This is a genomic window from Streptomyces sp. NPDC054757 (assembly GCF_053612185.1).
On the sequence record NZ_JBSHBW010000006.1, the window covers coordinates 56,513 to 287,198 of the forward strand.

General features: G+C 71.0%; 189 protein-coding genes, 2 pseudogenes and 6 riboswitches (2 of these 197 cut by a window edge). Of the genes and pseudogenes, 96 read left to right on the top strand and 95 right to left on the bottom strand.

Annotation, left to right across the window (positions count from 1 at the left end):
- Window positions 1-54, top strand: the final stretch of a protein-coding gene (locus tag ACWGKJ_RS10615) for a hypothetical protein (RefSeq protein ID WP_385018450.1). 642 nt of this gene lie to the left of the window's left edge; the window shows 54 of its 696 coding nt (coding positions 643-696); its start codon lies beyond the left edge, outside the window; it ends in the stop codon at window positions 52-54.
- A complete protein-coding gene (locus tag ACWGKJ_RS10620) occupies window positions 42-1,484 on the top strand; it encodes a hypothetical protein (RefSeq protein WP_385018452.1) in 1,443 nt (480 codons plus the stop codon). The genes ACWGKJ_RS10615 and ACWGKJ_RS10620 overlap by 13 nt, the downstream gene beginning before the upstream one ends.
- Here ACWGKJ_RS10620 and ACWGKJ_RS10625 read toward each other — a convergent pair.
- Window positions 1,479-2,495, bottom strand: coding sequence for a phosphotransferase family protein (locus tag ACWGKJ_RS10625; protein ID WP_385018454.1), 1,017 nt, complete (start codon window positions 2,493-2,495; stop codon window positions 1,479-1,481). The genes ACWGKJ_RS10620 and ACWGKJ_RS10625 overlap by 6 nt on opposite strands.
- 620 nt (window positions 2,496-3,115) lie before the next feature.
- Between ACWGKJ_RS10625 and ACWGKJ_RS10630 the strand changes: the two genes are divergently transcribed.
- From ACWGKJ_RS10630 to ACWGKJ_RS10645, 4 genes are all read left to right on the top strand, one after another.
- Window positions 3,116-3,616 (top strand): inorganic diphosphatase, encoded by a 501-nt coding sequence (locus tag ACWGKJ_RS10630; RefSeq protein ID WP_385018456.1) that lies wholly within the window; start codon window positions 3,116-3,118, stop codon window positions 3,614-3,616.
- Between the two features lie 213 nt (window positions 3,617-3,829).
- Window positions 3,830-3,908: riboswitch (Fluoride riboswitch) on the top strand.
- 169 nt (window positions 3,909-4,077) lie between these two features.
- On the top strand, window positions 4,078-4,284 hold the full coding sequence (locus ACWGKJ_RS10635) for a DUF2180 family protein (RefSeq protein ID WP_385018458.1): 207 nt from the start codon (window positions 4,078-4,080) through the stop codon (window positions 4,282-4,284).
- 185 nt (window positions 4,285-4,469) lie between these two features.
- A complete protein-coding gene (locus ACWGKJ_RS10640; protein ID WP_385018460.1) occupies window positions 4,470-4,754 on the top strand; it encodes a DUF211 domain-containing protein in 285 nt (94 codons plus the stop codon).
- Window positions 4,755-4,774: 20 nt separating this feature from the next.
- A complete protein-coding gene (locus ACWGKJ_RS10645) occupies window positions 4,775-5,296 on the top strand; it encodes a hypothetical protein (RefSeq protein ID WP_385018462.1) in 522 nt (173 codons plus the stop codon).
- Window positions 5,297-5,300: 4 nt separating this feature from the next.
- On the opposite strand, the gene ACWGKJ_RS10650 is transcribed toward ACWGKJ_RS10645, so the two are convergent.
- From ACWGKJ_RS10650 to ACWGKJ_RS10675, 6 genes are all read right to left on the bottom strand, one after another.
- Window positions 5,301-5,663, bottom strand: coding sequence for a DUF190 domain-containing protein (locus tag ACWGKJ_RS10650; protein WP_385018464.1), 363 nt, complete (start codon window positions 5,661-5,663; stop codon window positions 5,301-5,303).
- Window positions 5,660-6,145, bottom strand: coding sequence for a fluoride efflux transporter CrcB (gene crcB / locus ACWGKJ_RS10655; protein WP_385018466.1), 486 nt, complete (start codon window positions 6,143-6,145; stop codon window positions 5,660-5,662). Before crcB ends, ACWGKJ_RS10650 begins: the two co-directional genes overlap by 4 nt.
- A gap of 234 nt (window positions 6,146-6,379) precedes the next feature.
- Window positions 6,380-7,651: a phosphopyruvate hydratase gene (gene eno, locus ACWGKJ_RS10660; RefSeq protein WP_385018468.1), complete on the bottom strand. Its 1,272-nt coding sequence runs from the start codon at window positions 7,649-7,651 to the stop codon at window positions 6,380-6,382.
- A 125-nt stretch (window positions 7,652-7,776) separates the two neighbouring features.
- Window positions 7,777-8,547, bottom strand: a complete 771-nt coding sequence (locus tag ACWGKJ_RS10665; protein WP_385018470.1) for a 2,3-bisphosphoglycerate-dependent phosphoglycerate mutase — start codon at window positions 8,545-8,547, stop codon at window positions 7,777-7,779.
- Window positions 8,548-8,707: 160 nt separating this feature from the next.
- The gene (locus tag ACWGKJ_RS10670; RefSeq protein ID WP_385018472.1) at window positions 8,708-10,243 is read right to left on the bottom strand and encodes a MutS-related protein; all 1,536 of its coding nucleotides are present in this window, start codon (window positions 10,241-10,243) and stop codon (window positions 8,708-8,710) included.
- On the bottom strand, window positions 10,240-11,841 hold the full coding sequence (locus tag ACWGKJ_RS10675) for a MutS-related protein (RefSeq protein ID WP_385018474.1): 1,602 nt from the start codon (window positions 11,839-11,841) through the stop codon (window positions 10,240-10,242). Before ACWGKJ_RS10675 ends, ACWGKJ_RS10670 begins: the two co-directional genes overlap by 4 nt.
- Window positions 11,842-11,867: 26 nt before the next feature.
- A riboswitch (Fluoride riboswitch) is annotated at window positions 11,868-11,933 on the bottom strand.
- Between the two features lie 173 nt (window positions 11,934-12,106).
- Window positions 12,107-12,172, top strand: a riboswitch (Fluoride riboswitch).
- A 127-nt stretch (window positions 12,173-12,299) separates the two neighbouring features.
- Here ACWGKJ_RS10675 and ACWGKJ_RS10680 point away from each other — a divergent pair.
- The 7 genes from ACWGKJ_RS10680 to ACWGKJ_RS10710 all read left to right on the top strand — a co-directional run bounded on the left by ACWGKJ_RS10680 (window position 12,300) and on the right by ACWGKJ_RS10710 (window position 20,351).
- Window positions 12,300-13,262, top strand: a complete 963-nt coding sequence (locus tag ACWGKJ_RS10680) for a respiratory chain complex I subunit 1 family protein (protein WP_385018476.1) — start codon at window positions 12,300-12,302, stop codon at window positions 13,260-13,262.
- Window positions 13,262-13,945, top strand: coding sequence for a hydrogenase (locus ACWGKJ_RS10685; RefSeq protein WP_385018478.1), 684 nt, complete (start codon window positions 13,262-13,264; stop codon window positions 13,943-13,945). The genes ACWGKJ_RS10680 and ACWGKJ_RS10685 overlap by 1 nt, the downstream gene beginning before the upstream one ends.
- Before the next feature lie 9 nt (window positions 13,946-13,954).
- Window positions 13,955-15,421 (top strand): proton-conducting transporter transmembrane domain-containing protein, encoded by a 1,467-nt coding sequence (locus ACWGKJ_RS10690; protein ID WP_385018480.1) that lies wholly within the window; start codon window positions 13,955-13,957, stop codon window positions 15,419-15,421.
- Window positions 15,418-16,938, top strand: coding sequence for a hydrogenase large subunit (locus tag ACWGKJ_RS10695; protein ID WP_453315708.1), 1,521 nt, complete (start codon window positions 15,418-15,420; stop codon window positions 16,936-16,938). Before ACWGKJ_RS10690 ends, ACWGKJ_RS10695 begins: the two co-directional genes overlap by 4 nt.
- Window positions 16,939-17,751 (top strand): NADH-quinone oxidoreductase subunit B family protein, encoded by an 813-nt coding sequence (locus ACWGKJ_RS10700; RefSeq protein ID WP_385018486.1) that lies wholly within the window; start codon window positions 16,939-16,941, stop codon window positions 17,749-17,751. It begins immediately after the preceding gene.
- Window positions 17,748-19,811 carry a proton-conducting transporter transmembrane domain-containing protein gene (locus ACWGKJ_RS10705; protein WP_385018488.1) on the top strand — a complete coding sequence of 688 codons (2,064 nt, stop codon included), beginning with the start codon at window positions 17,748-17,750 and terminating at the stop codon, window positions 19,809-19,811. Before ACWGKJ_RS10700 ends, ACWGKJ_RS10705 begins: the two co-directional genes overlap by 4 nt.
- A 66-nt stretch (window positions 19,812-19,877) precedes the next feature.
- On the top strand, window positions 19,878-20,351 hold the full coding sequence (locus ACWGKJ_RS10710; RefSeq protein WP_385018490.1) for a universal stress protein: 474 nt from the start codon (window positions 19,878-19,880) through the stop codon (window positions 20,349-20,351).
- A gap of 109 nt (window positions 20,352-20,460) precedes the next feature.
- Here ACWGKJ_RS10710 and ACWGKJ_RS10715 read toward each other — a convergent pair whose 3' ends face one another.
- The 4 genes from ACWGKJ_RS10715 to ACWGKJ_RS10730 are packed head-to-tail and all read right to left on the bottom strand — an operon-like array spanning window position 20,461 to window position 23,957.
- Complete coding sequence (locus ACWGKJ_RS10715; RefSeq protein WP_385018492.1) at window positions 20,461-21,033, bottom strand: YbhB/YbcL family Raf kinase inhibitor-like protein; 573 nt, start codon at window positions 21,031-21,033, stop codon at window positions 20,461-20,463.
- Entirely contained in the window at window positions 21,030-21,596 is a 567-nt protein-coding gene (locus ACWGKJ_RS10720) for an isochorismatase family protein (protein ID WP_385018494.1), read from the bottom strand. The genes ACWGKJ_RS10715 and ACWGKJ_RS10720 overlap by 4 nt, the downstream gene beginning before the upstream one ends.
- Entirely contained in the window at window positions 21,593-23,464 is a 1,872-nt protein-coding gene (locus ACWGKJ_RS10725; protein ID WP_385018496.1) for an MFS transporter, read from the bottom strand. The genes ACWGKJ_RS10720 and ACWGKJ_RS10725 overlap by 4 nt, the downstream gene beginning before the upstream one ends.
- Window positions 23,465-23,516: 52 nt before the next feature.
- A complete protein-coding gene (locus tag ACWGKJ_RS10730; protein WP_385018498.1) occupies window positions 23,517-23,957 on the bottom strand; it encodes a MarR family winged helix-turn-helix transcriptional regulator in 441 nt (146 codons plus the stop codon).
- A 230-nt stretch (window positions 23,958-24,187) separates the two neighbouring features.
- Between ACWGKJ_RS10730 and ACWGKJ_RS10735 the strand changes: the two genes are divergently transcribed.
- Together ACWGKJ_RS10735 and ACWGKJ_RS10740 are read left to right on the top strand one after the other, a co-directional pair.
- The gene (locus tag ACWGKJ_RS10735; protein WP_385018500.1) at window positions 24,188-25,690 is read left to right on the top strand and encodes an MFS transporter; all 1,503 of its coding nucleotides are present in this window, start codon (window positions 24,188-24,190) and stop codon (window positions 25,688-25,690) included.
- Entirely contained in the window at window positions 25,687-26,247 is a 561-nt protein-coding gene (locus ACWGKJ_RS10740) for a TetR/AcrR family transcriptional regulator (RefSeq protein ID WP_385018502.1), read from the top strand. Before ACWGKJ_RS10735 ends, ACWGKJ_RS10740 begins: the two co-directional genes overlap by 4 nt.
- A 74-nt stretch (window positions 26,248-26,321) precedes the next feature.
- Here the strand turns inward: ACWGKJ_RS10740 and ACWGKJ_RS10745 are convergent, their stop codons facing one another.
- The 9 genes from ACWGKJ_RS10745 to rpmB form a co-directional block, all read right to left on the bottom strand.
- A complete protein-coding gene (locus ACWGKJ_RS10745; protein WP_385018504.1) occupies window positions 26,322-27,245 on the bottom strand; it encodes an NADP-dependent oxidoreductase in 924 nt (307 codons plus the stop codon).
- A 112-nt stretch (window positions 27,246-27,357) separates the two neighbouring features.
- The gene (locus ACWGKJ_RS10750) at window positions 27,358-28,749 is read right to left on the bottom strand and encodes an MFS transporter (RefSeq protein ID WP_385018506.1); all 1,392 of its coding nucleotides are present in this window, start codon (window positions 28,747-28,749) and stop codon (window positions 27,358-27,360) included.
- A 260-nt stretch (window positions 28,750-29,009) separates the two neighbouring features.
- Complete coding sequence (locus tag ACWGKJ_RS10755; protein ID WP_385018509.1) at window positions 29,010-30,152, bottom strand: M20 family metallopeptidase; 1,143 nt, start codon at window positions 30,150-30,152, stop codon at window positions 29,010-29,012.
- Complete coding sequence (locus tag ACWGKJ_RS10760) at window positions 30,149-30,823, bottom strand: DUF1028 domain-containing protein (RefSeq protein ID WP_385018511.1); 675 nt, start codon at window positions 30,821-30,823, stop codon at window positions 30,149-30,151. The genes ACWGKJ_RS10755 and ACWGKJ_RS10760 overlap by 4 nt, the downstream gene beginning before the upstream one ends.
- On the bottom strand, window positions 30,820-31,290 hold the full coding sequence (locus ACWGKJ_RS10765; protein WP_385018513.1) for a RidA family protein: 471 nt from the start codon (window positions 31,288-31,290) through the stop codon (window positions 30,820-30,822). The genes ACWGKJ_RS10760 and ACWGKJ_RS10765 overlap by 4 nt, the downstream gene beginning before the upstream one ends.
- Before the next feature lie 10 nt (window positions 31,291-31,300).
- Window positions 31,301-32,614: a flavin-containing monooxygenase gene (locus ACWGKJ_RS10770; protein WP_385018515.1), complete on the bottom strand. Its 1,314-nt coding sequence runs from the start codon at window positions 32,612-32,614 to the stop codon at window positions 31,301-31,303.
- A gap of 222 nt (window positions 32,615-32,836) precedes the next feature.
- Entirely contained in the window at window positions 32,837-33,499 is a 663-nt protein-coding gene (locus ACWGKJ_RS10775) for a class I SAM-dependent DNA methyltransferase (protein WP_385018516.1), read from the bottom strand.
- Window positions 33,500-33,598: 99 nt separating this feature from the next.
- The gene (rpsN, locus tag ACWGKJ_RS10780; RefSeq protein ID WP_385018518.1) at window positions 33,599-33,904 is read right to left on the bottom strand and encodes a 30S ribosomal protein S14; all 306 of its coding nucleotides are present in this window, start codon (window positions 33,902-33,904) and stop codon (window positions 33,599-33,601) included.
- Window positions 33,904-34,140: a 50S ribosomal protein L28 gene (gene rpmB, locus ACWGKJ_RS10785; protein WP_385018521.1), complete on the bottom strand. Its 237-nt coding sequence runs from the start codon at window positions 34,138-34,140 to the stop codon at window positions 33,904-33,906. The genes rpsN and rpmB overlap by 1 nt, the downstream gene beginning before the upstream one ends.
- Window positions 34,141-34,211: 71 nt before the next feature.
- On the opposite strand from rpmB, the gene rpmG reads away from it, so the two are divergent.
- The 7 genes from rpmG (at window position 34,212) to ACWGKJ_RS10820 (ending at window position 38,862) form a co-directional block, all read left to right on the top strand.
- Window positions 34,212-34,376, top strand: a complete 165-nt coding sequence (gene rpmG / locus ACWGKJ_RS10790) for a 50S ribosomal protein L33 (protein WP_385018523.1) — start codon at window positions 34,212-34,214, stop codon at window positions 34,374-34,376.
- Between the two features lie 115 nt (window positions 34,377-34,491).
- Window positions 34,492-34,743, top strand: a complete 252-nt coding sequence (locus ACWGKJ_RS10795; RefSeq protein WP_385018525.1) for a type B 50S ribosomal protein L31 — start codon at window positions 34,492-34,494, stop codon at window positions 34,741-34,743.
- Window positions 34,743-35,897 carry a CobW family GTP-binding protein gene (locus tag ACWGKJ_RS10800; RefSeq protein ID WP_385018527.1) on the top strand — a complete coding sequence of 385 codons (1,155 nt, stop codon included), beginning with the start codon at window positions 34,743-34,745 and terminating at the stop codon, window positions 35,895-35,897. Before ACWGKJ_RS10795 ends, ACWGKJ_RS10800 begins: the two co-directional genes overlap by 1 nt.
- A gap of 75 nt (window positions 35,898-35,972) precedes the next feature.
- Window positions 35,973-36,212, top strand: a complete 240-nt coding sequence (rpsR, locus tag ACWGKJ_RS10805; protein ID WP_385018529.1) for a 30S ribosomal protein S18 — start codon at window positions 35,973-35,975, stop codon at window positions 36,210-36,212.
- 345 nt (window positions 36,213-36,557) lie between these two features.
- Window positions 36,558-36,752 (top strand): hypothetical protein, encoded by a 195-nt coding sequence (locus ACWGKJ_RS10810; RefSeq protein ID WP_385018531.1) that lies wholly within the window; start codon window positions 36,558-36,560, stop codon window positions 36,750-36,752.
- Window positions 36,749-37,969, top strand: a complete 1,221-nt coding sequence (locus ACWGKJ_RS10815; protein WP_385018533.1) for a cupin domain-containing protein — start codon at window positions 36,749-36,751, stop codon at window positions 37,967-37,969. Before ACWGKJ_RS10810 ends, ACWGKJ_RS10815 begins: the two co-directional genes overlap by 4 nt.
- Window positions 37,966-38,862, top strand: a complete 897-nt coding sequence (locus ACWGKJ_RS10820; protein WP_385018535.1) for a sucrase ferredoxin — start codon at window positions 37,966-37,968, stop codon at window positions 38,860-38,862. Before ACWGKJ_RS10815 ends, ACWGKJ_RS10820 begins: the two co-directional genes overlap by 4 nt.
- 32 nt (window positions 38,863-38,894) lie before the next feature.
- On the opposite strand, the gene ACWGKJ_RS10825 is transcribed toward ACWGKJ_RS10820, so the two are convergent.
- Together ACWGKJ_RS10825 and ACWGKJ_RS10830 are read right to left on the bottom strand one after the other, a co-directional pair.
- Window positions 38,895-41,831, bottom strand: a complete 2,937-nt coding sequence (locus tag ACWGKJ_RS10825) for an alpha-glucuronidase family glycosyl hydrolase (RefSeq protein WP_385018537.1) — start codon at window positions 41,829-41,831, stop codon at window positions 38,895-38,897.
- A gap of 406 nt (window positions 41,832-42,237) precedes the next feature.
- On the bottom strand, window positions 42,238-43,284 hold the full coding sequence (locus tag ACWGKJ_RS10830) for a LacI family DNA-binding transcriptional regulator (RefSeq protein ID WP_385018539.1): 1,047 nt from the start codon (window positions 43,282-43,284) through the stop codon (window positions 42,238-42,240).
- Between the two features lie 336 nt (window positions 43,285-43,620).
- Between ACWGKJ_RS10830 and ACWGKJ_RS10835 the strand changes: the two genes are divergently transcribed.
- From ACWGKJ_RS10835 to ACWGKJ_RS10870, 8 genes are all read left to right on the top strand, one after another.
- Complete coding sequence (locus tag ACWGKJ_RS10835) at window positions 43,621-44,772, top strand: Gfo/Idh/MocA family protein (RefSeq protein WP_385018542.1); 1,152 nt, start codon at window positions 43,621-43,623, stop codon at window positions 44,770-44,772.
- Window positions 44,769-45,689 (top strand): DUF6807 domain-containing protein, encoded by a 921-nt coding sequence (locus tag ACWGKJ_RS10840; protein WP_385018543.1) that lies wholly within the window; start codon window positions 44,769-44,771, stop codon window positions 45,687-45,689. The genes ACWGKJ_RS10835 and ACWGKJ_RS10840 overlap by 4 nt, the downstream gene beginning before the upstream one ends.
- Window positions 45,683-46,411, top strand: a complete 729-nt coding sequence (locus ACWGKJ_RS10845) for a cupin domain-containing protein (protein ID WP_385018545.1) — start codon at window positions 45,683-45,685, stop codon at window positions 46,409-46,411. The genes ACWGKJ_RS10840 and ACWGKJ_RS10845 overlap by 7 nt, the downstream gene beginning before the upstream one ends.
- A 108-nt stretch (window positions 46,412-46,519) precedes the next feature.
- Complete coding sequence (locus tag ACWGKJ_RS10850) at window positions 46,520-47,857, top strand: ABC transporter substrate-binding protein (RefSeq protein ID WP_385018547.1); 1,338 nt, start codon at window positions 46,520-46,522, stop codon at window positions 47,855-47,857.
- Entirely contained in the window at window positions 47,854-48,825 is a 972-nt protein-coding gene (locus ACWGKJ_RS10855) for a carbohydrate ABC transporter permease (protein ID WP_385018549.1), read from the top strand. The genes ACWGKJ_RS10850 and ACWGKJ_RS10855 overlap by 4 nt, the downstream gene beginning before the upstream one ends.
- Window positions 48,822-49,658 (top strand): carbohydrate ABC transporter permease, encoded by an 837-nt coding sequence (locus tag ACWGKJ_RS10860; protein ID WP_385018551.1) that lies wholly within the window; start codon window positions 48,822-48,824, stop codon window positions 49,656-49,658. The genes ACWGKJ_RS10855 and ACWGKJ_RS10860 overlap by 4 nt, the downstream gene beginning before the upstream one ends.
- Window positions 49,659-49,664: 6 nt before the next feature.
- Window positions 49,665-50,279 (top strand): hypothetical protein, encoded by a 615-nt coding sequence (locus tag ACWGKJ_RS10865; protein WP_385018553.1) that lies wholly within the window; start codon window positions 49,665-49,667, stop codon window positions 50,277-50,279.
- 140 nt (window positions 50,280-50,419) lie between these two features.
- Entirely contained in the window at window positions 50,420-52,327 is a 1,908-nt protein-coding gene (locus ACWGKJ_RS10870) for a sugar-binding domain-containing protein (RefSeq protein ID WP_453315709.1), read from the top strand.
- Window positions 52,328-52,376: 49 nt separating this feature from the next.
- Here the strand turns inward: ACWGKJ_RS10870 and ACWGKJ_RS10875 are convergent, their stop codons facing one another.
- The 4 genes from ACWGKJ_RS10875 to ACWGKJ_RS10890 are packed head-to-tail and all read right to left on the bottom strand — an operon-like array spanning window position 52,377 to window position 57,505.
- Window positions 52,377-54,116, bottom strand: a complete 1,740-nt coding sequence (locus ACWGKJ_RS10875) for an ABC transporter ATP-binding protein (protein WP_385018557.1) — start codon at window positions 54,114-54,116, stop codon at window positions 52,377-52,379.
- A 41-nt stretch (window positions 54,117-54,157) separates the two neighbouring features.
- Window positions 54,158-54,991: an ABC transporter permease gene (locus ACWGKJ_RS10880; protein WP_385018559.1), complete on the bottom strand. Its 834-nt coding sequence runs from the start codon at window positions 54,989-54,991 to the stop codon at window positions 54,158-54,160.
- Entirely contained in the window at window positions 54,988-55,935 is a 948-nt protein-coding gene (locus ACWGKJ_RS10885) for an ABC transporter permease (RefSeq protein ID WP_385018561.1), read from the bottom strand. The genes ACWGKJ_RS10880 and ACWGKJ_RS10885 overlap by 4 nt, the downstream gene beginning before the upstream one ends.
- A gap of 1 nt (window position 55,936) precedes the next feature.
- Window positions 55,937-57,505, bottom strand: coding sequence for an ABC transporter substrate-binding protein (locus ACWGKJ_RS10890; RefSeq protein WP_385018563.1), 1,569 nt, complete (start codon window positions 57,503-57,505; stop codon window positions 55,937-55,939).
- A gap of 32 nt (window positions 57,506-57,537) precedes the next feature.
- Window positions 57,538-57,737: riboswitch (cobalamin riboswitch) on the bottom strand.
- 109 nt (window positions 57,738-57,846) lie between these two features.
- On the opposite strand from ACWGKJ_RS10890, the gene ACWGKJ_RS10895 reads away from it, so the two are divergent.
- Window positions 57,847-58,422, top strand: a complete 576-nt coding sequence (locus tag ACWGKJ_RS10895; protein WP_385018565.1) for a GNAT family N-acetyltransferase — start codon at window positions 57,847-57,849, stop codon at window positions 58,420-58,422.
- Window positions 58,423-58,535: 113 nt separating this feature from the next.
- Here ACWGKJ_RS10895 and tkt read toward each other — a convergent pair whose 3' ends face one another.
- Both tkt and ACWGKJ_RS10905 read right to left on the bottom strand, forming a co-directional pair.
- Window positions 58,536-60,764, bottom strand: a complete 2,229-nt coding sequence (gene tkt, locus ACWGKJ_RS10900; RefSeq protein ID WP_385018567.1) for a transketolase — start codon at window positions 60,762-60,764, stop codon at window positions 58,536-58,538.
- A gap of 179 nt (window positions 60,765-60,943) precedes the next feature.
- A complete protein-coding gene (locus ACWGKJ_RS10905) occupies window positions 60,944-62,011 on the bottom strand; it encodes an alpha/beta fold hydrolase (RefSeq protein WP_385018569.1) in 1,068 nt (355 codons plus the stop codon).
- A gap of 301 nt (window positions 62,012-62,312) precedes the next feature.
- Between ACWGKJ_RS10905 and ACWGKJ_RS10910 the strand changes: the two genes are divergently transcribed.
- Together ACWGKJ_RS10910 and ACWGKJ_RS10915 are read left to right on the top strand one after the other, a co-directional pair.
- Window positions 62,313-62,513, top strand: coding sequence for a hypothetical protein (locus tag ACWGKJ_RS10910; protein WP_385025057.1), 201 nt, complete (start codon window positions 62,313-62,315; stop codon window positions 62,511-62,513).
- Window positions 62,514-62,631: 118 nt separating this feature from the next.
- Window positions 62,632-63,195 (top strand): CGNR zinc finger domain-containing protein, encoded by a 564-nt coding sequence (locus ACWGKJ_RS10915; RefSeq protein WP_385025060.1) that lies wholly within the window; start codon window positions 62,632-62,634, stop codon window positions 63,193-63,195.
- A gap of 37 nt (window positions 63,196-63,232) precedes the next feature.
- On the opposite strand, the gene ACWGKJ_RS10920 is transcribed toward ACWGKJ_RS10915, so the two are convergent.
- The 5 genes from ACWGKJ_RS10920 to ACWGKJ_RS10940 form a co-directional block, all read right to left on the bottom strand.
- The gene (locus ACWGKJ_RS10920; protein ID WP_385025063.1) at window positions 63,233-64,321 is read right to left on the bottom strand and encodes a hypothetical protein; all 1,089 of its coding nucleotides are present in this window, start codon (window positions 64,319-64,321) and stop codon (window positions 63,233-63,235) included.
- A 123-nt stretch (window positions 64,322-64,444) separates the two neighbouring features.
- On the bottom strand, window positions 64,445-65,851 hold the full coding sequence (locus ACWGKJ_RS10925; RefSeq protein ID WP_385025066.1) for a purine-cytosine permease family protein: 1,407 nt from the start codon (window positions 65,849-65,851) through the stop codon (window positions 64,445-64,447).
- A riboswitch (TPP riboswitch) is annotated at window positions 65,834-65,928 on the bottom strand. (Overlaps the previous gene by 18 nt.)
- Before the next feature lie 123 nt (window positions 65,929-66,051).
- On the bottom strand, window positions 66,052-66,702 hold the full coding sequence (locus ACWGKJ_RS10930; RefSeq protein WP_385025069.1) for an HAD family hydrolase: 651 nt from the start codon (window positions 66,700-66,702) through the stop codon (window positions 66,052-66,054).
- 147 nt (window positions 66,703-66,849) lie between these two features.
- On the bottom strand, window positions 66,850-67,962 hold the full coding sequence (locus ACWGKJ_RS10935; protein WP_385025072.1) for a M20/M25/M40 family metallo-hydrolase: 1,113 nt from the start codon (window positions 67,960-67,962) through the stop codon (window positions 66,850-66,852).
- Window positions 67,963-68,027: 65 nt separating this feature from the next.
- Complete coding sequence (locus ACWGKJ_RS10940; protein ID WP_385025075.1) at window positions 68,028-69,035, bottom strand: LacI family DNA-binding transcriptional regulator; 1,008 nt, start codon at window positions 69,033-69,035, stop codon at window positions 68,028-68,030.
- Window positions 69,036-69,162: 127 nt separating this feature from the next.
- Between ACWGKJ_RS10940 and ACWGKJ_RS10945 the strand changes: the two genes are divergently transcribed.
- From ACWGKJ_RS10945 to ACWGKJ_RS10955, 3 genes are all read left to right on the top strand, one after another.
- A complete protein-coding gene (locus tag ACWGKJ_RS10945; protein WP_385025078.1) occupies window positions 69,163-69,924 on the top strand; it encodes a glutamine amidotransferase in 762 nt (253 codons plus the stop codon).
- Between the two features lie 162 nt (window positions 69,925-70,086).
- A complete protein-coding gene (locus tag ACWGKJ_RS10950; RefSeq protein WP_385025081.1) occupies window positions 70,087-71,100 on the top strand; it encodes a DMT family transporter in 1,014 nt (337 codons plus the stop codon).
- Entirely contained in the window at window positions 71,097-72,188 is a 1,092-nt protein-coding gene (locus ACWGKJ_RS10955; protein WP_385025083.1) for a phosphotriesterase family protein, read from the top strand. Before ACWGKJ_RS10950 ends, ACWGKJ_RS10955 begins: the two co-directional genes overlap by 4 nt.
- 236 nt (window positions 72,189-72,424) lie before the next feature.
- On the opposite strand, the gene ACWGKJ_RS10960 is transcribed toward ACWGKJ_RS10955, so the two are convergent.
- Complete coding sequence (locus ACWGKJ_RS10960; protein WP_385025086.1) at window positions 72,425-73,876, bottom strand: amidase; 1,452 nt, start codon at window positions 73,874-73,876, stop codon at window positions 72,425-72,427.
- A gap of 128 nt (window positions 73,877-74,004) precedes the next feature.
- Between ACWGKJ_RS10960 and ACWGKJ_RS10965 the strand changes: the two genes are divergently transcribed.
- The 4 genes from ACWGKJ_RS10965 (at window position 74,005) to ACWGKJ_RS10980 (ending at window position 79,493) form a co-directional block, all read left to right on the top strand.
- Entirely contained in the window at window positions 74,005-74,631 is a 627-nt protein-coding gene (locus tag ACWGKJ_RS10965) for a TetR/AcrR family transcriptional regulator (protein ID WP_385025089.1), read from the top strand.
- Window positions 74,632-74,771: 140 nt separating this feature from the next.
- Window positions 74,772-76,577: a thiamine pyrophosphate-dependent enzyme gene (locus ACWGKJ_RS10970; protein ID WP_385025092.1), complete on the top strand. Its 1,806-nt coding sequence runs from the start codon at window positions 74,772-74,774 to the stop codon at window positions 76,575-76,577.
- A 400-nt stretch (window positions 76,578-76,977) separates the two neighbouring features.
- Window positions 76,978-77,892, top strand: a complete 915-nt coding sequence (locus ACWGKJ_RS10975) for an AurF N-oxygenase family protein (RefSeq protein ID WP_385025095.1) — start codon at window positions 76,978-76,980, stop codon at window positions 77,890-77,892.
- Between the two features lie 23 nt (window positions 77,893-77,915).
- Window positions 77,916-79,493, top strand: a complete 1,578-nt coding sequence (locus ACWGKJ_RS10980; protein WP_385025098.1) for an FAD-dependent oxidoreductase — start codon at window positions 77,916-77,918, stop codon at window positions 79,491-79,493.
- 104 nt (window positions 79,494-79,597) lie between these two features.
- Here the strand turns inward: ACWGKJ_RS10980 and ACWGKJ_RS10985 are convergent, their stop codons facing one another.
- Together ACWGKJ_RS10985 and ACWGKJ_RS10990 are read right to left on the bottom strand one after the other, a co-directional pair.
- Window positions 79,598-80,521: a D-isomer specific 2-hydroxyacid dehydrogenase family protein gene (locus ACWGKJ_RS10985; RefSeq protein ID WP_385025101.1), complete on the bottom strand. Its 924-nt coding sequence runs from the start codon at window positions 80,519-80,521 to the stop codon at window positions 79,598-79,600.
- A 46-nt stretch (window positions 80,522-80,567) separates the two neighbouring features.
- On the bottom strand, window positions 80,568-81,311 hold the full coding sequence (locus tag ACWGKJ_RS10990; RefSeq protein WP_385025104.1) for an IclR family transcriptional regulator: 744 nt from the start codon (window positions 81,309-81,311) through the stop codon (window positions 80,568-80,570).
- Between the two features lie 164 nt (window positions 81,312-81,475).
- Between ACWGKJ_RS10990 and ACWGKJ_RS10995 the strand changes: the two genes are divergently transcribed.
- Entirely contained in the window at window positions 81,476-82,585 is a 1,110-nt protein-coding gene (locus ACWGKJ_RS10995) for an MFS transporter (RefSeq protein WP_385025107.1), read from the top strand.
- On the top strand, window positions 82,582-82,851 hold the full coding sequence (locus ACWGKJ_RS11000) for a hypothetical protein (protein WP_385025110.1): 270 nt from the start codon (window positions 82,582-82,584) through the stop codon (window positions 82,849-82,851). The genes ACWGKJ_RS10995 and ACWGKJ_RS11000 overlap by 4 nt, the downstream gene beginning before the upstream one ends.
- A 90-nt stretch (window positions 82,852-82,941) precedes the next feature.
- On the opposite strand, the gene ACWGKJ_RS11005 is transcribed toward ACWGKJ_RS11000, so the two are convergent.
- The 5 genes from ACWGKJ_RS11005 to ACWGKJ_RS11025 all read right to left on the bottom strand — a co-directional run bounded on the left by ACWGKJ_RS11005 (window position 82,942) and on the right by ACWGKJ_RS11025 (window position 88,095).
- Window positions 82,942-83,664, bottom strand: a complete 723-nt coding sequence (locus tag ACWGKJ_RS11005) for a FadR/GntR family transcriptional regulator (protein ID WP_385025113.1) — start codon at window positions 83,662-83,664, stop codon at window positions 82,942-82,944.
- A gap of 38 nt (window positions 83,665-83,702) precedes the next feature.
- On the bottom strand, window positions 83,703-84,323 hold the full coding sequence (locus ACWGKJ_RS11010; protein ID WP_385025134.1) for a bifunctional 4-hydroxy-2-oxoglutarate aldolase/2-dehydro-3-deoxy-phosphogluconate aldolase: 621 nt from the start codon (window positions 84,321-84,323) through the stop codon (window positions 83,703-83,705).
- A gap of 76 nt (window positions 84,324-84,399) precedes the next feature.
- Window positions 84,400-85,350: a sugar kinase gene (locus tag ACWGKJ_RS11015; RefSeq protein ID WP_385025116.1), complete on the bottom strand. Its 951-nt coding sequence runs from the start codon at window positions 85,348-85,350 to the stop codon at window positions 84,400-84,402.
- On the bottom strand, window positions 85,347-86,363 hold the full coding sequence (locus ACWGKJ_RS11020; protein ID WP_385025119.1) for a dihydrodipicolinate synthase family protein: 1,017 nt from the start codon (window positions 86,361-86,363) through the stop codon (window positions 85,347-85,349). Before ACWGKJ_RS11020 ends, ACWGKJ_RS11015 begins: the two co-directional genes overlap by 4 nt.
- A gap of 13 nt (window positions 86,364-86,376) precedes the next feature.
- A complete protein-coding gene (locus tag ACWGKJ_RS11025; protein WP_385025122.1) occupies window positions 86,377-88,095 on the bottom strand; it encodes an IlvD/Edd family dehydratase in 1,719 nt (572 codons plus the stop codon).
- A 217-nt stretch (window positions 88,096-88,312) separates the two neighbouring features.
- Between ACWGKJ_RS11025 and ACWGKJ_RS11030 the strand changes: the two genes are divergently transcribed.
- The 4 genes and pseudogenes from ACWGKJ_RS11030 to nrfD form a co-directional block, all read left to right on the top strand.
- Window positions 88,313-89,638, top strand: a complete 1,326-nt coding sequence (locus tag ACWGKJ_RS11030; RefSeq protein ID WP_385025125.1) for an MFS transporter — start codon at window positions 88,313-88,315, stop codon at window positions 89,636-89,638.
- Between the two features lie 123 nt (window positions 89,639-89,761).
- Window positions 89,762-93,034 (top strand): formate dehydrogenase, encoded by a 3,273-nt coding sequence (fdh, locus tag ACWGKJ_RS11035; RefSeq protein ID WP_385025128.1) that lies wholly within the window; start codon window positions 89,762-89,764, stop codon window positions 93,032-93,034.
- Window positions 93,031-94,017, top strand: a complete 987-nt coding sequence (locus ACWGKJ_RS11040; protein ID WP_385025131.1) for a 4Fe-4S dicluster domain-containing protein — start codon at window positions 93,031-93,033, stop codon at window positions 94,015-94,017. The genes fdh and ACWGKJ_RS11040 overlap by 4 nt, the downstream gene beginning before the upstream one ends.
- Window positions 94,014-95,024: pseudogene (gene nrfD / locus ACWGKJ_RS11045) on the top strand (NrfD/PsrC family molybdoenzyme membrane anchor subunit); the annotation flags it as partial. The gene ACWGKJ_RS11040 and the pseudogene nrfD, both read left to right, overlap by 4 nt.
- 639 nt (window positions 95,025-95,663) lie before the next feature.
- Here nrfD and ACWGKJ_RS11050 read toward each other — a convergent pair.
- The 6 genes from ACWGKJ_RS11050 to ACWGKJ_RS11075 form a co-directional block, all read right to left on the bottom strand.
- Entirely contained in the window at window positions 95,664-96,581 is a 918-nt protein-coding gene (locus tag ACWGKJ_RS11050; RefSeq protein ID WP_385025298.1) for a glycosyl hydrolase family 18 protein, read from the bottom strand.
- Between the two features lie 221 nt (window positions 96,582-96,802).
- Window positions 96,803-98,632, bottom strand: coding sequence for an asparagine synthase (glutamine-hydrolyzing) (gene asnB, locus ACWGKJ_RS11055; protein WP_385025301.1), 1,830 nt, complete (start codon window positions 98,630-98,632; stop codon window positions 96,803-96,805).
- 159 nt (window positions 98,633-98,791) lie between these two features.
- The gene (locus ACWGKJ_RS11060) at window positions 98,792-99,967 is read right to left on the bottom strand and encodes a hypothetical protein (RefSeq protein WP_385025304.1); all 1,176 of its coding nucleotides are present in this window, start codon (window positions 99,965-99,967) and stop codon (window positions 98,792-98,794) included.
- Window positions 99,968-100,237: 270 nt separating this feature from the next.
- A complete protein-coding gene (locus tag ACWGKJ_RS11065) occupies window positions 100,238-101,626 on the bottom strand; it encodes a rhamnulokinase (RefSeq protein WP_385025428.1) in 1,389 nt (462 codons plus the stop codon).
- Window positions 101,627-101,994: 368 nt separating this feature from the next.
- Window positions 101,995-104,034, bottom strand: coding sequence for a bifunctional aldolase/short-chain dehydrogenase (locus ACWGKJ_RS11070; RefSeq protein WP_385025307.1), 2,040 nt, complete (start codon window positions 104,032-104,034; stop codon window positions 101,995-101,997).
- Between the two features lie 161 nt (window positions 104,035-104,195).
- A complete protein-coding gene (locus tag ACWGKJ_RS11075) occupies window positions 104,196-105,833 on the bottom strand; it encodes an FAD-dependent monooxygenase (protein ID WP_385025310.1) in 1,638 nt (545 codons plus the stop codon).
- Window positions 105,834-105,908: 75 nt separating this feature from the next.
- Between ACWGKJ_RS11075 and ACWGKJ_RS11080 the strand changes: the two genes are divergently transcribed.
- Window positions 105,909-106,586: a TetR/AcrR family transcriptional regulator gene (locus ACWGKJ_RS11080; RefSeq protein ID WP_385025313.1), complete on the top strand. Its 678-nt coding sequence runs from the start codon at window positions 105,909-105,911 to the stop codon at window positions 106,584-106,586.
- Between the two features lie 48 nt (window positions 106,587-106,634).
- Here the strand turns inward: ACWGKJ_RS11080 and ACWGKJ_RS11085 are convergent, their stop codons facing one another.
- The 13 genes from ACWGKJ_RS11085 to ACWGKJ_RS11145 form a co-directional block, all read right to left on the bottom strand.
- Window positions 106,635-107,468 (bottom strand): aldo/keto reductase, encoded by an 834-nt coding sequence (locus ACWGKJ_RS11085; RefSeq protein ID WP_385025316.1) that lies wholly within the window; start codon window positions 107,466-107,468, stop codon window positions 106,635-106,637.
- A gap of 192 nt (window positions 107,469-107,660) precedes the next feature.
- Window positions 107,661-108,875 carry an MFS transporter gene (locus ACWGKJ_RS11090; protein ID WP_385025319.1) on the bottom strand — a complete coding sequence of 405 codons (1,215 nt, stop codon included), beginning with the start codon at window positions 108,873-108,875 and terminating at the stop codon, window positions 107,661-107,663.
- 95 nt (window positions 108,876-108,970) lie between these two features.
- Window positions 108,971-110,284, bottom strand: a complete 1,314-nt coding sequence (locus tag ACWGKJ_RS11095) for an MFS transporter (protein WP_385025322.1) — start codon at window positions 110,282-110,284, stop codon at window positions 108,971-108,973.
- 374 nt (window positions 110,285-110,658) lie between these two features.
- Window positions 110,659-112,029 carry a carboxyl transferase domain-containing protein gene (locus ACWGKJ_RS11100; protein ID WP_453315710.1) on the bottom strand — a complete coding sequence of 457 codons (1,371 nt, stop codon included), beginning with the start codon at window positions 112,027-112,029 and terminating at the stop codon, window positions 110,659-110,661.
- Entirely contained in the window at window positions 112,022-113,464 is a 1,443-nt protein-coding gene (locus tag ACWGKJ_RS11105) for an acyl-CoA synthetase (protein ID WP_385025328.1), read from the bottom strand. The genes ACWGKJ_RS11100 and ACWGKJ_RS11105 overlap by 8 nt, the downstream gene beginning before the upstream one ends.
- Before the next feature lie 105 nt (window positions 113,465-113,569).
- A complete protein-coding gene (locus ACWGKJ_RS11110; RefSeq protein ID WP_385025330.1) occupies window positions 113,570-115,018 on the bottom strand; it encodes a sodium:solute symporter family protein in 1,449 nt (482 codons plus the stop codon).
- On the bottom strand, window positions 115,015-115,242 hold the full coding sequence (locus ACWGKJ_RS11115) for a hypothetical protein (protein WP_385025333.1): 228 nt from the start codon (window positions 115,240-115,242) through the stop codon (window positions 115,015-115,017). Before ACWGKJ_RS11115 ends, ACWGKJ_RS11110 begins: the two co-directional genes overlap by 4 nt.
- Window positions 115,243-115,266: 24 nt before the next feature.
- Window positions 115,267-116,730 carry an amidase gene (locus tag ACWGKJ_RS11120; RefSeq protein ID WP_385025336.1) on the bottom strand — a complete coding sequence of 488 codons (1,464 nt, stop codon included), beginning with the start codon at window positions 116,728-116,730 and terminating at the stop codon, window positions 115,267-115,269.
- A 113-nt stretch (window positions 116,731-116,843) separates the two neighbouring features.
- Window positions 116,844-117,839 carry an Lrp/AsnC family transcriptional regulator gene (locus ACWGKJ_RS11125; protein ID WP_385025339.1) on the bottom strand — a complete coding sequence of 332 codons (996 nt, stop codon included), beginning with the start codon at window positions 117,837-117,839 and terminating at the stop codon, window positions 116,844-116,846.
- Window positions 117,840-117,966: 127 nt separating this feature from the next.
- The gene (locus tag ACWGKJ_RS11130; RefSeq protein ID WP_385025431.1) at window positions 117,967-118,122 is read right to left on the bottom strand and encodes a DUF6131 family protein; all 156 of its coding nucleotides are present in this window, start codon (window positions 118,120-118,122) and stop codon (window positions 117,967-117,969) included.
- A 404-nt stretch (window positions 118,123-118,526) separates the two neighbouring features.
- The gene (locus tag ACWGKJ_RS11135; RefSeq protein WP_385025342.1) at window positions 118,527-118,949 is read right to left on the bottom strand and encodes a DUF6003 family protein; all 423 of its coding nucleotides are present in this window, start codon (window positions 118,947-118,949) and stop codon (window positions 118,527-118,529) included.
- A gap of 115 nt (window positions 118,950-119,064) precedes the next feature.
- On the bottom strand, window positions 119,065-119,475 hold the full coding sequence (locus ACWGKJ_RS11140; RefSeq protein ID WP_385025345.1) for a VOC family protein: 411 nt from the start codon (window positions 119,473-119,475) through the stop codon (window positions 119,065-119,067).
- A gap of 118 nt (window positions 119,476-119,593) precedes the next feature.
- Window positions 119,594-119,869 (bottom strand): hypothetical protein, encoded by a 276-nt coding sequence (locus ACWGKJ_RS11145; protein ID WP_385025348.1) that lies wholly within the window; start codon window positions 119,867-119,869, stop codon window positions 119,594-119,596.
- A gap of 91 nt (window positions 119,870-119,960) precedes the next feature.
- On the opposite strand from ACWGKJ_RS11145, the gene ACWGKJ_RS11150 reads away from it, so the two are divergent.
- Window positions 119,961-120,365, top strand: a complete 405-nt coding sequence (locus ACWGKJ_RS11150) for a TraR/DksA family transcriptional regulator (RefSeq protein ID WP_385025351.1) — start codon at window positions 119,961-119,963, stop codon at window positions 120,363-120,365.
- Window positions 120,366-120,429: 64 nt separating this feature from the next.
- Here ACWGKJ_RS11150 and ACWGKJ_RS11155 read toward each other — a convergent pair whose 3' ends face one another.
- Both ACWGKJ_RS11155 and ACWGKJ_RS11160 read right to left on the bottom strand, forming a co-directional pair.
- On the bottom strand, window positions 120,430-120,828 hold the full coding sequence (locus tag ACWGKJ_RS11155; RefSeq protein ID WP_385025353.1) for an RICIN domain-containing protein: 399 nt from the start codon (window positions 120,826-120,828) through the stop codon (window positions 120,430-120,432).
- Window positions 120,829-120,989: 161 nt separating this feature from the next.
- Window positions 120,990-121,757, bottom strand: a complete 768-nt coding sequence (locus tag ACWGKJ_RS11160; RefSeq protein WP_385025356.1) for a PIG-L family deacetylase — start codon at window positions 121,755-121,757, stop codon at window positions 120,990-120,992.
- Window positions 121,758-122,041: 284 nt separating this feature from the next.
- Here ACWGKJ_RS11160 and ACWGKJ_RS11165 point away from each other — a divergent pair, with 284 nt between their 5' ends.
- Window positions 122,042-122,518, top strand: coding sequence for a DUF5709 domain-containing protein (locus ACWGKJ_RS11165; RefSeq protein WP_385025359.1), 477 nt, complete (start codon window positions 122,042-122,044; stop codon window positions 122,516-122,518).
- A gap of 128 nt (window positions 122,519-122,646) precedes the next feature.
- Here the strand turns inward: ACWGKJ_RS11165 and ACWGKJ_RS11170 are convergent, their stop codons facing one another.
- From ACWGKJ_RS11170 to ACWGKJ_RS11180, 3 genes are all read right to left on the bottom strand, one after another.
- The gene (locus ACWGKJ_RS11170) at window positions 122,647-124,131 is read right to left on the bottom strand and encodes a PP2C family protein-serine/threonine phosphatase (RefSeq protein ID WP_385025362.1); all 1,485 of its coding nucleotides are present in this window, start codon (window positions 124,129-124,131) and stop codon (window positions 122,647-122,649) included.
- Between the two features lie 286 nt (window positions 124,132-124,417).
- Window positions 124,418-125,068 (bottom strand): CatB-related O-acetyltransferase, encoded by a 651-nt coding sequence (locus tag ACWGKJ_RS11175; protein WP_385025365.1) that lies wholly within the window; start codon window positions 125,066-125,068, stop codon window positions 124,418-124,420.
- 174 nt (window positions 125,069-125,242) lie between these two features.
- Entirely contained in the window at window positions 125,243-126,589 is a 1,347-nt protein-coding gene (locus ACWGKJ_RS11180; protein ID WP_453315711.1) for an APC family permease, read from the bottom strand.
- Window positions 126,590-126,671: 82 nt separating this feature from the next.
- Between ACWGKJ_RS11180 and ACWGKJ_RS11185 the strand changes: the two genes are divergently transcribed.
- The gene (locus ACWGKJ_RS11185) at window positions 126,672-127,679 is read left to right on the top strand and encodes a helix-turn-helix domain-containing protein (protein WP_385025371.1); all 1,008 of its coding nucleotides are present in this window, start codon (window positions 126,672-126,674) and stop codon (window positions 127,677-127,679) included.
- 126 nt (window positions 127,680-127,805) lie between these two features.
- Here the strand turns inward: ACWGKJ_RS11185 and ACWGKJ_RS11190 are convergent, their stop codons facing one another.
- Together ACWGKJ_RS11190 and ACWGKJ_RS11195 are read right to left on the bottom strand one after the other, a co-directional pair.
- Window positions 127,806-128,264 (bottom strand): hypothetical protein, encoded by a 459-nt coding sequence (locus tag ACWGKJ_RS11190; RefSeq protein ID WP_385025374.1) that lies wholly within the window; start codon window positions 128,262-128,264, stop codon window positions 127,806-127,808.
- Window positions 128,265-128,438: 174 nt separating this feature from the next.
- Entirely contained in the window at window positions 128,439-129,128 is a 690-nt protein-coding gene (locus ACWGKJ_RS11195) for a UdgX family uracil-DNA binding protein (protein WP_385025377.1), read from the bottom strand.
- A 222-nt stretch (window positions 129,129-129,350) separates the two neighbouring features.
- Here ACWGKJ_RS11195 and ku point away from each other — a divergent pair, with 222 nt between their 5' ends.
- The 3 genes from ku (at window position 129,351) to ACWGKJ_RS11210 (ending at window position 131,937) form a co-directional block, all read left to right on the top strand.
- Complete coding sequence (gene ku, locus ACWGKJ_RS11200; RefSeq protein ID WP_385025380.1) at window positions 129,351-130,373, top strand: non-homologous end joining protein Ku; 1,023 nt, start codon at window positions 129,351-129,353, stop codon at window positions 130,371-130,373.
- Window positions 130,374-130,698: 325 nt separating this feature from the next.
- Complete coding sequence (locus tag ACWGKJ_RS11205) at window positions 130,699-131,127, top strand: subtilase-type protease inhibitor (RefSeq protein ID WP_385025383.1); 429 nt, start codon at window positions 130,699-130,701, stop codon at window positions 131,125-131,127.
- Between the two features lie 276 nt (window positions 131,128-131,403).
- Window positions 131,404-131,937, top strand: a complete 534-nt coding sequence (locus ACWGKJ_RS11210; RefSeq protein WP_385025386.1) for an EF-hand domain-containing protein — start codon at window positions 131,404-131,406, stop codon at window positions 131,935-131,937.
- Window positions 131,938-131,988: 51 nt separating this feature from the next.
- On the opposite strand, the gene ACWGKJ_RS11215 is transcribed toward ACWGKJ_RS11210, so the two are convergent.
- Both ACWGKJ_RS11215 and ACWGKJ_RS11220 read right to left on the bottom strand, forming a co-directional pair.
- Window positions 131,989-132,708, bottom strand: coding sequence for an amino acid ABC transporter ATP-binding protein (locus ACWGKJ_RS11215; RefSeq protein WP_385025389.1), 720 nt, complete (start codon window positions 132,706-132,708; stop codon window positions 131,989-131,991).
- Between the two features lie 106 nt (window positions 132,709-132,814).
- The gene (locus ACWGKJ_RS11220; protein ID WP_385025392.1) at window positions 132,815-133,996 is read right to left on the bottom strand and encodes a C45 family autoproteolytic acyltransferase/hydolase; all 1,182 of its coding nucleotides are present in this window, start codon (window positions 133,994-133,996) and stop codon (window positions 132,815-132,817) included.
- Window positions 133,997-134,117: 121 nt separating this feature from the next.
- Here ACWGKJ_RS11220 and ACWGKJ_RS11225 point away from each other — a divergent pair, with 121 nt between their 5' ends.
- The 6 genes from ACWGKJ_RS11225 (at window position 134,118) to ACWGKJ_RS11250 (ending at window position 140,724) form a co-directional block, all read left to right on the top strand.
- Window positions 134,118-135,053, top strand: coding sequence for a MurR/RpiR family transcriptional regulator (locus tag ACWGKJ_RS11225; RefSeq protein ID WP_453315712.1), 936 nt, complete (start codon window positions 134,118-134,120; stop codon window positions 135,051-135,053).
- Window positions 135,054-135,549: 496 nt separating this feature from the next.
- Window positions 135,550-136,494, top strand: coding sequence for a transporter substrate-binding domain-containing protein (locus ACWGKJ_RS11230; RefSeq protein ID WP_385025397.1), 945 nt, complete (start codon window positions 135,550-135,552; stop codon window positions 136,492-136,494).
- A gap of 10 nt (window positions 136,495-136,504) precedes the next feature.
- Complete coding sequence (locus ACWGKJ_RS11235; protein ID WP_385025400.1) at window positions 136,505-137,149, top strand: amino acid ABC transporter permease; 645 nt, start codon at window positions 136,505-136,507, stop codon at window positions 137,147-137,149.
- A gap of 14 nt (window positions 137,150-137,163) precedes the next feature.
- Window positions 137,164-138,141 (top strand): amino acid ABC transporter permease, encoded by a 978-nt coding sequence (locus ACWGKJ_RS11240; RefSeq protein ID WP_385025403.1) that lies wholly within the window; start codon window positions 137,164-137,166, stop codon window positions 138,139-138,141.
- Window positions 138,142-138,277: 136 nt separating this feature from the next.
- On the top strand, window positions 138,278-139,756 hold the full coding sequence (locus ACWGKJ_RS11245; RefSeq protein WP_385025406.1) for an MFS transporter: 1,479 nt from the start codon (window positions 138,278-138,280) through the stop codon (window positions 139,754-139,756).
- 152 nt (window positions 139,757-139,908) lie between these two features.
- Window positions 139,909-140,724 carry a class I SAM-dependent methyltransferase gene (locus ACWGKJ_RS11250; RefSeq protein WP_385025409.1) on the top strand — a complete coding sequence of 272 codons (816 nt, stop codon included), beginning with the start codon at window positions 139,909-139,911 and terminating at the stop codon, window positions 140,722-140,724.
- A gap of 27 nt (window positions 140,725-140,751) precedes the next feature.
- On the opposite strand, the gene ACWGKJ_RS11255 is transcribed toward ACWGKJ_RS11250, so the two are convergent.
- Window positions 140,752-141,642 carry a phosphotransferase gene (locus ACWGKJ_RS11255; RefSeq protein ID WP_385025412.1) on the bottom strand — a complete coding sequence of 297 codons (891 nt, stop codon included), beginning with the start codon at window positions 141,640-141,642 and terminating at the stop codon, window positions 140,752-140,754.
- 94 nt (window positions 141,643-141,736) lie between these two features.
- On the bottom strand, window positions 141,737-142,327 hold the full coding sequence (locus ACWGKJ_RS11260) for a Type-2Aa cytolytic delta-endotoxin (protein ID WP_385025415.1): 591 nt from the start codon (window positions 142,325-142,327) through the stop codon (window positions 141,737-141,739).
- A gap of 406 nt (window positions 142,328-142,733) precedes the next feature.
- Between ACWGKJ_RS11260 and ACWGKJ_RS11265 the strand changes: the two genes are divergently transcribed.
- The 7 genes from ACWGKJ_RS11265 (at window position 142,734) to ACWGKJ_RS11295 (ending at window position 168,765) form a co-directional block, all read left to right on the top strand.
- Window positions 142,734-143,597, top strand: coding sequence for an isocitrate lyase/PEP mutase family protein (locus tag ACWGKJ_RS11265; RefSeq protein ID WP_385025417.1), 864 nt, complete (start codon window positions 142,734-142,736; stop codon window positions 143,595-143,597).
- A gap of 352 nt (window positions 143,598-143,949) precedes the next feature.
- Entirely contained in the window at window positions 143,950-144,168 is a 219-nt protein-coding gene (locus ACWGKJ_RS11270; protein ID WP_385025420.1) for a hypothetical protein, read from the top strand.
- A gap of 608 nt (window positions 144,169-144,776) precedes the next feature.
- Window positions 144,777-144,995, top strand: coding sequence for an MbtH family protein (locus ACWGKJ_RS11275; protein WP_385025422.1), 219 nt, complete (start codon window positions 144,777-144,779; stop codon window positions 144,993-144,995).
- A gap of 273 nt (window positions 144,996-145,268) precedes the next feature.
- Window positions 145,269-159,638 (top strand): amino acid adenylation domain-containing protein, encoded by a 14,370-nt coding sequence (locus ACWGKJ_RS11280; RefSeq protein ID WP_453315713.1) that lies wholly within the window; start codon window positions 145,269-145,271, stop codon window positions 159,636-159,638.
- Window positions 159,635-167,248 carry an amino acid adenylation domain-containing protein gene (locus tag ACWGKJ_RS11285; protein WP_453315714.1) on the top strand — a complete coding sequence of 2,538 codons (7,614 nt, stop codon included), beginning with the start codon at window positions 159,635-159,637 and terminating at the stop codon, window positions 167,246-167,248. Before ACWGKJ_RS11280 ends, ACWGKJ_RS11285 begins: the two co-directional genes overlap by 4 nt.
- 261 nt (window positions 167,249-167,509) lie before the next feature.
- Window positions 167,510-168,334, top strand: coding sequence for an LLM class F420-dependent oxidoreductase (locus ACWGKJ_RS11290; protein ID WP_385025566.1), 825 nt, complete (start codon window positions 167,510-167,512; stop codon window positions 168,332-168,334).
- Window positions 168,334-168,765 (top strand): TIGR03668 family PPOX class F420-dependent oxidoreductase, encoded by a 432-nt coding sequence (locus ACWGKJ_RS11295; RefSeq protein ID WP_385025563.1) that lies wholly within the window; start codon window positions 168,334-168,336, stop codon window positions 168,763-168,765. The genes ACWGKJ_RS11290 and ACWGKJ_RS11295 overlap by 1 nt, the downstream gene beginning before the upstream one ends.
- 62 nt (window positions 168,766-168,827) lie before the next feature.
- Here ACWGKJ_RS11295 and ACWGKJ_RS11300 read toward each other — a convergent pair whose 3' ends face one another.
- The 6 genes from ACWGKJ_RS11300 to ACWGKJ_RS11325 all read right to left on the bottom strand — a co-directional run bounded on the left by ACWGKJ_RS11300 (window position 168,828) and on the right by ACWGKJ_RS11325 (window position 175,842).
- Entirely contained in the window at window positions 168,828-170,186 is a 1,359-nt protein-coding gene (locus tag ACWGKJ_RS11300; protein ID WP_385025560.1) for an MFS transporter, read from the bottom strand.
- A gap of 169 nt (window positions 170,187-170,355) precedes the next feature.
- Window positions 170,356-170,736, bottom strand: coding sequence for a RidA family protein (locus tag ACWGKJ_RS11305; RefSeq protein WP_385025557.1), 381 nt, complete (start codon window positions 170,734-170,736; stop codon window positions 170,356-170,358).
- Window positions 170,737-170,778: 42 nt separating this feature from the next.
- A complete protein-coding gene (locus tag ACWGKJ_RS11310; protein ID WP_385025554.1) occupies window positions 170,779-171,591 on the bottom strand; it encodes a hypothetical protein in 813 nt (270 codons plus the stop codon).
- Window positions 171,588-172,580 carry a membrane dipeptidase gene (locus ACWGKJ_RS11315; protein ID WP_385025551.1) on the bottom strand — a complete coding sequence of 331 codons (993 nt, stop codon included), beginning with the start codon at window positions 172,578-172,580 and terminating at the stop codon, window positions 171,588-171,590. Before ACWGKJ_RS11315 ends, ACWGKJ_RS11310 begins: the two co-directional genes overlap by 4 nt.
- Complete coding sequence (locus ACWGKJ_RS11320) at window positions 172,577-174,352, bottom strand: hypothetical protein (protein ID WP_385025548.1); 1,776 nt, start codon at window positions 174,350-174,352, stop codon at window positions 172,577-172,579. Before ACWGKJ_RS11320 ends, ACWGKJ_RS11315 begins: the two co-directional genes overlap by 4 nt.
- A complete protein-coding gene (locus tag ACWGKJ_RS11325) occupies window positions 174,349-175,842 on the bottom strand; it encodes an aldehyde dehydrogenase family protein (protein WP_385025545.1) in 1,494 nt (497 codons plus the stop codon). Before ACWGKJ_RS11325 ends, ACWGKJ_RS11320 begins: the two co-directional genes overlap by 4 nt.
- Window positions 175,843-175,953: 111 nt before the next feature.
- Here ACWGKJ_RS11325 and ACWGKJ_RS11330 point away from each other — a divergent pair, with 111 nt between their 5' ends.
- Window positions 175,954-176,847: a LysR family transcriptional regulator gene (locus ACWGKJ_RS11330; RefSeq protein WP_385025542.1), complete on the top strand. Its 894-nt coding sequence runs from the start codon at window positions 175,954-175,956 to the stop codon at window positions 176,845-176,847.
- Window positions 176,848-176,878: 31 nt separating this feature from the next.
- Here the strand turns inward: ACWGKJ_RS11330 and ACWGKJ_RS11335 are convergent, their stop codons facing one another.
- On the bottom strand, window positions 176,879-178,384 hold the full coding sequence (locus ACWGKJ_RS11335; protein WP_385025539.1) for a carotenoid oxygenase family protein: 1,506 nt from the start codon (window positions 178,382-178,384) through the stop codon (window positions 176,879-176,881).
- Between the two features lie 258 nt (window positions 178,385-178,642).
- On the opposite strand from ACWGKJ_RS11335, the gene ACWGKJ_RS11340 reads away from it, so the two are divergent.
- Both ACWGKJ_RS11340 and metE read left to right on the top strand, forming a co-directional pair.
- Entirely contained in the window at window positions 178,643-179,476 is an 834-nt protein-coding gene (locus ACWGKJ_RS11340) for an SAM-dependent methyltransferase (protein WP_385025536.1), read from the top strand.
- 108 nt (window positions 179,477-179,584) lie between these two features.
- A riboswitch (cobalamin riboswitch) is annotated at window positions 179,585-179,807 on the top strand.
- Between the two features lie 163 nt (window positions 179,808-179,970).
- Window positions 179,971-182,295, top strand: coding sequence for a 5-methyltetrahydropteroyltriglutamate--homocysteine S-methyltransferase (gene metE, locus ACWGKJ_RS11345; RefSeq protein ID WP_385025533.1), 2,325 nt, complete (start codon window positions 179,971-179,973; stop codon window positions 182,293-182,295).
- 131 nt (window positions 182,296-182,426) lie between these two features.
- Here metE and ACWGKJ_RS11350 read toward each other — a convergent pair whose 3' ends face one another.
- Complete coding sequence (locus ACWGKJ_RS11350) at window positions 182,427-183,455, bottom strand: aldo/keto reductase (protein ID WP_385025530.1); 1,029 nt, start codon at window positions 183,453-183,455, stop codon at window positions 182,427-182,429.
- Window positions 183,456-183,568: 113 nt separating this feature from the next.
- On the opposite strand from ACWGKJ_RS11350, the gene ACWGKJ_RS11355 reads away from it, so the two are divergent.
- The 4 genes and pseudogenes from ACWGKJ_RS11355 to ACWGKJ_RS11370 all read left to right on the top strand — a co-directional run.
- A complete protein-coding gene (locus ACWGKJ_RS11355; protein WP_385025527.1) occupies window positions 183,569-184,192 on the top strand; it encodes a TetR/AcrR family transcriptional regulator in 624 nt (207 codons plus the stop codon).
- 19 nt (window positions 184,193-184,211) lie between these two features.
- Window positions 184,212-184,382 carry a 2OG-Fe(II) oxygenase family protein gene (locus tag ACWGKJ_RS11360; protein WP_385025524.1) on the top strand — a complete coding sequence of 57 codons (171 nt, stop codon included), beginning with the start codon at window positions 184,212-184,214 and terminating at the stop codon, window positions 184,380-184,382.
- Between the two features lie 35 nt (window positions 184,383-184,417).
- A complete protein-coding gene (locus tag ACWGKJ_RS11365; protein WP_385025521.1) occupies window positions 184,418-184,585 on the top strand; it encodes a hypothetical protein in 168 nt (55 codons plus the stop codon).
- Between the two features lie 93 nt (window positions 184,586-184,678).
- Window positions 184,679-185,141, top strand: a pseudogene (locus ACWGKJ_RS11370) (amidohydrolase family protein); the annotation flags it as partial.
- A gap of 90 nt (window positions 185,142-185,231) precedes the next feature.
- On the opposite strand, the gene ACWGKJ_RS11375 reads toward ACWGKJ_RS11370, so the two are convergent.
- Together ACWGKJ_RS11375 and ACWGKJ_RS11380 are read right to left on the bottom strand one after the other, a co-directional pair.
- Window positions 185,232-185,927 (bottom strand): class F sortase, encoded by a 696-nt coding sequence (locus tag ACWGKJ_RS11375; protein ID WP_385025518.1) that lies wholly within the window; start codon window positions 185,925-185,927, stop codon window positions 185,232-185,234.
- A 108-nt stretch (window positions 185,928-186,035) separates the two neighbouring features.
- Window positions 186,036-186,476: a hypothetical protein gene (locus ACWGKJ_RS11380; RefSeq protein ID WP_385025515.1), complete on the bottom strand. Its 441-nt coding sequence runs from the start codon at window positions 186,474-186,476 to the stop codon at window positions 186,036-186,038.
- A gap of 462 nt (window positions 186,477-186,938) precedes the next feature.
- Between ACWGKJ_RS11380 and ACWGKJ_RS11385 the strand changes: the two genes are divergently transcribed.
- Window positions 186,939-187,982: a hypothetical protein gene (locus tag ACWGKJ_RS11385; RefSeq protein ID WP_385025513.1), complete on the top strand. Its 1,044-nt coding sequence runs from the start codon at window positions 186,939-186,941 to the stop codon at window positions 187,980-187,982.
- Between the two features lie 32 nt (window positions 187,983-188,014).
- A complete protein-coding gene (locus ACWGKJ_RS11390; RefSeq protein ID WP_385025510.1) occupies window positions 188,015-188,350 on the top strand; it encodes a hypothetical protein in 336 nt (111 codons plus the stop codon).
- Between the two features lie 32 nt (window positions 188,351-188,382).
- Here the strand turns inward: ACWGKJ_RS11390 and ACWGKJ_RS11395 are convergent, their stop codons facing one another.
- On the bottom strand, window positions 188,383-188,859 hold the full coding sequence (locus ACWGKJ_RS11395) for an RrF2 family transcriptional regulator (RefSeq protein ID WP_385025507.1): 477 nt from the start codon (window positions 188,857-188,859) through the stop codon (window positions 188,383-188,385).
- Between the two features lie 62 nt (window positions 188,860-188,921).
- On the opposite strand from ACWGKJ_RS11395, the gene ACWGKJ_RS11400 reads away from it, so the two are divergent.
- Together ACWGKJ_RS11400 and ACWGKJ_RS11405 are read left to right on the top strand one after the other, a co-directional pair.
- The gene (locus ACWGKJ_RS11400) at window positions 188,922-190,397 is read left to right on the top strand and encodes an MFS transporter (protein ID WP_385025504.1); all 1,476 of its coding nucleotides are present in this window, start codon (window positions 188,922-188,924) and stop codon (window positions 190,395-190,397) included.
- A 169-nt stretch (window positions 190,398-190,566) separates the two neighbouring features.
- Window positions 190,567-191,187 carry an L-threonylcarbamoyladenylate synthase gene (locus ACWGKJ_RS11405; protein ID WP_385025501.1) on the top strand — a complete coding sequence of 207 codons (621 nt, stop codon included), beginning with the start codon at window positions 190,567-190,569 and terminating at the stop codon, window positions 191,185-191,187.
- A 42-nt stretch (window positions 191,188-191,229) separates the two neighbouring features.
- Here ACWGKJ_RS11405 and bla read toward each other — a convergent pair whose 3' ends face one another.
- Window positions 191,230-192,153 (bottom strand): class A beta-lactamase, encoded by a 924-nt coding sequence (gene bla / locus ACWGKJ_RS11410; protein WP_385025498.1) that lies wholly within the window; start codon window positions 192,151-192,153, stop codon window positions 191,230-191,232.
- Between the two features lie 167 nt (window positions 192,154-192,320).
- On the opposite strand from bla, the gene ACWGKJ_RS11415 reads away from it, so the two are divergent.
- Entirely contained in the window at window positions 192,321-193,196 is an 876-nt protein-coding gene (locus ACWGKJ_RS11415; protein ID WP_385025495.1) for a LysR family transcriptional regulator, read from the top strand.
- Between the two features lie 44 nt (window positions 193,197-193,240).
- The gene (locus ACWGKJ_RS11420) at window positions 193,241-194,107 is read left to right on the top strand and encodes a serine hydrolase (protein WP_385025492.1); all 867 of its coding nucleotides are present in this window, start codon (window positions 193,241-193,243) and stop codon (window positions 194,105-194,107) included.
- Window positions 194,108-194,210: 103 nt separating this feature from the next.
- On the opposite strand, the gene ACWGKJ_RS11425 is transcribed toward ACWGKJ_RS11420, so the two are convergent.
- The 3 genes from ACWGKJ_RS11425 to ACWGKJ_RS11435 form a co-directional block, all read right to left on the bottom strand.
- Window positions 194,211-195,662 carry a sugar porter family MFS transporter gene (locus tag ACWGKJ_RS11425; RefSeq protein ID WP_385025489.1) on the bottom strand — a complete coding sequence of 484 codons (1,452 nt, stop codon included), beginning with the start codon at window positions 195,660-195,662 and terminating at the stop codon, window positions 194,211-194,213.
- A 224-nt stretch (window positions 195,663-195,886) separates the two neighbouring features.
- Window positions 195,887-196,855, bottom strand: coding sequence for a pyridoxal-phosphate dependent enzyme (locus ACWGKJ_RS11430; protein WP_385025486.1), 969 nt, complete (start codon window positions 196,853-196,855; stop codon window positions 195,887-195,889).
- A 100-nt stretch (window positions 196,856-196,955) separates the two neighbouring features.
- The gene (locus ACWGKJ_RS11435) at window positions 196,956-197,753 is read right to left on the bottom strand and encodes an SAM-dependent methyltransferase (RefSeq protein ID WP_385025483.1); all 798 of its coding nucleotides are present in this window, start codon (window positions 197,751-197,753) and stop codon (window positions 196,956-196,958) included.
- A gap of 252 nt (window positions 197,754-198,005) precedes the next feature.
- Here ACWGKJ_RS11435 and ACWGKJ_RS11440 point away from each other — a divergent pair, with 252 nt between their 5' ends.
- Window positions 198,006-198,191 carry a hypothetical protein gene (locus ACWGKJ_RS11440; RefSeq protein ID WP_385025479.1) on the top strand — a complete coding sequence of 62 codons (186 nt, stop codon included), beginning with the start codon at window positions 198,006-198,008 and terminating at the stop codon, window positions 198,189-198,191.
- Between the two features lie 61 nt (window positions 198,192-198,252).
- Here ACWGKJ_RS11440 and ACWGKJ_RS11445 read toward each other — a convergent pair whose 3' ends face one another.
- Window positions 198,253-198,951: a FadR/GntR family transcriptional regulator gene (locus tag ACWGKJ_RS11445; RefSeq protein WP_385025476.1), complete on the bottom strand. Its 699-nt coding sequence runs from the start codon at window positions 198,949-198,951 to the stop codon at window positions 198,253-198,255.
- A gap of 161 nt (window positions 198,952-199,112) precedes the next feature.
- Between ACWGKJ_RS11445 and ACWGKJ_RS11450 the strand changes: the two genes are divergently transcribed.
- The 4 genes from ACWGKJ_RS11450 to ACWGKJ_RS11465 are packed head-to-tail and all read left to right on the top strand — an operon-like array spanning window position 199,113 to window position 203,272.
- Window positions 199,113-200,072, top strand: coding sequence for a dihydrodipicolinate synthase family protein (locus ACWGKJ_RS11450; protein ID WP_385025473.1), 960 nt, complete (start codon window positions 199,113-199,115; stop codon window positions 200,070-200,072).
- Window positions 200,069-201,019, top strand: coding sequence for an ROK family protein (locus ACWGKJ_RS11455; RefSeq protein ID WP_385025471.1), 951 nt, complete (start codon window positions 200,069-200,071; stop codon window positions 201,017-201,019). The genes ACWGKJ_RS11450 and ACWGKJ_RS11455 overlap by 4 nt, the downstream gene beginning before the upstream one ends.
- Window positions 201,016-201,738 carry an N-acetylmannosamine-6-phosphate 2-epimerase gene (locus ACWGKJ_RS11460; protein ID WP_385025468.1) on the top strand — a complete coding sequence of 241 codons (723 nt, stop codon included), beginning with the start codon at window positions 201,016-201,018 and terminating at the stop codon, window positions 201,736-201,738. The genes ACWGKJ_RS11455 and ACWGKJ_RS11460 overlap by 4 nt, the downstream gene beginning before the upstream one ends.
- A 58-nt stretch (window positions 201,739-201,796) precedes the next feature.
- The gene (locus tag ACWGKJ_RS11465) at window positions 201,797-203,272 is read left to right on the top strand and encodes a sialate:H+ symport family MFS transporter (RefSeq protein ID WP_385025465.1); all 1,476 of its coding nucleotides are present in this window, start codon (window positions 201,797-201,799) and stop codon (window positions 203,270-203,272) included.
- Between the two features lie 150 nt (window positions 203,273-203,422).
- Here the strand turns inward: ACWGKJ_RS11465 and ACWGKJ_RS11470 are convergent, their stop codons facing one another.
- A complete protein-coding gene (locus ACWGKJ_RS11470) occupies window positions 203,423-204,541 on the bottom strand; it encodes a YeiH family protein (RefSeq protein ID WP_385025462.1) in 1,119 nt (372 codons plus the stop codon).
- Window positions 204,542-204,786: 245 nt separating this feature from the next.
- On the opposite strand from ACWGKJ_RS11470, the gene ACWGKJ_RS11475 reads away from it, so the two are divergent.
- A complete protein-coding gene (locus ACWGKJ_RS11475; RefSeq protein ID WP_385025459.1) occupies window positions 204,787-205,716 on the top strand; it encodes a LysR family transcriptional regulator in 930 nt (309 codons plus the stop codon).
- A gap of 91 nt (window positions 205,717-205,807) precedes the next feature.
- On the opposite strand, the gene ACWGKJ_RS11480 is transcribed toward ACWGKJ_RS11475, so the two are convergent.
- The 3 genes from ACWGKJ_RS11480 to xsc all read right to left on the bottom strand — a co-directional run bounded on the left by ACWGKJ_RS11480 (window position 205,808) and on the right by xsc (window position 209,670).
- A complete protein-coding gene (locus tag ACWGKJ_RS11480) occupies window positions 205,808-206,566 on the bottom strand; it encodes a phosphonatase-like hydrolase (RefSeq protein ID WP_385025572.1) in 759 nt (252 codons plus the stop codon).
- Complete coding sequence (locus ACWGKJ_RS11485) at window positions 206,563-207,663, bottom strand: phosphate acyltransferase (protein ID WP_385025456.1); 1,101 nt, start codon at window positions 207,661-207,663, stop codon at window positions 206,563-206,565. The genes ACWGKJ_RS11480 and ACWGKJ_RS11485 overlap by 4 nt, the downstream gene beginning before the upstream one ends.
- Window positions 207,664-207,861: 198 nt before the next feature.
- Window positions 207,862-209,670, bottom strand: coding sequence for a sulfoacetaldehyde acetyltransferase (xsc, locus tag ACWGKJ_RS11490; RefSeq protein WP_385025453.1), 1,809 nt, complete (start codon window positions 209,668-209,670; stop codon window positions 207,862-207,864).
- Window positions 209,671-209,839: 169 nt separating this feature from the next.
- On the opposite strand from xsc, the gene ACWGKJ_RS11495 reads away from it, so the two are divergent.
- Genes ACWGKJ_RS11495 through ACWGKJ_RS11505 form a run of 3 tightly spaced genes read left to right on the top strand, consistent with a single transcriptional unit; the run spans window position 209,840 to window position 213,457 of the window.
- Window positions 209,840-210,655, top strand: coding sequence for an IclR family transcriptional regulator (locus ACWGKJ_RS11495; protein WP_385025450.1), 816 nt, complete (start codon window positions 209,840-209,842; stop codon window positions 210,653-210,655).
- Window positions 210,656-210,672: 17 nt separating this feature from the next.
- A complete protein-coding gene (locus ACWGKJ_RS11500) occupies window positions 210,673-211,731 on the top strand; it encodes an AAA family ATPase (protein ID WP_385025447.1) in 1,059 nt (352 codons plus the stop codon).
- 1 nt (window position 211,732) lies between these two features.
- The gene (locus ACWGKJ_RS11505; protein ID WP_385025444.1) at window positions 211,733-213,457 is read left to right on the top strand and encodes a cobaltochelatase CobT-related protein; all 1,725 of its coding nucleotides are present in this window, start codon (window positions 211,733-211,735) and stop codon (window positions 213,455-213,457) included.
- 54 nt (window positions 213,458-213,511) lie between these two features.
- Here ACWGKJ_RS11505 and pdxR read toward each other — a convergent pair whose 3' ends face one another.
- The gene (gene pdxR, locus ACWGKJ_RS11510; RefSeq protein ID WP_385025441.1) at window positions 213,512-214,975 is read right to left on the bottom strand and encodes a MocR-like pyridoxine biosynthesis transcription factor PdxR; all 1,464 of its coding nucleotides are present in this window, start codon (window positions 214,973-214,975) and stop codon (window positions 213,512-213,514) included.
- Window positions 214,976-215,366: 391 nt separating this feature from the next.
- Here pdxR and ald point away from each other — a divergent pair, with 391 nt between their 5' ends.
- The 6 genes from ald to ACWGKJ_RS11540 all read left to right on the top strand — a co-directional run bounded on the left by ald (window position 215,367) and on the right by ACWGKJ_RS11540 (window position 223,498).
- A complete protein-coding gene (ald, locus tag ACWGKJ_RS11515) occupies window positions 215,367-216,482 on the top strand; it encodes an alanine dehydrogenase (protein WP_385025438.1) in 1,116 nt (371 codons plus the stop codon).
- 122 nt (window positions 216,483-216,604) lie between these two features.
- On the top strand, window positions 216,605-217,975 hold the full coding sequence (locus ACWGKJ_RS11520) for an aspartate aminotransferase family protein (protein ID WP_453315715.1): 1,371 nt from the start codon (window positions 216,605-216,607) through the stop codon (window positions 217,973-217,975).
- Between the two features lie 477 nt (window positions 217,976-218,452).
- Window positions 218,453-219,919: an amino acid permease gene (locus ACWGKJ_RS11525; RefSeq protein ID WP_385026164.1), complete on the top strand. Its 1,467-nt coding sequence runs from the start codon at window positions 218,453-218,455 to the stop codon at window positions 219,917-219,919.
- A 167-nt stretch (window positions 219,920-220,086) separates the two neighbouring features.
- A complete protein-coding gene (locus tag ACWGKJ_RS11530) occupies window positions 220,087-221,793 on the top strand; it encodes an amidohydrolase (RefSeq protein WP_385026161.1) in 1,707 nt (568 codons plus the stop codon).
- On the top strand, window positions 221,790-222,032 hold the full coding sequence (locus tag ACWGKJ_RS11535; protein WP_385026158.1) for a DUF3311 domain-containing protein: 243 nt from the start codon (window positions 221,790-221,792) through the stop codon (window positions 222,030-222,032). Before ACWGKJ_RS11530 ends, ACWGKJ_RS11535 begins: the two co-directional genes overlap by 4 nt.
- Entirely contained in the window at window positions 222,029-223,498 is a 1,470-nt protein-coding gene (locus ACWGKJ_RS11540) for a sodium:solute symporter family protein (protein WP_385026155.1), read from the top strand. Before ACWGKJ_RS11535 ends, ACWGKJ_RS11540 begins: the two co-directional genes overlap by 4 nt.
- On the opposite strand, the gene ACWGKJ_RS11545 is transcribed toward ACWGKJ_RS11540, so the two are convergent.
- From ACWGKJ_RS11545 to ACWGKJ_RS11555, 3 genes are all read right to left on the bottom strand, one after another.
- Entirely contained in the window at window positions 223,443-226,349 is a 2,907-nt protein-coding gene (locus ACWGKJ_RS11545) for an FAD-binding and (Fe-S)-binding domain-containing protein (RefSeq protein WP_453315716.1), read from the bottom strand. The two genes, ACWGKJ_RS11540 and ACWGKJ_RS11545, sit on opposite strands and share 56 nt — an antisense overlap.
- A 192-nt stretch (window positions 226,350-226,541) precedes the next feature.
- Window positions 226,542-227,861, bottom strand: coding sequence for an MFS transporter (locus tag ACWGKJ_RS11550; RefSeq protein ID WP_385026149.1), 1,320 nt, complete (start codon window positions 227,859-227,861; stop codon window positions 226,542-226,544).
- A gap of 124 nt (window positions 227,862-227,985) precedes the next feature.
- A complete protein-coding gene (locus ACWGKJ_RS11555; RefSeq protein WP_385026146.1) occupies window positions 227,986-229,269 on the bottom strand; it encodes a hydroxyacid-oxoacid transhydrogenase in 1,284 nt (427 codons plus the stop codon).
- A gap of 295 nt (window positions 229,270-229,564) precedes the next feature.
- On the opposite strand from ACWGKJ_RS11555, the gene ACWGKJ_RS11560 reads away from it, so the two are divergent.
- Both ACWGKJ_RS11560 and ACWGKJ_RS11565 read left to right on the top strand, forming a co-directional pair.
- On the top strand, window positions 229,565-230,413 hold the full coding sequence (locus ACWGKJ_RS11560) for an IclR family transcriptional regulator (protein ID WP_385026143.1): 849 nt from the start codon (window positions 229,565-229,567) through the stop codon (window positions 230,411-230,413).
- A gap of 135 nt (window positions 230,414-230,548) precedes the next feature.
- Window positions 230,549-230,686, top strand: the beginning of a protein-coding gene (locus tag ACWGKJ_RS11565; protein WP_385026140.1) for a DUF779 domain-containing protein. The gene runs 213 nt beyond the window's last position; the window shows 138 of its 351 coding nt (coding positions 1-138); its start codon is at window positions 230,549-230,551; its stop codon lies beyond the right edge, outside the window.

Below are 230,686 nucleotides of genomic sequence, written 5' to 3' on the forward strand. Positions count from 1 at the left end.
CTGCGCTGCGTCCGCTCGAACTCGTCCCCATCTCCTCCCACTTGCGTTACCTGATTCCCGCCCGGACCCCCGCGCATCTGCGGGCTCTCGATGATTTCGTCACCGCCCTGCAGGCCCAGGCGTCCGACCCGTCCGCCCTGTTGCTCGTCTACGCCGACGACTTGGAGCGCACCGCCGGCACCGGCGGATGGGAACCGGTGGCGGACGGCTACCGGTCCGTACTCCAGTGGGCCGCCGACCCCGCGGCGCCGGTACAGGTCGTCGGACTCGACGAGTGGCTCGACAACCATCCGCCTCACCCCGGTGATGTCCCGCCCGCCGGGAGTTACTACGAACTCGCCGTCGACTGGCGAGCCGGTGAGGACTACCCAGGCTGGGCCGCGGATCCACAGTGGCTCCCGTACGCGCGCCTCCTCGGAAGAGTGGAGCGCGAGATCGAAAGGTCGGGTTCCGCCTCCGCCGCCCGACAGAGTGACGGACGGCTGCGCGCACTCGCTGACCGTCTGGCGATGGTGGGCACCCATGAGACCGCCTGGCACGACCCACCGCATGATGACGGTCCCGCCGTCCTTGCCCCCTGGGCCAGAGCCACCGCCTCCCACGCACGCCTCGCGCTCCCCCTGCTGGCCGCGGCCCGCTGGGCGGCGACGCCCGGCCGTCTCCCACCCACCGGCACCATCTGTGACATCGACGCCGACGAGGTCGAGGAACTCCTCCTGGGCGGCGACGACATGTGGGCTCTCGTCTCCCCCCGAGAGGGAGCGCGAGTCTGTCTGCTGATTCACCGACTCGCGCCACCGACCACCGCAGGCAGCGCGAGACAGAGTCCCGCTGCGGCCCCTCCAGGTCCGGCCGGCGACGCCACCGGAGGCGCCCTCATCGTCGGTAACCCCGCCGACCACTGGAACCTCCAGGAACAACTGCACCGTTTCATGGACACACCGCCCGCCCATCCGGGAGCCCTCGCCGACCCCGCCGACCCCCACCTGGTCTGGTCGGCCGCACAGCCGGTACCACTCCCGAACGCCGTCACCGTCGACCTCGTACCGGCCGAGCCCCGGCCTTCGGCAGGCAGCCGACGTTACGCACTGATCAACGGGGTCCCCGCACTCGCGGCCTGCCTCCGTGGCGCGGTCGGTCAGCCGCTCGATGTGGAAAGCGCCCTCATCCCCGACTACCTCACCGCGCTGCTCGACGGCCGCGCCGATCTGCACCGGATCGGCGGCCACGGCTGGTCCGGCTGGTCTCTGTCGGGCCGGATCTGCTGGGTCGGTTTCGACCCTGCCCAGTCACGTCCCGTCCCACCGCACTGGAGCGCTGCGGGACACTCCCGGCCCTTCGCCCTGCGCAGCTCCGAAGGCCATATCGACATCCTGCTCGGCTGCGGCCCGGCCGATGAAATGTCCGTCGCGGACTGGATCACCACCGCGCGCCGCACTCTGCACGACGACGAAAGACCTGACGGGCCATCAGCAGGGTCATGAACCATCATCCGATGAGCCCTCGTCCAGAATGCGCTCCAGCGAATCCGCCCACGCGCGGGGCGTGCCCGGCCACGCCCCGGTGCCGATGACAACCCGGTAGTGGACACATTCGAAAAGCGTGGCCACGAAGTGCAGGGCCACCCGGCCCCGTGGGGCGGGCCCCTCCGAGGAGTCGTACGCGTCCTGGAACCAACGCCCCGCTCTGGCCCCCGCATCCGTGGCCCCCAGGCGGGCGAGCGACATGCTCATCAACTGCCCGAGGGCACGTCCTGGATCAGCGGCCGGCTCGCGCAGCCCCAGGCGGTCCGTATCGAATGCCACCACATCGGTGCCACACAGCAGAACGTTCTTCGGATGGAAGTCTCCGTGCGAGACAACGAGCTGCCCCGCATACCGATCGATGCTCTTGGAGACGGACTCAGCGATCCCGACGATCCGGTCGGCCACCGGCCGGTAGTCAAGGGTATCCGCCAACTCCGTTGCGCGCTCAATGATCCGGTACGGATAGGGCTTCGCGGTCAATAGACCAGGGGCTTTGATCCGTTGCAGGGCGATCAGCCACCCGGCGACCCTCTCGGAGATACCACTGTCCACCGCCCCCGTCCGCAGAACCGAATCCGCCCAGGTCCTGCCGGCCAGGAATTCGCGCACCAGTACATTGGCAGCCGTATCACAGGCGAAGGGACGCGGCACCCGGTACGGCGAAGGGGCCCGCATCCCCGACCCCCACAGTGCTTTCAGTCCCTCATAAATCTGCCACACGGGTGCTCGACGCCCGCCCGGATCGATCAGCAGGTGAAACACCAGGGTTTCACCGGACGCGTCGGTGCAGAGCAAATCCCCCGCGACGAACCTCTTACTGCCGTGCCGCCATTCCGCGACCGGCCGCCAGGAACGGGCCGCCCACTCCCCGTCACGGACTTCGGGCACCGACCGCACCCAAGCGGGCAGACCGTCCAGAAAGGACGCACCCTCCGTGCTTTCGCCGGACATCGGGCTCGTTGCCTCCACGCTTCAGCCGTACCAGCAGGGCACAATTTCTTTACGTCACATCTGGTGGCCCGCCGAGACCGGACCGCACCTCTCCGATCATCACAGCTAAACCGGGATCGTGGCGCGACCGTGTCCGGCGCGACCTCCCATGACCTGCGCAGTCGCACGTCGGCCCGGACCATTCGCGCTCCCCCGTTCGGACTTCCCGCCCTGGTTCGCTATGCTGCCAGGCAGTGCAGGACGGTATACCGATGGTGTGTACCTGTGCACGCGGTGATGGGGCTCACCACAACCGCGACACTCAGTCGCTGACGGTCCCTGGTCGTTCGACGAGACCAGGAGGACTCTGCCCATGGCTGTACCGAAGCGCTCACTTCAGAACCCACTCCTCCCGCGACTGCCGGATCCGGTGGCTTTCTGTCCGCATGTCAGCCCTCTACAGCCGGCTCCGCCCTATCGCGTGGACCCGGAATTCCCGATCGCCATGAACGGATGCGACGGGCGTCCCGGGCTGCCACGGAGTATCTGCCTCTGATACGGGGCCCCGGATACGAGTTCGCAGAGGCGCACCCGATCCCCACTGTGTCCTCGCGGACGCAGCCGAAATACGCACTCACCCACCCCGCCTGGAGGCCCCAGTGGAATTCGATGTGACCGTGGAAATCCCGCAGGGATCACGCAACAAGTACGAGATGGATCATGACCTGAACCGGATTCGCCTGGACCGGATGCTTTTCACCTCCACTCGATACCCTGCCGACTACGGCTATATCGAGGGGACGCTCGGCCAGGACGGCGATCCGCTCGACGCGCTCGTCCTCGTCGGCGAACGCACCTTCCCCGGCTGCTTGATCGAGTGCCGGGCGATCGGTGTGTTCGTGATGCGAGACGAAATGGGACAGGACGAGAAGGTCCTGTGTGTGCCCGCTCACGACCCACGCTACCAAGATGTCCAGGATATCGACGATGTCTCCGAGTTCGACCGTCTGGAGATCAGTCACTTCTTCGAGGTCTACAAGGACCTGGAACCCGGCAAGTCCGTCGAGGGGTCTCACTGGGACGGAAAGGACCAGGCCTATGCGGAGATCGAAGCATCGCGACAGCGCGCCGCCGAACAGAATCCGGCGCAACACGCATGACGGTCACCAACTGATCGGCCCGAAGACGAGCGGAGAACGGGCTCTGGCAGTCGTTGGCGGAGGTGACGGCGGGTACGGTGCCGCGTGTCTTCCGATTCCGCATTTCCGCCGGGCACACGCCGGACCCGCACGGGATCGCGACCGCACCGGACCCGGGAATCCGCGGAATGCGACGATGAATACGGCTTGACGGCACGCCGGTCAGCTGTTCCACTCAAAAGTGGCGATGGAACCCGCCTGGGCCGGTCACGGTCCGAACCGCCCTTCAGAGGCTGATGGCTCCTGACTTCCGCGTCAGGACGCATGCCCAGGGAGGTGCACCAAGTGGGTAGACCGCTCTTCACAGCTCTCCGGCTCGTTCTTCGTACATCACTCACCACTCACATGCACCGCCAGACTTCAGCATGCCGAGCGGCGCCTTGTTATGCGCTCATGCGCTCTCACGAGAACGGACCTCAGCCATGAAATGCTACGACTGCCACACTTCCGGCCGCATCACCCCGGCCATCGCACTCTGCCGGTCCTGCGGCGCGGGCGCCTGTGCCGACCATTCGTCCGTCGTACCGCAAACGCTGCACCGCATCAACGGGATGGGCGTGGCCACTCTGCCCCGCACCGCACGGCGCATCCTCTGCGAGGTCTGCTCCGCAGCCGAACACAGCGCCTAGAGATCGTCGTTTGGATCAGGCCCGGGTTCACGGGCCTGATCCAAACGAAAGGCCATCGGGCAGGCCCTGAATTTCACCCGATTCGCCCTTACCGGGGTAGCGGCCGGCGTTCAACAAGGTTCTTTCCGGTCATAGATGGAAGGAATGGCGCCTTTCGTGCGCCAGGAGCCCGAGAAGGAGCCCTCATGCCTATTCGCCGTCTGGTCCTCGACGTCGACAAGACCGTTCAGGAGCCGGATCTTGTGCAACTCGCCCGGGCGATCGAAAGCTCACCAGGGGTGGAAGCGGTGAACATCGTCGTCACGGAGATCGATATGGAGACGGTGGGCACGGACGTCACCGTCGAGGGTGAGGACATCGATGTCGACGCGCTCGTCCGCGCCATCGAGCGCGTCGGTGCGGTCGTCCACAGCACCGATCAGGTCGTGGCCGGCACGTACACCGTCGAGGGCAGGCCCCGCCACCGATGATGTACGGCCTGCGTCGGTTCATGGGTCAGACACGGCTGCCGCTGGTCCTGGGGCTGACGGACGGGCTGCTCAACGCGCTCACCCTTGCGGGTGCCTCCCTGGTGGGGAGCGGTTCCCCCATCACCTACTCGCTCTCGGCCCGGGTCGCCGCCGTTGCGCTCGTGACCGCCGCCTTCTCGGTATTCGTGTCCGACTACGCGGAACGCCGTGGCCAGCTCGTACGTGCCTCACGCGAGCTCAACCTGACCTCCCGGGGCCACCTGGCGACCACAAGGCTCGGGCACCTCGCCCTGCTCAGATCGTTGCGGGCCATGGCTGTGGCGTGCGCGGCGAGCTTCGTCGGGGCGGTTCTGCCGCTTCTCGCGGGGGCCGCGCTGCCTCATCTCTCGTGGGGTGTGGTCGTCCTTGCCGTCGGCGCGCTGGCCGGTCTGGGGGCCGTACTGGGGCGAGTTCTGGCCGGCCGGCCGGAATGGTGGGCGCTGTCGATGGGCATCGGAGGACTGGCCGTCACCTGGATCGGTGTCTCGCTGCACATCGCGTGACGCGTCAGCCCGATGCGGCGTCCTCGCCCTCCGGCTTCCCCTTCGCGTAGCGGATCACTTCGCAGTCGTCCAGGACGACGAGTCCCTCGGCGACGATCTCGTCCAGTTCCGGCAGGAAGGCGCGGACCTTTTCCTCCGTGTCCACGATGACCACCGCTACCGGCAGGTCCTCGCTCATCGACAGCAGCCGGGTCGTGTGGATCATGGAGGAAGTCCCGAATCCCTCGACGCCCCGGACAACGGTCGCACCCGACAGTCCTGCCTCGTGGGCCCGGTGCACGATCTCCGTGAACAGGGGCTTGTGGTGCCAGAGGTCGCTCTCGCCGATGTAGACCGTGGCCCTCAGTGCGGATCCGGTAAGCCTCATTGCTGCCTCCATACGACGAAACGACGGGTCAGGGCGGATCCGGTCCACACCGCGGCCATCGCTGCCAGGAGGGTGAGGGCCATGTATGCCATCCCGGTGCGGGCGTGGCCTTGGTCGACCAAGTGCTGGATGTCCACCGCGTAGGTGGAGAAGGTGGTGAAGCCGCCCAGTACACCGGTGCCGAAGAACGGGCGTACCAGGCGGTGAGCTGACCAGACGTCAGTGATGAGCACCATGAATATGCCGATGACCGCACATCCGATGACATTGATCAGGAGTGTGGTCCAGGGAAACGCACCAGCTGCTGTGGGCCACAGCAGAGAGGCCTCGTACCGGGCTGACGCGCCGATGACGCCGCCGAGCGCGACCATGGCCAGCAGAGCCCCTTGGCCTTGCTTCAGCTCGGTGCGCTGTGCGGGTATGTCGAGATCGACGTCGGAGTCGACGGGGTCGTTCGGAATCGAGGTGGGGGCCTTTGGCACGAACCGTCTCCTACTCACCGGACAGACGCACATAGGTGTGCGCAACCGTAAGTAGGGACCGTTGGCGGCGCAGTCGCCGCGGTTCGGGAACGGCGGGCCCCACCGCCGCGCGGTGACCAGAGGACACCAACGGTGAAAAGGCTACCGCGCGGCTCGGGAATTCTTCAACTTCCGTCACATCGGACGGGATGTACGCGGGACGTACGGAGGCAGTCAGAGCTCCTACGGAGGCGTTCAGCGGCCCTCGACGCCGTACGGAAGCTCCCTGTGCGTGGTGGCGATTTCGAGGAGTCGGTTGTATTTGGCGATGCGTTCGCCGCGGGCGGGGGCACCGGATTTGAGTTGTCCGCATCCGGTCCCCACGGCCAGATCGGCGATGAAGGAGTCATCGGTCTCACCGGACCGGTGGGAGATCATCTGTGTGTAGCCGGCTTCCCGGCAGATCCGCATCGCTTCGAGCGTCTCGGTCACGGTCCCGATCTGATTCACCTTGATCAGCGCCGAGTTGCCGACCTTGCGGCTGATCGCCTCCGTGATGAGAGCCGGGTTGGTCACGAAGATGTCATCGCCCATCAGCTGGACACGGTGCCCCAGACGCCCGGTCAGCGACACCCACCCCTCCCAGTCGTCCTCGGCCAGCCCATCCTCGATCGACCACACCGGGAACCGGTTGACGATCTCCTCGTACCGGTCGATCAGCTGGTCCGACGTAAGGTCCTCACCGGCGACCCGATAACGGCCATCCGTACAGAACTCGCTGGCGGCCGGATCCAGAGCGATCGCGATCCCGGTCGGGCCAGGGGTGTACCCGGCGTCCCTGATGGCCTCCACCAGTTCGGTGAGCACATCCTCCGGGCGGTCGATGTCCGGAGCGAACCCGCCCTCGTCACCCAGCCCCGTGGGATGCCCCGCCCTCGCCAGCCGCGCCTTCAGACACGCGTACACCTCCGCACCCGCCCGCACCGCCTCCCCAAGACTCGGAGCACCGAGCGGAGCGAGCATGAACTCCTGGAAATCCAGATTGTTCGCCGCGTGCACACCACCGTTCACCACATTGAAATGCGGAACCGGAAGCCGCGGCACAGTCCCCGCCACCCGGGCAAGCGACTGCCACAGCTCCTTGCCCCCGGCAGCAGCCTCAGCGCGCGCCGCGGCCAACGACACCCCCACGATCGCATTCGCCCCCAGCCGCGACTTCGAATCCGTCCCGTCCAGCTCGATCAGCAACGCATCCACCTGAGCCGCCGACTCGAACGTCCGCCCCGCCAAAGCCCCCGCGATCTCCCCATTCACATGCTCCACAGCCCCCAGAACACCCTGCCCCCCAAAGCGCTCCCCGTCACCATCACGCAACTCGACCGCCTCACCCGAACCCGTCGACGCACCCGACGGCACACCCGCACGGATCCGGGTGCCGTCGTCCGTGGTGAGGGTGACCGCCAGGGTCGGGCGGGCGCGGGAGTCGAGGATCTCGACGGCGCTGAGAGCGGAAATATGCAGTGACATGCTTCGTCCTTCATCTCTTGGACTGAATTCTGAGCGAATTCTCTTGAGCGGAATCTCTGGAGCGGAACAGGGTCTTTCGGGCGGACAGCCGCGTCCGACACGTACGGCAGCGGCTTCCGCCGCCGTCAGTCGTGGCCTTCCACGGCGACAGCCTCAGCTGCCTCCCGGGCGCCGGCGGGGTCCAGATAGCGTCCGCCGCGTCTCACCGGACGCAGCCTGTCGTCGAAGACGTAGTGCAGCGGTGCTCCCGTCGGGATGTTCAGTTCCTCCACTTCATGCTCGGACAGCCGGTCCAGTACCGCGACCAGGGCGCGGATGGCGTTGCCGTGGGCGACCACGAGGACGGTGTGGCCGCTGTGGAGCTGGTCCGCGAGCACGTCCGTCCAGTAGGGGACGACCCTCGCGATCATGTCGGCGAGGCTCTCCACCTCGGGAATACCAGCCCCGCGGAGAGCCGCGTACCGCGGATCGGCGCGCAGTCTCGCGAGCCGGTGCTCGGGCAGCGGTCCGGGGGTGCCGGTCAGGGATCTGCGCCACAGGCGATACTGCTCCCCGCCGGCCTCCTGACGAACCTCCGACTTGAGCCGCCCCGTCAGCGCACCGTACTGACGCTCATTCAGCCGCCAGGTACGGAAAACGGGTATCCACGAGAGGTCCAAACCGTCGAGGACAATCTCCGCGCTGCGGATCGACCTGTGCAGGGCCGACGTATGAACGACCCCCGGTACGAGTCCTTCACCGGAGAGCAGGGAGGCGGCAGCGGCCGCTTCCCTTTCGCCACGGGCGGTGAGAGGGGTGTCCGACCAACCGGTGAAACGGCCCTCGGCATTGGTCGAACTCTGGCCGTGGCGCATGAGGACCAGGGTCCCGAAAGGCCCGGCGGCGGATGTGGGCATGGCTCCTCCTGGTCGCGTGGACAACCAGGGACCGTCAGCGGCCATCGGCCGCGGTTTCGGTGAGCCCCATCACCGGGAACCTGAATCTACCCCTTCAGTGTGCCCCGCCGACACGCCTTCAGCACAGTCATCCCTACCGGTGTGGGCCGGCCGAGTGCCGTCAGGGGCGGTCATCGGCTTCCGCGGGGGACACGGCGGCCGCGGAGGGCTCAGCCGATTGCCCGCCGAAGGTGCGCCGGTAGAGGTCCTCGCCGTAGCTCGTGGGAAGTGGCTCTCCCGGTGCCAGCCTGAACGTACGCCTGCCGTCGTCGGTACGTTCGGCCCGGAGGAAGAGCGCTGCCTCCGAGCCCTCCTCGTGGAGCCCGTGCGCCAGGTCGAACAGGTGAGTGACAAACACGACCTTCACCCCGGATTCCAGCAGGGCGTGGACGATCTGGCGGGCGATCTCGGAGCCCTCCCGCTCGTTCGTCGACGCGAAGGACTCGTTGCACAGCAGCATGCCACCCGCGCTGATCCGGTCGGCGACGGCGCTCATCCGCAGCAGTTCCTCATCCAGTTTGCCGTGGGTCATGGAGGCGTCCTCCTCCCGCTTGTAGTGCGCGAAGACACCGTCGCGGACATCCGCCCGGAAGGACCGCGCGGCGACGAACATGCCGCACTGCATCATCAGCTGGGCCAGGCCGATCCCTCTCAGCAGAGTGGATTTGCCGCCCTGGTTCGCCCCGGTGATCATGATCAGCTGCTTGCCGTCGGCGTCCAGGTCGTTGCCCACGGCGCGGGAGTCCGTACGCAGGCTCAGACAGACGTCGTACAGGCCACGGGCGCGGAGCGCCGGCTCGCCCCGAGGCGCGGGGTCGGGGAAGCACACGGGTTCGCCCTTCCGCTCCAGGCGCTCGTGCAGATTGAGGCAGCCGATGTAGAAGGCCAGCTCGCAGCGGAGCATCCGGAAGAAGCTCAGGATGTGGTCGGTCGACTGGGCGAGTGCGTTCGCGACGAGATCGATCCCTCTCCCCCGCAGGTCCGAGAGGGCCTTCGCGCCGCTCTCGTCCCGCTCGGCGATATGGAAGCCGTAGCCGCTCCGGCCACCGGACACCTGCTGCAGCCAGCTCTGCTCCCTCGGCCGGCGCAGGACGTACTCGGTGCCCTTGTTGCCGATACCGAGCCGGGCGCTGATCAGGGTTCCCCGGCGGAAACGCAGTTCGCCGATGTGGTCCTCGACGCGCTGGAAGTAGGCGTCGTCGAGTTCGGTGGCGAGCATCGCGAAGAGCCGGGTGAAGCCGGACGACCGGAAGCCCCCGGCGCGGTCATCGGCGATGGCCCGCAGCCGCTTCAGCTCCTGTACGAAGAGTTCGAGTACGTTCACGGCGCGGCTCAGCGTGGTGTCGGGCGACTTGAAGAAGTTCGGGTAGATGTGCCGTTCCTGGGTCATCGCATCGGCGGCGACGGCGTACAGGCCGCGTACGGTGTCCGGCTCGCGGAGGCAGTCCGCCAGTACCTCCTGCCGGTAGCGGATCTCGGACGGAGTACTTCGGCCGCACAGGACCACCCGCCTGACGATGTCGGACAGGACCGGGTCGTCGTCACCGGCCATCGCGTCGAAGAGGACGTCGAGTTCCAGGTCCTGCGTCACATCCTGCTCGTCGGGCTCGCGCTCCAGGTCGAAATCCTCTTCCTGGTAAAGGAGATGGGCCTTCATGGTGCGAGTCGCCTCCGGAGCGAACCATAGGTGAGCCGGTACTTCTCGGCGATGGCGGTGGCGTAGGCGAGCCCGTCGGCAGGTTGTCTGACCAGGTGGTGGGTACGGGTCGCGGGCGCATCGGACTCGACGGTGGGGACCATGCTCACGGTGGCGGCGCCGAGCGCGGCGAGTTCGTCGACGAAGGTCACATACACACAGAGCAGATCCCGTTCGATGATCTGCCGCAGCACGGCCTCGCCGATGAACAGGGCGTCGTGCAGGGTGGTCGAGTTGAAGCTCTCGTTCATCACGATGACGCTGTCGCCGGTGGCCTGTTGAAGTACCTGGTGGATGCGGGTGAGTTCGTCCTCCAGCTTGCCGCGCAGGTTCCGTAGGTCCTCTTCCCGCTCGAAGTGGGTGAACATCCGGTCGAGCAGGAAGAGTTCCGCCTCCGCCGCGGGTACGGGGCAGCCCAGGGCCGCCAGGTGGTGCAGCTGGCCGAACATCCGGGCGAACGTGGTCTTCCCGCCCTGGTTCGGTCCGGTCACGACGATGACCCGCTCGGGCGGGGTCAGACGGAATCCGTTGGTGACGACGGTGCGCCCGTCTCCGACGAGCTTGTCGGCCAGCGCCAGATCGAAGGCGTCCCGGGCCCGGACCGCCTTGTCGCGTGTGGAGACGCGGGGATGGCAGAAGGCGAGTCCGGCGGACTTGAGGGGCGCGATGAAGTCCAGATAGGCCAGGTAGAACTGGAGCTCACGGTCGGTCGCGCGGATCCGGTCGTCCAGGAACGCGCTGTGCTCCCCCACATAGGCGTCCAGGGTGGCGAACGCGTCCGGGTTGAGCTTCGCCACCAGGTCGAGGACCTGCGCTTCGACATGGTTCATGTCCAGCTGTCCCCGGAACGCGGAACGGTGGTCATCGGACTCGTCCTGCTGGAATTTGGCGAACGTCCTCTCGACTTCCCGGCTGTAGTCGGGCTCGCCCTCGTAGGGGGTGACCCGGACGCGATTCCCCTTGATACGGATGCTGTACCTGACATCCGCGAGTGCCCGGTCCACCTCCGCGGCGCCGGAGACCAGCCGGGTGAACCCGTCGGATGCCGTGTATGCGGCAAGCCATGCCCTCAGTGTGCGGAAACCGCGCGAGCGGGCATCCGTCCGGTCCAGGCCGGCGGTGAGGGCTTCGACGGCGGCGCAGTACTTCTCGGTCGCGTCCACGAACAGGCGCTTCTGCTGGTAGAGGTGATGCAATTCGTCCGCCTGCCTAAGGAGCTTGCGCATCGCCCGCATCCGCTCCGCGAAGGCCCGCACCTCCTCCGCGACGGGGGCCTTCTCCAGGTCCGCGAACACATGCTGGCGGTACTCGACTTCCTCCTCGTCGTGCAGCGGGAGGCGGAAGTACGGCTTGAGGTCGTATTCTTTCCGGCCCCCGGTCATGACATCGACGACCCGGTCAAGATTCAGATCGTGGAAGTACGACGGTTCACCCGCCCTGGTGTCGTCGGCCGGGGACGGAGGGTGGAGGTACAGCAGGCCTGTGAAGGCTTCCGACCGTGCGGAGGGTGCACACGTCGTGGGGGAATTCTCAAGGTCAACAGCGTCGGGCAATCCCATACCGGCCTCCACGTGACAGGTGCCATCCGTCCGTAGAGGCCATCAGCGGGTGGACCCCGCGGTTAAGGGCGAGCCTCATCGCCGGACTCCATTGTGGCCGGAGCCGGGCGCGTCCTACAACCGCTCGGCCACATGCGTGTGCCGACGCGCTCGTACCGCACGCGGGGAGGGCCGCGCGACGGAGGAGGGCTCCGATGCACGGCGGGGACTCTTCGGGTGACATCGCGGCCCGGCCCGTTGACGCGGCCTCATCGCCTGCCCACCATGGTCGGCAGGCGATGAGGCTCGCCTTCAACCGCGGTTGTGCGCCGCTGATGGCCTCTACCGATCGACCGCACCGGTTCCCCGGTGCCGTATCCGGTGGAGGCAGCAGCGATGAGAACGGGCCAGGGACCGGCGGACAGCAGTGACCCGAGCCGGTCCCCCGCCCCGTCCGGCGTCCTGAGGCAGTCGGTGCGATGAGCGCGGACCTGCCGCTTCCCCTCGTGCAGACGCTTCAGCCCCTGACGGTGCTGGTGGCTGCTCCCGGCCTGTCCGGTGTGATCGCGAAGGTCGAGGCCCGCATGCAGGGCCGGCGCGGGCCCCGTGTCCTTCAGCCCTACTACGACCTGGCCAAACTGTTCGGCAAGGAGTCCCTGGCACCGGCCGGGGCGAGCTGGTTCTTTCTCGCGGCGCCCGCGGTGGCGTTGACCTGCTATCTGACGGTGCCGCTGCTCATCCCCGTCCTGACGACCTTCGGCCTGCCGCTGGGCTACATGGGCGACATCCTCGGTGGCGGCTTCCTGCTGGCGCTGGCGAGTTTCTCGGTGGCGGTCGCGGCGGCGGAGAGCGGTGGCCCCTACGCGCAGCTGGGAGCCAGCCGTTCCAAGACGTTCGGGGCGATCACCGAGCCCGTGGTGCTGTTCGTGGTGTTCACCGTCGCCCTGGTCACGGCCACCGACCTGCCGTACGCACAGGCCGCCACGGTCCGCTCGTCGGCCGGTGAGATCATCCGCCCCGCACATCTGCTGGCCAGCGCCGCGCTGTTCCTCGTGATCCTCTACGAGACCGCCCGCATCCCGGTCGAGACGCACACCGGCACCAACGAGTTCGGGATGATCGAGGAAGCGCGGGTCTTCGAGCACTCCGGGCCGTATCTCGCCCTGCTGAAGTGGGGCTCGGCGATGAAGCAGTTGATCTTCTACACCCTGCTGATCGACGTGTTCCTCGCCCCCTGGGGCCTGTCGTCCAGCACCGCGGCCGGCTCCGTCATGCTGGCGATCCTCGCGCTCCTGGGCAAAGCGGTGCTCCTGGGCTGTGTCGTGGCGGTCATCGACAACAGCTTCGCGAAACTCCGGCTCTTCAAGATCACCGAGTTTGTGTCGGCGGCTTTCCTGCTGGCGGTCCTGGCTCTGTTCACCCTCTATCTGGGAGGCGGCTGATGGCCGTCCTGCTCGCGGCGGACAGCGCGCCGACCACATTCGAGGGGGCCACCAACGCGGTCGCCGTCCTGCTGCTCCTCACCGAGTTCGCCATGCTGCGCGCGGCGCTCTCCCGTTCGCAGGTACATCTGTACGCGGTGCAGTCACTGCTCGTCTCGGCGCTCGCGGTGATCGTGGCGGCGGGGCGGGACCTGCCCGAACTCTATGTCCTGGCCGCTGTCTCCCTCGCCCTCAAGGTCGTGGCGGTGCCCTGGCTGATCACGCGGCTGCTGCGCGACGCGCAGGTGGAGATCGCCGGGTCGGGGGCGATCGGCGTGGCCGGGGCGACACTGCTCTCCCTCGCCCTGGCGGGCTTCGGGTTCTTCGCCGTCGGTTCGCTGGACATCCGCAGCCGCTTCCTGCCGCACGCGGCGCTCGGCCTGTCCATGTCCGTGGTGATGGTGGCGTTCGTCCTGATGATCGTGCGACGGGACGTGGTCTCCCAGGCGGTGGGCTTCTTCTCCCTGGAGAACGGTGTCTCCCTCGCCTCGCTGGTCGTGGCGGCCGGTATGCCGCTGATCATCGAAGTGGCCTTCCTGTTCGACCTGTTGGTCGCGGTCGTGGTGTTCGGTGTGCTGATGCGGGTGCATCACCACCGCACGGCGTCGCTGTCCACCGAGTCCCTGACCACACTGCAGGGATGAGAGGTACCCATGACGGTCGTCCTGCTGCTCCTGACGCTGGTACCCCTGCTCCCCGCGCTCGCCGCGCTCGTCGCGCCGGTCCGCGTCACACAGGCGCTCACCGTCGTCTCCGGGGTCTGCTGCCTCGGGCTCGCGCTCGCTCTCGTACCGGAGGCGGGCAACCGCGATCTGCGTATCGGCTTTCTGCGCGCGGATGCCCTGTCCGCGGTGTTCGTGCTGGCCACCGCGTTCGTCTACGCGGCGTGTGCCGCGCACAGTGTCGGCTATCTGCGTCATGACGAGCGCGCCCGGGACTTCCCCCGCTACGCACGCCGCTTCTACCTCGGCTTCAACCTCTTCGCCTGGTCCATGCTGTGCGCGCCCCTGGTGAACGGGCTCGCGCTGCTGTGGATCGCGGTCGAGATCACCACCGTCGTCTCGGCGCTGCTCGTCGCCGTGGAGAACACCGAGGGCTCCACGGAAGCGGCCTGGAAGTATGTGCTGATCGCGTCGGTCGGTCTCGGGGTGGCCCTGCTGGCCACGATCTTCATGTACTACGCGGGCGCCCAGGTCCTGGGGCAGACCTACGACCTGGCGTTCGACCCGCTGCTGAGAGCCGCGGGCCGGCTGCCGCACACCGCCGTCCGGCTCTCGTTCGTACTCGCGGTCCTCGGTTTCGGCACCAAAGTGGGCCTGGTGCCGGTCCATACCTGGCTGCCGGACGCCCATGCGGAGGCGCCCACACCGGTCTCGGCCATGCTCTCCGGCTCTCTGCTCGCCATCAGTTTCTACGCGGTGCTGCGCTACTACCAGATCGCTGTCCCCGCTCTCGGTCCGCACTTCCCCCGGACCGTGCTGCTCGTCTTCGGGATCGCCTCACTGCTGCTGGCGGCGCTCTACCTGCTCGACCAGCACGACATCAAGCGCCTGCTGGCGTACTCGAGCGTCGAGCACATGGGCATCCTCAGCATCGGTGTCGGCTTCGGTGCCACCGTCGCATCGGCCGGTGTGCTGCTCCATGTGCTCGCGCACGCGGCGGCCAAGGGCAACGCCTTCATGGGCGCGGGGGCGCTCGTACGGAAGTACCGCACCAAGGAGATCGCCGGGCTCAGAGGAGGAGCACGGCTGCTGCCCTGGTCGGCTCCGCTGTTCCTGTCCGCGATCCTCGCCCTGTCCGCCATGCCGCCCTTCGGTATCTTCCGCAGCGAGTTCCAGATCGTGGCGGGCGGACTCGGGACCCGGCACTACGGGCCGGCGGCCGTGCTCGTCGTCCTGGTCACGGTCGCCTTCATGGGGCTTGCCGTAGCGGCGACCCGTATCGTCCTGTCCTCCGCCACGGCGGCGGACACGCCTCCGGTACGCGGCGAACCGAGTGCCTGGATGGTCGTACCCGTGATCGCCGGAGTGCTCGCCCTCCTGGTACTGGGGTTGCATCCGCCCACGGACCTGTCCCAGCTCCTCGGCCGGGGCGCTGCCGAACTGGGGGGTACGACATGACGGCGTCCGGGCAGGCGCCATCGGGCCGTTACCGCCGGCCGTCGCAGTGGCGGGCCGAGTTGCTGGCCCTTGTCGGAGGGGAGAGCCCCGCACGCTTCGCCGGTCTGTTCGGCTCGGCCGAGGACGGAGGCGGGGTGGCCCTTGCCGCGGTGCTCTTCCCTCAGGACGCCCAGGAGCCGCTGGTCCTGAGGACCCTGCTGCCGTCCGACGCTCTCTCCTACCCGTCCCTGAGCGCCGAACTGCCCGCCGCCTTCTGGTACGAGCGGGTGCTGCACGATCTGTTCGGTGTCACGCCCCTGGATCATCCACGCCTCGATCCACTGCTGCTGCCGCTCAAGGACCCCGCACACACGCCGCTGCCGGGCACCGCGCGCGATCCGGAACCGCTCGAACCCGATGAGAGCGCCATTCCGCGAGCGGTCGCCGGACCCGGCGTCTTCACGATTCCGCACGGTCCGGTCCGCTCGGGTGTGGTGGAGTCCGTCGAGTACCTGGTGGAGACCCCCGGCGAGGACATCCCACGCGTCCAGATCCGCGTCTTCCACAAACACCGCGGGGTCTCCAAACGCTTCGAGCAACTGCCGCCCCAGGAGGCGGTCCTGGTCGGCGAGCGGGTGGAGGGGGCCTCCTCCGTCGCCCACGCTCTGGCGTTCTGCCACGCCGTCGAGACCGTCGCCGGTCTCGACGTGCCCTGGCCGGCCCGGCTGGTCCGGTCCCTCCACGCCGAGCTGGAACGGATCGCCAACCACCTCGACACCATGGTCAAACTCACCGAGGCGGCCGGGCTCGCCGTCGCCACGGCACGCTTCGGCCTCCACAAGGAGCGCGTCCTTCGACTGACGGGGCAGTTGTGCGGCAGCCGCTTCGGTCGCGGTGTCGTGGTGCCGGGCGGCGTGCACGCACTGCCCGCGCTCGCTCCCCCGGCCCTGGACGGCGCACTCGCCGGCCTGCACCGGGCGATCGCGTCCGACTGGCGGGCGGCCATGGCCACCCCGTCCTTCCTGGACCGGCTGCGCGGTACGGGGCCGCTCTCGCCGGATCTCGCCAGAGCTCACGGTGCGCTGGGTCCGATCGGGAAGGCGTCCGGCTGCACGGCGGACGCCCGCTACGAACGCCCCTACGACGCCTATACCTCGCTCGGGCTCGGCCAGCCGCCCGACCAGGCCGACGGTGACGCCATGGCCCGCACCCATGTCCGCGGCGCGGAGATCGGCCAGTCGTTCCATCTGCTCGGCCAGGTCGTCGAGGAGCTGCGCGCGCTCCCCGCCGACGGTCTCCTGTGTCTCCCTGTGCCGGAGGACCTCACGGGGGAAGGCGTCGGCTGGGCCGAGGCGGCTCAGGGCGAGGTTCTCCATCTGCTGCGCTGCGACCGGGGGCGGGTCGTCAGATGCGTGCCGCGCTCCGCCTCGTTCCACAACCTCGTTCTCTTCCATGAGGTGTTCGCGGGCGACATCCTCACGGACTTCCCCTTCATCGAAGCGAGCTTCGGACTCTCCATCGCAGGGGTGGCGGTATAGATGCCCTGGTTCTGGCGCGGGTTGCGTGAAGGCGTCGTCACTACCGGATATCCCGGGAGGCACGACGCGTACGCGGACGGTTTTCCCGCAGCGGTGTCGGTACGTCAGCCCTCACCGGAATCGCCTCCCCTGACGGCGGACGAGGCCGCGGGCCTGTGCCCGACCGGGGCCATCGTGTCCGACGGCGCCGGTGCGGTCTCGCTCGACCGGGGGCTGTGCATCCAGTGCCTGCGCTGCACTCGGGCGCGCCCGGACCTCTTCGGGCCGCAGTACGGGACGGAGACGGCGGCCGTCTCACGCGCCTCTCTCGTCGTACCGGAATCGGGCGGGAGCGATACGGGCGAGAGCGATCCGGCACTCGAAACGCTGCGGAAGGAGCTGGCGGCCCGGACGGCCCGCTTCCGCCGCTCGCTCCACATCCGGCATGTCGACGCAGGGTCCGACGGAAGCGAGGAGTGGGAGATCGCCGCGCTCGTCAACCCCGTCTACGACATCCACCGGCTGGGCCTGTTCTTCACCGCCAGCCCCCGCCATGCGGACGTCCTGCTGGTCACAGGTGCCGGAACACGCGGTATGGCCGCTCCCCTGCGCCGAACCCACGAGGCCACCGCCCGGCCCGTCGTCGTCATCGCGGCCGGTACCGACGCCTGCGGCGGCGGGCTGTACGCCGACTCGTACGCCACACATGGCGGGCTCGCCGATCTGGTCGACGTGGACATCTGGGTACCGGGCTCGCCGCCCAGTCCCTTCTCCCTGCTGTATGCGCTGCTGCTGGCCACCGGCCGGCTCGCGGAGAGCGGAGCGACCTCGTGAAGGCGCTGATCACCCTGGGGCTGCTGCTGTTCGCAGGCGCCGCGGCGGCCGACTGCCTGGCCGGGCGCCACCTCCGCCGTGCGCGGCTCACCGCGGTGCCGTATCTGCTGTGTGCGGCGGGGTCCGGCTGCCTCGCCGCGGTCGGTGCCGGGGCGCTGCGTACCCCGGGCTCGCCTCCGTACCTCGGCTTCGGCGACTGGCTCGGATTCGGAACGAGCGGCCTTGAGGTGGACCGTCTGTCCGCGCTGTTCTGGCTGTTGACCTTCGCTGTCGCTGTCGCCGCATGCCTGACCGCCGCGGGGTGGGCGCCGGGCCGGGTGCACAGCCGTGGCCCGGCCGCCTACTGCGCGCTCGTCCTCGCCTCGGTGGCTGTCGTGGAGAGCGCCGACAACGCCTTCCTCTTCCTGTTCGCCTGGGAAGCGCTGACGCTGGGCTTCTATCTGCTGACCGCGTCCGAAGGCACCCACACCAACGCCTCGCTGGTGACTCTCGGCTTCGGCAAGGTCTCCGGAGCCGCCCTGCTCCTGGGCCTCCTGCTGCCCGCCACCCGCACCGGCAGCTTCCTGCTGGCCGACTTCAGCCGCTTCCCGCCGGGCTTTCCGCACGGCGCCGCCTGGACCCTCCTCGTCATCGCGTTCGCCGTCAAGGTCGGGCTCGCCCCCGTCCAGGTGTGGATGCCGCGCGGCTACTCGGCCGCACCGGCCGGGCTGCGGCCCGTCATGGCGGGTGTGGCCGTCAACGCGGGGTTCTACGGTCTGTGGCGCACCCTCGACCTGCTCGGGCGCCCGCCCGCCTGGCTCGCCGTCGCGCTCCTGCTCGTCGCGGCGCTCACCGCGCTCCTGGCCATCGCCCACGCAGCTGTTCAGGGGCGCCTCGAACGGGTTGTCGCCTACTCCAGTGTCGAGAACGCCGGACTGATCTGCGCGGGCTACGCGGTGGCGCTGGTCGGCGTGTGCGTGGACAGCGACCGGCTCACGGCGGCCGGTCTGATCGCGGCGACTCTCCAGACGGTCGCTCACGCGATCGCCAAGACCCTGCTGTTCGCCGGGGCGGCGGCCCTCGAATCGGACGCGGAGACCGGAGATCTGGAGCAGCTGCGCGGTACGGCCCGCCGACTGCGCTGGGCGGGTACGGCGGTCGCTGTGGGCTCCGTCACGCTGGCGGGGCTGCCGCCCACCGCCGGGTTCGTCTCCGAGTGGTTCCTGCTGGAGTCCCTGATGCAGCAGTTCCGGGTGGTGCATCTGCCGTACGCGCTCGCCCTCGCCGCGGCGGGCGCCCTGGTGGCGCTCACCGTCGGATTCGCCTCCGTCACCTTCGTACGCATCATCGGCATGACCGTCCTCGGTCCCCGCGACCGCGGACCGGCCCCGCGCGCACCCCGCAGCACGGACCTGGCCATGGCGGGCCGGTTCGGTGTGCTGATCCTCGCGGTCGGCGGCAGCGCGCTGGCCGCACTGACCCCGCTCGAACTCCGCCTCGCCATCCGGGGACTTCAGGACCTCGTACCGGCCCGTACCAGCGGCGGCGTCCTGAAGTCCCCGTGGGTCGTACAGCCCGTCTTCAAGGATTTCTCCGTGCCGTCACCCTCCTGGCTCTGGGTCTCGATGCCGCTGCTGCTGGCAGCCGTCGCCGTCCTGCTGCTCGGAGCCTCCCGCGGTGGCGCCCTGCGCGTACGGCGGACCCCCGCCTGGCGATCCGCCGGGGGCGGGGTGCACGGCGACGACCAGTACACCCCGTTCGGCTACGCCAACCCCACCCGCCGGGTGCTGGCTTCCGTACTGCGCACCCGGACCAGGGCCACCTCACCGTCCGCTGCGGCGGGGAAGCCTCCGCCAGGGGCCGGGGCTGCCGTCCCCACGGCCGTGACGGGCGGGGTCCTGGACTACTCCACCGATGTGGTCGAAGTGGTGGAAACCTATGCGTACCGGCCGTTCTACCGTCCCCTGCGTGCCCTGGTAGCCGCGTCCAAACGCCTCCAGTCCGGCCATCTGGACGCCTACCTCGCCTACATGCTGATCGTCCTGGTCGCTCTCCTGACAGTCGTGACCGGCCTGGCGTGAACCACGATCCCGTCCCATGTCCCGGCCAGAAGGACATGTCCCGGCCAGAAGGAGCAGAACCCCGCGATGTCCGCAGCCCCCGTCACTCCTTTCCACAGGATCCTCGTCGCCTGGGACGCCTCGCCCGCAGCCCGTACCGCACTCACCACCGCCATGGCCATCGCCCACGGCAAGGGCCTCGTCATCGCCAGAGCCGTTCTCACCCCGCCCCAGCACACCGAAACCGGCGGCGAGCAGAGCCGCGACCTCGGCTCCAGACGGGTCTGGCTCCAGGACCAGTTCGACCATGCCCTCGACACCAGCAGCCACCACGGCGCCCGGGTACGCCTCGAATGGGGAGAGAGCAACGACATCCCCACCGACTTGTGTGCCCACGCCGAACGCCATGGGTGCGACCTGATCGTCCTCGGACGCCACGGGGACGACAGCCGGTTGCGCACCGCGGGTCTCGGGCCGGTGGCGCAGGCCGTCAGCGCCCGCTCCGCGCTGCCCGTCCTGCTCGTCAGCACACCCCGCGGCGCCGAGCCGGGGCAGCCCTGAGAGGGATCGACCCGTGTGGCCCTGCGCTGTCGGGCCGGACCGGGACGGAGGGGCGCGGATGCCGGGTGTCCGGTGGAAGCACGGGCGGGGTCCGGTTCCGGTTCCGGGATCAGCGTTCGTATACGCCGGTCAGACGGCCGCGGTCGAGGACGGGCGCGGTGATCGCGGTCAGGAGGGCGCGGGGGCGTGCCCGGTCCACCGGCGTGGCGCCGGGGGCGCTCTCCACGGGGGCGGCGAGGGCGAAGAGCTGGAAGGTGTAGTGGTGTGGTCCGTGGCCCTTGATGGGCGCCGGGCCGTGGTAGCCGCGGCCGATGGTGGACCGCAGCACCCGTACACCGGTGGCCGGCTTCCGCGCACCGAGGGCGCCGGGGTCGAGCTGCCCGGTCGCCGGGTCGATCAGCGCGACACAGTGCGCGGCGGGTCTGGTCAGCGGGACGTCGATGTCCTCGACGACCAGCAGGAGTTGGGCGGTGCCGGGCGGCGGCGTGGTCCAGGCCAGGTGGGGCGACAGGTCGGCGCCGCCGATGTTCTTCGCGCAGTGCCGCAGCGGCAGGGCATCGCCGTCGCCGAAGTCCCGGCTGGTGAGTGCCAGCAGCTCGGGGCCCTGCAGGTGGGGGAGGTTCCACGCCGTGTGGGTCTCGCCCGCCCTGCGGTGGTGCAGGAGTCGTCCGACGAGGGTCATCGTGCTGCCTCCACCTTGGTGATGATCTCGTCGGTGGTGGCGGTCTCGCCGAGCTTGGGGAAGACGTGCCCGATGCTGTGACGGTGAGCGTCGGCGTCCGGGTCGCTCATGGCGTCGGTGGCGAGGACGACGTGGTAGCCGTGGTCGGAGGCCGAGCGTGCTGTCGACTCGACGCCCGCGCTGGTCGAGATACCGGCGAGCACGAGCTGGGTGACGCCCAGATCCCTGAGGAGGGTGTCGAGGCCGGTGTCGTGGAAGGCGCTGCGCCGCCGCTTGGTGATCAGGTGGTCGGTCGGCCGGACGTCGAGTTCGTCGACGAGGTCGGCCCAGCCGGCCGGCAGTGCGGCGATGCTGCGGGACCCTCCGGCCTCGGTACGTCCGGGGGCGCGTCCGGTGACGTTGACCAGGATCACGGGCAGGCCGTGCCGCCGGAACTCGGCGGCCAGCCGGGCCGCCTGTGCGACGACGGCACTGCCCGAACCCTCGGTGTGGGCCGAGACGATGCCCTGCTGCAGGTCGATCACGACGAGCGCGGGCACGGGGTCGATCGTTGTCAGTGTCATGGGGTTGTCTCTCCTGTGGAGGTGGGCCGGTTGCCGGGGTCGGCCGGTGTGGTGCGCTCAGCCGCTGCTGTACGTGTGCGGGCGTGCGAGGGGGTCACGGCGGGGGCCTCCCGCGGAGCCGGGGCGCTTGCGGTGGGTCCGGTACCGGCGCCGCGCAGCAGGGAGGCGATCGCCGCGAGGAGGGCGAGGGTGGCGCCGAAGGCGAAGACGACGACCAGGCCGGAGTGGAAGGGGCCGGAGATCAGTTTCGGGAAGAACTCGCTGCCGGTCAGGGCCTGTTGCTGCGCTGCGGTCAGATGGGCCAGGACGCCGCTGGGCTGCAGCAGGTGCTGGATCGGGTTGACGCCCAGCTGTGCGGCGAACAGGGACGAGACCGGAGGCAGGCCGCCGACCTGGGCGGCGACATGGGCCGGTACGCCCTGGTGCTGAAGTCCGCTGGTGAGGGTGTGCGGGAGGCTGTCGGCCAGCCCGGCGATCATGAGCGAGAAGGACACGCCGATGGAGACGGCGGTGCCGGAGTTCTGGAAGGTGGCACGCATGCCGGAGGCGACCCCGCGCAGGTGCGCGGGCACGCTGCCCATGATCGAGGAGGAGTTGGGAGAGGCGAACATGCCGCTGGCTATCCCGTTGAGCGCGATCAGCACCGCGAAGATCCAGTAACTGAAGTCGATCGGCAGCAGCATCAGCCCGAGGAAGCTGGCGCCGAAGAGCAGCGCGCCGCCGGTGGCAAGTCCCCGGGAGCCGAACCGGTCGGAGAGGTGGCCCGATATGGGGCCCGCGGCGAGGAATCCGGCGGTCAGCGGCAGCATGAAGATCCCGGCCCACAGGGGCGTGTCGCCGTAGTCGTAGCCGTGCAGGGGAAGCCAGATGCCCTGCAGCCAGATGATCAGCACGAACTGCATCCCGCCCCGGCCGATCGAGATGGCCAGGCCCGCCATGTTGCCGAAGGTGAAGGCCCGCCGGCGGAAGAGGTCCAGTTGGATCAGGGGCGCGGCGACACGTCTCTCGATGGCGATGAATGCCGCCAGAAGAACGAGTCCACCGGCGAGCATCGCGTCGACCAGCGGGTTGGTCCAGCCCATGGTGTGCCCGCCGTAAGGCTGCAGTCCGAAGGTGACCGCGATCAGGGCCGCGCTGAGGCCCACCGCGAAGGTGATGTTGCCCCACCAGTCGATCCGGCCGCCGCCGCGCTTCCCGGTCTCGCGCAGGGTGCGGTAGGCCCACAGCGTGAAGAACACGCCGACGGGCACATTCACCCAGAACACCGCCCGCCAGTCCCAGGCCGAGAGCAGTCCCCCGGCCACCAGGCCGATGAACATCCCGCCCAGCGCCGCGACCTGGTTGATGCCCAGCGCGAATCCGCGCTGCTCCTGCGGGAAGGCATCGGTCAGGATCGCGGCCGAGTTCGCGGTGAGCATCGAGCCGCCGACAGCCTGCACCACACGCCAGGCGATCAGCCACATCGCCCCATGGCCGCCGTCGAAGGGGTCGAAGGAGAGCAGGACCGAGGCGAAGGTGAAGACCGCGAAGCCGGAGTTGTAGATCCGTACCCGGCCGTACATGTCGCCCAGGCGGCCCACCGTGACCACCAGGACGGCCTGGACCAGCCGGTATCCCATGATCATCCACAGCAGGTAGGCGATATTGCCCGGAGCCAGCGGGTCCAGGTGCACACCGCGGAAGATCGCCGGCAGGGCGATCAGCACGATGGAGCCGTCCAGCGCGGACATGAAGACCGCGGCGGTCGTGTTGGTGAGCGCCGTCCACTTGTACCGGTCGTCACCGGCCGGGCGGGTGGAGCCGGGTGCGTCCGGCGGAGAGCCGGGTATGTCCGCAGGAGAGGCGGGTGTGTCCGGAGGATCTGCCATCAGCTTGGGTCCTCGTGGTTCCGTGTGGTTCCGTCGTGTCGGATGTGCTGTGTCAGATGTTCTGTGCCAGCCGCTCCAGCAGCGGCGCGGCCGCTGCGAGTTGCTCCAGCTCCGTGGGCGTGAACGCATCGCCGGCCAGGGCCCGGGCGATGAGTTCGGCCCGTGCGTTGCGCTTGTCCTTCAGCGCCTGGTGACCGGCCCCGGTCACCGTCAGCACCATGCGCCGCCCGTCGTCCGGGTCCGGACGGCGCTCGACCAGACCACGGGCCCGCAGCGTGCCGAGTGTCGCCCCCATCGCCTGTGCGGTGATCTGCACCTCCCGGGCCAGCGCCGATGAGGTGGTGGGGCCCGAGCGGTCCAGATGTGACAGGGCTGTCCGCTCGGGCATCGTGAGCCCGCCGTCGACCGGCACTTGGCGTACCCGCCGTACCAGCACGCTGAGGCTCGCCAGCAGGGCCGAGGCGACCGCGTCGGGGTCCAGGTCGTCGTTCATGTACTAAGGCTACTTTATCAAGCAGGCTTAGTACATACGCCGGAGCGCTGAGGGACTGTCGGACTGAGGAGCTGTCGGGCTGGGGGGGCAGTGGACTGGGGGGACAGTGGGTTGGGGGCAGTGGACTGGGGGGCAGGTGGCAGCCAAGCGTCCGCGGGGTGAGATGCTGGATGTCATCAATTGAAGACATCATCCGATGACAATGCCCGACAGCAGACAAGGTCCGCCCCGTGCACCCGATATCCGGCTCCACCCCCGCCCCCTGGCAACAGCGGGCCCTGGTCCCTGTACTGGTGTCCCTCGGCATGCTGGTCGCGATCATCAGCAGCCTCGGCGCCCCGCTGATCCCGACCATCGCCGCCGTGGACCATGTCTCGGTGGACGACGCCCAGTGGTCCCTCACCGTCACGATGCTGATCGGGGCCGTCGCCACTCCGGCCATGGGGCGGCTGGGAGACGGGCCCCACCGCCGGAGGGTGATCCTGACCGGGCTCGCCGTGGTGCTTCTCGGGAGCCTGCTGGCTGCTCTGCCGCTGGGGTTCGCCTGCCTCATCGCGGGGCGCGCGTTCCAGGGTGTGGGCATGGGTCTCGTTCCGCTCGCGATCGCCACCGCGCGCGACTCCGTACCGCCCGAGCGGGCCCGGTCTGCGCTGTCGACGCTCTCGCTCACCACGGCCGCCGGCGTCGGGATCGGCTACCCGGTCACCGGGCTACTCGCCCAGAGCCTCGGGATGTACGCGGGGTTCTGGTTCGCCGCGATCGCCACCACTCTGGCTCTCGGCGCCGCCGCCGTCGTACTCCCCACGCCTCCCCGGCGTCCGGCGCACCCCATGGACGTACCCGGGGCTCTGCTCCTGACGCTCGGTATGACCGGGCTGCTGTTCACCCTGACCCAGGGGGAGCACTGGGGCTGGGGATCTCCCCGGCTGGTGGTGCTCGGCGCCGTCTCGGTGCTGCTGCTGGCCGGCTGGGTGCTGCAGGAGCTGCGTACCGCCCATCCCCTGGTGAATCTGCGTCTGGTCCGTGACCGTACGGTCTTCGCGGCGCATCTGACCACCATGATGGGCGGCGTCGGGATGTATCTGCTGATCTCCCTCGTGACCCGGTATGTACAGACGCCGTCGGACGCCGGGTACGGCTTCGGGGCCTCCGTCGTCGTCACCGGCCTGATCCTGGTGCCGTTCTCGGCGGGCAGTCTGGTGGCCGGCCGCGTGGTGCGGATCCTGGTCCGCAACCAGCCGCCGGTCCGGCTGCTGCCCGTGAGCTGTCTGCTCTCCCTCGCGGCCCTGCTGACCTTCGTCTTCGCCCACGACGGCCTGTGGGAGGTGTTCGTGACGATGGCGCTGGCCGGACTCGGTGTCGGTGTCAACTTCGCGGTCACCCCGGGGCTCGTGGTCGGTGGCGTGCCCGCGCATGAGACAGGGAGCGCGATGAGTTTCAATCAGGTGGTGAAATACATCGGTTACTCGGCCGGCAGCGCGCTCAGCGCCGTGATCCTCCAGGCCGCCACCACGTCGGGGCAGGGCCTTCCCCCCGAGAGCGGATACCGTACGGCCGGGCTGACGGGGTGTGCGGTCTGGGCCGCGACCGCCGTGGTGGCGTACGTCCTGATCCGGACGGGTGCCCGCGCCGCCCGGGCAGGGATCCGGGGCGGCCGGTCCCCGGTCGTTGTCGACGGCGGCCCGGTCACGGACGGCGGTGGCCTCGTCGGGCGGACCGAGGTGGAGTTGTGAGCGGCGCGGCGCCGGGGCGCCGCCGCGACGCGGCCCGCAGCCGCGAGCTGCTGCTCACGGCGGCGAGTGAGCTCTTCGCCGAGCGGGGGTTCGACCGCACCACCATCCGCGACATCGGTGAGCGGGCCGGAGTGGACCCGGCGCTGATCGCACGCTACTTCGGCAGCAAGACCCTGCTCTACGTGGCCGCGCTCCACGCCGAGCAGGGCGGCACGGCGCCGGCCGACCTCCTCGACGAGCAGCGGCTGCGCGAGGTCTTCGACAGGACCGACCGGCGTGGTCCCGTCCCGCTGCTCCAGGTCGCCGTCCAGCCGCTGAGCGACCCGGCGGCCCAGGACGCCGCACGCGCGGCGCTGCACGCACGGCTGGTCGAGCCGCTGCACGAGCGCTTCGCCCGCGAAGGGGCTGAACAGCCCCGGCTGCGTGCCGAGTTGGTGACAGCTGCCGTGACGGGAATTCTGCTGGGGCGGCACTCCGGGGCCTTCGACGAACTGGCCGGGGCCTCCCCCGGTGATCTGGTCGCTCTGCTCCGCGGCACCTTCCTGAGCGAGGACTGAGCACCGGGCGCGGAGCGGGCTGCGCGGGGCAGGACGGGCGGGCAGAGGTGCGTCTTGACGACCCGCGAGCCGTTTCACGTACGGTCGTCGCGCCCGGGTCCGACCAGCAGCACAAGCTTTCCGCGTCCGTGGCCCTCCTCGCCGACGCGGTGCGCCTCCGCGACCCCGGTGAGCGGGAAGGTTCTTGCGACCGGGAGCGAGAACCGTCCGGCTTCGACCAGCTCGCCGATCCCGGCGAGCGCGTGGACGGCCCGGCCGTCGTCCCCCCGGCTGAACCTCACGCCGTGCTCCCGCGCACCGCCGAAGTCGGCGACCGTCACGACCTGCTCCGGCCCGCCCGCGAGGCCGATGAGTTCGGGCAGCACACCGCTCCCGGCGACATCGAGCGCCCTGTCGACACCCGCGGGCGCGAGCGCGCGTACCCGTTCGCCGAGCCCCTCCCCGTAGGCGACGGGCTCGGCACCGAGTGAGCGGAGGTAGGCGTGGTTCGCCGGGCCTCCCGTGCCGATGACACGTGCGCCGCGCGCCACGGCGAGCTGCACCGCGGCGCTGCCGACGCTTCCGGAGGCACCGTTGACGAGGAGCGTCTGCCCGGACCCGACGCCGAGTTGTCCGAGTGCGCGGGTGGCCGTCTCGACGGCGGACGGCAACGCGGCGGCGCCGGCGAAGCCGAGAGACGGCGGGACCGGCGCGTAGAAGGACAGCACCGCCAGCTCGGCCTGGGCCGCGCCTTGCGCGGAGAGGCCGAAGACGCGGTCGCCGACGGCCGTGTCCGTCACGCCCTCGCCCAGCTCGTCGACCACGCCCGCCGCCTCATGGCCCAGGGTCTGCGGGAGTTCCTGGTCCATCAGCCCCTTGCGCTTCTTCCAGTCACTCGCGTTGACACCTGCCGCCCGTACCGCGATCCGGACCTCTCCCGGCCCCGGACGGGGGTCGGGGAGGTCCACGATCTCCAGTACCTCGGGGCCTCCGAACCGGGTGAACCGGACTGCCTTCATCGGTCGCTCCGCTCTCGCACAGGGGTGCGTGCTCGCCGTGCCCCGGGCCATGCACGCCCGGCGCTACGCAGACCGTACGGGGTCGTCGCGGCCAGGGCCGGGCGTCCCTCGCTCAGCTGTGACCGCTGAGGACATCGGGCTCGCTCGACGGAGCGCGTTCGGGCGGCACATCGGTGACGTCCTCGGGGCGCAGCAGCGCGGAACCCGCCGTCTCCTTCAGGGACAGGGCGGCGATCAGGCCACCCGCGGCGAAGACCATCAGATACGGGCCGGGCACCAGCGTGCTTCCGGTGGCGGAGATGAGCACCGTCATCAGGTAGGGCACGGTGCCGGCGAACAGTGCCGCGGTGATGTTGTAGGCGATGGACAGTCCGCTCTGCCGGGTGCGGGTGGGGAAGATCTCCGCGGACCACACGGCGTAGGTGCCGAGGATCGCCGCCAGGATCACTCCGAGCAGCAGACCGGCGACCCAGGTTCCGGCGAGTCCGGTCCGCATCAGGAGGAAGGCCGGGGTGGAGCCGACCAGCAGGGCCGCCGTCGCCCCGACGAACACCGGTTTGCGTCCCACCCGGTCCGAGAGCCTGCCGAACAGCGGTACGAGCACCAGCCCCAGCAGTGAGATGGCGGTGGACAGCAGGGCGGCGCTGTCGGCCGAGTGGCCCAGGTTGTCGGTCTCGTAGGTGACCAGATAGGTCAGTACCGCGTAGAAGGGGACGTGCATGGCCGTCATCAGGCCCGCCGCCTGGAGCAGTTGGCGCTTGTGGGAGCGGAGCAGGTCCCGGGTGGGGGTGCGCGAGACGGTGTTGTTGGCTTCGAGCGCCCGGTACTCCGGGGTGTCCTCGATCTTGTTGCGGATGATGAAGCCGATGATGCCGAGCGGGCCGGAGACGAGGAAGGGGATGCGCCAGCCCCAGGAGGTGAGCTGGTGGTCGTCGAGTCCGGTGGAGAGCAGCAGGAAGACGAACGACCCGGCGAGGAATCCGAGCAGGGAGCCGACCTCCAGCCAGCTCACCCCGAATCCGCGCCGTCGTCGCGGCGCGCTCTCGGCGAGGAAGCTGGCCGCGCTGCCGAACTCGCCGCCCGCGGCGAAGCCCTGGACCAGACGGAGGGCCAGCAGGAGCAGCGGTGCGGCGATCCCTATCGACGCGTAGCCGGGCAGCAGTCCGATCGTCATGGTCGCGCCGGACATCATGAAGATGACCAGGGACAGGGTGCGCTTGCGGCCGATCCGGTCGCCGAGCGGCCCGAACACCAGGGCGCCGACGGGCCGGATGCCGAACGAGAGGGCGAACACGCCGAACACGGCGAGCAGCCCGGTCGTGCTGTCGCCGGCCGGGAAGAACACGGTCGCGACGGTCCCGGCGAGATAGGCGTAGGCAGCCCAGTCGAACCAGTGGACGAACACGCCGACGGCTCCCGCAGTGACGCTCCTGCGCAGCGAAACCGCGTCGGTGGCCACCTCGGTCTCGGTCGTCGTCGTGTCACCGGTGTTGCAGGGGGGCATGCGCGCCTCCTTGGGGGTGGGTGGAGAAGCCGGAGCTGTACGGGGGCCGCCGGCGCGGTGCCCGGAGCGCGGGCGGACCGCGGTGCGGGCGGGCCGGCCGGAGGGCGGGGCTGGCGGGCTCGCGGGACCGGGCTTCGGTCAGCGGCTCGCGTTCTCGTACCGGGGCCGGGTGCGGGGCTCCCGTAAGGGCTGCCGTCGTGACCGCGGGCCCGTCCACGGAACGTGAACGGGCCGCGTGGCCGGGGCGGCGGCCGACCCCGTCACCCCGCTGCTCCTGCCGTCGCGCGGTCCAGTCCGGTCCAGGCCAGTGCGACCGCCCCGTCGAGCAGTGCCCGCTGCGCGGTTCCGCCGACGCAGTACGCGGCGAACTCGTGCTGGTGGTTGGTGGCGGGCAGGGAGCCGATGCCGATGTAGGGGTGGATGGCCGGCACCACCTGCGAGACGTTGCCCATGTCGGTGGAGGCGCGGTTCATCCGCGCGGCCTGGCCGGTCGGGGCGAACTCCCGCCCCAGGGCGAGGGCGTTCGCACGGTAGTGCCCGAGGGCGGTCTCGTCCGTGCGGAACTCCGCGTACGGCCTGCTCTCCGGTTCGATCTCCAGCTCGCAGCCCGTCGCGAGCGCGCCGGCCTCGAAGGCCCGCATGACGCGGGGCTCCAGCTCGGCCAGTTCGGCGAGCGTCTCGGCCCTGACGTACCAGCGTCCCGTCGTGCGCTCCGGTATGGCGTTCGGGGCGTCCCCCGCGTGCGTCACCACGCCGTGCACCCTGGCCGATGCCGGCAGCTGCTGGCGCAGCAGCCCGATGGCGACCTGGGCGACGGTGAAGGCGTCGGCGGCGTTGATCCCGGCCTCCGGGTAGGCGGCGGCGTGCGCGGACTTCCCGGTGTAGGAGATCTTGGAGTGGCTGACCGCGAACGGGCGTGCCTCGGCGACGTCGACCGGCCCCGGATGCACCATCATCGCGAGGTCGACCCCGGCGAAGGCTCCGCGGTCCAGCAGCTCGATCTTTCCGCCGCCGCCCTCTTCGGCCGGGGTGCCGTAGACCTCCACGGTGAGCCCGGCCTCGTCGGCGACGGAGGCCAGGCCGAGCGCGGCGCCGACCGAGCTCGCCGCGATGAGGTTGTGCCCGCAGGCGTGCCCGAGGCCGGGCAGTGCGTCGTACTCGGCGCACAGGGCGATCCGGACGGGCCCGCTGCCGAACCGGGCGTGGAAGGCGGTGTCCAGGCCCAGGTAGGAGGCGGTGACATCGAATCCGGCGCGGTCCAGCAGCTCGGGTACGGCGGCGGCCGCCCGGTGTTCCTCCCAGGCGGTCTCCGGGTCGGCGTGCAGCCGTTCGGAGAGGCCGGTCAGTGCGTCGGCGTGCCGGTCGACCGTCTGCCGGGCCGCCTCCTTCGGGCCGCCCCTCACAGGTCGCCCGGAACGCCGTAGGAGGGAGCGGAGGCGGGGTCGAGCCCGCGCCGCACATAGTCGTCGCGCTGTGGCAGCCAGATGTCGACGAGTTCGCCGAGCCGGTCCACGGGGTCTTCGGCCCAGTCCACCCGCAGGTCGGTCACCCGCCAGCCGGCGTCCGCGACGACCGCCAGTCCCGCCGAGTACACCGGGCCCTCCTCGCCGCCGGCCACGACGGCGGCCTTCATCGCGGCCATCAGACGCTCTTCGAGCTCCCCGGTGGCCGAGGCCCAGGTGTCGATGAGGACCCCGGGGATGTGCTCGCCCGACAGCATGTTGCCGGCCGCGACCGCGCCGTCCGCGGTGGCCGACGCATGGGTGCCGAGCGTGTGCGGGCCGCTGTAGGCGCATCCGGGACCGGTGCGGCCGACCACGGTCAACTGACGGTAGGCGATGGTCTTCGCGTGGCGCGCCGCGCCTGTGACGTCGGACAGGGCGCGTTCCGCGTCGCCGTGCTCCGCCAGCCCCGCCAGCAGCTCCGTGCCGATCATGGGGTCGGTGATGTTCTGCGAGGCCGCCGCACCGGTTCCGGGCCGCAGATGTGCGACCCGGGCGGCGACCGCCGGACTCGACGAGCTGACCGCGATACCGAACCGGTCACCGTCGCGTACCACCAGGGAGAACGTCATGCCCGCTCCTCCTCGGGGATCACGGCGATCGCGTCGATCTCGCACAGCCACTCCGTACGGGCCAGGGCCGACACCACCAGGCCGGTGGAGATCGGGTGGACGCCCTTGGTCCAGCGGCCCACGGTGCGGTAGACGGCCTCGCGGTAACGGGGGTCGATCAGATAGATCGTCAGCTTGACCAGGTGTTCCATCCGGCTGCCGGCCTCTTCCAGCAGCATCTTGATGTTGGCCATGGCCTGCTCGGCCTGCGCCTCGGCGTCGCCGATGCCCACGGACTCGCTGGTGTCGAGGTCCTGGCCGATCTGGCCCCGGACGTACACCGTGCGCCCGGCGACGACGGCCTGGCAGAGGTCGTTGTCGAGGTTCTGCTCGGGATAGGTGTCACGGGTGTTGAACGGACGGATCCGGGTGTGCCCGCCCGTGACGATCGGGGCTTTCACCTGGCGTCCCTCGCTCGTGGAGGTCATGGTCTGCTCCTCAGTTCTTCCGGGCCGCGGGCACGGCGCCGGGCCGGTCGTCGGTGGCGGGCCGGTCGTCGGTGGCGTACGAGAGGTACCTCAGCTGGGTCCTGATGTGATCGGCGACGTACCGGGCGTCGTGCCAGACACCCCAGATGAAGCTCGACCCGCGGCGGGACAGCCAGGGCAGGCCGAGGAAGTAGACGCCGGGCTCGGAGGAGAGCCCCCGGCGCTGCTTCGGGCGGCCCTTCTCGTCGAACGCGTCGACGTCGAGCCAGCTGTAGTCGGTGGCGAAGCCGGTGGCCCAGACGATCGAGGTGACGCCGGCCTCCGCCAGGTCGAGTTCCGCGCGGGGGGTGGCCACGCACTCCGGGTCGGGGCCGAGGACGTGGGCCTCCGGCTCCTCCGGGAGGTCCAGCCCGTTGCGCGCGACATACTCGTCGGCGGCCTTGAGCAGGCCGAGGTACTTGGCGTCGCCGAGCGCGATGTTCGTGGCGAGGTCCGGCGCGAAGCGCAGTACGCCCTTGTCGAAGCCGGCGGTCATGCCCACGAGTTCGATACCGGTGCCGGCCAGCGCACGGAAGTCCACGGTGTGCCCGCCACGCGCACCGCTGACCGCGATGGTGACATGCTCGGCGCCCTGGGGAGGCGTCTCCGCGTCCCACAGCCCGAGCACACCCAGCCACCAGCAGAAGTCACGGCCGCGGTACTCGCGGGGAGGACGGTCGTGCGGTCCGACGGAGAGAAAGACCTGCCGCCCGGACCGGCGCAGCTCGTCGGCGATCTGCACACCCGACGAGCCGGCTCCGACCACGAGGACCGCGCCTTCGGGCAGTTGCTCCGGATTGCGGTATCCGCTGGAGTGCAGCTGTACGGGGACGGCACCGTCCGGGACGATGGGCGGGATCACGGGCCGCTGGAACGGTCCGGTCGCCGCCACGACGAAGCGCGCGTCGATGGAGCCCTCCGACGTCTCGACCCGGAAGCCCGGCCGGCCGGAGTGCTTGCGCACCGACGTCACCTCCACACCGCACCGGACCGGGGCACCGATCTTCTCGGCGTACGCGACGAAGTAGTCGGCGACCTGCTCCTTCGAGGCGAATGCCTCAGGGGCGAGGCCGGGGAATTCCAGCCCCGGGAACCGGTCGTGCCACGCGGGCCCGTTCGCGACCAGGGAGTCCCACCGCTCCGAGCGCCACCGCTCGGCGATCCGGTGCCGCTCCAGGACGATGTGCGGCACTCCCTGAGCTCCCAGGTGCTCGCTCATCGCCACGCCTGCCTGGCCTGCCCCGACGACGACCACGTCCGTCAGTTCACTCTGCTCACTCTGCATTTCAGCCTCCCCTCAGGCGGTAGTTCCCTGGTGGTTGTCGCGTTGACTGCGCTACCGCACGAGACATCCTCAAACGGGCCCGAAACTCTGTCCAACAGATGTTTCCGTTGCACGCCATCTGATTTTCAGATACGGATGCGCGTGCCCGGCGGAGGGCTGAGGTGCGGGAAAGGGCAGGGAGGCAGGGGGCGGGGAGTTCTGGAAGTGCGGGAGCGCGTGCGGTCAGGCGGCCTGCTCCGGGGCCTTGCGGGCGAGCAGCTGAACCTCCTTGAACTGCCGCCTGTCGGTGGGCTGCGGCTCACGGACCAGCCGGGCGACCTCGGCAAGCCCCGACTCGCGCAGCATCGCGGCGAGGCGGTCCGGCGACCACCGGTAGGCCGGCGCGACCGCGTGATCGAAGACCTGCGCCGGGTGGGACGGATCGTCAGTGGCCGAGAAACCGATGAGGAGGTGGCCGCCGGGTGCCAGTACCCGGTGGAACTCCGCGAGGACGGGCGGGAGTTCGCGTGGCGGGGTGTGGATGATGGACCAGCGCGAGAGTACGCCGCCCAGGTTCGCGTCAGGAATGCGCAGCGCGGCCATCGAGCCCACGTCGAACTTCAGCCCCGGGTAGGCCTGCCGAGCCAGCCCGACCATCGCGGGAGAGGCGTCGACACCGAACGCGTCCAGCCCCAACTCCCCCAGATGAGCGGTGATATGGCCGGGCCCGCAACCGAGGTCCGCGACCCGGCCGCCCCCACCGGCGCTGACGGCCTCGGCGAAGGCACCCAGGATCGCACGGTCCAGGAAACTGTCACGCAGCGTGTCGCGGAACAGCTGGGCGTAGGTGGAAGCGGCAGCGTCGTAAGCATCGCGGGTGACCCTGAGGGCATCGTGTTCGACCATGCCGGTGACAGTAATGCCCGTAGCGGGGCGGGCCGGAAGAGCCTGCCCCGCCCCGCTACGGGCGACCGCGATCAGCGCCTGCTTCGCCGCCTCACGCGTTCACCATGAGGACTTGGTCACTCCGGGCAGATAGCCGGCGTGTGCCTGTTCGCGCATCCGCACCCTGGAGAGCCCGAACTTGCGCAGATGCCCGCGCGGGCGTCCGTCCACACTGTCGCGGTTGCGCACCCGGGTCGCACTGGCATCTCGCGGCTGACGGCGCAACTCGTCGATCGCGCGCGCCCGTTCGGCTTCACTGGTGTCCGGCCTGCGGATGGTCTCCTTGAGTTCGGCCCGGCGGGCCGCGTAGCGCTCGACGGTGTTCTTGCGCTGCTCGTTCTTGGCGATCTTGCTCTTGCGGGCCATCAGACCTTCTCCCCCCGTGCCCTGATGCGCGCCACGGCGGCTTCGACGCCCATGGCGTCCACGGCCTTGATCGCCCTGGCACTGAGGACCAGGCGGACATGGCGGCCCTCGCTCGGCAGCCAGTACCGCTTGCGCTGGATGTTCGGGTCGAACCGGCGCGGGGTGCGGCGGTGCGAGTGGGAGACGTGGTTGCCGAAGCCCGGACGGGCTCCGGTCAGTTGGCAGTGCGCAGACATGAAGCGGCCTGTTCCTTTCCCGGGGCGTGAGCCCCTATCGGTAATGACAATCATTGTCGTATGCTACCCGCATGGCTCGCAACGAACTCCGCCCGATCATCAAGCTCCGGTCCACGGCCGGAACCGGCTTCACCTACGTGACCCGTAAGAACCGCCGCAACGACCCCGATCGCCTGACCCTGCGGAAGTACGACCCGGTCGCCCGCCGGCACGTCGAGTTCCGCGAGGAGCGCTGAACCGCGGGCGCGCTCCTGCTCGCTTCCGCTCGCCGCCTCCGGCGCCGTGCCCGACCCGGATCCGCTCCGGATCCGCCCGGGATCCCTTCCGCATCCGTACCGACAAGGAACCGCTGTGAAATCCCATCTGCATCCGCCCTACGGCCCCGTGGTCTTCCGTGACCGGGCCGGGGGCTTCGCCTTCGTGACCCGGTCCACTCTGAGCAGTGAACACACCGTGGAGTGGGAGGACGGCAACACCTACCCGGTGGTCGACGTCGAGATCTCATCGGCGAGCCACCCCTTCTACACGGGCACCGCGCGGGTGCTCGACACGGCCGGCCGGGTCGAACGTTTCGAGCGCCGCTACGGCCATGGAGCCCGGTGATGCCCCAGAACCCGGAGCTGGCTGTCGTCATCGTCGCCGGACTGCACGCCGATGCGCGCCGACGCACCGTGGAACGTCTGCTGCACGACATGCCGGGCAGCGTCGCCCTCCACCACGACCTGTCGACCGCCCCGGCCGGCACCGTGCGGCGGAGTGTCCGCGACGCCGCCGGCACCTGGGCGGAAGGCGAGACACCGCTGGTCAACGACTGCGCCTGCTGCGCCCTGCGGGAGGATCTCGTACCGGAGCTGCGCCGCCTGTCCGAGGACGGCACGACCCGGCTCGCGGTGGTCGAACTCTGGGATTCGGTCGAACCGCGCGCCATGGCGGAACTCGTGGCCGCGCACGGAGCCGGATTTCTACGGCTGACCGGTGTCATGACAGCCGTGGATCCGTCCCTGCTGCTCGCCTGCCTCGGCAACGGGGACGACCTGGCCGAAGCGGGACTGGCGGCAGCCGCGACGGACCAGCGGACGGTGGGTGACACCTTCGCCCGCCAGCTCGAATACCCGGCCGTGCACGTCGTGGTCGACCACGCCGATGCGGAGCCGGCCGACCTCGCGCTGCTCACGCAGTTGCACCCGACCGCACGGCGTGTGCCGCTCGAATCGGCGGAGCCGGCCCGGCTGGCGTTCGCCGGGTTCGACGTGGAGGCCGCGGCGGCGGCCCAGCATCCGGCGTGCGCCCTGCTCCCCCAGGACGCGGACGAGTCCGGTGTGGCCACCCTGGTGTGGCGGAGCCGGCGCCCGTTCCACCCGGAGCGCCTCTACGCGGCTCTGGAAGACCTCTGCTGCGCCGCCGCCCGCAGCCGCGGCCGCTTCTGGCTCGCCGACCGGCCCGACACCCTCCTGTCCTGGGACGCGGCGGGAGGCGCGCTCTGTGTGGAGAGCACGGGGCCCTGGCTGGCGTCGCTGCCCGACGCGGCCTGGGAGTTGGTGCCGCCCGTACGCCGTGCAGCCGCCGCGCTCGCCTGGCATCCCGAGCACGGGGACCGGTGTCAGCACCTGGTCTTCACCTCCCCCGGGCTGGACCGCGACGGTCTCACATCGGTCCTGGCGTCCTGCCTGCTCACCGACGACGAGATGGCGGGCGGGGCCGAGTCCTGGAAGCGTTTTCCGGCCGCCTTCGACGAGCTTCTCGATCCGGTCCACTGACCGGGCCTCGCACGACCGGGCCGCGGATCACTGCGCCCATACCACCCCACCGGCACAGCACCTCAGGAGCACACCATGACACTCGGCAACAGCCGTCAGCGGACCGCCCGGACGACCCGGCCCAACCCGCTGGACGCCGCAGGCATCACGTACATCGACTACAAGGACACCGACCTGCTGCGGAAGTTCATCTCCGACCGTGGCAAGATCCGCAGCCGCCGGGTCACCCGGGTCAGCGCCCGGCAGCAGCGGCGGCTGGCCGCCGCCATCAGGAACGCCCGTGAGATGGCCCTCCTGCCCTATGGCACCCGCTGATCCCTCTCTCCGCTCGTCAGCCAGTGCCCGGCGCCCGGCCGCCGTTCTCTGTGCCCGGCCGGTTCACCCGTTCAGCCGCTTGCGGCACCGAACCGGATTCCGTACGGCGGACTGGCCGGTACGTGGTTCTTCGCGGCCCCACATGGCCGTGTGCGGATCGGCGCGGACCCGGCCGGGTCCGCGGGCGCGCCGGGCGTTCAGCGGAATCGGTCCGCTCGAATCGAGGGTTGCGGCGTGCGGCGATACCGTGATGAAGAGTGGTGCCCCGGGATAAATCGCCTCTCGCCGACGACGAGGGCCAGTAGCGGGCGCCCGGTTCCAGATGTTCGATTCTCAGGAGGAACGATGAGCAACCCCGAGCAGAATGCGAACCAGGAAGAGGGCCCCGCGGACGGCGGAGCGGCCGGAACGCCCGGCGTCCACGACGGCGGAGCCGACGGAGGAGCCGAAGGCCCCGCCGACGGCGGAGCAGCCGGAACCCCCGGCGTCCACGACGGCGGAGCCGACGGGGCGGCCGACGGATCCGGCCGCCGCCGTTGACCACCCCCCGGACCACGCTCCAGGACGCCGGTGCCCCCACGGGCGCCGGGGTCCTGGAGACGCGTCTGATCCGGCTGGACCGACAGGAGTTCGCCCGCGACGTCTGGGCGCGTACGGCGCTGCTCACCCGGGGTGCGAGTGACTTCTCCGATCTGTTCTCCGAGGCCGCCGTGGACGAACTGGTCTCGCGTCGCGGGCTGCGCGCACCCTTCCTCCGGGTCGCCAAGGACGGCGCCACCCTCCCGGACGCCTCCTTCACCTCACCGGCCGGCGTCGGCGCGACCGTCTCCGACCAGCTCGACGACACCGCTCTGTGGCGTGAGTTCGCCGATGGCGCCACGCTCGTCCTCCAGGCGCTGCAGCGCACCTGGGAGCCGGTCGCCTGCCTCGTGGCCGGGCTGAGCACGGAGCTGGGTCATCCGGTGCAGGCCAACGCCTACGTCACTCCGCCGCAGAATCGCGGGTTCGACGACCACTACGACGTCCACGACGTCTTCGTCCTCCAGATCGAGGGCACCAAGCGCTGGCTCGTGCACGAACCCGTACACCCCGACCCGCTGCCCGACCAGCCCTGGACCGGTCACCGCCCCGCCGTTGCCGGGGCCGCGAGGGGAACGCCCCGTATCGACACCGTGCTGGAGCCGGGCGACACCCTCTATCTGCCGCGCGGCTGGCTGCACGCCGCCGAGGCCCAGGGGGAGACATCGATCCATCTGACGCTCGGGATCCACACCTGGACGCGCTACGCACTGGCCGAACAGCTCGCCCAGTGCGCACTGGCCGCGCTCCGTGAGGACCCCGGGATGCGCGGCACCCTGCCGCTGGGCGTGGACGGGCCGGCCGGGGAGGCCGACATCGTCCGCGCACGTCTCATCACCGCCCTCGCGGAGGCCGATGCCGCTCCGCTGTTCCACCGCACCCGGCGGGGCCAGGGGCGCCCGGAGCCCCTGGGGCCGCTGGCCCAGCTCGCGGCCGTCGCCGGCCTCGGCCCCGGGTCCCGGGTGCGGCTCCGTGAGGCGCTGGAAGCACGGTGGGAGGGGTCGCGCCTGACCACGCGGGTCGGATGGCTCGACTTCCCGGATGACGAGCTGCCGTATGTGACCCGCCTGCTCGACGGTGAGGTCCGCACCGCGGGTGATCTCGGCGTCGCACTCGCCGGCCGGCTGCTGCGGGCGGGTGTACTGCTGCCGGCCGACCGGTGGTCTGCGCCGCGGTGACCGGGCCGGCCCGCTTCTTCTGCGCCAATTCCGCCCGGAGGCGCGGCGACCCGGTCGCGGGCACGGCGCCGTACGGCTCCGTCTGGGTCCTCATCGAGTACCGGGGCGGCTGGCCCGCCAACGGCTTCGACGGCCTCGGGCTCGAACCCCGGACCAAGGCACGCGTGTTCTCCGCGGCCCAGGCGGTGCGGGCGCGCGTCCTTCTGGTGAGGCGGCACGGACGCCGCAGCCCAGAGGGCCCCAGCCACTGGGCCGTACTGCGCTACGAGAGTTCCGGCGCCCACCGCCAGCACTGGGGCACCTGGCGCGTCGACGAGGACCTGACGGGGATCGTCGGCGCCCTCGACTCCCCAGGAGAGCCGGGCCACCCGCCCGTCGTCCTGGTCTGCGCCCACGGTCAGCACGACACCTGCTGCGCCGTACGCGGGCGGCCCGTGGGGCGCGCCCTCAGTGAGCGCTGGCCCGAACTGGTCTGGGAGTGCACCCATGTGGGCGGTGACAGGTTCGCCGCCAATGTGGTGGTCGCACCCGACGGCGTCTACTACGGCGGTCTCGACGCCGACTCGTCCGTCGCGGTGATCCAGGGGCACCTGGCCGACCGTATTCACGCGGAGCATCTGCGCGGGTACACCGATCTCTTTCCACCGCAGCAGACCGCTGTCGCAGCCGTGCTCGAACGCTTCGGCCCGGCCGGACGGCACGACTACGTGATCAGCGAGACGGTCCGGGACGGGAACCGGTGGCGGATCCGCGTCACCGGCCGCCCGCCGCGTCCGGCCGCCTTCGAGATCGAGGTGCAGGCGCACCGTACGGAGCCGTACCAGCTGACCTGCCGTGGAACAGCGATGAGTCCGGCGGTCGTCTACGAGGTCACCTCGTTCCGCGACGGCTGAGCGGGACCCGTCCCACGGCGCGGCCGGGCCGGCTATCCGGCGTCCGCCAGAACCACGCAGGCACCGAGGTGCCAGGTCTCGCCGTTCTCGGCGGACAGCTCCAGGTCCACCTCCCGTCCGGCTGAGCCGCCCTCCAGCGGCACGCGCAGCCAGCGGAATTCCCGGCCCGCCAGCTGGGGGCTACGGGCCTTCTCGACGCCGTCGGCCCGGACCACCAGCGTTCTGGTGAAGGTGTTGGGATCACCGGTGAGCAGGTACGCCGTGCACGGTCCCGGCGGCAGTGCCAGCCGCAGGGTGGCCGGAGCCGTGTCCCGGACATAGTCCCTGCGCAGGACATCGGGCAGCCCCGCGTCGGATGCCTCGGGCACCCGGCCGGTCCAGCCGAACCGCGCGCCCTCGTGCCACACGTCCAACGGCGAGAGCCGGGTGTAGCCCTCCAGTACGGAGGAGGAGGTGGTCCCGGCGTCCAGCGCGTGCACACAGCGTGCGGCCGGCGGAACCACCACGGCCTGCACCACGCCCAGCAGGGAGGAGCCGAGGACCGTCTCGCCGCCGGACTCCGGGCGTGCGCGGAGTGTGGCGAGGGCGGGAGTCTCCGGCGGGACGAGGACGGCCTGCACGGTTTCGGTCTGCCCCGACTCCACAAAACGTGTCACAGGCTCGGACCGCCAGCCCCCGGGCACCTCGATGGCCGCCACGGTGCGCAGCCCCGCCCCCGTCGCGTTGGTCAGCTGCACCGGTACGGTGTTGCGCCGCCCGCCCAGCAGCACGGCGTCCTCGGGGGCGACGGCGGCCTGGATCCAGTGGCGGCGTTCGTCGCGGATCCGGCTGAGGCCGAACCAGTAGGCGGCCAGCGTGTCCCGCCACTCGGCGGCCGCTGTCAGCTGCTCGCCGAACAGCCGGTGTACGTCGGTGAGGCGCCGGTGGTCGATGCGGCCGCGCAGCGAGTCCCAGCTCTCGCGCATGCGGGCCACGCGTTCCGCGGCGGAGAAGTGGGTGTCGTAGATGTGCTGGATCACGGTGGTGCCGTCGGCCAGTTCGTGGGTGTACGGCACGTGGTGGAGGAAGAGGAGCAGCTCCTCGGGGCAGTCCGCCAGTGATTCGTAGGCGTCACGCGTGGCCGGTGCGTACAGCCCGGTGTATCCGTCGCCGGTGGCCGCCGTGCGGTCGTAGCCGATGCCCGTGCTGTCCGAGTGGTGGAACTGCGTGGTCGTGGTGGGGCTCGGGCGGAAGTGCCCGGTCACGGAGCCGTCCGGCGGGTGGGTCAGATATCCCACGCCCAGGGGCGAGGTGTACTCCTCGTAGGTGCGCCAGGAGCCGAGGAGCAGTGCCGAGACCACCGTGACCACCTGCGGGTCGTTGCCGAAGGTCATCCGGGTCCACTCGGCGGCGAGGTCACCGGCGGACTGCTCCGGGTTCCAGGCGAGCCGTCCGTAGCCGTGGGTGTTGGCCGCGGCGAGATGCGATCCGGTCCAGTTCCTGGCGTCGCCGAAGTTCATCACTCCGGCGAACCCGCTGTGCGTGTACGGGTGGACGCGGCCGGTCACGACCCGGGCGACGGTGCTGTCCGGACCGGCTTTCCCCGTGTCGAAGTCCAGGCACGCCTTCCACTGCGGGACCAGGTAGCACAGATGCGTGGCATGCCCGGTGTACTCCTGTGTCACCTGGAGTTCGATCATGGAGTTGGTGTGCGGCAGGGACCCGAAGAGCGGGTTGGCGGGTTCTCGTACCTGGAAGTCGATCGGGCCGTTCTTGATCTGAACCACCGCGTTGTCCGCGAACTTTCCGTCCAGTGGCACGAAGTCGTGGTAACCCTGCCGGTCCCACTCCTTGTCGCTGTCGTGGACGAAGGACCGCCACATCACGATCCCGCCGTACGGCCGCACCGCCCCGGCGAGCAGGTTCGCGCCGTCGGCGTGGGTGCGCCCGTAGTCCAACGGGCCCGGCCTGCCTTCGGAGTTGGCCTTCACGAGGAAGCCGCCGAAGTCCGGGATCCTCGCGTAGATCTCGGCCGCCTTCTTCTTCCACCACTCCTGTACGTCCGGGTCGAAGGGGTCCGCGGTGCCGAGCCCCCCGAGGTCGATGGGCGCGGCGAAGTTCGCCGTGACGTAAAGGGCCACACCGTACCGCCGCAGCACGCCTGCCAGGGCGGCGAGTTTGCCGAGGAACGGGGTGGAGAGGTAGTCGGCGCTCGTGTTGACGTTGTTGATCACCGCGCCGTTCAGGCCGACCGAGGCGAGGATGCGGGCGTAGTCCGTGTAACGGTCGTCGAGTTCGGGCAGCCGGTCCCAGTGGAAGATCGATCCGCCCGCGTAGCCACGCTCGATCGAGCCGTCCTCGTTGTCCCAGTGGTCGGCCAGCCGCAGCGCCCCGGCGGGTGACTCCGTGATGTCGACGTGGTCGAGCGGCCGGCCGGTCTGTACGAGCCGCAGCAGGTGGAACGCGCCGTAGAGCACGCCCCGGTCGGCGTGGGCGGCCACCACGGTGCGGGTCCGGCCGCGCCGGGTGACCTGGCGGATGACGTAGCCCTCGTCACCCAGTCCGTCGAGATCGGCTGCCGGGACGAGCGTCCGGACCAGGGCGGAACTCTCCCGGGTGCCGACCACGAGCGCCGCCCCCGACGGAGCCGCGGGCCGCGCGGTCACCCGGGTGCCGAGCAGCCCGGTCAGCCCGCGGCTCAGTTCGTCGACGGCCGAGCGCTGGAGTGCGCCGCCTCCCTGCCATACCAGGGAGGCCAGCGCGGCCCGGTAGCGCTTCAGCCGGGCGGAATCCTCCACCCGCCGGTAGCGCAGCCACAGTTCGTACCCGTCCTCGGCCGGGAGGGCGCCACCGGCCGGGAGTGCGCCCCCGGTCCGTACGGGTCCACCGGGCGTCTGCGCTGAAGCCTGCGCCGGCAGTGCCAGGGCGCCGGCCGCGCTCCCCAGTGCGGCCGCTGTCAGGACGCTGCGGCGGCGTATTCCTGAGCTCATGGTTCTCACTTCCGTCGAGGGACGAACAGTGCACATCGAGGGGCCCGCACGCTTCCGGAGGACAGGAGGGGGCCGCTGGGACAACCGAGCTCCGCAACCGTCACATGCGCCATAACAGCTGTCAACACAACCGACCACAAGGCCACATGGCACGGTGCACATCTCATCGGTTCGATCCCAGAGGGAAGTTGACCTGATCAGATCCACGAACGATCAGGGCTTGACGGACGGCTCGAATGGCGCGCCTCTCCGGATTTCTTGAGTGTGCGGTTCAGGGATGTGAAGAATGGTCAGGTAAGTCAACTGACAGAATCCAACAGGCACGATGTCTCGCAGGCGCCCTGCCGCCACAGCCGTGCACCGCACACCGGGAGCCCGGCGCGGCGCATCGCGAGCCCACGGCCCGTCAGGCGAGGGGCAGCTGCCGCCGCTCGCCGCTGGTGGACTCCCGTACCTCCAGCCAGTACGGGGCCATATGCACCTCGAACGGCGGGGGTTCGTCCGCGCGGATCCGCGCCACCAGGCACTTCACGGCCAGCGAGGCGATCACCGCCTTGTCGGGGACCACCGAGGTGAGCGAAGGAGTGCCGTACAGCGCTTCCTCGGAGCCGTCGATGCTGACCATGGCGATGTCCTCGGGTATGCGCAAACCCGCTTCGAACGCCGCGCGCCGGGCTCCGGCGGCCAGCAGATCGCTGAAGCAGAAGACCGCGTCGGGCCGCGAGCCCGGGGGCAGCCCGGTCAGGGCACGCATCGCCAGCAGCCCGTTGCGGCGGTCGAACTCGGCCACCTGGGGCGCGAGTCCGGGGTCGTAGGTCAGCCCCGCCTCATGCAGGGCCTGCTGGAACCCTTCCAGGCGCTGACGGCTGGTCGCGGACGCCAGCCGGTCGACTCCGATGGCGGCGATCCGAGTGCGGCCGATGGCGGCCAGATGCGCGGTGGCCTCCCGGGCCGCACCGACGTTGTCGATCAGGACATGGTCGGCGACGACACGATCGCGCTCGTAGCTGCGCTCGCCGAGCAGCACCAGGGGGAACTCGTCGGCGACAGGCGCCAGTGCGCCGGGCGAGACATGCAGCGGCGAGAGGATCACACCGTCCAGCAGGGAAGCGCCGACACCGGTCGCCAGGCGCAGCTCCTCCGTGGCGTCCCCCAGCGTCTCCTCGATCAGGACGGTGAAGCCAAGCGCCGCCGCCTCCGCCCGCACATGGTGGGCGAGTTCCGCGAAGTAGGGCGTCGCCAGGTACGGGACGGCCAGGGCGATCAGACCGCTGCGCCCGGTCCTCAGCCGCCGCGCCGACGGATTCGGCCGGTAGCCGAGCTCCCCCACCGCCCGCATCACCCGGGCCCGGGTGGCTTCGGAGACCTTCGGGGCGCCTCGTACAACGTTGGACACAGTCTTGATCGACACCCCCGCGCGCTCCGCCACGTCCTTGAGCGTCACAGCCGCCACTGACCAGCCCCCTCTCTTGAAGTCCTGCCAGATTATGCACTGATGGACACGGCCGGTCACCGGCCGGGGCGACCGCCGCATCTTTTTCGGACGAAGGGTTGACCCTGCGGATCCACGGCGGTTACAACGTTGGAACCGAACCTGATGGCAAGCGCTTGCTGCCGACACGGGCGGCCCCTCGGGGGCCACCGCCGGTCAGAACCGCCTGCCGCCACCCGCACGGCAGCATCCGACGGGCTCCCAGTGAGCCGCCGCCGGAGTACGGGCCACTCCCCCGGCCGCCGCCGGGCCCGCACCGCTCGTCCGTCCGTCATTCCGTCTCCTGAGAGGGTCCCCATGTCTCCAGATCGCCCCCCACGCCCGCTGCGTGCCGCCGTCGTCGGCGCGGGCGGTATCGCGCGGTCCAGCCATCTGCCCGCCCTGCGGACGCTGGCCGCGGAAGGTGAGACGGACATCGTGGCCGTGGTCGACGTGGACGCCACCGCGGTGCGCGTGTTCGCCGACGAGTTCGGGATCCCGTACGCCGCCACGGATCTGGACGCGATGCTCGCCGAAGTCCGCCCGGACCTCGTGGTGTTGTGCACCCCGCCCGCCGTGCACCGCGCACAGTCCGTCGCGGCGCTCCGGGCCGGTGCCTGGGTGTGGTGCGAGAAGCCGCCGTGCCCTTCGCTGGCCGACTACGACGCGGTGACCGCGGCGGAGCGGGGCGGTGACGTGGCCCCGTACGCGTCGATCGTCTTCCAGCACCGCTTCGGCTCCGGGGCCCGCCATGTGCGCCGTCTGTTGCACGAGGGCGCGTTCGGCAGGCCGCTGGTGGCGCACTGCCAGACCACCTGGTACCGGGACACCGCCTACTACGCCGTGCCGTGGCGCGGCCGTTGGGCGACCGAGGGCGGCGGCCCCGCCATGGGGCACGGCATCCACCAGACGGATCTGCTCCTCGATCTGATGGGCCCGTGGGCCGAGGTGCGCGGTATGGCGGCGCGTCTCGTGCACGACGTGGAGACCGAGGACGTGTCCACAGCGCAGGTCCGCTTCGCGAACGGCGCGCTCGCCACTGTGGTCAACAGCGTGCTCAGCCCCGACGAGGTCAGCCGTATCCGCATCGACTGCGAGCTGGCGACGATCGAACTGACCCATCTGTACGGCTACTCCAACGCCGACTGGCGCATCACCCCCGCCCCCGGCGTCCCCGGGGAGACCGTGGCGGGCTGGCGCGACTTCGGCGCCGACGAACCCAGTTCGCACCTCGCGCAGTTGCGCGCCCTCGTCGCCGACATCCGGGCGGGCCGCCGCCACTCCACCAGCGGCGACGGCGGCCGCCGGACGCTGGAGTTCATCACCGCGCTGTACAAGTCGGCGTTCACCGAGACCCCCGTACGCGCGGGCGACATCGGTCCCGGCGACCCGTACTACACCGAGCTGCACGGCAACGCCCCGGGCTGGGCGCCCGCCGGGGCCCGCGAGGAAGAGAAGGAATCCGCATGACGCTCGCACTGACCCACACCCACGGCGACCGGATCACCGTCACCCACGGCGCGACCGGCACGGAGCTGTTCGCGTACGTCTACCGGCCCGAAGCGGCCTGGGAGGCGCCCAAGCCGTATCTGCACCCCCTGCGGACCCTGTCCGGCGCCGTGGTCGCCGACTACCGCCCCAACGACCACCGGTGGCACAAGGGGCTCCAGATGACGGCCTCCCATCTGTCGGGCCAGAACCTGTGGGGCGGCAACAGCTATGTGCACGGCGAGGGCTATCTCGCCCTGCCCGAGCGGGTCGGCTCGATGGCCCACACCGCCTTCGACGAGGTGGCGGCGGACGACGGCCGCGCGGTCATCGCGGAGCGGCTGACCTGGCACCCGTACGACGGCACGCTCTGGGCCGATGAGGAACGGCGTATCGAGGCCGACGCCGATCCGGAGTCCGGCAGCTGGTCGCTGACCTGGACATCGGCGGTGACCAACCGGCGCTCCGAGCCACTGCGTTTCGGCAGCCCCACCACGCACGGCCGTCCGGCGGCCGGGTACACCGGGCTGTTCTGGCGGGGCCCCCGCGCCTTCCGGGACGGCGAGGTCTTCACGGCCGACGCCGACAGCGGCGACCTGATGGGGACGCAGAGCGACTGGCTCGCCTATGTCGGCGAGCACGACGGCCGCGACGGGCACGCGACCCTCGTCTTCTCGCACGCGCCGGACAACGACCACAGGGGCGACAAGGGAGCGCACCCGGCGCACTGGTTCGTCCGCAGCGACCCGTTCGCGGCGGTCGCCCCCTCCCTGGCCTTCCACGAGGAGCTGGTCCTCGAACCCGGCGACACCCTCTCCCGCTCCTACCGCGTCACCATCGCGGACGGCGCCTGGGACCGCGCCCGCATCACCGCACACCTGGCGGGCCTGACATGGTGACCGCGGCCTACGACGGGTTCCCCGGCGCGGTCGCCGTCTCCCGGCTGACCGTGTACGACTGGCCCACGGTCGACGACAGGCCCGGCGGCGGCACCCCGCACGCGCACCTCACCTGCAGCGAGGGGTACGTGGTGACGGCCGGCCGGGGAGCCATGCAGACACTCACCACGAGCGGTTACGCGGAGACGCCCCTGGAGCCCGGGACCGTGGCCTGGTTCACGCCCGGCACGATCCACCGCCTCGTCAACGAGGGCGGCCTGGAGATCACCGTCGTCATGCAGAACAGCGGCCTGCCCGAGGCCGGCGACGCGGTGCTCACGCTCCCGCCGGACCGGCTGACCGACCCCGGGACGTACGCGGAGGCCGTCCGTATCCCCGCCGGTGTCCCCGAGGCCGAGCAGGCGCGGGCCGCGCGGGTCCGGCGCGATCTGGCCACCCGCCGCTTCCTCGAACTGCGCGAGGCCACCGCCGGCGGCGACCCCGGGCCGCTGGCCGCGTTCCAGCGGGCCGCGGCCGAGCTGGTGCGGCCCCGCCTCGACGCATGGGAACAGCGCTGGCACGAGGGCGCCCATGCCGCGGCGGAGGCCACCCGCGAGCAGCTCGCCGCCCTGCGCGACCGGGACACCCGCCACCTGGAGCGTGCCCGGGTCACCGCGACCGGGCCCACCGCGCGGGGGCGGTTCGGGATGTGCGGGCGCCTCGACGTCTATACGGGCGACTGAACCCGCGGGCCGCCACCGTCCGTGGCGCGGGGCCGACACCCTCGGGCCCCGCACCGGCGCCGTCCTCCTCCGCATCCCCTCTCCCCGTACCTCCTCCGGAAGGCCCCCATGCCCGAGCCCCGAAGCGCCCGGCGCCGAGCTCCACGCCGCCGGGCCGTCCTGACAGCGGCCGCCGTCGGTCTCAGCACTGTGCTGACCGCCACCCTCACCGCCTGTTCCGCCGGGAGCGGCACCGGCTCCCACGGCATCACCCTCACCTTTTCCTGGTGGGGCAACGACGACCGGGCCGCGCGCACCAATCAGGCCGTGCGGCTCTTCGAGAAGGAGCACCCCGGCGTCACCGTCCAGACCTCGAACGCCGACTTCGGCTCGTACATGCAGAGGCTGGCGACCCAGGCGGCGGGCGGCGGCATCCCCGACGTGGCCCAGCTCGACTACCGCCAGATCTCCCAGTACGCGGGCGGCGGCGCGCTCAGGCCGCTGGGCCAGGACATCGGGAAGGGCACCATCCGCACCTTCGAGATGGACAAGAGCTTCCTGCGCACGGGTACGTACGAGAACAAGCAGTACGCGCTCCCCATGGGCCGCGGCATCACCGGCTACGCCTACGACTCGGCGGTCTACAAGAAGGCCGGCATCCCCACCCCCCGGCCCGGCTGGACCTGGCAGGACTGGGAGAAGGCCGATGCGAGGATCGCCGCACTCGGGCTCACCTCCCCCGACGGGCGGAACGTGACGGGCGCGAATGACGGCGGCACCAACGAGGACGTCTTCGAGGACTGGCTGCGCAGCCACGGCAAGAAGCTCTACGCGAGCCAGACCCGGCTCGGCTTCAGCCAGCAGGACCTCACCGACTTCTGGACGTTCTTCGACCGGCTGCGCAGGAAGAAGCTGGTCGCCGCCGCCAAGGACACCGTCCAGGCCAAGACCACCGAGACCAGCCCGATGGGCCGCGGGCTCGCCGCCGCCGACTACACCTGGGACGCGCCCTTCCCCGGATACACCGCGCTGCTCGGCGATTCCGTCCACTTCGCGCCGGTCCCGACGGTCGGCGGCAAGGCCGGTCAGTACTTCAAGCCATCGATGCTCCTGGGCGTCGGCGCCCACAGCAAACACCCCAAGGAGGCGGCCGAGCTGGTCGACTTCCTCCTCAACGACCCACGCGCGGGCGACATCCTCGGCTTCACCCGCTCCACCCCGCCCAACCGGGTGATCGCCGCCCGGGTGGCCAAGACCCTCAAGGGCGCCGAGCGGGAGATCTACGACTACGCGCAGACGATGGAGAAGTACGGCCTGGACGATCCGCCGACCGCTCCCCCGCGCGGCGACACGGCCATCCAGACCGCCTTCGGGCGCGCCTACCAGCGGGTGATGTACGGGCTGGCCACCCCGCACCAGGCGGCCGGTGAACTCATCGACGAGGCCGACAAGGAGCTGAGGCCATGAGCACCGTGACCACCAAGGCGCCCACGGGGCACGGCCGTTCGGCCGACCGGCACGCACCGGTCAGGCGGCGCCGTCGCAGCAGGCGCGAACAGCAGTGGCCCGCCTATGTGTTCCTCTCGCCGTGGATGATCGGCGCGGCCGTCCTGACCCTCGTACCGATGGCCGTGTCCCTCTATCTGTCGTTCACCGACTACAACCTGTTCGACCCGCCGCACTGGGTGGGCCTGCGCAACTACACCGAGATGCTCACCGATGACCCGCGCTACTGGCGGTCGGTCGGCACCACCCTGCTGTACGTCGTGGTGGCCGTGCCGCTCAAGCTCGGTCTGGCGCTCGCCGTGGCGATGCTGCTGAAGGGCCTCCACCGGGGCCGGGCCTTCTACCGCTCCGCGTTCTACGCACCCTCACTGCTCGGGGCCAGCATGTCGATCGCCCTCGTCTGGCGGGCGCTCTTCAACGACGGTGGCTCCGTCCCGCACGTCCTGAGCGCGGTCGGTCTCGACATCGGCGGCTGGGTCGGCAACCCGCACCTCGCGGTGTACGCGGTCGTCCTGCTGACGGCCTGGCAGTTCGGCGCCCCCATGGTGATCTTCCTCGCGGGGCTGCAGCAGATCTCGCCGGATCTCTACGAGGCCGCGGCGCTCGACGGCGCGGGCCGCTGGCGGCAGTTCGTCTCGGTGACGGTCCCGATGCTCTCGCCGGTCGTCTTCTTCAACCTGGTGCTGGAGATGATCCAGTCCTTCCAGGTCTTCACCCCGGCCTTCGCGATCAGCGGCGGCGACGGCGGCCCCGCCGACTCGACCGAGTTCTACACGCTGTATCTGTACGAACGCGGCTTCACGGCCTCACACATGGGGTACGCGGCGGCGATGGCCTGGATGCTGCTCCTCGCCATCGGCGTGATCACCCTGATCCTGTTCCGGACCTCCAGGTCCTGGGTCTTCTACGCGGACGAGGAGGGGCGATGAACATCGCCATGAAGCGGTGGCTGCCGCACACGGCGGCGGTCGTGGGACTGCTCGTCCTGCTGTATCCCCTGGCCTGGCTGCTGGCCACCTCACTCAAACCGGCGGACGAGGTGGTGACCAGTCTCGACCTGTGGCCCAGCCATCTGGAGTGGTCCAACTACACGACGGCCCTCGACGGTGTCTCGGGGATCTCCGTGACCCGGCTGCTCGGCAACACCCTGCTGATCGCCGGGGGCGCGGTCGTCGGCAACGTCCTGTCGTGCTCGCTGGCCGCCTACGCCTTCGCCCGGCTGCGCTTCCGTATGCGAAAGCCGATGTTCGGCTTCATGGTGGCGACGCTCATGCTGCCGCACCATGTGGTGCTGATCCCGCAGTACATCATCTTCAACCGGCTCGGCATGGTGGACAGTTACTGGCCGCTGATCCTGCCGAAGTTCCTCGCCACCGAGGCGTTCTTCGTCTTCCTCATCGTCCAGTTCATGCGCGGACTGCCGCGTGAACTGGAGGAGTCGGCGCGGATCGACGGCTGCGGCGCCTTCCGTACGTTCTGGGCCATCACCCTGCCGCTGAGCCGTCCCGCTCTCATCACCACGGCCATCTTCACGTTCATCTGGACGTGGAACGACTTCTTCACCCAGATGATCTATCTGTTCGCTCCGGACAAGTTCACCATCACGCTCGCCCTGCGCAGCTTCGTCGACCAGTCCAGCACCTCCGCCTACGGGCCCATGTTCGCCATGTCGGTCATCTCCGTCCTGCCGATCGTGCTGTTCTTCTTCGTCTTCCAGCGCTACTTGGTGCAGGGCATGGCCACCTCCGGGCTGAAGGGCTGAGCCGCCATGACCCACGCGTCCACCGCGCCCCACCGCGACCGCCGGGAGCCCGGCGAGATCTTCGGACCGGGCTTCTCGCTCTTCGCCGATGTGCTCCTGGTCGGCCTGCTCACCACCGTCGCCTGCCTCCCTGTCGTCACGGCACCCGCCGCGTTCGCGGCCGCCGCCGGGACCCTGCGGGCCACCGCTGACCGCGGTCTCCAGGCCGGGGCCGGAGCCTACATCGGCCAGCTGCGCGCCCATCTGACCCGGCGGACACTGGCCGCCGGTCTGGTCCCGCCCCTGCTCGTCCTGGTCCTGCTGACCGACGCCGCGCTCCTGCGCGGCGCGCTGCCCGGAGCGGCGCTCGTGTCGCCCGTACTGGCGCTGCTCACGCTGGGAGCCATGGTCGTGGGGCTGCGTGCGACGGCGCTTGAGACTCCGTACCGTCTTTCGGCGCGCGAGGGTTTCCTCCGCACCGTCGCCGACCCGCGCGGCACCCTGCTGCTCGCCGGGGCCGTGCTCCTGAGTGTGCTGATCGTCGGATCGATTCCCCTGCTGGTCCCGCTGCTGCCCGGGCCACTGGCGTTCGCCGCCACCGTCGTGGAGCTGCGCTCCGCCACCGCCGGGCAGCGGAGCTGAGGCACAGCGGGTCCTGCCCCGCCCAGTCCCTTGCCTCCGCTGTGCCTGCCTCCCCTGTGCCTGCCTCGCCCAGGCCCAAGCGTCCCTGTCTCCTCCCCCCTTACCTCCGTGCCCCCGTACGACACCACCGGAGTTCTCGTATGCCGTACCCCCACCTGGACGCCGCCGGCCATCCGCGGCCCCAGCTCGTCCGCGACCCCGACTGGCACGACCTGAGCGGCCCCTGGCGGTTCGCCCACGACGACGCGGCCCATGGCCGGGCCGGCCGCTGGATGGACCCGGACACCACCGGGCCCTTCACCGCGACCGTCACCGTGCCCTACCCGCCCGAGTCCCGGGCCTCCGGCATCGCGGAGACCGGCTTCCACCCGGTTCTCTGGTACCGGCGCACCTTCGAGGCCGTCCGCCCGGCGGCGGGCCGGCGCCTCCTCCTGCACTTCGGGGCGGTCGACCACCGGGCCGAGGTCTGGGTGAACGGTCAGCTGGTGGGCCGTCACGAAGGCGGCCACACGGGCTTCTCCTGCGATCTCACCGACGCCGTCGTCCGGGACGGCGAGCAGACCGTCGTCGTCCGGGCCGAGGACCAGCCGCAGGACGCGGCGCAGCCCCGCGGCAAACAGGACTGGCGGCGGGACCCCCATGTCATCTGGTATCACCGCACCTCGGGGATCTGGCAGCCGGTCTGGCTGGAGGAGGTGCCGGCCCAGCACATCACGGTCCTGCACTGGACCCCCGACGTGGCCAACGCCCGGGTGCGCTGCCGGGTCCGGCTCAGCCAGTGGCCGCAGCGCCCGCTGGCCGTCACCGTCCGTCTCACCCGGGGCGGCCGGGTGCTCGCCGAACAGCGCACGCTGGCCGAGGGCCAGGAGACGGAGTTCGATGTGTCGGTGGGCGCGCTCCGGCACGGCCAGGACCTCGACGAGCTGCTCTGGAGCCCCGAGCGGCCTCATCTCGTGGACGCGGTGGTGACCCTGGAGGACGCTGCGACCCCGGAGAATGCGGCGGGCACCGCTCCCGTCGACCGGGTCGCCTCCTACCTCGGTCTGCGCGACATCGGCTGGGACGACGGTGTCTTCCTGCTCAACCACAAGCCGTACTTCCTGCGCTTCGCACTCCAGCAGGGCTACTGGCCCGACTCGCATCTCGCGGCCCCGCCGGAGGCGCTGCGCCGCGACGCGGAGCTGGCCAAGTCCATCGGCCTCAACGGGCTGCGCATTCACCAGAAGATCGAGGACCCGCGCTTCCTCTACTGGGCCGACCGGCTGGGGCTGATGCTCTGGGAGGAGATGCCCTCCGCGTTCGTGTTCGGCGCGCAGACCGTCCAGCGGGTGGTCCACGAGTGGACCGAGGCGGTCACCCGCGACCTGAGCCACCCCTCGGTCGTCGCCTGGATCCCGGTCAACGAGTCCTGGTCCGTGCCGAATCCGGCGCTCGTCCCCGCCCAGCGGCACTTCATGGACAGCCTGTACCACCTGACGAAGGCCCTCGACCCGTCACGCCCCGCGGTCTCCAACGACGGCTGGGAGATCTCGGCGGCCGACATCTGGGGGGTGCACGACTACACCCAGGACTCGCGGGTACTGCGCGAACGGTACGGCCATCACGGGCTGCGGCGGGGCGAGTTCGCCGAGCAGTGGCCCGGCGCCAAACGGCTTCTCCTCGACGGGGTACGCCACCAGGGGCAGCCCGTCGTCCTCAGTGAGTTCGGCGGGGCCACCTTCGAACCTGCCGAGGGCGCCGAGTGGTTCGGCTACGACACCGTCAGCACAGCGGAGGACTTCGCGGACCGGCTGGCCGGGCTGGTGGCGGCCGCGGTGGACTCGGGTCTTGCCGGATTCTGCTTCACCCAGTTCACCGATACGGAACAGGAGATCAACGGCCTGTTCACGGCGGACCGCCGGCCGAAGGTCCCGGTGGCGGAGTTGCGCGCGATCCTCACCCGGCGGCGGGGGGAGTCCGTTCCCCGGCGGCTGGTGGAACCGGCCGACACAGCTGAGGGGGCCGGTGGAGAGGTACGGCGGCAGGCCGCGCTTCCCGTCGAGCCGTGAGTACGGCTCGACGGCCGCCCGGCACGTGGCGCCCGGCACGGCCCCGGCCTCACACCGGGCCGCCGCTGCCGGACCACGCGGCGGGCAGCACCTCGTCGACAGGACCGCGGCGCACACAGCGGCCGCCGTCGAACAGCGCGGCCTCGTCGGTGACCGCCCGTACCGCGGGGAGGTCGTGGCTGAGGAACAGCAGGGCGGTTCCGGCCGGGGCGAGCAGGCCGGGGAGCGCGTCGATGACGCGTTCCCGGGAGCCGGTGTCCAGCGCCGACGTCACCTCGTCGCAGATCAGCAGGGCCGGGCGCGCGGTCAGGGCCCGCACCAGCGCGCACCGCTGAAGCTGGCCGCCGGAGAGCCGGTCCGGAGTCCGGTGCAGCAGCGCCTCGTCGAGCCCCAGCACGCCGGCGGCCCGTACCGCGCCGGCCGTCGCCTCCTCGGGCCGCACTCCGCGCAGCAGCCGTGCGGTGTCCGCGAGTTGTGCGAGGACCGGGCGGTGTCCCTCGAAGGATTCCGCGCTGCTCTGGTGCACGTACTGGACAGCGCGGCGCTGTACGGCCGTGCGCCGGTCGACACGGCGCGGCAGCGGTAGGCCGTCGTACCGCACCTCTCCCAGGGTGGGTGTGGTCAGACCGGCCAGTACCCGGGCGAAAGTCGTCTTGCCCGCGCCCGAGGGGCCGAGCAGTGCGGTCCTGCTCCCGGGCGCGAACGCCATGGATACCGGCCCGGCGAGCGGATCACCCGACCTGCGGCGTACGACGATGCCGGTGGCGGTGATGCCGAGGCCCTCCGCAGCCGGGCGGGCCGTGCCGCGGTCCGCGCCCCTGCCCGCGGCGGTGCGGCGCTCGGCGGCGAGCAACTCCCGGGTGGCCGGGTGGCGTACGGCGGGCGGCCCGGTACCGGGAGCGGCGGCGGCCGTCACGGGGCCAGGGGCCGGAGCAGTGGCGCCCGTGCCGATACCGGCAGCGCCCGTACCGGTACCGGCGGCGCCCGTACCGGTACCGGCGGCGCGCGTCCCGGTACCCGCAGTGCTCGTACCAGTACCGAGGGCAGCCGGACCGTCGGCGCCGAGCAGGTCCGCCGTCGGCCCGTCGTCCACGGCCCGGCCGTGCTCCAGCACGATGATCCGGGCGGCCGTCTCCCGTACCAGCCGCAAGTCGTGACTGAGCAGCAGCACACCCGCGCCGTCCTCCGCGAGCGCCCGCAGCGTGCGGCCCAGGGCGTGTGCGAGGGCCGGGTCCAGGCCGCTCGTCGGCTCGTCGAGCACCAGCAGCTGTGCGCCCGTCACCAGGGCGGAGGCGAGTGCCAGACGCTGCTGCTGGCCACCGGAGAGCTGATGCGGGAAGCGCCGGCGGACGGCTTCCCACTCCAGACCCGCGCGGGCCACCGCCCCGAGCGCGGCGGACTTGCGCGCGGCCCGTCCCTGGTGCCCGAGCGCGGCCAGTTCGGTGAGGGTGCCACCGGCCCTGCGGACCGGATCCAGCACCGTCTCCGGGTGCTGGGGCAGATGCGCGGCCCGGCCCGCCCGGGCCGGGGGGCGCCGGGACGGCTCCAGGAGCAGCAGATCCGTACCGTCCAGCAGGACGCTTCCGGAGAGCCGTACGCCCCTGCGGGAGCTTCCGAGCGCGGCCAGGCCGAGCGTGGTCTTGCCACTGCCCGACGGGCCGACTACGGCGGTGACGGAACCGGCGGGAACGGTCAGTGCGATCCGGTCGAGCAGCGGGCGCCGGGCCCCGTCCGCGTACGCGGAGAGCTCCGGGACGTCGAGGAGCGGCGGGCGGGCGGAGCGGGCCACCGGGCCCTCCTGCGCCCGCCCGGAATACTCACTCGCCGGGCTCACCGGACCCCCCGCTGTCCGGCGAGGGCACTGTCCACGAGCAGGTTGCCGCCGACGCAGAGCGCCGTCAGCAGACCGGCGGGCACCAGCACCGCGGCGGGCTGGGTGAACAGCGCGTCGCTGTTGCGCTCGATGAGCACCGCCCAGTCGGGTGAGGACACCGGCAGCCCCAGTCCGAGGAAGTTGGCGGACGCCAGCAGATACAGCACCACGGAGAACCGGCCGCCCGCGTCGGTGGCCAGCGGGGCGGCCAACTCCCGTGCCAGGTGGCGGAGATGGATGTACGCCCAGCCGCGGCCCTGCATCCGCAGCGCCTCGACGACCGTGCGGGAGGCCGGGGCGAGCGCGGCTCCGCGCACCAGGCGGGCCACGGCCGGGACCTGGAGCACCCCGGCGACCGCCACCAGCCAGTACCGGTCGCGGTGCCCGGTCGCCGCCAGGGTCATCAGTACCAGCAGCCCGGGGAACGCGAGCAGCAGGTCGAGGCCGCGCATCACCGTCTCGTCGAGGCCGCGCCGCGGGCCCGCCGCCAGCAGCCCCAGCGGGGCACCCACGGCCACGCCGATCAGCAGCGCGCCCAGGGCGCTCCCCAGGACCGAGGCACCGCCGTGCAGCACGAGCCACAGCACATCGCGACCCAGGACGTCCGTACCGAGCGGGTGCCCTTCGCCGGACGGCTGCGACGGCAGCGCGCCCCGCGCCGACGGAGCACCCCCGGCCAACCACGGCCCCAGCAGGGCCGCGAGCACCGGCACACCGAGCAGTGTCAGGGCGATCCACGGCAGGCGGTTACGGCCTGGGCGCACGGTCCCGGCCTCCGCCGGCGCGGTCATGCCGTCACCTCCCGGTGCGGTGCCAGGCGGTGGGCGGCGAGGTCGCCGATGAGGTTGACCGCGACAGCGGTGCCGGCGAAGAGCAGCGCGTACGTCTGCACCTGAGGCAGATCGCGGTTCTGTACGGCCTCGACGAAACCGCTGCCGAGGCCGCGGAAGCCGAACACCGCCTCCACCAGTACGGTGCCGCCCAGCAGCCCCTCCACACAGCGGGCGAACTGCTGCGCCGCGGGGCCCAGGGCACCCGGCAGTACATGGCGCAGCACCACCGTCCGCTCCCGCATACCGAGGAGCCGCAGATGCGCGGCGACGGAACCGTGCCGCCCCGCCGCCACCCCGGCCCGGATCTGCCGTGCCAGATCACAGAGGTGACGGGCCGTCAGTACGGTGACGGGCAGCACCAGCACGGTCGGCTGGGTGAGCAGATCGGCGGTGTCCATGCCGACAGCGGTGGCCGGCAGCAGCCCTGCCGCCAGTGAGACCGAGGCGACCAGCAGCAGCCCGAGCACGAACTCGGGTACCGCGTGCAGCAGTACGGCCGCCGTGTTCAGCGTCCGGTCGACGCGACTGCCCTCCCGCAGCCCCGACACCGTGCCGAGCAGCGGCGCCAGTACGGTGACCAGCACCAGCGCCGGCACGCCCAGCAGCAGCGTCACCCCGATACGGCGGCCGATGTCGTCGCCCACCGGCAGCCCGGTGGTCAGGGAGTGCCCGAGGTCGCCGCTGAGCAGCTTGCCGAGCCAGTGTCCGAAGCGGGTCCAGGCCGGCTCGTCAAGACCCAACTGACTTCTCAGCGCGGCCACTTGTTCCGGCGTGCCGAGTTCGCCGCGGAGCACGTCGGCCGTGTCGCCCGGCAGCAGCGAACCGACCGCGAAGACGGCGACCAGCACCACCAGGCACTGGAGGGCCGCCAGCAGGAAACGCCGCAGCACATAGGCGCGCACGTCAGCCGATGCGGACCCGGTCGAACCGGGCCCAGTCGTGCGAGTTGGGCGGCGCGGCGCGCAGACCGCGGACCGATGGGCCGATCGCGTCGTTGGCGTCGGAGAACGCCCACACCAGCAGTCCGGACTCGTCCCGGGCGAGCTTCTGTGCCCGGGCGAGGAGCGCCAGCCGCTCCTTCTCGTCCCGGGTGGTGCGGGCCCGCTCCAGGAGCGTGTCGAACTTCTTCGACGCGTACTGCGTCTGGTTGCGGGCCGCTCCCCCGCGGACCCGCTGCTGGAGGAAGTCGGAGAGGGGCAGGGTGGAGGTGGTGTTGAAGGCGGCCACCCCCTGTGTCCTGATTTCACTGAAGTACGTACTGGACGCACGGGTGTTGGCGGTCAGACGGAGCCCGACCTCACGCAGCTGCCGCCCCATCAGGTCCGCGGCCGCCTCCCAGGTGGCATCGACGGAGCTGGTCTCCACGGTGATGTGCAGCCCCTCCGCTCCGGCCTCCTTCACCAGCTTCCGTGCCTGGCCGACATCGCGTACCCGGGGCGCGATGCCGTTCGGATAGCCGCGCAGACCCATGCCGAACAGGTCGTTCCCCGGCTCCCCGTGTCCGGCCAGCGCGACCCGGACCAGCGCCTCCCGGTCGATCCCCAGCTGCACGGCGCGCACCAGCCGCGGATCGTCGAACGGCTTGCGGCCGGTGCGCAGCAACAACTGCTGGGCGGTGGCCCGCTCGGCGGTCAGCAGCCGCGTCGAGCCCTCCTTCTTCAGCCGGTCCACGGAGGCACCGGCCAGGTCGGCGGCGTAGTGGACCTGCCCGGACAGCAGCGCGTTGAGCCGCGCAGACTCCTCGTTCGCGGGGACGATCTCCAGCTCCGCGATGTGCGGGGCGCCGTCCCAGTGGCCGTCCCAGCCGCGGTAGCGGGCGGTGCCGCCGGGCGTGAACGACACATAGGTGAAGGGGCCGGAGCCGATGGGCTTGCGGAATTCCTTCGTCCCGTCGGGGATGATCTCCGTGCCGGGGCCCGCGAAGACGGTGGGGAACTCGAAGTTGGGCGCCTTCAGTACGAAGACGACGGACCGTTCGCCGTCGGCCCGGGTGGCGCCGGAGTCGATGGCCGACAGCAGGACCTGCGAGGGGGAGCCGGTGGCGGGGTCGGCGGCGCGGCGGTAGCTGTAGAGGACGTCCTTGGCGGTGACCGGCTTGCCGTCGTGGAACTGCGCCTTGCGCAGCCGTATGCGCCACCGGGTGCCGGACGCGTCGCTCTCCCAGGACTCCGCGAGCCGCTTGCGGACGGACATGTCGTCGGCGTAGGTCCCGAGCGTGTCGTACAGGGCCTTGGCGCGGGCCTGGTCGACGAAGTTCGGGGCGACATGGGGGTCGAGGGTCTCCTGTGAGCCGCCGGCCGTGAACGCGGCGCGGAACCGGTCACCGCCTCCCCCGTCCTTCCTGTCCCCGCCGCACCCGGCGAGCAGGCCGGTCGCGGCCAGTGCCAGGGCGCCTCCGGCGGCCAGCGCTCCCCGTCTGCCGAGCACCGGCCGGTGCCGGTCCGGGGCCTCCGTCCGGGCATGCGTCGTCACAGCCGATCCTCTCCGGGGTGTCCTCGCCCCTGCTCGCGGACCGGCGACAGGTCAGTCTCCTGGCTCCCGGATCGTCGCTCACCTCCGCCTTCCCGCCCGCGTCAGCGGACAGTGACATGCAGGAGGACCGCTTCCCGGTCACAGTGGCGGGACCGCGCCGGACTCGCACCGGCTTCCTGATCCCCGTCGCCTCGTGCACTCATTGTGACGTACGGGGCAGAGGTGGCCGGAACCCGGTTCCCGTTCCGTGGTCCGGAGGTCTCGGCTGTCCGGAGGTCTCGGCTGTCCGGCGGCCCAGGGCCGATGGAACCGGATCGGCCGGGGTCACTAGGCTGCGGCCCATGACATCCCCCCTGACCGGCGGTCCGAGAGCCGAGCCCGTGATCCTCGACGCCGAGGAGCTGGCTGCCGATCCGGAGTTGGCGGCCGGGCTCGCCGAGTCCGCTCACCGGATGCTGGCCGACCTGGTCGGAGCGGGCGCAGCGCTGGGCTGGGTCGAACCGCCCGCGCCGGACGAAGTGGCCGGACTTCTCCGCCGTGTCGTCCGCGCGGCGCGGGCGGGAGACGCCGGCCTGCGCGCCGCCTACCTGGACCGCCGCATGGTGGGGCTCGGGTACTGGCTGCGGTACGCCCGGCCGACCCACCGGCCGCACGCCGATGTGGAGAAGATCGCGGTGGCCGCCGAGGCCCAGGGGCATGGTGTCGGCCGGGCGCTGACCGCCGGCCTGATCACCGATGCGCGGAAGGCGGGTATCGAGGTGCTCACGCTGGACGCCCGTGGCGACAACACCAGGGCTCTGGAGCTCTACCGGTCGCTCGGCTTCACTCCGTACGGGCGCCTCCCCGGCTTCGTCGCCGTCGGCGAGGACCGCTACGACACGGTTCTCTGCATGCTGGACCTGCGCCGCCGGGACTGACCGCCCCCACCCGCCATCGTGCCGTTTGATCCGTCAACTGCACTGCTTGGCACGGCAGTTGGTCCGTACACCGCACCGGCCGGAGCCCATGGGCGGCTCCGGCCGGTGGGGCCTCACGGCCGGTCGGCCGTGCCGCCGTCGGCGGGCGCCGCCGTACTCTGCCGGCCGCCGGGGCGCGTCGCCGTCCGCGTGTCGTCCAGGCTGTCCCGGGCGGCCTGCGCGACCGCTTCGGGGGTGATCCCGAACTCGGAGTAGAGGCGCTGGTAGTCCGCCGACGCGCCGTAGTGCTCAAGGCTGACGATCCGCCCGGCGTCGCCGACGACCTCGCGCCAGCCCTGGCCGACGGCGGCCTCGACGCTCACCCGGGCGCGTACCGCAGGCGGGAGCACCTCGTCCTGGTAGGCGGCCGGCTGGAGGGCGAACCATTCGCGGCACGGCATGGACACCACCCGGACCGTCAGATCACCGGCCAGCAGCAGAGCACAGGCGTCCAGTGCGATCTGCACCTCCGAGCCGGTCGCGACGATGATCACGTCGGGCTCGGAGCCCCGGCCGCGCTCGGTGAGCACGTACCCGCCCTTGGCGGCCGCCGCGGCGGGGGTGTGGCCGGAGCCCGGACCACGGTCGAGTACGGGGAGGTTCTGCCTGGTGAGGACCAGTCCCGTCGGCCGGTCGGTGTGCTCAAGGATGGCGGCCCAGCAGGCGGCGGTCTCGTTGGCGTCACCGGGCCGTACGACGTCCAGGCCGGGGATGGCCCGCAGGGCGGCGAGGTGCTCGACGGGCTGATGGGTCGGACCGTCCTCGCCGAGGCCGATGGAATCGTGCGTCCACACGTACACGGCGGGCAGCTTCATCAGGGCGGCCAGCCGGACGGCGGGGCGCATGTAGTCGGAGAACGTCAGGAACGTGCCCCCGTACGGCCGCGTCAGGCTCTGCAGGGCGATGCCGTTGAGGATCGCACCCATGGCGTGCTCACGGATACCGAAGTGGAGGGTCCTTCCGTACGGTCCGCCCTTCCACAGCTCCGTCTGCCGGTCGGCGGGGAGGAAGGACTCCACCCCCTCCATGGTGGTGTTGTTGCTCCCGGCCAGGTCCGCCGATCCGCCCCACAGTTCGGGGAGTACCGGCGCGAGGGCCCCGAGGACTTCGCCGGACGCCTTGCGGGTGGCCATGCCCTTCTCGTCGGCCGGGAACGCGGGCAGCGCGTCGGCCCAGCCGCCGGGCAGTTCCTGCGCCTGGAGCCGGTCGAGGAGGGCGGCCCGCGCGGGGTTGGCCGTGCGCCAGGCGGAGAAGTCGCGCTGCCACCGGGCGTGGGCCTCGGCGCCGCGGTCACGTACCGCACGGGCCCTGCGCAGGACGTCGTCCTCGACGGTGAAGGTGCGGTCCGGGTCGAAGCCGAGCAGCTTCTTGGTGGCCGCCACCTCCTCGTCGCCCAGCGCGGAGCCGTGCGCCTTCCCGGTGTTCTGCTTGGTCGGCGCGGGCCAGCCGATCAGGGTGTGCAGCACGATCAGCGACGGGCGTCCGCGCTCGCTCCTCGCCTGCTCGATGGCGTGGAGCAGGGCGTCGACGTCCTCGGTGTACGCTCCGTCGCCCCGCCAGTCGACGTCCTGAACATGCCAGCCGTATGCGGCGTATCTGGCGGCCACGTCCTCGCTGAAGGAGACGTCGGTGTCGTCCTCGATGGAGATCTGGTTGGCGTCGTAGAACAGCACCAGGCTGCCGAGTTCCTGGTGCCCGGCGAGCGAGGACGCCTCGGATGTGACGCCCTCCATCATGTCGCCGTCCGATGCGACGACGTACACCTGGTGGTCGAAGGGGCTCCTGCCCGCGGGGGCGTCCGGGTCGAGCAGACCCCGTTCCCGCCGGGCCGCCATGGCCATGCCCACCGCGCTCGCCAGCCCCTGACCGAGCGGCCCCGTGGTGATCTCCACTCCCCTGGTGTGCCGGTACTCCGGGTGGCCCGGCGTCGCCGAGCCCCAGGTGCGATACGCCTCCAGGTCCGAGAGCTCCAGACCGTACCCGGAGAGGTAGAGCTGGATGTACAGGGTGAGGCTGGAGTGGCCGCAGGAGAGCACGAACCGGTCCCGGCCGAGCCACTGGTCGTCGGCCGGGTCGTGCCGCATCACGTTCTGGAACAGCAGATACGCCAGGGGCGCCAGGCTCATCGCGGTCCCGGGGTGGCCGTTCCCCACTTTCTGCACCGCGTCCGCGGCGAGCAGTCGGATGGTGTCCACCGCCCGGACGTCCACCTCGTCCCAGCCGGCGCGCGCGGCCACCGGCAACACCAGGTCCTGGCTCCGGCCGGGTACCGCGTTCACGCCGTTCGGATGCTGCTCTGCCATCGTCGCTCCTTCGCCTGCTGCTCCGTGGGGGAAAGGTGAGCCCGGCGGCTCAGTCTTCTCACCCCTTCCCCGTATTCGCCGTTCCCGCGCTCCACGGCCCCACCGGACGGCGTAGTGCGGGACCTTGCCGCACGGCGGATTTCAGCAGCGGGCGACGGGCTTCAGCAGTGGGCGACGGTTCAGAGGCGGGCCGCGTCGACGACGGCCCCGGCGAAGGCGGCGGGGGCCTCCTGGGGAACGTTGTGGCCGATGCCCGCCAGGGCTCGGTGCTCGTAGCGGCCGGTGAAGCGGTCCCGGTAGGAGCAGCCGTTCCCGGGAGCGGTGAAGGGGTCGCGTTCCGGGTCGAGGGTGACGGTGGGCGTGTGGATGAAGGGGCGGGCGGCGAGCTGCTTCTCATAGCGGTCGTAGCGGCGTTCGCCGTCGGCGAGCCCGAGACGCCAGCGGTAGTTGTGGATGACGATGGCGGCGTAGTCGGGGTTGTCGAAGGCGGCGGCGGTACGTCCGAAGGTGGCGTCGTCGAAGTGCCAGGTCGGGGAGACGGTCTCCCAGACCAGCCGGCACAGGGCGTCCCTGTCGTCCGGTGTCTCCATGGCGGTACGGCCCCGCTCGGTGGCGAAGTAGTACTGGTACCACCAGCTGTACTCGGCCTTCGCGGACAGCGGTGTCTTCTGCGCCTCGACGTCGGTGATGAGGTATCCGCCCACCGAGACCAGCGCCGCGACACGCTCGGGCCACAGGGCGGCGATGATGTCGGCGGTGCGCGACCCCCAGTCGAAACCGGCGAGGACCGCCTTCTCGATCTTGAGGGTGTCCATCAGGGCGATGATGTCGAGGGCGACAGCCGACTGCTGGGCGTTGCGGACCGTACGGGAGGACAGGAACCGCGTCGTGCCGTGACCGCGGAGGTACGGGACGATGACCCGGTAGCCCTGAGCGGCCAGGAAGGGCGCGACTTCGACGTAGCTGTGGATGTCGTAGGGCCAACCGTGCAGGCAGATGACCACCGGGCCGTGCGAGGGGCCCGCCTCGGCGTAGCCGACGTCCAGGACCCCTGCCCGCACCTGTTTCAGGGCGGCGAACGAGGTGTGGGCGGGCGCGGACACGGTGGGGAGCGCGCTCCCGGACCGGCCGTCCGGCGGGTTGCCGGGCGCGTCCGCGGCCGACGCGTCCCACGGCCCGGTCAGTGACATGGCTGCGGCGCCGGTGGTCGCACCGACGGCCTTGCCGAACGTACGCCTGCTGATCATCCGGATGACCCTTCCCCCTGCGGCTGTCGCCGACTGCCGATACGCCTGACCTGCCCGGGGGGTGCGCGGCATGGACTCCGTTGCCCCGGCGGCCCGTTGACGGTGCCGGTCGAGTCCGGCGTGCCGACCCTGGCACAGCATCGCGTCACCGGTCAAGGAGGTGACGCATCGGCACGCCGGGCGACCGCGCGCCGTCCCGCCCCTTTACGCGTCACCGCCTTGACCGGTGACGCATCAGGGCGCATTCTGAACCCGCAGGGCATCAGGGAGCAGTCCGCCACCGAACGAGCGGAGACCGGCCATGAAGAGCGAAGAGGCGTGGGACCACGATCCTGCGGCACAGCAACGGCGCGCCCGCTACGGGAAGTTGCCCGAGCGCGTCCGACAGGAGGACCTGGTCGAGGAGAGGGCGGCCACCCCGGGGAAAGGGACGGGCAACCGTTACAGCCCCGAGGCCGCCTGGAGCCACTACGCCTGTCTGGCTCTCGATCTGGGGCTCTGACACCCACCGACGGCCACACCGCCGGCCCCGGGAGCGGGACACACGGCATGAAACATCATCACCGCCTCAACAGGTGACTTCCTTGCGGCCTCACGCAGTCACCTGTCAGCATGGTGACGTGAACCTGACCCATGTCTTCGTCTGCGGCAACCCGGCGCTCGACTTCGCCGCGACCCTGCGGGCCCGCCGCTCCGCGCGCTTCGAGATGTTCGTGACGCCGGAGCGGCTGGACGCCTGGTATCTGGAGTCCGGCGTCGTCGACGCGATCGCCCCGGGCGACGAGGACGACGTACAGCAGGCGACGGCCGTGCGTGAGGCCGTCTACGAGCTGATCACGGCTCGCCGCCTCGGGGAGCCGTTCGGCCGGGACCCGCTCGACGTGCTGAACGAGGCGGCCCGCAGGCCCCCCGCGACACCGCAGCTCACCGGGGCGGGGCGCCGGACCGAAGCCACGCCCGAACAGGCCCTGTCGACCGTCGCCCGGCTCGCCGTCGAGCTGCTCAGCGGGCCGGACGTCCCCCTGCTCAAGGAGTGCGGCAATCCCCAGTGCACCCGTGTCTACATCGACCGGTCCCGCGGGGTGCGGCGGCAGTGGTGCGGTATGGACTCGTGCGGCAACAAGATCAAGGCTGCCGCCTACCGTGCGCGCAGGAAGAACGCGCACACCGCGACCGCCCGCTGAGCGCGGCGCCGGAGGCCCGGAGGATCCGCGCCTGAGCTCACCCCGTACGGGTCGGCGCCGGCCTGGTGCGCTCCAACTCCTGTACGAGCAGGAGCAGATCGGCGGGGGCCGCGGTGAGGCGGACCCGGGTACCGGAGTCGAGGAGTTCGGCGACGTACCAGCTTGCCGGTGTTCTGCGCTCCGAGCTTTTCGGGCGCCGCAGCCCCTGTACGGTGAAGCGCCCCTCGGGTATCTCCTTGCCGACGAGACGGCCGGGCCCGCCGTGCGGCAGCACCGCCATCGGGCCGGCGCCGAGGACGACATGGCTGCCCAGGAGGTCCGGATCGTACGGCCTGTCCTGCAGGAAGCGGGCGGGCAGGAAGACGTCCTTCCCCTCGGGCAGCGGGCGCGGTTCGACCGGTCTGATCCGGCCGGTCGCCCGCCAGGCCCAGACCAGGAGCGCGATCACCGTCAGCACCCCGACGGCGGCCACTGGGACCGCGACGGCCCGCCCCGGGCGCAGTCCGCCGAGCGGTACCGCCCACAGAGCGGCGGCGGCCAGGGGAACGGGGAAGAAGAACACGCCCGGCCGGGCCGGTTCGCCGGGGGTGACGGGGCGTCCGTCGCGCGGCCGGCGCACCAGCAGCAGGACGGCGAGGAGACCGGCCGCGAGGATCAGGAAGACCACGCCTCCGGCGATCCCGCCGGGACGTGGCAGGTCCTCGTTCGCAGTGTGCTGCCGGCTCGCGACCTTCATCAGGTCGCCGCGCCACCAGGTCAGGGTGACGTGGTCACCGGGGCCGAAGGCGGCTGCGGTGTCGTAGGCGACGCTCAGCCGGTCCACCGGCTCATCGCCGCGGAAGTAGAGCCAGTCGTTGTGGTTGTCGTGGTCCAGCTCGGCCTTGGTCCGCTCGATCACCGCGGGCAGCGTGGTGACGCAGTCGGCGCGCGGATCGGCAGGTGCCGAGGCCGGGCACGGTGCCGCCGCCCGCCAGTCCCGGTCCCGCCGCTCCTCGGACGACACCCCGCCCACGGCGAAGCAGGTGGCCCCCGCGACGGCCGACAAACACAGCAGCAGCGGCAGCAGCCGCGCACGTATGAACCGCCCCGCCCGCAGGCGTGGAGCCGGATCCCCCATCCCGAACACGCTGCCGATTCTGTCATGTTCCCCTCCCGGCCGGGGCCGACAGCGGGATGCGGGCCGCAGCGCCCCGTCCGGTCGCCTCCCCGAACAGCCCGTCCGCGCACCGCACTTCAGCTCCGCGGGCGGCTACCGAGCGGCCGGGCGGCGCAGCCTGAGGGGTGCGTAGACGGCGAGCGCGGTGAGGAACGCCACGTAGTAGGCGAGGTCGGCGCCGTGCAGGGCCGCGGCCACCGGACCCGTGTAGAGGCCGGTGTTCATGAAGGGGACCGCCGCCGCGAAGGCGGCGCAGAACGCCACCAGCGCGGACAGGCCGTACCGCCGGTGACCGCTCTCCGCCACCGGGTCGACCGGCTCGCCCGCACGGGCCCGCGCGAACCAGTCGACAGCCACCACGGCGACGAAGCCGGGGATCCAGTAGCCGACGAACAGCAGGACGTTCTGGAAGCGGGCGGCGGTGTCGGCGGCATGCATCCACAGCACCAGCGGGAAACCGAGAACGGCGGCGAGCGCGGCGGCCAGCGGGCGCGGTACGCGCAGTCCGATGGTCTGCAGGGCCAGCGAACCGCTGTAGTCGTTCATGGCGTTGCTGCACAGCGCGGCCAGCGCCACCGCCAGCAGCCCCAGCGCGCCGAGTACACCGCCGCCCAGCAGTTCGTCGACCCCGCGCGCGGTCTGGTCGGTGAAGACGGAGGCCCCCCACAGCCCCAGCGACTGGACGGCCACGAAGGAGACGCTGACGCCGAGGAGCGTGTACCAGAACATACGGGTACGGGAGGTGTTCTTCGGCAGGTAACGGCTGAAGTCACTGGCGTACGGCGCCCACGAAAGGGCCAGGCTGAGGGCGATGGTGCTCGTCAGGACGAACGCACCGGCGCGGTCGGCGCCGTGGACGCTCCCGGACGAGCTGTGGACGCTGCCGGGGAGCCGGAGCGCCAGGGCGACGAAGGCGGCGGCGAGCACGAAGGTCATCAGCTTCTGCATCCGGTGGATCGCCTCGTAGCCCAGTACTCCGAGTGACCCCTGTCCGGCCATCATCACCAGCACCCCCAGCCAGAAGGGCCAGCCGCAGAGCCGGGCGAGCGCGTCACCGCCGAACAGCCCGATGAGGGCGTCCCAGGCCACCGACGAGAGCCACTGCAGCAGGCCGGGCACCGCGACGGACCGGCCGAACGCGAGCCGGGCCAGCGGCAGCTGGCCCGCCCCCGTGCGGCTGCCCCAGGTTCCGAGGTACGCGGTGGGGACGGCGCCGACGAGGGTGCCCAGCACCACGGCCAGCAGGGCGGTGGGCAGGTCCAGGCCGAGCGCGATTCCGACGGTGCCGGTGAAGACTCCCGTCATGGTCAGATTCGGCGCGAACCATACGGTGAACAGCCGGCCGGGGCGGCCGTAGCGGTGCTGCTCGGGCACCGGCGCGATACCGCGTGCCTCGATCCGCAGGTCGCCGGGGGCGGCGGGCATCCGGCCGTCGAAGACGGACCGGTTCTCTGTGGCCGACGTGCTGCTCGGAGCAGGTGGCAATGACATGAGCGACATCCCTCCGCCAGTGCTAACTGGTTCAGGTTCGGCGGGTGTGATCTCAGCCCCTGGGCGGGGCACCCCGTGTCCGGTACGTCTGCAAGGCTAACGCGCGGCGTCGGGCCGTCCGCGGTGAGGGGGCCCGGCCGTGCACCCCGGCGGTCCCGCCGTCCGGGGCGGTGAGGCCGGCACGGCGGTCCGCGGCTCGGTCCCGCCGTTCATCCCGCGGCGAGGAGGGCGGGCAGCTCACGCATGTCGTCGAAGACCACGGTGTCCGGCCCGTGCAGCCACTCCGCGGGGGTGAGACCGCCGCAGTAGCCGAACGCGCGCATCCCGGCTGCGCGGGCTGCGTGTACGCCGTAGCGGCTGTCCTCGATCACGGCGCAGACCTCGGGGGCGAAGCCCATCTGCCGTGCCGCGTGCAGGAAGAGGTCGGGTGCGGGCTTGCCGTTGGCGACTTCCGACGCGCTGTAGATGCGGCCTTCGAAGCGGGGGTAGAGCCCGGTCAGACCGAGGGTGTGGCGGAGGCCGTTGTGGCCGCTGCTCGATGCCACACAGGTGGGCAGCCCGATCCGGTCCAGGGCCTCCACCACACCGTCTACAGAGGTGAGTTCGGCCTCCATGGCGGTGCGGTACAGCTGTTTCTGCTCCGCCTCCCAGCCATCCGGGATCCGGATCCCGAGGTGTTGCTCGATGTCGGCGATCATGTCGGCGTGCGAGCGGCCGACGAAGCGTTCGACGACCTCGGCCTCGCTGAGCGGCCAGCCGAGCGCCGCCAGGCTCACCGCGTCCACACGGACCGCGATGCGCTCGCTGTCCACCAGAACGCCGTCGCAGTCGAATATCACGAGTTCAATGGGCCTGGTCACACCGGCATGCTACGGGAGCGGGCGAGTGGGGCCCAGGGTGCGGGTGAACCATGATCGCCTACGCGCGGACCGGGCCCCGGCCGCGTTCCGCGGGGCGCATCCGCGACGGCCCGCGCCCCTACGCCCCGGGCGGATGTCAGGACCGGCTCAGCGGGGCCCCGGCGCGCCGTCCTCCCGTTGGCTCCAGGAGGCGAGCAGGCGGTGGATGGCCTCGGCGGCCTCGGGGATCGCGGCCACGGAGCAGGTCTCGTCGGTGACATGCGCCTGGTCGGGGTCGCCGGGGCCGTAGATGACGACCGCACGGGCGTCCACCTTCGCGGCCAGTACCGAGGCGTCGGTGAAGTAGGTGGCGTACTGCGGCTGCCCGGCGTCCTGCGCGGGGCGCAGGGCGCCCGACACGTCACGGACGAGTGCGGTGCCGGGGTCGGTGTCCACGCCGTCCAGGTCGAGTACCCGCTCGATCCTGGTGCCGGGCCCGGCCAGCTGTCCGATGGCCCGCAGCGCGTCGTCGGAGCTGAAGCCGGGGACGGTACGGATGTCGACCATCAGCTCGGCGCGGTCGGGGACGAGGTTGGGCTGGACACCGGCGTGGAAGGTGCCCACGTTGACGGTGGCCGCGCCGTGGGTCGCACTACGGGGCCAGTCCTGGTGGTCATGGATCCGTACCGCCGCCGCGGCGAGCCTGGCCAGTGCGTTGTCGCCGAGTTCGGGCCGGGATCCGTGGGCGCTGCGGCCCTCGGCGGTGAGCCGCAGCCACAGCACACCCTTGTGACCGAGGACGATCCGGTTCGCGGTGGGTTCGGCGACCAGCAGCACCGGACTCGCCGTCAGCCCCTCCAGCCGGGCCGCTCCCTCGCAGCCGGTCTCCTCGCCGAAGGTGAGGACGAGCTGTACGTCGGTTTCGGCGGGGTGGGTCGTGGCCCGGTGGGCCGCGGCGGCCACCATGCACGCCACACCGGCCTTCATGTCGCTGCTGCCGCGCCCCCGGAGCCGGCCGCCCCGGATGTCGCCGCTCAGCGGGTCGAACGACCAGCCGGACGCATCGGCGGGGACGGTGTCCAGGTGTCCGGTCAGGGTGACGGGGGTGCGGCTGCCGAAGCGGGCGACGAGATTGGTCCGTCCTGGCTCCGGTTCCTCGGTCCGTACGCTGAAGCCGGCGTCGGCGAGCAGCGGGGCGATGAGTGCGGCGGCGGGCGTCTCGTTCCCGCCCCTGGTGTCCACTCGGACGAGCTGCTGGGTCAGCGAAACGGGGTCAAGCACGCGAAGGTCTCCTGTCGGTACTGCGGGGCGGGGCGCGGATCAGTGCCGCGGATCAGTGCTGCGCGTCAGTTCTGCGGGGGAACCGCGGAGCCGCGGATCACGAGGTGCAGGGGGAAGGACTTCGTCACCCGGGCGCCGTCCGGGGATTCGATCCGGTTCTGGACCACTTCGAGTGCCGTACGGGCGAGGTCGGCGACGGGCTGCTGCAGCGTGGTGAGTTTGGGGCGGAGCCACTCACCGACACGGATGCCGTCGCAGCCGATGACGGAGAGGTCCTCCGGGATACGCAGTCCGTGCAGTTCCGCCGCGCCCAGAATGCCGACCGCGACGATGTCACTGCCCACGAAGGCGGCTGTCGGCGGCTGGGCTGCGCGCGCCAGGTAGGGGAAGGTGCTGGCGCCGAACTGCTCGGTGTACGGGCCGTGCAGGACGAGGTCCTCGTCGACGTCGAGTCCGGCGTGTTCCATGGCGTCCCGGTAACCGCGCAGCCGGTCGCGGGTGGTGGACAGTTCACGGGGGCCGGCGATGTGCATGATGCGCCGGTGCCCGAGCTGCACGAGGTAGGACGTGGCCTGGTAGGCGCCGCTGTAGTTGTCGACGGCGACGGTGTCCAGCTCGGAGGGGCTGGCGACCTCCTCGTCCAGGAGGACCACGGGGAGACCTTCGGCGATCGCCCGGGTCAGCCGGGGGTTCTGGCGGTGCATTCCGACGTAGATCAACCCGTCGACGGCCTCGGTCGACGCGGCGAAGTCGCTGAAGAGCGACTCGCGCCGGGCCTGCTGGCCGGTGATGCCCACCACGAGGGCCACTCCCCCGGCGGCGGCCGCCGCGGCGACCTCCTCGGCCAGGTCCGCGAAGAACGGGTTGATCAGGTCCGGCACCACGAGCGCGATGAGCGGGCGCCCGGCGCGCGGGCCGGACGGGGCGGGCACCGGTACCTCGTAGTTCAGCTCCCGCACGGCGGCATCGATCCGGGCCGCCGTCTCCGGCTGCACCTTCAGCTGCCCGCGCAAGTACCGCGACACCGTCGAGGCCGATACCTGCGCATGTTGCGCAACGCTGGTCAACGTCATCCGAACCCCTCTCGCTTTTCCCGCAGTCTAGTGCGCTCACGGTAGGGCATTGACGTCGGATCGACCCGCTTCTATGGTTGCGCAAAACCAGCGCAACGTTGCGCACGATCTTTCTGAGGAGGTACGTGTGAGCCGCGTACTCATCGCAGGCGAGTCCTGGATCAACGCATCCACCGACTTCAAGGGCTACGACGCCTTCCCCCATGCCCAGCTGGAGGTGGGCGTCACCCCGCTGCTCCAGGCCCTGCAGGAAGCGGGTCACGAGGTCACGCATCTGCTCTCGCACGATGTCGCGGTCCACTTCCCGGAGACCCTGGAGAAGCTGGACGCCTACGACGTGGTGATCCTTTCGGACATCGGCGCCAACTCGATGCTGCTCCACCCGCAGGTGTTCGCCCAGGGGCGCCCGTTCCCCAACCGGCTCAAGCTCCTCGCCCAGTGGGTCCGGCAGGGCGGCGGTCTCGCCATGGCCGGCGGCTATCTGAGCTTCCAGGGCTTCCAGGCCAAGGCCAACTACCACGCGACGCCGATCGAGGACATCCTGCCGGTGCAGATCCTCCCGTACGACGACCGCGTGGAGTGCCCCGAAGGCATCGGCGGCGCACTCACCGATGAGACGCACGAGGTCACGGCGGGGCTGGCGGCCGAGTGGCCGATCCTCCTCGGCTACCAGCGGCTCACCGCGAAGCCGGACGCACGCGTGCTCGCCACGATCGAGTCGCACCCGCTGGTCTCGGTCCGTGAGGAGGGCGCCGGGCGCACGCTCGCCTTCGCATCGGACATCTCACCGCACTGGGCCCCGAACGAGTTCCTGGAGTGGAAGGGCTACCGGCAGCTCTTCGACCAGGCCGTCACCTGGCTCGCCGGCTCCGCGGACCGGCAGCACTGACGGGCCGGGCCCGCCGGGCCACCGCCCGCCGGGCCATCCGCCCATCCGGCACACCGCCGGGCGGCAGCGGCACCCGCCACCGCCCGTTATGAGACAGCCCACACGCCCCCAGACCGCATCGGTTCCGTCGGACATACTGGCTCAAAGGAGAGCGATTACACGATGGCAAACCTCAACACCACAGGACCAGGACCGGACACACTGCCCCCGCCACCCGCCAGCACCGCACGTCGCGCCACCACGGCCGTACTGGTCCTGGCGACCATCCTGGCCGGACTGCTCAGCCCGCTGCAGTCCACCGTCAACGGCGCCCTGGGCAAGAACATCGACGACGGCAACGCCGCGGCCGTGATCTCCTTCGGGTCCGGGCTGATCCTCATGGCGGTCATCATCTTCGCCCGCCCCGGGACCCGCCGGCAGGCGCTGAACGTACCCGGCAAGCTCCGCGACGGCACCATTCCCTGGTGGAACTGTCTGGCGGGCCTGTGCGGCGCGGCGGTCGTGCTCTCCGAAGGCATCACCGTGGGCACCCTGGGCGTCGCCGTCTTCCAGATCGCGCTGATCTCCGGGCTCGTCATCTCGGGCGTGGTCTGCGACCGTCTCGGGGCCACCTCCACGCTCAAGCAGCCCATCACGCTCCCCCGCGGGCTGGGCGCCCTGCTGGCCATCGTCGCGACGGCCGTCGCGATCTCGCCGAACTTCCAGGTCCCCGGAACCATCGCGCTCGCGGTCCTGCCGTTCGCCGCCGGGCTGCTCGCGGGCTGGCAGCCCGCGGGCAACTCCGCCGTCGCCCAGGGCAGCGGATCCATGCTGGTCTCGATCGGCCTCAACTTCCTCGTCGGATTCGTCGTCCTGGGGATCGGGCTGCTGGTGCGCGCTTCCACCGGTTCGGTGAGCTTCTCGCTCCCCGGCACCTGGTGGATGTACACCGGCGGTGTACTCGGCCTGCTCTCCATCGCCTTCATGGCCCTGCTCGTACGCGGCCTCGGCCTGCTCCTCCTCGGGCTCGCCTCGATCGCCGGGCAGCTGGTGGGCTCGCTCATCCTCGATCTGATCAGCCCGTCCGTCGGCCAGCCCCTGCACGTCGTGACCGTCATAGGCACCGTCATCGCCCTCGTCGCGGCCGGTATCGGGATGATCCCCTCCCGCTCCGTGCCCCCGGTGCCCGCCTCATGACCGGCACCGGAGGACGGCCGTACGTACAGACCGTGACCGGCGCGGTGCCCGCGGCCGAGCTGGGTCTCGTACTGCCCCACGAACACCTCTTCAACAACCTCTCGGGCGTTCTCGACGAACCGAGCTACCGGTTCTCCGCCGCCCTGAAGGACGAGCCGGTCAGCGCGGCGTCCGCCTGGGCGCTGCGGCACGACCCGTACTGCTGCGCCGACAACATCGCGGCCAAGCCGGTCGACGACGTGCTCCGCGAGGTCGCCGCCTTCCAGGCCGTCGGCGGCGGCACCATCGTCGACGCGACCTCCAGCGCCGCCATCGGACGTGACCCGCGGCGCCTCCTCGATCTGGCGCGCCGCAGCGGAATCGGCGTCGTCATGGGCTGCGGTGCCTATCTGGAGAAGTTCGAGGCCGGCCGGATCACGGCCAGTACGGTCGAGGAACAGGCGGCCGCGATCCGGGACGAGCTGGCCCACGGTGTGGGGGACTCCGGTGTACGGCCCGGGGTCATCGGCGAGATCGGAGTGTCCCCCCAGTTCACCGAGGCCGAGCGCGGATCGCTGCGCGCGGCCGCTCTCGCCCAGCTCGACCACCCCGCCGTCCCGCTCATGGTCCATCTGCCCGGCTGGCAGCGGCGGGCACACGAGGTGCTCGACATCGTGCTCGACGAGATCGGTGTCGCGCCGGGGAAGGTCGTCCTCGCGCACATGGATCCCTCCGGCGCCGACGTCGGCTACCAGCGGGCGGTGGCGGACCGTGGCGTCTGGCTCGAATTCGACATGATCGGGATGGATGTCACGTTCCCCAAGGAAGGCGAGTCGCCCGCGTCCACCGCCACCGCGGACGCCGTCGCCGGCCATGTCCGCCACGGTCACGCCGGACAGCTCCTGCTCAGCCACGACCTCTTCCTCAAGCAGATGTGGACCCAGCACGGCGGCAACGGATTCATCCATGTGCCCACCGTCTTCACCGAGATGCTCGTCGCACGGGGTGTCGACCGCGATCTGATCGGCACCCTCACCCGGCAGAATCCCGCCCGTATGCTCTCCGGGCCGCTCCCCGGCACAGCGCGGGGAGGGCGACCGGGGCAGTGATCCGCGGCGGCCCCGTCCGCGACGGCCCCTTGAGGGGGTCCGACCGATACGTCTTCCACAAGAAAACCCGGCTGTTCCCACGAGGGCGTCGCGGACATGTGCGGCGCTGCGGCCATCGGGCGGGTGGAGAGGGAGCGAAGTGGATTCCGGGAGCGCCGGACGGCATGCACGACCTGAGGCTCCCACGTGCTCAGTGCATGGCCCAGCCCATGGCCTCCCGGATCCAGAAATACTCCTCAGTGGCCGGTGTGGTTCCCTGCCCACACCGTGGGGATCCGGCCCGCCCAGGGGCTTGCCTGTTCGAGTTGTCCGGCGAGGCGGAAGAGGCGGCCTTCGAGCCCGTACCCGGCGGCGAACTGCATGCCGACCGGGAGTCCCGTCTCCGCGTCGGCCGTCACCGGCACCGACATGGCGGGCGCGCCCGCCACATTGAACGCCGCGGTGAACGGCGAAAGATCCAGGAGGTGCCGAAGCCAGCCGAGGCCGTCCAGTGCCTCCGCGCCCTCCGCATGAGTGCCCAGGAGCAGGGGAAGCTCCGGCACGGTCGGGGTGAGCAATATGTCGTGGGTGCCGAAGTACCCGGCCAGGCTTCGGGCGATCCGGTTGCGGATCTCAAGAGCGGTGACGAACTGGGCGCCGGTGACCCGCTGCCCGTAGTGGTAGCTGGCCAGGATGGGCGGCTCCAGGGTCGAGGAGTCGATGGGCCGGCCGAAGGCGGCGGCCAGCTCGTCGACCGAGGCCGTGAGATTCGCCGTCCACTGACGGGCGCTGGCCAGGACGAACTCCTCCCAGTCGACCCCGAGGCCGACCTCGGCCTCCTCCACCTGGTGGCCGAGGGATTCGAGCAGACGCACGGTGCGGGAGAGCGCGTCGGCCACCGGCCTGGTCGTGCGACGCCCACCCCATGCCTGGGTGAGGACACCGATCCGTAGCGAGCCCGGGGGGCGGGTGACTTCCTCCGCGTACGGCCGGGACGGCTCCTGGGCGAAGTACGGGTCACCCGGTTCCGGACCGCGGATCTGGTCGAGCAGGACCGCGCTGTCGCGTACGGTGCGGCTGACACTGCCGTGTACGACCAGGCCGTTGAAGAGCTCGTCGAAGTAGGGGCCCACGGAGACCCGGCCACGGGTGGGCTTCAATCCGAACAGGCCGTTATGGGCGGCGGGGACGCGGATCGAACCGGCGGCGTCGGTGGCGTGCGCGATCGGGACCACGCCGGCCGCGACAGCCGCACCGGCGCCCCCGCTGGATCCGCCCGCGCTGCGCGCCGGGTCCCACGGGTTGCGGGTCGCGCCGTACAGCACTGGTTCCGTCGTGTTGCTGTAGGCCATCTCCGGTGTCGCGGTACGCCCGAACGTCACGAGCCCGGCGCGACGCAAGCGCCGCATCAGGGAGGAGTCGGCGCCGGAGACATTGCCGGCCGTGAGACGGCTGCCCAGCTCCATCCGCTTCCCGGCCATGGCGACCGCGATGTCCTTGATCAGGAAAGGGACGCCGGCCAGCGGTGCGCTGCCGGGACTGGGCTCGTCGTCGGCCGGCCATGTCTCCACGATGGCGTTGATCTGCGGATTGACCGCCTGCGTGGCCTCCCGTGCGGCTGCTTCCAGTTCGGCGGGGGTCACCTCGCCGCCGGCCACCAGCTCCGCGAGCCCGACCGCGTCGAAGCCCACGTACTCAGTGATTCTCACTGCCACTCCCATCGGAAAACGGTACCTTTGAGTCCCATACGATACCCATCGGTATCGTGCGGCACTGGCTGGTACCGTAACAGCAGAGATCGGTGACCCCACAACGGACCGGAAGTCACGGAGTAGTCATGGCAGCAAGCGCCGGCAGACCGAGCAGGGTGGCCAAACTTCCGCCTCGTGAGCGCATCCTCGACGCCGCGGAAGAGCTCTTCCAGAGCGAGGGGATCCGGCGGGTGGGTGTGCAGACGATCGCCGAGCGGGCCGAGACCACCAAAATGGCGATCTACCGGCACTTCGACACCAAGGACGCGCTGGTCGCGGAGTGGCTCCGGATCGTCGCCGCCGACTACCAGGCGGCCTTCGACCGGGTCGAGGCCGAGCATCCCGGCCGGCCCGAGGAGCAGATCCTTGGCCTGGCCCGCTTCATCGCCGAGGGATTGCCGGCGATTTCGCACCGGGGGTGCCCGTTCATCAACTCCATCGCCGAACTGCCCGACCGCTCCCATCCCGCACGGCAAGTGATCGAGAAGCACAAGGCTCATCAGACCCGCAGGCTGGTCGGCATGTGCACCGAGGCCGGGCTGAGCGATCCCGGGCAGGCCGCGGCAGCGATCACCTTCGTACTGGAAGGCGCGCAGGTCAGCACGCACAACGGAAGCATCGATCAGGCAGGGGGCCGCCTGATGGGAATCGTCGAGGGAATCCTGGCCCACTACCGTTCCCCCCTCGGCGCATCCCGGACATCCGCGGGCTGACCGCCCCGCGCCCGTGCCCCCGACGCGGGCCGCGGCCCGAACGGGCGCTCTGCAGGTGCGGCCACCGCCTGCCTGGCCGACCGTGAGCAGGAGAGCGCCCCGCCGCAGCGGTGTGCCGGGCGACAACGGAAGGGCTCGTCGTGGCGCAGGCGAAAGCAGAGAAGACCACGTCCGATCTGATCGTCGAGCGGCTGCTTGCCTGGGGTGTCGATACCTGCTTCGGCATCTGCGGTGACCAGGTCAACGGGTTCTTCGAGGCGCTGCGCACACACCCCGAGATGACGTTCGTGCATGTGCGCCATGAGGAGAACGCGGCTCTCGCCTGTGTCGGCTACGCGAAGTTCACCGGCCGGCCGGCCGCGTGTGTGGCGACCGCGGGGCCGGGTGCGCTCCACCTCCTGAACGGCCTGTACGACGCACGCATCGACGGGGCCGCGGTCATCGCGATCACCGGCCTCTCGTACCACGACACGGTCGGCGCCCACTTCCTGCAGGATGTGCCGTCGGACCGGCTCTTCGAGCAGGCGTGCATGTACTCGGAGCGCGTGATGGGTCCGGCCCATGCGGTCACCGCCACCGACCTGGCGGTACGCAGCGCCCTGATGAACCGCACGCCGTCACATCTGGCGATCCCCATCGACGTGCAGTCCTGGACCCTGGACCAGGACACCCCCTCGGACAAGAACGTGCCCGGCCACACCTCCCTGGCTCCGCAGACGTTCGAGGTGATGCCACCGCAGGAGCAGATCATCGCCGCAGCCGGGGTCCTCAACTCCTGCCGCCGGGTGGCGATCTGTGCCGGTGCCGGTGCCCGTGGCGCCGGCGAGGTGCTGGAGCGGGTCGCCGACGTACTGGGGGCGCCGATCGTCAAGGCCGGTCTGGGCAAGGACTGTGTGCCGGACGACAGCCCCTTCACCACCGGCGGCATGGGCCTGATCGGCACCCGTGCCTCGCACCAGGCCTTCGAGGAGTGCGACGGGTTCCTGATCGTCGGATCCTCCACCCCCTACTACGACTTCTGGCCCCAGCCCGGCCAGGCCCGGGGCGTGCAGATCGATCTGAACGCCGACCGGATCGGCATGCGCTACCCCGTCGAGACCGGCCTGGTCGGCCACGCCGGGAAGGTCCTGGAGGCCCTGCTCCCCCATCTGGAGCGCAAGGACGACCGGGCGTTCCTGGAACGCTCCCAGGAGAGCTACCGGGCCTGGTGGGACCTGATCGGCGAGCAGGCCGCCTCATCGGGCACCCCGATGCGTCCGCAGGTGGTCACCTGGGAGCTGTCCAAAGCCCTGCCCGACGGCGCGATCGTCACCGGTGACGCGGGCAGCGTCACCGCCTGGGGCGGCCGGCTGCGGCTGCGCAAGGGGATGAACTACTCCTTCTCCGGCACCCTGTGCACCATGGGCGCGGCCCTCCCCTATGCCATCGGGGCCCAGTTCGCGTACCCTGACCGCCCGGTGATCGCCTTCACCGGGGACGGGTCGCTCTCGATGGGCCTGGGCGAGCTGGCCACCCTCGCCCAGTACGACCTGCCCATCAAGGTCGTCGTGCTCCACAACAACTCCCTCGCCCTTGAGGTGTGGGAGCAGACCGCCCTGCTCGGCAACCCGCAGTACGGCTGTGAACTGCATCCCATCGACTTCCAGGGCGTGGCCCTCGCCTGCGGCCTGCGGGCGTTCCGTATCGAGGAGCCCGCCCAGGCAGCGGAGGTGTTCGCCGAGGCGATGGCCCACGACGGTCCGTGCCTGATCGAGGCGGTCACCGACCCCTACGAAGCACCCTTCGGCGAAAGCCTCAAGCCCGCCCACGCACAGCACATCGCCGAGGCGTTCGGCAAGGGCGAGAAGGCGGCCGGTCCGATGGCGCGCAATCTCCTCCAGGACGACCGCGTCGCCATGTCCCCCGCTCTCCAGCAGCACCGGTCCGCGCTCAGCAGATATCTGTAGGCGGACGGGGCCACCGCGCCGTCACGCCCGTGCCGGCAGGGGCGTGTACCGGTCCCGCCCCTGGGCATACCTGCTCCAGCTGGGCACTGAGTGCGATCAGCACCGTGCCTCCCTTCGGCCGGTCAGCCGCACGCCCTGCCGCGTGCCCGCCGCACGCCAGGTCAGTACCGACCGGTCGGTACGCAGAAGAGTCCGGGAGCAGTCCCTGCGGACGCCGGGAGTTCACCTCCGGATCAACCGACTTCCGGCGGAAACACCGCAGTTACCAAGGGGTAGGCAGTCGACGACTCTTGTTATATGGTCCGTCAACAAGCGATGCTGTTACTAGTGGTAATGGCAGCAGGCAGCAGGCAGCAGTGGATGAGGCACTTCACGCACTCGACCGACGAGGAGCCCCCGCATGACCCTCAGCATCCCGCGGCCCGGGACCGACGATGCCGCCCCCGGGGACAGCATCGCGCGGCGCCTTCTCGACTCCTCCGCACAGCTCTCGTACGACCCGCTCACCGAGGTGGACTGGGAAACCCCGCTCGACGAGGACTTCCACGGCGCGAGCCCGGAGTGGAGCACCCTGTACGGGACGGAGTACTGGAACGAGCTGACCGACGCGCAGCGCAAGGCGCTGACGCGGCAGGAGGCGGCGTCGGTGGCCAGCACCGGGATCTGGTTCGAGATGATCCTGCAGCAGATGGTGCTCCGGGACATCTACACCAAGGACCCGACGGACGACACCTTCCAGTGGGCGCTCACGGAGATAGCCGACGAGTGCCGTCACTCGATCATGTTCGCCCGGGGTGCGAAGAAACTGCGGGCCCCGGCGTACCGCCCGCACCGCCTCGCGGTCGAACTCGGCAGGTTCTTCAAGACGGTCGCGTTCGGTGAGGCGGCGTACGCGGCCATCCTGGTCGCCGAGGAGGTACTCGACGTCATGCAGCGCGACTGGATGCGCGACGAGCGGGTCGTGCCGTTCGTCCGCACCATCAACAACATCCATGTCGTCGAGGAATCCCGGCACATGAAGTTCGCCCGCGACGAGACGCGCAAGCGCCTCGCCCGCGCCGGACGGGTGCGCCGCGAGATCCACTCGCTCCTGATCGCGGTGGCGTCCTACGTCATCGTCACCAGCATGGTGAACCGGAAGGTCTACGCGAACGCCGGTCTCGACGAGGAGCGTGGCATCCGTGAGGCGAAGGCGAACGAGCACCACAAGTCGATGATGCGGTCGAGCTGTTCGGGCCTGATGGAGTTCCTGACTTCGGCGGGGCTGCTCACCAGGCCCGCACTCTTCTTCTACAAGCGCGCCCACCTGATCTGACGACCTTCAGCCGAGCGGACGACATGGCCTACGCGATCACCCAGACCTGCTGCGCCGACGCCACCTGTGTGGCCGTCTGCCCGGTCAACTGCATCCACCCCACGCCCGACGAGCGGGCCTTCGGCAGCACGGAGATGCTGTACATCGACCCGAAGACCTGCATCGACTGCGGTGCCTGCGTCGATGCCTGCCCCGTGGACGCCGTCCTGCCGGTGGACAGTCTGACCAACGGGCAGCAGGAGTACGCCGACATCAACGCGGCCTACTTCGAACGACCCGGGACACGGCCGGCGCAGGAGGCTGAGACAGCGGAGGCCCCCGGGGCGTCCGGCTTCGGGCCGAACTTCCACGCCTGGGGCCGGCCGTCCTTCGAGCGAGTCCTGCCGGCGGACTTCCGGCCGCTGCGGGTGGCGATCGTCGGCACCGGGCCGGCCGGCATGTACGCCGCAGAGGATCTGCTGCTGCACACCCGGGCCGAGGTGACACTCGTCGACCGGCTTCCGGTGGCCGGCGGACTCATCCGCTACGGGGTGGCTCCCGACCACCCGGCGACCAAGAAGATCGGCGACACCTTCGCCCGCTTCCACACCCACCCGCGTGTGCGACTGCACCTCGGCGTCGATGTGGGTGAGGACGTCACCGCCGTGGAACTCGCCGCGCACCACGACGCGGTGATCTACGCCGTGGGCGCCGCCACCGACCGGCGGCTCGGCATCCCCGGCGAGGACCGGACGGGCAGCCTCTCCGCGACCACGGTCGTCGCCTGGTACAACGCGCATCCGGAGGTCGCACCGGACGCCGTCGCCCTCTCCGCCGAACGTGTCGTGGTGGTCGGCAACGGCAACGTCGCGCTCGATGTCGCACGGATCCTGGCATCCGACCCCGGGTCGCTGGCCGGTACCGGCATCGCCGGGCACGCGCTGGCCGAGTTGCGCCGCAGCAAGGTGCGCGAGGTCGTACTGCTCGGGCGCCGCGGCCCCGGGGACGCCGCCTACACCCGCTCCGAACTGCTCGCGCTCAAGCACCTTCCCGGAGTGGACCTGGTCGTGGACGCCCACGACGAGCGGATCGGGGCCGTGATCGACGCGGCCGGGCCCGGGGACAAGGCCGCGGTGCTCCAGGGCGTGGCGAGGGAGCCCGTCGACTGGTCCCGGCCACCGGACCCGGCAGGGCGCCGCCGTATCGTCCTCCGTTTCCACTCCGCGCCGGTGGAGATGCGCGGGGACGGGAGCCTTCGCGCGGTGCGTGTGACCGACGGCCGCGACCATGGCGACGGCGACGGGGGCGGGGGCGGCGAGACGGAGATACCGGCCGGGCTGGCGCTGCGGGCCATCGGGTACCACGGAGTGCCCCAGGCGGAGCTGCCGTTCGACGAGACCACCGGAACCGTTCCCCACGAGGGCGGCCGGGTTCCCGGCAGACCGGGGACGTATGTCGTGGGCTGGATCAAACGCGGGCCTTCGGGAGGCATCGGCGCGAACCGCACCTGCGCGGCCGAGACGGTCGGCACCCTCCTGGCGGACGCGGTCGCCGGCACACTGCCCACACCGGAGGGCGGAGCGCGGGCGTTCCGCCGTCTGGTACGGCGTCGGCGCCGCTGAGGCTGTGCCCTGCCGCAGAAGTCCGCAGCCGGCCGACGCCGATGGGGTGGGCGCGGTCCGCCTGCACTCTGGGCCCCAGGATCGGCCCCGGACCCAGCCCGGTCTCAGAAGCCCCGCACCGGGGTGACGGTGCCCGCCAGCGGGCGGCCGGCTGCGAACCCGGCGACGTTGGCCTCGACCCGTTCGGCGAGCCCACGCCAGTACGAGGAGCGCGGGTTGGCGCAGTGCGGCGTGATCAGCGCGTTCTCCAGCCCCCACAGCTCATGTCCGGCGGGCAGCGGTTCGGGGTCGGTGACATCCAGTGCCGCTCCCCCGATCGTGCCGTTCTTCAGCGCGTCCACCAGATCAGCGGTGACGACCAGACCGCCTCTGGCGACATTGACCAGCCAGGCGTCCTGACGCATCAGGGCGAACTCCGCCGCCCCGAACATACCGCGGGTGTCGGGGGTCGCGGGCGCCGCACCCACCACGAAGTCCGCATCGGGCAGCACCTCCCGGAAGGCGGCACGCGGCACAGTACGCTCCGCGCCCGGGACCTCGCCGCGGTCGGAGACCGCCAGGATCCGGCAGCCGAACGGCTCCAGCAGCCGGATCAGTGAGCGGCCTATGCCGCCGCAGCCGACGACGGCGACGGCCGAACCGGCGAACTCCCGGGTGAGGTTGGCGCTCCACTCGCGGGACCGCGCCAGCCGGTGCAGCCCGCGCGCCGCCGCCAGCATCAGCGCGAGGGCGTGTTCCGCGACGGCCTCCCCGTACGAACCGGTGGCCGCGGTGAAGACCGGCTGCGCGCGGATCACTCCCGCGTCCGCCCAGCGCTCCACCCCCGCATGCGGCAACTGCACCCAGCGGATGCGTTCATGGAGCATTCCGTCCAGCTCGGCCGGGTCGTCGCTGCCGAAGTAGACGATGGCCTCGGCCTCCGCCAGGGGTACGGGCCGCCCGCCCCCGGCCCGTACCGCTTCGAGCAGTACGGGCACCGGCTCGGGGCCTACATGGACGGCGGGCGCTGCGCAGGTGGGCGCGGTCATCGTGGATCCTCCGGGAGTCGCGATCGGGGTATGCGGAAGGGGAGCGTCAGGGCAGGAACCCGAGATCCGCCGAGACCAGCCGGGCGCACCGGCGCACCTCGGGCAGCAGGCCGTGCAGTTCCGCACGGTCGGCCTGGGCGCGCAGCGCGGTGAGCGAGACGGCGGCCGTCACCTCGCCGTGGGCGTTGCGCACCGGGACGGCGACACAGTGCACGAACTCCTCGAACTCCCCGTCGTCCACGGCCCAGCCGCGTTCCAGGACCGCCGCCAGTTCGTCGTCGAGGGCGGCCCGGGTGGTGAGTGTGGTGGCGGTGTGGAGGGTGAATTCCCAGCCGTCGAGGAGCTGTTGGGTGTGGGCGGGCGGAAGGTGCGCGAGGATCGCCTTGCTCACGCCCGCCGTGTGGAGCGGTACGGCCCGGCCGATCCTGGCGTAGAGGCGGACCGGGCCGGGCGGCGAGACGCTGTCGATGTAGACGATCGAGTCGTCGCGGAGCGCGGCCAGATGCACGGTGTGGCCGGTGTGTTCCTGGAGCGCCGCGAGATGCGGCCGGGCGGTGTCGCGCAGCCCGAACTGACCGGACGAGCGGGCGGCGAGCGAGGCGAGCCGGGCGCCCGCGCCCCACCGGCCGTCGGGCAGGCGCCGGGCGAGGCCGCCGGCGTGCAGGGTCTGGAGCAGACGCAGGGCCGTGGTGCGGTGGACGCCGAGGCGTTCGGAGATGTCCGCGAGGGTGCGCGGGGACGCACTGGTGAACTCCACTATCTCCATGGCGCGTTGCACGGTCTGCGACATCCCCGGCCCCTTGTCTTCCGTCTGCCATCGGTCAGCCGTCGGCCTCCATGAGCACCCCGGCCGTTGACACGGGCGGCCCACACCCGCACCATTAGGCCGATCATAGCACCATTGGAATCCGGTGTGCATATGTCGCACACCGGCAGCCCGGACGGAGGGGGCCGATGAACCCCGATCAGGACAGCGCGGTCGGCAGGGACGACGGCGGCCTGGAGCACGACACGATGAGCCGGGTGACCAGGAGGCTGATGCCCCTGATCGTCATCTGCTACCTCGTCGCCTACATCGACCGTTCCAATCTGTCGGTCGCGGCCCTCACGATGAACCGGGCCATCGGGCTGACCGCGGCTCAGTTCGGGCTCGGCGCCAGTCTGTTCTTCGCCACCTATGTCGTCTTCGAGGTACCCAGCAATGTGCTGCTCGCCAGACTCGGCGCGCGCCGCTGGATCGCCCGCATCATGATCTCGTGGGGCGTCGTCTCCGGCTGTATGGCCCTGGTCGGGGGTGCGCAGTCCTTCTATCTCGTACGGCTGTTCCTCGGCGCCGCCGAGGCGGGCTTCACGCCGGGCATCATCTGGTACCTCGCCCGCTGGTTCCCCGTCAGCCACCGGGGCCGGGCGATGGGCCGCTTCTACGTGGGCGCCGCGCTCGCCACGGTCATCGGCTCCCCGCTCAGCGGTCTGGTCATGAAGATGGACGGCGTGCTCTCCACGCCGGGCTGGAAGTGGCTGTTCGTGGTCGAGGCGGTGCCCGCCGTACTGCTCGGGTTCATCGTCCTGAAGTCACTGACCGACACCCCGCAGGACGCCGCCTGGCTGCCCGAGCGCAACCGGCGCTGGCTCACCGACCGGCTCGACCAGGAGCGCGCCGAGGTCGCGGGGCGGCGCTCGGTCTCCGTACGCGAGGCGCTCACCAGTCCCGGGGTGCTGCTGCTCGCCCTCTTCTTCTTCCTCTACTCGTTCGACAGCATCGGTCTGACCCTGTGGATGCCGCAGGTGATCCAGGGCGGTTTCGGTGACCCGAGCGACTTCGTGACGACCCTGCTCACCGCGGTCCCCTATGCGCTGGCCGTGGTCGCCATGGTGGTCGTCGCACGCTCCGTCGACCGGCGCGGGAAGCACGCGCTGCACATGGCGGTGCCGATGGCCGTCTCGGGTGTGCTGCTCGTCGCGAGTGTGGCGGCGGGTCCGGGAGTGGCCGGCTTCTCGCGCTCTCCACCGGGGCGGCGTGGGCCGCGGTTCCCGCGCTCTGGGGCAGCGCGACGGCCTTCATGACCGGCGTCGCGGCGGCGGCCGGGGTCGCCTTCATCAATGCCTTCGCGAATGTCGCGGGGCTCGCGGTCACCCCGCTGATCGGTGTCGTCAAGGACGCCACCGGGTCCTTCGACGCGCCGCTGCTCGTGATCGCCGGCGCGATGCTGCTGGGTGCGGTGGTGGCGGTCGTGGCCGGCCGCTTCACCACGCCGGGCCGGCTGGCCGCCGAGACGTCGGAGGCCACCGGCGCCGATGCGGCGCCGGTGGCCGTGCGGTCCGAGGGCTGAGCCGCCGTAGGGCTGAGCCGCCGTAGGGCCCGGGCGCCGACCCGTCGTGCGGCCCGGGGCCGGACCGCCGTGCGTCCCGGAGCTGAGCCGTCAGCCGCCCAAGGCACAGGCCGAGCCGCCCTCCAGGAGCTGCTCGACCTCGCTGCGGGCGGCTTCCACGACCGCACTCACCGCACGGGCGGCATCCGCTGCGCGGCCCTCGGCGATGGCGTCGGCGACCTCCTGGTGGCGGCGGACCGTGTCCGTCTCCACCTGATCGGGCATCAGCAGCAGCTCCCGCCGCGCCACGAGCAGCTCTTCGGTCACCTCGGAGAGCTGGGCGAACATCCCATTGCCCGACGCGGTGAGCAGCGCCCGGTGGAACGCCGCGTCGGCCGCGATGAAGCCCCGGCTGTCCCCCGCGCGGGCCGCGCCGGCCATCGCCTGCGCATGCGCGCTCAGGGCGCGGCGTTCCCCGTCACCCGCGCCCGTCGCGGCGAGCGCGGCCGCCGACGGTTCCACCGCGGCCCGCAGCTCGGCCAGTTCGCGCAGCTGGGTCTCCCGGCGCGGGGAGGCCAGCCGCCAGCGGATGACCTGGGGGTCGTACAGATTCCAGTCGGTGACGGGCCGTACGGTGATGCCGACGCGGGGACGGCTGGTGACGACCCGCTTCGACTCCAGGACCCGTACGGCCTCCCGGGCCACGGTGCGGGAGACGCCGTACCGCTCCTGTACGTCCTCCAGGCGCAGCACCTCGCCCGCACGGATCTCCTCCGCCGCGAGCGACTGGCCGATCCGGTCGACCACCTGGCCGTGCAGGCCTTGAAGCTCCACGTCGTTCCCCGTCTGCCGATGTGTCCGGTCCGGTGTGGTCAGCGGGCTGCCGCGAGGCGGCCCAGGAGGGCGGCGATCCGCTCCCCCGCCGCCTGTGGCCCGCCCGATGTCAGTGCCGAGCCCATACCGCAGGCGACGGCACCGGCCGCGATCCACTCCGGTGCGTTCTCGATTGTCACACCTCCCGTGGGAATTACGGGCGCCTGGGGCAGCGCGGCCCGTACATCGCGCAGCCAGGACGGCTCCACCGCCGATGCGGGGAAGAGCTTCAGGGCGTCGGCGCCCTCCTCCAGGGCCCGCACCATTTCGGTCGGGGTGGTCACGCCGGGGAGGACGGGGACGCCGTAGCGGTGTCCGGTACGGATGACCTCCGGGTGGAGGCTGGGCGAGACCAGGAAGCGGGCGCCCGCCTCGACGGCCGCCCGCGCCGCGGCCGCGTCGAGCACGGTGCCCGCTCCGATCAGGGCGCCGGGGCGCCGTCCGGTCAGCCGGGCCACCGCGCTCAGCACGCCCGGCGTCGTGAGGGCGACCTCCACCGCGTGCAGCCCGGCGTCGAGTACGGCGTCGGCGGCGGCGACCGCCTCATCGGGGCCGGCGGTGCGGACGATGCCGAAGACGCGCTGAGCCGTGACGGCCCGGACGGTCTCCCAGCGGTACATGTGGTCCATGGTGTGTTGCTCCTGGGAAGAAGAGACGACTGACGAGAGGGGTACGGAACGGTCCTGGGAACGACGGTCAGCGGTGGACGGCCTCGGCGCCGCCGGAGAACGCGGCGAGCGCCCGGTCAAGACCCGTCCGGCCGGGCAGCCCGTCGGTGTCTGTGACGCACTGCACGACGAGCGCCGCCACGGCGGCAGCCGTCCGCAGACACACGTCGTACGGCTCGGAGCGCAGCACCCCGGAGAGGAACCCGGCGGCGAACGCGTCCCCCGCGCCCACCGGGTCGGTCACCGGGACCCGGAAGGCCGGCTGCTCCCACGCCCCGTCCGCCGTACGGCAGGAGGCCGACTTGTCGCGGTGCTTGACCACCACGGTCCGCACCCCGGCCGCCAGCAGCCGCTCCGGGCCCGTCCCGCCGAGCACCTCCAGCTCGTCCTCGCCGGCGAGGACCAGGTCTGCCCGGTCCAGGAGCGGCCCGACGACCTCGCGCCACCGCTGCGGACTGCCGAGTTTCAGCCGTACGTTCGGATCGAAGGAGACCGTGGCCCCCGCCTCGTGCGCCAGCTCGAAGAGCCGGAGCGTGGCGAGGTGTGCGGAGTCCGAGAGCATCGGGGTGATGCCGGTGAGGTGGACGATGCCCGCGCCGCCCAGCATCTCCCGGGTCAGCCCTTCGGGCCCGAGGAGCGAAGCGGCGGAGCCCGCCCGGTGGTACTGCACGTCGATCGCCCTCGCCGGGTGGCTGTCGCGCAGCAGCAGCCCGGTGGGCGCGCCGGGGTCAGTCCCGGCGTACGAGGTGTCGATGCCGTCGGCCCGCAGCTGGGCCAGTACCGCCCGCCCGGCCGGATCGTCGCCGACCCGGCCGAGCCAGCGCACCGGGTGGCCGAGCCTGGCCAGACCGGCCGCGACATTGGACTCCGCGCCCGCGACCGAACGCCGGAAGGCGGTGGCCCGCTCCAGCGGGATGCCGGGCTCGGCGACCATCAGCAGCATCGCCTCCCCGCAGGTGACGACCCCGGTCCCGTTCATCGTGCCAACTCCGGTATCAGAGAGGAGAATTCCGCGCAGAAGCGGTCGATCATGCGCAGTTCCTCCTGGTCGAGGCGGTGCCCGGGAGCCCGGCAGTGCGCCGAGCCGAACCAGCCGCGGCGCACCGAGATCTCCTTCTCCGCGGCGACGATCAGCTCCACGTTCTGCATCCAGTACGAGAGAAAGGGCGTCATCCGGGTGTGCAGGGCGGCACATCCGTCCTCGTCGCCGGCCTCCCAGCGGCGCCACAGCTCGACGTACAGCTCGGTGAAGGAGCAGCCGGGCTGCACTCCGACCGCGCCGCGCCGCAGTGCGTCCGGCAGTTGGAGACCCGCGTAGCCGACGAGCGCGGGCAGCGGCCGCTCACCCGCCGCGAGGGCCGCGATGAAGCGGCCGGGTGGCGCGGACTCGACCTTCACCCAGCGCAGGTTGGCGTGCTCGGCCGCGAGCCGGTGCAGGGTCGGGGCGTCCAGAGCGGTCCCGGTCTGCGCGGGGGCGTACTGCAGGACGACCGGCAGCGGATCGACCGCGGCGAGCACCGCCCGTACATGGGCCAGTACGGCTTCGCGTGAAGGGCCGAGGAAATGCGGTGGCAGCAGATTGAGCGCGTCGGCGCCGCGCCCGGCGGCGGACTCGGCCTGGGCGACCGCATGCCGGGTCGCATGGTCGGGCACCGACACGATGGCGGCGACGCCGGGCTCGTCCCGGGTGCGGCCGAGCAGCAGCCCGGTGAGCAACTCCCTCTCAGCGCCGTCCAGTTTGTGGAACTCTCCGGCGAATCCGGGGAACATCACCGAGCTGACCCCGGTGGCCAGCACCCGGTCGACCACGGTCGTGAAGCCTTCCGGGTCCAGCTCGCCGTTGTCGTGGAAGGGCACTTCGAGCACGGGCGAGACACCGCGCACCAGGGCCTCTGCGTTCTTGGGCGTGCCCGTCCTTGGCGTACCAGTCCTGGCTGCGCCGGCCCTGGCCTTGTCGGCCGTGGACGTACCGGCCTCGGGTGTGTCGGTCATGGCGAACAGCTCCTCAGAAGGCGTGGCGCGGCGGGGCGGAGTCGGTGGAGCCGACCAGGAAGTCCAGGTCGACACCGGTGTCCGCCTGGGTCACATGCTGGGTGTAGAGGTAGGTCCAGCCGCGTTCGGCGGGCGGTTCGGGCGCTGTCCACCCGTCCCTGCGCCGCTCCAGCTCGGCATCGTCCACCAGGACGTCGAGACGGCGGCCCGGGACGTCGAGACGGACCCGGTCCCCGGTGCGTACGAGGGCGAGCGGGCCGCCCACGGCCGCCTCGGGTGCCACATGCAGCACACAGGCACCGAATGCGGTCCCCGACATCCGGGCGTCGGAGATCCGGACCATGTCCCGCACACCCGCGTCGAGCAGCTTCTTCGGCAGGGCGAGATTGCCCACCTCCGGCATCCCGGGGTAGCCCCGGGGGCCGGTGTTCCGTACGACGAGCACCGTGTCGGCCGTGACATCGAGGTCCGGGTCCTCGACGACCTCCAGATAGGCGTCGAGCGAGTCGAAGACCAGGGCCGGACCGGTATGGCTGAGCAGCCGCGGGTCAGCCGCGGACTGCTTGACGACGGCGCCGTCCGGGGCGAGATTGCCGTGCAGCACGGCCGTACCACTGCCCGCGGGCAGCACCGGGTCAGCGAAGGGCCGGATGACCTCGCGGTCGTACACCTCGGCACCCGCGCAGTTCTCCAGGAGCGAGCGGCCGGTCACCGTGACGGTGTCGGGGTGGAGGTGTTCGCGCAGCTGGTTGATGAGGGCGGGCAGCCCGCCCGCGTAGGCGAACTCCTCCATCAGGAAGCGGCCGGACGGCATCAGATCGATCAGCAGCGGGAGTTCGGCGCCCAGCCGGTCGAAGTCGCCGAGGGTGAGCGGCACGCCCAGGCGTCCCGCGATGGCGAGCAGATGCACCACCGCGTTGGTGGAACCGCCGATGGCCGCGTTGACGCGGACGGCGTTCTCGAAGGCCGCACGCGTCATGATCCGCTGCGGGGTGAGGCCGCTGGTCGCCAGCTCCACGGCGCGGGCTCCGGTCTCCTCGGCGAGCGTGCCGCGCCGGGCGTCGACCGCGGGCAGGCCCGAGCCGCCGGGGACCATCATGCCCAGGGCCTCGGTCAGACAGGCCATGGTGGACGCGGTGCCCATGGTCATGCAGTGGCCGGCCGAGCGGTTCAGCGATGACTCGAATTCGGTGAACTCCTCCTGGGTGATGGTCCCGGCCCGCAGCTCCTCCGTCATCCGCCAGATATCGGTGCCGGAGCCCACGGCTCGGCCCTGGAAGCGGCCGTTGAGCATCGGGCCGCCGGTGAAGACCATCGCGGGCACGCCCGCGCTGGCCGCCCCCATCAGGGCGGCGGGGGTCGTCTTGTCGCAGCCGGTGAGCAGGACGACGGCATCGATGGGGTTGGCCCGTATCTGCTCCTCTATCTCCATCGCGGCCAGATTGCGGTAGAGCATGGAGGTCGGGCGCAGGAACGGCTCGCCGAGCGACATCGCAGGGAATTCGAGCGGAAAGCCCCCGGCCTGGAGCACCCCGCGCTTCACCGCCTCCGCGATGAGCTGGAGATGGCCGTTGCAGGGCGTCAGCTCGGAGAAGGTGTTGCAGATGCCGATGACCGGGCGGCCGTCGAAATTGTGGCCGCCGCGCCCCATGGCCCGCAGATGATGGCGGGCGATGAAGCCGTTCTTGCCGCCGTCCCCGAACCAGGCGGCGCTGCGTAGCTGCGGTGCCATGTGGTGGTCCTTTCAGTGTGGTGAGCCTGTGCTGGGCCATATGCCGGTGCTGTGTCGTGATCCGTGCTGGGCCGTGATCCGTGCGGTGGGCAGCGGCTGTGACCTAGTCGTGTCCCGCCGCCCCTTAATGGTGCTATCAAATCACGATACGGTCCAGGCGTGTCCGGAGGACGCGTCGGAAGGGTCGATGATGACCAGCGCACCCAGGAGGAAAGCCATGGAGACCACGACGGAACGCACCACGATGAAGGCGGTGACCTGGCGGCTGATGCCGTTCCTGGTCCTGCTCTATCTGGTCGCCTATGTGGACCGCTCGAACATCGGCTTCGCCAAGCTGACCCTCCAGAGCGAACTGGGCCTGTCCAACGCCGCGTTCACCCTCGGCCAGGTGTGTTTCTTCGTCGCCTACGCGATCTTCGAGGTGCCCAGCAACATCTTCCTCGAACGGTTCGGGGCCCGCCGCTGGTTCGCCCGCATCCTGATCAGCTGGGGCCTGGTCACCGCCCTCACCGCGCTGGTCAGCAGCGGCTGGCAGTTCTACACCGCCCGCTTTCTGCTGGGCGCGGCCGAGGCCGGCTTCTATCCGGGGGTCCTCTACTTCCTGACCAAGTGGTATCCGTACCGCTACCGCGCCCGGATGACGGGCTGGTTCATGATGTCCACCCCGCTCGCCTTCATCATCGGGAACCCGCTGATGGGCGCGCTCGGCGGTCTCGATGGCGTGCTCGGCCTCAAGGGCTGGCAGTGGATCTTCGTCGCGACCGGTGTGCCCGCGGTGCTCCTCGGCTTCGTGACCCTGCGCGTCCTGCCCGGCGGCCCCGAGGAGACCGGCTGGCTCAGGACCGGCCAGAAGGAGTGGATCGCCACCGAACTGGCTGCCGAGAGCACCGCGCTGGACGGGGCCCACGAGTCCCCGCTGCGGACCCTCCGGGACAGGCGCGTGGTCCTGATGTCCCTGTACTACCTGTGCTTCCCGCTCGGTGCCTACGGGCTGAGCTTCTGGCTGCCGACGATCGTGGACGGTTTCGGCGGTCTGTCCGGGACCGCCGTAGGTTTCGTCACCGCGGTCCCGTACGTCTTCGTGGCCATCGGCCTGTACGCCGTGCCCAAGCTCGCCGACCGCAGCGGCTCCCGCTACCCGTGGATCGCCGGGACCGCCGCCGTCGGCGCCCTCGGCCTCGCGGGCTCCGCGCTGGTCCCCTCCGGCGCCCATGTGCTCCAGATGGCCTTCATCAGCCTCGCGGCGATGTGCATCTTCGCCGGTCAGCCGGTGCTCTGGTCCCTGCCGTCACGGTTTCTGACCGGGGTGCAGGCCGCCTCCGGCATCGCCATGATCAACGCCGTCGGCAACCTCGGCGGCGGCTTCGGCCCGATGGGCATCGGCGTGATCGTGGACCGCACCGGGTCCGCGGTCGCCGGACTGTGGTTCCTGGTCGCCGCGATGGCGGTGGCCGCGGTGGCCACGTACGGGATCAGGCGGCTGATCGAGAACGGCCGGGTCGTCGCACACACCCCGGGCGCAACGGTGGACAGCGACGCGTAGCCGGTCCCCCCGAGCCGGGGGAACGGCCCCGTTCCCGTCCCCCCGCTCCCACCGGTCCGCGTTGCCGAACCGGATCCGTCAGGTGAGGCTGATGACGGGAACCGAGAGCCGCAGGAGGCAACGATGGGGATCCGCAGGCTGGTCCGGGACTGGCCCGTCTACCGGCAGCTCACCGGCTCCGACCCGCTCGGCCGGGGCAGCGCAGCCGCCTCTCCCCGTACCGCCGGCCTCCGGGCCCGAACCGAGACCGCGGACCGTGTCGTCAAGTCGGTCTGTCCCTACTGCGCGGTCGGCTGCGGCCAGCAGGTGTACGTCACGGACGACGCCGTCGTGCAGATCGAGGGCGACCCCGAATCCCCCGTCAGCCGGGGCCGGCTGTGCCCCAAGGGCTCGGCGACCCTCCAGCTCACCACGGGTGACGCCCGCCGCCACGAAGTCCTGTACCGCCGTCCGTACGCCACCGAGTGGGAGCGGCTGGACCTGGAGACGGCCATGGACATGGTCGCGGAGCGGGTGGTGGAGACCCGGCGCCGCACCTGGGAGTGGGAGTTCGACGGACTGCGGACCGCACGGACACTGGGGATCGCGAGTCTCGGGGGCGCCACCCTCGACAACGAGGAGAACTACCTCATCAAGAAGCTGCTGACCGGTCTGGGCGTCGTGCAGGTGGAGAACCAGGCGCGCGTCTGCCACAGCTCCACCGTGGCGGGGCTCGGGACGTCGTTCGGGCGGGGCGGCGCCACCACCTTCATGCAGGACCTCCAGCACGCCGACTGCATCGTCATCCAGGGCTCGAACTACGCCGAGGCCCACCCGGTGGGCTTCCAGTGGGTGATGGAGGCCAAGGCGCGCGGCGCGAAGGTGATCCATGTGGACCCGCGGTTCACCCGGACGAGCGCCCTCGCCGATCTGCATGTCCCCATCCGCGCGGGCAGCGACATCGCCTTCCTCGGCGCCGTCATCAACCACGTACTGACCGAGGAGAAGGACTTCCGCGAGTACGTCCTCTCGTACACCAACGCGGCCACGCTGGTCAGCGAGGACTTCCGGGACACCGAGGACCTGGACGGCGTCTTCTCCGGCCTGGACGAGGAGGCCCACCGCTACACACCCGCGAGCTGGCAGTACGAGGGCGCGCAGGTGCAGGCCCCGGCCGGCGACCCCGACCAGCAGTACGCGGCGCGGGAGGAGCGCCCCGACACCGGCCGGCGGCTCGGCGAGGCGGGCGGGTCGGAGGCGCACGGCTCGGGCGGCGCGCAGACCCGCGCGAGCGCTCCCCGTGACGAGACGCTCCAGCACCCCCGGTGCGTCTACCAGGTGCTGAAGCGCCACTACGCCCGTTACACACCCGAACTGGTCGAGCAGACCTGCGGTGTCCCCCGCGAGACGTTCCTTGAGGTCTGCGAGGCCCTCACATCGAACTCGGGACGCGACCGCACCAGCGCCTTCTGCTACGCGGTCGGCTGGACCCAGCACACCGTGGGCTCGCAGTACATCCGCGCGGCCAGTGTCCTCCAGCTCCTCCTCGGCAACATCGGCCGGCCGGGCGGTGGCATCCAGGCGCTGCGCGGGCACGCCTCCATCCAGGGGTCGAGCGACATCCCCACCCTCTTCAACCTGCTGCCGGGCTATCTGCCCATGCCGCACGCACACGCCCACGAGAACCTGGACGCCTTCGTCGACGCGACCAGGACCGACAAGGGCTTCTGGGGCGACATGCGGGCCTACTTCGTCAGCCTCCTCAAGGCGTACTACGGGGAAGCGGCCACCGCCGACAACGACTTCTGCTTCGGCCACCTGCCGCGGCTCACCGGCTCCCACGCCACGTACGACACCGTGCTCGCGCAGCTGGAGGGGGTCTGCAAGGGCTACTTCCTGATGGGCGAGAACCCGGCCGTCGGATCGGCCAACACACGTCTCCAGCGGCTCGGGATGGCCAATCTGGAGTGGCTCGTGGTGCGGGACTTCTCGCTGATCGAGTCGGCGACCTGGTGGAAGGACGGCCCCGAGACCGAGACCGGGGAACTCCGCACGGAGGACATCGCCACGGAGGTGTTCTTCTTCCCCGCCGCGGCGCACACCGAGAAGTCCGGTTCGTTCACCAACACCAACCGCTGGGTGCAGTGGCACCACGCCGCCGTGGAACCCGGCGGCGACGCACGCAGCGACCTGTGGTTCACGTACCACCTCGGACGGCGCATCAAGGAACGGCTCGCGGGGTCGGCCGACCCGGCGGACCGGCCCGTCCAGGACCTCACCTGGGACTACCCCGTCGAGGGTGATCTCGCCGAGCCCTCCGCCGAAGCCGTGCTGGCCGAGATCAACGGACACGCGGCCGACGGCTCCCCGCTGAGCGCCTACACCCAGCTCAGGGACGACGGTTCCACCCGGTGCGGCTGCTGGATCTACTGCGGGGTCCGGGCCGGCGGCGTCAACCAGGCGGCCCGCAGGAAGCCCCACACCGAGCAGGACTGGGTGGCCGCCGAGTGGGCCTGGGCATGGCCGGCGAACCGGCGCATCCTCTACAACCGCGCGTCGGCCGCCCCCGACGGGACGCCCTGGAGCGAGCGGAAGGCCTATGTGTGGTGGGACGAGGCCCGGCGCTCCTGGACCGGTCACGACGTCCCGGACTTCATCGCCGACCGGGCGCCCGGCCATGTGCCGCCGGACGGGGCGACCGGCCCGGACGCGCTGCGCGGTGACGACCCGTTCATCATGCAGGCGGACGGCAAGGGGTGGCTCTACGCCCCCGCGGGCCTGGAGGACGGCCCGATGCCGACCCACTACGAGCCCCAGGACTCGCCCTTCCCGAACGCACTCCATCCGAACGTTCCCAGATCGCCCGTGCGCCGTCTGATGCCGCACGAGGGCAACCGCTACCACCCGAGCGGCGACGAGCCGGGCGCCCGGGTGTATCCGTACGTGGTGACGACCCACCGCCTCACGGAGCACTTCACGGCGGGTGGTATGAGCCGCTGGTCGCCCTATCTCGCTGAGCTGCAACCGGAGTTCTTCTGCGAGGTCTCCCCCGAACTGGCCGCCGAGCGAGGGCTGCGGAACGGCGGCTGGGCCACCATCATCACCGCCCGCAACGCCGTGGAGGCGCGGGTGCTGGTGACGCGTCGGATCAGGCCCCTCACCGTCCACGGCCGCACGGTCCACCAGATCGGGCTGCCCTTCCACTGGGGCCCGAACGGGGTGGCCACCGGGGACGCCGCCAACGAACTCGTCGCGATGTCGCTCGACCCGAACGCCCACATCCAGGAGGACAAGGCCCTGACCGCCGACATCATCGAGGGCCGCAGACCACGCGGGCCCGCGCTGCCGAAGCTGGTGGAGGAGTACCGGGTCAGGGCGGGCATCACGGACCGCACCGGAACGGAGACCGTCAAGTGACCGAGGTGACCGGCCAGTCACGCCATCTGCTCAGCGGCCCCGAGCCGGACCCGGCCCGGGACGCGGGGCACGACGACGCACCGCCCCGCGTCGGGTTCTTCACCGACACCTCCGTGTGCATCGGCTGCAAGGCCTGCGAGGTGGCGTGCAAGGAGTGGAACGCGATTCCCGAGGACGGCATCGCGCTGTCCGGGATGAGCTACGACAACACCCTCGGGCTCGGGGCGTCCACCTGGCGCCATGTCGCCTTCATCGAGCAGCCGGTGCCGTCGCCCGAAGGACGCACCGAACTGCCCCTGCTCGGCACGGAGACTCCCCCCGCGGCGGCTCAACGCGGAGCGGAACAGCCCGCTCCGGGAGACGGGGTGCGCTGGCTGATGTCGTCGGACGTCTGCAAGCACTGCACCCACGCCGCCTGTCTGGACGTCTGCCCGACCGGTTCCCTCTTCCGCACGGAGTTCGGCACGGTCGTCGTCCAGGAGGACATCTGCAACGGCTGCGGTTACTGCGTACCCGCCTGTCCGTACGGCGTGATCGAGCAACGCCCCACCGACGGACGGGCGTTCAAGTGCACGATGTGCTACGACCGGCTCGGCGCCGGGCAGGAGCCCGCCTGCGCCAAGGCCTGCCCGACGGAATCCATCCAGTTCGGGCCGCTCGACGAGCTGCGGGAGCGGGCGGCACTGCGCGTCGGCCAGCTGCACGAGGCGGGCGTGACCGACGCCCGGCTCTACGGCGACGACCCCGGGGACGGAGTCGGCGGTGACGGGGCGTTCTTCCTCCTGCTCGACGAACCCGAGGTGTACGGGCTTCCGCCGGCGCCCGTCGTCACCACCCGCGATCTGCCCGCCATGTGGAAGCACGCCGCGACCGCCGCACTCTCCCTCGCCGGCGGTGTGGCCGTGTCGTTCGCTGCCGCGGCGGCGGCCGGCAGAAAGGCCGTGCCGTTCGCGGCGACGGCCGGAAGGAAGGCCCGCCGATGAACGGCTCCGACGTGACCAGGGACGGCACCCACGGGGAGCGCCCCGGCCGCACCGCGTCCCCGCGCGGTCTCCAGCCGGACGGCGGGCGCCGTGGCGGCCGCAGGCGGCGGGGCGAGGAACTCATGGTGCCGCGCGCCGAGTTCGACTCGTACTACGGGCGGCCGGTCATCAAGGCGCCGTCCTGGTCGGCGACGGACATCGCCGGGTACTTCTTCTTCGGCGGTCTCGCGGGTGCTGGGTCGGTGATGGCGGCCGCGGCCCAGGCGACAGGCCGCACCACCATGACGAGGGCCATGAAGCTCTCCTCCGTCGGAGCGCTCTCGCTCTCCACCGCCGCGCTCATCCACGACCTCGGCAGGCCCGGCCGTTTCCACCACATGCTGCGCGTGTTCAAGCCGACCTCCCCGATGAGCGTCGGCTCCTGGCTGCTCGCCGGATACGGCTCCTGCGCGGGCGCGGCCGCCGCGACTTCGGTGACCAGGAGACTGCCGGCCGCGGGTGCGGCGGCGACGGGCGGCGCCGCGCTCCTGGGGCCTGCCGTGGCCGCCTACACGGCGGTGCTCGCGGCGGACACCGCCGTACCCGCGTGGCACGGCGCCCACCGTGAACTGCCCTACGTCTTCGTGGCATCGGCGACGGCGGCCGCATCGGGCATGGCCCTCGCGGTGTCGCCGGTCCATGAGACGGCTCCCGCCCGGTGTGCGGCCGTCCTGGCGGCGGTCGCCGATGTGACCTCGATGAGACTGGCGGAGCGCCGGCTCGGCATGGTCGCCGAGACCTACCGCACCGGCCGCGCGGGCACCCTGCTGCGGGCCGCGCGCGGCCTCACCGTCGGCGGGGCGGCCTGCGCCGCGCTCATCGGGCACCGGAGCCGCCCCGCCGCACTGGGCGCGGGTGCGCTGCTGCTCGCGGGCTCGGCCTGCACCCGGTTCGGCGTCTTCGCCGCCGGTATCGCCTCTGCCGAGGACCCCGCGTACACGGTGGTACCTCAGCGCGAAAGGCTGCGCCAGGAAGAAGCAGCCGGGAAAGGAGCCAGGATGCGGACCGACAAGCTCGGGATCTATCTGAACGATCACCTCATGGGTGCCTCGGCGGGCACCCGGCTCGCCCGGCGTATCGCCGACCAGCACCGCCGCTCGGTTCGGGGCCCGGAGCTGCGGCGCATCGCCGAGGAGATCGCCGAGGACCGCGAGAGCCTGCTCGCACTCATGGGCGCACTCGGCGTGCCCGCCCGTCGCTACAAGATCTACGGCGGCCGGGCCGCCGAGCTGCTGGGACGCCTCAAACCGAACGGTGCCGTGTACCGCCGCTCGGGGCTGAGCACCCTCATCGAGCTGGAGACCCTGCGGCTGGGCGTCGAGGGGAAGTCGCTGGTCTGGCGCACGCTGCTCGCGATGGCTCCGCAGGACAGCCGACTGGACACGGACCGGCTGAACACGCTCCTCGGCCGGGCACAGCGGCAGATCGACGCGCTGGAGACGATGCGGCGCTCGGCGGCCGGGAGCATCTTCGGCGGCGAAGGAGCCAACGGCCAGGGATGACTGGGCGTCAACCTCTGCATTCTGAAAGGTCGTTGGTGTACTGCACCCGCCGCCGTGCACCGGGTCAGGGGCCCGGTGCACGGCGGCGGCCCGGCCGGTCATTCCCTACATGGCAGCGGACATGTTCGCGGCCCACTCCCAGGGGGCGGCTGTTCCGCCCGGATCCGAGTTGAAGTACTCCCACCCGGCCACTCCCCCGAAGTCGCCGTACTTGCCGGAGAGCTGGGACACGGTCGACTTGAGGGTGTCCATGGGCACGTATCCGCTGCCGCAGTTGGCGGGGTTGGTGATGGTGCCCGCCACCACCTTCCCGGCCGGGACGACTCCGTGGTTCACGACACCCTCGTAGCCGCTGGTGTCGTCCAGCGATCCCCAGCCGCAGTAGAACTGGGCGTTGAACCAGCTGATGGACGATCCCCGGTCACGGTAGAGGGCGTCGTAGCCGAACCCGGAGAGATTCCCTCCGCCGTTCAGGGCGGTGGCGACGGGCGCCAGCGTGACGAGGAAGCCGGCACCGAAGTCGCTGTGCAGCTGGTCGATGACGCGTTCGACGCCGGCCAGCGACATCCCCTCCTCCACATCGAGATCCAGGCCGTCCAGGTGGTGGGTGGTGACGACGTTCTTCAGCTTCGGGTAGTACGTGTCGAAGTCGCTGTCCAGCCGCTGGAAGCTGCCCGCCGCGGCACCGCCGACCATGCCCAGCACATGGACGCCCTTGCTCTGCATCGCCGCCAGGTCGTCCCACATCGGGCCGAACTTGGCGTCGTCGGGCGAGGTGTCATTGAGCGTGACACCACCTCCGTCGTTGAGGTGGATCGCGCCGACGATCACATCCGTGACGCCCGTGCCGTGGTCGGTCAGCCCCTTCGGGGAGACATACGAACCGCTGTTGAACTGGGTCTGGTAGTAGACGACGACACGATGGTCAGTGGCCGCCTGTGCCGGTGCGGCCGTCACCAGGGGCGCCGCCAGACTGATGGCTGCCGCACCGGACAACGTTGCCAGGAACCTCTTCCAGCGCATTGCGGGTCTCCTCATGTGGGGGGGGCGCCCATGAAAGCGCCTTTCGGCCCGCTCCACAAGTGCGCCAACTCTTCGCTCTGGACAGCGGACTTGGGCGACAGCAGCGACAAGACCCCTCAACCCGCCCCTGCCGCCCCGGGGATCCTCCTCGCAGGGGCGCCTCTCGGGGCACCGCCCCGAGTGAGGAGTGAGACCCGGGGCGGCGGAGCCGCGAGTGAGGCTCAGCCCAGCCTGATCTCGGGCTTGTGGAGATCGAACCAGACCGACAGATCCAGCGCCCTCTCCAGGTGCGAGCGCTGCTGTGTGGTGATCGTCGCGCCGTCGGCCCCGACGGCCTCCTGGAGCCGGGCGCGATGGCACAGGTCCAGCGCGGGGTGGCCGGAGGCGAGCAGGTCGGAGGTCTGCGCCTGGATGGCCGCCACATAGTGCGGGTCGAAGCTGCCGGGATAACCGCTCTTCTTGCGCTGCACGACCGATTCCGGCAGCAGGTCGCGGGTGGCCTCGCGCAGGATGCTCTTCTCCCGCCCGTCGAACGTCTTCATCGACCACGGTGTGTTGAAGACGTACTGCACCAGCCGGTGATCGCAGAAGGGCACCCGGACCTCAAGACCCACCGCCATGCTCATCCGGTCCTTGCGGTCCAGAAGGGACTGCACCATCCGGCTCAGATGCAGGTAGCAGACCTGCCGCATCCGCTTCTCCAGACCGCTTTCGCCCTCCTTCAACGGGGCCTCGGCCAAGGCGGTGGCGTAGCTGTCGTGCAGATAGGAGTCGAGCTCCAGCGTCCCGGCGAGGTCGCCGGACAGGACGCCGCTCGGGTCGATCGGGGAGTCTCCGGCCAGCCAGGGGAAAGTCGCTGCCTGCCGTCGCTCGTCGTGGAACCAGGGATATCCGCCGAAGACCTCGTCGGCCGACTCCCCCGACAGGGCGACGGTGGACTGTTCGCGGACCGCGGCGAACAGCAGATAGAGCGAGTTGTCACGGTCACCGAGTCCGACCGGCAGGTCGCGCGCGGCGACGGCCGCCCGCCGTACGGCCGGGTCGGACAGCGCGGCGCCGTCCAGCATGATGTCGCTGTGATCGCAGTCGATGTGCTCCTTGACCGCGTGCACGAAGGGAGTGTCCTGGGTCGGACTGATGTCCATGGCGCGGAAGTTCTTCGCCTGGTCGGGGAAGTCGACGGCGAAGCTCCTTACGGTCTCGCCCTGTTCGCCGAGCTGCCTGGCGGCCAGCGCGGTCATCGCGGAGGAGTCGAGTCCGCCGGAGAGCAAGGAGCAGCGGGGCACGTCCGCGACGAGCTGACGGGCGATGATGTCCTCAAGGAGCTCCCGCACATGCGCGACGGTGGCTTCCCGGCCGTCGGTGTGCTCGGTGGCTTCGAGCTGCCAGTAGGCGTACTCACGAAGGCCGTTGCGGTCCAGGACCGCCACATGACCGGGCTTCAGCTCCCGCATGCCCTCCCACACCGCGAAGCCGGGGGTCTTGGCGAACGAGAAGATCTCCCGCAGTCCGTCCTGCCCCACAACGGCCGGGGCCAGCGGGTTGGCCAGAATGGCCTTGGGCTCCGAGCCGAACAGCACGCCGTCGTCGGTCTCGTAGAAGTAGAAGGGCTTGATCCCCATCCGGTCGCGGATCATGACCAGCTTCTCGGTCCGCGGATCCCAGATCGCGAACGCGTACATGCCGTTGAGCTTCCCGGCCAGCTCCTCGCCCCACTGGAGGTAGCCCCGCAGCACGACCTCGGTGTCGGAGTCGGTCTCGAAGCGGTGGCCCTGGCGGCGCAACTCCTCACGCAGTTCGGTGTAGTTGTACGCCTCGCCGGAGTACACCATCGCGACCGTGCCGTTCTCCGTACGCGCCTCCATCGGCTGGGCGCCGCCGGGAAGGTCGATCACGGCGAGCCGGCGGTGTCCGAGCGCGGCCCTCGGTGTCAGCCATGCCCCCTGAGCGTCGGGGCCGCGGCAGGACATTGTCTCGGTCATGGCGTCGACGGTCTCCCGATGGGCCGTCAGGTCGCGTCGGTAGGAAACCCATCCAGTTATGCCGCACACAGAAGACACCTCTCCGTGGGGGAATTAGGTGTAACAACCATCTCTCTTGCTGTGCGGGCTCCACCACCCAGAGCGACGAACCGGCGGAGTGGTGTTTCTCACCGGTAAACACTTGTTAAGTTCGTGTTTCGAACCCGGCGGCACGGCGCCGGTCCGCTCCTACTTGCGCGGATCCCGGAGCCGCCCGAACGCCTTCGTGAGAGCGCTCAGCGGTGAGCCGTCGGCCTTGGTGGCTGCTGCCCTCGCCTGTCCCGGCGCCTGTGAGGACGGCGGCAGGGGCACGCCGTCGCCACCGGTCGCCTCGGCCAGCGCCGCGTGCGCCGCCTCGGCCGCTTCCCGGTACAGATCACGGGAGTTCGTCATGGCGTCCAGCGCATCGGCGTACTGCGCGACCATGCCCTGGGCGTGGACCAGCTCCTCGTCCGGGGTGAGCAGGTGCCAGCCGTGGCGCAGCCGGTTCAGCGCCCGCTCGGCGTCGGCGGAAAGCGGGCGGGGCAGCGCGGCGAACTCCGTGATCTTTCCGAGGAGTTCCGCCGGGGCCGAGCCGTCCAGGAAGACATTGCGTACGGTGAAACGCCCGGCATCGATGTCCGAGCCCTGCGCGTCCATGGGCAGGATGACGGCGCCACCGCGCGGCAGCCGCACACCCAGCTCGCGCTTCATCGCGACATCGGCGATCTGCGTCTGCTCCGGCGTGGCCCGGTGCTCGACCACCCGGTGCCGCAGGCTCGGCGGCAGGAACACCGAGACGGGCTGTCTGCCCCGCTCGTCCGGTGTCATCGCCTCATGCACCACGACATGGACGAACCAGCTCTGCCGCGTGCACTCGCGCAGCCGGCGGCGCAGTTCGTCGTCGTCCTTCGGCAGATGGTTCACCGTCCGCAGACGTACGCCCGGCACGGTTTCGTGGTCCCAGGGGACCTGGTCGCTGTCCGGCCAGAACATGGTGGCGGGCGAGGGCCAGTGCGCCTGCCACGGCCGCTCGGCCTCGGCGGCGAGGACCCAGGTGACGCCCTCACCCTCCTTGCGGCGGGCCTCGGGATCGTAGGTGGTCAGCTGGGCGCGCACCGTGACGTCGTCGGCCACCGGCCAGCGGGCCTCGAAGAGGCGGCGGGCCGACGGGCCCGGGTCGGCGGACTCGTCCCGCGGGTGCAGGACGGTCGAGCGCGCGGCCTCGGCGGGGTCGAGGTCCCGGAAGTCGCCGAGCACCCCGGCCGCCTTGAGGGCGATCAGGTTACGCCGGACGTCCTGCTCGGGCTCGGGCCCGAGGTGGCGCCCCCTCCCCAGCCATACGGTGTCCGGGACGGGCGTCGTTGAGGTGCTCTTCTTGGCCATGTGATCGTTCTGTAGGGGGCTCGGGGCCCGACCAGTATGGTCCGTGGGCCTGTCGATGGAAGGTACCCCGTCCGCGCCGCACCACGCTCGAACGACCGTACGCGGATGTCAGGGCAGCGCGCGGTGCCGGTCCTGGCCGCCGCCGGCCCGGCGACGGAACCGCCCACCCGAACCGTGCCACCCGGCCGCGAACCGGGTCACCGGGCGGGGGCGGGACACCGGGCGGGGCAGACCACCGGCCACCAACCGGGCCATCGGCCGGGGACCGGCTCACCTGTCATGCACCCGCCGCTCGGCAGCGCCCCACGCCGTGGCGTTGCCCCGCGGTTCGTAGCGCACCAGCGGCTGGGTGCGGGCGATGAGCACACGTATGGCGGCACGGTCGTCCAGTACGCGACGGGCGCGCGCCTGGACGAGCGCGTTGCCGAGGGCGGCGGCCTCGGCCGGGCCCGCCACGACCGGCAGGCCGCAGGCGTCGGCGGTCAGCTGGCACAGCAGGGCGTTGCGGGCTCCGCCGCCGACGATGTGCACGGTGTCGACCGGTCGGTCGGCGAGTCTCATGGCGGCGGCGATCGCGCGGCGGTGCGCGAGGGCCAGTGAGTCGAGGATGCAGCGGACCGTCTCCGCCTGGGTACGCGGAACGGGCTGGCCGGTGGCGCGGCAGGCGGCGGCGATCCGCTCGGGCATCCGGCCGGGGGCGAGGAACGCGGTGTCGCCCGCGTCCACGACCGACCTCAGCGGCGGTATGCCGGCGGCGTCCCGCAGCAGTGGGGCGAGATCAGGGCCACCCCAGGCCCGCAGACACTCCTGGAGCAGCCAGAGGCCCATGATGTTGCGCAGATACCGGACGGTGGAGTCGGTGCCGAGCTCATTGGTGAAATTCGCCGCCCGGCTCGCCTCGCTCAGGACGGGGGCGTCCAGCTCCAGGCCCGCGAGCGACCAGGTGCCGGTGCAGATGTACGCGAAGCGGGCGGTGGACGCCGGTACCGCTGCCACCGCGGACGCGGTGTCGTGCGAGCCGACCGCGGTCACCGGGACCGGGCCGGTCAGCCCGGTCTCCTCCAGGACGTGCGGCAGCAGCAGCCCCGCCGGGTCGCCGGGTCTGCGCAGCGGAGCGAACATCCCGAGGTCGATGCCGAGCCGTCCGGCGATGCCGTGGGCCCAGTCACCGGTGCGCGGATCGATCAGCTGGGTGGTGGAGGCGTTGGTCAGCTCGGTGCCCGGCTGCCCGGTGAGCCAGTACGTCAGAAGATCGGGCACGAGCAACAGGCGCTCAGCCGCAGCGAGTTGGGCGCTCCCCTGGGCGGCGAACAGCTGATAGAGCGTGTTGAAGGGTGCGTACTGCACTCCGGTGGCCGCGTACAGCTCGGCGGCCGGCACCGTCTGCCACACTCGCTCCGCGACCCCTTCGGTGCGGCCGTCGCGGTAGTGCACCGGATTGCCGAGCAGCGCGCCGTCCGCGTCGAGCAGCCCGTAGTCGACGGCCCAGCTGTCGATACCGACCGAGGTCACCGGCCCCGCGGCCCGCAGCCCGTCGAGCACGCCCGCGTACAGCGACAGCACGTCCCAGTGCAGGGTGCCGCCCGTCCGTACGGGGCGGTTCGGGAAGCGGTGAGCCTCCGTCAGGTCAATTACGTCAGGGCCGATCCGGACGGCCATCACCCGCCCACTGGAGGCACCGAGGTCGACTGCGGCGAAGGTGAGGGGGGCAGCGGGGGTCACGGTGGCCTCGCGGAGGGGTCGTCGGGTGGACTGCGGAGACGGCGTGCGGGGCGCGTCCGCGGTGACAGGGAGGACGGACCGAGGTCAGCGCGGGAACGCCGCCGTAGCGGGGTGGACTCAGGTCGCACGAGCGCCGCGGTGGCGGGGACGGGCCCGGGTCGCACGAGCGCCGCCGTAACGTGAGGGCGGGCCCGGCTCGCACGAGCGCCGCCGTAACGTGGGAACGGGCCCGGGCCGCACGAGCGCCGCCGTGGCGGACCGGGCGAGCGGGCGCAGGAGCCCCGCCGGATGAGGGCGGCCAGGAGTCAGCGCAGGAACGCCGCTGCGACGCCCGCGTCCACCGGGATGTGCAGCCCAGTGGTGTGCGTCAGGTCCCCGCCCGTCAGCGCGAACACCGCGTTCGCCACATGCTCAGGCAGGACCTCGCGCTTGAGGAGGGTGCGCTGGGCGTAGAACTCGCCGAGCTTCTCCTCCTCGATCCCGTACGTCGCCGCGCGCTGCGCGCCCCAGCCGCCCGCGAAGATCCTCGACCCGCGTACGACCCCGTCCGGATTGACGCCGTTGACCCGGATCCCGTACTCCCCCAACTCTGCCGCGAGAAGTCGTACTTGGTGGGCCTGGTCGGCCTTCGTGGCGGAGTACGCGATGTTGTGCGGGCCGGCGAAGACCGCGTTCTTTGAAGTGATGTAGACGATGTCGCCGCCGAGGGACTGGGCCCTCATCACCCGTGCCGCTTCGCGCGAGACGAGGAAGGAGCCGCGCGCCATGATGTCGTGCTGCAGGTCCCAGTCCCGGGCGGTCGTCTCCAGCAGCGGCTTGGAGATGGAGATGCCCGCGTTGTTGACCACCAGATCGACACCGCCGAACGCCAGCGTCGCGGTCCTGAACGCCTCGGCGATCTGCTCCTCGGATGTCACGTCCACGGTCACCGCGACAGCCCGGTCCGGACCGCCCAGCTCAGCGGCCACGGCTGCGGCGCTGTCACCGTCCAGATCCGCGACCACCACACAGGCCCCCTCCGCCACCAGACGGTGTGCGACGGCCTTCCCGATGCCGCTGCCCGCCCCCGTCACCAGAGCCACCCGGGCCGCGAGCGGCCTGGCCGCCGGCATCCGCCGCAGTTTGGCCTCCTCCAGCTCCCAGTACTCGATGCGGAACTTCTCCGACTCCTCGATGGGCGCATAGGACGAGACAGCCTCGGCGCCGCGCATCACATTGATCGCGTTGACATAGAACTCCCCCGCCACCCGCGCCGTCTGCTTGTCCTTGCCGAAGGAGAACATCCCGACACCCGGGACGAGCACGATCGCCGGGTCCGCGCCCCGCATGGGCGGCGAGCCGGGCTCCGCGTGCCGGTGGTAGTACGCGGCATATTCCTCCCGGTACGCGGTGTGCAGTTCCCCGAGCCTCGCCACCGTCTCGTCGAGCGGTGCGGTGGGCGGCAGGTCGAGAACGAGCGGCCTGATCTTGGTACGGAGGAAGTGGTCCGGGCAGGAGGTGCCGAGGGCCGCCAGCCGCGAGTGCCCGGCGCTCGCGAGGAAGTCGAGGACGGCCCCGCGGTCGTCGAAGTGGCCCACTTGCGGCCGGTCCTGCGAGGCGAGCCCCCTGATCACCGGGGCCAGCTGCGCGGCCCGCTCCCTGCGCTGCGCGCCGCCGAGGGCCGCGTACCCCTCGACCATCGGCCCGAACGGCTCGGCCCTGCCGTGCTCGGCGAGGAAGGTCTCGGCAGTGCGGATGATGTGCAGCGCGTTCTCCTCGCACTCCTCCGAGGTGCCGCCCCAGGCGGTGATGCCGTGGCCGCCCAGTACACAGCCGGTCGCCCGCGGATACGCCTCCCGCACGGCGGCGATGTCCAGCCCGAGCTGGAATCCCGGGCGGCGCCACGGCACCCACACGACCCGCTCGCCGAAGCACTCGGCGGTCAGCCTCTCGCCGTCCGCCGCGCAGGCGAGGGCGATTCCCGAGTCGGGGTGGAGGTGGTCGACGTGTGCCGCGTCCACCAGGCCGTGCATCGCGGTGTCGATGGACGGCGCCGCACCGCCCCTGCCGTGCAGGCAGTAGTCGAAGGCGGCGACCATCTCGTCCTCGCGGTGCACCCCCGGATACACGTCCTTGAGCGCCCGGAGCCGGTCGAGCCGCAGTACGGCGAGACCTTCGGCGGTGAGCGTACCGAGGTCGCCGCCGGAGCCCTTGACCCACATCAGCTCGACCTCGCCCCCGGTCACCGGGTCGGTGCCGGTGCCCTTGGCGGAGGTGTTGCCACCCGCGTAGTTGGTGTTGCGCGGATCGGAGCCGAGCCGGTGCGAGCGGGCCAGCAGTTCTTCGGACGGGGTCGCGGAGGCCATGAGACAAGTCCTTACGAGGTGAGGTCGCCCGATTGAAACGAATCAAACATGGCCCGTACGGAAGAAGTCCGTCAAGACATTGACCCGCACCCGTGCGATCACTTGTGTGACATGAATCCTTTCAGCAGCCCCTGTTCCTCTGCCCCGGGCCCCGTTCCCGGTCAGCCGCGTGCACCGAACCAGGCCGTCAGCGCCTTCTCCAGGAGCGCGTGGTCCGGTGGGGTGCCCGTCCCGGCGGACCACGCGACGATGCCGTCGGGGCGGATCAGCAGGGCCGCGATACCGCGGTGCGCCTCCTCCGCGGCCAGGCCCGCCGCCACCAGCCCGACCCATGGCGCCCAGTCGGCCGCCGGTCCCGCCTCCGCTCCCGGCGCGATGAGTACCCCGCGGCCGGTCACGGTGTGGTCCGACAGCCGCGAACCGTCGTCGAGGCGCAGGTCCGGGACCGGGCACCCGAGCAGCGGCATCGACTCCTCGGACACCCCGTCCGCGTACGGCATCGGGTGCCGGCTGTCGAGGCCCCCCAGCATGCGCCCGAAGAACGCGTTGGCCTCGTCGACCTCCTCCAGCAGCTCACCCATGAGGTCGCGCAGGGCCCCCACATGCGGGCCGGGACGCATCAGGGCGACCTGTGCGCGGGTGTTGGCCAGGACGCGGGCGCCCACCGGGTGACGTTCGGCGGTGTACGTGCCGAGCAGCCCGTCGGGCGCCCGGCCGCCGACCACCGCCGCCAGCTTCCAGCCCAGGTTGACGGCGTCGAGGAGCCCGAGGTTGAGTCCCTGCCCGCCGAACGGCGAGTGCACATGTGCCGCGTCGCCCGCGAGCAGGACCCGGCCGCTGCGGTAGTCGGTCGCCTGGCGGGCGTTGTCGGTGAAGCGCGTGGCCGACCTGACCGCGGTCACGACGACGTCCGTACCCGTGACATGGCTCGCCGCCGCCTGCAGTTCCTCGACGGTGACCGGTGCGTCACGGTCGGCGGGCGGACCGTCGAAGCGCGCCAGGAAGAGCCGGCCGGGAGTCGGTCCATAGGCCATCATGCCGGTCTCGGTACGGCGCCAGCCGTACGGCAGGAGTGCATCGGGGTCGGCGTAATCGGCCACGATCTGATGCCCCGTCATAGTCGGTTCCGTACCGGGGAACACGAAGCCGCTGAGCTTCCGTACGAGGCTGCGCCCGCCGTCGCACCCCACCAGCCAGCGGCCGCGCAGTGTTTTCCGTCCCCCCGGCCCGTCGGTCCCGACGTCCACACCTCCGGCGTCCTGGGTCAGTCCGGTGACGGCCCGTCTGCGCTCGATCCGCACCCGGGGCAGCGCTGCCACCGATTCCCCGAGGATCGCCTCCAGGGCCTGCTGGCCCACCACCGCCATCGCCCGCTCACTCTCACCGCGTTTGGCCGCGTCGATGCTCCACAGGCCGGCGAAATGGCCCTTGCCGCCGAAGGCCGCCTTCCTGCCGACCGTGGCGGCGACCTCGCCGGACGAGGCGCCGGTCTCCTCCAGATCACGCATACGGGCGTCGAGTTCGGGGTTCTTGGCGCGGAAGTTGCTGAGGATGTCGGACATGGTCCGCAGCGAAGCCGCGTCCAGGGCGGGGCCGAGTCCTCTGCGCCGCAGGGCCTCCACGGCGAGGGGGCCGATCGCTCCGGCCTTGACCGTCGGATCGATCTCGGTGTTGCGCTCCACGACGAGACAGGAGACCCCGGCGATGCCCAGCTCATGGGCGAGCATCAGGCCGGTCGGCCCTGCCCCCGCGATCAGCACGTCGGCGTCGAACTCCTCGGGCATGGGGTGAGTTGTCATGGGAACGAGTATGCGCGAAAACTTTTATTGACTACAAGCTTTGAGCCGAATCCATTTTTCTCGTACGGTGGGCCCATGGCAGACAGGCAGGCCGACGCACCCCCACTGGGGCGGCGGGAGCGCAAGAAGCGGGAACTGCGGAACCACATCTCGGGCGTCGCGACGCGGATGTTCCTGGAGCGCGGCTTCGAGGCCGTCACGGTGGCCGAGATCGCCGAGGCGGCGGACGTGTCCGCGATGACGGTCTTCAACTACTTTCCGCGCAAGGAGAACCTCTATCTGGACCGCGGGCCGGAGATCACCTCTCTGCTCACCGCGACGGTCCAGGACCGCGATCCTGACGAACCGCCGCTGGCGGCGCTGCGCCGGATGGTCCTGCGCCTCATCGACGAACGCCATCCCCTGAGTGGCCTGGTCGACGGCATGGGCCACTTCCTGCAAGTGGTCCTGGACAGCCCGGCGCTGAGCGCCCGCTGGCGCGAGATGTCCGAGGAGGCGACGGTCGCGCTGACGGAGGCCCTGGCCGTCGCCGCGGGCCGCTCGCCGCTCGATCCGGAAGTGCGTTATACGGCCGCGTCGGTGCAGACCATCCGTGACACCGTCAACCGTGAAGCGGCACGGCGTACGGCCGCCGGGGAAAGGGCGGACGCGATCCACCCCGGTCTCCGTCTCCTGGCCGGCCGGCTCTTCGACGCCCTGGAGGGCGGCGTCGGCGCGGACTGGGGTACGGCACCGGGCCCGTCCCGGGGGTAGCCCCTCGCGCTGGACCGCAACATGCCCTCCGTCCCGGCCACCCCGGGGTCAGAGCATCTCCAGCGTTCCCCTCCCCGCCGGGGGAGGAAATGCCCCGTCCAGAGCCCGCAGGTCCTCGTCGGTGAGGCGCAGATCGAGGGCCGCCCGGTTCTCCTCCACATGGGCCGCGGACGATGCCTTGGGGATGGCGATGACGTTCTCGTGCCGCAGCACCCAGGCGAGTGCCACCTGAGCCGGGGTGCTCCCCTGCGCGGCGGCCACCGCCCCCAGGGCCTGGTGCCCCAGCAACCGGCCCTGCTCGACCGGTGAGTACGCCATGACCGGCACCGACAGCTCCCGGCACCGAGGGAGGAGCGCGTGCTCGGGGCCGCGCCGGGTGAGGTTGTAGAGCACCTGGTCCGTCTGGGGGCGCGCCCCGCCCGGCAGCCCGTCCAGATCGTCCACGTCGAAGTTGCTGACGCCCCACGAGCCGATACTGCCGTCCGCCACCAGCGCCTCGAAGGCCTCGACCGTCTCGGCGAGCGGTACGCCGCCGGGCCAGTGCAGCAGATAGAGGTCGATCCGGTCGGTCCCCAGCCTGCGCAGGCTCGCCCGGCAGGCTTTGACGGTGCCGCGGGCATCGGCGTTCGACGGCAGTACCTTGCTCACCAGGAAGACCTCGTCCCGCCGGCCGCGGATCGCCTCGCCGACGAGTTCCTCGGCGGCGCCGCTCCCGTACATCTCCGCCGTGTCGATCAGCGTCATGCCCAGGTCGATACCCCGGCGCAGCGCGGTGAGTTCGCCGGAGCGCCGCGCGGGATCGTCCCCCATGTGCCAGGTGCCCTGCCCCAGAGCGGGCACCGCGGCCCCGGAGGGGAGTGTCACTGTGCGAACCGCTGTCATCGTGGGTCTCTCCTCTGGTGCGCGCCTGGGCCCTGTCCCGGACCGGGGCGGACCTCGTAGCCACGGGGGCTTGATCCAGGATCGCAGGCCGCGGGACGGCGGGCCCGTCAGCCCCGGCCCTGTCCGTCACCGGTCATACGGGGTGCCGGGCCCGGGGCTGACGGGTCCGGGGCCGTCGTGCGGTGGCTCCGTTCACCCGGATCCGGCGGGCTCCACAGACGGGTGGCGCAGCAGCCGTCCGCCGACCGCCGCGGCGAACACCACCACACAGGCGGCGAAGACCAGCCCGGCGTCGCGGAGGCCGAGCGCGAGGGTGAGCGCTCCGACTCCGATCACCGGCAGTGAGATGCCCAGATACGCCACCACGAAGTAGGCCGACGTGGTCTCGCCGCGCCGGTCCTCGGGCGCTCGGGCGCTCACCGCGGCCATCCCGGCCCTGAACGAGAGTCCCTGGCCGAGCCCCGACACCACCGCGCCCACCACCAGCAGCGCCAGCGAGGTGAACAGCAGGGAGCAGCCGATGCACACCATTCCGGCCACGAGTACGAAGCACCCTGCGGGGAGCGCGCGCGCCACACCGATCCGGACCATCGCCAACTGCCCCACCGTGGAGGCCGCGAACGCCGCGAAGACCACCGCTCCGGATACCGCCAGGTCCTGCACTCCCAGTGTCTTGGCCATGAAGCTCGGTGCGACCGAGGTGAAAAGACCGAACATCGAGAACCCGGCGAAAGCGGCCAGCGCGGCGGGGACGAACACGCCGCGTACCTGCTGGGGTACGTGTGGCAGCCTGGGCCGCAGCGCGGGGCGCGGCTCGCGGCGGGGTACGGTCTCGGGCAGCGGGAGCGTCAGCGCGATGGCCAGCGCCAGCAGCCCCAGGTGGACGAGGTACGGCAGCCGCAGCGGCCAGGGCGCGTAGGCCGCCAGAATCCCGGCCAGCAGTGGCCCGCAGCCCAGGCCGCCCATGTTCGCCGCGGTCGCCGCGAATCCCGCCCGGCCGCGCCGGTCTCCCGGCGCCAGCTCCATCACGGCGACGGTGGCGGTGCCGGTGAAGAGCCCCGCGGACAGCCCGGAAAGGACCCGGCCGGTGAAGAGCAGCGGCAGGCCCCCCTCGAAGACAAAGCACAGCGCGCTCGCCACGGAGAACCCGAGCGCCGCCAGCAGCACCGGGCGCCGGCCCAGCAGGTCCGAGAAGTCGCTCGCCAGGACGAGTACGGCGATGACTCCGGCCGCGTACGTCGCGAAGATGATCGTCACCATCAGTGACGAGAACCCGATCTGCTCCTGGTAGAGCCCGTACAGCGGGGTGGGCAGAGTGGTTCCGGCCATGCCGACCGCGAAGGTGAACGCGGCCGCCTTGTACTGCCAGGGCCGCGCCGGCGCCGGGCTCGTCGATGCTCTGTCCATAGCGAACACCGTAACGACCGGGGCGCCCCGGCGCGGCGCGGGAAGGTCCGGGCGGACCCGGCAGGGGCAGGGCGCTCCCGCCGGGTCCGTCCGTCTCAGTCCAGGGTCGCCCCGGACGTCTCGGGCGCCCAGGCGAAGGACACCACGGCGCCGAGTACCAGGAACACGCTGAGAATCGTCATGGACGGCGAGAAGCCGAGATGGTCGATGCTCATCGGCAGCAGAAAGGTGCCGACGGCGGAACCGACCCGGCTGAGGCCGTTGAGCAGTCCGACACCGGAACTGCGCAGAGCCGTCGAGAAGAGCTCAGGGGGATAGACCTGGTCGAGATTGGACGAGGCCGACATCATGAAGGTGAAGACCAGGAAGAGAACGAAGAGCAGAAGCTTCGGCGCTCCCGGCCAGACCCCCATGGGGCCCAGTGCGACAGCCATCACCGCAAAGGACCCGATGACGAATCCGCGGCGTGAGAATCGCGCCACGAACCAGAGTCCGGCGATGCTGCCGAGCAGAAGGAAAACGTTCAGCAGCCCGTCGCCGAGAAAACCGCCCTTCAGCCCGAACTTGGCCATGACGATGGGCAGGAATGTGTAGATGGCGAAGTAGGGGATGACCTGGCAGTTGTAATAGAGGACGCCGAATGCGGTCTTGCGCCATTGTTCCGCGCTGAACAGTCCGCGATAGGAGGCCGAGGGGGCCTTCTCGGTGCCGGGACCGGCGGCGATGGAGGCGAAGTCCACATGCCGGCCGATGTACTTCTCCACGACGGCACGGGCCTCTTCCACCCGCCCCTTGCTGATCAGCCATCGAGGTGATTCCGGGGTGCCGATGCGCATGAGCAGGACCACCAGCGCGGGCAGCGCACTGCTGGCCAGCAGCCACCGCCAGGCGTCGCCGCCCTGGTCGATGAGGTAGTTGCCGAAGAAGAAGGAGCAGATGTAGCCGATCGTCCACATGGCGGTGAGCGAGGCCAGCAGAAATCCGCGGTGGCGCCGGGGACAGAATTCGGCCACGAGCGTCGGCCCGATCGCGTAGTCGGCGCCGATCCCGATCCCGATGAGGAGCCGCAGGACGAAGAGCTCCACCGGCCCGCCGGCCCAGAACTGCGCGATCGACGCCACAGTGATCAGAACGAAGTTCAGCATGTAGAGCTGCTGACGTCCTATGCGGTCCGCAAGCCAGCCGAGGGTGATGCTGCCGATGAAGATACCGATGAGCGCCGAGGCCCCCAGCAGCCCTTCCCAGGCGGAGCCGAATCCCATCTGGGGCCGTATGAGCGTCAACGCGATTCCGATGACGCCGAGTTGGTATCCGTCGGAAAAATTGGCCCCGAAGGTGAGCGCGGTGATTTTGATATGGAATCTGTTGAGAGGCGCGTCGTCAAAGGGGACGAGTTCCGGCTCTGCCACCGGAACAGGAGCTAGCTTATTTTCAGGCATCGTCCCACTTAGGTCCTATCCTCGTGGAAGTCGTCTTTCCCGGCGCCCGCCCACGTACGGTCAGGTGCGGGCCGGCGGACGGTGGAGTCCCGCCCCGCACCCTTGCCACGCCATGAATAACAAGTTTCATGTAGATTCATCGATGAATGGAAACGTGTCAAGAGGTGGGCCGCGATTGATCGGAACGGTCTTCGAACTGACGGCCCGTCAGCCTGTGTTCGGGCTGTCCGGCGAAGGCGTACGAGGGGCCGGACGAGGCCTGAGGACTGGCCCGCAGCACTGAGCCGGGCCCCGGCCGGAGGCGGTCCGCCCCGGGCGGGGCCCGGCGTCCCTGCCGTACGGCCTCAGTGAGCAGGTGGGAGACTCATTTCGCCGAGGCTCACCACTCCGCGTACGATGCCCAGCTCCACCAGATCCTCGGGGCGCAGACGCAGTTGCTCGGCGGTCTCCCCGATCCGGTCCGGGCCGCGCTTGAGGATGGCGGCGGCCGCCTCCGGCGCGATCACCGAGAAGTAACTGTCCTGCGCGGCCCAGAGGTTGCCCGGCGCGGCCAGCGCCAGTGCGCCGCCGGAACCGCCCTCGCCGACGAGGAGCGAGGTGAGCGGCACCCGGGCGGTGGCCATGGCGTGGAAGAGCCCGGCGATGGCCGGACCGGCCCCGGACCGTTCCGCTTCGGCGTCGTTGGCGGCGCCGGGTGTGTCGATGAGGGTGAGGACCGGGATGCCCAGAGCGTCGGCGAGGGTGACCAGACGGGTGGCGGTGCGGTAACCGGCGGGACGGGTCGGCGTACCGCACTGCGCCGCGTAGGCGACGGTCCGCCCCCGGTGGATTCCGAAGCCGCAGCGCATCCCCGGGTCGGTGCCGCCGCACCGGTCCCCCGAGATCTCCCGGACGGGGCCGCCGAAGTAGGCGGTGAGACAGGCGGCGGCCCGTGGGCGACCGGCTGACCGGGCCAGGGCGACCGCCTCCAGGCCGGTGAGGCCGCGCCCCGGTCCGGTGACAGGCGTGCCGGGCGGCTCGGGCGCCTCGGCGCCCCGCGGTCCGGACAGCAGCAACAGCCAGTCGGCCAGGGCGGTACGCAGCTCATCGGAGTGGACCAGCGCGTCGATGTGCCCGGCGGCCCGTTGACCTTCGGCGCTGTACGCGGCCGGGTCGGCGTCCGGTGGCCGTACCCGTGATCCGGCGAATCCCACCTGCCCGCCGGGCAGCGCGAGGACGATGTCCGCACCGGCTCCGAGGGTGGCCCAGCCACCGCCCGTCGTGGGGTCGCGCGCGACCGCGATCTGCGGGATACCGGCGGCCCGCAGCAGCGCGGACTGCCGTGCCACACGCTGTAGTTGGGTCAGCGCCCGCATGCCCTCCTGCATCCGGCTGCCACCGGTGGCGGTCAGCGTGACGAGCGGGAGGCGCCGCTCCCCCGCCAGGGTGAAGGCCGCCTCCAGGAGGTCACCGGTGGCCTCGCCGAGCGAGCCGCCGAGGAAGCCGAACTCGAAGGAGACGAGAACGGCGCCGCTGCCGCCGACCGACGCGGTCCCGCAGACCACGGACTCGCGCTCACCGGTCGTCGCCGCGGCCCGCGCGGCCGACTCGTCGTACCCGGGCCAGCCGAGTGGCCCGTCGGCCGCTCCGGCGCGCGGCGGGGGCGCCAGTTCGGTGAAGGAACCCGGATCCGCCACGGCGCCGATCGCCTCGCGTGCGGTCCACGCCTCAGGCATGCAGCGCGCGCTTCATGATCTTGCCCATGTCGTTGCGGGGCAGCTCGTCGAGCAGCCGCACCTCGCGGGGCCGCTTGTGGGGAGCCAGCTGCTGTGCCACATGCCGGCTCAGCTCGTCGGCGGTGGGCGGGCGCCGCATGTCCGCGGGGACGATCCAGGCGACGATGCGCTCCCCCAGGTCCGGGTCGGCCTCCCCGGTGACCGCCGCCTCACGTACCGAAGGGTGGTCGAGCAGGGCGTTCTCGATCTCCCCCGCGCCGATCTTGTAGCCGCCGCTCTTGATGAGGTCGGTGGCCTTGCGGCCGACGATGCGTACGGCCCCGTCGGGATCGCGCGTCGCCATGTCGCCGGTACGGAACCACTCGCCGTCGAAGGCCGCGGCGGTCGCGTCCGGGCGGTTCAGATACTCGGTGAACAGGTTGGGGCCCGACACCTGGATCTCACCGACGCTCTCACCGTCGTACGCCGTGATCTCCTCGCCTGTCTCCTCGACCAGCCGGACCTGCACCCCGTTCAGCGGCACGCCGACCGTGCCGGGCCGGGGCTCGCCGTCGGCGCGGACGCTGGTGTTCATCAGGGTCTCCGTCATGCCGTACCGCTCGATGACCCGCCGCCCCGTGGCCGAGGCGATGCGCTCGTGGTCGTACACGGGGAGCGCGGCCGACCCCGACACCAGGAGGCGGGCACCGGACAGCGCAGCGGAGAGCGCGGGGTCGTCGGCGAGGGCGTCCGCGATGCGGTGGTACATGGTGGGGACGCCGAAGAACATCGTTCCGTGGGCGGCCAGTTCGCGGGCGACCGCGGCCGTCTCGAAGCGGCCGGCATGGTGCACGGACCCGCCCCGGCGCAGCGGTCCGAGAATACCCAGGATCAGCCCGTGGACGTGGAAGAGGGGGAGGCAGTGGACCAGTACGTCGTCGCCGGTCCACTCCCAGGCGTCGGCCAGCGCGTCCAGCGTGGAGGTGATCGCCCGGCGGGGCAGGACGACGCCCTTGGGCGGTCCGGTGGTGCCTGAGGTGTAGACGATCAGCGCGGGCGCCCCGGCGGACGGCTCGGCGGGGAGCTGGGGAGGCCCGGACGCCGCCCGTACGTCGATGTCCAGCCGGTCCAGCCCGGTCAGCGCCGGGGGCAGTTCGTCGCCTGGCGCCGCGAGGACCAGCGACGGGGCGCTGTCGGACAGGATGTGCGTCAGCTCGCGCTCACCGGTACGCGGATTGAGCGGTACGGCGGGCACTCCGGCGAGCAGCGCGGCGACCACGCCCACGGCGGTCTCCAGGGTGGGCGTGGCCCAGACGGCGATCCGGCCGGCCCCGCCGATCCGGGACGCCAACACACCTGCTGCCGCGGCCAGTTCGGCATGGGTGAGCGACCGGTCGCCGAAGGTCAGCGCGGGACGGGCCGAGCCGGCGGTCAGGGCCGGGAAGAGAGGGGGCATACGTCGGACTCCTCATTTCGTGGTGGAGGGCTGAGCGGGGCGGGCGGTCGGCGGGGTCGCGCGACGCGCTGTCGTCGGCGTCGGTCGGTCCAGGTACTCCTCCTCTCAGGCCACCCCGACCCTCTTACCCGGTACGCCGCCGGGCTCCTCACCGGACGTACGCGACCGCACCACCAGCTGCGCCACCGCGGTGACGGCGAGGTTGGGCAGCAGCGCCACCAGTCCCGGGTCCATTGTCCCCAGGTCCACGTCGCCGAAGGTCAGCCAGGTGAGAACCGCGACCCCGGTGAGGATGCCGAGCAGTGCGGGGACCGCGTCCAGGCGTACCTTCCTGGCCAGGCCCATGGTGATCGCCGGGGCCAGCTGGCTGAGTCCGCCGAAGGTGAGCAGCAGGAGATTGGCGAGAAGGTCGGGGCGGGACAGCCCGAGACAGAGTGCGAGGGCCGCGGCCACGACCGCGCACACATGGTTCGTGCGCAGCTGGGTGCGCTCACTGCGGACGCTCAGGACGTTGCGGGACAGCAGGCTGGAGATGCCCACGATGATCGCGGCGGACGGCACCATGGCCGCCGATGCCGCGGCGACCGCCACCACGCCGACCAGCCAGCCCGGCAGGGTCTGACCGGCGAGCGTCAGCGCCACCGCGTTCCCGGGCGAGTCCGGTGAAACCATGAGGATCCCGGCGAATCCGACGATGACCGGGATGCCGAGGGCTATCTGGTAGAGGGGCAGCCAGACGGCGTTGGAGCGCAGTGCCCGGCCACTGCGGGCCGCGAGGACCGGCGGCCACAGATGGGCCATGGTTCCCAGTCCGCCGCCGATACCGGAGATGATGACCGCGCTGACGAAGAAGGTGGCGTCATAACCCTTCTGATCGAGCGTCAGTAGATCGGGGCGAGTGTTCCGTACGGTCTCGAAGAGGCCGCCGACACCGCCCTTCACCGAGATCGCGACCCCGATGAACAGGACGAGGAGTCCGACGACCATCAGCGCGTCCTTGAGGTAGGCGACGCGGGCCACTCCCCGGATACCGGACCACAGCACGAAGCCGACGGTCAGGACGGTGGCCAGGATCATGCTGAGGTTGCCGCCCGTGCGGCTGCCCGTCGCCAGTTGGACGATCAGACCGAGTCCGCTGATCTGCAACTGGAGGTAGGGCAGCAGGAACACGGCCCCGACGATGGCGACGACCCGGCCCAGGAGCGGGCTGCGGTACCGCTCGGCGAAGAAGTCGGCCTGCGTCAGATAGCCGTGCTTGGCGCCGAGTTGGCGCATTCTCGGGGCGGTGAAGTACTGCAGGACGAAGTTGATGGCCAGGTAGCAGAGGGCGTACGAGGCGGCGACCCCGCCACCGAAGGCCAGACCCGCGAGGCCCAGGAAGCTGAAGGTGGTGAAGGACTCCCCCGCTTGGAGAAACCAGGTGGTGAAGGTGGAGAACTTCCTTTCGCCCACGGTCCATTCGCCGAGCCTTCCCCTGGCCGGGCGGCGTCTGCCGAATCCGACCACGGCGATGGCGAGCATGCCGGTCGTGGCGATGACACTGGTGCTGTTCATGCCGCGGTCTCCGTCTCGGGGGTGTCCTCGCGCGCCTCGGCGGGCAGGGCGAAGCGGTCGGTGAGGGCGAGTCCTGCTGTCGTCCCGGCGGTCCACAACAGGCACCAGGCCAGTACGGAGGGGACGCCGAGCCAGAGGTGGGGCCCGTTCACGAAGGGCAGGAACGGTGTGCTGAGGAACGCCATTACGGGCACGACGGCCCAGATCAGGTGCAGTCTTCTCATGGGGACTCCCGGGATGCGACAGCTTCAGGCAGGGGCGATGACCGGCCGCCGGCGCCCGTGCCGGGTCGCGGCCTCGAAGGCGGCGCCGACGTCGAGCACGGCGGCGTCGGCACGCGGCGGGCCCACGATCTGCAGGCCGACGGGGAGCCCGGCGCCGGTGAAACCGGCGGGCACCGAAAGGGCGGGGGCACCCAGTACGGAGAGGAAGTACGCGGAGCGCATCCAGTCGAGATAGCTGTGCTGGGGCCGCCCGTCGATCAGCGTGGGGTACTCCTCGCCGACGGGGAACGGGGAGACCTGGCTGACGGGCGCGAGCAGCACGTCGTACCGCTCGAAGAAGTCGGTCGCGGCCAGATGGATACGGCTGTGCTCGGCGGTGGCGCGCGCGAGGTCCGCGCCGGTGAGGCGCCGCCCCTCCTCGATGTTCTGGACGAGGCTGGGCTTGAGCGCGTCGCGCCGCTGGTCCAGGAGCGGTCCGAATCCGAGGCTGAACGCCTGGGCGCGCAGGGTCCTGAAGACGTATTCGGCGCCATCGAGGTCCGGGCATGCCTCTTCGACATGACACCCCAACTCCTCGAAGACCGCCGCCTGTCGCTCCAGTACACCGGCCACGTCCCGGTCGACAGGCACCCGCCCGCCGAGGTCGGGCGCCCAGGCGACCCGGAGCCCCGTCAGCTGACCGCCCGCCCGGCCATGTGCACGCCCTCCATTCCCCGCGGGCGCGCGGAAGACATGGCCCGGCATCTCCAGAGAGAGCGGGCAGCGGGGGTCGGGGCCCGCCATAACGGAGAGGAGCAGGGCGGTGTCCGCGACCGTGCGCCCCATGGGGCCCGGGACCGCGAGCGTGTCCCACACATCGCCGGAGGGGTGGGACGGGACCCGGCCGGGGGTGGGCCGCAGTCCCACGACGTTGCAGAAGGAGGCGGGGTTGCGCAGCGAGCCGCCCATGTCGCTGCCATCGGCCAGCGGCTGCAGTCCGGCGGCGAGCGCGGCCGCTGCGCCTCCGCTGCTGCCACCGGCCGAGCGCCCGGTGTCGTACGGATTGCGGGTCGCGCCGAAAACCGGATTGAACGTGTGCGAACCCGCCGCGAACTCGGGCACGTTGGTCTTGCCGATACGGATGGCGCCCGCCGCCTCGATGCGCTGGACCAGGAGTTCGTCCTCGTCCGGCACATGGTCGGCGAAGAGCGGCGAACCATGGGTGGTGCGCATTCCGCGGGTCAGATGGGTGTCCTTGAACGCGATCGGCAGCCCGTGCAGGGGGCCGGTCGCCACGCCCCGCGCCATACGCTCGTCGGCCGCGGCCGCCGCGGCGAGCGCACCCTCCTCGTCCAGGGTGACGATGGCGTTGACCGCGGGGTTGATCCGGGCGATCCGGTCGAGATGGGCCCGGACGACCTCACGGGCCGAGAGGTCGCGGCTGCGCAGACGCTCTGCGAGTTCCGTGGCGTCGAGCATGCAGAGGCTGTCGGCCGTGTCTTCGATCATGCGGCACACATTGAAGGCCGCTGACCAGATAAGTCAACAGACCTGCGTACATGAGTTTTTCAGACGCTGATATTTTTCACTTGCATATTCTGGTCAACGGGCCAGAAGGTGCGTCAGACATAACCCCGGAGGAGGGGTGTGGCCGTCCCGCTCCGTTTCAGCGCCTCGACCACCAGATGGGACTGGACCGCCTGGACGCGCCGCACCCACGGCGCGGCGGTCAGGAACTCGTGCAGCGCCGCCTTGGAAGGCTGTGTGACATCGACAAGCAGCTGGTACTCGCCCATGACGACCGCCGCGTACCGTACGAGCGGTGAGGCGACGAGCAGCTGCCCGACGGCCTCCACCTCGTCGGGACGCGTCTTGATCCACAGCAGCGCCTCGACCGGCAGGCCGAGCAGCGCGGGCTCCATGGAGGCCCGGATACTGACGAGTCCGTCGCGGGTCAGCGATTCCACTCGCCGACGGGCGGTGGCCAGCGAGACACCCGCCACCGCGGCCAGTTCCTCATGTGTGCACCGCCCGTCCTCGGCCAGCGCCCGCAGGATCGACCGCTCCTCGGGCCCCACGTCGGAGTCCGGCACGGCGACGCCGTCCGCGACGGGAGAGCGGCCGCCGAGCGCCGCGATCTCGTCCTCGTCCAGGATTTCCGGCTGCCACTCGTGCACCGTACGGAAGTAGCGCAGAACGGGCGAGACATTCTGCGAGAGAAGTCCGGGCAGGGCAGGAACCTCATCGAGCATCAGATGCGCCAACTGCCCCGGCGGGCACTGCAGTTCGGCCACGCAGTCGACTGCCCCCGCCAGTACGTAGCTGAAGACGGCGTCGTCGCGTCCGGCCGCCGCGGCCGCCGCGTCCCGTACCGCTCCCGGGCGGCAGTTCATCCGCAGGATCACGGTCTCCCCGCGCACCACAAGGCCCGTGACGGACACCCGCCCGCTCTCCAGAAGCCGCAGACCGCGCCGGGCCACCTTCCGCTCCGGCTCCCTGAGCGCGGAGGCGATCCGCCGCCAGGGCGCCCGCCCGTCTATCTGGAGCGCTGCGGCGATACGGCGGTCGAGGGCGTCGAGTTGCCGGACAGGCGGTGTCACAGTCGTCGGTGGCGTCACATCGCGACCCTATGCGGTCCGGGTACGAGGGCCGGTGCCCCGTACCCAGGAACCCCGGAGGCGGCGGTGCGGAGCCCGGCAGGCCGTCGGGGTCGGTCCGGCCGGCAGGCAATCGCCGCCGGCCCGGTCAGAAGTAGTGCTTACGCCCGCCGACCGCGCGTCCGGTCGCGCCGAGTATCCAGAGAAGTGCGCCGACCACGACGAGAATGCCGCCGACCGTCGTCAGCAGGGACATACCGACCAGCAGGCCGATGATGAGCAGGATGACACCGAGGATGATCATGTCAGTTCCGATCTTCACGTCTCTTCAGTGCGCGCGGATTCCTGTCCTGCGGGAATCCGCATCGCCCTCTTCATGCCCGGTACACGACCTGGGCCAGGGGACATCGCGGCCTTCCACGTGATCGGTGGCTGCTGGATCCCTTTTGTGCTCCATCCGTGTGCCCGGCCCTCCGCAGCCCATGCACACGCGGGTCATGGGTCCCGCACGAAGACGCGGAGAGAAGACACGAAGAGGTGAAGCCGGGGCACGATTTGTGGCCGCCACGGCGACGCGCCCCACGGAGCCGGCTGCGGAGAGCGGCACGCCCCGGCGCCCCGGACGGTGCGCCGGTGGTGACATGGTGATGCCCTGCCGGCGTCGCAGGCAGGGCATCACACGTCGTCAAGGCCGGCTCCGCCGACCGGTCACACCGTCAGACGGCCGACCTCCCGGGGGTCGAGGCCGGTCAGCTGCGCGATGCGCGGCCCGGAGATCCCGGCGGTCAGCGCGCGGTGCACAAGAGCCTCCCAGTCCTGGACCGTGTCGCGGAACTCCAGAAGCTCGCTCTCCATGTCCGTGACGGACTGGGGCGCACACTCCTGGTGCAGCCGCAGCGCCTCCTCCTCGCTCAGCGGGACGGGGAGACGCTCCGCGTTCTGCGGAATGAAGGACTCCGCCTCCGCGGGGAGGATTCTGACCTGCTCCGATGAGCAAGAGACTCCGTGGGCCTGCAGCCAGCCGTGGACGGCGGGTGTCTGCGCGCACTCAAGTGCGCCGACGGCGGCAAGGGCCGCGCCCAGCCGGGGATGCCGGTCAGGGAGCAGGAACAGGTAAGCCTCATCAGCCATCGTGTGACATCGCCTTCTCGATCGAACATCGGCACCCTGATGTTATCGCTCCCGAGGGCCGTCAATTCGCACTCGCCACCGACCCGTTGCACCCGCGGTTCCGCCGGTGTCCGCCCTATGCGGGCAGGTCGAGCTGCCAGGAGACGCCGAAGCGGTCGGTGACCCAGCCGAACCTGGCGCTGAAACCGTAGGAGCCCAGCGGCATCAGCTCCGCGCCCTTCTCGGCGAGTGCCTTGTACAGCCGCTGGAGTTCGGCCTCGTCCTGGCAGCGCACGTACAACGACACGGCCGGGGTGAACCCGAAGTCGTGCTGCACATAGCTGTCGATGCACATGAACCGCTGCCCCGCGAGTGAGAACGTGGCCCGCTCGACGGTGCCCTCCTCCCCCGGTCCGTCTGCGCCGTAGCGGGTGATGTCAACGACCTCGGCGTCGTCGAAGAGCGAGGTGTAGTACGTGATCGCCTCCTCCGCCCGCCCCTCAAACATCAGGAACGTGGTGATCTTCTGCGGTGCCGCGGTAGCCATCCTGTGTGCTCTCCTGGAAGTCGTGGGGTGGGCCTTCCCGGCCGGACGGCGCCCTGAGACCCGCTGTCCCGACGGTGCTGCCGAGGCTAGCCGCGCCCCGCCCGGGACCCGCTCCGGCTCACCGCCGCTTCCCTCGTTCACCGGCATGCCCCGGCCTCGGCGGTTCCGGTACGCGGGCCCGCGTGCGGGCCAGCTCCTTGAGGGCCATCCGGGCGGCGGGGGTGCCCGCCGGGGTGTGCCAGTAGGGGTGTCCGGCGATGGTCCGGGACAGCTGCAGAAGCCTTCGGCGCTGTCCGGCCGTGTCGTCCGTGGAGTCGGCGGCGAGCTGTCCGTAGGTGACGTACCAGGCGGTCTGGGCCTTCAGGAGGTCGTACGGGAAGGGGTGGCGTTCCATCCCCGCAGTAGATCGTATGTTCGATTTCTGCTCCAAACCGCACACGCGGACAAGACGGAATGAAACCACCGAAGTGGGTGTTGCCCCCCGGATGAACAGTCAGTCCGACCCCGTACCCCAGACCCCCACCGATGAGATCCCCACCGATCCCGGTTCCGTACGCGAGCGCCTCGCAGCCGAGCGCGCGTCGACCACCGAGCAGATCGCGGCCCTGCGGCGCGACTTCGACGGCATGGTCGAGGCGAACGCCCTGGTCGCGGTCGATGACGAACACGACCCCGAGGGGTCGAGCACCGCCTTCGAGCGCGCCCATGTCGCCTCGCTCCTGTCCCAGGCCGATGAGCATCTGACCGAGCTGGACCATGCGCTGGACCGGCTGGAACGGGACGACTACGGAAGGTGCGAGCAGTGCGGCGGCCCGATACCCGCGGCACGTCTGGCCGTGCGTCCGGCAACCACCACATGCGTAGGGTGCGCCGGGACGGGCCGCCGCTGATTGGGCCACCGCCGGAGCCGCCGCACCGCTCCGGTGTGCCGGCGGATCCGCCGGCACACCGTGACTACTGCGACGAGACCGAGGCCTCGGCCCGCCCCGCGGCCTTGAGCGTCAGTGTCTGCTCCGCTGCTCTCCGGGCCCCGCCGACCGCACTGCCCGTGGTGTCCGTCCAAGCGCGGGTGGGGGTGGTCTCGGCGAGCCGGTCCTTCTTCCCCGACATTCCGATGACCAGGCCGCTGTACCGGTTGACCAGCCGGAACGTGCCGGTGTGCCGTCCCGCGACGGTCGAGCCTGGGATGACGAACCACTGCTGGCCGACGTTGGGCCCACTCGCCGGCGCCCCGGTCACGCTCGGCTTTCCGCCATACGCCCGTCCGGCGTCGACGGTGGAGTCGACCCCGAGAAGCTGCCGGGTGGCCGCGTTGGCGATCCGGTACGAGCCGTCTCCGTCGGCCGTGAACACCCAGCGCCCGCGGGCGGAGCGGCTGAAGGCGGGGAGCGAGGTCGCGAGGTCCGCCTTCGCGGGGAGTTCACCGACGGACTGCTGCTGGCGGTCCGTCTTCAGCCCACCCGACGGCCCTGACCGTCAGTCCCGCTGTCGGCCTGATGGTCATCGCCTGCGGCTCAGACGGTCAGGTCCGTACGGGGCGCGGGCGCGGCTGCGGGGCGCGGATCATCGCGGACGTACCACTCGGTCGACAACAGCCGCGCCCGGTCCGCGGGGGTGAGCATGGCCAGCCGGCCCGGTAGTGCTCCGCGCCGCACTTCGCTGCGGTGCGCCAGCAAGGCGCCGACCTTCTGTTCCAGCCACGGGCCGACATCGACGGTCGCGGAGACCCACTCGTCGGGCACGCTGTACATCGTCGTGCCCGCCCGGACCAGCTCCGCGCCGAGACTCCGCACGGCGGACTGCGGATGTGTGGCCAGATACAGCGCCCGGGGCTGCCACGGTGCTCCGGCCTCGGGGTAGAGCTGCTCCAGAGCGGCGGCCCGGACCGCCAGTGCGGTCACCCGGTGGGTGTGCACATGGTCGGGGTGGCCGGTCAGCCCGCCGTAGACGTCATGGGTCACCACGATCTCCGGCCGGAACTCCCGCAGATGCACCACCAACCGCCGCACCGTCTCATCCAGCGGCGCATCGCAGAACCGCGCCTCGCCGGGGGCGGACGCGGGTACGCGGGCGTCGGCGTAGCCCAGCATCCGTGGCCGGCCCGCGCCGAGTATCCGTAGCGCTTCGGCCAGTTCCGCGGCGCGCGGGCTGTCGGCGGCCCAGGTCGCCGTCACCACTCCGGTCCGGGCACCGGCGGCCGCGTGCCGGGCCAGCACACCGCCCGCCGACAGGGACTCGTCGTCCGGGTGAGCGAAGACCGCGAGCAGACTCGGTACGGACAACGGGGCCACCTTCCGTAGCGGTTTGGACAACCAGCGGCTTGGACGACCAGCGGCTTGCACCGCTGCGGTCACCGGGAGCGCCACCGTACCGAGCGGGACGGCACCACCGCACTGGAACGCCTGCGAGCCGGGCCCGTGGGCCGTTCCCGCCGTGCCGCATTCCGTCCCGCGTTGTTTAGTGGTGCTGGTGCGGGAAACGCGGGTGCACGTCCATCCGGAACGGTCCGGACCGCACCCGTGAGATCTCGTGGCCCACGGTCAGCGAGGCGGAGGAGGAGAGCGTCATGCCAGGACAGGCACGCGGCGACGATGTGTACCAGCCGCAGGACGACGACGGCCAGGACCCGCCGAACGACGAACTCGACATGGAGAACGCACTCGACGAGCGCGACCTGGACGACCAGATGGAGGAGGGCTACTCCCCTCCCGAACGCCCGCTGGCCGTCGAGAAGTCCGGCACGACAGGGGCTGAGGAGGGCCGCGCGGAATCGCTCGACGAACGGCTCGCCCAGGAAGTCACCGATGTGCAACCGCCCGACGGTGACGGCATCGGCGACCTCGCGGAGGGCGAGGGCGAGCCTTCCCGGGAACAGACCGGCGGCGAGACGCGCGCCGGGCGGCTCAGCGCCGCGGACGATCCGCCCGGGCGGCGGACCGATGTACTCGCCGATGACGTCGGTATCGACGGTGGAGCCGCGTCGGCGGAGGAGGCGGCTGTGCACCTCGTCGACGAGGACGGCGGGGACGGCAGCGGCGAGTAGGCGAGGCGGGGACGAGTAGGCGAGGCGGGCGGGCACGGCGTTGATGGCGGGGATGGCGCGGGCCGGGAGAGCCGGGATGGCCCAGGCCGGGAGGGGCTGAGCGGACATCGGCGCCACGGTGACCGCCCTCACGGAAGCGCTACGGAAGGACCCGTACGCGGCGGACCGATGCGGACGGCGATCATCGCGACATCGTCGTTGCCGTCGTCCACCAGCCCGTGGAGAAGTTCGTCGCAGAACACCCCCAGCGGCTTGCGCGCCAGAGCCGCCGCGTGCTGCCGCAGACGGGCCAGGCCGCGGTCCAGCCCTTCGGCCCGGCGCTCGATCAGACCGTCCGTGTACAGCAGAAGCGTGGATTCGGGCGGCAGCCGTTCGATGGCCCCCGCACGGTGCTCATCGGGGTCCATCCCCAGCAGCATCCCCCGGCCGCCGGTGAGGAAGCGGGTCTCCCCTTCGCGGGTCACCAGCAGGGGCGCGGGATGGCCCGCCACCGCGTAGTGGAACTGCCAGGACTCCTCGGGCCCGGTCTTCTCGACCAGCCCGTAGATGCAGGTCAGGGTCTGCTGCGGGGAGAGGATCTGGTGCGCGGCGTCCAGCCGGGCGAGGATCTTTCCGGGTGGTTCCTTGCGGTCGCAGGCGATGCCCCGGAGCATATTCCGGGTCTGGCTCATCATGATCGCCGCCCGCAGGTCGTGGCCTGCGATGTCACCGATGATCAGCGCCAGGGCCCCGTCGGGCAGCACAAAGGCGTCGTACCAGTCGCCGCCAACCCTCGCGGTGGCCATCGCCGACTGGTAGCGGGCGGACAGTTCCAGCGGCCCGTGGTCGGGCAACTCGGGCAGCAGTGAGCGCTGCAGACGCTCGGCCGTGTGCTGCACCTCCGAGTGCAGACGCGCGTTGTCGATGGCCAGGGCCACCCGGTGGGCGAGGTCCTCGACGAGCGAGAGGCTGTCCTCGGTCAGGGCCGCCTCATGGCGGGTACGTGCCAGGGTCAGCACCCCGAAGACCTGGCGCCGGGCCCGCAGGGGGGCCACCACCGCCGTGTCGGTCGCCAGCCCCTGGAAGAGTTCCAGCTCGCGTGCGCGCAGCGGGTCGCCGACCTCCGGTACGGAGTGGAAGTCCGTGAGGAGTACCGGCCCCACTCCCTGAAGTGCACGGGCCCAGCTGGCCTCGGAACCCTCGACCGGAGGCAGGAGGCCCTCGTACAGGCCGGGGGCCGCCACCGCGGCGTCCCGGTGTTCGACGACGACTCGGCGCAGGCGTCCGCTCTCGTCCAGCAGGTCCACGGCGCACCAGTCGGCCAGCCCGGGGACCAGGGTCCGGCAGAGCCGCCGGATTCCGGTGTCCGTGTCGAGCGTGCCGGCCAGGGCTTCGGCGGCGTTGATGAGAAGCGTGAGCCGGTCGAGTGCGTGCTGCACCTCTTCGTCAACCTCGTAGGGCTCTGCCCCGTCGCCGCCGTGATCAGCCCCCTCGTGATCCGCCCCTTCATGTCCTGTCTCGTCAGGCTCTGTCTCATCGTGCACTGCCTCTTCGTGCTCTGCCTCGTCGTGCTCTGCCTCGTCGTGCTCTGCCTCGTCGTGCTCTGTTTCTTCGTGCTCTGTTTCTTCGTCCACGCGCCCCTCCCCCGGGCGGTTCTCCGGCTTCCCGGCCGAGGGGTCCCGCAGCGAGCACATGCCGACTCCTTGCCTCCGGTACGGGCGGCGGCCGGCGGAGGAGGACGGCCCGCCCTCACATTCTGCGACCCGGCGCGCGCCACGGCATGTCCGGTGGGAGGTCTGGGAGCCGGCCGGCAGCCGGGGCGGTGCTCCCTACCCGCCGCCTGCCCCTGCCCGATGGATGCCGCCTTCCAGCTCATGTCGCCGGGGACCCACGCACTCGTCAAGCGGCCCGGGAAGCGCATCACCTCGGCGGCAGCCTCCGGGCCGCCGCTTCCAGATCCGCGACGCTTCCCGACATGATCATCCGTACATGGTCGGTGATGTGCTGCGAGGGCCAGTCCCACCACGCGACCGCCATCAGCCGGGCGATGTCCCCCTCGTCGAAGCGGGTACGGATCAGCCGGGCCGGATTGCCGCCGACGATGCCGTAGTCGGGTACGTCGTCAGTGACCACGGAGCCGGCGCCGATGATCGCGCCGTGTCCGATCCGTACGCCGGGCAGCACCGTCGCACCGTGGCCGAACCAGACGTCGTTGCCGACGACCGTGTCCCCCCGGTTCGGCAGGCCGGAGAGCAGGTCGAAGTGGTCGGACCACGAGCCGCCCAGAGTAGGGAAGGGAAAGGTCGAGGGGCCGTCCATACGGTGGTTGGCGCCGTTCATGAGGAAGCGCACCCCCGTGCCCAGCGCGCAGAATCTGCCGATGACCAGCCTCTCCGGCCCGTAGTGGTAGAGCACATTGCGCGTCTCGAACGCGGTCGCGTCGTCCGGGTCGTCGTAGTAGGAGTACTCCCCGACTTCGATCAGCGGGGACTTCACCAGCGGCCTGAGCTGCACCACCCGCGGCTGTTCGGGCATCGGGTGGAGAAGCGTGGGGTCGGCGGGCACAGGCATGGCGGGCTCTTCCTCGGGATTACGGGTCGGTGGACCGCCCATGATCGCGGTGCCGGGCCCGTCCGGGACAGCGATTTACCAGCCGCGCCACCACCCGCTCGCCAACGGCGCGGACACCCATAGCCCGCTCCGGACATGGAGTCACGCTGCCACCACCTGGGCCGCGTTCCACCTTCACCGCGTCCCACGGCCGTCCTTACGGCGAGTCAGACGGCCGCGGGACCATCGGTAGGAGAGGGCGACGGCCGCGACGAGCGCCGGGACCGCGATGTATCCGGCCGCGAAGGGAGTGATCACCGCGGTGAGGACCAGGGCGGTCAGCGCGTGGACGCGGGCCCGCCCGGTCAGCAGGCGCACCCCCGCCGCGGTGCCGATGAGGTAGGTCACCAGGACGAGGGACGCCGGGAGGCCGACGATGTCCTCTGTACCCCAGCCACCGATCCGTGTGACCACCAGACCGACCGCCCCGATCCCGCCCACGGTCAGCACACCGGCCACCGGTACGCCACGAGCGTTGCGCCGCCCCAGCGGCGCCGGGAGCCAGCCGTCCCGCCCGAGTCCGTAACCCAGCCTGGAGACGGCGGCGATGAACGCGTTGGTGGTACCGAGGCTGATCACGGTGGCCAGCACCGCGGCGGCGACGGTGGCGCTGAACCCCAGTCCCGCGCCGAGCACTTGGCCGACCGCGATCCGGTCCAGCCGGTCGTCGCCGTACGTCCCGGTACCGACGACGGCGAAGGAGACACCGAGGTAGAGGACGACGACCACGGCGACGGTGGTCACTGTCGCCCGGGTCAAGTCCCTCTGTACGTCGCGGAATTCACCCGCCAGGTGAGCGACCGCCTCCCACCCCGCGAAGGCGAAGAACAGGACGACGGCCCCATGGGCGACGCCGGACAGACCGTGCGGCGCAAAAGAGGAGAACGCCGATGCGTGGACACGCCAGAGGGCGGTCAGTGTGGCGGCCAGGAGCAGCAGCGCCACACCGCCGGACAGGGCCAGCTGGACACGGCCGCTCAGCCGCAGCCCCACCAGATTGGCCCCGACCGCCAGCGCGAGGATGGCCGCCGCGAAGAGGAACGCGTCGTCCTGGTCAAGCCGGAGTCCGGCGGCGATGTAATAGCCCCCGGTCAGCGGCACGATGGTCTGGCCGACCGATCCGGCGACGAAGTAGAACCACCCGGCGAGGCCACCCGCGGTCGGTCCGAAGGCGCGGGTGGCGTAGGTGGAGATGCCCCCGGGGTCGGGGAACCGCGTGGCCAGGGCGGCGAACGTCATGGCGAGCGGCAGCCCGAGCAGCCCCATGAACAGCCACGACACCAGGGAGGCGGGTCCCGCGGCCGATGCGACCTGGCCGGGCAGGACCAGCACCCCGGCACCGAGGACCGCTCCGACGTACAGGGCGACCGCCTGTCCGTAGCCGATCGTGCCCCGTGCCGGCGAGTCCTCTCCCGGACTGCCCACGGGTGTGTTCGGCCGGGACTTCGGCCTGCCCTCTGCCGGGCGCCGAGTGGAGCTCATCCGGGTTCCTTCCCTCTCACGGTGGTCTCTCCCCCCAGATTCGGGATTCCGCACTCTCCGGACCAGTGGCACAATTGCCTTTATGCGAACGGACCTTGCCGCGCACCGCGTCGCCCTCGCCGTGACGGAGCAGGCGCCGATCTTCGAACTGGCCGTGGCATGCGAGGTCTTCGGCATCGACCGGCCCGACCTGGCGGACCCGTGGTACGACCTGCGCGTCTGCGCGGCGGCCCCCGGTACGACGGTCGCGCACGGTTTCGTCGCGGGTGGCGCCGGTGACCTGGACGACCTGGTCCTGGCGGACACGGTGGTGGTGCCCGCCTGCGCCAACGTGCACCGGGAACAGCCCGCCGAGCTGGTCGAGGCGGTCCGGGCGGCACACGCGGCGGGGGCACGCGTCGCGGCCATCTGTTCGGGCGCGTTCGTCCTGGCGGCAGCGGGACTTCTGGACGGCCGCCGTGCCACCACCCACTGGATGCATGCCGATGAACTCAACCGGCGCCACCCGGACGTACGCCTCGATCCGAAGGTGCTCTACGTCGAGGACGGCGGGGTCTACACCTCGGCCGGGACCGCCGCCGGTATCGACCTCTGTCTGGAGCTGGTGCGCGTCGACCATGGGGCCTCCGTGGCCAATGCGCTGGCCCGCCGCCTGGTGACACCACCGCACCGGGCGGGCGGCCAGTCCCAGTACGTCGAACTGCCCGCCGTGGGCCGCGACGACATCACGCTCGGGCCGCTTCTGGACTGGGCACGGGCCCGGCTGGACCGGTCGATCACTCTCGCCGACCTCGCCCGGCAGGCGAGCCTCAGCCGGCGGACCCTGGCCCGCCGCTTCGAGGAGACCATCGGGGTGCCCCCCATGCGCTGGCTCCAGCAGGAGCGCATCCGACGCGCCCAGCACCTGCTGGAGACCAGCACGCTCCCCGTGGAACAGGTGTCCGTCGCCAGCGGACTCGGCAGTGCGGCGAATCTGCGCCGTCACTTCATCCGCCGTGTCGGCCTCCCCCCTCAGGCGTACCGCCTCGCCTTCCTCGGCAGCCGTGATCCGCAGGCAGGGGCTCGGCCGGGGAACGGGACGCGGGGATAGCGGGACGGCGCAGCGGGCCTGGCCACGCTGCCTTGGCGGCGACGGCGGGGCAGCGAGGCCTGGCCGGTGGCGGGGGGCTGACGATCCCGAGCCGCGCCGCTCTCGGATCCTGCCGCTCGGGGCGGCCTACGCTCGGGGCGGCCTCCGGGCCGGGCGCCGCTCCGGCCAGTCGACGACGAGTTCCTCACCCGGCGACAGTTCGGCCCACTCCCTGGCCACCCCACAGAGTTCAGCGGCAGCGGCCAGGACGCCCTGCTCGTCCACTCGCGCGTCGGGCAGTACAGACAGCGTCTCCCGGGAAGCCTTCCGCACCTGTTCGACCGTGGTCAGCCGATGCTCGATGACCTGTTCCACCAGCCCAGCCATCAGCTCGGCGCGCGTCAGACGGTCGGCGCGGGCCCGGATCGCCCGTCGCGACCGGTCGGCCGCATGGGGTGGGCGCCGTCCGTCGAGGTGTTCCATGCTCCCGAAGACCGCGCCTGCGGCCACGGCTCCCCAGAAGCCGGTGTCGTCACGCATCCGCCGCTCCACGACGAGATGCACGAGATCGTGCGGGACACCCGCGCCCGCGACCCCCTCGTTCAACCGATAGCGCACACCATCCGAGCGCCGGACGACGCAGTAGGCCCGCCGACCGTCCGGCAGGCGAGGAAAAGTCACCTTCATAGCGGCATTGGTAGCGCGGCCCTCTGCCCCGCCACAATCGAATTCGACGGCGGCCTCTCGGGGATCCGACGCTCCCGGCGCCGGCATCGGCCCTCAGCGGAGGGCTTCGGCGGCCACGCGCAGGTCCGATACGAGTCCCGCGTACAGGGACGCGCGGTCGTCGGACCGCAGTACGGCTGACGGATGGATCGTCGCCAGGGCGCGGGCGTCGGATCCGGCCTGCCCGACCGCCCTGTCGCCGCTGCCGTCCGCAGCGGGCATCGGGAACAGGACGCCCCGGTCCTTCGTCACCCGGAAGGAAGGGCCGAACAGCGACCGGGCCGCTTTCGCACCGAGTGCCACCACCAACTCCGGTTTCACCAAGCGCAGTTCTGCCGCCAGCCAAGGGCGGCAGGCGGTCAGCTCGCGCAGGCTCGGCGGCTTGTGGATACGGCGCTTGCCCCGCCCGGCCGAGGTGAACTTGAAGTGCTTCACCGCGTTGGTGAGGTACGCCCCCTCCAGGTCGACACCGGCCTCTTCGAGCGCCTTCCGCAGCATCCGGCCCGCGGGTCCGACGAACGGCTCCCCGCGACGGTCCTCCTGGTCGCCCGGCTGTTCACCGACGAGTACGACACGGGCGTCGGAGCTTCCCGCACCGAAAACCGTCCCGGTCGTGTGCTCGAAGAGAGGGCAGCCACGGCACTCGGCGGCGGCTCTGCGGTGGGCCGGGAGACCGCCGCGTGCGGGCAGGTAGGGGGTGGCGTCGTACCCCTGCCCCGCCGGGGCATCACCATGGCCCGTCATCCCTGGGTGCCTCCTCCGCAGTGCCTCCTCGGCAGGACGGAGGCGCCCGAAAAACATAACAAGGGGCCGGTCGGGACGCGCCCGCCCGCAGCCCTCCTCCACGAGCGCCGCGGTCACATCCGCGCGAAGGTTGAGGTACGGGATCCGGGACAGGGCCACCGGGTCGGGTGACGGCGGCCTGCGTTCTCAGTCCCGTAACGGATCGGGAGGACGGTGGTGACCATGGCGCGTCCGGTGTGGAGCGGAACCCTGTCGTTCGGGCTTGTCAGCCTGCCCGTCCAGCTGTACTCGGCGACCATGAGCCACACGGTCCGCTTCCATCAGCTCCAGCGCGGGACATCCGACCGGGTCCGCAACCGTCGCGTGAACGAGCGCACCGGAGAAGAAGTGCCGCTGGACGACATCGTGAAGGGCGTCGACGCGGGCGACGAGTACGTCGTGGTCGACCCCGGGGAACTGGACGACATCGCACCCGGACGTTCCCAGTCGCTGGAGATCAGCGGTTTCGTCGATCTCGACGAGGTGGATCCCATCTTCTTCGACCGGACGTACTACCTGGGCCCGAAGGGGAAGGAGTACGAGAAGATCTACGCGCTGCTCCACCAGGCCATGGACCGGTCGAACAAGGCGGGCATCGCCACATTCGTGATGCGCAACCGCGAATACCTGGTCGCGGTGAAGGCCGAGGGCGACATCCTGGCGATGCACACGCTGCACTGGGCCGACGAAGTACGCGATCCTCATCGCGAGGTGGGGAATCTGCCGGACAAGCCGGATGTCACCGACCGGGAGATGAAGACGGCCGTGCAACTGGTCGAGGCCATGAGCATCGAGTGGGACCCCGAGGAGTACCACGACACCTATCAGGAGCAAACACGCAAACTGATCGAGGCCAAACTCGGCGGAGAGACCGTGGAGAAGGCGGAAGCACCTCCCGAGTCCACCAACGTCATCGACCTGATGAGTGCGCTGCGGGCCAGTGTCGACTCGGCCGAGGGCCGCTCCGGTGGTGCGGCCCGGAGCCGGTCCGGGAGTCGGAGCGGCAGCCGGTCCGGGGGCCGGGGCGGAGGGAAGAGCCACCGGAGCGGCAGGGCTTCGGGACAGCGGTCCGCCGCGGATCTGGAGAAGCTGAACAAGGCGGAGCTCTATGAACGGGCAACGGCCGCCGGGGTGCACGGCCGGTCGTCCATGACCCGGGAGGAACTGGTCAAAGCCCTCTCCGGCGCGACCGCCCGTGCCGGATGACGTCCCGGATGAAGTCCCGGATGTCGCCGACTTGATCTTCGGATCGAAGCCGGGTCTTTCGAGCCGAAAGTGTGCGCTTGAAGAAGAAACCAGATCTGCTTTATTGCAGGTCAGGCGACTGTTTACGATGAGACCAATTTAGTTCGTCCACATGCTGGACACTCCCCAGGCGCGCCGTCCGCCCGCTGCGAGCTGCCCGAATCTCCCCTTCCGTCATCCTCAGCGGACACGAACGTCCGAAAACCGATCAGCAAGGTGCAGCAACTCTCCGCACCGGTCAGACTCCTGTCCGCAATCAACCACCCCCTGTGACAGGAGATCTGACATGCGGCACAGCCTCAAGACGCTTGGCGTGGCGGCACTCGCGGCGGCGGCCTGCGTGACGGGCATCGCCGGGACGGCGGACGCCAGAACGACGAGCGTCTACGCCCCCTCCGCACTCGTCCTGACCATCGGCAAGGGTGACGGGGCGGCATCGACGGTCGCCCGCGCCGTCACCCTGAGCTGCGCGCCCCGGCCGCAGGGCACCCATCCGGCGAGCCGCGCCGCCTGCGACGAACTGAGCGCCGTAGGCGGCGATTTGACTCTTCTCACCGCCGCCCCGACGGAGCAGCGGTGTTCGTTCCTGTGGGCTCCCGTGACGGTGACAGCCGATGGTGTCTGGCAGGGACGGCGGGTGTCCTGGCGGGCCACCTATGGCAACGCCTGCCAGATGAACGCGGCCCTCTCGGAGAGCGCGGTCTTCAACTTCTGAGGCGTTTCATGCCGAAACAACCCCCGTTTCATCCCTTCTGATGAACAGCCGGTTTCTCCCGTGGAGCCGGATTTCGCAGCCCGCATAGTGAACAGCGCGACGGCTCCCGCTACCTGCCCTGTTGCCCAGGACGCGAACTCCCCTTTTCAGCAAAGGGTGTTCACCGACCTCCCAGGCCGCTCGGGCAGGCTCTGCCGGGGCCGTCGCGCACCGTACGGGGCGATGCCGGGCACGCCCGGCCGCCCCGTCTCCTGGCCTGACGAAAGGTGAGAGCCCATGCGGACCGAAGCGGTCAACCGGGTCAAACTCGTGTTCACCCTGTTCGACGCCGACGGCAACGGGGTCCTGGAATCCGATGACTTCAACCTGATGAGCAGCCGGGTGGCCGCAGCCGTGCCCGGAGCCGACGAGGCACGGAAGCAGGCGATGCGGGCAGCCTTCACCCGCTACTGGACCACGCTGGCCGGCGAACTGGACAGCGACCACGACGGCCGGATCACCTACGACGAGTACCAGGCGTGCGTGCTCTCGCCCGAGCGCTTCAGCGGCGCGGTCGACGCGTTCGCAGCCGGCTTCGCGCGCCTCGGAGACCTGGACGGGAGCGGTACCGTCACGCGCCCGGTCTTCGTCGGCATGATGACGGGAGTCGGCTTCGACCTGCCGAACATCCACGCCCTCTTCGACGCCTTCGAGCCCGACAGCGCCGACCGGGTGCGGGTGGACGTCTGGGAGGCCGAGATCAAGAACTTCTACGCTCCGGACAAGGGCGGTATCCCCGCCGACCTGCTGGCAACTCCACTGGCTGCCTGACGGCCGGCACGGCGGCCCGCTCCGTACGGGGCGGGCCGCCGACCGCCCCCGTCAGTGCTGGAGGACCTTGGAGAGGAATCCGGCCGCGCGGTCGGTTTCCGGGTGGTCGAAGAACCGCTCAGGCGGCGCCGACTCCACGATGTGGCCGCCGTCCATGAACACGACCCGGTCGGCCGCTCGCCGGGCGAATCCCATTTCATGAGTCACCACCAGCATGGTCATGCCCTCGTCGGCGAGATCGACCATCACATCGAGCACCTCGTTGATCATTTCGGGGTCGAGCGCCGAGGTCGGCTCGTCGAAGAGCAGCGCCTTGGGCTCCATCGCCAACGCCCGTGCGATGGCGACCCTCTGCTGCTGCCCTCCGGACAGCTCCGCGGGCCTGGCACCGGCCTTGTCCGCCAGGCCGACACGCTTGAGCAGCCCCCGCGCCCGGTCCTCGGCATCGGCCCGCGGCATCCTGCGTACCTTCAGCGGGCCGAGCGTCAGGTTGTCCAGCACGGTGCGGTGCGCGAAGAGGTTGAAGGACTGGAAGACCATCCCGACATCCGCGCGCAGCCGGGCCAGCTCCCGGCCCTCCTGCGGCAGCGGGGTGCCGTTGACCTCGATGGTGCCGGTGTCGATGGTCTCCAGACGGTTGACGCAGCGGCACAGGGTGGTCTTGCCGGACCCCGACGGGCCGAGCAGGACGACGGTCTCACCGCCGTGGACGTCCAGGTCGATGTCGTACAGAACCTGGTGCGCACCGAACGACTTGGCCACACCACGCATACGGACGACCGGCTCCGCCGAGCCCGGCGCGCCCTCCCCGGCGGTGGCCTTCGGGAAAGGAGAAGGGGAGGAAGAGGGAGAGGGGACGGGAGAAGGTGACGGCACGTCACTGCCCTCCGGGTCCGTCGTAGATGTTCCAAGGCAGCGGCGTGTAAGGGGATTCGCAGGGCAGGCCCGCGGCCACGTGGTACTCGCCTGTCGTCAGGTCCACGATGTTGGACGCGATGGTGCTCGTGCGCAGCAGGGGATCCGTCTCGGGTACCGGGTGGTTGCACACCGAGTGCGGCTGCCCGAAGTGGTCGGTGAGGCTCCGCTCGATCACCGTACGGACGTCCGCCGATGCGGTACGGTCCCGGGCCTGACGCAGCGTCGATTCGATGAGCGGGACGCGGTACAGCGAGTCGACCGAGAACGGCCGGTATGTGTGAGCGAGTTGGGGCGGTACGGGTGCCTGGTAGTGGTTGCCGTGCACCAGCAGACCGTCCTCCGGATACAGCCACTGGTGGCGGGCCGGGGTGGTCTCCAGATCGAGAGCGACGCCGTCGCGGTGGGTGAGCAGCAGATTGGTGGGGATCTGCTGGCGGGCCGTGAAGGGCACCTGGAGCGCGTCCTTGAATCCGGCCTGGTCCAGGATGCGACGCCGGATGAAGGGCTGCGGTACGCCGATCTCGTCACCGAAGCGTCCGCCGAGCCCGTTGGCGTTGAGGGCGATGCCCGCCGAGTTGGCGCCGTGCCTGCCGATCTGACCTGCTTCGACGACCATCACCACGGTCGGCAGGGGCGGTTGGACGATACGCAGGGCGACGAGTGTCTCCCCGGCGCCCGTCCGCCAGTCCCAGTTCTGTCCGCACCAGACATGCCCGTCACCCGCGGCGGGCGGCAGCAGCGCGAAGGACGAACAGCCGTCGGCGTCGGGTTCCGTGGCGTCCTCGGCGCCCGTGGCCGCTTCCGGACGGCCGGTCTCGGCGCCCATCCGGGCGAATGTCCGGTCGTAGGCGATCTCCCCGCGGGCGTTGAGCGCCATGAGGTCCAGGAGTCCGGTGCCGGCCCCTTCCGCCACACCGCGCAGCTCCTCCAGGAGGTCGGGGGCGAACTCCTCGACGCAGGGGACCCAGAGTCTGGCCCGCTTGGTGACTTCGTGCCACTCAAGACCGGGACGCTGCGCGAAGGATGCCCGGTAGAAGGAGAGCGCTGCCTCGATCTGCGGGCGGGCGGCCTCGCCGTACTGGCGTCCGCGCTCCCGGGGAGGCCCGGATATCTCGATCAGGGGGATGGGGGGTGTCTGCATGGGGCTTCTCTCCGGGGTGGCACGCTCGGCGTATGTAGCATCCGCTACGAGTCGCTCGGACGCTCGTAGCTACGGGCACCCGATAGTAGTAGTGCACACTACAGAGGAGTCAATACCCGTCATGAAAACTACTGGCCCTGGCTCCGCCCCGGCGGGACCTGGATTCCACACCCGTGTGGCCGAGCGGCTGGCCCAGCTGTCCCCGGCGGAGCGGCAGGTCGCGGAGTATCTGCGCAACCACGTGCAGGATGTCCCCTTCGCCACCGCCGAGCAGCTGGGCCAGGCCGCCGGAACCAGCGACGCCACCGTGGTGCGTACGGCCAAGGCGCTCGGTTACACCGGACTCCCTGAGCTCAAGCGGGAACTGGGGCAGCGCTTCGTCGACAGCAGCCGCCCGTCGACCGTGCGGCGCCGGGCCACTTCCGGCGACAGCGACGCGGCCCTGGACCAGATCTTCGACGAGGCGGTGGACCGCCTGCAGCAGACGCGCCGCCTGCTGGACACCACGTCGTTCGGGCGTGCGGTGGATCTGCTGGCCGGCGCCGGCGGAGTCACCGCCTTCGGGGTCGGGGCCTCGGAGCTCTCGGCCCGTCATCTCGCGCTGCGCCTGGGGCGCCTGGGGTTTCGCACCCAGGTGGCGGCGGCCACCGGCTTCCAGCTGGCCGACGCCCTCCTGCCGCTTTCGGCGGACGATGTCGTGGTCGTGTACGCGCCCGGCCGGCTGCTGACCGATGTCGAAGTGGTACTCGACCACACGGCACGGTCGGGCGCGGCGAGCATCCTGGTCACGGACTCGCTCGGCCCCGTACTCGGCGACCGGGTGGAGGTCAGCCTGACCGCGCTCCACTCCAGCGGCGGCCTGGCCAGTGAGGAGCTGGCCGCGATCACTCTCAACGACGCGCTGCTGCTGGCCGTCCAGGAACGCGACGCCGCTCGCGCGGCGGAGGCGGGCGAGACCCTCAACCGCCTGCGGGAGTCGCTGACCGGACGCGACCCCTCGGCCTATGTGCCCAGGCGTCGGCGGCGGGGCCGGGGCACGACCGGCCCCGCCGACTGAGGCCCGCCTCCGGGTCCCTTGCCTCGCCCTCTTCCTCTCACCCCGCCCCCCTTGCCGTGACACAGGGGCGTCGAGGCGTCGGGGTGTCGGGGCCGGGTGCCGCTCGTACACCGCCTGCGGCTGCACCTTCCCGCGGGGGACCGGGGCCGCGCGCGTCCGACATCACGCGTGTCGCGGGCGGCGCATGGCGCGCGGCGGGCGTCACGCGGCGGGCGGCCACCGAGCGCACCGCCAGGCCCCGAGTATCGCGCCACCAACCCGACTGCCACGTCGCCGCGCCTGCGCACCGCACCGCACCGCACCGCACCGCACCGCACCGGCCGTCGTATCACTCACCCCTTGACACGGCGTGAAGCCCGACTATGGTGAGCGCACTACAGAGATTCACGCTCTCGTAGTTTCTGCGACACAGTCTCTGCTTTGCCTCCCCCGCCCGGACTCGCCTCCGCCCCCAGTGGCCAGGCCCGCCGTCCGCGGCTGTGAAAGGAAACCGGTCATGACTCTCCGGAGAACCGCTGCGCTCGTGGCCGCCGCCGCCTGTGCCGCAGCCCTCACCGCCTGCGGATCCGGTTCGGCGCTGCCGACCGACAAGTCCGCCGGCGGCAAGGACCCGGCCACCGACCTGCTCTCGCGTGCCCCCGTGGGCAAGGACCTGCCGAGCACCCCCACCCTGGAGCGCATCCGCAAGAACGGCCGGCTGACGGCCGCCACTTCGGACACCGACCCGGGTTTCTCGGAGAAGAACCCGGTGACCGGGAAGTACCAGGGGTTCGAGGCGGACCTGACCGCGATGCTCGCCAAGTACCTGCTGGGCAAGCCGGAGGTCAAGCACGTCGCGATCAACGCAGACACCCGTGAGGCGCTGCTCCAGAACGGCACGGCGGACGCGGTCGTCTCCACGTACAAGATCACACCCGAGCGGCTCCGCAAGGTCGCCTTCGGCGGCCCCTACATGAACCTCGGCCAGGCGGTGCTGGTCCGCAAGAGCACATCGGACCTCACCAAGGTGTCCGACCTCGACGGACGCAAGGTGATCACGACAGCAGGCCCTTCGGTGGAGTCGCTGAAGAAGGTCGCCCCCCACGCCAAGCCGGTGGTCTTCCAGACCATCAGCCAGTGTCTCCAGGCCCTGCGCGACGGACGCGGGGACGCCTTCGTCAACAACCAGGCCGTCATCGTGGCCCGCGCCAAGAAGGACACCGCCCTGTCGGTGGCCCCCTTCACCTACGGCGCCGCCTCCTACGGCATCGGGCTGCCGAAGAACGACCCGAAGTTCACCGCGATCGTCGACGGCTTCCTGCGCACCATTGAGAAGCAGGGGCTGTGGAAGCAGTCCTGGACGGACAACGTCACGCCCCTGACCAAATCCCCCGCGCCCCAGCCACCCGCTCCGGGGAACGCGGGCGCCGCCCCCTCCGCCAAGGCATCCGCAGACTCCTGAGAGGACGGCCGTGAACGTCGTCGCCGACCACTTCGGTGAGATCCTGGCCGGGTTCGGACGTACTGTCCTGCTCACCCTGGTCAGTTTCGCCGCCGCCCTTCTCCTCGGCAGCGTGCTCGGACTCTGCCGGGTGTCGCCGCTGCGGGTACTGCGCGCGGTGGCGTCCTGCTACGTCCAGACCATCCGCAATCTGCCGCTGCTGCTGGTCGTGGTGGTGACCGTGTTCGTCCTGCCGCAGCTCGGGCTCACCCTGCCGCTGGAGACGTCGGTGACGGTCGGGCTGGCCGTCTACATCGCCAGTTACATCTGCGAGATCCTGCGCTCCGGGATGGAGACCGTACCGGCCGGACAGGTCGAGGCGGCCCGCGCCGTGGGGCTGAGCACCACCCAGTGCCTGCGGCTGGTCGTACTGCCGCAGGCACTGCGCGCCATGGTCCAACCCCTGGGCAACATGTTCATCGCCACCGCGCTGGGTACGGCCGTGGGTTCGGTGGCAGGGGTCAACGAGCTGTCCGGGGTCATCCGGCAGCTGAACGTGGAGTACGTCGAGCCGATCGCGCTGTTCGCGTCCGCGACCGTGCTCTATGTGGCGCTCACCCTGGCGGGTGGGCTGATCACCGGAGGTCTGGAGCGCCGGCTGCGGGTCCGCCGGTGAACAGGACAGAGCCGGTGAACAGGACAGAAGAGAGCACACCAGTGACCACCGGGACCAAGCCGCACGCCGGCCCCACCGACACCGACACCACCCCCGCAGCCACCGGCCGCCGACGGCGCCCCGCCGGGACCCGCCCGCTGGGTGGCGCCGCGGGGGTGCTGTTCGAACCGCCGGGAGAGCGGGGCCGCAGGCGGCGGAGGATCGCGTCGGCCGTGGCATCTGCGGTGGTGGCGCTGGGCGTCGCCGTGGTGCTCGTGCAGCTGTCCCGCCACGGACAACTGGACGGGGACCGGTGGCAGCCGCTGGGCCAGGCATCCATCCAGCAGTTCATATTCAGCGCGCTGGGCAACACCGTGCTGGCCGGTGCGGTGTCGATCGCCATCGGGCTTCCGGTGGGTGCCGTCATGGGTCTGCTGAGGCTCTCCCGGCGGCGGCTGGTCTCCGTACCGGCGGGCGCGGTGGTGGAGCTCTTCCGCTCACTGCCCCTGCTGTTCGTGGTGTATTTCTTCCTGCTCGCGCTGCCGGCGCTCGGGCTGCGTCTGCCACCGTTCTGGCAGCTCGTCATCCCCATCGTGCTGCACTCCATCGGCAACTTCGCGGAGATCTTCAGGGCCGGTGTACTCGCGCTCCCCCGTGGCCAGAGCGAGGCCGGGTACGCCGTCGGCCTGCGGCACGGACAGGTCATGCGCCTCATCGTGCTGCCGCAGGCGGTACGCGCCCTCCTGCCGACCATCATCGGACAGGCCGTGCGCGCCCTGAAGGACACCACACTGGGCTACGTGGTCAGCTACCCCGAGCTGATGCACCAGGGCAATGTACTGGGCTCCTATCTGGAGAACGACTTCCTCCAGGTCTACTTCGAGGTCGCGGTCATCTTCGTGGTGATGAACTGGCTGCTCTCCCGGCTGGCCGAGTGGGTCGAGTCGCGCACCGCGGGCCGGACCCCCGGCCGGGCCACCACGGCAGCACGACGCACAGCCGCTCTGCGCTGAGGTCCTGCGGGGGCTGAGGTCCTACAGAGGCCGAGGTCCTGCGAGGCTGCGGGCGTACGGGGCCGCGGGTATGGGCCCACGGGCCGACCGCGCTGACCGGCTCGCCGGGCCCGCCGCGGCCGGAGATGATCCGGATATGGATATCCGCCTGTCCACGGCCAAGGGCCGCTGGGTCATCCTCACCACGGTGCTCGGCTCCAGTATGGCGCTGCTGGACTCCACCGTCGTCAACGTCGCCCTGCCGCACATCGGTGACGACCTGCACGCCAAACTGGGTTCCCTGCAGTGGATCACCAACGCCTACACGGTCACCCTGGCCGGCCTGATCCTCCTGGGCGGCTCGCTCGGGGACCGGTACGGGCGGCGCAGGGTGTTCGTCACCGGAGTGGTCTGGTTCGCCGCCGGCTCACTGTTGTGCGGGGTCGCGCCCAGCGCGGAGGTGCTGATCCTCGCGCGGGCCCTCCAGGGCATCGGCGGTGCGCTGCTGACCCCGGGCTCCCTCGCCATCATCCAGGCCGGCTTCCACCCGGACGACCGCTCGAAGGCCGTCGGCATGTGGTCGGGGCTCGGCGGCATCGGATCGGCGATCGGCCCGTTCGTCGGTGGCTGGCTGGTCGACGGCCCCGGCTGGCGCTGGGTGTTCCTGATCAATCTGCCGCTCGCGGCCGTCTGCGTACCGGTCGCGCTCCGGCATGTGCCGGAGACGAAGGACCCGCGGCACCACGGCGGGTTCGACGTGGGCGGGGCCGTGCTCGGAGCGCTCGCACTGGCGCTCCTGGCCTACTCGCTCATCGGGCGGAACGGATGGGCCGGAGTGCTCGGCGTCGTCAGCGCGGTGGCGTTCGTGCTGCTGGAGAAGCGGCGGTCGGACCCGATGCTGCCGCTGTCGATCTTCTCCTCCCGGCTGTTCTCCATGGTCAACATCGTGACCCTGTGCGTGTACGCGGCGCTGGGGGGCTTCTTCTTCCTCGGCACCTTGCAGCTTCAGGTCGTGTCCGGCTACTCACCCCTGGCTGCGGGCACGGCCCTGCTGCCGACGACGGTGCTCCTGCTGTTGTTCTCGGCGAGATCCGGGCAGCTCGCCGACCGGATCGGTCCGCGGATCCCGCTGACCGTGGGGCCGCTGCTCTGTGCGGGAGGCCTGCTCCTGATGTTGAGGGTCGGCAGACACGCCTTCTACCCCACGGACGTACTCCCCGCGTTGCTGGTACTCGGATCGGGCCTGGTCACGCTTATCGCACCGCTGACCTCGACGGTGCTCTCCTCCGTGGAGACCGCGCGGGCCGGCCTCGCAAGCGGTGTGAACAACGCGGCGGCGCGGGCGGCCGGACTGATCGCGGTCGCCGCGCTGCCGTTCCTCACGGGGATGGGTCCGGAGGCGTACCGTTCGGCCACCGCTTTCGACCGGTCGTTCGACAGGGCCATGCCGATCTGTGCGGGGGTCATGGTCGTGGGCGCGGCCATCGCCTTCCTCACCGTCCGGCGGCCGACCCCGGCGGAGCCTGCGCAGCTGCGCGCGGAGCCCGAGTGCCGTATGAGCTGCGGGCTGTCCGCACCCCCGCTGGAGCAGGTCACCGCAGACACATCTCCCGAGCGGCGGCAGGCCAGGTTGTAGGTGGGTCGCACACGTCGCGTGAGCGGTTCAGCGAACGGTACGTCTACGGGGGGGGACCGCGCGCGGGCGGAACCCCCGCCCCCCGACGGACGCGCCCCGGGACAGACGTACGCCCCTGCCTCCCCCGCCCGCTTCGGCCTAGCATCTGGCTCATGCGCGACGACACACCGGACGCCAGACGACGTGCCCGGCTGAGCCGGACGTTCAACGAGGACGCGGAGCTCTACGACCGGGCCCGGCCGGGCTATCCTCCGCAGTTGTTCGACGACCTCGGCACGCTGGCCGGCATCGGGCCCGGCCGTCGGGTTCTGGAGGTCGGACCGGGTACCGGCCAGGCCACCGTGCCGCTCGCCGAGCGCGGTTGCCGGATCACCGCCGTCGAGCTGGGCGCCGACATGGCGGCCGTCGCCCGGCGCAACCTGGCCGGATTCTCGACGGTCGAGATCGTGAACGCGGACTTCGAGAGCTGGCCACTGCCGGACGAGCCGTTCGACGCGGTGGTCTCAGCCACGGCGTTCCACTGGATCGACCCCGCGGTACGGATGGCCAGGGCTGCCGAGGCACTGCGGCCGGGCGGCGCCCTGGCCGTGGTCGCCACCCAGCATGTGGCGGGCGGCAGCGAGGAGTTCTTCGCCGAGGTCCAGGGGTGCTACGAGCGCTTCGACCCGGCCACCCCAGCGGGCGTACGGCTCCTGGCGGCGCAGGACGTCGACACCTCGCGCTACCCGGACGAGGTCGCCCGCAGCGGCCGGTTCGGCCCGGTGGTTCTCCGGCGCTACCAGCGGGACCTGACGTACACCACGGCGGAGTACCTGGCGGTGCTGCGGACCTACTCCGGGCACCGGGCCCTGCCACCGGAGGCCCGGGAGGGGCTGCTTCGGTGCATCGCCGGGCTGATCGACGGACGGTACGGGGGCCGGGTCACCAAGCGGTATCTGACGGAACTGCGGGTGTCGCGCACGGTGTGACGAGCCGTCACGAGCCTTCGCCCCCGGTCAGCCCGTACGCCGTTCGGCCAGGTCGAGCCAGTGGTCGACGTCGGACGGGGCGAAGTGCCGGATGGCCCAGTCGACCATGCGCAGACTCATATGTGCCCAGGCGCGGCGCACCGTGGCCTCGGGCAGGGAGCCGATGAGGGCGTCGAGCCGCCGGGGCACCTCCGCGTCGGACGTCATGCCGTGCACACCGAAGCGCAAGGTGACGAGGTCCAGTACACGGTCCCCGCGGGCGGCGCCGTCCCAGTCCACGACGCCCGTGATCCTGCCGCCGGTCACGAGCAGGTTGCCGGGGTGGTAGTCGAAGTGCACCGCGTCGTCCCCGTCGAGGCGGTCATCGGGATGGTCGGCGGCGACCTCGGCGATCCGTCCTTCGAGGGCCCGGCTGCGGCGGCTGTGGCGGCGCAGCGGCTCATGGAGACAGTAACCCTGCCCGTCTTCGGACAAGTTGAGGGTGACGGCCGGGATCTCGGGGTGTCCGGCGAGCGCTCCGGACTGGGCCGCGTTGAGGGCGAGCGCCTGGTCGAGAAGGTCATGGCCGAGGTGATCGATCTTAGCACCGGGCAGCAACTCCTGCACCAGGATTACCGCATGGCCCACCTGCGCCGCCAACTCGGTCGCGGGGGCCGGGTATCCCGTGGCCCGGAGGGCGTCTACGACAGCGAGCGGCCCACTCCGGACGCCCGAAATTCCCACCTCAGGACGCCACTTCAGTACCGATCGGTGACCGTCCGTCCACCGTACGTATGCCGCGCCGACCTGTCCGCCGGGGCACGGGCCTTCGACGACCAGACGGACTCCGGTCTCGCGCCACAGTGCCTCCACGGTGCGTTCCGCGTCGAGCCGCTCGACACGCTCGACACGCTCACCATCCCCACGGGATCCGCTCATCGGAGCACTCTACGAACCTTGAGGGGACGAAGCACACCGGAACGGCGTTTCCGGAAGCGGCCCGGGACGGCGGGCCGTACAGGATGACCGCCCGTCAGACAGTCGGTCCGACCGCGGGCCGAAGCTCCTGACGCACCACGATCGCGTTGAGCCGGACCGCGAACGGGGCAACATCGGAGACCCCCAGCGTGCCGAGCCGGGCCTTGTCCAGACCGATGGTGGCGTCCACGCAGAAGGCGATGGCGTACACGCCCGCCTCGGCCTCCTCGTCCTGGAGGGCGAAGAACAGGTCCCGGTAGAAGCTGGTGCGGTCCACGCCTTCCTCGTAGTACGAGAGCCCCGGTTCGTCCTCCTGGGCGGCGAGGCCCGTGAAGGCGCGTACGAGCTCGGTATCGATCGTGTCCCAGAAGGAAGCGTCGGCGAGCGCGTCCGGCAGGGCCTGGCGCACCGCCTCCTTCAGGGAGACCACGATGACGCCCATCGGGGCGTGCTCCTGGAGCCCCCAGCCGCGGACCATCCTGACGACGGTTCCGTCCGGTATGGCGGCCGCGGCCTCCCGGATGTGGTCGAAGTCGAAGTTGACGGTCGCCGGGGCGATCGCTTCCTGGAACACCCGGTCGATGGCTTGGGCCTGTTCGAGATGGTCCGCACCCACATCGATGACGGTTCTGAAATTACCGGCCATGGCTCCTCCTGTGTCGCTGTGTGCTGTGCCGCTGTGTGCTGCGCCGTGCCGCATAGTGCGGTGATCCGGCGGAGGCAGTATGCCGAGCGGGCTCCACGCCTCGCAGCGGCGTCCCGATGCGCGGACGACCCGGGGGGAGGCTCCCGGGCCGCCGGTCCCGCGTCGGCGCCACCGCGCCCAACACGCCCAGCCACGCCTGGTTCGGAACTCCTTTCACGTCATCCGAACGGCCCTCACATCGAAACGATTCTGCGCAGATACGCAAAGGGGCGCCCCTGCCTCGCCCGTACCTCTTCCCGCCGGGGTCGCGAACTCGGGGCAACCGAACCGAACTTCAAATGTCTGTAAATTTCCGGTCAAGCGAAGGGCGAACCCACCCTTCGGACATCGGAACCTTGGAGGTTCGATGCGTTACGGACCAGCACTGCGCGAGGACATCTCCGCACCCGGAACCACACCGCTCATCGGGATCTACGACATGTACTCGGCCTCTGTCGCGGCCCAGCACTACGACGGATTCTTCGTCTCCGGATTCGGCTTCGCGGCCTCGCACTACGGTCTCCCGGACATCGGCTACATCGCCTGGCCGGACATGGTCGCGTTCGTGGAGCGGCTGCGTCTGGCCTTCCCCGGCCGGCACCTCCTCGTCGACATCGACGACGGTTACGTGGACCCGGAGGTCGCCTGCCATGTCGTGCAGCGCCTGGACCGGGCAGGCGCTTCCGGTGTGATCCTGGAGGACCAGAAGCGTCCCCGCCGCTGCGGGCACGCCGACGGCAAGCAGGTCCTGCCGTTCGAGGAGTATCTGGACAAGCTCAACATGGTGCTGGAATGCCGCGGCGAGATGGTCGTGGTGGCCCGCACCGACGCGGTCGAGGAGGACGACATCCTGCACCGCGCCGCCGCGCTGGCCAAGACCGACGCCGATGTGGTGCTGGTCGACGGCGTACGCAGTGTGGAGTGGATCCGCCGCATCCGGGACGTCATCGGGGACAAGCCCCTGCTCTTCAACCAGATCGCCGGCGGAAAGTCACCCCGGCTGTCGCTCCCGGAGCTGGACGCCCTGGACGTGGACGTCGCGATCTACTCCACCCCCTGCCTCTTCGCGGCTCACGAGGCCATCGACACCGCGATGCGGACGCTGAAGGCGGCGGACGGGCGCCTCCCCCGGGTCAGCGGCCCGCGGAGCGTCGGCGTACCCGAGTCGACGCAGCTGCTGGAGCGCAACATCAGCCGCCACCACGACTCACCCTCACGCCTGGGCGTCTGAAAGGTACCCGCGGCCCTCAACCGCGGGTACCCACCCAGCACTTCCGTCCAGGACTTCATCCGACGGGCCGGCATCCGGACAGCCGGACGGCCCGTCGGCCCGTCGGCCCGTCGGCCCGTCGGCCCGTCGGACGACAGCCGGACAGACGGACAGCCACCCATGACTGCCGACGGTCACCGCGCCCTCGCGGTGACCGGGAGGAGCGCGCCCGACCGTGAACCCGACCATGAAACAGCCCCTCGCACCGGACACTGTTACCGACGGCAACGGGTCACCCCACCGCACGGGGCGCCCGGATACGCCGGAGACCCCCCAGACGCTCCGGACCTCACGGCTCCGGAGCGTCTTCACCGTGGCCGCCGGCCTGGCCATCGGCGCCGCCTGGGGCCAGGTGGCCCCGGCTGCCGCCACGCCGGGCCCGCTGCTCGTGACCTCCGTGACCCTGCCCGCCCACCTCGCGGCGGTCGAGGTGGACAACTCGCACGCGGACTCATGGCTGGAGGTGGACCGTACAGCCAACGTCCAGACCGGCGCGGGCGATGCGGGCAGCGATCACGAAGGCGGGGACTGAGGAGCGCCCGGGGCGAGCGCTCACCGTGCCAGTTCCCCCAGCAGCGCCCAGGCGCGGAGCCGGTCCGCGTCTCCCGCGATCTCCGTCGCCGAGACAAGCACGGGTGGCGCCCGAATTCCGGGATGCCGCCCGGCTGTGTGGTGGCAGGGGTCGCGCGCCCGCGCGGACCACGTACCCGATCAGGGGCGCATGGCAGGCGTACCGGCGCACGACACGGAGCATCGAATGCACGCGCCCAGCTCATGCGCCCCCGTTGATGAAGATCCGGCATTCCCCGTGCAGCTCACAGCCATTCGAATGGCACACGCCAATGGCATATTCCGGTACCTCGTCAGCCCGTTATGCCAGGTAGTAGAGACGTAGGCCCGACTTCACCGCATGGGTTGACTGTACGTAGCGATCACATGAAGCGGCATTTGCTGGGCAGAAGTCAGCCGGAGTTGGTTTTATATGAAGGTCCGCCGGGTGTAACGTACTGACGCTCGACCGAGGTCGAACGGATACCTGGGGAATCAACGTTCGATTACAGGTGAATGCGAAGCCGGGGGCTACGTGGTCTCGCTTGCCTGCCGGTCCACTGACCAGAAATAGAATGAGTGGGGGAAGTAGTGCTCAATCCTTTCGATGACGATTCGGCTCGGTTCGTTGTGCTGGTCAACGAGGAGCGTCAGTACTCACTCTGGCCTGCCACGACCGAGGTACCGGGGGGATGGGCTGCCGCGCGGGCCGAGGGCTCGCGGCAGGAATGCCTGGACTTCATCGAGGCGACCTGGTCCGACATGCGGCCCGCCAGTCTCGTCGCGGCCATGGAGGCCGCGAGTAAGTAGCGAACCGGCGCGATCAGAGAACACAGGGCAGAGGTGGGCCGTTCCGCGACGGCCCGCCGATGCCGCCTCTCGACGCCGGGAGCCACCGCACATCAGCCTTCGCAGGCCCATTGAGCGACCACCGGGTTCGGCGTACCACAACTCCGGACCCGGATGGCCCCCGAGGGGCCCGGCGCGGTTTGCTTTGCCGTCTCCGACGCATTGAGCAACGGGAGATGGGCTCGTCACGCCCTCATGGACTGACTCGACACCCTTCGAAAGGGCGGCATCACCATGCCAGAAAACCGTGCCCGGCTTCTTCCTTTGACTGCCGCTCAGCAAGGTGTGTGGTACGGACAGCTATTGGACCCCAAGAGCCCGAAGTACAACATAGGTGAATGCATTCAAATCCATGGGCCGCTCGACGGGAGATTATTCGAGGCCGCACTGAGGAGAGCGAGCGAGGAACACGAAAGCCTCAACCTCGAATTCGTGGTGGAGGGCGACACCGTTTACCAGCGTGTCGTACGGAAGCAGGTGGGCCGCTGCCGCACGGTGGATCTGACCGGCACTCAGGACCCGGCAGCCGCCGCCGAGCAGTACATGACCGACGACATGGAGACGGTCGACAGTCTGACCTGCCCGCGCCACACCTTCGCCCTGCTCAAGCTCGGCCCCGACCTTCACTTCTGGTACGTCCGCTACCACCACATCGCCCTGGACGGGCTGAGCGGCACCGGCATTGCCCGCCGGGTCGCGGAGCTGTACACCGCCGCCGTACGAGGTGAGCAGGTGCCAGAACTCAGGGCGCCGCTCAGCGAGTTGGTGGAGGACGAGACGGGCTACCACCGCTCGGCGGAGTTCGCGCGCGACCGGGAGTACTGGACACAGAAGTTCGGCGGACTCGCGCCCCGGACACCGGACGGTAGCGAGCAGAGCCCATCGGCGCTGTCCGCGCGCGACGCCGCCTTCATTCAGCGACGCCCGGCAGCACCCGGGGCTCACCGCGACAGCCCGGTGCCCGTCGCTCCCGGCACACATCTCCACCAGGGCAGGTCGCTGCCTCTGCATGTCATGGAGGGGCTGCGGAGAGTCGCTTCGGAGACCAGAACCACCTGGCCCGCCGTCTTCGTGAGCGCGGTCGCGGCGTACGTCAGCCGCGTGACAGGATCGCTGGACGTCGGCATCGGGCTGGCCTCGAACGGCCGCCGCAACAGCATGCGGCGGATCGCCGGCATGACGGCCAACATCCTGCCGCTGCACATCCATCTCACGCCCGGGATGACGGTGGCGGATCTGGTCCGTACGGTCGCGGCCGAGATGCGGCCGGCGATCCGTCACCGCCGTTACTCAAGAGAGCAGTTGGCCCGCGAGCTCAAGAACATCGGTGCCACGGCCCAGCTCTCCGACATCGTCGTGAACGTCATGCCGTACGGCTACGACTTCGACTTCGCGGGAAGTCCCGGCGTCTCGCGCCTGCTGTCCACCGGCCCGGTCGACGACGTCTCGCTCTTCCTCTACGAACGGTCCGGGGACAAGGGACCGCTTATCGGCTTCGACATCAACCGGGAGCTCTACCGGCCCGAGGACGTCCTGCCGCATCAGCAGGCCATCACCCACCTGATCGAAGAACTGGCACAGGCGGACCTGACCTCTCCCGTGTCGCGCCTGCGGGTACTGGACGACTCGGCGACGAAGCAGATTCTGGAGACGGGCCGGGGCGGGGATCTTCCGGTGGGTGTGTCGGGGGCGTCGCTGCCCGAGCTGTTCGCGGAGCGCGTGAAAGCGGCACCGGACGCGGTGGCCGTGTCCAGCAGCAACGGGACCCTGACCTACGGCGAGCTCGACCAGACATCAGCCGAACTGGCAGCCTGCCTGTCGGGCCACGGGGTGGGCGCGGAAGACGGGGTCGGGGTCCTCCTCACCCGGGCGCCCGGCATCGTCACCGCATCCCTCGCCGCTGTACGAGCCTCGGCCATGTACGTCCCACTCGACCACCAGTGGCCCACCGAACGCCTCCACCAGACCGCACACACCGCCAGGTTGCGCGCCCTCATCGTGGACCGCGAAACCGCCACCCACCCCTGGGTGCAACACATGCGAACCACCTTGCCCGTGCTAGTGGTTGACGCCCTGGGACACGTGACTGACGGGGCGCCCGCCTCCCCCGCACCCCTGCCGACCGTGATCGGCGGCGCACAGCTGGCCTACATGATGTTCACCTCCGGATCCACCGGCACCCCCAAGGGCGTCGGCATCACCCACCGCGACATCACAGCCCTCACCGCCGACACCACCTGGGCCAACACACCCCACACCATCCTCATGCACTCCGCCTACGTCTTCGACGCCTCCACCTTCGAAATCTGGGTGCCTCTCCTCACCGGCGGACGCATCGCCATCGCCCCACCCGGCCCACTCGAACCCCACACCCTCCACCACCTCATCACCACCCAGAACGTCACCGCGCTCTTCCTCACCACCGCACTCTTCAACACCCTCGCCGACACCACCCCCCAACTCCTCGGCACACTCCGCCTAGTAGCAACCGGCGGCGAAAAAGCAACCCCCGGACTACTCCAACAACTCGCCACCACCCACCCCCACACAACGTTCCACCACGTCTACGGACCCACCGAGACGACCACCTTCGCCACCCGCCACGCCGTCACCCCCCACACACCCACCGGCCCGCCCCCCATCGGGCATGCCCTCGACGGCATGCGCACCTACGTACTCGACACCGCCCTCAACCCCGTACCACCCGGCGTCACCGGCGAGCTCTACCTCGCAGGACCCGGCGTCGCCCGCGGATACACCAACCGCCCCGACCTCACCGCAACCCGCTTCACCGCCGACCCCTTCACCACCACCGGCGACCGCATGTACCGCACCGGCGACCTCGTCCGCTGGAACCACCACAACGAACTCGAATACATCAGCCGCGCCGACACCCAGATCAAACTCCGCGGCTACCGCATCGAACCCACCGAAATCGAAACCGCACTACGGTCCCACCCTTCGGTGAAGACCGCCCTGGTCACACTGCGCGAGGACATCCCCGGCGCGAGCCAGTTGGTGGCGTATGTCGTATCCGCCGATGGCGGCCCGCTGCACCCCGACACGCTGGCGGCCGAGGTGGGGCGGTCGTTGCCGTCGTACATGGTTCCTTCGGCGTTCGTACGGTTGGACTCGCTGCCTCTCAACCCGAACGGCAAAATCGACCGCAAGGCCCTGCCCGCGCCCGAAGCCGCCAGTGCCACGGGCGGCCGTCGTCCGCGGACCCCACAAGAAGAGATCCTCTGCGGCCTCTTCGCGGACATCCTCAACCGCGACCACATCACCATCGACGACAACTTCTTCACACTCGGCGGCCACTCACTCCTCGCCACCCGCCTCACCAGCCGCATCCGCACCACCCTGAATGCCGAAATCGAGATCCGCACTCTCTTCGAACACCCCACCGTCGCCACACTCGCCACCGCACTCGACACCGCCCACCATGCCCGACCCACCCTCACACCCCACAAACGCCCCGACCACCTCCCCCTCTCCCACGCCCAACAACGCCTCTGGTTCCTCAACCGCTACGAAGGCCCCAGCCCCACCTACAACATCCCCCTCGTCCTCCGCCTCGACGGCCCACTCGACACCCACGCCCTCAGCACCGCCATCACCGACCTCGTAGAACGCCACGAAACACTCCGCACCGTGCTCGTGGAGGAGGGCGGAGTCCCCCATCAGCAGGTGCACCCCGCTGCGGAAGCGCGTGGCCTGGTGCCACTGATCGTGGAGAGTGCCCCGGTCGGCGCGACCTCCGAGCAGGCCGCACGTTGGGCGCAGGACAGCGTGGCATCGGCGGCGGGCGGAACCTTCGACCTGGCGGGGAACCCCGCAGTGCGGGTGAAGCTGTTGCGGTTGACCGCTGAGGCGCATGTCCTGGTCCTGGTCGTGCACCACATCGCCGCGGACGGCTGGTCCCTGGCACCCCTCGCCCGGGACCTCGGGCAGGCGTACCGGGCCCGTACGCGCTCCACCTCACCGGACTGGACACCGCTCCCCGTCCAGTACGCCGACTACACCCTCTGGCAACACCACACCCTCGGCGAGGAGAATGACCCGGAAAGTCTTCTCAGCCGCCAACTCGGCTTCTGGCAGGAGAAGCTGACGGGCCTGCCCGAACGCATCGAACTGCCCCTGGACCGCCCGCGACCTGTGGTGGCAACGCACGCGGGTGGCGCCGTGCCCTTCCTGCTGGGCGAGGACGACCACCGGGGGCTCGCACAACTGGCCCGGTCGTCGGGGTGCAGCATGTTCATGGTGCTGCAGGCGGCCCTCGCCGTACTCCTCTGCCGCCACGGTGCCGGGGACGACATCCCGCTCGGCACCGCGGTGGCCGGCCGGTCCGACGAGGCTCTCGAAGATCTCGTCGGGTTCTTCGTCAACACCCTTGTGCTGCGTACGGATCTCTCGGGCGACCCCACCTTCCGCGAAATCCTGGCCCGGGTACGCGCCTTCGACCTCGCGGCCTACGCACATGAGGATGTCCCCTTCGAGCGGCTGGTGGAGGCGGTGAACCCGGAGCGTTCGCAGAGCCATCACCCGTTGTTCCAGACGATGCTGGTCCTGCAGAACCAGGCCACCGCCGGGATCGACATGCCTGGGGTGGTGGTGACGGATCAGTCCGTCCACACCGACGTCAGTAAGTTCGACCTGACGTTCTCGCTGACCGAAACGCAGGACGACGACGGCGAACCCGCCGGACTGACGGGGTATCTGGAGTTCTCCACGGAGCTGTTCGAACGGTCCACGGCGCAGTCACTGGCCGACCGGCTGTCGCGCCTGCTGGCCGGTGTCGTCGCGGATCCCGAGCAGCGGGTGCACCGTATGCAGCTGCTCACTCAGCAGGAGCAGTCGGAGCTTCTCGCCGCCGGACGCGGGCCGGCCGGGCAGGTTCCGCGGCTCACCGTGCCCGAGGCGTTCCAGGCGCAGGCGGCCCGCACACCCGACGCCGTGGCGGTGCGGGATGCGGACGGCTCTCTCACGTACGGGGAGTTGAACGCCCGCGCGAACGCCCTCGCCCACCACCTCACCAACCAAGGCATCGGCCCCGAAGACCTCATCGCCCTCGCACTCCCCCGCACCAACCAACTCCCCACCACCACCCTCGCCATCCTCAAAACCGGAGCCGCCTACCTCCCCATCGACCCCACCTACCCCCACCACCGCACCACCCACATCCTCAACACCACCAAACCCACCCACCTCATCACCACCACCCACCTCAACACCCAACTCCCCACCCACACCATCCCCACCACCCACCTCAACACCCACCAACCCACCACCCCCCACACCACCAACCCCACCCACACACCCCACCCCCACCACCCCGCCTACCTCATCCACACCTCCGGCTCCACCGGACAACCGAAGGGAGTCACCGTCACCCATGCCGCACTGACGAACCACATGGCATGGATGGCCGACCACCTCACCCTCACCCCCGACGACCGGGTACTCGCCCGCACCTCACCCAGCTTCGACGCCTCCGTATGGGAGACCTGGCTCCCCCTCCTGCACGGCGCGTCGGTCTGTGTGTTGCCGGACATCGCCAATCAGGACCCCGTCCTTCTGATGGAGTGGATGGAGGAGTTCCGCGTCACGGTGGCGCAGTTCGTGCCGTCGCATCTTTCGGCGGTTCTGGACGCCACCACCGCTCCCCCGCCGTCCGGGCTCCGGGCGGTGCTGGCGGGCGGAGAGCCCCTTCCGGTCAGGCTGGCGAGCCGTGTGGCGGAGGAGTGGTCGGTCGAGGTGCACAACCTCTACGGGCCGACCGAGACAACCATCGACGCGACCGCCCGTGCGGTGCGGCCGCTCTCCGGTGACACGGTGTCGGGGACCGTGCCCCTCGGGGGCCCGGTCTGGAACGTGCGGACGTACGTACTCGACTCCGGGTTGCGGATGGTGCCGCCCGGGGTGACCGGTGAGCTGTACGTGGCGGGCGACGGACTCGCCCGCGGCTACCACAACCAACCCGCCCTCACAGCAACACGCTTCATCGCCGACCCCTTCACCACCACCGGCCAACGCATGTACCGCACCGGCGACCTCGTCCGCTGGACCCACCACAACGAACTCGAATACCTCACCCGCGCCGACGACCAGATCAAACTCCGCGGCTTCCGCATCGAACCCGGCGAAATCGAGGCAGCGCTCACCAACCTCCCCGGCATCAGCGCCGCCCGCGTCATCCTCCGCGAAGACCAACCAGGCAACCGGCGCCTCGTCGCCTACACCGTGGCTACGCCCGCCCAGCAGGAACCACCGACGCCCGATCTGCGGGCCGCACTCACAGCCGTACTGCCCGCGCACATGGTCCCGTCGGCCTTCGTCGCGCTGGACACGCTGCCGCTGCTGCCGAACGGCAAGGTCGACAGGGGCAGGCTGCCCGTGCCTGATGCCGCTCCGAGCGGCGGCCGCGACCGCAGCAGGCGTTCGGTACAGGAAGAGATTCTGTGCGGTCTCTTCGCCGAGCTGCTGGGCCTTCCGGAGGTAGGGGTCGACGACAGCTTCTTTGCGCTGGGCGGGCACTCCCTCCTGGCGACGCGGCTGGTCAGCGCGGTGCGTTCACTCCTGGGAGCGGAACTCCAGGTCCGTACCCTGTTCGAGCACCCGACGGTCGCCCGGCTCGCCACGGCGCTCGACAGTGCGGACCGGGGCAGGGCGGGAGTGGTCAGAGCCGTACGTGCTGAATCGATCCCGCTGTCCTTCGCGCAGCAGCGGCTCTGGTTCCTCAACCGGTTCGAAGGGCCGAGCTCCACGTACAACATCCCGCTGGTGCTGGAGCTCGACGGAGAGCTGGACACGGATGCGATGCGCGCGGCCCTCGGTGATGTGGTGGCCCGTCATGAGGCGCTGCGTACGGTGTTCCCGGAGACGGACGGAGTCCCGAACCAACGCGTGCTGGAGAGCGCCGCGTTGGCGGTGGACTTGACGATCGAGGAGGTCACCGCGACCCGTCTCGAAGCGGCGGTGTCCACCGCGGTCGCTACTCCGTTCGACGTGACCAACGATCTCCCGTTGCGGGCCTGGCTCTTCAGGACGGGCCCCACCCGTACCGTGCTGGTCGTGGTCGTGCACCACATCGCGGCGGACGGCTGGTCCCTCGCGCCGCTCGCCCGCGACCTGGGCGATGCCTACCGGGCCCGCGTCGGCGGCGGCGCCCCCGAGCGGCCCGCACCGGCCGTCCAGTACATCGACTACACGCTGTGGCAACGCACCATGCTCGGCGAAGAGTCCGACCCCGGCAGTGTCACTTCGCGTCAACTCTCCTTCTGGAGCGATGCGCTGCGGGGCCTCCCTGGGCTCCTCGACCTACCCGTCGACCGGCCCCGCCCTGCCGTCGCGGATCACACGGGCGCGACAGTTTCCTACACGTTGGACGCCGGCCTGCACAGACAGCTGCTCGACTTGGCGAAGGGCTCCGGCAGCAGCCTGTTCATGGTGCTGCAGGCCGCCGTGGCTACCTTGCTCTCCCGGCACGGCGCGGGGGACGACATTCCTCTCGGCACACCCGTGGCCGGTCGCACCGACGGCGCTCTCGAAGACCTGATCGGGTTCTTCGTCAACACGCTCGTCCTGCGTACGGACGTGTCGGGCGAACCGACTTTCCGGGAACTCCTGGCCCGTGTAAGGGAGTTCGACCTGGCCGCCTACGCACACCAGGACGTGCCGTTCGAGCGGCTGGTCGAGAGCCTCAACCCGGTCCGCGCCCGTAACCATGCGCCTCTGTTCCAGACGATGCTGGTGCTCCAGAACCAGGACACCGCCGCTATCGAGCTGCCTGGACTGTCGGTGAAGAGCCGACTGGTGCACAACGGAGTCAGCAAGTTCGATCTGACCTTCGCTTTCGCCGAGGACCAGGAGCACGGCGGCATCACGGCGGGAGTCGAGTACGCGACAGCCCTCTTCGACCGCACCACGGTCGAGACCCTGACGCACCGGCTCACACGACTGCTCAAAGCCGTGGCGGCCGATCCGGACCGTCCGCTGCGCAGCTATGACCTGCTGTCCGGCACCGAGCGGGAGGCCATGGCCCGGTGGAGTCGGGGTGGGGATCTTCCGGTGGGTGTCTCGGGGGCGTCGCTGCCCGAGCTGTTCGCGGAGCGCGTGAAAGCGGCACCGGACGCGGTGGCCGTGTCCAGCAGCAACGGGACCCTGACCTACGGCGAACTCGACCACACCTCAGCCGAACTGGCAGCCTGCCTCGCCGGCCACGGGGTCGGCGCGGAAGACGGAGTCGGAGTCCTCCTCACCCGCGCCCCCAGCATCGTCACCGCATCCCTCGCCGCCGTCAGGGCCTCAGCCATGTACGTCCCACTCGACCACCAGTGGCCCACCGAACGCCTCCACCAGACCGCACACACCGCCAGGTTGCGCGCCCTCATCGTGGACCACGAAACCGCCACCCACCCCTGGGTGCAACACATGCGAACCACTGTCGCGGTTCTCGTGGTTGACGCCCTGGGACACGTGACTGACGGGGCGCCCGCCACCCCCGCACCCCTGCCGACCGTGATCGGCGGCGCACAACTGGCCTACATGATGTTCACCTCCGGATCCACCGGCACCCCCAAGGGCGTCGGCATCACCCACCGCGACATCACAGCCCTCACCGCCGACACCACCTGGGCCAACACACCCCACACCATCCTCATGCACTCCGCCTACGTCTTCGACGCCTCCACCTTCGAAATCTGGACCCCACTCCTCACCGGCGGACGCATCGCCATCGCCCCACCCGGCCCACTCGAACCCCACACCCTCCACCACCTCATCACCACCCAGAACGTCACCGCGCTCTTCCTCACCACCGCACTCTTCAACGTCATCGCCGACACCGAGCCTCAGGCCCTGACCGGTCTCGCCCTGCTCTGCGCCGGCGGCGAACTCGCCTCACCGACCGCCATGCAGCGCCTCGCTCATCTCCTCCCCACCACCCGCATCCGGCACGTCTATGGGCCGACCGAGACGACCACCTTCGCCACCCGCCACGCCGTCACCCCCCACACACCCACCGGCCCGCCTCCCATCGGCCACGCCCTCGACGGCATGCGCACCTACGTACTCGACACCGCCCTCAACCCCGTACCACCCGGCGTCACCGGCGAGCTCTACCTCGCAGGACCCGGCGTCGCCCGCGGATACACCAACCGCCCCGCCCTCACCGCCACCCGGTTCGTCGTGGATCCCTTCAGCGTGACCGGCGACCGTATGTACCGGACGGGCGACCTCGTCCGCTGGAACCACAACGACGAACTGGAGTACGTCAGCCGCGCCGACACCCAGATCAAACTCCGCGGCTACCGCATCGAACCCACCGAAATCGAAACCGCACTACGATCCCACCCCTCCGTTGCGACCGCCCTAGTCACCCTGCGCGAAGACGCTCCTGGGGACCGGCGGCTCGTCGCCTACGTCACCCCGACCACCACCGGCGCGAAGGCCGACTCCGCGGAACTGTCCGCGCTGCTCGGCCGGACACTGCCGCCCTACATGGTCCCCTCCGCCTTCATCACCCTCGACACACTCCCCCTCACCCTCAACGGCAAAATCGACCACACCGCACTACCCGCACCCGAAACCGCTGCCACACCCCACGGACGAGAACCGGCCACCGCACGCGAAGAAATCCTCTGCGGCCTCTTCGCGGACATCCTCAACCGCGACCACATCACCATCGACGACAACTTCTTCACACTCGGCGGCCACTCACTCCTCGCCACCCGCCTCACCAGCCGCATCCGCACCACCCTGAATGCCGAAATCGAGATCCGCACCCTCTTCGAACACCCCACCGTCGCCACACTCACCCACGCACTCGACACCGCCCACCACGCCCGACCCACCCTCACACCCCACAAACGCCCCGACCACCTCCCCCTCTCCCACGCCCAACAACGCCTCTGGTTCCTCAACCGCTACGAAGGCCCCAGCCCCACCTACAACATCCCCCTCGTCCTCCGCCTCGACGGCCCACTCGACACCCACGCCCTGCGAGCGGCCCTCGCCGACCTCGTAGAACGCCACGAAACACTCCGCACCGTGTATCCGGAGACCGACGGGGTGGCACGGCAGCTGATCCTCGACACCTCGGCGATCGACGTCGCCCCCGGGGTGCAGGAGGTCGATCCCGCCGAGCTGGACACCGTGCTCGGCGCCGCCGTCTCGCACTGCTTCGACGTGTCCACGGAGGTGCCCATCCGTACGAGCCTGTTGCGGTTGGGCGCCGAGGCCCACGTGCTGGTCCTGGTCGTGCACCACATCGCGGCGGACGGCTGGTCCCTCACCCCTCTCGCCGACGACCTCGGCCACGCCTACCGGGCCCGTACGCGCTCCACCTCACCGGACTGGACACCGCTCCCCGTCCAGTACGCCGACTACACCCTCTGGCAACACCACACCCTCGGCGAGGGAGGTGACCCGGACAGCCTCGCTGCCCGCCAACTCGCCTACTGGAGAAAGCAGTTGGACAAGCTCCCCGAGCTGCTCCAGCTCCCCACCGACCACCCACGCCCCGCGCTCACCCACCACCAGGGCAACTCCCTCACCTTCCACATCAGCCCTCATACCCACCACCAGCTCACCCTCCTCACCAAGACCACCAACACCAGCACGTTCATGACCCTCCAAGCTGCCCTCGCCACCCTGCTCTCCCACCATGGAGCCGGGGACGACATCCCGCTGGGCACCGCGGTAGCCGGCCGTACCGACGAAGCTCTCGACCACCTCATCGGGTTCTTCATCAACACCCTCGTGCTGCGCACGGACCTCTCGGGCGACCCCACCTTCCGCGAACTCCTCCACCGCACCCGCACCACCAACCTCACCGCCTACACCCACCAGGACCTCCCCTTCGAACGACTCGTGGACGCGCTCTGCCCCAGCAGGGCGCAGAACCGGCATCCCCTGTTCCAGACGATGCTGGTCCTCCAGAACCAGGGCACCGCCGCACTCGAACTCCCCGGCATCACCACAACCGCCCTGCCCGTCCACACCGGCATCAGCAAGTTCGACCTGACCTTCACCTTCGTCGAGAAGCACGACGAGAACGGCCGGGCGGACGGGATCGAAGGGAGCCTGGAGTACTCCACAGAGCTGTTCGAACCTGCAACGGCAAGGGCGCTTGCCGACCGCTTCTGCATGGTTCTGGGGTCCGTGGTGGCCGACCCCGATCAGCGCGTCCGGGATGTCGACTTCATCGGTGCTGAAGAGGCGTCGCAGCTCGTCGCTGCCGCCGAGGGTCCGACCAGGCAGGTGGAGCGGCTGACGGTGCCGGAGGCGTTCCAGGCGCAGGCGGCCCGCACACCGGACGCCGTGGCGGCCCGTGACGGCCGGCGGGTGCTGACCTACGCCCAGCTCGACGCGGAGGCCAACGACCTCTGCCACCATCTGGTCGACCGCGGGGTGGGGCCCGAGGACCTGGTCGCTCTCGCGCTTCCGGGCACGGTCCGGACCGTCGTCTCCATGCTGGCGGTGCTCAAGGCGGGGGCCGCCTATCTGCCGGTCGACCCGGAGTACCCGGCCTCCCGTATCACGTACATGCTGGAGGACGCCCGGCCCGCGCTGCTCATCCTGACCGACGAGACGCGCGGGCAGTTGCCGCCCACCACGTTGCCCGCCGTGTCGCTGGACGACACGGCGGCCTGGTCGACCGGCCGTACCGCGTGCCCCGGCGCCACCGTGCTCCCGGCGCACCCGGCGTACGTCATCTACACCTCCGGCTCCACCGGGCAGCCGAAGGGAGTCACCGTCACCCATGCCGCACTGACGAACCACATGGCATGGATGGCCGACCACCTCACCCTCACCCCCGACGACCGGGTACTCGCCCGCACCTCACCCAGCTTCGATGCCTCCGTATGGGAGACCTGGCTCCCCCTCCTGCACGGCGCGTCGGTCTGTGTCGTCCCGCCGGAGCTGAACCGTGATCCGGCGCTGCTGCTCCGTCGTATGCGAGAACTCCAGGTCACAGTGGCGCAGTTCGTACCGTCGCATCTGTCGCTCGTCCTGAACGAAGCGGCCGGTTCACCGCCGTACAGCCTCCGTGCGGTGATGTCGGGCGGTGAGCCGCTCCCCGTGGCCCTCGCGGCGCAGGTAGCGGATGCCTGGTCCGTGGAGGTGCACAACCTCTACGGGCCGACCGAGGCGACCATCGACGCGACCGCCCACCCGGCCATTCCGCTGCCCGGCAAGGCCGCCGCGGATGTCGTACCGGTCGGCGCACCCATCTGGAACGTACGCGCCTACGTGCTCGACCCCGGGCTGCGGATGGTGCCGCCCGGGGTGACCGGTGAGCTGTACGTGGCGGGCCACGGGCTCGCCCGCGGCTACCTGCGGCGGCCGGGACTGACGGCAGCCCGCTTCGTCGCCGACCCCTTCTCCACCAGCGGCGACCGCATGTACCGCACAGGCGACCTCGTGCGCCGGAACCACGACGGACAGCTGGAGTATCTGTCACGCGCCGATGACCAGGTGAAGCTCCGGGGTTTCCGTATCGAACTCGGCGAGATCGAGGCCGCGCTCACCGACCTTCCGGGTATCAGCGCGGCCTGCGCCGTGGTCCGCGAGGACCAGCCGGGGGAACGGCGGCTGGTCGCCTACACCGTGGCGGCGAACGACCGGCCGGAGCCGCCGGCAGCCGAACTGCGGGCGGCGCTCACCGCCGTACTGCCCGAGTACATGATCCCGTCGGCCTTCGTCGCATTGGACACGCTGCCCCTGCTGCCGAACGGCAAGATCGACCGGCGGACGCTGCCGGTGCCCGACCTGTCCGTCGTGCGGACAGCGGGGCGTGCTCCGGGAACCGAGCGGGAGCGAGTCCTCTGCCGGGTGTTCGGTGAGACCCTGGGTGCCACGGACACCGGCATCGACGTCCACACCGACGACGACTTCTTCGCCCTCGGCGGGGACAGCATTCTCTCCATCCAGGTCGTCAGCAGGGCGCGTAAGGCGGGCCTGGTCATCACACCGCGGCAGGTCTTCGAGCACCGCACCCCCGAGCTGATCGCCTCGGTGGCCGTGCCGCTCGGTGACGCACCGGAGACCGCGGCGGATCCGGGCGTGGGCGAGGTGCCGCTGACCCCGATCGCGGCCTGGTTCCTCGATCGGCCCGGCCCTTCGGACGGCTACAACCAGTCCAGCGTGCTGCGGTCCCCCGCCGGGGCGGGCGAGGAGCAACTCGTCGCGGCGCTCCAGCTGCTGGTCGACCATCACGCCACGCTGCGCCTGAGGGTGGTACCCGGGACGGCCCAAGGGCAGCCCGGCCTCGAAGTCCTTCCGCAGGGCGCGGTGTCCGCCCGTGACCGGCTGGTCCGCGTCGGCATCGAAGGACTGGACGAAGAGACCACCACGGGGGTGATCGCGGAGGCAGCGGAGGCCGCCCGCAGGCGGCTGCGGCCGGCTGCCGGTGCGGTGCTGGCGGCGGTCTGGTTCGACGCGGGGCCCGCCCGGCCCGGCCGGCTCCTGCTCGTCGTCCATCACCTGGCGGTGGACGCGGTGTCCTGGCGGACCCTCACGGCCGACCTGGTGACCGCCTGGCAGGCGGTTACCGCGGACCGCCCCGGCGGGCCCCCGGGAGACCCGGGATCGCCTGGCCAGGAGCTGCCGCCGGTTCCCACCTCGTACCGGCGCTGGGCCGAGCTGTTGGTGGCGGAGGCACAAAGTCCCACGCGGGCCGCCGAGTTGCTGCTCTGGCGGGACATCCTGCAGACCCCGGATCCGCAGCTGGGGCGTCGCCCCCTCGACCCGGAGCGGGACACCGCCGCCCGCACCCGGACCCTGACGGTCAGCCTCTCCGCCGAGTGGACACAGCCCCTGCTCACCACGGCGCCGACCGTCTTCCACGCGGGGGTCAACGACGTACTGCTCACGGGCCTCTCCGCGGCGGTCGCCGGATGGCGGGCCGACCGCGGGACGCCGGGAAGTCCGGCCGTACTGCTCGACATCGAGGGCCACGGCCGGGAGCAGATCGGTGAGCACACCGATCTGTCCCGTACGGTCGGGTGGTTCACCAGCATGTACCCGGTCAGGGTCGATCCGGGGCCGGTCGGCCGGCCCGGGGAGCGGACGTACGACGGCGCGTTCGTCGACGGTGCGCTCAAACGCGTCAAGGAACAGCTGCGGGCCATCCCCGACCACGGCATCGGCTACGGCCTGCTGCGCCATCTGAACCCGGTCACCCGTGGACAGCTGCTGAACGCGGTCACCCCCCAGATCGGCTTCAACTACCTTGGCAGGTACGCCGGTTCGCCGGACGGCGGCGCCACGGCGGGCGAAGACTGGCAGCCGCTGCTCGACGGCGGCGGCCCGGACGCGCAGGACCCCGGCACGCCCGTCCACCACGTGATCGACATCAACGCCTTCACGCAGGACCTCCCCGACGGGCCCCGACTGGTCGTCAACTGGACCTGGCCGACCGACCTCATCGACGAGGACGACGTGGCACGGCTCGCCGACGAGTGGCTGCGGGCGCTGCGCGCCATCGCGGAACACGCCCAGGCGCCCGATGCCGGTGGATACACGCCTTCCGACCTTCCCCTGGTCTCACTGAACCAGGCCCAGATCGATCTACTGCAGAACACGTGGGGTGGACGCAAGTGACCGGATTCCAGCTTCAGGACGTCCTCCCGCTGACGCCGTTGCAGCAGGGCATGCTGTTTCATGCCCTGTACGACTCGACGGCGGTGGACGTCTACACCGCGCAGTTCGTCTTCGACATCGAAGGACCGGTGAACGCGGCCCTCCTGCGCGCCGCCGTACAGGGGCTGCTGCGCAGGCACGCCAACCTCCGCGTCGGCTTCCTCCACGAAGGGCTGGACGAGCCGGTCCAGGCTGTCGCCGCCGATGTCGCGCCCGACTTCGATGAACTGGATTTCAGCGCCGGGGACGAGGGCCAACCCGCCGAACGGCTCGCGGAGTTCCTGGCGGCCGACCGCACCCGGCGTTTCGACCTGTCGCAGCCGCCGCTGCTGCGGTTCACCCTGATCCGGATGGGGCACGAGCAGCACCGGCTGGTGATGACCAACCATCACATCCTGCTCGACGGCTGGTCGATGCCCCTGCTCGTACGGGAACTCTTCGAGCTGTACGCGCGCGGTGGAGACGACAGCGCCATGCCGCGCGTCGCCCCCTACCGGAACTATCTGGCCTGGCTGGCGTCCCAGGACCGTACGGCCGCCGCCGGCTCCTGGCGAAACGCCCTGGCGGGGGTGACGGAACCGACGCTGCTGTCCGGGGCCGGAGCGGCGCCGGCCGCCACGGGCGAGCTGCCCGGGCAGGTGGTGATGGATCTCGGGGCGGCCACCACCGCCCGTCTGCGGGAGACCGCCCGCCGGCACCGGCTCACCCTGAACACTCTGGTGCAGGGCGCCTGGGGAGTCCTGCTGCACCATCTGACGGGGCAGGACGATGTGCTCTTCGGGACCACGGTCTCCGGGCGCCCGCCGGAGATCGGCGGCGTCGAATCGATGGTCGGCCTCTTCATCAACACCATCCCGGTCCGGATCGGGGTGCGGCGTGACGACACCCTGGCCGCGCTCCTGAACCGCGCGCAGCAGGAACAGACGCGGCTGCTGGGCTGCCAGCACATCGGGCTGACCGAGATCGGCGCCCTCACCGGGCTGGACGAGCTCTTCGACACCCTGGCCGTCTTCGAGAACTACCCGATGGACGCGGCAGCGCTGCGCCGGGCCCAGGAAGGTCTGCCGGGCCTGCGGATCACCGGTTTCCACGGGACCGACGCGGCTCACTATCCGCTGACGCTCACCGTCGCGCCCGGTGAGGATCTGCGGATCACCTTCGGATACCGGACGACCGTGTTCGGACGGCCCGCCGTGGAAGTGATGGCGGAGCGGCTGCGGCTGCTCCTCGAAGCGTTCTCGACGGATCTGGAGCTTCGCGTCGGCGAGCTTCCGGTACTGCTCGAAGGAGAGCGGGAGCGGCTGCTCGGCCAGGGCCGGGGTGGGGACCTTCCGGTGGGTGTCTCGGGGGCGTCGCTGCCCGAGCTGTTCGCGGAGCGCGTGAAAGCGGCACCGGACGCGGTGGCCGTGTCCAGCAGCAACGGGACCCTGACCTACGGCGAACTCGACCACACCTCAGCCGAACTGGCAGCCTGCCTGGCGGGCCACGGCGTGCGCGCAGAAGACGGGGTCGGGGTCCTCCTCACCCGCGCCCCCAGCATCGTCACCGCATCCCTCGCCGCCGTCAGGGCCTCAGCCATGTACGTCCCACTCGACCACCAGTGGCCCACCGAACGCCTCCACCAGACCGCACACACCGCCAGGTTGCGCGCCCTCATCGTGGACCACGAAACCGCCACCCACCCCTGGGTGCAACACATGCGAACCACTGTCGCGGTTCTCGTGGTTGACGCCCTGGGACACGTGACTGACGGGGCGCCCGCCACCCCCGCACCCCTGCCGACCGTGATCGGCGGCGCACAACTGGCCTACATGATGTTCACCTCCGGATCCACCGGCACCCCCAAGGGCGTCGGCATCACCCACCGCGACATCACAGCCCTCACCGCAGACACCACCTGGGCAAACACACCCCACACCATCCTCATGCACTCCGCCTACGTCTTCGACGCCTCCACCTTCGAAATCTGGACCCCACTCCTCACCGGCGGACGCATCGCCATCGCCCCACCCGGCCCACTCGAACCCCACACCCTCCACCACCTCATCACCACCCAGAACGTCACCGCGCTCTTCCTCACCACCGCACTCTTCAACACCCTCGCCGACACCACCCCCCAACTCCTCGGCACACTCCGCCTCGTGGCAACCGGCGGCGAAACAGCAACCCCCGGACTACTCCAACAACTCGCCACCACCCACCCCCAAACAACGTTCCACCACGTCTACGGACCCACCGAAACCACCACCTTCGCCACACGGTGCGCGGTGTCTGCGGACGGCTTCGGTGCGGAGGTGCCGCCCATTGGGTGCGCGATGGACGGGATGCGGGCGTACGTACTCGACACCGGCCTCCGCCCTGTGCCGCCCCACGTGACGGGTGAGCTCTACCTGGCCGGGCCCGGAGTGGCCCGTGGGTACGTCGGGCAACCTGCGCTGACCGCCACCCGGTTCGTCGTGGATCCCTTCAGCGTGACCGGCGACCGCATGTACCGGACGGGCGACCTCGTCCGCTGGAACCACAACGACGAACTGGAGTACGTCAGCCGCGCCGACACCCAGATCAAACTCCGCGGCTACCGCATCGAACCCACCGAAATCGAAACCGCACTACGATCCCACCCCTCCGTTGCGACCGCCCTGGTCACCCTGCGCGAAGACGCTCCTGGGGACCGGCGGCTCGTCGCCTACGTCACCCCGACCACCACCGGCGCGAAGGCCGACTCCGCGGAACTGTCCGCGCTGCTCGGCCGGACACTGCCGCCCTACATGGTCCCCTCCGCCTTCATCACCCTCGACACACTCCCCCTCACCCTCAACGGCAAAATCGACCACACCGCACTACCCGCACCCGAAACCGCTGCCACACCCCACGGACGAGAACCGGCCACCGCACGCGAAGAAATCCTCTGCGGCCTCTTCGCGGACATCCTCAACCGCGACCACATCACCATCGACGACAACTTCTTCACACTCGGCGGCCACTCACTCCTCGCCACCCGCCTCACCAGCCGCATCCGCACCACCCTGAATGCCGAAATCGAGATCCGCACCCTCTTCGAACACCCCACCGTCGCCACACTCGCCACCGCACTCGACACCGCCCACCACGCCCGACCCACCCTCACACCCCACAAACGACCCCACCACCTCCCCCTCTCCCACGCCCAACAACGCCTCTGGTTCCTCAACCGCTTCGAAGGCCCCAGCGCCACGTACAACATCCCCCTCGTCCTGCGTCTGGACGGCCCACTCGACACCCACGCTCTGCGAGCGGCCCTCGCCGACCTGGTCGAACGCCACGAGCCGCTGCGTACGGTCTTCCCCGAGAGGGACGGAGCTCCCGAGCAGGTCGTCCTCGCCGCCTCGAACCATCCTCTCGACTTCCGGACAACCGACGTCACGGAGCCGGAGCTGGACGGCCTTGTCACACGCGCGGCGACCGAGCCGATCGACGTCGAGAGCCATACGCCGATCCGCGTCACCCTGCTGCGGCGGGATGCCCAGGCACACGTCCTGGTCCTGGTCGTCCACCACATCGCCGCCGACGGCTGGTCCCTCGCGCCCCTCGCCCGAGACCTCGGCCAGGCGTACCAGGCCCGCAGACACGGCACACCGCCCAACTGGGCACCGCTCCCCGTCCAGTATGCCGACTACACCCTCTGGCAGCACCACACCCTCGGCACAGAGACAGACCCCCACAGCCCCCTCAGCCGCCAACTCGGCTTCTGGCGACAGGAACTGGCGGATCTGCCCGAACTCCTCGAACTGCCCCTGGATCACCCGCGACCGGCAGTGACACAGCACACGGGTGACACCGTGCCCTTCCGGCTCGGCCAGGACGACCACCGGGGGCTCGCACAACTGGCCCGCTCATCCGGATGCAGCATGTTCATGGTGCTGCAGGCCGCCCTCGCCACCCTGCTCTCCCACCACGGAGCCGGGGACGACATCCCGCTGGGCACCGCGGTAGCCGGCCGGTCCGACGAGGCTCTCGACCACCTCATCGGGTTCTTCATCAACACCCTGGTGCTGCGTACGGACCTCACGGGCGACCCCACCTTCCGCGAACTCCTCCACCGCACCCGCACCACCAACCTCACCGCCTACACCCACCAGGACCTCCCCTTCGAACGACTCGTGGAAGAGCTCAACCCGACCCGTTCGCAGAACCACCACCCTCTCTTCCAGACGATGCTGGTCCTCCAGAACCAGGGCACCGCCGCACTTGAACTCCCCGGCATCACCACAACCGCCCTGCCCGTCCACACCGGCATCAGCAAGTTCGACCTGACCTTCACCTTCGTCGAGAAGCACGACGAGAACGGCCGGGCGCAGGGCCTGGAAGCGACCGTGGATTTCTCCACGGAGCTGTTCGAGGCCGGGACGGTGCGCAGGCTCGTCGAGCGGTTCTCACGTCTGCTGACGGCGGTGGTGGCCGACCCCGACCAGTGTGTCCACGCTTATGAACTGCTCACCGGGGCGGAACGCTCGCAGCTCACCCAGTGGGGGCAGGGGCCGGTACGGGAGCTGTCGCACGCGACGGTGCCCGAGCTGTTCGAGGAGTGGGCCAGGCGGACCCCCGACGCACCGGCCGTGCGCGACAGCGCGGGTGTGCTGACGTACGGGGAGTTGAACGCCCGCGCGAACACCCTCGCCCACCACCTCACCAACCAAGGCATCGGCCCCGAAGACCTCATCGCCCTCGCACTCCCCCGCACCAACCAACTCCCCACCACCACCCTCGCCATCCTCAAAACCGGAGCCGCCTACCTCCCCATCGACCCCACCTACCCCCACCACCGCACCACCCACATCCTCAACACCACCAAACCCACCCACCTCATCACCACCACCCACACCAACACCCAACTCCCCACCCACACCATCCCCACCACCCACCTCAACACCCACCAACCCACCACCCCCCACACCACCAACCCCACCCACACACCCCACCCCCACCACCCCGCCTACCTCATCCACACCTCCGGCTCCACCGGACAACCAAAGGGAGTCACCGTCACCCACAGCGGGGTCGAAGCGATGGTGCGGACGCAGGTGGAGCGGCTGGGGCTGGGGCCCGGGAGCCGGGTGCTGCAGATGGCGTCGGTCAGTTTCGACGCGGCTTTCTGGGAGTTCTGCATGGCGCTGCTGACCGGTGGCTGCCTGGAGCTGGCGACTCCCGAGGAGTTGGCGCCGGGGCCGCCGCTGGCGCGCTTGCTCGCGGAGCGTGGCGTCACCCATCTCACGCTGCCTCCCGCCGCCCTGGCCGTGATGCCCGCGGACGGGGTGCCCCGGGATGTCACGCTGGTCCTGGCCGGTGAAGCGTGCACGCCCGCCCTGGTCAGGCAGTGGGCCGCGGACCGGCGTGTGGTCAATGCCTACGGCCCGACCGAGACGACCGTCTGTGCGACCATCAGCGCGTTCCAGCAGGCCGACGGGCCGCAGTCACCGGTACGGACCGTGCCGATCGGTGTGCCGGTGGACAACGCCCGGGTGTACGTACTCGACTCCGGGCTGCGGATGGTGCCGCCCGGGGTGACCGGTGAGCTGTACGTGGCGGGCGACGGACTCGCCCGCGGCTACCACAACCAACCCGCCCTCACAGCAACACGCTTCATCGCCGACCCCTTCACCACCACCGGCCAACGCATGTACCGCACCGGCGACCTCGTCCGCTGGAACCACCACAACGAACTCGAATACCTCACCCGCACCGACGACCAGATCAAACTCCGCGGCTTCCGCATCGAACCCGGCGAAATCGAGGCAGCACTCACCAACCTCCCCGGCATCAGCGCCGCCCGCGTCATCCTCCGCGAAGACCAACCAGGCAACCGGCGCCTGGTCGCCTACACCGTTGCAGGGAAGAGCCGGCGGGAGGCGACGGCGGCCGATGTGCGGTCCGAACTCGCCGCCGTACTGCCCGCGCACATGGTCCCGTCCGTATGTGTGGCGCTCGATGCTCTGCCCCTCACCCCGAACGGGAAGGTCGACCGGCGGGCGCTGCCCGCACCTGATCCGTCCGCCGGCCGTCCGGCCGGGCGCGCGCCCCGTACCGAGCGGGAGAAGATCCTCTGCGAAGTGTTCGCCGACGTCCTCGGGGTCACGGACGTCCATATCGACGACGACTTCTTCGGCCTCGGCGGGCACTCCCTGCTCGCGGTGAAGCTGGCCCAGCGCATCGAGGAGCGGCTGGGCGTGCGGTTGTCGATACGCGATGTCTTCGCGGCGCCGACGGTCGACGGTGTCCAGCGCCTGCTGGACCCACCCGGCGCGACCGCCGGAGGGGCCGCCGACCGTGACACCGGCCGGCCGGATCCGGATCCACGGGACGATGTGCGGCTGGCTTCCGACATCTCACGTCCGTCGGCACCCGGCCGCCACAAGGCGCGGCCGGACGGGCAACGGCCGCTGCTGACAGGCGGATCCGGGTTCCTCGGAGCGTTTCTGCTGCGCGATCTGCTGGAGTCGGCCGACGGCCCCGTGGACTGCCTGGTGCGGTGCGCGGACGCGACGGACGGCGCACACAGGCTGCGCGCGAACCTGGAGCGGTACGGGCTCTGGCAGCAGCGCTACGCTCCTCTGATCCACGCGCTGCCGGGAGACCTGTCCGCGCCGGGTCTCGGCCTGTCGGCCCGTGACCGTACGGCCCTGGCGCGCAGGGTCGGTGCGGTCTATCACAACGGCGCCCGCGTCAACTTCGCCGCTCCTTACGGCGAACTGCGCGACGCGAATGTGGGGGGCACCGAGGAACTGCTGCGGCTCGTGGCCGAATCGGGGTCGAGCGGGATGCACTACATCTCGACCACGGGGGTGTACGCGCCGGGGCATGCGTCGTCCGGAGGACACCGGATTACGGAGTCGACGCCGCTGGGTTCCGTGCTGGAACTGCCTGACGGGTACGCGCAGAGCAAATGGGTGGCGGAGAGGATCGTGGAGCTCGCCCGGCACCGGGGCGTTCCGGTGACGGTCTACCGGCCGGCCCGGATTTCCGGCGACTCGCAGACCGGGGCCTGCCAGGAGCGTGACCTGTTGTGGCAGTTCATCAAGGGGTGCCTCCAGGCGCGGGCGGTCCCGGAGGGGCCCGAGGAGACGACGGGCTGGGTACCGGTTGACTATGTGAGCGCGGCCGTCGTGGCGATCGCCGGGCGCGGTGCCGACCGGGAGGCGACTGCCGGGAGCGGGTCCGCCGGTGGTGTCTACCACCTGACCAGTCCGCAGGCGCCGACCCTCTCGCAGGTCTTCGGAGCGGCCGGTTCGCTGGGTTACGTGGTGGAGCCGGTGTCGGCGGACGAGTGGACCAGGCGGGTGGCCGGTCAGCCCGACAACGCGGCGCAGCTCTTCCTCGGGGGCGAAGCCGGACGGCAGCCCGATGAAGCGGGCGGAGGGATGCGGCGTGCTGCGCGCTCCTTCGATTCGGTGGCCACGGACCGTGCCGCGACGGAGGCGGGGGTGCGTCGGCACGAGCTGACCGATGCGACGGTGCGTACCTATCTGACGTACTTCATCGGAAGCGGATTCCTTCCGGCTCCCGATGAAGTACGGGGCGGAGGCATCGGCCGCTGACCGGCAGACCGCCCCGCTACGCGGCTTCCTCCCCGGCGGACCGACCCCGTGTCACCGGTCCGCCGGGTTGCCGGTCCACGGCGCCGCCGCCGTAGCGGTTGCCGCCAAGCGCGTCGGGGGTGTGCCGGGACCGGCGCGCCGCGCCTCTGCCGTCGTTCACCGGCCGACAATGGACGGCGGCCCGTGGGACGGGCCGCCCGCGGGCGCGCGGCCGGACCGGTGAGCCAGGGCCCGGCGGGAAACCAGCGACGAAGGAGCCGTATGAAGTTCGGGATCTCCACGTTCATCACCGACCTGAGCATCCGGCCCGCACCCCTCGGGCGGGCCATTGAGGAGCGCGGCTTCGACTCGCTCTTCATCGCCGAGCACAGCCACATCCCGGTGGACCGCCGCTCGCCGTACCCCGGCGGGGGCGACCTGCCCGACATCTACTACCGCACCCTCGACCCATTCGTGGCGCTGAGCGCCGTCGCCACCGTCACCGAACGTCTCCTGGTGGGCACCGGCATCGCCCTGGTCCCGCAGCGCGACCCGATCCACACCGCGAAGGGGATCGCTTCGCTCGACCTGATCTCCGGGGGCCGGGCCGTCTTCGGTGTCGGAGTCGGCTGGAACCGTGAGGAGATGGCCAACCACGGCACCGACGCCGCCACCCGGGGCCGACTCGTCGACGAGCGGCTGCGGGCGATCATCGAGCTGTGGACCAGGGAGAAGGCCGAGTTCCACGGCGAGTTCGTCGACTTCGACCCCGTCTACTCCTGGCCGAAGCCGGTGCAGCGGCCGTACCCGCCGATCTACGTCGGCGGTGGCAGGGGTGCCTTCCCCCGGGTCGCGGCACTCGGTGACGCCTGGCTCGCCAACAGCGTTCCGCCCGCGCAACTGCGGCCCCAGATCGAGGAGGTCCGCGCCGCGGCGGGCCGCGATGTGCCGGTGACCGTGTACGCGGTACCCGACACCCCAGAAGCGATCGAGGGATACGCGGAACTCGATGTGGAGCGGGTCCTCTTCTCGCTGCCGTCCGATCCGGAGGCCGACGCCCTGGCACAGCTCGACCGGCTCGCCGGTGTCGCGGCGCGCTTCCGCTGATGCCCCGCCTGTCCGCATCGGAGGCGCGTGAGCGGTTCGCGGCGTCGAGGGTCGCCCGGCTGGCGACCACCGACGCCGCGGGCCGACCGCATCTGGTGCCGGTGGTCTTCGCGGTGACGGGCGAGACGCTGGTCATGGCCGTCGACCACAAACCGAAGCGTTCGTCCCGCCTCAAACGGCTGGCCAACATCCGTACCAGCCCCGGAGTCTGTCTGCTCACCGACTGCTACCGGGAGGACTGGGACCAGCTGTGGTGGGCGCGCGCGGACGGGCAGGCCCGGGTACTGCCGCCCGCCGGCCAGTCCGCCGACGCGGCGCGCCATGTGGCGCTGCTCATGGAGAAGTACCCCCGGCAGTACGCGGGGCGGCCACCGGCCGGTGAGGTCGTGGAGGTCGGCGTCACGCGCTGGACGGGGTGGCGGGCGACGTAGCCGGGCCCGCCCTCCGGGGAGACCGAACCGGCGGGCGGGGCGGCGGGGTCAGGACCGGGCGGTCAGGGCCGGGCGGTCAGAGCTGACGTCACATGCAGGTCCGTGTTCTTGGTCTCGGGCGCCATGAAGAAGCTGACGAGCGCACCGACGAGGGCGATACCCGCCGCGATGTACATCGTGGCGCTCAGACCCAGCGAGGCCAGGGACCACGGAGTCGCGAAGGTGCCGACCGCGGAGCCGATCCGGCTGATTCCCGTACACAGCCCGACCGCGGTGGCGCGGACCTCGGTGGGGAAGAGTTCGTTCGGGTAGATCCATTCGAGGATCGACGGCCCTCCGTTGAAGACCGCGTACACCGCGAAGGCGATGGCGACCATCCACAGGCCGGAGTCCGGCTCGACCGCGAGGTAGAGCAGACCGAGTGCGGAGACCGCGAACCCTCCGATGAGGACAGGACGGCGGCCCAGCCGGTCGACGAGGAGGAGGGCCACCACATTGCCGATGAGGAAGAACAGGTTGATCAGGCCATAGCCCAGATTCGCCTCGTCGGTGCCGCCGTCCAGGTTGAACAGGGCGAGGACCTGGGGCCCGAAGGCGTAGATGGCGAAGAGGGTGACGATGGTGCAGGTCCAGAACACCGAGATGAAGACGACGCGCCTGAGGTAGCCGCCGGTCAGCAGGGCGCGCATCGGGACGGCGCCCTCCTCCTCGGGCAGGTCCGCGAGCGTGGCATTCTCGGCGACGGTCTCCCGGAGGACGTCGACCGCCTCCTGGGTACGCCCCTTGCTGTGCAGCCAGCGCGGGGACTCCGGGATACGCGCCCGCGCGCAGACGATGACCGCAGCGGGGACCGCCGACGAGGCCAGCATCCACTTCCAGCCGTCCGGCGAGCGCAGCAGGAGGTACCCGACGAACGCGGCGACTGTCGCGCCCACGAACCACATGGCGTTCAGACCGCCGAGGAGCTTCGCCCGCCATGCCTTGGGGGCGAACTCGGTCACGAGGGAAGTGGCGATGGGGTAGTCCGCGCCGACGGCGATGCCGATGAGCAGCCGGAGCACAAAGAGTTCGATCACGTCGGTGACGAAGAACTGCAGGATCGAGCAGACGATGATCGCGATCAGATCGATCATGAACATCAGCTTGCGGCCTATGCGGTCGGTCACCGCTCCGAACACCGCGCCGCCGACGAAGACGCCGATCAGCGCGGACGCCCCGATCAGCCCGGACCAGAGGATGCTCATCTTCCACTGGTCCTGTATCTGGACCATGGCGATGCCGATGATGCCGAGGATGTAGCCGTCGAGGAACGGTCCTCCGGAGGAGACCAGCGAGAGCTTGATGTGGAACTTGTTGAGCTGAGCGGTGTCGAGCGAGGAGCCGGTGCGGTGGCCGGCTGAGGCGGATGTGTCGACGTCCATCGGGTCCGTCCCATCAAGGGTTCAGAAGCGCGGGAAGCGTCTCTGCGCGAGGCGAGAGCTGGAGGTGCCAGGGCGGCGGGGGGACCGCGTGGCGCGGGGAGTGAGTGACCGGATGCGCCCCGGTCTGCGGAGCGGGGGAAATGCGGGGTGTGTCCGTACGCCGCGGCCGTTACGGGCCGGGGAAGAGGGCCGCCACCGCGTCGATCTCGATCCGCTTGGCGCCGCGGAAGGCGGCGACCTGCACCGTGGTGCGGGGCGGCAGCGGAACGTCCGCCAGGCGTTCGAGGTAGGCGGCGTTGTACGGGTCGAACTCGGCGAGGTCGGCCAGGTACACCGTCAGCTTGAGCAGTGTGCCCAGGCCGGCGCCTGCTGCTGTCAGTACGGTCTCCAGGTTGTCCAGGGCCAGCCGTACCTGGGCGCCGATGTCGTGCGGAGTGCCGCCGTCTGCGGTGACGGGGACCTGGCCGCAGGCCCAGACAGTGCCGTTGTGGACGGCTGCGGCGGAGTAGGGCCGGGGCCGGCCGTCGGGGTGGGGGACGAGAGTCGCCATCGTCGGTCATCCTCTGCGGTGCGGTGCTGCGGGGGCGGGGGTTCAGGGGTGTTCGGGAACCAGGTAGCGGCGGGCGGCGCCGTGGATGGTCTCCCACGGTCCTGGGGCGACCCGCAGGCCGTGCGTCAGGGCTGTGGTGAAGCGTTCGTGGTGCTGTGCCGGGGTGCGGGCCGGTGGCAGGTCCGGACTCTGTCCGGGCCGGTTCCAGGGGGTCAGCAGGGTGCCCGCGCCCACGCGGCCGGTGCCGGGGAGACCGGGTGCGTCCGCGGCCCGGCCGGCGGGCTGCCCGTCGAAGACGGCCGAGGACGCCGACCGGTACAGGGTGCCGTCGGGGGTGGCCAGCACGCAGGCTCCGGGTGAGCCGTCCGCCCGTACCCGCGTGGCCAGGAGCGGGGCCGAGGTACGGGCCGCCGCGCTGACGAGGATCCACTCCACCGAGGGCGTCCACGCTCCGGGCAGCAGCACAGGACGCGAGCGCGCCGCTGCGAGATCCGCTGCCGGAGGGCCGAGGAGCAAGGGGCCGCGCCCGGCCGGATCGTGGAGTACGAGAAGGGTGTCGCCGGAACACGCGACCGGGTGCCGGCCCCTCGGGACACGGTCCAGCTCCTCGGCCAGTGCGCGGACGCCCGTCCCGTCCAGGACCTCGCCGAGCACCACGAGCTCTGCCGCCGTCGCGGCTTCCCCGCTGGAGGCTCCGGCGGCCACGAGGGCGCGGAAGGCGGCCTCGCGGATCTCCCGTACCGCGACCCGGAAGCCGTCGTCGGCCGACCGGACGGCACGGTGCGTGTCCGTGTCCGTGCGGGTGTACGTGCCCGTGCGGGTGCCGGTGTCCGCGCCGGTGGGCCGCCCGGTCATCGTGACTCCGTGGGGTCGAAGACCTCCGTGAAGAGGCGGAGCCAGTTCTCCCCCATCACCTTGGTGACGGTGGTGGCGTCCAGACCGGCGGAGAGCAGCCCGTCGGTGACCGCGGGGAAGTCCTCGGGGCCGCCGAACCACTGCGGCCACGCGGGCCATTCCGGTTCGACGGGGTTGGCCGACGGGGGCCGCCAGCGCCCGTTGCGCAGCCAGGCGACGAAGTCCTGGGACCAGTTACGCGTACAGTCGCTGCCGATCGCCACATGGTCCGGACCGATCTCGTCGACCAGCCGGGCGACCATCGAGCAGAACTGGTCACGGGTGGTCAGCTCGCCGCCCAGGACGTTGGGGTACAGACAGCATCCGATCACCCCGCCCCGGTCGGCGAGAGCCTTGATGACGTCGGCGGGCTTGTTCCTGGGGTGGTCGAAGAACCAGGTCGGGTTGGAGTGGGTGATCGCCACCGGCCCCTCGGACGCCTCGATGGCGTCCCGCGAGGTCCGGTTGCCCACGTGGGAGAGGTCGATGAGCATGCCGACCCGGTTCATCTCGTCCACGATGTGGCGGCCGAAGGCCGTAAGCCCCGAGTCGTGCTCGTCGTAGCAGGCGCCGCCGACCAGGTTCTGGATGTTGTACGTGAGCTGCGCGACGCGCACCCCGAGCCGGTGGAACACCTCCACGAGCCGGTAGTCGTCGGCGAAGGGGGAGGTGTTCTGGAAGCCCAGCAGCACCGCCACCCGGCCGGCGGCCTTCGCCGCACGTATCTGTTCCGCCGTCTCGGTGAGTACGACGATGTCGTCGTTGTCCCGGGCCAGCTGGTACCAGTCGCCGACCGCGCGCATGGTCTCGCTCGGCCCCTCCCACACGGCGCAGGTGGCGTTCACACCGGTGACACCGCCGGTACGGAGCTCTTCGAGCACCTTCCGGTCCCAGTTGTTGATCTCCAGGCCGTCCACGACGACCAGGTCCTCATGCGCGAGCGAACTCACCGTGCGTCCTTTCGGGGTTTGCGGGCGAAGAACCAGTCGTGCTCGGTCCCGGCCGCGATGTCGGAGGCCCGGGGGGCGCCGGAGAACAGCGTGACCCGGAGCCAGTCCGTCGACTGGGGGCTGTAGTTGTCCATGCCGTACAGGGCCAGCTGGAATCGCTGCAGGTGCAGGGGGAGGAAGTCCTCCGCGAGCAGGTTGGCCCGCACCTCCGCGTAGGGGTGGCCCGCCAGCGACTGGACCCGGGCCGCCGCGCCGCGGTGCCAGGGGTGTGCGAGCAGGAATTCGGCGACGGGCCGGCCCTCGTCCGCGCTCTCCAGATCGCTGAGCATTGCGGTCACCGCGCGGGCGATGTCGACCGGGTGCTCCACCTCCTCGCCGGGGTCGGTGCCGCGCCGGCCGCGCCGGGGTTCCTCGTTGTCCTGTGAGGAGAACCAGAAGTGCGCCTGTTGGACCGGGTCCCCGAAGTCGAAACGGCGCACCCAGCCATAGCGGTCGAGTACATCGGAGCGGAGTTCACCGCAGGTCTGCGCGGGTGCCACCTGGAGGGTCTGGTCGCAGTGCAGCAGGGCGTCGATGTCCGCGTCGAGTTCGTCGTGGACCTCGACGAGCAGCGAGTCGACGACTCCGCGTGCCTCAAGGCCGATCTCCCCGGCCGCCGTGTGCAGGTCGTACCAGGCGCGGTCGGTCCGCCTGCCCAGGATGCGGCCGGTGGTGAGGTATCCGTCGAGCAGGTCGGCCACCTTGTCGAGCTGTCCGGCCAGTTCGGGGCCGGGCAGATAGGGCGCGGTGGCCAGGGTGTCGCGTTCCCGGTAGTACTCGCGTGCCCGGTCCAGCAGCCGGCGGACCCGGAGCGTGCGGGCGTCCTGCGGTGACGTGGTCTGCTGGAGGGCGTACGCGAGGGGCAGTTCGCGCACCGCACACCAGGCGTCCAGCACCTGGGGGTGGTTGATCACATAGGGGACCATGCCGAGCCCGGTGGCGTTGCCGAGTCCGAGGAAGCGCCGCCATTCCCCGTCCAGCGTCGCGGCGTTCGGGCTCTTCGCTGCGGCGCAGTGTTCGACCAGGTCGTAGCTGAGCTCGCGCAGCAGCCAGGCGGTCAGCATCTGCGAGCGGTAGGGCAGCCGCAGCGGGTGGCCGGGGCGGAGCCTGCCGAAGTCGGCCAGTCCGAACTTGCCGTTGCTGTAGAAGGCCGTGCTGCGCAGGACGTAGGCGGCGTCGCCCAGGTCGGCCGGGTCGGGCTGCTGTCCCCCGGCGAGCCGGTCCACCACGTAGTCGAAGAACCGCCTGCTGCGGTTGGCCCGTGTCCACACCAGGGTCGCCGCGTCGGCGCGGCCCGTCTCCTGCCCCGGCACCTGGCTTCGCAGTGCGGAGCGGCGGGTCTCGTTCCATTCGCCCTCGACCAGGGCGGCGGTGATGTCCCATGCCTCGGCGACGACCCTGTCCGTACGCTGCCCGTCGGCCAGGACGGTGGAGAAGGCGACGAACCTCAGCTCATGGCCGTCGGCGTCGATCCGGTAGACGGCCTCGCCTCTCCCCTGTCCGTCGATGTCCCAGGTCTCGCGGGTCACGGTCCAGCGCTGTGCGGCGGCGGCGCGGAGGAAGGAGCGGGCGAAACTGTGCCGGGTGTGACGGGCGGACCCCAGGTCCTCCGGATCGAGCACCTGGTCCGCCGGGCGTGCGAACTCCTGGGCCCTGCACAGCAGTTCGGTCGGACGCCCGGTAGGCCGACCGGTCGGGCGCACCGCCGTACCCGCAGCCGGTCCGCCGGTCACGACCGGCTCCGCGCGGGGGTCCCGGTGCGCAGGTACGCCGTCTTGGACCAGGTGAAGAACTCCGCGCCGCTGTCGCCGTTCTGCTCGCGCGGCGCCGGGAAGGAGGAGTCCTTCAGTCCGCCGAACGGCGCGTGCAGCTCCGATCCCGTGGTGGGCGCGTTCGCCTTGACCAGCCCGGCGTCGAGCTCTTCGACACAGCGTCGTACGGCCCGTTCGTCGCAGGTGAACACCGCTGCGGTGAGGCCGAAGCGGGTCCCGTTCGCGATCCGGATCGCCTCGTCCAGGTCGGCCGCGCGCACCAGGGTGGTGACCGGGCCGAACACCTCCTCCTGGCAGATCGTCAGGCCGGGGTGGCCGCCGAGCAGGGTGGGGGCGAAGTAGCAGCTTCCGTCCGCTGCGGGGCCGGCGGCGGCGCGCGCCAGTACCTCGGCGCCCTCCGACAGGGCCTGCTCGACCGCGGCTTCGACCTCCTGACGTGCCCTCGCGGAGACGAGGGGGCCGATGGTCACACCGTCGTCCAGTCCGTCGCCGACGACCAGGGCCTCGACGCGTTGCCTGAGTTCCGGCAGGAGGGTGTCGTACGCCTCTCCCACGGCGATGATCCGGCGGGTCCCGGTGCACTTCTGGCCGGTGCTCCCCATCGCGCCGGCCACCAGGTCGGCGGCGGCCACGGCCGGATCGGCGTCGGGCAGCACGATGGCGGCGTTGTGCCCGCCGAGTTCCATCTGGACCTTGGCCCCGCGCGGTACCGCGGCGGCCTGGATGGAGCGGCCGACCTCGACCGAGCCGGTGAAGGTCACCCCCGCGATCTCCTCGCGCTCCACCAGGGCGGCGCCGACGCTGCCGGGCGCGAGGAGGAGGTTGAGCACGCCTGCCGGTACGCCCGCGTCCGCCAGTACCCGGGCGAAGGCCTCGGCCACGGCGACGGTGTCACTGGCGGGCTTCCAGATGACCGCGTTGCCCCACAGCAGGGCGGGGGCGATCTTCCAGGCGGGGATCTGCAGCGGGAAGTTCCACGGAGTGATCGCCGCGACGGTCCCGAGCGGGCGCCTGAGCGTACGGATGACCTCGTCGGGGTGGCCGGACGGATAGGTGGCTCCGTCGGCGGCGCGGGCCCGGGAGGCGTGGTAGTGCAGGGTCTCCACCGATGCGCCGACCTCGGCACGGGACTCCGGGAGGGTCTTGCCCTCCTCCCGCGTCATCAGCAGCGCGATCTCCTCGGCCCGGTCCGCGAGCAGCCCGGCCGCCCGGCGCAGGACCAGACCGCGCTGGATCAGGCCCTGCGCGGACCAGCCCGGCTGTGCGGTCCGTGCGGCGGCCACCGCGTCGTCGAGGAGCGTCTTACCGGCTGTCCGGTACACGGCGACGGCCCGGTCCGGGTGGGCGGGGTCGAGGCTGCGGGCCTCGGCCCCTTCCCCGTCCACCCACTCCCCCGCGATGAGGTGCCGGAGCTTCGTCGGCTGGTCAGGGGCGTTCGGAATGTCCGGCACGGCGGAGCTCCTCGGTGTTCGACTGCGGCTTCCCGTCACACGTTAAGCAGTCGTCGGACACGTGAGAAGTATCTATTGTCATGGGATTAATAAGCTGCAAGTATCAATGGCATGGAGCTCCGTCAACTCCGGTATTTCATCGCCGTCGCAACCGAGATGAACTTCCGCCGTGCCGCCGAGCGGCTGCATATCGCCCAGCCCGCGCTGAGCCAGCAGATCAGCAAGTTCGAGAAGGAGTTGCAGACCCCGCTGTTCCGGCGTACGACACGCAGCGTCGAGCTGACCGAGGCAGGGCGCGTGCTGCTGACCCAGGGGCGGCGGGTGCTGGCCGAGGCCGATCACGCACTGTCCGCCGTCGGGCACGCCGCGCACGGCGACATCGGCCTGCTGCGCATCGGCTTCGTCAGCTCGGCCGCGCTGAGCATCGTGCCGCGCAGCGTGCTGGCCATGCAGCAGTCCTGGCCTGCCCTCCACCTCGAACTGGCCGAAGCCACGACCGACGCCCAGCTGGAGTCGATCAGCGAGGGCCGTCTCGATGTCGGGATCGCCCGTGAGGTGGACGCGGCGACCGGGCTGGTCGTCCGGCGCATCCACCGTGAGCGCCTCGTCGTCGCCGTACACGAGTCGCACCGGCTGGCGGGCCGGAGCGCGGTGGAGCTGGCCGACCTCGCGGGCGAACGCTTCCTCACCTTCCCCCGGCACCAGGTGTCACGGCTCTACGACCACATCGCGGCGCTGTGCCACCAGGCCGGGCTGCGGCTCGAAGCGGCCCAGGAGGCCGTGCAGTTCCCCACCCTGCTCGGGCTGGTCGCCGCCAACACGGGCGTCACCATCGTCCCCGACTGCCTGCGCGTCCTGTGTCTCCCGGCCCTGCGGTACGTGCCGTTGACGGACCCCCCTGCGTACTCCACGGTCTCCGCGGTCTGCCGCTCGGACCGGCAGGACGCCCCTTCGGTGCGCAACTTCCTCGCCACGGTCGCGGAGTTGCGGTTCGGCGACACCTGATCCGCCGGGGTTGTGGCCCGGCTGCCGACCGTCACGCGTCCGCCACCCAGCTGCCGTGGAAGCCCAGCGGCACCCTTCCCGGGAGATGGACGCGGGCCAGCGGGTGGCCCGTGACGTCCTGCGCCGAGAGGATCACCAGGTCGGTGGCCCCGCGCTCCGGGTCGTTCACATAGGTCACGAGGTACCCGTCGTCCTCGTCCCGTGCACCCCGGCGCGGCACGAAGACCGGCTCGCCGGCCGCCGCTCCCTTCGCGAAGCGGTGCCCCTGGGAGCTGCCGCGCAGCATGTCGTGCTTGATGACGCAGTTGGTGAACGTGTCGTCCGGCGCCACCCCGTCGACCGTCTCGTACGCGACCCACATCTCGGCCGCGCTCGCCGTGTACCCGTAGCGGTGCCGGCGCGACACCAGCGATTCGTTGATCCGGGGGAACTCCTGCGCACGGTCGTCGAGCCGGGTGGCGGTGATACGGCCCGCGCCCAGGTCGATCGTCCACCGGTTGAGCGTGGGCGTACCGGTCGTGGAGGGCCCGCCGTTGCCCCGGCCCGCCGCGTAGAACGGGGCGGGCATGGAGGTGAACTCCACCACCACGGTGTCGCCCTGGTCGTAAGCGTTCAGTGTGTGCGCGTAGTACGACGGGTCGATATCGAACCACCGGGCGGCGCCGCCGGTCCGCGGCATCACACCGACCCGCATCGGGTGCCTGTCGTTCCAGACGTAGGGCACCGCCGCGCCCGCTCCGGCCGCCGCCATGTCGAAGGTGACGGGTACGTCCACGAGCACCACGTACTTCCGGGTGAGCGCGAAGTCGTGCATCATCGGCGCGTCCGCCACCGGGATCCTGGTGGACCGTGCCACCCGGCCGGTCCGGTCGATCATGAGGTGGCGGACATGGTCCCAGGTCGGGTAGTACGCCACGGCGTGCAGCTCGTCCGCGGCGGCGTCGTACTTCGTGTGCGCGGTGAACGCGCCCTCCAGTGTGGAGCGGAAGTCGTACGGACGCAGGGTGTTCAGCTCGCCGTCCAGCTCGTACGGCAGGGGGCCGCTCTCCTGGAGCGCCAGGATGCGCCCCTTGTACGGGATCACATGCGTGTTGGCCGCGAAGTCGTCGGGCGGGACCTCGCCCCGGTAAGGCTCGCCCAGTTTCTTCGCCACCTGCGACGAGCGCACCCAGCGGTTGCGGTACCACTCGGCCCGCCCGTCGCGCAGCCGCACCCCGTGGACCATGCCGTCCCCCAGCATCCAGTGGTGCGCCCGCGGGTCCTCGATACCGAGGGCATTCGGGCCGGTACGCAGGAAGCGGCCGTCCAGGTCGCGCGGCACCCGCCCGGTGACCTTCAGGCCGAACGCGGTCAGTTCCTCGGTGACCGGCGCGAACGCGCCCTCCAGGAAGGGGAACGTCTGCGCGCCCTCTCCCCCGGCGGCGACCGCGGCCGACGCCGAGGAGGCGCAGGGGCCGAGCCCCAGGCCCCCGACCACGCTCCCCGCCGCCGCGAGCGCCGCCCCCTGCAGAATCCTCCGCCGTGTGTGACTGGCCATCAGGCCCTCCCCGTTTCGTGGCCGGGCCCGGCAGTGGTCTGCCGGACCCTCCGCCGGCGGACCTTCCGTCGCCGACAGGGAACAGCGTGCGCCGGAAAGCACCGCGGCACAGGAGTGCTGGGGCCCGAACCGGGGGTGGTGCGAGCACCACCCCCGGGCTGCGCACCCTGTGTTGGACATGGCCGTGGATCAAGTTCACTATCGACCCCAAGCGTTGAGCAACAGAGGAGAGATCCGTTGTCGTCACCGGACGAGTGGATGAGCCCTGCGAACGACCGGGCGCCGATCGACCTGCGTACGGACAGGGCCCATCCCGCCCGTATCTACGATGTGTTCCTGGGCGGCAAGACGAACTATCCCGCCGACCGTGCCATGGCCGCCACGGTGGCCGAGAAGATGCCGTCGGTGCAGCTGGCCGCCCGGATCAACCGGGAGTTCGTACTGCGTGCTGTGCGGTATCTGGCGGGCGAGGCGGGCATCCGGCAGTTCCTGGACATCGGCACGGGCATACCGACGTCGCCCAATCTGCACGAGGTCGCGCAGGAGACGGCGCCGGAATCGCGCGTCGTGTACGCGGACAACGATCCGATCGTCCTCGCCCACTCCCGGGCCCTGCACGTCAGCAGCCCGGCCGGGCGCACCGCGTACATCCCGGCGGACTTCACCGATCCGGACAGCATTCTCGGGTCCGCGGAACTGCGCGACACCCTCGACCTCGGGCAGCCGGTGGCCCTGACGATGGGGCTGCTGCTGCACTGGATCGACCCGAAGGACCAGCCGCACGCCGTCGTCCGGCGCCTGATGGACGCGCTGCCCGCCGGCAGCTGTCTGGTGATATCGGTGTTCGCCCGGGAGCTCGCGGGTGGCTCCGCCACGCTGCAGGACGATTTCGCGGCCGAGGGCACGGCGCTGCGGCCGCTCACCCGGGACGAGACACTGCGCTTTTTCGACGGCACGGAGCTGATCGAGCCCGGTCTGGTCGCGCCCCATCTGTGGCGGCCCGCGACCGTCGTACCCGAGATCGGACACCCGGAGGCCGGACCCGATGCCGCCTCGGCCCCGATCTGGGCGGGACTCGGGGTGAAGAGGTAGCCGCCGGACGGGAGCGGCGGGGCGCCGGGCGGCCGTCAGGACCGCCCGGTGTCCCACATCACCGTCCGCGATGTGGGCAGATGCCCCCGCGCCGGGGAGTCTCCGCCTAGGCTGGCTGGTGCAACTGGTTCGCCCCGTCCGCCAGGCGGGATGCGTCGTAAGAGGGAACCCGGTGGAAATCCGGGACTGCCCCGCAGCGGTGAGTGGGAACGACCGCCGTCATACGCACTGGGCCCGGCCGGGTCTGGGAAGCGACGGCCAGTAGGTGGACGCCCCTTGGAGGGTGACCGTGCCCGCGAGTCCGAAGACCTGCCCGTTGCCCGTGCGCGACCGTTCGCGTACGGACATCCCGGTGACCTCGTGGGCGGGTCGGCGCGCATACCGGCGGGACAGCCGTGCCTCATGGCACGTGCGAGGCCCTACGGTCCGTCATCCCTTCGCGCTCCCGTCCCGTCTCCGGGATCTCAAGGAGTCATCTCGCGAAGGAGATTTCCGTGACAGCGAAGCCCGAAGCCGCGGCAGCACGGGCCACCGTGTACGGCTACCCCCGCCAGGGCCCGAACCGGGAACTGAAGAAGGCCGTCGAGGGTTACTGGAAGGGCCGCGTCGACGCCGACGGCCTCCGGGAGACCGCCGCAGATCTGCGCCGGTCGAACTGGCAGCGCCTGGCGGAGTCCGGCATCCATGAGGTGCCCACCGGTGACTTCTCGTACTACGACCACGTACTGGACACCAGCGTCATGGTCGGCGCGATCCCCGAGCGGCACCGCAAGGCCGTCGAGGCCGACGCACTCGACGGCTACTTCGCGATGGCACGCGGCACTCAGGAGGTCGCGCCCCTGGAGATGACCAAGTGGTTCGACACCAACTACCACTATCTGGTGCCCGAACTGGGCCCGGACACGGTGTTCACCGCCGACTCCACCCAGCAGACCGGGGAGTTCCGGGAGGCGACCGCCGGCGGGCTCACCGCCCGCCCCGTCCTCGTCGGCCCGGTCACCTATCTGCTGCTGGCCAAGCCCGCCCCGGGCGTCGCGGCGGACTTCGAACCGCTGACGCTGCTCGACCGGCTGCTGCCCGTCTACGCCGAGGTGCTGGCCGATCTGCGGGCGGCGGGCGCGGAGTGGGTCCAGCTGGACGAGCCGGCCCTCGTCCAGGACCGCACCCCCGCCGAACTGAACGCCACCGCACGCGCCTACCGGATGCTCGGTTCGCTCGGCGACCGCCCGAAGCTGCTGGTCGCCTCCTACTTCGACCGGCTCGGTGACGCGCTGCCCGTCCTGGCGAAGGCTCCGGTGGAGGGCCTGGCGCTCGATTTCACCGGCACCGCCGCGGCCAATGTGGACGCGCTGGCCGCCGTCGGCGGGCTGCCCGGCAAGCGCCTGGTCGCCGGTGTGGTCGACGGGCGCAACGTCTGGGTCAACGACCTGGAGAAGTCACTGGCCACCCTTGGCACCCTGCTCGGCCTGGCGGACCGGGTCGACGTCGCCGCCTCCTGCTCGCTCCTGCATGTGCCGCTCGACGCGACCGCCGAACGGGACATCGACCCGCAGATCCTGCGCTGGCTCGCCTTCGCCCGGCAGAAGACCACGGAGATCGCGACCCTCGCCAGGGGACTTGCCGGGGGTACCGGCGCCATCGCGGCCGAACTGGCCGCCAACCGGGCCGATCTGGCCTCCCGGGCGGGGTCGGCGATCACCCGTGACCCCGCCGTACGGGCCAGGGCCGCCGCGGTCACGGACGCGGATACGCACCGCTCCCAGCCGTACACCGAGCGGGCCGCCGCCCAGCGCGCCCGCCTCGGGCTGCCGCTCCTGCCGACCACCACGATCGGCTCGTTCCCGCAGACCACCGGATTGCGGGCGGCCCGCGCCGACCTGCGGGCCCGGCGCATCGGCACCGCGGGGTACGAGGAGCGCGTCAGGGACGAGATCCAGCAGGTGATCGCCTTCCAGGAGACGGCGGGGCTGGATGTCCTGGTGCACGGCGAGCCCGAGCGCAACGACATGGTGCAGTACTTCGCCGAGCAGCTCACCGGCTATCTCGCCACCCAGCAGGGGTGGGTGCAGTCCTACGGGACCCGCTATGTCCGCCCGCCGATCCTGGCCGGCGACATCTCACGTCCGGAGCCGATGACGGTGCGCTGGACGACGTACGCCCAGTCCCTGACCGGCCGCCCGGTCAAGGGCATGCTCACCGGCCCGGTCACCATGCTCGCCTGGTCCTTCGTCCGCGACGACCAGCCGCTCGGCGACACCGCCCGGCAGGTCGCCCTGGCCCTGCGGGACGAGGTCGGCGACCTGGAGAGCGCGGGTACTCCGGTCATCCAGGTCGATGAACCGGCCCTGCGCGAAACGCTGCCGCTGCGCTCAGCCGACCGCGCCGCGTATCTGGACTGGGCCACCGAGTCCTTCCGCCTCACGACGAGCGGAGTACAGCCGGCCACCCAGATCCACACGCATATGTGCTACGCCGAGTTCGGCGACATCGTCCAGGCCATCGACGACCTCGACGCCGATGTCATCAGCCTGGAGGCGGCCCGCTCCCATATGCAGGTCGCCCGCGAACTGGCCGGGCACGGCTACCCGCGTGAGGCGGGGCCCGGTGTGTACGACATCCACTCGCCGCGGGTACCGAGCGCGCAGGAGGCCGCGGCCCTTCTGCGCAAGGGGCTTGAGGCCATTCCCGCCGAGCGGCTGTGGGTGAACCCGGACTGCGGCCTGAAGACCCGCGGCTGGCCCGAGACCCGGGAGTCGCTGGAGCACCTGGTCGCCGCCGCCCGTGAGGTGCGCGCCGAACTGACCGCCGGGGGCGCCTGACCGGTCACCGGGGCCGGGCCGTACACCACTCGCCGCCCGGCCCCGGGCCCGCTGCCGGAGACTGCCCGCCCACGGCCCCGGCGTGGACCCGCCCGCTGACGGCTCTCTCCTCCGGGGCCCCGGCGGGTGGGTCACGCGGCGGAACGCCCGTCGGCCGGGCGGCGGCGCAGGGTGACCTGCTCGATGGCCGGCGGGTTGTAGATCATGTCCAGCGCTCCGACGTCGGTGCCCGGGGGCACGATGGCGTCGATCCGGTCCAGGACGTCGTCGCTCAGGGCGGTCTCCGCGCCCGCGAGCAGATCGTCCAGGTGGTTCATGGTGCGCGGGCCGATGATCGCGGAGGTGACACCGGGGTGGGAGATCGCGAAGGCCATCGCCAGATGGGTCAGCTCCATCCCGGCCTCGTCGGCGAGCGGGATGAGCTGCTCGACCGCGTCGAGCCGCCGCTCGTCGACGAGGTGCTTGAATCCGAAACCTGCCCGGTGGGTGTCGGCCTGTACGCCCTTGCGGTAGCGGCCGGTGAGCATGCCGCCGGAGAGGGGGCTCCAGACCAGGGCGCCCATTCCGTAACGCTCGCAGACCGGCAGGACCTCACGTTCGATGCCCCGGTTGAGGATCGAGTACGGCGGCTGCTCGGTGCGGAACCGCTCCAGGCCGCGCCGCTCGGCGACCCACTGGGCCTCGACGATGTCCGACGCGGGGAAGGTGGAGGCGCCGATGGCGCGGACCTTGCCCGCGCGGACCAGATCGGTGAGGGCCGAGAGGGTCTCCTCGACGTCGGTGTCCGGCGCCGGCCGGTGGACCTGGAACAGGTCGACGTGGTCGGTCCCCAGCCGGCGCAGCGAGTCGTCGAGCGCGCGCACCAGCCAGCGGCGTGAGTTGCCCTGCTGGTTGGGGTCGTCCCCCATCGGGAGATGGGCCTTGGTGGCCAGTACGACATCGTCACGGCGGCCCTTGAGCGCCTTGCCGACGATCTCCTCGGACTCACCGCGCGAGTAGGCGTCGGCGGTGTCGACGAAGTTGATCCCCGCGTCGAGTGCCTTGTGGATGATGCGGACGGAGTCGTCGTGGTCGGGGTTGCCCATGGCTCCGAACATCATCGCGCCGAGGCAGTACGGGCTGACCTTGATACCGGTCCGGCCCAGTGTGCGGTACTTCATGGTTGCTCCTCCGGGGTGGGGACGTCCGCCGCAGCGCGCTACGCTGAGATAAGCGGAACAACGTTCCATACCTACGATACGGAACGTTGTTCCGGTTGGCAAAAGGAGCATCCATGAATGACGGCCAGACGACCGGGAAACAGCCCCGCCAGCCGGTACGCGCGGATGCGCAGCGCAGCATCGACGCCCTGCTCACCGCGGCAGCCGAGGTGTTCTCCGCGTCAGGCGTGGACGCCCCGGTCCGGCAGATCACCGCACGGGCGGGGGTCGGCGCGGGCACCCTCTACCGGCACTTCCCGCAGCGCTCGGACCTCATCGCCGCGGTCTTCCGCAAGGAGGTCGACGCCTGCGCCGCCGCCGCGCCCGCACTCGCCGCCGAGCACCGGCCGGTCGAGGCCCTCACCCGGTGGCTGCAGCGCTTCGCGGGTTTCATCGCCACCAAGCGCGGTCTGAGCGCGGCCCTGCACTCGGGAGACCCCGCCTACGACAGCCTGCCGTCCTACTTCCAGCGGCGTTTCGAGCCCGCGCTCGGAGCGCTCCTGGACAGCGCAGCGCAGGCCGGCGAAATCCGCCCCGACGCCGACCCCCTGGACCTGCTGCGCGCCATCGGCAATCTGGCACTGCCCGCCGGGGAGGACAACGACGGTCACACCCAGCGCATGATCGCCCTGCTGGCCGACGGACTCCGTTACGGCGTCCGTACCGAATCCCGCCGATGCGGGGACGCATCCCGGTAGGTTCGGCCAAGACCGACCGGTGCCCGGCGGGGAGACGCCTGTCGACCGGGGCCGGATGGGCATGGGGGCGCACACCGACTACGGCATCGTCACCGTGCTCTGGGCCGACCGGGTGCCGGGGCTGCAGATCCTCGATGAGGCATCCGCATCCTGCGCCAGATCGACTTCGACGGCACATCGAACCTGCTGATCGTCGCCGTCTCCCTGGTCGCCGGAATGGTCCCGGTGACCGCACCGCACATCTACGACCGGCTGCCGGCCGGGGCGCGCACCGTCTTCGGCAGCGCCATCACCTGCACCGCGCTCTGCGCCTTCGCACTGAATCTGCTCTTCCACCACACCCGGCGACGCGGCAAAGCGGCACCGGCCACCGCCACGCCCTCTGACACCTGAGACACAGCCGGCACCACCGCGGCCGCACCGCCGAGGAGAGAAACGGCCTTGCCGGACACCCGACTTGTCATCGAGAACTGCGCCGTCGCCACCATGGACGCGAGCGGCACCGAGTACGCATCCGGCCACGTCGTCGTCGCCGGTCACCGCATCGAGTCGGCGGGGCCGGGCCCCGCGCCCGCGGATCTGACCGGAGTGGCCCGGCGGGTCGACGGCGACGGGCAGCTGCTGACTCCCGGGCTGGTCAACACACACCACCACTTCTACCAGTGGATCACCCGCGGTCTCGCCCAGGACTGCGACCTCTTCAGCTGGCTGGTCGGCCTCTATCCCGTCTGGCTCGGATCGACGAACCGATGGTGCATGCCGCGGCGCAGGGCTCCCTGGCCGCTCTGGCCTTGTCCGGGGTCACCACCACGGCCGACCACCACTATGTCTTCCCCCGCGGTGCCGGTGACCTGCTGGGCGCCGGGATCCGCACCGCCGCGGACATGGCCTACGGTTCTTGCCCACCCGCGGCTCCATGGACCGGGGTGCGTCGGACGGCGGGCCGCCTGGCCGAACTCGCCGGACTCGGCACTCCCCCGTACTCCTCGCCGGGTTCACGGGTCCCCCGGACCGGTCGGTCCTGACGGCCCGTCTGCCCTCAGCCCTCCCCGGTGAGATGGGCGTAGGCGACGACATTGCCGAGATAGTGCCCGCTCTTCCTGTCGAACCCGCCGCCGCAGGTGATGAGGCGCAGTTCCGGCCGTGCGGCAGTGCCGTAGACCTTCCGGTTGGGGAACTCCTGCGCCGTGTAGGCCTCGACAGCGTCGATGGTGAAGACGGCGGTCGCCCCGTCGGCGCGCTCCACCCGGACGGTGTTGCCCTTCTTCAGCGACCCCAGACCGTAGAAGACGGCCGGGCCGTGCTCGTCGTCCACATGGCCGGCGATGACGGCCGTGCCCATGGAGCCGGGGCTGGCGCCGTCCTGGTACCAGCCGGCCAGGTTGCGCGCGTTGTCCGGCGGGGCCGCCAGACGGCCGCCCGCCTCCAGGCGCAGCGCCATCAGCGGGGCGTCGACCCCCAGGGCGGGAATCCGTACGCGTTCGGGTACGGACGGCGGCAGCGGCGCGACCGGCGGTGTGGCGGCTCCGTCGGCGGCGGACGCGCGGCCGTGGGCCGGGAACCCCTGGGCGGCTCCAGGCTGCGGCGGCGGTCCCTGGGCCAGTACACCGTTGCTGATCAGCGCGACCGCAAGACAGACCGCGAGGGTGACCAGCATCGCGACCGCGCCTCGGCGCACGGTGCCGGTGGTCTCCGTGGGTGGGGGGCGTACGCCTGCGGGGACATGTCGGTCCACGGTGTTGCCTGCCTGACATACGGGCCGGGGCGGGCGGGCGCCTCGTGTGCCCCGGGACAGCGCCCGGGGCACACGAGGGCACGGCTGTGTCCGGCGGACGGACCCTGGTCAGGTCTGGCGGTCGCCGCGGCGGCGCAGCAGCAGCGAACCGGCCCCGACAGCGGCGAGCAGACCGGCGCCCAGGACGATGTCCTTGCTGTTGACGCCCTGGCTGGTGCTGCCGCTCCCGGTGTGCATGGTGCCCGACGGCATCTTGGCGTCGGGGCAGATACGGGCGGCGTCCGATGCCAGCGCGTTGGCGTTCGACCGGAGCTTGTCGAGGTTGTCCTGCTCGGCCTTGCCCGGGTGCCCGCCGCCGGCTGTCTGGTCCTTGTAGTCCTTGAGCGCGGCCTGGTACTCCGCCTCGGCCTTCTGGGCGTCCGAGGTGGCTTTCGAGCAGGCCGCACTGGTCTGCGGGGCCTGGGACACCGCGGCGTGGGCCGTGGGTGCGGTCAGTACGACTGCCGCACCGAGAGCGGCCGTACCCAGAAGCGCATGTATAGAACCCATGATCCAACCTTCCGCGAGTACGGATGCAGCACCTGTGCACCGCAGACGATCGGGTCCGCACTCACAGACCCGATCACAGCGCAGCCATCGCCGCACAGCTCCCTGACCACCCATCAGGCCCAGCGGCCCGCCCGGCCGTTTCCCCTGCCATCCCGCTTGTCGTCGCAGTTCAGAGGCGTGAGCGGCGCCCGGCCACGACACCGGCAACGGCCCCGCCGATCGAGTGACCCGGCCGTCCGCGCGGGTGGGTGTCCGGCCGCGGACACGCGGAGGTGAAGCAGAGGGAACTTTCGGCCACGGCTCTCAGGCAGGGACGGACGCCGCTCCCCCTCCGCGGTCTCTCACCGGGGAGTGGAGGCGCGATCTTCCCGCCGCGCTGTCGACAGGCCGAACCGCGGGCGCGGCGACAGACTGGCCTGGCCGGCCCGCACGTCCGGCACCGTACAGAGACAGGAGCCGCAGATGCCCCCGGACCCGGACCTGGATCTGGACACCGCGCACGGCCCGGCGGGCGCCGGCCGCCGCTCGGTCCTGCTGAGCGCGGCGGCGCTCGCGCTCACCGCCGCATCCGGATGCTCGGACACGGCCTCCCGTACGTCCCGCCACCCGCGGCTCTCGGCGCCCACCGCATCCGGTTCGTCATCGGCGGGCGCCACTGCACCGGTGGCCGGGCTGCCGCACACGACGGCCTGGCGGCCGAACGCGGCGGACGTCGATCCCGGTGTGAAGCTGCGTGCCGCACAGCTCATCGAGGCGCTCGGCACCTGGCAGGCAGGCGGCGGGAGCGTGGCCAAGGCGCGGGCCAGGGTGACCGCGCTCGGTCTGCCCGGTGCGCTGGCCGATCAGGCCGGGCCCCTGCTCTCCGGCGCCGACGAGGCAGTCCTCCAGGTCGTCGACGCGCAGTACGGCGGCATCCTGACCGACTCCGCGAGCGTCCTGGTCGTGTGCCGGCAGTGGTCCCGGTCCGGTGGCGGCCCGGTGACCGGCGGCGGTACGACGGTGGACGTACGGCTGAGCCGGGCGCGCCCGCGCTGGTCGGTGACGGCCCTCCACCCGGCTGCTCCCGGTCCGCCGTCGCGGTCCCTGTCCGACACGGCCCGCAGGGTCCTCGCCGACCGCCGTATCAGCCTGCCGCCGGCCTCCGCCGCCGATGTCCGCAGCGGCCGCGTGCACACCAGTGCGCTGAAGGCGATGCTCCGGCTGGCGGGCAGCTACCGCATCGATGTGAGCGTCGTACGGTCCGGGCACCCGCTGGACGTCTTCGGCACCCACCGGCCGAGCGACCACCCGCTCGGCCGCGCCTTCGACGTGTGGCGGATCAACGGCCGCCCCGTCGTCGCCGCTTCGACACCCCGCTCGCTGATCGAGTCCTTCATGCGGGACGCGGCGGCGGCCGGCTCGTACAACGTCGGCGGGCCCGTCCGGCTCGGGGGCGGAGCCACCGCGAACCAGTTCTTCTCGGATGCCACCCACCACGACCACGTCCACGCGGGCTTCACCAGCTGACGGCCTGCCACCACCGCATACAGGAGCCCCTCATGCCTCCGCCCTCCACCGGACCGGCCGGCGCGGACACCTTCCTGGCCGTCTGCGGTCACACGCATCTGTTTCCGGGGGCCCGCTGCCGTATCCAGGGGCTGCCCGATCCGGGCGGGTTCGCCGCCGGTCCGGTCCCGCTCGACCTGGTCCTGCGGTTCTCCGACGGGGTGACCACCGAAGCGGAGCTGCGCACCGGGGACCCGGCCGGCCCCGTACTGGCCGTCCCGGCCTACACCACGGGGGCCGGCACCATCGTCGGCGGCCGCGCCTGGCTGGTCCGGGAGTTCACCGGGGCGGGCGACGCGGCCGAGCTGACGATCGGCCGCCACGCCTGAGGCAGGCTCAGGCGCCGTTGCCGTGGAGCGGACTACGACCGGGCCTCTTCGAGGAGGCGTGCGTTGCGCTCGCGGACCTCGGCGGGGAGCCGGCCGACGACGTCCTGGACCGTGGCCGAGCGCAGTGAAGCGCGCCATGCCTCGTGGGCGTCGGCCATCACCGACGCGAATCCGCACGGTCCCGGGCACTCGTGGGGGGCCAGCGCCCCGGTGCCCCGTCTGCGGATCTCCTGGCAGAGGAACGGCGGGGCCGCGCCCTCGACCGCCTCCAGTATGTCCAGCACCGTGATCCCCGCGGCCGGACGGCCCAGTTGGTAACCCCCTTTGGGGCCGGTCAGCGCAGACAGCACACCGGCCCGGGTCAGGGCCTGGAGGTGCTTGGCGAGATAGGTCTCGGGGAGGCCGTAGTGAGCGGCCAGCACATCCCTGCGTACGGGAGTGGTCACGGATGCCTGCGCAAGCAGGGAGACACAGTGCAGAGCCCATTCCACGCCTTGCGACAGTTTCATGGAAAGGAGTATACGTATCCCGGACATCAAAAGTCTCTAATAGAATCCTTGAGGGAGCATCAGTGACGGAACCCAACCCCCCGCACGCCGAAGGCGCGGCCACACTCACCGTGCTGCTCTCGGCGTGGTTCCTCGCGCAGTTCGACTTCTTCGTGGTGAACGTCGCCGCACCGTCCTTCACCCAGGGGCTCGACGCGAGCTCCACCCAGCTGCAACTGATCGTCGCGGGCTACGCGTTCACCTACGCGGCCGGCATGATCACCGGCGGGCGCCTCGGGAGCCGGTTCGGATACCGCCGGGTGTTCGTGACCGGCGTCCTCGCCTTCGCGGCGGCCTCGCTGCTCTGCGGAGTCTCGGCCAGCGCCCCGCAACTCGTGGCCGCGCGGCTGCTCCAGGGCCTCACAGGCGCGGTCATGGTGCCCCAGGTGCTCGCGATGATCACCGCCATCTACCCGGCGGAGCGACGTGGGCGGGCGCTCGGCTGGTACGGAGTCGCCGGCGGGGCGGGCTCCATCGCCGGCCAGGTCTTCGGCGGGCTGCTGCTGAGCGGGGACGTACTGGGGCTCGGCTGGCGGGTGATCTTCCTGATCAATGTGCCGGTCGGTGTGGTGGCAGCCGTGCTCGCCGTCCGGGTGCTCCCCCGCGTGGAGACCACGAGGGCCACGGGCCAGGACCCGCTCGGCGCCGTCGCGATCGCCTGTGCGCTCGCCCTCGTCCTCGTTCCGCTCTCGCTCGGCCATGCGGAGGGCTGGCCGGCCTGGACCTGGGTCAGCCTCGGCGCGGCCGTCCCGGCCGGCGTGGCGGCGGTGGCCTGGCAGCGCCGACTGCATTCCAGGGGCCGCTCGCCGGTGGTGGATCTGACGCTGTTCCGGCAGCCGTCGTTCGTCACGGGCATCGGGGCCATCACCGCCTTCATGGCCTACTTCTCGTCGTTCATGTTCACCCTCACCCTGCTGCTGCAGCGCGGCCGCGGCCTCAGCGCCTTCGAGGCGGGGCTCGTGTTCGCGCCCATGGGCCTGATGTTCTCGACCACCGCGCTGCTGGGCTCCCGCGCCGTGGCCCGGTACGGTCCGCGCGCCGTCGTCGCCGGAGGAGCGACCGTCGGGCTCGGCCTGCTGCTGCTCGCCCTGCTCCCGGACGCCGGGGGCGCGAGCCTGGGGTGGATCCTGGTGGCGCTGGTGCTGGTCGGTGCCGGAAACGGGCTCGTACTGCCGCAGCTGATCGGTCTGGCCCTGGTCGACGTCTCGGCCGACCGTGCGAGCAGCGGGAGCGCCGTGCTCTCCACGGCCCAGCAATTCGCCGGGGCCGCGGGGGTCGCCCTGATCGGTGCGGTCTTCTTCGCCGCCCCCGGCACGAACGCGGGGACCCGCCGTTCGGCCTTCATCGACGTCGCCCTGATCGTGGTCGTCACCCTGCTCGTCGCCTGGACGACGCGCACCGGTCGCAGCCGGGAGGGCGGGGGGCGCCCCCGCACCGTCACGGCACCCGCGCCGGCCGCGGCCCGCCCGCCCTCCGACTCGCTCCCGCACGGCAGTTGACCTCCGGCCGGTGTGGCGGCCGCCCGATGCCGGGGTACGGTCCGCCACCCGCGCCCGCCGGAACGGCGCGAACGGCCGCAACGGAGCGGCACGAGGACACGCGCGGGGCGGGAAGCCCTGCCCCGTCGCGCTGCCGACCGTCGCACCGGCGACCGCGTACGCTCGACGGATGGCGAAGTATTTTGATGTGCACCCCGACAATCCGCAGCGGCGCACCATCAGCACGGTGGCCGAGAGTCTCCGTTCCGGTGCGCTCGTCGCGTACCCGACCGACTCCTGTTACGCGCTGGGCTGCCAGCTCGGCAACCGTGACGGCATCAGCCGTATCCGTACGATCCGCAACCTCGACGACCGCCACCACTTCACTCTGGTGTGCCAGGACTTCGCCCAGCTGGGCCAGTTCGTGATCATCGACAACGACGTGTTCCGTGCGATCAAAGCAGCGACCCCCGGCAGCTACACCTTCATCCTCCCGGCGACCAGGGAGGTGCCGCGTCAGCTGCTGCACCCGAAGAAGAAGACCGTCGGGGTCCGGATTCCGGATCATGTCGTCGCTCAGGCGCTGGTCGCCGAGTTGGGTGAGCCGCTCCTCTCCAGCACCCTGCTGCTGCCCGACGAGGAGGAGCCGATGACCCAGGGCTGGGAGATCAAGGAACGGCTCGACCATGTGCTGGACGCCGTGGTCGACTCGGGCGACTGCGGGACCGCGCCGACCACGGTCATCGACTTCTCCGGCGGTGAGCCCGAGATCGTACGCCGGGGGGCGGGCGACACCGCACGGTTCGAGTGACCGCCGGGTCCACGCTCCCCGGCAGTCAACCGGTCGTCGGCGTCACGCAGTTGGCGTGAGCAGACCGGCCACCAGCCCGGCCGCCCTGGCCACCAGCGCGTCGTCCGCGGCTGCCTCCTGGTCGTGCTTGGTGGAGAGCACCGACAGCACCAGCGGCGACCGCTTCGGCGGCCACACGACGCCCACGTCGTTGGTGACGCCGTAGTCCCCGGTCCCCGTCTTGTCCGCGAGGACCCAGCCGGCGGGCAGGCCGGCCTTGAAGCGTGCGCCGTTGGTGGTGTTCGCCGTCAGCCAGCCGGTCAGCTTCTCGCGGTGAGCGGGGGTCAGGACGCCGCCGACGACGAGGCGGCCGATGGTGGACCCGATGGCACCGGGGCTGGTGGTGTCCGTGACCCGCCACGGCTCCGCCGAGTTCAGCTCGGGCTCCCAGCGGTCGAGCCGGGTCGTGGTGTCCCCGATGGAACGGCAGAAGCGGGTGACCGCGGTCGGGCCGCCGAGTTCGGTGAGCAGGAGGTTGACCGCGGTGTTGTCGCTCTCGCCGAGAGCGGCGGCGCACAGCTCGGCGACGGTCATGCCATGGGCGATGTTCTCCGGCTTCCCGGTGACCGGGGCGTTGCCCGACTTCCTGACGAGCGCCTCGGTGTACCGGATGCGCTTGGCCAGGAACTCGCCGTCGTGGTCGAGGTCGCGCAGGACGGCCCCGACGGCGGGGGCCTTGGACACCGAGCACACCGGGAAGCGTTCGCGGGCGCGGTAGAGCACCGTCGCGCCCGTGGCCAGGTCACGGGCGAAGACGCCCAGCCGGGCCGCGTGCTCGTCCTCAAGCGCCCGCAGCCGGCGGGAGATGTCGTCGCCGGGCGATACGGCGTAGGCCCGGCCGGCTGTGGGCGCCAGGGCGGCCAGGGCCGTACCGGCGCCGAGGGCCAGTACGGTCCTGCGGTTCGGAGCGGATTCGGTGATGCGCACGGTGGCCTCGTTCCTTGTCGCGTGGTCAGGAAGGTCCGGGACGCGCCGGAGATGCGGGGCGGCCCGGATCCGCACAGCGCACAGTCAAGTCGGCCGGCCGGATCCATGTCGAATACACTCTCAGCCTCAGAGCGATTCGATCTGGATATCTGCGCACGTCGGAGGGCATGTTGCTGACCGAACGGCATCTGGAGATCTTTGTGGCGCTCTCGGAGGAGGAGCATTTCGGCTCTGCGGCGCAGCGCGTCGGAATCACCCAGCCGCCGCTCTCCCAGGGGCTGCGCCGGCTCGAAACACTGCTGGGTGTCCGGCTGTTCGACCGTGACCGGGGCGTCGCGCTCACCGACGAGGGAGCACTGCTGCTGCCGCACGCGCGCCGGGCCCTTTCGGCGCTCACGGAGCTACGGGACGCGGGCGCCCGCGAGCAGGCGGACGGGCGTCGGCTCAGGCTGGGGCTGGCGCCGGAGGTCCCGGCCCGGGTCGCGGCCGCTGTGGCCGCGGCGCCCGTCCGCGCGGGCGAGCGGAGCCGGATCGCGGTGACGACGGCGCCGACCGTCTCCCTGCTGTCCGAGACCGCTGCCGGCCGGCTCGATCTCGCGGTGATCCGGCATCCGGCGGTCCTGCACGGTCTGGCGGCGGACCGGGTGGTGCTCTTCCCGAGCTGGGTCCTGTCGCCCGCGGACGGGACAGCGGGCGCCCCGGGGGCGAACCGGCGGCTGCCGGTCGCCGTACGCCCGCGTGACGAAGCCCCCGCGGCGCACGATCTGTTCGTCGACACCCTGGCCAGCCGCGGGCGCCGCGTCGAGACCCTGGTGGTGTCCGACGAGCGGGCCGGGCTCGCGCTGGTCGCGGCAGGGCAGGCCGTGCTGGTCACGGCCGACGAGACCCTGACCGCCGACGGCGTCGAGCGGGTCAGGGCGACCGACCCGCCGCTGCCCCTGCGGCTGCGGGTGGTGTGGGACGGGCGGCGCCCGGACTGCGAATGGACCGCGCGCACGGCTCAGTTGGTCGTCGAGGCCCTGTCCCTGCAGGCGGCGAAGTGAGCGGGGCCGGGCGGACGAGCGGTGTACAGCGCACGATCCGCTCCATGTTCGCCGACGCGGGGGTGCGCGGCTGGCTGCACGTGGCCGAGGTGCGGCGCCCGGCGGCGTACGTCGCGGTCGATCCCGACGAGGCGGTTCCGGTCGGGTCCGTGTACAAGCTGCCGCTGATGGTCACTTTCTGCCGGCTGGTGGACGCGGGGGCGCTCGACCCCCGGCTGCGGGTCACGCTCGGAGCCTCGGACCGGATGCCGGGTCCGACCGGTATCTCCGTACTCCAGGACCCGGTGACCATCTCGCTGCGGGATCTGGTCGCCCTCATGATGACCGTCTCCGACAACACCGCGGCCGACGCCCTGCTGCAGCGGATCGGCACCGCGGAGGTCGACGGGGTCTGCCGGGACCTCGGCATGCGGGACACCGCCGTGCTCGGCGGGGTGGCCACCGCGTTCGCCCGGCTGGTGACGGAGACCGGGGCGGATTCGCTGAGCGCCGCGATGGAACGCATCTCGGACAACGACACCACGGTGCCGCAGGCCGTCTACGACCCCCTGTCCAAGGCGTCGGGCACCCCCGCTGACATGGCCCTGCTGCTGCGGGCGATCTGGACCGGCCGGGCGGCCTCGGCCGAGAGCTGCGCGTTCATGCGCCGGGTCATGGGAAAGCAGCCGTGGACCCACCGGCTCGCCTCCGGATTCCCCTACGACGACGTGACCGTATCGGGCAAGACGGGGACCTTCGGTTCGATGCGTCACGAGGCCGGGGTGGTCGAACTCGCCGACGGCAGCGCCTACACCGCTGTGGTGTTCACCCAGGCGGCCCGTGCGGACAGCAGACTGCCCCGGGCCGACGCCGTGATCGGGGCGGCCGCCCGGGTCGCGGTGGAGGAACTGCGCGGCAACGAGGGCCTGTGACGGCGGCCGTACGGGACCGGCCGCCGCCGGACAGCTCCTGGCGTCATGGACACCGGCCCCGGAGAGACGGCACCGGGGCGCGGCGGGCGTCCGGGCCCGGCCGTCAGACCGCGGTCTGCCCGGCCGCCGGGCGCTGGTAGGTCTCGCCCGTCATCGACTCCAGCTCCAGCTGCTTCGTCTCCGGGACCTTGCCGCGTACGAAGAAGAACGAGGCGAGAGCGAAGAAGGCGAACGTGCCGTACAGCCAGGAGAGGCCGACCTGGCGGGTCATCGGCTCGAAGGCGAAGGTGACGATGAAGTTGAAGATCCAGTTCGACGCGGTGCCGATGGCCAGCGCCATCGCGCGCATCCGGTTCGGGAACATCTCCGCCAGCATGATCCACAGGATCGGGCCCCAGGAGAGCGCGAAGAAGACGACGAAGGCGTTCGCGCCGACGAGCGCCAGCGGTCCGTAAGGGCTGGGCAGGGAGACATGGTCGCCGCTGCCGTGCTGCTGGGAGAAGGCCACCGCGGTGAGCAGCAGCGAGAGGAACATCCCGAGGGAGCCGATGGTGAGCAGCCGGCGGCGGCCGACCCGGTCCACAAAGAGCATGGCGACCACCGTCATCACCACATTGATCCCCGCGGTGATCACCGAGGTGGTGAACGAGCTGGACTCGCTGAATCCGACCGACTTCCAGAGGGTGGTGGAGTAGTAGAAGATCGCGTTGATGCCGACCAGCTGCTGGAACGCGGCCATGATGATGCCGACCCAGACCAGCGGGTGGAGCCCGAACCGCTTGCCGCGGATGTCGGCGAACGTGCTGCGGTGTTCCTTGTGCAGGGTCTCCCGGATCTGCTGGACCTTGGCCTCGGGGTCGGCCTCGCCGGTCACCCGCCCGAGGACTCCGGCGGCCTTGCCGTACTCGCCCTTCAGCACCAGATAGCGCGGGGATTCCGGAATCAGCATCGCCAGCAGGCCGTACACCAGCGCCGGAATGACACCGACCAAAAACATCCAGCGCCAGGCCGCCATGCCGAACCACAGGTTCTGCGACGCACCGCCGGCGGCTCCGGCCAGGCCCTTGTTGGAGCTGAGCACGACCAGCTGTCCCACGGTGATCGCCAGCTGCTGCAGCGACCCCAGGGCGCCCCGCCCCTTCGCGGGAGCCACCTCGGAGATGTACGCCGGGGCGATCACGGAGGCGATACCGATGGCCAGTCCGCCGATCACCCGCCACACCATGAGGTCGGGTACGGAGAACGCGGTGGCCGACCCCACGGAGCTGATGATGAACATCACCGCTCCGAGCACCATCACCCGCCGCCGTCCCCAGCTGTCCGCCAGCCGCCCCGCGTACCAGGCGCCCACCGCGCAGCCCAGCAGAGCGATGGAGACGACGAAGCCGGAGAGGAAGGAGCCGAGATGGAAGTGCGAGCCCAGCGCGTCGACCGCGCCGTTGATGACGGACGAGTCGAAGCCGAAGAGGAATCCGCCGACCGCGGCGGCGATCGAGATGCCTACGGCTTTACCGCCCCGGTGCGGTGCTTCTGTGGGAGGAGCCTTCTCGGCCATGAACACAATCACCTGACTGACATCGTTGTCCGGCACCGCTTCCACGCTCTGTGAAAGCGCGCCTTGCCTTGGGTGCCGCAGCACCTTTACGGCGCTCGCGTACCCACATGGAAACATGCCAGTCCCCCGCAAACCTGTGATTTATGACAGGTCCGGAGGCCGGGGGCGAACCGGTGCCGCGGCGCCTTCCGGCTCCGCCGCACCCGCCCCGGACGGTCGGACGGTCAGCTTCCGCAGAGTTCGGCGAAGCGCTGTGCGCCGATGTTTCCGCCCGAAATGATCACGCCGACGCGCCTGGGGAGCGGGTCGATCCGGCCCGCCAGCAGGGCGGCGAGACCGGTGGCACCGCTGGGCTCGATGACGATCTTCAGCCGTTCGAAGGCGAACCGCATCGCGTCGCGGATCTGGTCGTCGGTCACCAGCTCGATACCGTCGACCAGCCGCTGGTTGACGGAGAAGGTCAGCTCGCCGGGGATGTCGGCGGCCTGGCCGTCGGCGATGGTGCGCGGTACGGGGATGGACACCCGCCGGCCCGCCTCCAGGGACCGCTTCGTGTCGTCCCCGGCCTCCGGTTCGACACCGATCACCCGGATACGGCCGTCCAGGCCCTTGGCCGCGGTCGCGCTGCCGGCCATCAGCCCGCCGCCGCCGACCGGCACCACCAGCGCGTCGAGCTCCCCGGCCTCCTCGATCAGTTCGAGTGCGGCGGTGCCCTGCCCGGCGATGATGTGCGGGTGCTCGTACGGAGGGATGAGCGCGAGGCCCCGGTCGGCGGCCAGCGCCTCACCGATGGCGACGCGGTCGCCCGTGTACCGGTCGTAGGTGACGATCTCCGCGCCGTAACCGGCGGTGGCGTCCAGCTTCGACTGCGGGGTGTCCTCGGGCATCAGGATCACCGCAGTGGTGCCCAGCTCCTTGGCGGCGAGGGCGACGGCCTGTGCGTGGTTGCCCGAGGAGTACGCGGCGATGCCCTTGGCCACCTGGGCCGGTGACAGCCGGGAGGCGGCGTTGTAGGCGCCGCGGAACTTGAACGCCCCGATCCGCTGGAAGTTCTCGCACTTGAGGAGGGTCTCCGCACCGACGAGCCGGTCCAGGGTGCGGGAGCGCAGCACCGGGGTGCGATGGGCGACGCCCTTGATCTGCGCGGCGGCGTCGCGGACATCGTCGAGGGTGACCGGCAGTGCGTGTGTCATACGGAGGGCTCCAACAGGGCTCGCGGGATTGGAGGTTGAGGGCTGGGATGGCGGTGGGCCCCTCCGGCCGGGGCGGCCGGAGGGAGCGGCTCGACCGGGGTCAGGGCTTGCGGGCCACGCCCGCGTACATGTTCGTCCCGTTCTCGGGCGGCACCACGTCACCGGCGTCGGGCCGCCATGACGTCATCGGCACCACGCCCGGCTCCACCAGGTCGAGCCCGGCGAACAGGGCTTCTACCTCGGTGCGGGTCCGCAGATACATGGGGATGCCGCGCTCGGTGTACTCGCGCGCCAGCGCCCCCGACTCGGGGGCGAGGTCGCCGGTGGCGAGGGTGACCGCGAGATAGCTGCCGGATGCCAGCGGCTCCATCAGCGTCTCGATGAGACCCTGTGCGTCCTTCACGAACTGGAGCATCGCGATGACCGTCAGCCCGACCGGCTCGTCCAGATCGAGCGTCTCGTGCAGGGCGGGGTCGGCGAGGAGCGTCTCCGGGGCGGTCATGTCCGACTGGATGTACGAGGTCCGGCCCTCGGGGGCACTGCGCATCAGTGCGTCGGCGTGGGCGAGGACGATCGGGTCGTTGTCCACGTAGACGATGCGTGCTTCCGGGGTCGGCCGCTGGACGACCTGGTGCAGATTGGGTTCGGTCGGGATGCCCGTACCGATGTCCAGGAACTGGCGTATCCCGGCCTCCGCGGCCAGCCAGTGGGCCATCCGCCGCATCGTCGCCCGGTTCGCCAGCATGCTCGTCCGCAGCCCCGGCCAGGCGAGGAGCGATGCCTCGGCGGCCACCCGGTCCACCTCGTAGTGGTCCTTGCCGCCGAGGATGTAGTCGTACACCCGCGCCGAGTTCGCCCGGTTGCCCTGCAGCGCGTCCCGGTCGTCCTGCTCGCTCATCCCCTACCGCCCTTTTCGCTTCTCGCTGTTGCGCCCTGTGCTCCGCTCCGGTGGCCGAACGGCCTGCGGCGAGCATAGACGCCATGGCCCTCCCGATGATCTCCCCGGGAGCCACCGGCTTCGGGCTGCGGGCCGGGGCATCCCTCTCCCCCGCCCTGCCGCCGTCATGGCCCGTACGCCCCCCATCGGGCTCCGCGGCCGGGGCGGGCCGAACCTAGACTGGAGGGTGAAGGTCATGACGGGAGGCTTCCCATGACTACGTTGCAGGACAAGGAGTTCTACGCGCGGGACAGGCCCGACCACCCCGTGCTTCCGGAGGACCGGCCGCGAGGCGGCGGCCCGAGGGAGCCGATGCGGCACCGGGGGACCTGGACCAGTGCGGCCATCGTCATCGGCATCATCGTGCTGATCATGGTGGGTGTGGCGCTCTTCCCGTAATCCGGGACACGGGGCCGCACAGCGGCAGGCAGGGGGCCACGCATCGGCCACGGCCCGAGCCTCAGTCCGTCGCGCCGGGCACCGCGAGCCGCTCCCTGATGCCGTCGAAGTGGGTACGCATGGCCGCGCAGGCGCGCGGACCGTCGCCCGCCGCGATGGCGTCGACGATCTCGCGGTGCTGGGCGAGCGTGGCCGCCGGGTCCTGGTGGCCGTCGCCGGTGTCGTCGCGCACCTGGTCGAGGGCGGCCCAGAAGGCGTCGAGCACTTCGCTGAGCAGATGGTTGCCGAGGGACCGGTACAGCACGAGATGGAAGGCACGGTCCGTTGAGCGGACGATCCGTCCCTGCGCGGCCTCGGCCTCCATGTCCGCCACGATCGCCCGCAGAACCGCCAGATCCTCATGAGGTACGGACGCCGCGACACTGTCGATCAGCCCGGCCTCCAGCGCCTCGCGCACCCGCATGAGTTCGTAGAGGCCCGGCTCGCCGTTGCGGTGGCGTACGGCGGCACGGAAGGCGAGGCCCTCGACCAGCGGGGCCGGCGAGAGCGTGCCCACGAAGGTGCCGGAGCCGCGGCGTATCTCCACGACCCGCAGCGCTTGCAGCGCCTTGAGCGCCTCGCGGACCGTGACCCGGCCGACGCCGAAGAGTCCGGTCAGCTCGGCCTCCGTGGGGAGCGGGCTGCCGGGTGACAGTCCGCGGTCCAGGATCAGTCGGCGGATACCGGCCTGGACGTCCTCGGACGCGGTACTGCGGGCCACGGGGGCTCCTTTCCGGGGCCTGGAATGTGACGGGGGTCACTTTGACGACGTGCACCAGGTGAGGGCTATTCTAACCGCAAGACATAGGACATCTGATGTCTCATGTCAGGGAGAGGAACTTGAGAACTCTCCGGCCCCCATGCGCACCAGGAGTAAGCCCCATGGCACTGACCGCCCCCCTTCGCGGGGTCGTACCGCCCGTCTGCACCCCGCTCGACGCCAACGGGGAGATCGACACCGACTCGCTCTCCCGGCTGGTCGGGCATCTGATCGGCGGAGGGGTGCACGGCCTGTTCGCGCTGGGGTCGACCAGCGAGGTCGCCTATCTCACCGACGCGCAGCGCGCGACCGTCCTGGAGACCGTGGTCCGTGCCGCCGCCGGCCGGGTCCCCGTGCTCGCCGGTGTCATCGACACCACCACCGCCCGGGTCGTCGACCACGCACGGACCGCGGCCCGGCTCGGCGCGGACGCACTCGTCGCCACGGCGCCCTTCTACACCCGCACCCACCCCCGGGAGATCGCCGGCCACTTCCGGCGCATCCGGGCGAGCGTCGACCTGCCGCTGTTCGCTTACGACCTCCCGGTCTCGGTGCACAGCAAGCTCTCCGCATCCCTCGTACGCGAACTGGCCGAGGACGGAACCCTGGCCGGGCTCAAGGACAGCAGCGGTGACGAGGGCGGGCTGCGGCGGCTGCTCGTCGAACTCGGCGGCCGGGACGGCCGGAGCCAGGGCCCCGTCCCCCGCTTCAGCGTCCTCACGGGCTCCGAACTCACCGTCGACGCCGCGCTGCTGGCCGGTGCCGACGGCGTCGTCCCCGGCATCGGCAACGTCGACCCCGCGGCCTATGTACGGCTCTACGAGGCGGCCCGTGCCGGTGACTGGAGCCTGGCCGCCGAAGAGCAGGAGCGGCTCGTCTCGCTCTTCGGCATCGTGGACGTGGGCCCCGAGGCGGAGATGGGGCGCAGTTCGTCGGCGCTCGGCTCCTTCAAGGGCGCTCTGCGGCTCCTCGGTGTCATCGACTGCGGCGACACCGCGTTCCCGCAGATCCAGCTCAGCGCTTCATCCGTCGAGCTCATCGCCGCGCGGCTGCGTGCGGCCGGGCTGACCCCGGCCCGATGACGACGGCGTACAGAGATCCGCTCCCGGCGGGCCCCGTCATCGGGCTCGACCTGGGCGGCACGAAGATCGCCGCCGCCCTGGTCGGGCCGGACGGGTCGGTGCTCGCCCGGCACACCCTGGCGACCCCGGCGGCCGACGGCGCCGATGCCGTACTCGGCGCGCTGCGCCTCGCCGCCCGCGCCGTCGACCGCGGCGCGACGGCGGTCGGTGTGGCGGCGGCCGGTGTGGTGGACCCCCGTTCGGGCACCGTCACCAGCGCCACCGACACGATCCGCGGCTGGGCGGGCACCGCCCTGGGGGCCCGGCTCGCGGAGCTCACCGGACTTCCGGTCGCCTGTGACAACGACGTACGCGCCACCGCCGGACCCGAGCTGGCAGCGACCGGCGGCGCGCGTGCGTCGCTGCTGTTCGCGGCTGTCGGGACCGGGGTCGGCGGCGCGCTCGCCTGCGACGGGCGGATGCTGCACGGCGCCGCCGGCATCGCGGGCCATCTGGGGCATCTGCCGAGCCCCGATGCGGCCGGACTCGACTGCACCTGCGGCGGCGCGGGGCACCTCGAAGCGGTCGCGTCCGGGCCCGGGATCACCGCACTGTACGAGCGGCTCGGCGGGCAGCCGGCCGGCCGGCTCCAGTCCGTCGCCGAGCGGGCGTCGGCGGGCGACAGCAGCGCCGTACGCGCCATCACCACGGGCGCCCGGGCAATGGGCCGGGCACTCGGCGGCCTCGCCAACACACTGGGGCCCGACCGGGTCGTCGTCGGCGGCGGTGTACCGGGGATCGGCCCGCTCTACTGGGACGCCCTGACGGACGCCTTCACCGGCGAGCTGATGCCGCCACTGCGCCGGCTGCGGCCCGTCGCACCCCTGTACGGCGCCGACGCCGCGGTGATCGGCGCCGCCGCCCTGACCACCACCGTCCCTCTGCACAGACCGGGAGCCCTCCTGTGAGCACACCGCCCACCACGCCGTCCGGCACCTCTCTCCGTACGCGGTCCGCAGCACTGGCCGATGCGCTCCGGGGCCGGCTCATCGTGTCCTGCCAGGCCCCTCCCGGCGACCCGATGCGGGAGACCGGCACCCTGGTCCGGCTGGCGAGGGCCGCCGCCGCGGGCGGGGCCGCCGCCGTACGCGCCAACGAGCCCGATGTGGTGGCGGCGATCCGGGAGGCCGTGGCCCTCCCGCTGATCGGACTGTGGAAGGACGGCGACACCGGTGTGTACATCACGCCGACCGTCCGGCACGCCCTGGCACTCGTGGCGGCGGGGGCCGATGTGGTCGCGGCCGACGCCACCGCCAGGCCCCGCCCCGACGGCAGCACCTTCGCGGAGCTGACCGAAGCGGTGCACACCGCGGGCGCCCTGGTGATGGCGGACGTCTCCACCCTCGAAGAGGGCGTCACCGCCGCCGCCGAAGGCGCGGACCTGGTGTCGACCACCCTCTCCGGCTATGTTCCCGGCTCCCCGCGCCAGGACGGCCCCGACCTGGACCTGGTCGCAGCCCTCGCGGGCGCGGTGGATGTCCCGGTCGTCGCCGAGGGCCGCATCCGCGATCCGCACGAGGCTGCCGCGGCACTCGCGCACGGTGCCCACAGCGTCGTCGTCGGCACTGCCATCACCGCGCCCACCGCCCTGACCGCCACGTTCGTCTCGGAACTGGCCAAGCGATAGCGCATCACCGCCTGCCCGTCGGCTCAACGCCGAGTCCGTCCGGCATTCTGGAGGCACCGTGCACAACAAGACCCAAGCCACGCTCCCCTGGTACCGCGAGGTATCCCGCACCCAGTGGAAGTCGTTCTTCGCCGCCTGGATCGGCTATGTCCTGGACGGTTTCGACTTCGTCGTGATCACCCTGGTCCTCACCGAGATCAGCGACGACTTCCATCTGAGCACGGTGCAGGCCGCCAGTCTGGTCTCGGCCGCGTTCATCACCCGCTGGCTCGGCGGGGCCGTGCTGGGCGCGCTCGGCGACCGGTACGGGCGCAAGCTGTCGATGGTCGTGAGCATCCTGCTCTACTCGCTCGGCACCTTCGCCTGCGGTCTGTCGTGGGACTACACCAGCCTGTTCGTCGCACGTCTGGCGATCGGCATGGGCATGGCCGGTGAGTACAGTGCGAGCGCCACGTACGCCATGGAGAGCTGGCCGGCGCGGCTGCGCAATCGGGCGAGCGGCTTCCTGATCTCCGGCTTCTCCATGGGGTCGGTGCTGGCAGCCCAGGCGTACAAGTGGATCGTGCCGGCCCTGGGCTGGCGCTGGATGTTCTACATCGGCCTGGTGCCCATCGTGGTCGCCCTGTGGCTGCGGCGCGCCCTGCCCGAGGCCCCGGAGTGGAGCGAGTCGGTCAAGGAGCGGACCGCGAAGCCGAATCCGTTCCGCCCGCTCTTCGCCACGCCGGTCCTGGCCACGGTCAACACGGTGCTGGTGGTGATCGCGACCGTCACCCTGTTCGCCGTCTTCACCCCGACCGGCGCGGGGCTCGTCCCGCTCCTCTCGGTGCTGGCGGGGGTCAGTCTGCTCGCCCTCGCGGTGCAGCTGGGCGGCCGGCGCAGCTGGCTGCTGTATGTGTCCATGATCGTGACCGTCTTCTTCGCCTTCCTCTACACCTGGCCCATCCAGGCGCTGCTGCCGACGTATCTCAAGACGGATCTGGGCTACTCGCCGGACCAGGTCAGTGATGCCCTGTTCTTCGCCGGGTTCGGCACGATGGCCGGCTGCTGGCTCGCCGGGTTCGTGGGTGACTGGATCGGCACCAGGAAGGCGTACGCGTTCACGCTGCTGGCGTCGATGGTCTTCGTCTTCCCGGTGTTCGCGGTCCATGACAACCTGCTGCTGCTCGGCGGGCTGCTGTTCGTGCTGCAGGCCCTCAGTTTCGGGATCTCCGGGCTGCTGCCGCGTTACATCGGCGGCCACTTCCCGACCGAGAGCCGTGCGGCGGCGCTCGGCTTCACCTACAACGTCGGGGCGCTCGGCGGCGCGGTGGCCCCGGTGCTCGGCGCACATCTGGCTTCGGGGATGCCGCTGGGCAGGGCACTCGCCGTACTGACCTTCGCGGGCACGGTCCTGGTCGTCCTGCTGGTCGGCTTCGATGTGCCGGCGCGGCTCAACAGGCTGACGGACCCGGACGGTGTCCGGGACCACCTGGCGGCGGAACTGCCCGGTGCTCCGGCCGCCCCGCAGGCGGAGCAGCAGCGGACCCGGGCCTGAGACCCCGGCACCCGCGACACCCCGGCGGGGCAGCCACCGATGGCTGCCCCGCCGGGGTGTGCTGCCTTTGCGGTTCCGCTTCGAGGGGGCTCCGCCTCAAGGGGGTTCCGCCTCAAGGGGGCCGCGCGGCGGCGGCCCCGGTGTCCGCGGTCAGGTGGTGAGCAGGACGCCCGCGTAGCTCACCGAGGCGATGACCACCCAGGAGGCCAGGCCGAGCGCGGCCGTCCTGGCACCGGAGCGGGCGAGCGACGGCAGATGTACGGCGCTGCCGAGGCCGAAGAGCGCCATGGCCAGCAGGAGCTGCTGTGCGGTGTCGGCTGCGTCGAGCACTCCGGTGGGCAGGATGCCCGTGCTGCGCAGCGCCGTCATCGCCAGGAAGCCGACCACGAACAGCGGCACCACGGCGGGGCGGCGGGCACCCGTCGCCTGCTCGCCGCCGGCCGCCTCATGGGCGCGGCGCCTCCGGTGGGCCACCGCCACCGCGGCGACCAGCGGTGCGAGCATCGCCACCCGGATCAGCTTGACCATCACGGCCTCGCCGAGCGCGGTCGGCCCCGCGGTCTGCGCGGTGGCCACGACCTGGCCGACATCGTGGACACCGGCGCCGACCCAGCGGCCGAACTGGAGGTTGTCCAGGCCGAGCGGGTGGTGCAGCAGAGGCAGGACCGCGATGGCGAGGGTCCCGCACAGGGTGACCAGCGCGACCGAGGTCGCCACGTCGGCCGCCAGCTTCTCGTCGTCCTCGTCCTTGCCGAGCGCCCCGCTGACGGCGCTGATGGCGGAGGCACCGCAGATCGAGTATCCGGTGGCGATCAGCAGCGGCTGGTCACCGGGCAGGCCCATCTTCCGGCCCAGCCACCAGGTCCCGAAGAAGGTCGCGAGGACCACGGCGAGCACCATGGTCACCGTCGCCCAGCCGAGGCCGAGGACATCTCCGATGCTGAGCTTGAGTCCGAGCAGCACGATGCCGCCCCGCATCAGCCGCTTGCCGGCCGTCGAGAGTCCGGCCCGGCCCCGGCCCCGTACGAACGCGTGCACCCCCGGGATGTGCGCCGCGACGACCCCGAGCACCACGGCGGCCGTCAGCATCGGCACGCCGGGCAGCAGGGCGTGCACGCCCTCGGCGATGCCGAGTCCGACGACGGCGAGAGCGAGCCCGGGAGCGTTGCGGCTCACCGGTCCCGGGGCGGACGCGCCGCCGCCGGGTGACGGCTTCGCCGGCTGTCGGCCGGGGGACGGTGACGGGGTGCGTTCCGTACTCAATGTCATGATCACCAGCGTGTGGGGGATCCGCCGGGCCCGGTAGACGCGAATCCGGGACCAGGCCATAGGGTTCCCCTATGAAGGTTTTCCTATGAGGGCCGCACCGCGCGAAGGACGCCACACGGGCGCGCCGGACGGCGGGTGCGGCACCACGGCGCAGGGCGTACGGACGGCAGGCGGGGTCCCGGGTGCGCCCCCCACAGCCCAGGCCGTACGGACGGCGTGCGCGGTACGAGAGGGAGGCGGCACCGGTGAGTGAGCGCGGCGAGACCCAGGACGGCGGGCAGCGGCCGCTGCCCGATCTGCAGTCGCTGCAGTTGCTGGTGACCGTGGCGGAGACCGGCAGCCTGGGCAGAGCGGCGGCCCGGATGCTCATCAGCCAGCCGTCGGCGAGCGCGCGGATGCGGACGCTGGAGCGCCATCTCGGGCTCCACCTCCTGGACCGCTCCACCGCCGGGTCCCGGCTCACGCCGGCCGGGGCGGTGGTGACGGACTGGGCCCGCGCGGTGCTCGAACAGGCCGCGGCCCTGGTCGAGGGCGCCGCGGCGCTGCGCTCCCGGCAGGACAGCCGGCTGCATGTCGCCGCCAGCCTGACCATCGCCGAGGAGCTCATGCCGGGCTGGCTGGTCACCCTGCGGGACAGCGCACCGGACGCCCATGTGGGGCTGACCGTGACCAACAGCTGGGGTGTGGTCGAGGCACTGCGCCGCGGGGGCTGCGATCTGGGGTTCGTCGAGGGGCCCCGGGTCCCCGAGGACCTGCACCGCTCGGCGGTGGGCCGGGACCGGCTCGCCGTCGTGGTGGCGCCCGGCCATACGTGGACTCACCGGCGCAGCGCCCTGACCGGCCGGGAGCTGTCCGACACCCCGCTGCTGCTGCGGGAGGCGGGCTCGGGCACCCGGGAGACGCTGGAGCGGGCGCTGCGCCCGTACGACGGAATCGCCGTACCGGTACTCGAACTCGGCTCCACCGCCCCGCTGCGCAGCGCCGCCGCACGGGGTCTGGCCCCCGCGGTGCTCTCCGCCCTCGCCGTGCGCGAGGACGTGGCCTCGGGGCGCCTCGTCGAGGTCGAGATCGACCCGTCCGTCCGGCTGCACCGGATCCTGCACGCGGTCTGGCCCAAGGGCCGTGAACTGCCGGAACCGGCGCTCCACCTGCTGCGGGTGGCCAAGCAGCGGTAGGGCGCGACCCGGTACGAAGGTTGTACGGGGCCTGGGGCGGGCGGCCGGGCACCCCAGGGGGGTGCCCGTCCGGGGCCCGGCCGGGACTCGGCTACCCGCGCAGTACGTCCGGCAGGCGGCGGACGGAGTCGACGACGTAGTGCGCGCCGGCGGCGCGCAGCTGGGGTTCCGTGTGGGCCCCGGTCAGCACGGCGACCACGAGCCCCGCTCCGGCGCGCAGACCTGCCTCGATGTCGTACGGAGTGTCGCCGACGACCACGGTGTGGTGGACGGAGGGAGTCCCGGTGCGCAGGAGCGCGGTGAGCACCATGTCGGGGTACGGGCGTCCACGGCCCGCGTCGGCGGGCGAGAGCACCGCGTCGGCGAGGTCCGCCCAGCCGAGCGAGGCCAGCAGGCTGTCCCGGGTCCGGGGCGAGAAGCCGGTGTTGAGGACGACGGCGACGCCGGAGGCGCGGAGGGCCTCGATCGTCTCGCGTGCGCCCGGGATCGGCCTGCACCGGCCGGCGGCGACGAGTTCCGCGTAGGCGCGCTCGAAGAGGTCGTTGGCCCGCTCCGCCGCCTCCCCGTCGCCGAAGAGATGCCGGAACACGGAGATCTTGGACTCCCCCATGGTGGCGCGGACATGCTCCATCATGCGCGCGTGGGACGCGCTGCCCTCCGGCACGTCCATCTGGCACAGGGCCTGGACGAAGGCGTCCTCCACTGCGCCCGCGTCGGTCACCGTCGTACCGGCCAGGTCCAGCACCGCGAGGCGGATTCCCTCGGGTGACCCGGCGCGGTGGGCGGCCCGGGGAACGGCTCCGGGCGCGGTGGCCGGGGATGTCGCGGGGGCAGGGGTCGGGGGTGTCACGGGCACGGTGCTTCCTCCGGTGCTGGGGTGCTGGGGACGCTGTCCGTCTGTAGTCCGGCCGCCAGGGCGAGGGCCGCGATGTCCGGTCCTGTGCAGCCGCGCGAGAGGTCGTGCAGGGGTGCGGCGAGGCCCTGGAGCAGTGGGCCGACCGCGGCGGCGCCGCCGGCCCACTGGGCGATCTTGTAGCCGATGTTGCCCGCGGCGAGGCCGGGGAAGACGAAGGTGTTGGCCCGGCCAGCCAGCTCCGACGCGGGCGCCTTCGAGCGGCCGATCGCCGGGACGGCCGCCGCGTCGTACTGCAGCTCGCCGTCGACGGCGAGTCCGGGTGCCGCGGCACGGACCAGGCTCAGGGCCTCGCGGACCCGGTCCACCTGCGGATGTGAGGCGCTTCCCTTGGTACTGAAGGAGAGCAGGGCCACCCGGGACGGCTCACCGGTCAGGGCGTGGTGGGTGGCCGCGGTGGCCAGGGCGATGTCGGCGAGTTCCCTGCTGGTCGGGTCGACGACGACCGCGCAGTCCCCGTAGCCGATGAGGCGGCCGTCGGGCATCACCATCAGGAAGCTGCTGGAGAGGGTACGGATGCCGGGCGCGAGACCGACGACGTAGAGCCCGGCCCGCAGGACGTCCGCCGTGGGGCGGTTGCTGCCGGCGACGCACGCGTCGATCTTTCCCAGGCGCAGCGCCGTCGCGGTGAGGAAGAGCGGGTCGGCGGCCAGCTCGCGCCGTACGCCGGGCGTAAGACTGCGCCGGGCGGACAGCGCGTCCGCGAGGGTGCCGGCGCAGTGGTCGTCGGCGGCGAGCGCCGCGGGGTCGAGCAGGTCGAGCCGGTCGGGGTCGTCGGGCAGCTTCAGCCCGAGTTCGGCCGCGCGGGCGTGGATGCGGGCCGGGTCGCCGACCAGGACCGGGGTGATGGCGTGCTGTTCGGCGAGGTGGACCGCGGCCCAGAGCGCCCGCGGGTCGGTCCCCTCGGCGAGGGCGACGCGGGGCCGCCTGGAGGCGGGCCGCAGCCGTTCCGCCCAGGTGTCGAGAAGGTGCTGCACGGCGGCACCGGCCGGTCCCGCGGGGGGCCGCGCCGGGGCGAGCGGGTCGATGAGCATGGGGGTGCTTCCCTTGGCGTGGGCGGTGCGATCGGGAGTGCGACGGGGCCGGGTGCGCCGTGCGCATGAGGGGCGCGCGCGGCACACCCGGCCCCGTGCCGGGCGCGGGGGCCCCGGTGCCGGGCAGGGCAGCCGGGTCCGGGACCCCCGCGGTCTCGGCCGGCCCCGCGGTGCGAGCGCGGGGGCGGTCCGGGTCGCTCAGACGTAGTCCTGGTACTTCTCCAGGTAGCGCACCGGCTTGGACAGCGCGTCGCGGCGGAACGGGTCGCCCAGCTCACGGGTGCACATGATCTCGATGACGGTGGTCCTGCCCTCGTTCATCTGGGCGTCGACGGCCTTCTGCAGGGCCGGGCCGACGTCGGAGAGCTTCTCCACGACGATGCCGTCCGCGCCCATGGCCCGGGCGATGCCGGCGAAGCTCTCGCTCTCCAGCTCCCCGGCGACGAAGCGCCGGTTGTAGAAGTCGACCTGGTTCTTCTTCTCCGCGCCCCACTGGCGGTTGTGGAAGACGACGGCGGTGACGGGGATGTCGTGCCGTACGGCGGTCATGATCTCGCCCATGCTCATGCCCCAGGCTCCGTCGCCCGCGTAGGAGACGGCCGGGCGGTCCATGGCCGCGGCCTTGGCCCCGATGATGGTCGGCAGGGCGTAGCCGCAGTTGCCGAAGCTCATCGGTGCGAAGAAGGAGCGGGGCTCCTCGAAGCGGAGGTAGCTGTTGGCGACGGAGTTGATGTTACCGATGTCGGTGGAGACCATGACGCGCGGCGGCATGGCGCGCTCCAGCTCCCGCAGCACCTCGCGGGGGTGCAGCCAGTCGCCCTCCTCTTCCTCCTGCTCGGCGATCATGTCGAGGCTGAAGGGGTCCTTCTCGTGCGTCCAGGCGCTGAGTTCCTCTTCCCAGGCGTCCTGCTCGGCCTTCATGACGGCGGCACGCTGCTCGCGGGTGGCGTCGCAGTCCAGGGTGCGGCCGGCGAGCCGTTCGGTGAGGGCGGCCGCGGCGTCCCTGGCGTCGCCGCAGATGCCGACGGTGATCTTCTTGACCAGGCCGAGCATCTTGTGGTCGGCGTCGATCTGGATGATCTTCGCGTTCTTCGGCCAGTAGTCCATGCCGTGCTGGGGCAGGGTGCCGAACGGGCCGAGGCGGGAGCCCAGCGCGACCACCACATCGGCCTTCGCGATCAGTTTCATCGCGGCCTTGGAGCCCTGGTAGCCCAGCGGTCCGCACCACTGCGGGTGGCTCGCCGGGAACGAGTCGTTGTGCAGATAGCTGTTGACCACCGGGGCGCCGAGCCGCTCCGCGAGCGCCTTGCAGGCGTCGACTCCGTCGGCCATCACGACGCCGCCGCCGGAGATGATGACCGGGAACTCGGCGGTGGCGAGCAGTTCGGCCGCCTCGTTGAGGCTCTTCTCGCCGCCCGCGCCGCGGTCGAGCCGGTTCGGCTTCGGGATCTCGGCGGTGATGTCGCCGTAGAAGTAGTCGCGCGGGATGTTCAGCTGGGTCGGGCCGATCTCCGACATGGCCCGGTCGAAGGCGCGGCCGGTGAACTCGGCCATCCGGTTCGGGTTGTTCACATGGGCCTGGTACTTGGTGAACTCCTGGAACATCGGCAGCTGGTTGGCCTCCTGGAAGCCGCCCAGGCCCATGCCCATGGTGCCGGTCTCCGGGGTCACCATGACGACGGGACTGTGGGCCCAGTACGCGGCGGCGATGGCGGTGACGCAGTTGCTGATACCGGGCCCGTTCTGGCCGATGACGACCCCGTGCCGGCCGCTGACCCGCGCGTATCCGTCGGCCATGTGGGCGGCGCCCTGCTCGTGGACGACGGGCACCAGACGGATGCCGGCCGGCGCGAAGATGTCCATGGCGTCCATGAACGCCGAGCCCATGATGCCGAAGATATCGGTGACGTCATTGGCCACCAGCGTCTCGACGAAGGCCTCCGACGGGGTCATCCGCTGCGGGCCTGCCGCGACGGTACGGCTGGGGTCCGCGGGGTTCTCGCTCATGGTTCCACTCCTTCAGCACACCGGATCTCATAAAGAATCGGTACGTGGCGTTCCTGAAATCAGGATCTGAGTGGACCATAGGAGCCCTCCCCCACTCCGTCAACGGTGAGTTCCGAAAATCGATACCTGTTACGCTAGTTTCCGGAATCTGGATCGACCTGGAGCTACCGTGGACCTGTCACGCGCATCCGACCCCGCCGCGCTGAACGGCGATACGCCGACCATGCGGCTCTTCGCACTGCTCGAACTGATCGCTTCCAAGGACCAGTTGGTCTCGCTCCAGGGCCTGGTCGAGGAGACCGGCATGCCCAAACCGACCCTGCACCGCATGCTGCAGCAGCTGGAGAGCGCGGGCCTGCTCGTCCGCCAGAGCGACGGCAGGCACTACGGCACCGGATCGAGGCTGCGGCGGCTCGCCGAGAACCTGCTCCTCAACGCCACCCACCACGGCGCACGCCATGCGGTGCTGCGCCATCTGGTGGGCGAGCTGGGCGAGAGCTGCAACATCACCACGCTCTCGGGCAACGAGGTCGTCTATCTCGACCGGGTCGAGACCCCCGAGCCGCTGCGCTTCTATCTGACCGCAGGTTCCCGGGTGCCCGCCCACTGCTCGGCCAGCGGCAAGATGATCCTCTCCCAGATGCTCCCCGCGCAGCGGCGCAAGCTGCTCGCCCACGCACCGCTCAAGCGGTGCACCCCCAACACAGTGACCGATCTCGACACTCTGGAGGAGGAGTTCCGGCGCGTACGCCGCGACGGGTTCTCGCTGGACGACGAGGAGTTCCTGCCCGGCCTGGTGTGTGTGGCGGTCCTCGTGCCGACCACGGGCGCCCGTTCCAACATGTGCGTCGCCGTACAGGCCCCCGCCGTACGGCTCACCGCCGACAAGGCCCTGCAGGTCCTGCCCGCGCTCCAGCGCGCCGCAGCGGCGATCAGCCGCATCGAGGCGGAGGGAACCCCGGACGGCGGCGCCGACTCCCCCTGACGAAGGGAAACTTCCCCATGACGACCTGTACCGCGACCGCGGGACGCACCGACGGCGCGGCGGAGTACGAGTCCGCCCTCCCGGAGTCCGGACCGGACGTCAGGCTGGCCGTGAAGGACGTGTTCGGCATCGAATCGGCCCTCACCGTCCCCGCGTTCGCCGAACCCTCCGAGCATGTGCCCGAGACCGACCCCGCCTACCGGTTCAATCCCGATGTGACCCTGGCGCTGCTGGCAGGTTTCACCCACAACCGGCGGGTGCTGGTCCAGGGGCTGCACGGCACCGGCAAGTCCACCCATGTCGAGCAGGTGGCCGCCCGGCTCAACTGGCCCTGTGTACGTGTCAATCTGGACGGCCATCTCAGCCGGCTCGACCTCGTCGGCAAGGACGCGGTGGTGCTGCGCGAAGGCCGCCAGGTGACCGCCTTCCAGGAAGGGATCGTCCCCTGGGCACTGCGCAGGCCGGTCGCCCTGATCCTCGACGAGTACGACGCCGGGCGCCCGGACGTCATGTTCGTCATCCAGCGTCTGCTGGAGCGCGAGGGCAGGTTCACCCTGCTCGACCAGAACACGGTGCTCCGCCCGCACCCGCAGTTCCGGCTCTTCGCCACAGCGAACACCGTGGGACTCGGCAATCTCAACGGGCTCTACCACGGGGCACAGCGTCTCAACCACGCCCAGCTGGACCGCTGGAACATCGTGGCCGCCCTCGACTACCTGCCCGCCGAAGAGGAGGCCGCGATCGTACGGGCCCGGGTCCCTGCCTTCGCCGACGAGGCGGGGCGCGAGCTGGTGACCGCGATGGTGGCGGTCGCCGCGCTGACCCGCGAGGGGTTCCGCGCGGGCGATCTGTCGACGCTGATGTCACCCCGTACGGTCATCACCTGGGCGGAGAACACCGAGATCTTCGGCGACTGCGCCGCCGCCTTCCGGCTGTCCTTCCTCAACCGCTGCGACGAGGACGAACGCCCGGTCGTGGGCGAGTACTTCCAGCGCTGCTTCGGCCGGGAAGCCGGGGAGCCCGGCCGGGTGTCCGGTCACGGCGGACTGGCCGGCGAGCCGGTCCGGGGCGCCTGACATGGACGGCACCACCCGGGCCGCGGTCCGTCGTCAGCAGCAGGTCCAGGAGCTCTGCGGGGCGGCCGTCCGCGCGCTCAGCGGCATCCCGGAGCTGCACTTCCGGGGCGGGCGCCCCTATCGCGGGCGGCAGGCGCTCCCGGTCTTCGCACCCCACCTCCACCCCTCCGCGCAGGACGACTTCGGCTCCTTCCGGGGCGCCGCGGACGGCCTGGCGCTGCGGCTGGCCCACTCCGACCAGGAGCTGCACCGGCGGCTGCGCCCGGACGGACGGACGGCCCGGCTGGTCTTCGGGATGCTGGAGCAGTTCCGGACCGAATCGCTGGCGCCCGCGCATCTGCCCGGGGTGGCGGAGAACCTCCAGCACCGCCACGAGCAGTGGTCGCTCGCCTTCCACCACTCGGGGCTGACCGAGACGGCGAGCGGTCTCCTCCTCCACACGGTCGCGCAGATGTGCCGGGCCAGGATCACCGGGCGCCCGGTCGTCGAGGAGACCGAGGACGCCATCGAGACCACGCGCGGCGCCCTGGCCCCGTTGATCGGCCATGAGCTGGCCGGGCTGCGCAGGGACCGCGGTGACCAGGCCCGGTTCGCCGTGCACGCGCTGGCGATCGCGCACACCGTGGCGGGGATGACCGACTCCGCCGCTGCGGCCGCCCGCCGGGGCCGTAAGGAGCGCGACGCCGATGTACGGCCCGCTCCCGCGCGCAACGGGTTCACCCTGCTGACGGAGTTCGACGACGACGGCCCGGCGGGCAGCGCCACCGCGCTCCACGGGACGGACACCGGCGACGGGGACAGCTACCGCGTCTTCACCACCGCCTACGACCGGCAGCGGCGGGCGGGCACGCTGGTGCGACCCGCGGCCCTCACCGGATACCGCGAACGGCTCGACCGCCGGATCGCCGCGCAGGGCGTCAACCTGTCCCGTATCACCAGGGAGTTGACCGCCCGGCTCGCCTCACCCGCACCCCGGGGCTGGGACGGCGGCCAGGAGGAGGGGTACATCGACGGGCGGATGCTGGCCCGGCTGATCGGCTCCCCCACCGAGCGGCGGGTGTTCAGGGCCGAGCGGACCGAACCGGCGACGGATGCGAGAGTGACGTTCCTGATCGACTGCTCGGGCTCCATGAAGGAGCACGGTGAAGCGCTCGCGCTGCTGGTCGATGTCTTCGCGCGGGCGCTGGACCGGGCCGGGGCCGAGTGCGAGATCCTGGGCTTCACCACCGGGGCCTGGAACGGCGGCCGGGCCCGGCGCGACTGGCTGCGGGCGGGCCGGCCGGCCCGCCCGGGGCGGCTCAACGAGCAGTGCCATCTGGTCTTCAAGGACGCCGGGACCCCGTGGCGCACCGCCCGCCGGGACATCGCCGCGCTGCTCAGACCGGAGCTCTTCCGTGAGGGCGTCGACGGTGAGGCGGTGGCGTGGGCCGCCCGCCGCGCGCAGGGCACGGCGGCCGACCGCGGGCCCGGGAGCCGGCGGCTGCTGTTCGTGCTGTCGGACGGCGGCCCCATGGACACCGCGACCCAGCTCGCCAACGGCCCCCGCTTCCTCGACCGGCACCTCACCGATGTGGTGGCGCGGTACGAGCAGTCCGGCGCGGTCGAGATCCACGGGGTGGGACTGGGACTCGATCTGAGCCCGTACTACCGACGTTCAATGGTCCTGGACCTCTCACGGGGCCCGGACAACGCGGTGTTCCGGGAGATCCTCGGCCTGATCGGCTGAGAAGCTGACGGGCTGAGCGGCTGGGCGGGCCGGGTCCGTGAACCGGACCTGGCCCTATCCCGCCGCCAGCATCTTCCCCACCAGCCCGCCCAGAATGCTGATGCCCGGATCGATCGCGCGCACCTGCGGGGCCGCGAAGCCGATCCGGAAGTGGTTCAGCGGAGGCTGCCCCGAGAGGAAGTAGATGTCGCCGCGTTCGATGAGCACCCCGCGCCGCTGTGCCAGCTCCACCAGTCTGCGGCAGTCGAGTTCGGCGGGCCCGGTCATCCACAGGCTCACGCCGCCCGGCGACGGCGTGGTGTGCCAGGGCAGATGGGTGTTGACGGCTGCGGTGACCGCCTCCCACTTGCGCATCAGCTGCCCCCGGTAGCGGCGTACGGCCCGGTGGTACTCGCCGGACTGGATGAGCAGCGCGAGGGCGCGCTGGATGTGCCCGGAGGGATGACGTACGGAGTAGCGCCGCAAGTCGCGCAGCTCTCTGATGAGTTCACGGGACGCCACCACGTATCCCATACGCAGTCCCGGCGCCAGGAACTTCGAGAACGTGCCCAGATAGACGACCTGTCCCGTGCTGTCGAGACCCTTCAGCGCCGGTGTCGGACTGCCCTGGTAGCGGAACTCGCTGTCGTAGTCGTCCTCCACGATGACCGTGCCGCTCTCCCGTACCAGTGAGAGCAGTTCCCTGCGCCGCCCGATGCTCAGCGTGACGTTGGTCGGATGGTGGTGGGACGGTGTCACATGGAGCAGGTCCACCCCGGCCAGGCCGGCCGGCGGGACCACCCCGGCGGAGGTGACCGGCAGCGGGAGCAGCCGGGCGCCGGCCCGTACGAAGATGTGGCGGGCGTCCAGATAGCCGGGGTCCTCCACCGCCACGGTGGAGCCGGTGCCCAGCAGGGCCCGGCTCAGCAGGTCGAGACCCTGCTGGGAGCCCACGGTGACCAGGACCTCGTCCGGGGTGGCCTCAACGCCGCGTGCGGGCAGCAGTTGGCGGCAGAGCATGTCGACCAGGAGCGGATCGTCCGCCGCGATGCTGTCCTGGAGGCTGTACTGCGCGTGCGGCTGGTAGAGCGCCTCGTTGAGCGCTCTCGACCAGTCGCGGGCGGGGAAGGCCCGCAGATCCACCTGTCCGGCGAGGAAGGGGTACGGATAGTCGGCCCAGTCGGGGAGTTTCTCGATGTGGGGCAGCCGGTCCTCGGGGTGGCCGCGCAGCCGCGCCCCCCAGTCGAAGCGCTCGGCCGGCGGGCGTTCCTCCACCGCGCAGTAGGGGCGCATCTCGCGGTTGACGAAGATCCCCTGCCGTTCGCGGCTCTCCACGAACCCCTCGGCCACCAGCTCCTGGTAGGCCGCGTTCACGGTGTTGCGGGAGAGGCTCAGCTCCCGGGCCAGCTCCCGTGACGAGGGCAGTCTCCGCTCCGCGTCGATGGTGCCGACGGCGATGCCGTGTTCGAGCGCTTTGCGGATCTGCCGGTAGAGCGGCTCCCCCGATGTCCGGTCGATCTCGATCAATGTACGTGGCATATGCGCCTCTCGCGGATGACATGGCCCGCGCGGGCCCACGGGGCCGGGCCCCCGGCGCGGTACTCGGCTGTCCCCATCCGGCAGGCCGCATCCGCGCCGCCCGGGGGTACCAGCTGACCGGGAGCGTAGCCGTACAACGGCCTTTACTCCAGAGGTCGGACCGGGTGAGACGGCGGGATTGCCGGTTCCGGCCTGGACCTGTCGGACCGCGCGGATCTGGTGCTTTCCCCTGGGCCAGCCCGGTCGGCACTCTGGTGGCGTACTCAGCACGGTGTGCCCCGCGGGGCACCCGTCCGCTCTGCGGGTCGGCCGTTTCCGGGCTCAGCCCCGGTACGGCTCCAGCGCGCCGGCACGGACCGGCGGCGCCCCGCACCACCGAGGGGAAATCGTCGTGAAGATCGGGATTCCGCGCGAGGTCAAGAACCACGAGTACCGGGTGGCCATCACTCCCCCCGGCGTCCATGAGCTGGTCAGGGCCGGCCACACCGTGCGGATCGAGAAGGACGCCGGTGCCGGCTCCTCGATCACGGACGCCGACTACGTCCGGGCCGGTGCCACGATCGTGCCTGCCGCCGACGACGTCTGGGCGGAGTCGGGGCTGGTACTGAAGGTGAAGGAGCCCGTGGCGGAGGAGTACCACCGCATGCGCGCCGACCAGACGCTCTTCACCTATCTGCATCTGGCGGCATCGCGGGAGTGCACCGACGCGATGCTGGAGTCCGGGATCACCGGGGTCGCGTACGAGACGGTCCAGGCGGTCGACGGCTCGCTGCCGCTGCTCTTCCCGATGTCCGAGGTGGCCGGACGGCTGGCGCCGCAGGCCGGCGCCCACCACCTCACCCGGGCCGCGGGCGGTCGCGGTGTGCTCATGGGGGGTGTCTCGGGGACGAGGCCCGCCAAGGTCGTCGTGATCGGCGCCGGGGTGTCGGGGATGAACGCGGTGGCGGTGGCCACCGGTATGTGGGCCGATGTGGTGCTGCTCGACAAGAACATCGACAAGCTGCGGGCCGCGGACCGGATGTACGGGGGCCGGATCACCACCGTCGCCTCCAACGCGTACGAGGTCGAGGCCGCGGTGCTGGAGGCCGATCTCGTCATCGGCGCGGTGCTGGTGCCGGGTGCCAGGGCGCCGCGGCTGGTCTCCAACGAGCTCGTCTCGCGTATGAAGCCCGGCTCGGTCCTCGTCGACATCGCCATCGACCAGGGCGGCTGCTTCGAGGACTCGCGTGCGACCACCCACGCCGACCCGGTCTACCGCGTGCACGACTCGGTCTTCTACTGCGTCGCGAACATGCCCGGCGCGGTGCCGAACACCTCCACCTACGCGCTGACCAACGTCACTCTTCCGTACATCCTGAACATCGCGAGGAACGGGCTGGCCGCGGCCGCCGATTCGGACGCCGCCATCGGACGCGGCATCAACATCGTGGGCGGCCAGGTCACTTACCGCCCGGTCGCCGAGGCGCACGGCCTCAAGTACGTCGACGCCGCCCAGGCGCTCGTCTAGGGCGTGTTTCGAAAGTAGCGCCATCCGCAGGCACCGCCCGCACCGGCGGTCACCCGCACACCCGGCCCACACCACCGCACACCATCCGCCCGGCAGCCGCCGGGCCAGAGGGGAGCCCCATCGTGACCACCGAGTCCGCCTTCCGCGCCAGGGCGCAGCGCCATCTCGGCCAGCACTTCACCCGCCAGGACGTCTGGCAGAGCGACGAGCTGCCGGTCTTCGTCCGCGGCGAGGGATGCTATCTGTACGACGAGCAGGGCCGGCGCTTTCTCGACGGCCTCGCCGGCCTGTTCTGCGTGAACATGGGGCACAGCCGGGGGGACATCGTCGCGGCGGCCACCCGGCAGATGGAGACGCTGGCCTACTCGACCAACTGGGGCGCGGCCCACCCGCCGGCCGTGGAAGCCGCCAGTCTGATCGCGGAGCTGGCCCCGGGCGATCTGGACGTCACCTGGTTCGTCAACTCCGGTTCGGAGGCGGTGGAGACGGCGATCAAGTTCGCCCGGCAGTACCACCGCAGTCAGGGCCACACCGAGCGTACGAAGATCATCAGCCGCGATATGTCGTACCACGGTGTCACCCTCGGCGCCCTGTCCGTCACGGGGCTTCCCAAGATCCGCGATCCGTTCCTGCCGCTGCTGCCCGGCGTCCGGCATGTGCCCAACACCCTTGGCCACACCGGCGACTGCGGTCCGGCCGACGAGCTGGAGTGCGTGCGCGCGATCGAGGCCGCCATCCTTGAGGAGGGCCCCGAGACGGTCGCGGCCGTCTTCGCCGAACCGGTGCAGAACGGCCGGGGCGCCCTGGTCCCGCCGGACGGCTACTGGCGCGAACTGCGCAGGATCTGCGACCGGTACGGGGTGCTGCTCGTCGCCGACGAGGTCATCTGCTCCTTCGGGCGGCTGGGCCACTGGTTCGGCAGCGGCTACTTCGGGGTGGTGCCGGACATGATCACCTTCGCCAAGGGCTCCACATCCGGTTACGCACCGCTCGGCGGGATGATCGCCCGTGAGCCGCTGGTCCGCGGCCTCTACGAGGCTCCTGGCGGCGGTACGTTCACCCATGGGGCTACCTGGGGCGGCCACCCGGTGTCCACGGCGGTCGCGGTCGCCAACATCTCCGCGATGCGGGACGAGAAGGTCCTCGACAACGTCACCACGCTCGGACCCGGACTGCGCGCCGGGCTCGACGAGATCAAGCGGCGTCACCCTGTCGTCAAGGACGTGCGGGGCATGGGCTTCTTCTACGCGGTGGAGCTGACCGCCGACCGCGGCACGGGGCGTGAGCTGACCCCGGAGCAGGCGCAGAAGGTGCTGCGCGAGGTCCTCCCGCAGGCGTTCAGGAAGACCGGGGTCATCCTGCGCCCGGACGACCGGGGCGCGACGATGCTGATGATCTCGCCGCCGCTGGTGGCCGACCGGGCGGTCGTGGACGAGCTGCTCGACGCGGTCGACGTGATGATCGAGGACGTCGAGAAGAGCGTCACCGGCTGACCGGGCGCGGCCGCACGCCGGTGCGGGGAGGGGACGGGTCCCCTCCCCGCACCGGCTGCCTAAGGGCTGTCCCGTAATCCCTGGTGGATCAGCGCGCGGCGTCAGATGCGGTGCATCGCAAGGCGGAGGGGCGTCCGCATACTGGATGTATTCGGGCGTTCCGACAACGCGGCGAGGCGCCGTAGCTGTCGTCGTGCGCCCGCCAGGGATTGCGGGACAGCCCTTAGTGCTGCGGCACTAGGTGTGCGCCCGTATACGCTTTCCCTGTCCCGTGGCCGGAATTCCACCCTCCGCGCCGCGGGTGGAATACGTAAGGCGATGGCGGTGAGAGGGGCGCGGGAGCCGGAATTCAGGCCCTGGTACCCGGTCGGCGGCCCGTTCTGGATCTTCCTCATGCATTTACTTTTCGGCCAGCATGCCGGGCACTGCTGATTTCCTGACGGCAGCTCCACGCACTTTCCGAAGTAAGGGGTCCCCGTGGCAGAGAACAACGGGTCCGGCGAGACCGGACGCGAAGAGACCGGAGGGGCCGGGCTCCGGAGCGCACTCAAACAGCGGCATATGACACTGATCGCCCTGGGCGGGGTGATCGGGGCGGGGCTCTTCGTCGGCAGCGGGGTGGTGATCGACGAGACCGGACCTGCCGCGATCATCTCGTTCCTGCTGGCCGGCGGGCTCGTCATCCTCGTCATGCGGATGCTGGGGGAAATGGCGGTGGCCCGCCCCGCGGTCGGCTCTTTCTACGCGTACGCCCGGCTCGCCCTGGGCAATTGGGGCGGCTTCACCATCGGCTGGCTCTACTGGTACTTCTGGGTCAACGTGGTCGCTCTCGAAGCGGTGGCGGGCGCCAGCCAGATCCATGCCTGGCTGCCCGGAATCCCGCTGTGGGTCGTCAGCCTCTGTCTGATGGTGCTGCTCACCGGGGTCAATATGTTCTCGGTGCGCTCGTTCGGTGAGTTCGAGTACTGGTTCTCCTCGATCAAGGTCGCCGCCATCACCGTCTTTCTCGTCGTCGGCCTGGTCTTCGTCCTCGGCCTGTGGCCCGGCGCCCATGCCGACGTCGGCAACCTCACCCAGCACCACGGATTCGCACCACACGGCGTCGGCGCCGTCCTCACCGCCGTGATTCCCGCGGTGGGCTTCTTCACCGGCGCCGAGATCGCCGCGCTGGCCGCCGCCGAGTCCAAGGACCCGCAGCAGAGCGTGGCCAGGGCGACCCGCTCCGTGGTGCTGCGGGTGCTGCTGTTCTATGTGGGCTCGATCTTCCTCGTCATCGCGATCGTGCCGTGGAACGATCCCTCGGTGGCCCAGGGCCCGTATGTGGCGACGCTCCAGCACATCGGGATCTCCGGCGCGGGCAACCTCATGCGGGTGCTGATCCTGGTCGCGGTGCTCTCCTCGCTCAACGCCGGTCTCTACAGCGCATCGCGGATCGTGTTCGCACTGACCAAGAACAACGACGCGCCGCACGGCCTGACCAAGCTCAGCAAGCGGGGCGTACCCCGGCGCGCGATCCTGCTCGCGACGGTGCTCGGTTATGTGTCGGTGATCATCGCGTATGTCTCGCCCGGCGCCGTGTTCTCCTTCATCGTCCACTCCTACGGCGCGGTCGCCCTCTTCGTCTACCTTCTGGTCGCCCTCTCCCAGGTGCGGCTGCGACGCAGGCTGGAGCGCGAGGACCCGGGGTCGCTCACGCTGAAGATGTGGTGCTTCCCGTATCTGAGCTGGTTCACGATCGCCGCGATGGCCGCCGTGATCGTCGCGATGGCGGTCCTGCCCTCCACCCGCTCCGACTTCGCCGCCAGTGTGCTGACCCTCGCGGTGGTGCTGGGCGCGTACGGGATCCGGGCGTACCGCACCCGGCGGCAGCCGCGTACGGCCGACGAGCCCGTCGTGACCGGCCCGGAACCGGCGCCGAGCCCGGTGCTGGACTCCCGGAAGTGACCGCGAACTGGTCCTGCCGCGATCACCGCTGAGCGGGGAGCATGGCGAGAATTCAGCGGCGTCCGGGCCCGGCGCCGTTGACCTTCTCAGCCCGCTCCGCGCAGCCGGGCCCCCTCCGCCGGCTGCCGCTACGCAGGTGTTGACCTGCTTCAGGTGGTGATCGTTCGATGTCCGACGTCCCCCGTACCGCTGATCCCCTCGCAGCCGCCGACCTCGTGATGCTGGGCGGCACGGTGCGCACCATGGACCGGGGTGGTACGACCCGGACCGCCCTGGCCGCCCGTGACGGGCGGGTGCTGGCAGTGGACTCCGACGCCGCGGTGCTCGGCCTCGTCGGCCCGCGGACCCGGGTGCTCGATCTGCGGGGCCGCTGCGCCGTGCCGGGGTTCATCGAGACGCACAACCATCCGACGTTCTTCGGGCTCACCCTGGCGGCCGACGTGGACGCCGGGAGCCCGCCCAACACAGCCGTCCGCGACATCGTGGACCGGGTCGAGCAGGCCGTGGCCGGTGCGGAGCGCGGCAGTTGGATCCGCGGCTACCGGTACGACGACACCCTGCTCGCGGACGACCGGCACCCCACCCGCGACGATCTGGACCCGGTGTCCCCGCACCATCCGGTCTGCCTCCAGCACATTTCCGGTCACTTCTGCGTGCTGAACTCTGCGGCGCTGCGGCTGCTGGGGATCGACCGCGGGTCCCCGGACCCGGTCGGCGGGGCGATCGGCCGTGACGAGGGCGGCGAGCCGACCGGGGTCCTCGCCGAGACCGCCGCGTTCGCCGCCTACGCGGCCATGCCCAAGCCCGGCTCGGCGGATCTCGCGGGGGCGCTCGGGCTGGCCGGGGACGCCTATCTGGCCGCCGGGGTCACCACCGTCCACGACACCGGGCTCGGGCTGGTGGGCGGGGCCGGTGAGCTGGACGCCTACCGGGTCGCGCACGCATCGGGGCGGTTGCGCAACCGGATCCGGGCCTATCTCGTACAGGACCTGTTCCCCGGTCTCGGCGAGGGCGCGCTCAGCCCGGTCGAGGCGGGCATCGCGGGGCTCGGCGACGATCTGTTCCGGGTGGCCGGGGTCAAGCTGTTCGCGGACGGATCCCTGCAGGGACTGACCGGATGTGTCTCGGAGGGGTACGCCTGCGCGCCGGACCAGAACGGCCTGCTGATCCATCCGCAGGACGATCTGAGCCGCCGCGTCGCGACCCTGCACGAGGCCGGCTGGCAGGTCGCCGTGCACGGCAACGGGGACGCCGCGATCCAGGCAATCCTCAACGCGTACGCGAAGCTCGGCCTCGGCCCCGGGGAAGCCGACAGGCGGCACCGGATCGAGCACTGCCAGATGGTGAGCGAGGAGCAGCTGGACACGATGGCCGCGGCCGGGGTGCTCGCCTCGTTCTTCATCAAGCACGTGTACTACTGGGGCGACCGGCACCGCGACCGCTTCCTCGGTCCGCGGCGGGCCCGGCGCATCAGCCCGCTGGCCTCGGCACGGGCGCACGGCGTCCTGTTCGGCCTGCACTCCGACACACCGGTGGTGCCGGTGCCGCCGCTCGAAGGCATCTGGTGCGCGGTGCGCCGGATGACGCGCGACGGCGAGGAGCTCGGGCCCGAACAGCGCGTGGACGTGGACACCGCGCTGCGCGGCTACACCAGCCAGGCAGCCCACCTCGGCTTCGAGGAACGGAGCAAGGGCAGCCTGGAACCGGGAAAACTCGCCGACATCGCGGTGCTCTCGGCCGACCCGGCGGTGGTCGATCCGGCCCGCATCAACTCGCTCCGGGTGGACGCCACCGTCATCGGCGGTGAGGTGGTCTGGCGCGGCGACACCGATCTCGAAGCCGGCCGCCCGCCGTCGGACGGGGAGACGCGGTGAAGGGGAACCGCTGGAGCCTGGCGGTCGGGCTCGGGCTGCCCGCCGTCGCCGTCCTGGTGGTGATGCCGCTGCTCGCCGACACCTCCGTGTACGTGCTCGGCATCCCGCTGCTGTTCTTCTGGATGTTCCTCTGCTTCCCCCTCACCAGCTTCTGCCTGTGGATCGCCTGGCGGATCGACCGGCCCCGGTACCCGGAGGATCCGCCGCCCGCCGCACACCGGGAGGTGAGCGGGACATGATCGCGGCGGTCTTCTTCGGGGTCCTGGCGCTGTCCGTACTGGTCGCGTTCAGCGCCCGGCGCGGAATGCGGAGGGTGTCCATCGGTGAGTACCTGGTCGGCGGCCGGTCCTTCGCGCCCTGGCTGCTGTACTTCCTGGCGGTCGGTGAGGTCTACAGCATCGGCACCATGATCGGTTTTCCGGCCGGCATCTACGCGGGCGGGGCGAGCTACGGGGTCTGGTTCCTCGGCTACATCCTGCTCGCCTATCCCCTGGGCTACTTTCTCGCGCCGCTGATCTGGCGTGCGGGCGTGCGGTACGACGCGATGACCGTCCCGGACGTGTTCGGGCGGCACTTCCGCAGCCGGAGCCTGGAGCTGGTCACGGCGGGCGCCCTGCTCGTGGCGCTCGTGCCGTGGGGCCAGTACCAGTTCATCGGGATGCAGGTGGTGCTCGGCGCGCTCGGACTGCCCCTCAGCCCGGTGCAGGCCGTCGTGCTGGCCGGGGCCGTCTCCTTCCTGTATCTCGCGGTGTCGGGGGTGCGCTCCCCCGCCTTCGTGTCGATCCTCAAGGATGTCCTGATGATCGTCGGGATCGTGGTGGCCGGGGTCATCGTGACCGTGGCCGCCGGGGGCACCTCGCGGATCTTCGCTTCCGGCCGGGTGCCGCACGCGCAGGTCACCATGGGCGGCTCTCCGATGGTGTTCGCGCTCACCACCATCGTCTTCCAGAGCATCACCTTCTATCTGGGCTTCTCGGCGACGTACATCTTCACCGCCAGGTCGGAGCGGGCGATCAAGTCATCGGTCGTGTGGATGCCGCTCTACATGCTCGTGTACCCCTTCCTCGTCGCCACCGCGTACTTCGCCTTCGCCACTGGCACCAAGGTCGACGACCCCAACACGGTCTTCATGGCCGTCGTGCAGGACCGGCTGCCCGGCTGGCTGGTGGGTGTGGTCGCGGCGGGCGCCGGCCTCTCGGGCATCCTGGTCCTGTCCGTGACCGCCCTGTCCATCGGCGGCATCGTCTCCAGGAATCTGGCGCCGCGCGTACGGCCCGAGGCCCAGCGCCGGTGGACGACGGCCGCGGTGGCGGTTTTCCTGGTCGCCGCGGCGGTCCTCACACTGACGGCTTCGACGCTGATGCTGACCGTGCTGAATCTGACGTACTACCTGCTCGGCCAACTGGTGCCGGGCTGGATCGCGTTGATGTTCTTCCGCCGGGTGCGGGCCTGGGCCGTATCGGCGGGGATCGTGGGCGGGGTCGCCGCCTCCATCGTCCTGTACGCGACCGACCCGGGCCTCGCGGGCATCAACGCGGGCCTGATAGCCGTCCTGCTGAACTGCGCGCTCACCTTCGGCCTGAGCCGGCTGCGCCCGGGTCAGCCGCTCACCCCCGTCGCCGCACTGCCCGGAAAGCCGGACGGGGTGGTCACCGCAGGTGCCGCGCCAGGAGCTGGGCGAGGTGGTCACCCGAGCGGTCGGTGAGGCTGTCGAGCTGGGTACGGCAGCTGAAGCCGTCGGCGAGGATCGTGGCGTCCGGGGCTGCCCGGCCGACCGCGGGCAGCAGCTGCTGCCCGGCCACCGCGACGGAGACGTCGTGGTGGCCCTGTTCGACACCGAAGTTGCCCGCGAGTCCACAGCAGCCGCCGAGCCGTTCGACCGTGGCACCGGCCGTACGCAGCAGTTCGGCGTCGGCCTCCCAGCCCAGCACGGCGTGGTGGTGGCAGTGCGGCTGGGCGACCACGGTGGTGCCGGACAGGTCGGGCGGGGTCCAGCCGGGGGTGCTGCCGAGCAGTTCGGCCAGCGTACGGGTGGCCGCGGCGACCTCGGCCGCGGCCTTCGCGTCCGCGTCGCCCTCCTCGTCCCCGTCCGCACCGTCTCCTCCGAGGAGTTCGGCCGCGTCGGAACGGAGCACAGCGGTGCAGGAGGGTTCGAGGCCGACCACCAGTGCTCCGGCCCTGACGTGCGGCGCGAGCGCCCGTACCGTGGCCCGTATCTGCCTTCGGGCGCCGTCCAGTTGGCCGGTGGAGATCCAGGTCAGACCACAGCAGACAGGCTGTCCGGTGACGGTGACACGGTATCCGGCGTCCTCCAGGACCGCGACGGCCGCGGCCCCCGTGCCGGGAGAGAAGGCATCGGTGAAGGTGTCGACGAAGAGGACCACATCGCCGTGGCGTGCGCTGCGGGCGGCCGGCGCCGAGGGACGCCGGGCGAACCAGCCGCGGAACGTCTCGGGGGCGAACACCGGCAGTTGGCGCCGTGGATCGACCCCGGCGGCGCGGACCAGGAGCGGGTGCAGGGCCCGTGAGCGCATCACCATGTTGGCCAGCGGGGTGAGGCCGGGCAGCTTCCGTACCAGACGCGCCCAGCGGGGAAGCCAGCCGAGGGCGTAGTGGCTGCGGGGGCGCGGCCTGCGGCGGTACTTCTGGTGCAGCGCCTCCGCCTTGTAGGCGGCCATGTCCACCCCGGTCGGGCAGTCCGACGAGCAGCCCTTGCAGGACAGGCAGAGGTCGAGCGCTTCGTGCAGGGCCGGGGAGCGCCAGCCGTCCGGTCCGAGCCGGCCGGAGACGACGTCCTGCAGCACCCTGGCCCGGCCGCGGGTGGAGTCCTTCTCCTCCCGGGTGGCCAGATAGCTGGGGCACATCACCCCGCCGGACGCGGTGGTGTCGGCGCGGCACTTGCCCACCCCGGTACAGCGGTGGACGGCCATCGAGAGATCGCCACGGTCGTGCCGGTGGGCGAGGCCGAGGGTGGGGAGCTCCTTACGGCGCAGCGGCCGTGCGCCGGCGGCGCGCACGGCGTGGTCCACCGGGTCGGGCCGTACGATGACGCCGGGGTTGAGCAGGTCGTCGGGGTCGAAGACGCCCTTGACCCGTTCGAACAGGCCGATGGCCTTCGGGGAGTACATCAGCGGCAGCAGCTCTCCGCGCGCCCGCCCGTCGCCGTGCTCGCCGGACATGGATCCGCCGTGCCTGGCGACCAGTTCACCGGCCTGGAAGAGGAAGTCCCGCAGGACGCGTGTCCCGTCGGCGGCACCGAGCGGGAAGTCGATACGGATATGGACGCACCCGTCGCCGAAGTGCCCGTAGGGCAGCCCGGTCAGCCGGTGCTCGGCCATCAGGGACTCGAACTCCCTGAGGTAGTTGCCCAGTTGCCCGGGCGGGACGGCCGCGTCCTCCCATCCGGCATGGGCCGGGTCGCCCGCAGGGGTACGGGCGGCGAGCCCGGCGCCGTCCTCGCGGATGCGCCACAGCGCGGCGGCGTGCGCGGGGTCGGTCACGGTACGGGAGTCCAGCGCCCCGGCGTCCGCGATCAGCCGGCCCGCCTCGGCGACCAGGGCGGCGGAGCTCTCACCGGCCAGCTCGACCAGCAGCCACCCTTCTCCCCGGGGGAGTTCGGGTACCGATGCGGCTCCCTTGCGGTCGACGACCACGCGGACGATCCGTGCGTCGAGCCCTTCGCAGGCCACCGGCGCGTACGGCAGGATCGCGGGGACGGCGTCCGCCGCTTCGGCCATCGTGGGATAGCCGAGCGCGATCAGGATGCGCTCCGGTTCGTCCCGTACGAGCCGGACCCGGGCCGCGAGGGTCAGCGCCAGGGTGCCCTCGCTGCCGACGAGGGCCCGCGGTATGTCGAAGCCGCGTTCCGGGAGGAGGTGTTCCAGGCTGTAGCCGGAGACCTGCCGGGGGAATCGGCCCAACTCGGTCCGGATGACTTCGAGTTCGCTGCCCACCGTGGCCCGCAGGCCGTCGAGCAGGGGCGATTCGGCCGTGGGGTGCGGTACCGCGCCGAGCCGCAGCCGCTCCCCCGTGCCCGCCAGGACGTCGAGGCCGAGGACGTTGTCGCTGGTACGCCCGTATCCGAGGGCCCGGGAGCCACAGGCGTTGTTGCCGATCATGCCGCCGAGCGTCGCCCGGTTGTGGGTGGAGGGGTCGGGGCCGAAGCGCAGACCGTGCGGTGCGGCGGCCCGCTGCAGAGCGGACTGGATCACCCCTGGTTCGACCAGCGCGGTCCTGGCGTCCGGGTCGATCTCCAGCACCCGGTTCAGATGCCGGGAGGTGTCGATGACCACGCCGGGTCCCACGGCGTTCCCCGCGATGGAGGTGCCCGCGCCCCGCATGGTCAGCGGGATCCGCTCCTCCCGGCAGACCGCGAGGACCGCGGCGATCTCGTCCATGTCGTGCGGGAGTACGACCACGCGGGGCGGCACCCGGTACAGGGAGGCGTCCGACGCGTAGAGCGACCGGGCCAGCGGGGAGTCGTCGGCCTCGGCCACACCGGCGCGGCGGAGTGCGTCGGTGATCTCCGCCGCGGTTCGGGTACGGGACGTGTGCACAGCGCTACCTCACGGTGGGTCAGGGGCGCCCCGCGGGGATCGGGGGCGGGGCGCGACGGGCAGATGTACGGGGCCGAGGGGCCGGCGGGACGACCGTCCGGCCGGGTGGCGGAACGGCCTGCCGGAACGCGGCGGCGCCGTGGAGGACGGCGGACGGTGCGTCCTGCCCGCCCCTCCCCCGTACCTCGGGGTTCAGCTCTGCAGCACCGGAACCGGCTGCGGTGTCCGCGCGCCGATCCTGCGGCGCAGTACGGCGATGAGGACGACGGAGACCAGGCTGAGCACGGACATCGCCACGATGTAGACGGACATGAGCCAGGGGCGGCCGCCGCCGGTCGCGAGCAGGCTGGTGAGGATCATCGGGGTGAGGCCGCTCGCGAAGATCCCGGAGACCTGGTAGACGCAGGAGACGCCGCTGTAGCGGACGTTGGCCGGGAAGAGTTCGGCGTACAGCGCCGCCTGCGGGCCGTACATCGCTCCGTAGAACAGACCGAGTGTCACGACCAGCGTGCCTCCGATGACCAGTGCGGACCCGCTGTCGAAGAGGGCGAACGCCGGGAAGGCGGAGAGGCCGAAGAGCACGGTTCCGAGCCCGAAGATCCGCAGTCTTCCGTACCGGTCGGAGATCGCGCCCCACAACGGGATCATGGGGATGCAGACGGCGGCGCCGACCATCACGCCGATCAGTGCGTGGGTCCTCGACACATCGAGTTCGGTGGTGGTGTACGCGATGGCGAAGACGCCCCAGGTGTTGAAGGCGATCCCCTCGGCCATCCGGGTGCCCATGCCGAGCAGCAGGTTGAGCTTCGAGGTGCGCAGCAGCTCCACGATCGGGATACGGGCCCGGTCCTCCTTCTCCTGGACGGCCTTGAAGGCGGGCGTCTCGTAGACCTGGAGCCGGATGTAGAGCCCGATGATGACGAGCGCGCCGCTGAGCAGGAAGGCGATGCGCCAGCCCCAGTCGAGGAACTGTGCGCTGGACAGGGAGCTGGAGAGCAGGGCGTACACCCCGGTCCCGAGCATGAGGCCGGCGGGGACACCGATCTGCGGCCAGCTCCCGTAGTAGCCCTTACGGCCCTCGGGGGCGTGTTCGACGGACATCAGGACCGCGCCGCCCCACTCACCTCCGACCCCGACGCCCTGGACGATACGGAGCAGGATCAGCAGGACGGGGGCCCAGACGCCGATGCTGTCGTAGGTGGGGAGCAGGCCGATGAGGAAGGTGCCCGCGCCCATGATGAACATGGTGACGACGAGGGCGGTCTTGCGGCCCACCCGGTCGCCGAAGTGGCCGAAGACCACTCCGCCGAGGGGGCGTGCGACGAAGCCGATGGCGAAGGTCGCGAAGGCCAGGAGTGTGCCGACGAGACTGTCGAACCTGGGGAAGAAGAGTTTGTCGAAGACGATGCCGGCGGCCGTTCCGTACAGGAAGAAGTCGTACCACTCGATCGTCGTGCCGATGGCGCCGGCGAGGGCGACCTTGCTGATCGGCGTCTGCGCTGGTGCGGGCATGGGGGATGCCTCCGGGTCGTGGGCGCAGGGGGCGGTGTGCCAGAGGCACCGGGGCCGCGACCGGGACCCGCCCGTCTCCGCCCGGGGTGGGCGGAGGCTGGGCGCGGTCCCGGCCGCGCGCCGTTCACCAGTTGCGGAGGGACTCGCGGAAGATCTGCTCCGCGGCCTCGTTGGTCAACGGGCGCGGAACCACGCTCAGTTGACGGGACTGCTTCATCGTGCCCGAGACGAGCTCGCCGAGCTGGGCCTCCGAGTAGCCGAAGGCGCTGATGCCGTTGGGCATGCCGATGTCACGGAGGAGTTCGCGCAGCACGCGCGGCAGGGCTTCGGCGCCCTCGTCCGGGTCGACGGGCCGCCCGCCGATCAGTTCGGCGGCGCGCAGATGGCGCTGCGGATTCGACGGATAGGTGAAGCGGAAGGCGGCCATGGCGGTGGAGGCGACGGCCTGGCCGTGCGGCACCATCGGCATCTCCGGGTAGCCGTCGGCGCGGTAGTTCTCGACGGCACCGGCGATGGGGTAGGCGTTGGCGTGCGGGATGTGGGTGCCCGCGTTGCCGAAGCCCATGCCGGTGACGGCCGATGCGTAGGCCATGCCGTAGCGGGCGGAGAGGTCGTTCCCGTTCATCACGGCCCGGCGCAGATGCGTGCCCACCAGCTCCATGGCCTTCTCGCACCAGACGTCGCTGATCGGGTTGGCGCCGCAGAACGCCGCGCGGGCCTTGGCGCTGGGGAAGGCGGGCCGGGCGTCGAAGGAGAGCGCGGTGTAGCTCTCGGCTGCGTGGGTGAGGACGTCCATGCCGCTGGCCGCCGTCACGGCGGCGGGGACGGTCATGCTGGTCAGCGGGTCGACGACGGCGAGCGCCGGGCGCAGCCGGGGATGGCTGATGCCCGCTTTGAGACGCAGGTCGAGGAGGTCGACGACGCAGATGGTGGTGGCCTCGGAGCCGGTGCCCGAGGTGGTGGGCACCGCGATCAGGGGTTTGACCGGCAGCTCGGGGACCTTGCCGCCGCCGATCGGCGCGGCGATGTAGTCCATGAGCGTGCCCGGCTGGGTGGTGAGCAGGTTGACCGCCTTGGCGGTGTCCATGGAGGAGCCGCCACCGACCGCGACGTAGCCGTCCCACGACCCCGACCTGGCGAAGTCGACGGCTTCCCCGATGCTCACATCGGTCGGTTCGACGGCGACGCCGTCGAAGATCTGGGCATCGAGTCCCGCGGCCTTCACCGCGTGGGCGACCCGGTCGGGGACACCGGTCGCGGCGACACCGGGGTCGGTGATGATCAGGACGTTGGTCACGCCGAGTGCCTGCAGGTCCTCGCCGATCTCGGCGATGGCACCGGGTCCGAACTTCAGCGGGGGCGCGGCCCAGGTGAAGACGGACTCGGTGGGATTCTCGAAACTGGGCATGGGGTCTCCTGGCGTATGGGGACGTTCCGGCGGGGTGCGGGGGCCGCTGTCCGCCGGTGGATCCGGGGCCTGGGAAAATTTTTGGAAGCGCATCCACATTGTGGAGTGCCGTCACGCTAGGACGTCCCCACACGGCCGGTCAATGCCCATGACAGGAAAAAACTCCGGCCCGGCTCCCGCTCCGTCCGCCCCTCCACCACGCCCACCAGCACCGACGGGACACCCGCAACGCCACGCCTGCGGCACCGGTAGGCTGATCGGAAATCGTGGTCAGAGCCGAAAGGACCGACACCAGGTGGCTGCCGGCACTCCTCCCGGACGACGGGACCCGGCCGAACGCTCGGCCAAGACGACCGACGCGCGCGCGGGCACCCAGGCCATCGACCGGGCGATGGCGGTCCTGCGGCTGCTCATCGAGGCGGAGGGCGATGTCCAGGTCACCGAGATCATCCAGCGCCTCGGGCTGACCCCGGGCACCGCCCACCGGGTGGTGGGGGCCCTGGCGGCCGAGGGGTTCCTCAGCCGCAATCCCGCGACGGACGGTTACTACCTGGGCAGTACGGCCATCCTGCTGGGCCAGGCCGCCCAACGCGCCCTGGGCACCGACCGGGCCCTTCCGCTGCTCCGGCAACTCAACGCGGAGACCAACGAGTCGGTGAACCTCGCGGTGCGGGACGGCGAGGAGTCTGTCGTCGTGATGCGCGTCCCCTCACCGCTGCCGCTCCGCTTCGAGCAGCACCCAGGCGCCCACTTCCCCCTGTACTCCACGGCGTCGGGCAAGGCACTGATGAGTTTCGCCGAGAACGCCGCCGAGTACCTCGGATCGCTCCCCGCCGAACTGCGCGCCGTCACCCCGCACACCATCCGGACTCCGGAGCGGTTCGCCGAGGAACTGGAACTCACCAGGGAGCGCGGTTACAGCATCGACAACGAGGAGAACGTGGAGGGCGTGCGCTGTGTCGGCGCCCCGGTGCTGGACTCCCGTGGCTACGCGCACGCCGCCGTGGTGGTCCAGGTGCCGTCGGTACGGCTGCCGGACAGCCGGATCCGTGAACTCGCCCCGCGCGTCGTGGAGATCGCGTCCGAGGTGGCCCGTGTCGTACCCTCCGACCGCACCATGCAGCCCGCCCGGGGAACGTACTGATACTGACGGACCCGGCCCCCGCCCGCCCCATGCAACCTCCTCGCAACGTTGCACGGGTTTGACTGGGCGGAGCCGGGCCGCTCAGGGGCCACCGCGGCCGGGGAGAACCGGTCGGTCGAGAACCGGGAGAGTGTGATGTCCGAAGCCCCGCGGGTGGAGTTCACCCCCGCCGCAGCCGATCTGATCCGCAGACTGCGCGGGCTCCACGGTCCGTTGATGTTCCATCAGTCGGGCGGCTGCTGCGACGGCAGCGCCCCCATGTGCTACCAGGCC

Bases quoted from the DNA above. Each gene is read 5' to 3' on its own strand.
- ACWGKJ_RS10810 (WP_385018531.1), top strand. From the start codon at position 36,558: ATGAGCAACCCCGAGCAGAATGCGAACCAGGAAGAGGGCCCCGCGGAC.
- ACWGKJ_RS11180 (WP_453315711.1), bottom strand. From the start codon at position 126,589: ATGAGCTCCACTCGGCGCCCGGCAGAGGGCAGGCCGAAGTCCCGGCCG.
- ACWGKJ_RS10685 (WP_385018478.1), top strand. From the start codon at position 13,262: ATGGCCGTCCTGCTCGCGGCGGACAGCGCGCCGACCACATTCGAGGGG.
- ACWGKJ_RS10665 (WP_385018470.1), bottom strand. From the start codon at position 8,547: ATGCCCACATCCGCCGCCGGGCCTTTCGGGACCCTGGTCCTCATGCGC.
- ACWGKJ_RS11505 (WP_385025444.1), top strand. From the start codon at position 211,733: ATGGACGGCACCACCCGGGCCGCGGTCCGTCGTCAGCAGCAGGTCCAG.
- ACWGKJ_RS10895 (WP_385018565.1), top strand. From the start codon at position 57,847: ATGACATCCCCCCTGACCGGCGGTCCGAGAGCCGAGCCCGTGATCCTC.
- ACWGKJ_RS10775 (WP_385018516.1), bottom strand. From the start codon at position 33,499: ATGGTCGAACACGATGCCCTCAGGGTCACCCGCGATGCTTACGACGCT.
- ACWGKJ_RS10650 (WP_385018464.1), bottom strand. From the start codon at position 5,663: ATGAGGCTTACCGGATCCGCACTGAGGGCCACGGTCTACATCGGCGAG.
- ACWGKJ_RS10975 (WP_385025095.1), top strand. From the start codon at position 76,978: ATGACCCTCAGCATCCCGCGGCCCGGGACCGACGATGCCGCCCCCGGG.
- ACWGKJ_RS11470 (WP_385025462.1), bottom strand. From the start codon at position 204,541: ATGACATTGAGTACGGAACGCACCCCGTCACCGTCCCCCGGCCGACAG.
- ACWGKJ_RS10990 (WP_385025104.1), bottom strand. From the start codon at position 81,311: ATGTCGCAGACCGTGCAACGCGCCATGGAGATAGTGGAGTTCACCAGT.
- ACWGKJ_RS10955 (WP_385025083.1), top strand. From the start codon at position 71,097: ATGACCGGCACCGGAGGACGGCCGTACGTACAGACCGTGACCGGCGCG.
- fdh (WP_385025128.1), top strand. From the start codon at position 89,762: ATGGGGATCCGCAGGCTGGTCCGGGACTGGCCCGTCTACCGGCAGCTC.
- ACWGKJ_RS10980 (WP_385025098.1), top strand. From the start codon at position 77,916: ATGGCCTACGCGATCACCCAGACCTGCTGCGCCGACGCCACCTGTGTG.
- ACWGKJ_RS10645 (WP_385018462.1), top strand. From the start codon at position 4,775: ATGGGTCAGACACGGCTGCCGCTGGTCCTGGGGCTGACGGACGGGCTG.
- ACWGKJ_RS10985 (WP_385025101.1), bottom strand. From the start codon at position 80,521: ATGACCGCGCCCACCTGCGCAGCGCCCGCCGTCCATGTAGGCCCCGAG.
- ACWGKJ_RS10635 (WP_385018458.1), top strand. From the start codon at position 4,078: ATGAAATGCTACGACTGCCACACTTCCGGCCGCATCACCCCGGCCATC.
- ACWGKJ_RS10695 (WP_453315708.1), top strand. From the start codon at position 15,418: ATGACGGCGTCCGGGCAGGCGCCATCGGGCCGTTACCGCCGGCCGTCG.
- ACWGKJ_RS10745 (WP_385018504.1), bottom strand. From the start codon at position 27,245: ATGAAGGCAGTCCGGTTCACCCGGTTCGGAGGCCCCGAGGTACTGGAG.
- ACWGKJ_RS10910 (WP_385025057.1), top strand. From the start codon at position 62,313: ATGAAGAGCGAAGAGGCGTGGGACCACGATCCTGCGGCACAGCAACGG.
- ACWGKJ_RS10640 (WP_385018460.1), top strand. From the start codon at position 4,470: ATGCCTATTCGCCGTCTGGTCCTCGACGTCGACAAGACCGTTCAGGAG.
- ACWGKJ_RS11280 (WP_453315713.1), top strand. From the start codon at position 145,269: ATGCCAGAAAACCGTGCCCGGCTTCTTCCTTTGACTGCCGCTCAGCAA.
- ACWGKJ_RS10760 (WP_385018511.1), bottom strand. From the start codon at position 30,823: ATGACGTTCTCCCTGGTGGTACGCGACGGTGACCGGTTCGGTATCGCG.
- ACWGKJ_RS10725 (WP_385018496.1), bottom strand. From the start codon at position 23,464: ATGGCAGATCCTCCGGACACACCCGCCTCTCCTGCGGACATACCCGGC.
- ACWGKJ_RS11440 (WP_385025479.1), top strand. From the start codon at position 198,006: ATGACTACGTTGCAGGACAAGGAGTTCTACGCGCGGGACAGGCCCGAC.
- ACWGKJ_RS10880 (WP_385018559.1), bottom strand. From the start codon at position 54,991: ATGACCGCGCCGGCGGAGGCCGGGACCGTGCGCCCAGGCCGTAACCGC.
- ACWGKJ_RS11065 (WP_385025428.1), bottom strand. From the start codon at position 101,626: ATGGCCGTCCGGATCGGCCCTGACGTAATTGACCTGACGGAGGCTCAC.
- tkt (WP_385018567.1), bottom strand. From the start codon at position 60,764: ATGGCAGAGCAGCATCCGAACGGCGTGAACGCGGTACCCGGCCGGAGC.
- ACWGKJ_RS10845 (WP_385018545.1), top strand. From the start codon at position 45,683: ATGGTGACCGCGGCCTACGACGGGTTCCCCGGCGCGGTCGCCGTCTCC.
- ACWGKJ_RS11425 (WP_385025489.1), bottom strand. From the start codon at position 195,662: ATGGCCGAGAAGGCTCCTCCCACAGAAGCACCGCACCGGGGCGGTAAA.
- ACWGKJ_RS11110 (WP_385025330.1), bottom strand. From the start codon at position 115,018: ATGAACAGCACCAGTGTCATCGCCACGACCGGCATGCTCGCCATCGCC.
- ACWGKJ_RS11100 (WP_453315710.1), bottom strand. From the start codon at position 112,029: ATGCCTGAGGCGTGGACCGCACGCGAGGCGATCGGCGCCGTGGCGGAT.
- xsc (WP_385025453.1), bottom strand. From the start codon at position 209,670: ATGAGCGAGAACCCCGCGGACCCCAGCCGTACCGTCGCGGCAGGCCCG.
- ACWGKJ_RS10905 (WP_385018569.1), bottom strand. From the start codon at position 62,011: ATGATCAGCAGGCGTACGTTCGGCAAGGCCGTCGGTGCGACCACCGGC.
- ACWGKJ_RS11245 (WP_385025406.1), top strand. From the start codon at position 138,278: ATGGATATCCGCCTGTCCACGGCCAAGGGCCGCTGGGTCATCCTCACC.
- ACWGKJ_RS10800 (WP_385018527.1), top strand. From the start codon at position 34,743: ATGCCCCAGAACCCGGAGCTGGCTGTCGTCATCGTCGCCGGACTGCAC.
- ku (WP_385025380.1), top strand. From the start codon at position 129,351: ATGGCGCGTCCGGTGTGGAGCGGAACCCTGTCGTTCGGGCTTGTCAGC.
- ACWGKJ_RS11135 (WP_385025342.1), bottom strand. From the start codon at position 118,949: ATGGCTGATGAGGCTTACCTGTTCCTGCTCCCTGACCGGCATCCCCGG.
- ACWGKJ_RS11090 (WP_385025319.1), bottom strand. From the start codon at position 108,875: ATGGACAGAGCATCGACGAGCCCGGCGCCGGCGCGGCCCTGGCAGTAC.
- ACWGKJ_RS10710 (WP_385018490.1), top strand. From the start codon at position 19,878: ATGTCCGCAGCCCCCGTCACTCCTTTCCACAGGATCCTCGTCGCCTGG.
- ACWGKJ_RS11295 (WP_385025563.1), top strand. From the start codon at position 168,334: ATGCCCCGCCTGTCCGCATCGGAGGCGCGTGAGCGGTTCGCGGCGTCG.
- ACWGKJ_RS10730 (WP_385018498.1), bottom strand. From the start codon at position 23,957: ATGAACGACGACCTGGACCCCGACGCGGTCGCCTCGGCCCTGCTGGCG.
- ACWGKJ_RS11075 (WP_385025310.1), bottom strand. From the start codon at position 105,833: ATGACAACTCACCCCATGCCCGAGGAGTTCGACGCCGACGTGCTGATC.
- ACWGKJ_RS11030 (WP_385025125.1), top strand. From the start codon at position 88,313: ATGGAGACCACGACGGAACGCACCACGATGAAGGCGGTGACCTGGCGG.
- ACWGKJ_RS10825 (WP_385018537.1), bottom strand. From the start codon at position 41,831: ATGAGCTCAGGAATACGCCGCCGCAGCGTCCTGACAGCGGCCGCACTG.
- ACWGKJ_RS11305 (WP_385025557.1), bottom strand. From the start codon at position 170,736: ATGGCGACTCTCGTCCCCCACCCCGACGGCCGGCCCCGGCCCTACTCC.
- ACWGKJ_RS10855 (WP_385018549.1), top strand. From the start codon at position 47,854: ATGAGCACCGTGACCACCAAGGCGCCCACGGGGCACGGCCGTTCGGCC.
- ACWGKJ_RS10680 (WP_385018476.1), top strand. From the start codon at position 12,300: ATGAGCGCGGACCTGCCGCTTCCCCTCGTGCAGACGCTTCAGCCCCTG.
- ACWGKJ_RS11550 (WP_385026149.1), bottom strand. From the start codon at position 227,861: ATGCCCGCACCAGCGCAGACGCCGATCAGCAAGGTCGCCCTCGCCGGC.
- ACWGKJ_RS11420 (WP_385025492.1), top strand. From the start codon at position 193,241: ATGTTCGCCGACGCGGGGGTGCGCGGCTGGCTGCACGTGGCCGAGGTG.
- ACWGKJ_RS11555 (WP_385026146.1), bottom strand. From the start codon at position 229,269: ATGCCCAGTTTCGAGAATCCCACCGAGTCCGTCTTCACCTGGGCCGCG.
- ACWGKJ_RS10770 (WP_385018515.1), bottom strand. From the start codon at position 32,614: ATGCAGAGTGAGCAGAGTGAACTGACGGACGTGGTCGTCGTCGGGGCA.
- ACWGKJ_RS11010 (WP_385025134.1), bottom strand. From the start codon at position 84,323: ATGTACCGCTGGGAGACCGTCCGGGCCGTCACGGCTCAGCGCGTCTTC.
- ACWGKJ_RS11450 (WP_385025473.1), top strand. From the start codon at position 199,113: ATGGCACTGACCGCCCCCCTTCGCGGGGTCGTACCGCCCGTCTGCACC.
- ACWGKJ_RS10940 (WP_385025075.1), bottom strand. From the start codon at position 69,035: ATGACGTTGACCAGCGTTGCGCAACATGCGCAGGTATCGGCCTCGACG.
- ACWGKJ_RS11380 (WP_385025515.1), bottom strand. From the start codon at position 186,476: ATGGGTTCTATACATGCGCTTCTGGGTACGGCCGCTCTCGGTGCGGCA.
- ACWGKJ_RS11435 (WP_385025483.1), bottom strand. From the start codon at position 197,753: ATGAGCGAGCAGGACGACCGGGACGCGCTGCAGGGCAACCGGGCGAAC.
- ACWGKJ_RS11215 (WP_385025389.1), bottom strand. From the start codon at position 132,708: ATGCGTGGTGTGGCCAAGTCGTTCGGTGCGCACCAGGTTCTGTACGAC.
- ACWGKJ_RS11015 (WP_385025116.1), bottom strand. From the start codon at position 85,350: ATGAACGGGACCGGGGTCGTCACCTGCGGGGAGGCGATGCTGCTGATG.
- ACWGKJ_RS10835 (WP_385018542.1), top strand. From the start codon at position 43,621: ATGTCTCCAGATCGCCCCCCACGCCCGCTGCGTGCCGCCGTCGTCGGC.
- ACWGKJ_RS10715 (WP_385018492.1), bottom strand. From the start codon at position 21,033: ATGACCCTCGTCGGACGACTCCTGCACCACCGCAGGGCGGGCGAGACC.
- ACWGKJ_RS11540 (WP_385026155.1), top strand. From the start codon at position 222,029: ATGATCGCGGCGGTCTTCTTCGGGGTCCTGGCGCTGTCCGTACTGGTC.
- ACWGKJ_RS10950 (WP_385025081.1), top strand. From the start codon at position 70,087: ATGGCAAACCTCAACACCACAGGACCAGGACCGGACACACTGCCCCCG.
- ACWGKJ_RS11350 (WP_385025530.1), bottom strand. From the start codon at position 183,455: ATGAAGTACCGCACACTGGGCCGGACCGGTATCAAGGTCAGCCCGTAC.
- ACWGKJ_RS11405 (WP_385025501.1), top strand. From the start codon at position 190,567: ATGGCGAAGTATTTTGATGTGCACCCCGACAATCCGCAGCGGCGCACC.
- rpmB (WP_385018521.1), bottom strand. From the start codon at position 34,140: ATGTCTGCGCACTGCCAACTGACCGGAGCCCGTCCGGGCTTCGGCAAC.
- ACWGKJ_RS11195 (WP_385025377.1), bottom strand. From the start codon at position 129,128: ATGACGGGCCATGGTGATGCCCCGGCGGGGCAGGGGTACGACGCCACC.
- ACWGKJ_RS11500 (WP_385025447.1), top strand. From the start codon at position 210,673: ATGACGACCTGTACCGCGACCGCGGGACGCACCGACGGCGCGGCGGAG.
- ACWGKJ_RS10700 (WP_385018486.1), top strand. From the start codon at position 16,939: ATGCCCTGGTTCTGGCGCGGGTTGCGTGAAGGCGTCGTCACTACCGGA.
- ACWGKJ_RS11290 (WP_385025566.1), top strand. From the start codon at position 167,510: ATGAAGTTCGGGATCTCCACGTTCATCACCGACCTGAGCATCCGGCCC.
- ACWGKJ_RS11000 (WP_385025110.1), top strand. From the start codon at position 82,582: ATGACCGGCGTCGCGGCGGCGGCCGGGGTCGCCTTCATCAATGCCTTC.
- ACWGKJ_RS10860 (WP_385018551.1), top strand. From the start codon at position 48,822: ATGAACATCGCCATGAAGCGGTGGCTGCCGCACACGGCGGCGGTCGTG.
- pdxR (WP_385025441.1), bottom strand. From the start codon at position 214,975: ATGCCACGTACATTGATCGAGATCGACCGGACATCGGGGGAGCCGCTC.
- ACWGKJ_RS11390 (WP_385025510.1), top strand. From the start codon at position 188,015: ATGCCTCCGCCCTCCACCGGACCGGCCGGCGCGGACACCTTCCTGGCC.
- ACWGKJ_RS11050 (WP_385025298.1), bottom strand. From the start codon at position 96,581: ATGCGCTGGAAGAGGTTCCTGGCAACGTTGTCCGGTGCGGCAGCCATC.
- ACWGKJ_RS10840 (WP_385018543.1), top strand. From the start codon at position 44,769: ATGACGCTCGCACTGACCCACACCCACGGCGACCGGATCACCGTCACC.
- ACWGKJ_RS11150 (WP_385025351.1), top strand. From the start codon at position 119,961: ATGAACAGTCAGTCCGACCCCGTACCCCAGACCCCCACCGATGAGATC.
- ACWGKJ_RS11430 (WP_385025486.1), bottom strand. From the start codon at position 196,855: ATGACACACGCACTGCCGGTCACCCTCGACGATGTCCGCGACGCCGCC.
- ACWGKJ_RS10670 (WP_385018472.1), bottom strand. From the start codon at position 10,243: ATGAAGGCCCATCTCCTTTACCAGGAAGAGGATTTCGACCTGGAGCGC.
- ACWGKJ_RS11485 (WP_385025456.1), bottom strand. From the start codon at position 207,663: ATGCTCATCGACCCGCTCGCCCCGGCGCGGCCCCCCGCGGGACCGGCC.
- ACWGKJ_RS10690 (WP_385018480.1), top strand. From the start codon at position 13,955: ATGACGGTCGTCCTGCTGCTCCTGACGCTGGTACCCCTGCTCCCCGCG.
- ACWGKJ_RS11115 (WP_385025333.1), bottom strand. From the start codon at position 115,242: ATGAGAAGACTGCACCTGATCTGGGCCGTCGTGCCCGTAATGGCGTTC.
- ACWGKJ_RS10965 (WP_385025089.1), top strand. From the start codon at position 74,005: ATGGCAGCAAGCGCCGGCAGACCGAGCAGGGTGGCCAAACTTCCGCCT.
- ACWGKJ_RS11260 (WP_385025415.1), bottom strand. From the start codon at position 142,327: ATGGCCGGTAATTTCAGAACCGTCATCGATGTGGGTGCGGACCATCTC.
- ACWGKJ_RS11025 (WP_385025122.1), bottom strand. From the start codon at position 88,095: ATGGCACCGCAGCTACGCAGCGCCGCCTGGTTCGGGGACGGCGGCAAG.
- ACWGKJ_RS11210 (WP_385025386.1), top strand. From the start codon at position 131,404: ATGCGGACCGAAGCGGTCAACCGGGTCAAACTCGTGTTCACCCTGTTC.
- ACWGKJ_RS10850 (WP_385018547.1), top strand. From the start codon at position 46,520: ATGCCCGAGCCCCGAAGCGCCCGGCGCCGAGCTCCACGCCGCCGGGCC.
- ACWGKJ_RS11165 (WP_385025359.1), top strand. From the start codon at position 122,042: ATGCCAGGACAGGCACGCGGCGACGATGTGTACCAGCCGCAGGACGAC.
- ACWGKJ_RS11395 (WP_385025507.1), bottom strand. From the start codon at position 188,859: ATGAAACTGTCGCAAGGCGTGGAATGGGCTCTGCACTGTGTCTCCCTG.
- ACWGKJ_RS11120 (WP_385025336.1), bottom strand. From the start codon at position 116,730: ATGATCGAAGACACGGCCGACAGCCTCTGCATGCTCGACGCCACGGAA.
- ACWGKJ_RS11145 (WP_385025348.1), bottom strand. From the start codon at position 119,869: ATGGAACGCCACCCCTTCCCGTACGACCTCCTGAAGGCCCAGACCGCC.
- ACWGKJ_RS10870 (WP_453315709.1), top strand. From the start codon at position 50,420: ATGCCGTACCCCCACCTGGACGCCGCCGGCCATCCGCGGCCCCAGCTC.
- ACWGKJ_RS10675 (WP_385018474.1), bottom strand. From the start codon at position 11,841: ATGGGATTGCCCGACGCTGTTGACCTTGAGAATTCCCCCACGACGTGT.
- ACWGKJ_RS10765 (WP_385018513.1), bottom strand. From the start codon at position 31,290: ATGACCTCCACGAGCGAGGGACGCCAGGTGAAAGCCCCGATCGTCACG.
- rpmG (WP_385018523.1), top strand. From the start codon at position 34,212: ATGGCTCGCAACGAACTCCGCCCGATCATCAAGCTCCGGTCCACGGCC.
- ACWGKJ_RS11185 (WP_385025371.1), top strand. From the start codon at position 126,672: ATGCGAACGGACCTTGCCGCGCACCGCGTCGCCCTCGCCGTGACGGAG.
- ACWGKJ_RS11175 (WP_385025365.1), bottom strand. From the start codon at position 125,068: ATGCCTGTGCCCGCCGACCCCACGCTTCTCCACCCGATGCCCGAACAG.
- ACWGKJ_RS10865 (WP_385018553.1), top strand. From the start codon at position 49,665: ATGACCCACGCGTCCACCGCGCCCCACCGCGACCGCCGGGAGCCCGGC.
- ACWGKJ_RS11265 (WP_385025417.1), top strand. From the start codon at position 142,734: ATGCGTTACGGACCAGCACTGCGCGAGGACATCTCCGCACCCGGAACC.
- ACWGKJ_RS11080 (WP_385025313.1), top strand. From the start codon at position 105,909: ATGGCAGACAGGCAGGCCGACGCACCCCCACTGGGGCGGCGGGAGCGC.
- ACWGKJ_RS11225 (WP_453315712.1), top strand. From the start codon at position 134,118: ATGAAAACTACTGGCCCTGGCTCCGCCCCGGCGGGACCTGGATTCCAC.
- ACWGKJ_RS10925 (WP_385025066.1), bottom strand. From the start codon at position 65,851: ATGTCGCTCATGTCATTGCCACCTGCTCCGAGCAGCACGTCGGCCACA.
- ACWGKJ_RS10750 (WP_385018506.1), bottom strand. From the start codon at position 28,749: ATGCCCCCCTGCAACACCGGTGACACGACGACGACCGAGACCGAGGTG.
- ACWGKJ_RS11060 (WP_385025304.1), bottom strand. From the start codon at position 99,967: ATGGCCAAGAAGAGCACCTCAACGACGCCCGTCCCGGACACCGTATGG.
- ACWGKJ_RS11530 (WP_385026161.1), top strand. From the start codon at position 220,087: ATGTCCGACGTCCCCCGTACCGCTGATCCCCTCGCAGCCGCCGACCTC.
- ACWGKJ_RS11070 (WP_385025307.1), bottom strand. From the start codon at position 104,034: ATGGCCTCCGCGACCCCGTCCGAAGAACTGCTGGCCCGCTCGCACCGG.
- ACWGKJ_RS11140 (WP_385025345.1), bottom strand. From the start codon at position 119,475: ATGGCTACCGCGGCACCGCAGAAGATCACCACGTTCCTGATGTTTGAG.
- ACWGKJ_RS11205 (WP_385025383.1), top strand. From the start codon at position 130,699: ATGCGGCACAGCCTCAAGACGCTTGGCGTGGCGGCACTCGCGGCGGCG.
- ACWGKJ_RS11220 (WP_385025392.1), bottom strand. From the start codon at position 133,996: ATGCAGACACCCCCCATCCCCCTGATCGAGATATCCGGGCCTCCCCGG.
- ACWGKJ_RS11385 (WP_385025513.1), top strand. From the start codon at position 186,939: ATGCCCCCGGACCCGGACCTGGATCTGGACACCGCGCACGGCCCGGCG.
- ACWGKJ_RS11020 (WP_385025119.1), bottom strand. From the start codon at position 86,363: ATGACCGACACACCCGAGGCCGGTACGTCCACGGCCGACAAGGCCAGG.
- ACWGKJ_RS11085 (WP_385025316.1), bottom strand. From the start codon at position 107,468: ATGACAGCGGTTCGCACAGTGACACTCCCCTCCGGGGCCGCGGTGCCC.
- ACWGKJ_RS11130 (WP_385025431.1), bottom strand. From the start codon at position 118,122: ATGATCATCCTCGGTGTCATCCTGCTCATCATCGGCCTGCTGGTCGGT.
- ACWGKJ_RS11455 (WP_385025471.1), top strand. From the start codon at position 200,069: ATGACGACGGCGTACAGAGATCCGCTCCCGGCGGGCCCCGTCATCGGG.
- ACWGKJ_RS11340 (WP_385025536.1), top strand. From the start codon at position 178,643: ATGAGCCCTGCGAACGACCGGGCGCCGATCGACCTGCGTACGGACAGG.
- ACWGKJ_RS11250 (WP_385025409.1), top strand. From the start codon at position 139,909: ATGCGCGACGACACACCGGACGCCAGACGACGTGCCCGGCTGAGCCGG.
- ACWGKJ_RS11355 (WP_385025527.1), top strand. From the start codon at position 183,569: ATGAATGACGGCCAGACGACCGGGAAACAGCCCCGCCAGCCGGTACGC.
- ACWGKJ_RS10720 (WP_385018494.1), bottom strand. From the start codon at position 21,596: ATGACACTGACAACGATCGACCCCGTGCCCGCGCTCGTCGTGATCGAC.
- ACWGKJ_RS11330 (WP_385025542.1), top strand. From the start codon at position 175,954: ATGGAGCTCCGTCAACTCCGGTATTTCATCGCCGTCGCAACCGAGATG.
- ACWGKJ_RS11415 (WP_385025495.1), top strand. From the start codon at position 192,321: ATGTTGCTGACCGAACGGCATCTGGAGATCTTTGTGGCGCTCTCGGAG.
- ACWGKJ_RS11230 (WP_385025397.1), top strand. From the start codon at position 135,550: ATGACTCTCCGGAGAACCGCTGCGCTCGTGGCCGCCGCCGCCTGTGCC.
- ACWGKJ_RS10995 (WP_385025107.1), top strand. From the start codon at position 81,476: ATGAACCCCGATCAGGACAGCGCGGTCGGCAGGGACGACGGCGGCCTG.
- rpsR (WP_385018529.1), top strand. From the start codon at position 35,973: ATGACACTCGGCAACAGCCGTCAGCGGACCGCCCGGACGACCCGGCCC.
- ACWGKJ_RS11310 (WP_385025554.1), bottom strand. From the start codon at position 171,591: ATGACCGGGCGGCCCACCGGCGCGGACACCGGCACCCGCACGGGCACG.
- ACWGKJ_RS11255 (WP_385025412.1), bottom strand. From the start codon at position 141,642: ATGAGCGGATCCCGTGGGGATGGTGAGCGTGTCGAGCGTGTCGAGCGG.
- eno (WP_385018468.1), bottom strand. From the start codon at position 7,651: ATGTCACTGCATATTTCCGCTCTCAGCGCCGTCGAGATCCTCGACTCC.
- ACWGKJ_RS11335 (WP_385025539.1), bottom strand. From the start codon at position 178,384: ATGGCCAGTCACACACGGCGGAGGATTCTGCAGGGGGCGGCGCTCGCG.
- ACWGKJ_RS11105 (WP_385025328.1), bottom strand. From the start codon at position 113,464: ATGCCCCCTCTCTTCCCGGCCCTGACCGCCGGCTCGGCCCGTCCCGCG.
- ACWGKJ_RS11300 (WP_385025560.1), bottom strand. From the start codon at position 170,186: ATGGACGTCGACACATCCGCCTCAGCCGGCCACCGCACCGGCTCCTCG.
- rpsN (WP_385018518.1), bottom strand. From the start codon at position 33,904: ATGGCCCGCAAGAGCAAGATCGCCAAGAACGAGCAGCGCAAGAACACC.